At 62.0% G+C, this 225213-nt stretch carries 204 protein-coding genes and 1 tRNA gene (1 of these 205 only partly in view); 96 read left to right on the top strand and 109 right to left on the bottom strand.

Annotated elements, in window-relative coordinates:
* The 4 genes from Q5H89_RS01025 to Q5H89_RS01010 form a co-directional block, all read right to left on the bottom strand.
* Positions 1-342, bottom strand: the 5' portion of a protein-coding gene (locus Q5H89_RS01025) for a hypothetical protein (RefSeq protein ID WP_305017425.1). 108 nt of this gene lie to the left of the window's left edge; 342 of the gene's 450 nt are visible here — the first part of the coding sequence; its start codon is at positions 340-342; its stop codon lies off the left edge, out of view.
* Between the two features lie 30 nt (positions 343-372).
* The gene (locus tag Q5H89_RS01020) at positions 373-945 is read right to left on the bottom strand and encodes an RNA polymerase sigma factor (RefSeq protein WP_305017424.1); all 573 of its coding nucleotides are present in this window, start codon (positions 943-945) and stop codon (positions 373-375) included.
* Between the two features lie 64 nt (positions 946-1009).
* On the bottom strand, positions 1010-1600 hold the full coding sequence (locus Q5H89_RS01015; protein WP_305017423.1) for a hypothetical protein: 591 nt from the start codon (positions 1598-1600) through the stop codon (positions 1010-1012).
* A gap of 3 nt (positions 1601-1603) precedes the next feature.
* Positions 1604-3025, bottom strand: a complete 1422-nt coding sequence (locus tag Q5H89_RS01010; RefSeq protein ID WP_305017422.1) for a vWA domain-containing protein — start codon at positions 3023-3025, stop codon at positions 1604-1606.
* A gap of 278 nt (positions 3026-3303) precedes the next feature.
* Here Q5H89_RS01010 and Q5H89_RS01005 point away from each other — a divergent pair, with 278 nt between their 5' ends.
* The 3 genes from Q5H89_RS01005 to Q5H89_RS00995 all read left to right on the top strand — a co-directional run bounded on the left by Q5H89_RS01005 (position 3304) and on the right by Q5H89_RS00995 (position 6454).
* On the top strand, positions 3304-4449 hold the full coding sequence (locus Q5H89_RS01005; protein WP_305017421.1) for a metallophosphoesterase family protein: 1146 nt from the start codon (positions 3304-3306) through the stop codon (positions 4447-4449).
* A 265-nt stretch (positions 4450-4714) separates the two neighbouring features.
* Positions 4715-5959, top strand: coding sequence for an arsenic transporter (locus Q5H89_RS01000; protein ID WP_305017420.1), 1245 nt, complete (start codon positions 4715-4717; stop codon positions 5957-5959).
* 42 nt (positions 5960-6001) lie between these two features.
* Positions 6002-6454, top strand: coding sequence for a DMT family transporter (locus Q5H89_RS00995; RefSeq protein ID WP_305017419.1), 453 nt, complete (start codon positions 6002-6004; stop codon positions 6452-6454).
* 51 nt (positions 6455-6505) lie between these two features.
* Here the strand turns inward: Q5H89_RS00995 and Q5H89_RS00990 are convergent, their stop codons facing one another.
* From Q5H89_RS00990 to Q5H89_RS00970, 5 genes are all read right to left on the bottom strand, one after another.
* On the bottom strand, positions 6506-7045 hold the full coding sequence (locus Q5H89_RS00990) for a YfiT family bacillithiol transferase (protein WP_305017418.1): 540 nt from the start codon (positions 7043-7045) through the stop codon (positions 6506-6508).
* Positions 7046-7154: 109 nt separating this feature from the next.
* Positions 7155-8645, bottom strand: coding sequence for a P-loop ATPase, Sll1717 family (locus Q5H89_RS00985; RefSeq protein ID WP_305017417.1), 1491 nt, complete (start codon positions 8643-8645; stop codon positions 7155-7157).
* 61 nt (positions 8646-8706) lie between these two features.
* Positions 8707-9972 carry an NADP-dependent isocitrate dehydrogenase gene (icd, locus tag Q5H89_RS00980; RefSeq protein ID WP_305017416.1) on the bottom strand — a complete coding sequence of 422 codons (1266 nt, stop codon included), beginning with the start codon at positions 9970-9972 and terminating at the stop codon, positions 8707-8709.
* A gap of 170 nt (positions 9973-10142) precedes the next feature.
* Positions 10143-13193 (bottom strand): M16 family metallopeptidase, encoded by a 3051-nt coding sequence (locus tag Q5H89_RS00975; RefSeq protein WP_305017415.1) that lies wholly within the window; start codon positions 13191-13193, stop codon positions 10143-10145.
* Between the two features lie 404 nt (positions 13194-13597).
* On the bottom strand, positions 13598-15238 hold the full coding sequence (locus Q5H89_RS00970; RefSeq protein ID WP_305017943.1) for a DEAD/DEAH box helicase: 1641 nt from the start codon (positions 15236-15238) through the stop codon (positions 13598-13600).
* 243 nt (positions 15239-15481) lie between these two features.
* On the opposite strand from Q5H89_RS00970, the gene Q5H89_RS00965 reads away from it, so the two are divergent.
* From Q5H89_RS00965 to Q5H89_RS00955, 3 genes are all read left to right on the top strand, one after another.
* Positions 15482-16222 carry a class I SAM-dependent methyltransferase gene (locus Q5H89_RS00965; RefSeq protein WP_305017414.1) on the top strand — a complete coding sequence of 247 codons (741 nt, stop codon included), beginning with the start codon at positions 15482-15484 and terminating at the stop codon, positions 16220-16222.
* Positions 16223-16294: 72 nt separating this feature from the next.
* Entirely contained in the window at positions 16295-17416 is a 1122-nt protein-coding gene (locus tag Q5H89_RS00960) for a CaiB/BaiF CoA transferase family protein (protein ID WP_305017413.1), read from the top strand.
* A 79-nt stretch (positions 17417-17495) separates the two neighbouring features.
* Complete coding sequence (locus tag Q5H89_RS00955) at positions 17496-18773, top strand: zinc dependent phospholipase C family protein (RefSeq protein ID WP_305017412.1); 1278 nt, start codon at positions 17496-17498, stop codon at positions 18771-18773.
* 35 nt (positions 18774-18808) lie between these two features.
* Here the strand turns inward: Q5H89_RS00955 and Q5H89_RS00950 are convergent, their stop codons facing one another.
* The 4 genes from Q5H89_RS00950 to Q5H89_RS00935 all read right to left on the bottom strand — a co-directional run bounded on the left by Q5H89_RS00950 (position 18809) and on the right by Q5H89_RS00935 (position 25106).
* The gene (locus tag Q5H89_RS00950; protein ID WP_305017411.1) at positions 18809-19252 is read right to left on the bottom strand and encodes a hypothetical protein; all 444 of its coding nucleotides are present in this window, start codon (positions 19250-19252) and stop codon (positions 18809-18811) included.
* 153 nt (positions 19253-19405) lie between these two features.
* The gene (locus tag Q5H89_RS00945; protein WP_305017410.1) at positions 19406-20185 is read right to left on the bottom strand and encodes a SusE domain-containing protein; all 780 of its coding nucleotides are present in this window, start codon (positions 20183-20185) and stop codon (positions 19406-19408) included.
* 106 nt (positions 20186-20291) lie between these two features.
* Positions 20292-21995 (bottom strand): RagB/SusD family nutrient uptake outer membrane protein, encoded by a 1704-nt coding sequence (locus Q5H89_RS00940; RefSeq protein WP_305017409.1) that lies wholly within the window; start codon positions 21993-21995, stop codon positions 20292-20294.
* 18 nt (positions 21996-22013) lie between these two features.
* Positions 22014-25106, bottom strand: a complete 3093-nt coding sequence (locus Q5H89_RS00935) for a SusC/RagA family TonB-linked outer membrane protein (protein WP_305017408.1) — start codon at positions 25104-25106, stop codon at positions 22014-22016.
* 733 nt (positions 25107-25839) lie between these two features.
* On the opposite strand from Q5H89_RS00935, the gene Q5H89_RS00930 reads away from it, so the two are divergent.
* The 3 genes from Q5H89_RS00930 (at position 25840) to Q5H89_RS00920 (ending at position 28910) form a co-directional block, all read left to right on the top strand.
* Positions 25840-26553 carry a hypothetical protein gene (locus Q5H89_RS00930; RefSeq protein ID WP_305017407.1) on the top strand — a complete coding sequence of 238 codons (714 nt, stop codon included), beginning with the start codon at positions 25840-25842 and terminating at the stop codon, positions 26551-26553.
* Positions 26550-27770 carry an alpha/beta hydrolase gene (locus Q5H89_RS00925; RefSeq protein WP_305017406.1) on the top strand — a complete coding sequence of 407 codons (1221 nt, stop codon included), beginning with the start codon at positions 26550-26552 and terminating at the stop codon, positions 27768-27770. The genes Q5H89_RS00930 and Q5H89_RS00925 overlap by 4 nt, the downstream gene beginning before the upstream one ends.
* A 279-nt stretch (positions 27771-28049) precedes the next feature.
* A complete protein-coding gene (locus Q5H89_RS00920) occupies positions 28050-28910 on the top strand; it encodes a hypothetical protein (protein ID WP_305017405.1) in 861 nt (286 codons plus the stop codon).
* An 89-nt stretch (positions 28911-28999) separates the two neighbouring features.
* On the opposite strand, the gene Q5H89_RS00915 is transcribed toward Q5H89_RS00920, so the two are convergent.
* From Q5H89_RS00915 to Q5H89_RS00890, 6 genes are all read right to left on the bottom strand, one after another.
* Entirely contained in the window at positions 29000-29863 is an 864-nt protein-coding gene (locus tag Q5H89_RS00915; RefSeq protein ID WP_305017404.1) for a dienelactone hydrolase family protein, read from the bottom strand.
* Between the two features lie 99 nt (positions 29864-29962).
* A complete protein-coding gene (locus Q5H89_RS00910) occupies positions 29963-31273 on the bottom strand; it encodes an ABC1 kinase family protein (protein ID WP_305017403.1) in 1311 nt (436 codons plus the stop codon).
* Between the two features lie 2 nt (positions 31274-31275).
* Entirely contained in the window at positions 31276-31911 is a 636-nt protein-coding gene (locus Q5H89_RS00905) for a TetR family transcriptional regulator C-terminal domain-containing protein (protein WP_305017402.1), read from the bottom strand.
* Between the two features lie 36 nt (positions 31912-31947).
* A complete protein-coding gene (locus tag Q5H89_RS00900) occupies positions 31948-33267 on the bottom strand; it encodes a cryptochrome/photolyase family protein (RefSeq protein ID WP_305017401.1) in 1320 nt (439 codons plus the stop codon).
* A 15-nt stretch (positions 33268-33282) separates the two neighbouring features.
* Entirely contained in the window at positions 33283-33999 is a 717-nt protein-coding gene (locus Q5H89_RS00895; protein ID WP_305017400.1) for an SDR family NAD(P)-dependent oxidoreductase, read from the bottom strand.
* A 120-nt stretch (positions 34000-34119) separates the two neighbouring features.
* Positions 34120-35043, bottom strand: coding sequence for a DMT family transporter (locus Q5H89_RS00890; RefSeq protein ID WP_305017399.1), 924 nt, complete (start codon positions 35041-35043; stop codon positions 34120-34122).
* A 126-nt stretch (positions 35044-35169) separates the two neighbouring features.
* Here Q5H89_RS00890 and Q5H89_RS00885 point away from each other — a divergent pair, with 126 nt between their 5' ends.
* From Q5H89_RS00885 to Q5H89_RS00870, 4 genes are all read left to right on the top strand, one after another.
* Positions 35170-36462 (top strand): replication-associated recombination protein A, encoded by a 1293-nt coding sequence (locus Q5H89_RS00885; protein ID WP_305017398.1) that lies wholly within the window; start codon positions 35170-35172, stop codon positions 36460-36462.
* A 284-nt stretch (positions 36463-36746) separates the two neighbouring features.
* Complete coding sequence (gene sppA / locus Q5H89_RS00880) at positions 36747-38525, top strand: signal peptide peptidase SppA (RefSeq protein WP_305017397.1); 1779 nt, start codon at positions 36747-36749, stop codon at positions 38523-38525.
* A 154-nt stretch (positions 38526-38679) separates the two neighbouring features.
* On the top strand, positions 38680-40572 hold the full coding sequence (locus Q5H89_RS00875; protein WP_305017396.1) for a M1 family metallopeptidase: 1893 nt from the start codon (positions 38680-38682) through the stop codon (positions 40570-40572).
* 111 nt (positions 40573-40683) lie between these two features.
* A complete protein-coding gene (locus tag Q5H89_RS00870; protein ID WP_305017395.1) occupies positions 40684-41499 on the top strand; it encodes a purine-nucleoside phosphorylase in 816 nt (271 codons plus the stop codon).
* 7 nt (positions 41500-41506) lie between these two features.
* Here Q5H89_RS00870 and Q5H89_RS00865 read toward each other — a convergent pair whose 3' ends face one another.
* The 3 genes from Q5H89_RS00865 to trxA form a co-directional block, all read right to left on the bottom strand.
* On the bottom strand, positions 41507-42382 hold the full coding sequence (locus Q5H89_RS00865; RefSeq protein WP_305017394.1) for a DUF4249 domain-containing protein: 876 nt from the start codon (positions 42380-42382) through the stop codon (positions 41507-41509).
* Between the two features lie 90 nt (positions 42383-42472).
* Positions 42473-44740 carry a TonB-dependent receptor gene (locus tag Q5H89_RS00860; protein WP_305017393.1) on the bottom strand — a complete coding sequence of 756 codons (2268 nt, stop codon included), beginning with the start codon at positions 44738-44740 and terminating at the stop codon, positions 42473-42475.
* 376 nt (positions 44741-45116) lie between these two features.
* Positions 45117-45425: a thioredoxin gene (gene trxA / locus Q5H89_RS00855; protein ID WP_305017392.1), complete on the bottom strand. Its 309-nt coding sequence runs from the start codon at positions 45423-45425 to the stop codon at positions 45117-45119.
* 85 nt (positions 45426-45510) lie between these two features.
* On the opposite strand from trxA, the gene Q5H89_RS00850 reads away from it, so the two are divergent.
* The 5 genes from Q5H89_RS00850 to Q5H89_RS00830 are packed head-to-tail and all read left to right on the top strand — an operon-like array spanning position 45511 to position 49751.
* Positions 45511-46242 (top strand): polysaccharide deacetylase family protein, encoded by a 732-nt coding sequence (locus Q5H89_RS00850; RefSeq protein WP_305017391.1) that lies wholly within the window; start codon positions 45511-45513, stop codon positions 46240-46242.
* Positions 46243-46292: 50 nt separating this feature from the next.
* Positions 46293-47405 (top strand): glycosyltransferase, encoded by a 1113-nt coding sequence (locus Q5H89_RS00845; protein ID WP_305017390.1) that lies wholly within the window; start codon positions 46293-46295, stop codon positions 47403-47405.
* A 3-nt stretch (positions 47406-47408) separates the two neighbouring features.
* Entirely contained in the window at positions 47409-47837 is a 429-nt protein-coding gene (locus Q5H89_RS00840; RefSeq protein ID WP_305017389.1) for a GNAT family N-acetyltransferase, read from the top strand.
* 18 nt (positions 47838-47855) lie between these two features.
* Complete coding sequence (locus Q5H89_RS00835) at positions 47856-48632, top strand: TatD family hydrolase (RefSeq protein ID WP_305017388.1); 777 nt, start codon at positions 47856-47858, stop codon at positions 48630-48632.
* Between the two features lie 36 nt (positions 48633-48668).
* Positions 48669-49751, top strand: coding sequence for an asparaginase (locus Q5H89_RS00830; protein ID WP_305017387.1), 1083 nt, complete (start codon positions 48669-48671; stop codon positions 49749-49751).
* Between the two features lie 426 nt (positions 49752-50177).
* Here the strand turns inward: Q5H89_RS00830 and Q5H89_RS00825 are convergent, their stop codons facing one another.
* The 3 genes from Q5H89_RS00825 to Q5H89_RS00815 all read right to left on the bottom strand — a co-directional run bounded on the left by Q5H89_RS00825 (position 50178) and on the right by Q5H89_RS00815 (position 51619).
* The gene (locus Q5H89_RS00825) at positions 50178-50621 is read right to left on the bottom strand and encodes a hypothetical protein (protein WP_305017386.1); all 444 of its coding nucleotides are present in this window, start codon (positions 50619-50621) and stop codon (positions 50178-50180) included.
* A gap of 327 nt (positions 50622-50948) precedes the next feature.
* Positions 50949-51359 carry a response regulator gene (locus Q5H89_RS00820; protein ID WP_305017385.1) on the bottom strand — a complete coding sequence of 137 codons (411 nt, stop codon included), beginning with the start codon at positions 51357-51359 and terminating at the stop codon, positions 50949-50951.
* Positions 51360-51531: 172 nt separating this feature from the next.
* Positions 51532-51619, bottom strand: a tRNA-Ser gene (locus tag Q5H89_RS00815).
* Between the two features lie 136 nt (positions 51620-51755).
* On the opposite strand from Q5H89_RS00815, the gene Q5H89_RS00810 reads away from it, so the two are divergent.
* Positions 51756-52103 carry a hypothetical protein gene (locus tag Q5H89_RS00810; RefSeq protein WP_305017384.1) on the top strand — a complete coding sequence of 116 codons (348 nt, stop codon included), beginning with the start codon at positions 51756-51758 and terminating at the stop codon, positions 52101-52103.
* Between the two features lie 41 nt (positions 52104-52144).
* Here the strand turns inward: Q5H89_RS00810 and Q5H89_RS00805 are convergent, their stop codons facing one another.
* The 9 genes from Q5H89_RS00805 to Q5H89_RS00765 all read right to left on the bottom strand — a co-directional run bounded on the left by Q5H89_RS00805 (position 52145) and on the right by Q5H89_RS00765 (position 62350).
* Positions 52145-53317 (bottom strand): NAD(P)/FAD-dependent oxidoreductase, encoded by a 1173-nt coding sequence (locus Q5H89_RS00805; protein WP_305017383.1) that lies wholly within the window; start codon positions 53315-53317, stop codon positions 52145-52147.
* Positions 53318-53356: 39 nt separating this feature from the next.
* Complete coding sequence (locus Q5H89_RS00800; protein WP_305017382.1) at positions 53357-55123, bottom strand: TauD/TfdA family dioxygenase; 1767 nt, start codon at positions 55121-55123, stop codon at positions 53357-53359.
* An 81-nt stretch (positions 55124-55204) separates the two neighbouring features.
* On the bottom strand, positions 55205-56833 hold the full coding sequence (locus Q5H89_RS00795) for an L-tyrosine/L-tryptophan isonitrile synthase family protein (RefSeq protein ID WP_305017381.1): 1629 nt from the start codon (positions 56831-56833) through the stop codon (positions 55205-55207).
* Positions 56834-56911: 78 nt separating this feature from the next.
* Positions 56912-57508 carry a TetR/AcrR family transcriptional regulator gene (locus tag Q5H89_RS00790; RefSeq protein WP_305017380.1) on the bottom strand — a complete coding sequence of 199 codons (597 nt, stop codon included), beginning with the start codon at positions 57506-57508 and terminating at the stop codon, positions 56912-56914.
* A 64-nt stretch (positions 57509-57572) separates the two neighbouring features.
* Positions 57573-58250, bottom strand: a complete 678-nt coding sequence (locus Q5H89_RS00785) for a cytochrome b/b6 domain-containing protein (protein ID WP_305017379.1) — start codon at positions 58248-58250, stop codon at positions 57573-57575.
* A 49-nt stretch (positions 58251-58299) separates the two neighbouring features.
* Positions 58300-59538, bottom strand: coding sequence for a pyridoxal phosphate-dependent aminotransferase (locus tag Q5H89_RS00780; RefSeq protein WP_305017378.1), 1239 nt, complete (start codon positions 59536-59538; stop codon positions 58300-58302).
* 81 nt (positions 59539-59619) lie between these two features.
* A complete protein-coding gene (locus Q5H89_RS00775; protein ID WP_305017377.1) occupies positions 59620-60249 on the bottom strand; it encodes a bifunctional nuclease family protein in 630 nt (209 codons plus the stop codon).
* A 253-nt stretch (positions 60250-60502) separates the two neighbouring features.
* Positions 60503-61480: an electron transfer flavoprotein subunit alpha/FixB family protein gene (locus Q5H89_RS00770; protein WP_305017376.1), complete on the bottom strand. Its 978-nt coding sequence runs from the start codon at positions 61478-61480 to the stop codon at positions 60503-60505.
* A 129-nt stretch (positions 61481-61609) separates the two neighbouring features.
* Positions 61610-62350, bottom strand: coding sequence for an electron transfer flavoprotein subunit beta/FixA family protein (locus Q5H89_RS00765; RefSeq protein ID WP_305017375.1), 741 nt, complete (start codon positions 62348-62350; stop codon positions 61610-61612).
* A gap of 149 nt (positions 62351-62499) precedes the next feature.
* Here Q5H89_RS00765 and Q5H89_RS00760 point away from each other — a divergent pair, with 149 nt between their 5' ends.
* Positions 62500-62835 carry a tetratricopeptide repeat protein gene (locus tag Q5H89_RS00760; RefSeq protein WP_305017374.1) on the top strand — a complete coding sequence of 112 codons (336 nt, stop codon included), beginning with the start codon at positions 62500-62502 and terminating at the stop codon, positions 62833-62835.
* A gap of 19 nt (positions 62836-62854) precedes the next feature.
* Here Q5H89_RS00760 and Q5H89_RS00755 read toward each other — a convergent pair whose 3' ends face one another.
* Positions 62855-63523, bottom strand: coding sequence for a DUF4369 domain-containing protein (locus Q5H89_RS00755; RefSeq protein ID WP_305017373.1), 669 nt, complete (start codon positions 63521-63523; stop codon positions 62855-62857).
* A 108-nt stretch (positions 63524-63631) separates the two neighbouring features.
* Here Q5H89_RS00755 and Q5H89_RS00750 point away from each other — a divergent pair, with 108 nt between their 5' ends.
* From Q5H89_RS00750 to Q5H89_RS00715, 8 genes are all read left to right on the top strand, one after another.
* On the top strand, positions 63632-64315 hold the full coding sequence (locus Q5H89_RS00750) for a response regulator (protein ID WP_305017372.1): 684 nt from the start codon (positions 63632-63634) through the stop codon (positions 64313-64315).
* Positions 64316-64337: 22 nt separating this feature from the next.
* Positions 64338-65768: a sensor histidine kinase gene (locus Q5H89_RS00745; protein ID WP_305017371.1), complete on the top strand. Its 1431-nt coding sequence runs from the start codon at positions 64338-64340 to the stop codon at positions 65766-65768.
* Positions 65769-65886: 118 nt separating this feature from the next.
* Complete coding sequence (locus tag Q5H89_RS00740; protein ID WP_305017370.1) at positions 65887-67608, top strand: TolC family protein; 1722 nt, start codon at positions 65887-65889, stop codon at positions 67606-67608.
* A 139-nt stretch (positions 67609-67747) separates the two neighbouring features.
* Entirely contained in the window at positions 67748-68857 is a 1110-nt protein-coding gene (locus tag Q5H89_RS00735; protein WP_305017369.1) for an efflux RND transporter periplasmic adaptor subunit, read from the top strand.
* 130 nt (positions 68858-68987) lie between these two features.
* The gene (locus Q5H89_RS00730; RefSeq protein WP_305017368.1) at positions 68988-72095 is read left to right on the top strand and encodes an efflux RND transporter permease subunit; all 3108 of its coding nucleotides are present in this window, start codon (positions 68988-68990) and stop codon (positions 72093-72095) included.
* Positions 72096-72397: 302 nt separating this feature from the next.
* Positions 72398-73711 carry a TolC family protein gene (locus Q5H89_RS00725; protein ID WP_305017367.1) on the top strand — a complete coding sequence of 438 codons (1314 nt, stop codon included), beginning with the start codon at positions 72398-72400 and terminating at the stop codon, positions 73709-73711.
* A gap of 69 nt (positions 73712-73780) precedes the next feature.
* Positions 73781-74887: an efflux RND transporter periplasmic adaptor subunit gene (locus Q5H89_RS00720; protein WP_305017366.1), complete on the top strand. Its 1107-nt coding sequence runs from the start codon at positions 73781-73783 to the stop codon at positions 74885-74887.
* A gap of 81 nt (positions 74888-74968) precedes the next feature.
* The gene (locus Q5H89_RS00715; protein WP_305017365.1) at positions 74969-78118 is read left to right on the top strand and encodes an efflux RND transporter permease subunit; all 3150 of its coding nucleotides are present in this window, start codon (positions 74969-74971) and stop codon (positions 78116-78118) included.
* Positions 78119-78198: 80 nt separating this feature from the next.
* Here the strand turns inward: Q5H89_RS00715 and Q5H89_RS00710 are convergent, their stop codons facing one another.
* The 4 genes from Q5H89_RS00710 to Q5H89_RS00695 are packed head-to-tail and all read right to left on the bottom strand — an operon-like array spanning position 78199 to position 82371.
* Positions 78199-79137: an alpha/beta hydrolase gene (locus Q5H89_RS00710; RefSeq protein ID WP_305017364.1), complete on the bottom strand. Its 939-nt coding sequence runs from the start codon at positions 79135-79137 to the stop codon at positions 78199-78201.
* Between the two features lies 1 nt (position 79138).
* Positions 79139-79810, bottom strand: a complete 672-nt coding sequence (locus Q5H89_RS00705; RefSeq protein ID WP_305017363.1) for a pseudouridine synthase — start codon at positions 79808-79810, stop codon at positions 79139-79141.
* Between the two features lie 11 nt (positions 79811-79821).
* Positions 79822-80277, bottom strand: a complete 456-nt coding sequence (locus Q5H89_RS00700) for an HAD family hydrolase (protein WP_305017362.1) — start codon at positions 80275-80277, stop codon at positions 79822-79824.
* Between the two features lie 12 nt (positions 80278-80289).
* Entirely contained in the window at positions 80290-82371 is a 2082-nt protein-coding gene (locus Q5H89_RS00695; protein ID WP_305017361.1) for a VWA domain-containing protein, read from the bottom strand.
* 276 nt (positions 82372-82647) lie between these two features.
* Between Q5H89_RS00695 and Q5H89_RS00690 the strand changes: the two genes are divergently transcribed.
* Positions 82648-83955, top strand: a complete 1308-nt coding sequence (locus Q5H89_RS00690; RefSeq protein WP_305017360.1) for a hypothetical protein — start codon at positions 82648-82650, stop codon at positions 83953-83955.
* A 9-nt stretch (positions 83956-83964) separates the two neighbouring features.
* Here Q5H89_RS00690 and Q5H89_RS00685 read toward each other — a convergent pair whose 3' ends face one another.
* The 5 genes from Q5H89_RS00685 to Q5H89_RS00665 form a co-directional block, all read right to left on the bottom strand.
* Positions 83965-84663, bottom strand: a complete 699-nt coding sequence (locus tag Q5H89_RS00685; RefSeq protein ID WP_305017359.1) for a YiiX family permuted papain-like enzyme — start codon at positions 84661-84663, stop codon at positions 83965-83967.
* A gap of 4 nt (positions 84664-84667) precedes the next feature.
* Positions 84668-85432 (bottom strand): DUF4262 domain-containing protein, encoded by a 765-nt coding sequence (locus Q5H89_RS00680; RefSeq protein ID WP_305017358.1) that lies wholly within the window; start codon positions 85430-85432, stop codon positions 84668-84670.
* A gap of 4 nt (positions 85433-85436) precedes the next feature.
* On the bottom strand, positions 85437-86186 hold the full coding sequence (gene fabG, locus Q5H89_RS00675; RefSeq protein ID WP_305017357.1) for a 3-oxoacyl-[acyl-carrier-protein] reductase: 750 nt from the start codon (positions 86184-86186) through the stop codon (positions 85437-85439).
* A 92-nt stretch (positions 86187-86278) separates the two neighbouring features.
* Positions 86279-87091: an ABC transporter ATP-binding protein gene (locus Q5H89_RS00670; RefSeq protein WP_305017356.1), complete on the bottom strand. Its 813-nt coding sequence runs from the start codon at positions 87089-87091 to the stop codon at positions 86279-86281.
* Positions 87092-87184: 93 nt separating this feature from the next.
* On the bottom strand, positions 87185-87916 hold the full coding sequence (locus tag Q5H89_RS00665; RefSeq protein WP_305017355.1) for an MlaE family ABC transporter permease: 732 nt from the start codon (positions 87914-87916) through the stop codon (positions 87185-87187).
* Between the two features lie 95 nt (positions 87917-88011).
* Here Q5H89_RS00665 and Q5H89_RS00660 point away from each other — a divergent pair, with 95 nt between their 5' ends.
* Positions 88012-88725 carry an SDR family oxidoreductase gene (locus tag Q5H89_RS00660; RefSeq protein WP_305017354.1) on the top strand — a complete coding sequence of 238 codons (714 nt, stop codon included), beginning with the start codon at positions 88012-88014 and terminating at the stop codon, positions 88723-88725.
* Positions 88726-88742: 17 nt separating this feature from the next.
* Here Q5H89_RS00660 and Q5H89_RS00655 read toward each other — a convergent pair whose 3' ends face one another.
* Positions 88743-89519, bottom strand: coding sequence for a GIN domain-containing protein (locus Q5H89_RS00655; RefSeq protein ID WP_305017353.1), 777 nt, complete (start codon positions 89517-89519; stop codon positions 88743-88745).
* Positions 89520-89556: 37 nt separating this feature from the next.
* On the opposite strand from Q5H89_RS00655, the gene Q5H89_RS00650 reads away from it, so the two are divergent.
* The 4 genes from Q5H89_RS00650 (at position 89557) to gldG (ending at position 93917) form a co-directional block, all read left to right on the top strand.
* Positions 89557-90249 (top strand): SDR family oxidoreductase, encoded by a 693-nt coding sequence (locus Q5H89_RS00650; protein WP_305017352.1) that lies wholly within the window; start codon positions 89557-89559, stop codon positions 90247-90249.
* A gap of 153 nt (positions 90250-90402) precedes the next feature.
* Entirely contained in the window at positions 90403-91311 is a 909-nt protein-coding gene (gldA, locus tag Q5H89_RS00645) for a gliding motility-associated ABC transporter ATP-binding subunit GldA (protein WP_305017351.1), read from the top strand.
* Positions 91312-91461: 150 nt separating this feature from the next.
* On the top strand, positions 91462-92187 hold the full coding sequence (gldF, locus tag Q5H89_RS00640; RefSeq protein ID WP_305017350.1) for a gliding motility-associated ABC transporter permease subunit GldF: 726 nt from the start codon (positions 91462-91464) through the stop codon (positions 92185-92187).
* Between the two features lie 2 nt (positions 92188-92189).
* On the top strand, positions 92190-93917 hold the full coding sequence (gene gldG / locus Q5H89_RS00635; protein WP_305017349.1) for a gliding motility-associated ABC transporter substrate-binding protein GldG: 1728 nt from the start codon (positions 92190-92192) through the stop codon (positions 93915-93917).
* 2 nt (positions 93918-93919) lie between these two features.
* Here the strand turns inward: gldG and Q5H89_RS00630 are convergent, their stop codons facing one another.
* Positions 93920-94786: a DUF7003 family protein gene (locus tag Q5H89_RS00630; protein WP_449271975.1), complete on the bottom strand. Its 867-nt coding sequence runs from the start codon at positions 94784-94786 to the stop codon at positions 93920-93922.
* Positions 94787-94973: 187 nt separating this feature from the next.
* Between Q5H89_RS00630 and Q5H89_RS00625 the strand changes: the two genes are divergently transcribed.
* The gene (locus Q5H89_RS00625; RefSeq protein ID WP_305017347.1) at positions 94974-95843 is read left to right on the top strand and encodes a hypothetical protein; all 870 of its coding nucleotides are present in this window, start codon (positions 94974-94976) and stop codon (positions 95841-95843) included.
* A 144-nt stretch (positions 95844-95987) separates the two neighbouring features.
* On the opposite strand, the gene Q5H89_RS00620 is transcribed toward Q5H89_RS00625, so the two are convergent.
* Complete coding sequence (locus Q5H89_RS00620; RefSeq protein WP_305017346.1) at positions 95988-97430, bottom strand: M48 family metalloprotease; 1443 nt, start codon at positions 97428-97430, stop codon at positions 95988-95990.
* A 180-nt stretch (positions 97431-97610) separates the two neighbouring features.
* Positions 97611-98978 (bottom strand): peroxiredoxin family protein, encoded by a 1368-nt coding sequence (locus tag Q5H89_RS00615; protein WP_305017345.1) that lies wholly within the window; start codon positions 98976-98978, stop codon positions 97611-97613.
* Between the two features lie 218 nt (positions 98979-99196).
* On the opposite strand from Q5H89_RS00615, the gene Q5H89_RS00610 reads away from it, so the two are divergent.
* The 7 genes from Q5H89_RS00610 (at position 99197) to Q5H89_RS00580 (ending at position 107489) form a co-directional block, all read left to right on the top strand.
* Positions 99197-101476 carry an aconitate hydratase gene (locus Q5H89_RS00610; protein ID WP_305017344.1) on the top strand — a complete coding sequence of 760 codons (2280 nt, stop codon included), beginning with the start codon at positions 99197-99199 and terminating at the stop codon, positions 101474-101476.
* Between the two features lie 89 nt (positions 101477-101565).
* Complete coding sequence (locus Q5H89_RS00605) at positions 101566-102027, top strand: SMI1/KNR4 family protein (protein WP_305017343.1); 462 nt, start codon at positions 101566-101568, stop codon at positions 102025-102027.
* An 81-nt stretch (positions 102028-102108) separates the two neighbouring features.
* Positions 102109-102711: a Uma2 family endonuclease gene (locus Q5H89_RS00600; protein WP_305017342.1), complete on the top strand. Its 603-nt coding sequence runs from the start codon at positions 102109-102111 to the stop codon at positions 102709-102711.
* Between the two features lie 15 nt (positions 102712-102726).
* Positions 102727-103662 (top strand): DMT family transporter, encoded by a 936-nt coding sequence (locus Q5H89_RS00595; protein ID WP_305017341.1) that lies wholly within the window; start codon positions 102727-102729, stop codon positions 103660-103662.
* Between the two features lie 106 nt (positions 103663-103768).
* On the top strand, positions 103769-104257 hold the full coding sequence (locus Q5H89_RS00590; RefSeq protein ID WP_305017340.1) for a DUF6799 domain-containing protein: 489 nt from the start codon (positions 103769-103771) through the stop codon (positions 104255-104257).
* A 93-nt stretch (positions 104258-104350) separates the two neighbouring features.
* The gene (locus tag Q5H89_RS00585; RefSeq protein ID WP_305017339.1) at positions 104351-106387 is read left to right on the top strand and encodes a WG repeat-containing protein; all 2037 of its coding nucleotides are present in this window, start codon (positions 104351-104353) and stop codon (positions 106385-106387) included.
* Positions 106388-106499: 112 nt separating this feature from the next.
* Positions 106500-107489 (top strand): aldo/keto reductase, encoded by a 990-nt coding sequence (locus Q5H89_RS00580; RefSeq protein ID WP_305017338.1) that lies wholly within the window; start codon positions 106500-106502, stop codon positions 107487-107489.
* A gap of 142 nt (positions 107490-107631) precedes the next feature.
* On the opposite strand, the gene Q5H89_RS00575 is transcribed toward Q5H89_RS00580, so the two are convergent.
* The gene (locus Q5H89_RS00575) at positions 107632-108687 is read right to left on the bottom strand and encodes an SMP-30/gluconolactonase/LRE family protein (protein ID WP_305017337.1); all 1056 of its coding nucleotides are present in this window, start codon (positions 108685-108687) and stop codon (positions 107632-107634) included.
* A gap of 220 nt (positions 108688-108907) precedes the next feature.
* Here Q5H89_RS00575 and Q5H89_RS00570 point away from each other — a divergent pair, with 220 nt between their 5' ends.
* Positions 108908-109936 (top strand): SMP-30/gluconolactonase/LRE family protein, encoded by a 1029-nt coding sequence (locus tag Q5H89_RS00570; RefSeq protein WP_305017336.1) that lies wholly within the window; start codon positions 108908-108910, stop codon positions 109934-109936.
* A 23-nt stretch (positions 109937-109959) separates the two neighbouring features.
* On the opposite strand, the gene Q5H89_RS00565 is transcribed toward Q5H89_RS00570, so the two are convergent.
* Positions 109960-110373 carry a hypothetical protein gene (locus Q5H89_RS00565; protein ID WP_305017335.1) on the bottom strand — a complete coding sequence of 138 codons (414 nt, stop codon included), beginning with the start codon at positions 110371-110373 and terminating at the stop codon, positions 109960-109962.
* A 62-nt stretch (positions 110374-110435) separates the two neighbouring features.
* On the opposite strand from Q5H89_RS00565, the gene Q5H89_RS00560 reads away from it, so the two are divergent.
* Positions 110436-111131, top strand: coding sequence for a TIGR02117 family protein (locus Q5H89_RS00560; protein ID WP_305017334.1), 696 nt, complete (start codon positions 110436-110438; stop codon positions 111129-111131).
* Between the two features lie 18 nt (positions 111132-111149).
* On the opposite strand, the gene Q5H89_RS00555 is transcribed toward Q5H89_RS00560, so the two are convergent.
* The 3 genes from Q5H89_RS00555 to Q5H89_RS00545 all read right to left on the bottom strand — a co-directional run bounded on the left by Q5H89_RS00555 (position 111150) and on the right by Q5H89_RS00545 (position 113807).
* Positions 111150-111845: an SIR2 family NAD-dependent protein deacylase gene (locus tag Q5H89_RS00555; RefSeq protein WP_305017333.1), complete on the bottom strand. Its 696-nt coding sequence runs from the start codon at positions 111843-111845 to the stop codon at positions 111150-111152.
* Between the two features lie 93 nt (positions 111846-111938).
* The gene (locus tag Q5H89_RS00550) at positions 111939-112886 is read right to left on the bottom strand and encodes a hypothetical protein (protein WP_305017332.1); all 948 of its coding nucleotides are present in this window, start codon (positions 112884-112886) and stop codon (positions 111939-111941) included.
* Positions 112887-112892: 6 nt separating this feature from the next.
* Complete coding sequence (locus Q5H89_RS00545) at positions 112893-113807, bottom strand: DUF58 domain-containing protein (RefSeq protein WP_305017331.1); 915 nt, start codon at positions 113805-113807, stop codon at positions 112893-112895.
* A gap of 45 nt (positions 113808-113852) precedes the next feature.
* On the opposite strand from Q5H89_RS00545, the gene Q5H89_RS00540 reads away from it, so the two are divergent.
* Complete coding sequence (locus Q5H89_RS00540; RefSeq protein ID WP_305017330.1) at positions 113853-114230, top strand: DUF4296 domain-containing protein; 378 nt, start codon at positions 113853-113855, stop codon at positions 114228-114230.
* Between the two features lie 21 nt (positions 114231-114251).
* Here the strand turns inward: Q5H89_RS00540 and Q5H89_RS00535 are convergent, their stop codons facing one another.
* From Q5H89_RS00535 to hemG, 7 genes are all read right to left on the bottom strand, one after another.
* Positions 114252-114584, bottom strand: a complete 333-nt coding sequence (locus tag Q5H89_RS00535; protein ID WP_305017329.1) for a tRNA-binding protein — start codon at positions 114582-114584, stop codon at positions 114252-114254.
* Between the two features lie 168 nt (positions 114585-114752).
* Positions 114753-115316 (bottom strand): DUF922 domain-containing protein, encoded by a 564-nt coding sequence (locus tag Q5H89_RS00530; RefSeq protein WP_305017328.1) that lies wholly within the window; start codon positions 115314-115316, stop codon positions 114753-114755.
* 103 nt (positions 115317-115419) lie between these two features.
* Positions 115420-116826 (bottom strand): MATE family efflux transporter, encoded by a 1407-nt coding sequence (locus Q5H89_RS00525; RefSeq protein ID WP_305017327.1) that lies wholly within the window; start codon positions 116824-116826, stop codon positions 115420-115422.
* A 160-nt stretch (positions 116827-116986) separates the two neighbouring features.
* Positions 116987-117943 (bottom strand): L-histidine N(alpha)-methyltransferase, encoded by a 957-nt coding sequence (gene egtD / locus Q5H89_RS00520; protein WP_305017326.1) that lies wholly within the window; start codon positions 117941-117943, stop codon positions 116987-116989.
* 72 nt (positions 117944-118015) lie between these two features.
* Positions 118016-118957, bottom strand: a complete 942-nt coding sequence (locus Q5H89_RS00515) for a TerC family protein (protein ID WP_305017325.1) — start codon at positions 118955-118957, stop codon at positions 118016-118018.
* Positions 118958-119070: 113 nt separating this feature from the next.
* Positions 119071-119853, bottom strand: a complete 783-nt coding sequence (locus Q5H89_RS00510; protein WP_305017324.1) for a polyprenol monophosphomannose synthase — start codon at positions 119851-119853, stop codon at positions 119071-119073.
* A 91-nt stretch (positions 119854-119944) separates the two neighbouring features.
* Positions 119945-121294, bottom strand: coding sequence for a protoporphyrinogen oxidase (gene hemG / locus Q5H89_RS00505; RefSeq protein ID WP_305017323.1), 1350 nt, complete (start codon positions 121292-121294; stop codon positions 119945-119947).
* A gap of 100 nt (positions 121295-121394) precedes the next feature.
* Between hemG and Q5H89_RS00500 the strand changes: the two genes are divergently transcribed.
* Entirely contained in the window at positions 121395-121904 is a 510-nt protein-coding gene (locus Q5H89_RS00500) for a D-glycero-alpha-D-manno-heptose-1,7-bisphosphate 7-phosphatase (RefSeq protein WP_305017322.1), read from the top strand.
* A gap of 12 nt (positions 121905-121916) precedes the next feature.
* On the opposite strand, the gene Q5H89_RS00495 is transcribed toward Q5H89_RS00500, so the two are convergent.
* From Q5H89_RS00495 to Q5H89_RS00485, 3 genes are all read right to left on the bottom strand, one after another.
* Entirely contained in the window at positions 121917-122837 is a 921-nt protein-coding gene (locus tag Q5H89_RS00495) for a TIGR01777 family oxidoreductase (RefSeq protein ID WP_305017321.1), read from the bottom strand.
* A gap of 105 nt (positions 122838-122942) precedes the next feature.
* On the bottom strand, positions 122943-123623 hold the full coding sequence (gene folE, locus Q5H89_RS00490; RefSeq protein WP_305017320.1) for a GTP cyclohydrolase I FolE: 681 nt from the start codon (positions 123621-123623) through the stop codon (positions 122943-122945).
* The gene (locus Q5H89_RS00485; protein WP_305017319.1) at positions 123613-124026 is read right to left on the bottom strand and encodes a 6-pyruvoyl trahydropterin synthase family protein; all 414 of its coding nucleotides are present in this window, start codon (positions 124024-124026) and stop codon (positions 123613-123615) included. Before Q5H89_RS00485 ends, folE begins: the two co-directional genes overlap by 11 nt.
* 274 nt (positions 124027-124300) lie before the next feature.
* Here Q5H89_RS00485 and Q5H89_RS00480 point away from each other — a divergent pair, with 274 nt between their 5' ends.
* From Q5H89_RS00480 to Q5H89_RS00470, 3 genes are all read left to right on the top strand, one after another.
* Positions 124301-125008, top strand: a complete 708-nt coding sequence (locus tag Q5H89_RS00480; RefSeq protein ID WP_305017318.1) for a hypothetical protein — start codon at positions 124301-124303, stop codon at positions 125006-125008.
* A 144-nt stretch (positions 125009-125152) separates the two neighbouring features.
* Complete coding sequence (locus Q5H89_RS00475; protein ID WP_305017317.1) at positions 125153-125566, top strand: hypothetical protein; 414 nt, start codon at positions 125153-125155, stop codon at positions 125564-125566.
* Positions 125567-125705: 139 nt separating this feature from the next.
* Positions 125706-126638, top strand: a complete 933-nt coding sequence (locus Q5H89_RS00470) for a D-2-hydroxyacid dehydrogenase (RefSeq protein ID WP_305017316.1) — start codon at positions 125706-125708, stop codon at positions 126636-126638.
* A gap of 29 nt (positions 126639-126667) precedes the next feature.
* On the opposite strand, the gene Q5H89_RS00465 is transcribed toward Q5H89_RS00470, so the two are convergent.
* The gene (locus Q5H89_RS00465) at positions 126668-127207 is read right to left on the bottom strand and encodes a hypothetical protein (protein ID WP_305017315.1); all 540 of its coding nucleotides are present in this window, start codon (positions 127205-127207) and stop codon (positions 126668-126670) included.
* A gap of 286 nt (positions 127208-127493) precedes the next feature.
* Here Q5H89_RS00465 and Q5H89_RS00460 point away from each other — a divergent pair, with 286 nt between their 5' ends.
* From Q5H89_RS00460 to Q5H89_RS00440, 5 genes are all read left to right on the top strand, one after another.
* Positions 127494-127850: a hypothetical protein gene (locus Q5H89_RS00460; protein WP_305017314.1), complete on the top strand. Its 357-nt coding sequence runs from the start codon at positions 127494-127496 to the stop codon at positions 127848-127850.
* Positions 127851-127903: 53 nt separating this feature from the next.
* Entirely contained in the window at positions 127904-128791 is an 888-nt protein-coding gene (locus Q5H89_RS00455; RefSeq protein ID WP_305017313.1) for a PAS domain-containing protein, read from the top strand.
* Between the two features lie 185 nt (positions 128792-128976).
* Positions 128977-130953 (top strand): (E)-4-hydroxy-3-methylbut-2-enyl-diphosphate synthase, encoded by a 1977-nt coding sequence (gene ispG / locus Q5H89_RS00450; protein ID WP_305017312.1) that lies wholly within the window; start codon positions 128977-128979, stop codon positions 130951-130953.
* Positions 130954-130968: 15 nt separating this feature from the next.
* Entirely contained in the window at positions 130969-131247 is a 279-nt protein-coding gene (locus Q5H89_RS00445) for a hypothetical protein (protein WP_305017311.1), read from the top strand.
* Positions 131248-131257: 10 nt separating this feature from the next.
* Positions 131258-131983, top strand: a complete 726-nt coding sequence (locus tag Q5H89_RS00440) for a phytanoyl-CoA dioxygenase family protein (RefSeq protein WP_305017310.1) — start codon at positions 131258-131260, stop codon at positions 131981-131983.
* An 11-nt stretch (positions 131984-131994) separates the two neighbouring features.
* Here Q5H89_RS00440 and Q5H89_RS00435 read toward each other — a convergent pair whose 3' ends face one another.
* Positions 131995-132465 (bottom strand): nuclear transport factor 2 family protein, encoded by a 471-nt coding sequence (locus tag Q5H89_RS00435; protein WP_305017309.1) that lies wholly within the window; start codon positions 132463-132465, stop codon positions 131995-131997.
* A gap of 48 nt (positions 132466-132513) precedes the next feature.
* Complete coding sequence (locus Q5H89_RS00430; RefSeq protein WP_305017308.1) at positions 132514-133863, bottom strand: dicarboxylate/amino acid:cation symporter; 1350 nt, start codon at positions 133861-133863, stop codon at positions 132514-132516.
* Between the two features lie 146 nt (positions 133864-134009).
* Here Q5H89_RS00430 and Q5H89_RS00425 point away from each other — a divergent pair, with 146 nt between their 5' ends.
* From Q5H89_RS00425 to Q5H89_RS00410, 4 genes are all read left to right on the top strand, one after another.
* Complete coding sequence (locus Q5H89_RS00425; RefSeq protein WP_305017307.1) at positions 134010-134186, top strand: DUF6728 family protein; 177 nt, start codon at positions 134010-134012, stop codon at positions 134184-134186.
* Between the two features lie 12 nt (positions 134187-134198).
* Positions 134199-134558: an MmcQ/YjbR family DNA-binding protein gene (locus Q5H89_RS00420; RefSeq protein WP_305017306.1), complete on the top strand. Its 360-nt coding sequence runs from the start codon at positions 134199-134201 to the stop codon at positions 134556-134558.
* Positions 134559-134570: 12 nt separating this feature from the next.
* Entirely contained in the window at positions 134571-134999 is a 429-nt protein-coding gene (locus Q5H89_RS00415; protein ID WP_305017305.1) for an Rrf2 family transcriptional regulator, read from the top strand.
* 127 nt (positions 135000-135126) lie between these two features.
* The gene (locus tag Q5H89_RS00410; protein WP_305017304.1) at positions 135127-135777 is read left to right on the top strand and encodes an NAD(P)-dependent oxidoreductase; all 651 of its coding nucleotides are present in this window, start codon (positions 135127-135129) and stop codon (positions 135775-135777) included.
* Between the two features lie 89 nt (positions 135778-135866).
* Here the strand turns inward: Q5H89_RS00410 and Q5H89_RS00405 are convergent, their stop codons facing one another.
* Both Q5H89_RS00405 and Q5H89_RS00400 read right to left on the bottom strand, forming a co-directional pair.
* Positions 135867-138494 carry a M14 metallopeptidase family protein gene (locus Q5H89_RS00405; RefSeq protein WP_305017303.1) on the bottom strand — a complete coding sequence of 876 codons (2628 nt, stop codon included), beginning with the start codon at positions 138492-138494 and terminating at the stop codon, positions 135867-135869.
* 61 nt (positions 138495-138555) lie between these two features.
* The gene (locus Q5H89_RS00400) at positions 138556-140055 is read right to left on the bottom strand and encodes an amidase (RefSeq protein WP_305017302.1); all 1500 of its coding nucleotides are present in this window, start codon (positions 140053-140055) and stop codon (positions 138556-138558) included.
* Positions 140056-140242: 187 nt separating this feature from the next.
* Here Q5H89_RS00400 and Q5H89_RS00395 point away from each other — a divergent pair, with 187 nt between their 5' ends.
* The 3 genes from Q5H89_RS00395 (at position 140243) to Q5H89_RS00385 (ending at position 142947) form a co-directional block, all read left to right on the top strand.
* Entirely contained in the window at positions 140243-142297 is a 2055-nt protein-coding gene (locus Q5H89_RS00395) for a S9 family peptidase (protein ID WP_305017301.1), read from the top strand.
* Between the two features lie 91 nt (positions 142298-142388).
* Positions 142389-142625 (top strand): hypothetical protein, encoded by a 237-nt coding sequence (locus Q5H89_RS00390; RefSeq protein WP_305017300.1) that lies wholly within the window; start codon positions 142389-142391, stop codon positions 142623-142625.
* A complete protein-coding gene (locus tag Q5H89_RS00385) occupies positions 142615-142947 on the top strand; it encodes a hypothetical protein (protein WP_305017299.1) in 333 nt (110 codons plus the stop codon). Before Q5H89_RS00390 ends, Q5H89_RS00385 begins: the two co-directional genes overlap by 11 nt.
* A 176-nt stretch (positions 142948-143123) precedes the next feature.
* Here Q5H89_RS00385 and Q5H89_RS00380 read toward each other — a convergent pair whose 3' ends face one another.
* Complete coding sequence (locus tag Q5H89_RS00380; RefSeq protein WP_305017298.1) at positions 143124-146288, bottom strand: leucine--tRNA ligase; 3165 nt, start codon at positions 146286-146288, stop codon at positions 143124-143126.
* 254 nt (positions 146289-146542) lie between these two features.
* Here Q5H89_RS00380 and Q5H89_RS00375 point away from each other — a divergent pair, with 254 nt between their 5' ends.
* The 3 genes from Q5H89_RS00375 to Q5H89_RS00365 all read left to right on the top strand — a co-directional run bounded on the left by Q5H89_RS00375 (position 146543) and on the right by Q5H89_RS00365 (position 150596).
* Positions 146543-147565 carry an ABC transporter transmembrane domain-containing protein gene (locus Q5H89_RS00375; protein ID WP_305017297.1) on the top strand — a complete coding sequence of 341 codons (1023 nt, stop codon included), beginning with the start codon at positions 146543-146545 and terminating at the stop codon, positions 147563-147565.
* Complete coding sequence (locus Q5H89_RS00370; protein WP_305017296.1) at positions 147558-148937, top strand: HlyD family secretion protein; 1380 nt, start codon at positions 147558-147560, stop codon at positions 148935-148937. Before Q5H89_RS00375 ends, Q5H89_RS00370 begins: the two co-directional genes overlap by 8 nt.
* Positions 148938-149102: 165 nt before the next feature.
* Positions 149103-150596: a TolC family protein gene (locus Q5H89_RS00365; protein ID WP_305017295.1), complete on the top strand. Its 1494-nt coding sequence runs from the start codon at positions 149103-149105 to the stop codon at positions 150594-150596.
* Between the two features lie 6 nt (positions 150597-150602).
* On the opposite strand, the gene Q5H89_RS00360 is transcribed toward Q5H89_RS00365, so the two are convergent.
* Positions 150603-150863 carry a hypothetical protein gene (locus tag Q5H89_RS00360; RefSeq protein WP_305017294.1) on the bottom strand — a complete coding sequence of 87 codons (261 nt, stop codon included), beginning with the start codon at positions 150861-150863 and terminating at the stop codon, positions 150603-150605.
* 162 nt (positions 150864-151025) lie between these two features.
* On the bottom strand, positions 151026-152072 hold the full coding sequence (locus tag Q5H89_RS00355; RefSeq protein WP_305017293.1) for an LLM class flavin-dependent oxidoreductase: 1047 nt from the start codon (positions 152070-152072) through the stop codon (positions 151026-151028).
* 170 nt (positions 152073-152242) lie between these two features.
* Between Q5H89_RS00355 and dnaG the strand changes: the two genes are divergently transcribed.
* The 7 genes from dnaG to Q5H89_RS00320 all read left to right on the top strand — a co-directional run bounded on the left by dnaG (position 152243) and on the right by Q5H89_RS00320 (position 160243).
* The gene (dnaG, locus tag Q5H89_RS00350) at positions 152243-154345 is read left to right on the top strand and encodes a DNA primase (RefSeq protein ID WP_305017292.1); all 2103 of its coding nucleotides are present in this window, start codon (positions 152243-152245) and stop codon (positions 154343-154345) included.
* Between the two features lie 11 nt (positions 154346-154356).
* Positions 154357-154710, top strand: coding sequence for an immunity protein Imm33 domain-containing protein (locus Q5H89_RS00345; protein WP_305017291.1), 354 nt, complete (start codon positions 154357-154359; stop codon positions 154708-154710).
* A 49-nt stretch (positions 154711-154759) separates the two neighbouring features.
* Positions 154760-155779 carry a potassium channel family protein gene (locus Q5H89_RS00340; protein ID WP_305017290.1) on the top strand — a complete coding sequence of 340 codons (1020 nt, stop codon included), beginning with the start codon at positions 154760-154762 and terminating at the stop codon, positions 155777-155779.
* A gap of 91 nt (positions 155780-155870) precedes the next feature.
* Positions 155871-157112, top strand: coding sequence for a glycosyltransferase family 4 protein (locus tag Q5H89_RS00335; protein ID WP_305017289.1), 1242 nt, complete (start codon positions 155871-155873; stop codon positions 157110-157112).
* A 53-nt stretch (positions 157113-157165) separates the two neighbouring features.
* Entirely contained in the window at positions 157166-158347 is a 1182-nt protein-coding gene (locus Q5H89_RS00330; protein WP_305017288.1) for a glycosyltransferase, read from the top strand.
* A gap of 132 nt (positions 158348-158479) precedes the next feature.
* Entirely contained in the window at positions 158480-159703 is a 1224-nt protein-coding gene (locus Q5H89_RS00325) for a bifunctional 3,4-dihydroxy-2-butanone-4-phosphate synthase/GTP cyclohydrolase II (RefSeq protein ID WP_305017287.1), read from the top strand.
* Between the two features lie 75 nt (positions 159704-159778).
* Positions 159779-160243, top strand: a complete 465-nt coding sequence (locus tag Q5H89_RS00320) for a BLUF domain-containing protein (RefSeq protein WP_305017286.1) — start codon at positions 159779-159781, stop codon at positions 160241-160243.
* Between the two features lie 101 nt (positions 160244-160344).
* Here Q5H89_RS00320 and Q5H89_RS00315 read toward each other — a convergent pair whose 3' ends face one another.
* The gene (locus Q5H89_RS00315; protein WP_305017285.1) at positions 160345-162102 is read right to left on the bottom strand and encodes a M14 family zinc carboxypeptidase; all 1758 of its coding nucleotides are present in this window, start codon (positions 162100-162102) and stop codon (positions 160345-160347) included.
* Between the two features lie 152 nt (positions 162103-162254).
* Here Q5H89_RS00315 and surE point away from each other — a divergent pair, with 152 nt between their 5' ends.
* Positions 162255-163106 carry a 5'/3'-nucleotidase SurE gene (surE, locus tag Q5H89_RS00310; RefSeq protein ID WP_305017284.1) on the top strand — a complete coding sequence of 284 codons (852 nt, stop codon included), beginning with the start codon at positions 162255-162257 and terminating at the stop codon, positions 163104-163106.
* A 76-nt stretch (positions 163107-163182) separates the two neighbouring features.
* On the opposite strand, the gene Q5H89_RS00305 is transcribed toward surE, so the two are convergent.
* Positions 163183-163386: a hypothetical protein gene (locus tag Q5H89_RS00305; RefSeq protein ID WP_305017283.1), complete on the bottom strand. Its 204-nt coding sequence runs from the start codon at positions 163384-163386 to the stop codon at positions 163183-163185.
* Positions 163387-163446: 60 nt separating this feature from the next.
* On the bottom strand, positions 163447-164655 hold the full coding sequence (gene corA / locus Q5H89_RS00300; RefSeq protein ID WP_305017282.1) for a magnesium/cobalt transporter CorA: 1209 nt from the start codon (positions 164653-164655) through the stop codon (positions 163447-163449).
* 159 nt (positions 164656-164814) lie between these two features.
* Here corA and Q5H89_RS00295 point away from each other — a divergent pair, with 159 nt between their 5' ends.
* From Q5H89_RS00295 to Q5H89_RS00285, 3 genes are all read left to right on the top strand, one after another.
* A complete protein-coding gene (locus tag Q5H89_RS00295; protein ID WP_305017281.1) occupies positions 164815-165822 on the top strand; it encodes a GNAT family N-acetyltransferase in 1008 nt (335 codons plus the stop codon).
* A gap of 244 nt (positions 165823-166066) precedes the next feature.
* Positions 166067-167362: a hypothetical protein gene (locus Q5H89_RS00290; RefSeq protein WP_305017280.1), complete on the top strand. Its 1296-nt coding sequence runs from the start codon at positions 166067-166069 to the stop codon at positions 167360-167362.
* Positions 167349-168278, top strand: a complete 930-nt coding sequence (locus Q5H89_RS00285; protein WP_305017279.1) for a glycosyltransferase family 2 protein — start codon at positions 167349-167351, stop codon at positions 168276-168278. The genes Q5H89_RS00290 and Q5H89_RS00285 overlap by 14 nt, the downstream gene beginning before the upstream one ends.
* On the opposite strand, the gene Q5H89_RS00280 is transcribed toward Q5H89_RS00285, so the two are convergent.
* The 7 genes from Q5H89_RS00280 to Q5H89_RS00250 form a co-directional block, all read right to left on the bottom strand.
* Complete coding sequence (locus tag Q5H89_RS00280; RefSeq protein WP_305017278.1) at positions 168225-168596, bottom strand: sugar 3,4-ketoisomerase; 372 nt, start codon at positions 168594-168596, stop codon at positions 168225-168227. The two genes, Q5H89_RS00285 and Q5H89_RS00280, sit on opposite strands and share 54 nt — an antisense overlap.
* 60 nt (positions 168597-168656) lie before the next feature.
* Positions 168657-169751 carry an OmpA family protein gene (locus tag Q5H89_RS00275; protein WP_305017277.1) on the bottom strand — a complete coding sequence of 365 codons (1095 nt, stop codon included), beginning with the start codon at positions 169749-169751 and terminating at the stop codon, positions 168657-168659.
* 42 nt (positions 169752-169793) lie between these two features.
* Positions 169794-170876: a hypothetical protein gene (locus Q5H89_RS00270; protein ID WP_305017276.1), complete on the bottom strand. Its 1083-nt coding sequence runs from the start codon at positions 170874-170876 to the stop codon at positions 169794-169796.
* Positions 170877-171071: 195 nt separating this feature from the next.
* Complete coding sequence (locus Q5H89_RS00265) at positions 171072-171944, bottom strand: aldo/keto reductase (RefSeq protein WP_305017275.1); 873 nt, start codon at positions 171942-171944, stop codon at positions 171072-171074.
* A gap of 56 nt (positions 171945-172000) precedes the next feature.
* A complete protein-coding gene (locus Q5H89_RS00260) occupies positions 172001-172816 on the bottom strand; it encodes a polysaccharide deacetylase family protein (protein WP_305017274.1) in 816 nt (271 codons plus the stop codon).
* Positions 172817-172904: 88 nt separating this feature from the next.
* A complete protein-coding gene (locus Q5H89_RS00255) occupies positions 172905-173990 on the bottom strand; it encodes a hypothetical protein (RefSeq protein ID WP_305017273.1) in 1086 nt (361 codons plus the stop codon).
* Between the two features lie 96 nt (positions 173991-174086).
* Positions 174087-175370 carry a M20/M25/M40 family metallo-hydrolase gene (locus Q5H89_RS00250; RefSeq protein WP_305017272.1) on the bottom strand — a complete coding sequence of 428 codons (1284 nt, stop codon included), beginning with the start codon at positions 175368-175370 and terminating at the stop codon, positions 174087-174089.
* A 286-nt stretch (positions 175371-175656) separates the two neighbouring features.
* On the opposite strand from Q5H89_RS00250, the gene Q5H89_RS00245 reads away from it, so the two are divergent.
* Entirely contained in the window at positions 175657-176205 is a 549-nt protein-coding gene (locus Q5H89_RS00245) for an REP-associated tyrosine transposase (RefSeq protein WP_305017271.1), read from the top strand.
* 257 nt (positions 176206-176462) lie between these two features.
* Here the strand turns inward: Q5H89_RS00245 and Q5H89_RS00240 are convergent, their stop codons facing one another.
* From Q5H89_RS00240 to Q5H89_RS00225, 4 genes are all read right to left on the bottom strand, one after another.
* Positions 176463-177368, bottom strand: coding sequence for a DUF6438 domain-containing protein (locus Q5H89_RS00240; RefSeq protein WP_305017270.1), 906 nt, complete (start codon positions 177366-177368; stop codon positions 176463-176465).
* Between the two features lie 77 nt (positions 177369-177445).
* Positions 177446-180961 (bottom strand): methylmalonyl-CoA mutase family protein, encoded by a 3516-nt coding sequence (locus Q5H89_RS00235; protein WP_305017269.1) that lies wholly within the window; start codon positions 180959-180961, stop codon positions 177446-177448.
* Positions 180962-181101: 140 nt separating this feature from the next.
* Positions 181102-181509: a GlcG/HbpS family heme-binding protein gene (locus tag Q5H89_RS00230; protein ID WP_305017268.1), complete on the bottom strand. Its 408-nt coding sequence runs from the start codon at positions 181507-181509 to the stop codon at positions 181102-181104.
* A gap of 91 nt (positions 181510-181600) precedes the next feature.
* The gene (locus Q5H89_RS00225; RefSeq protein ID WP_305017267.1) at positions 181601-182458 is read right to left on the bottom strand and encodes a hypothetical protein; all 858 of its coding nucleotides are present in this window, start codon (positions 182456-182458) and stop codon (positions 181601-181603) included.
* Between the two features lie 90 nt (positions 182459-182548).
* On the opposite strand from Q5H89_RS00225, the gene lepA reads away from it, so the two are divergent.
* Positions 182549-184336 (top strand): translation elongation factor 4, encoded by a 1788-nt coding sequence (gene lepA / locus Q5H89_RS00220; protein WP_305017266.1) that lies wholly within the window; start codon positions 182549-182551, stop codon positions 184334-184336.
* A 66-nt stretch (positions 184337-184402) separates the two neighbouring features.
* On the opposite strand, the gene Q5H89_RS00215 is transcribed toward lepA, so the two are convergent.
* Positions 184403-184732, bottom strand: a complete 330-nt coding sequence (locus Q5H89_RS00215; RefSeq protein WP_305017265.1) for a DUF805 domain-containing protein — start codon at positions 184730-184732, stop codon at positions 184403-184405.
* 146 nt (positions 184733-184878) lie between these two features.
* Here Q5H89_RS00215 and Q5H89_RS00210 point away from each other — a divergent pair, with 146 nt between their 5' ends.
* The 6 genes from Q5H89_RS00210 (at position 184879) to Q5H89_RS00185 (ending at position 192076) form a co-directional block, all read left to right on the top strand.
* Positions 184879-187173, top strand: a complete 2295-nt coding sequence (locus Q5H89_RS00210) for a mechanosensitive ion channel family protein (RefSeq protein ID WP_305017264.1) — start codon at positions 184879-184881, stop codon at positions 187171-187173.
* Between the two features lie 36 nt (positions 187174-187209).
* Positions 187210-188121, top strand: a complete 912-nt coding sequence (locus tag Q5H89_RS00205) for a bifunctional 5,10-methylenetetrahydrofolate dehydrogenase/5,10-methenyltetrahydrofolate cyclohydrolase (protein ID WP_305017263.1) — start codon at positions 187210-187212, stop codon at positions 188119-188121.
* 217 nt (positions 188122-188338) lie between these two features.
* Positions 188339-188920 carry a 7-carboxy-7-deazaguanine synthase QueE gene (locus tag Q5H89_RS00200; protein ID WP_369810635.1) on the top strand — a complete coding sequence of 194 codons (582 nt, stop codon included), beginning with the start codon at positions 188339-188341 and terminating at the stop codon, positions 188918-188920.
* A 184-nt stretch (positions 188921-189104) separates the two neighbouring features.
* Positions 189105-191063 carry an OmpA family protein gene (locus tag Q5H89_RS00195; protein ID WP_305017262.1) on the top strand — a complete coding sequence of 653 codons (1959 nt, stop codon included), beginning with the start codon at positions 189105-189107 and terminating at the stop codon, positions 191061-191063.
* 367 nt (positions 191064-191430) lie between these two features.
* The gene (locus tag Q5H89_RS00190) at positions 191431-191811 is read left to right on the top strand and encodes a hypothetical protein (RefSeq protein ID WP_305017261.1); all 381 of its coding nucleotides are present in this window, start codon (positions 191431-191433) and stop codon (positions 191809-191811) included.
* Positions 191812-191884: 73 nt separating this feature from the next.
* Positions 191885-192076: a DUF4177 domain-containing protein gene (locus Q5H89_RS00185; protein WP_305017260.1), complete on the top strand. Its 192-nt coding sequence runs from the start codon at positions 191885-191887 to the stop codon at positions 192074-192076.
* Positions 192077-192152: 76 nt separating this feature from the next.
* Here Q5H89_RS00185 and Q5H89_RS00180 read toward each other — a convergent pair whose 3' ends face one another.
* From Q5H89_RS00180 to Q5H89_RS00160, 5 genes are all read right to left on the bottom strand, one after another.
* Positions 192153-193448 carry a citrate synthase gene (locus Q5H89_RS00180; protein ID WP_305017259.1) on the bottom strand — a complete coding sequence of 432 codons (1296 nt, stop codon included), beginning with the start codon at positions 193446-193448 and terminating at the stop codon, positions 192153-192155.
* A 197-nt stretch (positions 193449-193645) separates the two neighbouring features.
* A complete protein-coding gene (mnmE, locus tag Q5H89_RS00175; protein ID WP_305017258.1) occupies positions 193646-195067 on the bottom strand; it encodes a tRNA uridine-5-carboxymethylaminomethyl(34) synthesis GTPase MnmE in 1422 nt (473 codons plus the stop codon).
* 184 nt (positions 195068-195251) lie between these two features.
* Positions 195252-195914, bottom strand: coding sequence for a metal-dependent transcriptional regulator (locus Q5H89_RS00170; protein ID WP_305017257.1), 663 nt, complete (start codon positions 195912-195914; stop codon positions 195252-195254).
* Positions 195915-196033: 119 nt separating this feature from the next.
* Positions 196034-197053: a 3-oxoacyl-ACP synthase III family protein gene (locus Q5H89_RS00165; RefSeq protein ID WP_305017256.1), complete on the bottom strand. Its 1020-nt coding sequence runs from the start codon at positions 197051-197053 to the stop codon at positions 196034-196036.
* 127 nt (positions 197054-197180) lie between these two features.
* Positions 197181-198368, bottom strand: a complete 1188-nt coding sequence (locus Q5H89_RS00160; RefSeq protein WP_305017255.1) for a glycosyltransferase — start codon at positions 198366-198368, stop codon at positions 197181-197183.
* A 111-nt stretch (positions 198369-198479) separates the two neighbouring features.
* Here Q5H89_RS00160 and Q5H89_RS00155 point away from each other — a divergent pair, with 111 nt between their 5' ends.
* Positions 198480-199340 carry a 2,3,4,5-tetrahydropyridine-2,6-dicarboxylate N-succinyltransferase gene (locus Q5H89_RS00155; RefSeq protein ID WP_305017254.1) on the top strand — a complete coding sequence of 287 codons (861 nt, stop codon included), beginning with the start codon at positions 198480-198482 and terminating at the stop codon, positions 199338-199340.
* A gap of 10 nt (positions 199341-199350) precedes the next feature.
* Positions 199351-199896 (top strand): hypothetical protein, encoded by a 546-nt coding sequence (locus tag Q5H89_RS00150; protein ID WP_305017253.1) that lies wholly within the window; start codon positions 199351-199353, stop codon positions 199894-199896.
* A gap of 36 nt (positions 199897-199932) precedes the next feature.
* Here Q5H89_RS00150 and msrA read toward each other — a convergent pair whose 3' ends face one another.
* Positions 199933-200472 (bottom strand): peptide-methionine (S)-S-oxide reductase MsrA, encoded by a 540-nt coding sequence (msrA, locus tag Q5H89_RS00145; protein ID WP_305017252.1) that lies wholly within the window; start codon positions 200470-200472, stop codon positions 199933-199935.
* A 102-nt stretch (positions 200473-200574) separates the two neighbouring features.
* Positions 200575-201462 carry a 3-hydroxyacyl-CoA dehydrogenase family protein gene (locus Q5H89_RS00140; RefSeq protein WP_305017251.1) on the bottom strand — a complete coding sequence of 296 codons (888 nt, stop codon included), beginning with the start codon at positions 201460-201462 and terminating at the stop codon, positions 200575-200577.
* Between the two features lie 202 nt (positions 201463-201664).
* Here Q5H89_RS00140 and Q5H89_RS00135 point away from each other — a divergent pair, with 202 nt between their 5' ends.
* A complete protein-coding gene (locus tag Q5H89_RS00135) occupies positions 201665-201835 on the top strand; it encodes a lmo0937 family membrane protein (protein ID WP_305017250.1) in 171 nt (56 codons plus the stop codon).
* A gap of 83 nt (positions 201836-201918) precedes the next feature.
* Here Q5H89_RS00135 and Q5H89_RS00130 read toward each other — a convergent pair whose 3' ends face one another.
* A complete protein-coding gene (locus Q5H89_RS00130) occupies positions 201919-202740 on the bottom strand; it encodes a hypothetical protein (protein ID WP_305017249.1) in 822 nt (273 codons plus the stop codon).
* A 91-nt stretch (positions 202741-202831) separates the two neighbouring features.
* On the bottom strand, positions 202832-204463 hold the full coding sequence (locus tag Q5H89_RS00125) for an ABC-F family ATP-binding cassette domain-containing protein (protein WP_305017248.1): 1632 nt from the start codon (positions 204461-204463) through the stop codon (positions 202832-202834).
* Positions 204464-204658: 195 nt separating this feature from the next.
* On the opposite strand from Q5H89_RS00125, the gene Q5H89_RS00120 reads away from it, so the two are divergent.
* Positions 204659-205153 carry a hypothetical protein gene (locus Q5H89_RS00120; protein ID WP_305017247.1) on the top strand — a complete coding sequence of 165 codons (495 nt, stop codon included), beginning with the start codon at positions 204659-204661 and terminating at the stop codon, positions 205151-205153.
* A 102-nt stretch (positions 205154-205255) separates the two neighbouring features.
* Here the strand turns inward: Q5H89_RS00120 and coaD are convergent, their stop codons facing one another.
* From coaD to Q5H89_RS00100, 4 genes are all read right to left on the bottom strand, one after another.
* Positions 205256-205723: a pantetheine-phosphate adenylyltransferase gene (coaD, locus tag Q5H89_RS00115; RefSeq protein WP_305017246.1), complete on the bottom strand. Its 468-nt coding sequence runs from the start codon at positions 205721-205723 to the stop codon at positions 205256-205258.
* Between the two features lie 36 nt (positions 205724-205759).
* Entirely contained in the window at positions 205760-206632 is an 873-nt protein-coding gene (locus tag Q5H89_RS00110) for a DUF3822 family protein (RefSeq protein ID WP_305017245.1), read from the bottom strand.
* Positions 206633-206757: 125 nt separating this feature from the next.
* Positions 206758-207228, bottom strand: a complete 471-nt coding sequence (locus Q5H89_RS00105) for an NUDIX domain-containing protein (RefSeq protein ID WP_305017244.1) — start codon at positions 207226-207228, stop codon at positions 206758-206760.
* Between the two features lie 68 nt (positions 207229-207296).
* The gene (locus tag Q5H89_RS00100; RefSeq protein WP_305017243.1) at positions 207297-207914 is read right to left on the bottom strand and encodes a DUF4126 domain-containing protein; all 618 of its coding nucleotides are present in this window, start codon (positions 207912-207914) and stop codon (positions 207297-207299) included.
* Between the two features lie 69 nt (positions 207915-207983).
* On the opposite strand from Q5H89_RS00100, the gene Q5H89_RS00095 reads away from it, so the two are divergent.
* The 4 genes from Q5H89_RS00095 (at position 207984) to Q5H89_RS00080 (ending at position 210927) form a co-directional block, all read left to right on the top strand.
* On the top strand, positions 207984-208418 hold the full coding sequence (locus Q5H89_RS00095; RefSeq protein WP_305017242.1) for a PaaI family thioesterase: 435 nt from the start codon (positions 207984-207986) through the stop codon (positions 208416-208418).
* An 18-nt stretch (positions 208419-208436) separates the two neighbouring features.
* Complete coding sequence (locus Q5H89_RS00090; RefSeq protein WP_305017241.1) at positions 208437-208889, top strand: lipocalin-like domain-containing protein; 453 nt, start codon at positions 208437-208439, stop codon at positions 208887-208889.
* 4 nt (positions 208890-208893) lie between these two features.
* Positions 208894-210327: an ATP-dependent DNA helicase gene (locus tag Q5H89_RS00085; RefSeq protein ID WP_305017240.1), complete on the top strand. Its 1434-nt coding sequence runs from the start codon at positions 208894-208896 to the stop codon at positions 210325-210327.
* Positions 210328-210498: 171 nt separating this feature from the next.
* A complete protein-coding gene (locus tag Q5H89_RS00080) occupies positions 210499-210927 on the top strand; it encodes a DUF1573 domain-containing protein (protein WP_305017239.1) in 429 nt (142 codons plus the stop codon).
* A 74-nt stretch (positions 210928-211001) separates the two neighbouring features.
* On the opposite strand, the gene Q5H89_RS00075 is transcribed toward Q5H89_RS00080, so the two are convergent.
* Both Q5H89_RS00075 and Q5H89_RS00070 read right to left on the bottom strand, forming a co-directional pair.
* The gene (locus Q5H89_RS00075) at positions 211002-211382 is read right to left on the bottom strand and encodes a DUF423 domain-containing protein (RefSeq protein ID WP_305017238.1); all 381 of its coding nucleotides are present in this window, start codon (positions 211380-211382) and stop codon (positions 211002-211004) included.
* A 167-nt stretch (positions 211383-211549) separates the two neighbouring features.
* The gene (locus tag Q5H89_RS00070; RefSeq protein ID WP_305017237.1) at positions 211550-212074 is read right to left on the bottom strand and encodes a cytidine deaminase; all 525 of its coding nucleotides are present in this window, start codon (positions 212072-212074) and stop codon (positions 211550-211552) included.
* A 119-nt stretch (positions 212075-212193) separates the two neighbouring features.
* Here Q5H89_RS00070 and Q5H89_RS00065 point away from each other — a divergent pair, with 119 nt between their 5' ends.
* The 3 genes from Q5H89_RS00065 to Q5H89_RS00055 are packed head-to-tail and all read left to right on the top strand — an operon-like array spanning position 212194 to position 215332.
* Complete coding sequence (locus Q5H89_RS00065) at positions 212194-213618, top strand: saccharopine dehydrogenase C-terminal domain-containing protein (RefSeq protein WP_305017236.1); 1425 nt, start codon at positions 212194-212196, stop codon at positions 213616-213618.
* 3 nt (positions 213619-213621) lie between these two features.
* Positions 213622-214617 carry a hypothetical protein gene (locus Q5H89_RS00060; RefSeq protein ID WP_305017235.1) on the top strand — a complete coding sequence of 332 codons (996 nt, stop codon included), beginning with the start codon at positions 213622-213624 and terminating at the stop codon, positions 214615-214617.
* A gap of 19 nt (positions 214618-214636) precedes the next feature.
* Positions 214637-215332, top strand: a complete 696-nt coding sequence (locus Q5H89_RS00055) for an ATP-binding cassette domain-containing protein (RefSeq protein ID WP_305017234.1) — start codon at positions 214637-214639, stop codon at positions 215330-215332.
* Between the two features lie 83 nt (positions 215333-215415).
* On the opposite strand, the gene Q5H89_RS00050 is transcribed toward Q5H89_RS00055, so the two are convergent.
* From Q5H89_RS00050 to Q5H89_RS00020, 7 genes are all read right to left on the bottom strand, one after another.
* Positions 215416-216138 carry a tRNA1(Val) (adenine(37)-N6)-methyltransferase gene (locus Q5H89_RS00050; protein WP_305017233.1) on the bottom strand — a complete coding sequence of 241 codons (723 nt, stop codon included), beginning with the start codon at positions 216136-216138 and terminating at the stop codon, positions 215416-215418.
* 67 nt (positions 216139-216205) lie between these two features.
* Entirely contained in the window at positions 216206-216691 is a 486-nt protein-coding gene (locus Q5H89_RS00045) for a GyrI-like domain-containing protein (RefSeq protein ID WP_305017232.1), read from the bottom strand.
* Between the two features lie 21 nt (positions 216692-216712).
* A complete protein-coding gene (locus Q5H89_RS00040; RefSeq protein WP_305017231.1) occupies positions 216713-217168 on the bottom strand; it encodes a ribonuclease H family protein in 456 nt (151 codons plus the stop codon).
* 172 nt (positions 217169-217340) lie between these two features.
* A complete protein-coding gene (locus Q5H89_RS00035) occupies positions 217341-218444 on the bottom strand; it encodes an aminotransferase class V-fold PLP-dependent enzyme (RefSeq protein WP_305017230.1) in 1104 nt (367 codons plus the stop codon).
* Between the two features lie 48 nt (positions 218445-218492).
* Positions 218493-220619 carry a hypothetical protein gene (locus Q5H89_RS00030; RefSeq protein WP_305017229.1) on the bottom strand — a complete coding sequence of 709 codons (2127 nt, stop codon included), beginning with the start codon at positions 220617-220619 and terminating at the stop codon, positions 218493-218495.
* Between the two features lie 136 nt (positions 220620-220755).
* Entirely contained in the window at positions 220756-221238 is a 483-nt protein-coding gene (locus Q5H89_RS00025; protein WP_305017228.1) for a type II 3-dehydroquinate dehydratase, read from the bottom strand.
* 28 nt (positions 221239-221266) lie between these two features.
* Positions 221267-221629: a four helix bundle protein gene (locus Q5H89_RS00020; protein ID WP_305017227.1), complete on the bottom strand. Its 363-nt coding sequence runs from the start codon at positions 221627-221629 to the stop codon at positions 221267-221269.
* A 62-nt stretch (positions 221630-221691) separates the two neighbouring features.
* Here Q5H89_RS00020 and xerD point away from each other — a divergent pair, with 62 nt between their 5' ends.
* Both xerD and Q5H89_RS00010 read left to right on the top strand, forming a co-directional pair.
* Positions 221692-222591: a site-specific tyrosine recombinase XerD gene (xerD, locus tag Q5H89_RS00015; protein ID WP_305017226.1), complete on the top strand. Its 900-nt coding sequence runs from the start codon at positions 221692-221694 to the stop codon at positions 222589-222591.
* A gap of 142 nt (positions 222592-222733) precedes the next feature.
* Positions 222734-224488, top strand: coding sequence for a DUF6044 family protein (locus Q5H89_RS00010; protein ID WP_305017225.1), 1755 nt, complete (start codon positions 222734-222736; stop codon positions 224486-224488).
* Here Q5H89_RS00010 and Q5H89_RS00005 read toward each other — a convergent pair whose 3' ends face one another.
* Positions 224489-224950, bottom strand: coding sequence for a hypothetical protein (locus tag Q5H89_RS00005; RefSeq protein WP_305017224.1), 462 nt, complete (start codon positions 224948-224950; stop codon positions 224489-224491).
* Between the last annotated feature and the right edge of the window lie 263 nt (positions 224951-225213).

Raw genomic sequence — 225213 nt, 5'->3', positions numbered from 1 at the left:
CTCGGCCAGGTCGAGCATATCTACGTGGGTTTCGCCGCTGGTGAGGTACTCCACGAGCTGGGCCTGGGGCACGGCGTCGAGGCTAGCGGCAGTAGGGGCCAGCCGGGCACCGCCGCCCAGCCACAGCGAGGCGGCAAACGTGCCCAGCAGCAGCGTTGAGGCCAGGCCCGTGCGCAGGTACGCCGGGGCTAGCCGCCACCAGGCCAGGCCCGGCTGGCGGGCCGGCGCTACCACCTGCGCCATAATGCGGGTGGGCAGCTGCTCGAAGTAGCCGGCCGGGGGGCTGCTCAGCGGCTGGGGCCCGCGGCGCGGGTGCTCGTCGAGGCGGAAAGGCGTTTTCATGAACGTTGGATGGCAAAGCGGAGCCAGGGTTTAATCGGCTTCGTCGGGAGATAACAAGGGGTCGTCGGCTTTCGTCACGTATTCCTCAATCTTGCGGGCGGCGTGGTGGTAGCTGGCCTTGAGGGCGCCCACGCTGGTACCGGTGACCTCGGCCATCTGCTCGTAGGGCATCTCGTCGTAGTAGCGCAGGTTGAATACGAGGCGCTGCTTGTCGGGCAGGCGCAGAATGGCGCGCTGCAGCTTCAGCTCAATCTCATCGCCGGCCACGGCCGGGTCGGCTTCGAGCTTGGCCGCCAGCTCGGCGCCTACATCGTTGAGGGGCAGAAAAAACCTGCGCCGCTTGCTTTGTAAAAAGCTCAGGCACTCGTTGGTGGCGATGCGGTAAATCCAGGTGAAGAGCTGGGCATCCTGCCGAAAAGTTTCTAAATTTTTCCACACCTTCACAAACACGTCCTGCGTGAGGTCGTCGGCGTCGTCGTGGTCCACTACCATCTTGCGCACGTGCCAATACACCTTCTGCTGGTACTTGCGCACCAGTTGGTTAAAGGCCAGATTGCGGCTGGCCGGGTCTTGAAACTTGCGGAGGATTTCGGGGTCTTCCAAACGCGGGGCGGGGGCGATTGTGCGGGTTGGACGACGGGCAGGGGCCAGGGTTTAATGCGTGGGCCTAGCGGTTGCGCCGGGCGTTCAGCAAGCGCAGCACTTCGGCCGTGGCCGCTTTGTCGCCGGGATGCTGGTGCTGAAAAAGCATTTTCTCTACTAAAGCCGGGTCGTCGCGGTAGAATGTGCGCACCAAGGTTTCGGTCGGAACCAGCCAGATGAGCAAGCCCAAGCTACCAATCAGCAAGATGGAACAGGCTTGCTGGCTAGTAGCCCATTTTAAAGAAATTGTTATCAGCAGCGTTGATACACTCACCAGCAGGAGTTCTGCTTGGCCCTGCCACAGCAGCAGCTTAAAAAGAATGCCTAGCAAAGTAAGCGCGCTAGCGATGTACTGAAACTGGCGCAGTAACTCGGGCGACTCTGTCACCGGTGAGTATGCCGTGGAAAACTCGGGGCCAACATCTTCTATTACTGGCTCGAAGGCACGCAGGAAATAGATAACTGACAGTCCGCTAAGGCCTACCATGAGTAAGATGCTGCCGCTGCGCAGCAAGGAGTAGCGAAACCCTAGCCCTGTGGCCGCCACGAGCCAATGTAGGCGCTCGGTGCGTGGCAGCACTTCATTGTAGAGGAAATTCTTGCGTACCTCCGCCATTTCCTACCGCCCAAAAATGCTCAACGAAGTCGTCTGCGCCGAGCGAATAGTAAAGTTGCGCACATCCGTAAACTTGCTGCCGGTGCTGGTGGCGGTGCGGAAAACCAGCCGGTAGGCGCCCGGCTGCATGGCCAGGTTTACCTTGCTGCTGGCCTCGGGCAGGTTATAAATCCAGGTCTGCGACTCGTCGTCGTTAAGCTTGTAAAGGCTGCCAAACCCTTTGAGGTCAGAGGTGATGTTGAGCGTGCCCGGCACGGCGTAGGTCACGGTAGTGGCCTGGCCCTGGCGGATGCTCACGCGCTGGGTGGTGCGCGGCAGCGTCAGCACTTCCACTTCGTAGTTGCCGGCCAGCATTTTCTGCTTGCTGCCAAAGGGCAGGGCTAGCCCGGTGGCCGCGCTGCCCTGCGCTCGCACCACGGCCTGCACCGCGCCGCCGTAAGGGTTGGGTGTAATGTTGGCCGGCTGAAGCACCAGCGTGCCCTGCGGCGTCTTGAAATTCAGAACGTTGGCTTTGCCACCCCGGATAACAATATTGGCCTGCCGCACGGCCGGCACGGTGTTTATCACCAGGTCGTAGCTCTGCAAGGCGTCGATGTCGAGCACGTCGGCCTTGCCCTGGGCGTCGCGGTAGTGCACGTAGTTGTACTCGGGCTGCCCGGTCACGTTGTTCACAAACGTCATGTTCACGTTCGACTCTACCGGCCGGCCGGCCTCGTCGGTGAGGTTCACGGCCACCGTGGTTTTGGCCAGGGTCTGGGCAATTACGTCGTTGAGCACCGTCTGGAAGGTCTTGACCTCGGCCGCGTTATAGTACTTGCCCAGGCAGGCCAGCGCCTGCCCAAAGTCCTTTTCGGCCCCGATGCCAATGACAAAGGGTTTCAGAAAAACGCGCTTGCGCTGCAATGCTAGCGAGGCCGCGCAGGGGTCGCCCTTGCACGACTCTACGCCGTCGGTGATGAGCAGCAGCACGTTGCGCGACGTTTTATCCAGGGGGAAGTCCTTGGCCGACTGTTCCAGCGAGTACGTGATAGGCGTATTGCCCTGCGCTTTCAGCGTTTTGAGGCGCGCCTTAATGGCGGCGGCATTCTTGGGGGCGAAGGGCACTTCAAGGCGCGAGTCTTCGCAGTTTTGCTCGGCGTTGGCGTGCTGGTGGCCGTACACGCGCAGGCCCAGCTCCAGGTTGGGGTAGGCGTTGAGCGAGTCGGCCATCTTGGCCAGCAGGTGCTTGGCTACCTCCCAGCGCGGGGTGCCCTCCCAGGGCGCCATCATCGAGCCCGAGGCATCGAGCAGGAAGAGGATGCGCGTGACTTTCGGCTTTTCGGGCGGCGCATTCTGAGCCTGGCCAGCAAAGCAAAGGGTCAGCAGCAGCCAAACCAGCAGGCCGCTGGTAGCAGAGCGGGCAGAAAAACGGAGTGGGAATAGCATCGCCGAAATTTACACCGGCGCCCGCAACTTCCGGCTAGCCACCCGCCCGTAGTCGTTGGGCGCCAGCCCCGTCCCGAAACCGGCGCCGCCCGCTACCCGCTGCCGCGTGCCCCGGCCGCTCATGAAGGCTTCGTGAAGAAAACGTAGCCGATAGGTTGGGGCGGAATGCCTAGCGATAACTGATTGGAACCTAAGCGTTGCGCGAGCGTATGCTGACGCTTACCAGCCCGGCGGTTCCGGGGCGTTGCCAGGCCTCTACATGCTGCTGGTGCCTGCCTATGGTTGAGAGTACCGCTAGCCCCCGGCCCCTGGTGTATGCTCACCTCGGCGACCTGCACATCACCGATGCCAAAGCCCGCAACTACCTGGATTTGCTAGCCATCCTGGCCCAGCTGGAGGTAGAAGGCGCCGGCCAGCTCGATTTTATTTACCTGCCGGGCGACGTGGCCGACAATGGCCAGCCGGCGCAGTACCGCCTGGTAACGGCGGCGCTGCGGCTGGCTAGCGTGCCGGTGCACCTCATCACTGGCGACCACGATAGGGAGCCGGGCAGCCTCGCCAGTTTTTACGCCGTGCCCGCCGCCGCGCCCCTGCCCAAGGCCCTGACGGTGCAGGGCGTGCGGTGCCTGTTTCTGGATGTGTGCGGCCCCGGCACGGGCGGCCCCGATTTTCGGCTGGGCGCCGCGCAGCTGGCCTGGCTGCGCGAGCAGCTAAGCCAAGTGCCGGCCGGCACCGAAGTAGCGCTGTTCATGCATACCTACCCGGCCGACTTACGCGACGCCGCTGAGCGCGAGCAGCTTATGAGCCTGCTGGCCCAGCACCGCGTGGCGCTGTTCGACATGGGCCACACCCACTACAACGAGCTGGCCAACGATGGCACCACTATCTACGCGGCCACCCGCTCTACGGGTCAGCTTGAGGAAGGGCCGGTCGGCTACTCGCTCACCAGCCTCGACCAGGGCATTGTGAGCTGGCGCTTTAAGCCGCTCGATGCCGCCTTTCCCTTCGTGCTCATCACCGCCCCGGCCGATTACCGGCTGCTGCGCCACGCCAGCCAGGCCGTGGGGCGGCAGTTCACCATCCGGGCCATTGTGCTGGGTGCCAATGCGGTAGCGAGCGTGCAGTACCAACTGGCTGGCGGCTCCTGGCAACCCATGCAGCGCGATGCCGCCGGCGTGTGGCAGGCCGCAGCCGCCTGCCCGGCCGGGGCCACGCTGCCGCTATCCCTTATCGTAGAGGCCCGCGATGCTACCGGCCGGCCCGGCCGCCACCAGGTGCAGCTGGCCCCGGCGCCCTACCAGCCGCCGCCCCGGCCGGGCGCGGGCAGCGACGCCGCCCGCCTCGGCGCCTGGGAAGACAATGGCATTCTGGGCACCCAGCTAGGCCCCAACCGCAATGCCAAGCCATTGCACCCCAGCAGCTAGCCTCAAGTTGAGTAAAATGAATTAACTAATTGTAAATAAAACAATTAAAATGAATCTAATAATTTAGAGCGTCCGTCAGGCTGAGCTTGTTGAAGCATCTCTGCCGCTTTGCCTGAGCGGCTCAACTACCCGGTAGAGATGCTTCGGCAAGCTCAGCATGACGGATGTTCTAAAGATGTTCTCAGCAAAAGCTAGCTACGATTCCTACTCCGGCAACTTGCCGACTACGCAGTTTTCTACTACTATTTCCTCGCGTTTCCATTTCATGTCAATAGTTTTTATCTGGGTTATCTCGGTGCTGTCCATTGCCTTGGTTATTACCCGGCCGTTCAAAATTCCCGAGTATGTGTGGGCCGTGGGTGGGGCCGTGCTGCTGCTGCTGGCTAGGCTGCTTACCCCGGCCGAAGGCCTGGCCGGCGTGGCCAAGGGGCTGGATGTGTACCTGTTTCTGACGGGCATGATGCTGCTGGCCGAAATAGCCCGCGAAGAGAAGCTGTTCGACTGGCTGGCCGCCCACGCCACCAAGCTGGCCAAGGGCTCGGCCCAGCGGCTGTTTTTGCTTATCTATTTGGTGGGGGTAGTTGTGACGGCCCTGCTTTCCAACGATGCTACGGCCGTGGTGCTCACGCCGGCCGTGGCCAGCGCCGTGCGGGCCGCCAAGGTGAAAAACCCGTTGCCTTACCTGTTCATCTGCGCCTTCATCGCCAACGCGGCCTCGTTTGTGCTGCCCATTTCCAACCCGGCCAACCTGGTGATTTACGGCGCGCACATGCCGCCGCTGCTGGTTTGGCTGCCGCGCTACCTGCTGCCGGCGGCCGTGGCCATCGGCGCCACCTACGCCATGCTGCGCTACACGCAGCGCGCCGTACTCAGCCAGCCCATCGCTACCGATATTGAGCTGCCTGCCCTGGAGCGCGGCGGGCAGGTGGCACTGGCCGGCATCGGCGTCACGGCCGTCACGCTGCTGCTGGCGTCGGCCTTCGACAAGCCGCTAGGGTTGCCCACCGCCATCACGGGCACGCTCACGGCGGCCGTGGGACTGCTGGTGGCCCGCAAAAACCCGTTTTCCATCGTCAAAAATGTATCGTGGGCGGTGCTGCCACTGGTGGCAGGGCTGTTTGTGCTGGTTGAGGCGCTGGGCAAAACGGGCGTTACGCAGTGGCTGGCGGCGCTGCTCACGCGCGGGGCCGGGCAGTCGGCGGCGGCTACTACCTGGGCTAGCGGGGTTGGCGTAGCGCTTATGTGCAACGTCATGAACAACCTGCCCGCCGGCCTCATCGCCGGCAATGTGCTGCAAACCGCCCACGTGCCCGAAACCGTTAAGGGCGCGGTGCTCATTGGCATCGACCTCGGCCCCAATCTTTCCATCACCGGCTCGCTGGCCACGCTGCTGTGGCTGGTGGCCCTGCGCCGCGAAAATATCGATGTCAGCGCCTGGCAGTTTCTCAAGCTCGGCGCGCTGGTCATGACTGTGCCGCTGGTGCTGGCTATTGCCTCGCTGTTGCTGTAGCCGCCCGGCACGACGGCTTTTCCACTCTTTCAGCTCCTCTTTATGCAGATTAATCCGGCCTTCCTCTACCCCCTCATCCTCGCCGCCGGCTTGCTGCAGGCCTGGGGCCCACCCATGAATGGCGCTTTGCAGAAGTCGCTGGTCAACCCCTGGCTGGCTAGCCTGCTGTCATTCATGCCCATTATCGCACTGCTGTTCTGCCTGTTTATTTGCAGCCCCAAGCCGCTGCCGACGCTGGAAGGCATTCAAACCATGCCCTGGTGGGCGCCGCTGGGCGGCCTGGCCGGGGCGGGCGCCGTGGTAGCGGGCCTCATGTTTGTAAACAAAGTGGGCGCGGGCGCCTTCGCGGGCCTCACCATCTCAGCCAACCTACTCATGTCGGTGATAATCGACAAGTACGGCTGGTTCGGGGCGGAGGTGCACAACCTCACGCCTGGCCGCATGGCTGGCTGCGCGCTGTTGGTGCTTGGCGTCATCCTTATCTCGAAGTTCTAGCCCCAACCCAGAAGCTAAACGGCATCCGGTGTTTCGGCTCTCGGGTTGAGGCTAGCCGCTCAGCAGCCCCAGGTGCGCCAAATGGTGCCGCCCGTGCCAGGCATACTGCACCAAGGCTTGCTCCAGCGTGCTGGTAGTCTGGTAGCGCGGGTGGTAAAAGGTGCGCTGCCACTGCGCTTCGCTCAACTGCCCCAGCAGCGTTACCCAGCGCACATGCAGGCTAGCCAGCAGCTCCAGCGACACGGCCAGGGGCGTCACAGCCACGTCGGGCAGCGCGGCCCAGGTCTGCTCATCGAAGGGCCGCACGGTGGGGTTGTCCTCCGTGAGCGCCAGCCGAAAGCGGCTGTACAAATTCGGGTGCGTATCGGCCAGGTGATGCACTACCTGGCGGCCCGTCCACCCGCCGGGGCGGTAGGGCAGCTCCATCCGCGCTGGCCCGGCCCGCTCCACGGCTGCCTTCAGCAGCGCCGGAAACTCGGCCAGCTGCTGCAGATATACAGCACGCTCGGCTGGCGAGAGGGGCGCGACAGGCAACTGCGGCCGGCCAATGGGAAAGCGCAGGTGGTCGTCGGGAAGAGTGGGGGAGGGCATGGCGGGGAATTGCTAGGCCTCGAAGGTAGCAGGTGGGGCTTAGCAACTGGTGCGGGTTTAGTACAGTATGACTCGCACTAGTTGAAAATAGTGACTTCCTATTAAATAATTATTTATATTTGAAATTTGAGCCTCTTGTTATCTCAAGCGCGAAGCTGTAAAAGAAAGGTATTGTCCAAATGTCGACTCCACTCTTACGTCTTTTATAAAGAAATCCTATACGCTCTAGCCTTTTTGCAATATATAACCAATCTTGGCCTAGTAATTCTTCCAGAGCTAAGTCATTATGGTCTGCCTTACCGCGTTCAAAAAGTTTTATTTTTGATTTTAAGTCAGGGTATTCAGGATAAATTCTTGTTTCAAGGTTTGAATTGGAAATTGATTTTACAGCTTTTCTGATAGAGTCAGTAGTGAATAGCAAGCTTTCTGGTAGTTCTACATTATCCCTCTGATTTTGTCTAATTTGGAAAGACTTTGCTTTCTCAATTACAGATAAAAGGTCTCTCGGTGTTACAATGCCATTGCCATCTGATAATCGGTCGCATATCCATTTAAATCCATCAGCTGCACGACCTTGGTCGATTTTTTTAGGAAATAGGCTATAAAAAACCTTTTCTCTATCAACTGAATTCATTTGCACATTACTCTTGGTGCTTGTAAGCTTAGCAATGTCTTTATTAGTTAAAAGCCGTTTTACTACTAGCTCTAACAAATCATTTAGTTCCCAAGAAATAGGGCTAGTAGCCCTACTATTAATATGGGTCAATGCAGGAAAATGACCCGTGTCTCCAACCCGTAGATATACATCATCGCGTAAGAAAATTTTTGCGCGCAATGTTTTATAATCAGAAATATCGCGGTAAGCCAGAAGTAATCCTTTCAGGATAATATTCTCTTTATCCTCATCACCTAACACAATCTCGTCTAAGCGGTCTAATATAATCCAAACCCGAAATTGATATTTGCTTGCAATTTCACTTAATTTCTTATAAAGGTCATTGAACGGAATTATAATTAACTCATTCGTGTGATTTTTTGAGTTATGCGACTTGAATTCTGCCCCTATCTCTACTTCATCAACTTTTATGTCTGCTTTGCTTATTGAACGAGCTTTATCAATCGCAAAATTGAGGAGTTTCTTTAAATTATGAGGTTGAGTATATAATATATTATAACTTTTTAACTCTTTTTCAAAAGATTTTAATTCTTTGTCTTCTTCTATACGTTCTTTAATCTGTTTGAAAAATAATGCCAGTAGATATATTTTCCAAGCAGTTCGCAATTGGTCAGCGTTAGGAAAATCTGTGGAAGATATGCTTTTGAAAACTTCTCTAAAATCAGGGTCACCAGTATGATTAGTCGCTAATACTAACTCTGTGTCATCAAGTTGAGAATAAGTGCCTCTTTTCTCTTTAATTTCTTTCCATAAAGCGGACTTACCTGCTCCTTTACTACCCAGTATCAGGTCTTTTCTATCATTGAGCAACTCATCAAGTGCATGGTGAGAAACGAAGCACTGGGTAAGTAATTCATCTTGTTCAGCTATTACTGAACCTATATCAAGTCGATTAAGGACAATGGTTTTTTCAGAAACAGTCATGGTAATAACACTAAAAATGCGGGAGCTTTACTGCTCCCGCATTTGTTAGAATAAAAAAATATCACATATTCTTAATAATCTCGTCGCCAAACTCGCTCGTTTTGAGCAGGGTAGCGCCTTCCATCTGCCGCTCGAAGTCGTAGGTAACGCGCTTGCTGGCGATGGCGGCTTCGAGGCCCTTGTTGATGAGGGCGGCGGCTTCTTTCCAGCCCAGGTGCTCGAGCATCATCACGCCCGAGAGGATAACCGAGCCGGGGTTCACCTTGTCCTGGTTGGCGTACTTGGGGGCGGTGCCGTGGGTAGCCTCGAAGATGGCGTGGCCGGTGAGGTAGTTAATGTTGGCGCCCGGCGCGATGCCGATGCCACCCACGATGGCCGCCAGGGCATCGGAGATGTAGTCGCCGTTCAGGTTCAGCGTGGCCACTACCGAGTACTCGGCGGGGCGCAGCAAAATCTGCTGCAGGAAGGCATCGGCGATGCTGTCCTTGATGATGAGCTTGCCCTGGTCCTGGGCTTGCTTTTGCAGGGCGTCGGCCACGGCCACGCCTTGCTTGGCCACGATTTTATCGTACTGCGCCCAAGTGAATACCTTGGCGCCAAACTCCTTCTCGGCCAGCTCGTAGCCCCAGGTTTTGAACGCGCCTTCGGTAAATTTCATGATGTTGCCCTTGTGCACCAGGGTCACCGAGGGCAGCTTGTTTTCGAGGGCATACTTGATGGCAGCGCGCACGAGGCGCTCGGTGCCTTCCTTCGACACCGGCTTGATGCCGAACGACGACGACTCGGGGAAGCGGATTTTCTTCACGCCCATCTCGTCTTGCAGGAATTCGAGCATTTTCTGGGCCTGCGGGGTGCCATTCATGTACTCGATGCCGGCGTAGATGTCCTCCGTGTTCTCGCGGAAGATGACCATGTTGGTCAGCTCCGGGTGCTTCACGGGCGAGGGCACGCCGTCGTAGTAGCGCACGGGGCGCACGCAGGCGTAGAGGTCCAGCTCCTGGCGCAGGGCCACGTTCAGGGAGCGGATGCCGCCGCCCACGGGCGTGGTTAGCGGGCCTTTGATGCCCACCAGGTATTCGCGGAAGGCGTCCAGCGTTTCGGCCGGCAGCCAGTTGTTGAGTTGCTTATAGGCTTTTTCACCGGCCAGCACTTCCTTCCACACCAGCTTCTTTTTGCCGCCGTAGGCTTTTTCTACCGCGGCATCAAATACGCGCTGCGAGGCCCGCCAAATGTCCGGCCCAATGCCATCGCCCTCGATGAAGGGAATGGTGGGTTGGTCGGGTACATTCAGCTTGCCATTTTTAATGGTGATTTTTTGCTCTGCCATGAGGAAAAGATTGTCTAGTATTCGTTGTCAGTTCAGGTGGGAAGTCAGTCGTTTCTTCGTCTTTGTCATGCTGACGAAGGAAGCATCTCGCCAGGATAGCGTCAGGGTTGCGTGCCCTGGCGAGATGCTTCCTTCGTCAGCATGACAGACGTGAGGGTAATCGTGGGTGGTCAATACCCGAAAATCTCTTTCAGGGTCAGTTGCTGCACGGCACCGTACTTGGCCAGCTCCTTGAAATTCAGCCGGTCCTTGGAGCCGATAACCAGGATAACCTGGTTCTGGCCCCGAATCTTGGCCTGCTGAAATTTCTGCAATTCGGCAAACGTCATATTCTGGGTTTGGTCATACACATCGCGGCGCACGTCGTAGTCGAGGCCTAGCCGGCGGGCCCGCTCGTAGCTGAGCAGCACGCCCTCATGGGTGATACGGTCGGTGGCGATGCTGTTGCGGATGCTCTGCTTGGCAATGGCCAGGTTGGCATCGGCCAGGGGCATGTCGGTGAGCAGGCCTTCCATACCGGCCATGGCCTCGGGCAGCTTGTCGCTCTGCGTGCCGATGTAGCTGAGGATGTAGTTCGAGCGGCCCGTCTTGTCGGCGTTCGCGTAGCGCGACATGGCCGAATAGGCTAACGCCTTACTCTCGCGCAGGTCCTGAAATACGATGCTACCCATGCCGCCGCCGAAATACTCGTTGTAGAGCGCCACGGTGGGCGCCATCAGGCGGTCGTACACGTCGCCCTTGGTCAGGAACAGGATTTCGGCCTGCACCATCTTGTAGTCAACCCAGTAGACTTTCTTGTCTTTCAGCGGCTGCTCAGCAAAATCCTTCGCGGGCGGAGTCGGCTTGAGGGGAGTTGGTGATTGATGGGTTCTGCGAAAAATATCGGCTATGCCATCTGGCGCGGGTTGAGGATTCCTATTAGAAACAAATTTCCCTTTCGAATCAAGACCACCAACAGTAACTTCACCATGGTCCCATACTCCGCGCGGCCCATAATACAGCACGCGATATTGATAAGTTAATAAGCTTTTTAGCAGGCTCGTCAGTTGCTCCGGCTTCAGCGCTTTCAGCTGCGCCTCGGGCACGATATCCGTAAACGGATTGCGCGGGCCGTACTTGGCGTAGTTCAGCATGGCCTGGTTCAGAATCACGCTCTTGTTGAGCTTGGCATCCTGGCGCTGCTTCAAAATGCCGGCCACCTGGTTTTTAAGGGCCGTCGCGTCGGGGCGCGGGTTGTTGAGCACCTGCTCAAACAGCTGCATGGCTGGCTCCAGGTTGCTATCGAGCCCGCTGAGGCTGATGAGCACGCGGTCCGGGCTGCTGCTAACGGCAAATGAGCACCCTAGCTTGTAGAACTCCTGCTGTAGCTGTGCCGCCGAGTACTGGCCGGTGCCCAGGTACTGCAAATAGTCCGTGGCTACGTCGAGCAGCGGATTGTTATTGGTGCCCAGGTCGATGACGTAGAACAGGCTGAATAACTCGTTCTCCGTATTTCTGGTGTAGTAGAGCGGCAGGCCGGGCTTGATTTCGGCCGTCTGAATGTCCTTCTTGTAGTCGATAAAAACCGGCTTCAGCTCGGTGCTCGGCAGCGCCGACACTTCCTTGTAGTAAGCCGAGGCCGCGTCGCGGTTGGCGGGCACCGGCGTTATGGCCGGCTTCACCACCTTCACCTTGTTTGGGTCCTCGCCGGTGCGCTTGAACACGGCCACGTAGTTCTGGCCGTAGTTGTCGTTAGCAAACTTGATGATTTCGGCCTTGGTGATGGTGGCAAAATCTTCGTTCTGCTGCACGTAGTCGGCCCAGCTCACGCGCTCGATAAACGCCTCGTACATGGCGCTGGCCCGCGCCTCGTTGCTTTCGTAGCTCTTGGTGCGGCTCAGTTTCTCGTTGTTCACGATGGCCGGGATGAGCCAGTCGGGGAAGTCGCCGCGCTTCACTTTGGCTATTTCGGCCAGCATCAGCGCCTGCACATCTTCCAGCTTCTGGCCCTGGCGTGGGGTGCCGTAGAGCACGTGCGAGGAGTAGTCGTCGTTGAGGTCGGTGAGGCTCTGCGCCTGCAATACCTTCTGCTGCTGGTTCAGGTCGAGGTCGAAGAGGCCGGCCTGGCCGTTGGACAGGATTTTATCCAGCATCCGCAGGCGCAGGGCGTCGCGGGTAGCCTTGCCAGGCAAGCGGTAGCCTAGCATCACGTTCTCCGACTGCGGTCCCAGAACCTCTTTTACGATGGGCGCGGTCAGCGGCTTTTCTACCGGCGCGCTAAACGTCGGCACCGGCTTGCTGGCTAGCCCACCAAAGTACTTGTCAATCAGCCGGATGGTCTGGTCGTAGTCCAGGTCGCCGCTCAGGCAAAGCGCCATGTTGCCGGGCACGTAGTACTCGCCGAAGTACTTTTTAATTTCCGTTATCGACGGGTTTTGCAGGTGCTCAATCGTGCCGATGGTCGTCTGCGTGCCATACGGGTGAGTGGGGAAGAGGCTGGCATTCAGTGCCTCAAACTCCTTGCGGAAATCTGAATCTAAGCCCGTATTTTTTTCCTCATACACCGCCTCCAACTCGGTGTGAAACAGGCGCGGCACCATCTCCTGAAAGCGCTCGCTTTGCACGGCGGCCCACTTTTCGAGCTGGTTGCTCGGGATGTTTTCCTCGTACACCGTTTCCTCGTTGGAGGTGTGCGCGTTCGAGCCCTTGGCCCCGATGCTGCCCATCAGCTTGTCGTACTCGTTGGGCACGGCATAGCGCGCGGCCACCCCCGAGATGGAGTCAATCTGGTGGTAGGTGCGCTTGCGGGCCACCGGGTCGTTACGCTCGCCGCGGTAGGTTTCGTACAGCGCCTCAATCTTGTCCAGTTCCGGCTTTTCCTTGCTCCAGTCCTTGGTGCCGAGCTTCGAGGTGCCCTTAAACACCATGTGCTCCAGGTAGTGGGCTAGCCCGGTGGCGGTGGCCGGGTCATTCTTAGAACCTGCCCGCACGGCCACGTAGGTTTGGATGCGCGGCGCGTTTTTGTAGTCTGATAGGTAGACAGTCAGGCCGTTAGCCAGCTTGTACACGCGCACGCCGAGTGGGTCGTTGGGCGCGGTTTCGTAGCGGTACTCCTTCGGGGTAACTGGCCCAGTAGCCGGAGCAACCGTGGCAGCCGTAGCGGCAGGCTTGCTCGATTGGCACTGAGTAGTCAGGCCCAGCGCTGCCAAAGCTGGCAGCAGGAGCAACAACGGTCTATTCACAAACTTACTAGTCAGAGCGCGGGGGAGTTTACAGGGGCACAAAGGTAGAAGTTCGTGCGGGGAATAAAAAACAAAAAAATCAATTCCGCAGGGTTACCTTGCGCAGTTGCACCCAGGCGGGTAGTTGCTTAAAATACATGCGTTTGCGCAAAATCGCTACGCAGCTTCGCGCACTAATACCGGGCAGGAGAACTACTGGTCCGCACTTATTTTTTGCATTCGCAGTACATGCTGGCTGGCGGCGGCAGTCGGCCTTTTAGCCCCTGGCCAAGCCCGAACAACCCCGTGCCGGCAGCCCTTGCCCAGCCGGCCGGCCCTGGGGTAGCCTGGCCACCCAAGCCAAAGCCCGGCCAACTGCTGGTTGGCCGGGCTTTGGCTATACGTCGGGTTTTCCTGGGCAAAAGCTACTCGGCGCTAGGAGCAGCCGGCGCTTCTGCGGTGGCCGAAGGCGTGGTGCCATCGGCCGGGCGGGGGCCTTTGCCCCGGTTGCGGCCGCCGCGCTTACGGCGGCGCTGGCCGTCGGGCTTGTCGCCCTCGGCGCGGGGCTCGCGCGGGGCCGTGTTTTCGGTGCCTTCGGGGCGCGGCTCACGGGGCGGGCGCGGGGGGCGGGGAGAGTGGCTGGCGCCATCTTTTAGCCCGCCTTCGGGACGCGGCTCGCGGGGGGGGCGGGCTTCGCGGGGCGGGGCTACGTAGGCAGCTACGGGCGTTTGGCCGGCATCAATGGCGGCCAGGCGGGCAGCAGCCTGGGCCAGGCGCTCGGCGCGCTGTGGGTCGTTTTTGGCGTTGCCGTCGCGGCGGGGACCGCGGTCGCGGCTACTCTGGCGGTCGCCTTCGGCGCGGGGCGGGCGCGGGCCACGGTCACCTTCGGGGCGGGGGCCGCGGTCACGGCTGCCGCCCCGGCCCCCTTCGCGCGGGCCGGTTTTGCCGCGCAGGCCACTAAAGCGCTTGGGGTCGAACTCGGGGGCGGGGCCGTAGCCCAGGCCTTCGGTAATGGCCTGCTTCTCAATCTCGCGCTCGATAAGCTTCTCAATTTTGACGATGCGGTCCTGGTCCTGGTCGGCGATGAAGGTGATGGCCGTGCCTGTCGTAGCCGCCCTGGCCGTGCGGCCAATGCGGTGCACATAATCCTCAGCGGCGCGGGGCACGTCGAAGTTCACCACGTGGCTCAGCGAGTCGATATCAATGCCCCGGCTCACCACGTCGGTGGCCACGAGGATGGGAAATTGCTTGTTCTTGAACGCGCGCATGGTGGCTTCGCGCTCCTCCTGGGTGCGGTCGGAGCTGATGCCCTGGGCCGGGTAGCCCAGCTTGTTGAGCGAGCGCACAATGCCCGCCACGGCCGCCTTCTTGCTGGTGAAGAGCACCATGCTCTGCACGTCCTGGGCCTTTATGAGGTGCTCCAGTACCGGCAGCTTCTGGTGGTCGAAGGTCATGTAAAACTGCTGGTTGATGCCCGCCGCCGGCTTGCTCACGGCCAGGCGCACCTCGTCGGGCTCGTGCAGAATCTGCTGCGAGAAGTCGCGGATTTTGCTCGGCATGGTGGCCGAGAATAAGAGCGTCTGGCGCGTTTTGGGCAGCTGGCGCACAATGTTCAGAATGTCATCGGCAAAGCCCATGTCCATCATCTTATCGGCCTCATCAAGCACCAGATACTTGAGGTCGTCGAACTTGACGTACCCTAGCTGCATGTGGGCAATGAGGCGGCCCGGCGTGGCAATAATAATGTCGGCGCCCGAGGTGAGGGCGCGCTTCTGCTGCTCCCAGTTTTCGCTTTTGCCGCCACCGTAAATGGCAATGGATGAGGCTTCTACAAAGTAGCCGAAGCCCGTCACCTGCTCATCAATCTGGGTGGCTAGCTCGCGGGTAGGCACCAGTACCAGGGTGGAAGTAGTGCCGTGCTTGGCGTGCGAAATCTTGTCGAGCAGCGGCACGAGGTAGGCGGCCGTTTTGCCGGTGCCGGTCTGGGCGCAGGCAATGAGGTCTTTGCCGGCCAGAATTTTCGGAATCGCCTGCTCCTGAATGGGCGTGGCGTTGAGGTAGTTCATGGCGTCCACGCCGGCCAGCAGGTCGTCGTGGAGGTTGAAATCGTGGAAAGTCAAGGTTCAGCTAATGAAGTGAGAAATAGGGGCTGACCTTGTATTCCCGGGCCAGCAAACCGCTTGATTTAGAACAAAGGTAAGCCGGATAAGTGCCCCGCTTGCGGGCTGCTACGTAGGGGTAGCTTTCGCTTGCCGCTTTATCGCTTATCCTTGCTGAGCGGCAAACCAAAGCTGCCCCTACCTGCTCTTATGGCCCTCGACCGCTTTTCCGCCCAGGCTGCGCACTACGCGCGCTATCGAATTGATTATCCGCCCGAACTATACGCCTGGCTTTTGCCCCAGGTGCCTAACCGCCTGCGCGCCTGGGACTGCGCCACCGGCAACGGCCAGGTGGCGGCCGTGCTGGCCCAATACTTTCGCGAGGTGGAGGCTACCGACCTCAGCGCCAGCCAGCTGGCCTTGGCGCCCGGCTTGCCCAACGTGCATTACCAGGTGGCAACTGCCGAGCACACGCCTTTCCCCGACGACTACTTCGACCTCATTACGGTGGGCCAGGCCGTGCATTGGTTCGACATCGAGGCTTACCACCGGGAGGTGCGGCGCGTGGCCGGCCCCGGCACCGTGCTGGCCGAGTGGGGCTACGGCCTGTGCCGCCTCGACAGCGACGCGCTGAACCAGGTGCTCGATGAGTTTCACGACCAGACTTCCGCGCCGTACTGGGATACCAACCGGCAGCATATTACGGAGGAATATGCCCGCATTCCGTTTCCGTTTGCCAGGGTGCGGCGGGCGCACTTTTCGGTGGTAAGGTACTGGAAAATAGAGGATATGCTGGGCTACTTGCGCAGCTGGTCGGCCACGGCCAACTACGCCCGGCAACACGACGGGGCCGATATGGTGGCCCTCGTGGCCGATAAGCTGACGCAGCTGTGGGGCGCGGGCGAGCGTGCAATTGCGGTGCCCATTTTTGCGCGGGCCGGCGTGGTGTAGCCGCTAGGGCTGCGCTGTAATAAAGCTGCCCTTCGAGCGATGTAGCTGGTCTGGCTTCTTTCTCGTGAAACGATGACTCCCAATCTTCCCTTTGCCGGCCTGCGCGTGCTGGAGCTGGCTACCGTGCTGGCCGGCCCGCAGGTGGGCCAGTTTTTTGCCGAGCTGGGCGCAGCGGTGCTGAAAGTGGAGCCGCCGGCCGGCGACGTGACGCGCACCTGGCGCACCCCCGGCGACGACCCCGATAGCTCCGTATCGGCCTACTTTGCGGCGTCTAACTGGGGCAAAACCTCCGTGCCGCTCGACCTGACAGAGCCCGCTGCCCAGGCCGAGCTGCAGCAGCTGGCCGCCCAGGCCGATGTGCTGATTGCCAGCTATAAGCCCGGCGATGCCGAGAAATTTGGCGTTGGCTACGCCGCGCTGGCGGCGGCCAACCCGCGCCTCATCTACGCCCACCTCACGGGCTACGGCCCGGCTAGCCCGCGCGTGGGCTACGATGCCGTGCTACAGGCCGAAACCGGCTTCATGCACCTCAATGCCGCCAGCCCCGCCGACCCGCCCCAGAAGATGCCGGTGGCCCTCATCGACCTGCTGGCTGCGCACCAGCTTAAGGAAGGCATTCTGACGGCGCTGTATCAGCGCGAGAAAACCGGCCGGGGGGCTTTGCTGGCCGTGAGCCTGCTCGACAGCGCGCTAGCCTCGCTGGCCAACCAGGGGGCAACCTGGCTCGTGACCGGCCGCGACCCCGTGCCGCTAGGCTCGGGCCACCCCGGCATTGTGCCCTACGGCACCGTGTACCGCGCCGCCGATGGCCAGCGCCTCGTGCTGGCCGTGGGCACCGATGCCCAGTTTCGGCAGCTGTGCCTGGTGCTGATGCGCCCGCGCTGGGCCCAGGAGCCCCGTTTTGCCACCAATCCGGCGCGGGTGCGCCACCGTGCGGCCCTCGAAGAGCTACTGCTTGTGCGCATTGCCGAACTCAACGGCACGGCGCTGCTGCACGAGCTGGCGCGGCTAGGGGTGCCGGCCGGGGCCGTGCGCTCGGTAGGCGAGGCCCTAGCGCACGACTCGGCCCAGGGTATGCTGCTGCCCGCCCCGGGCGGGCAGTTTCCGTACCAGGGGCTGCGCACGGTGGCTTTCCGCAGCAGCACCTGGCCGCTGGCCACGCACCTCACCGAGCCGCCGCCCCTGGCCGGCTAGGGGTGGCGGGGGCGGGGTAAGCTCGGCCGTGCAACGCCGGAGCGTACTTTGCCGTTGAGCCAGTTCTTACTCTCTTTCCATGAATTCTGCATTTGCGTCGCGCCTGCTTGGGGCGCTGCTGCTAGGGCTATTGTTGGTGGTGCAGCAGCCAGCGCGGGCCTACTCAGTGCTCAGCCACCAGGCCAATATCGACTCCTGCTGGCTGCCGTGCCTGCGGCCGGCCATCGAGCGTCGTTTTCCGGGCGGCACTCCCGATGAGCTGCGCGAAGCCAAAGCCTATGCCTACGGCGGCTCCATCATCCAGGACATGGGCTATTATCCGTTTGGCTCGGCGCTGTTCACCAACCTAACGCACTATGTGCGCTCGGGCGATTTTGTCGAGAACTTGCTGAAAGAAGCCAAAGACCGCAACGAATATGCCTTTGCGCTCGGGGCCCTGGCCCACTATGCGGCCGACATCTACGGCCACGAGCTGGGCATCAATAAATCGGTGCCGCTGCTTTTTCCCAAGCTCAAGGCCGAATACGGCCCGGTAGTTACCTACGAGCAGGACCCAATCGCCCACGGCCGCACCGAGTTTGCCTTCGATGTAACGCAGCTGGCCGCCGGCAAATACCGCTCGGCCGAGTACCACGGCTTTATCGGCTTTAAGGTGAGCAAAGAGGCGCTGGAGCGCGCCTTTGCCCGCACCTACGGCCTGGAGCTGAAGCAGATTATTTTCAACGTGGACCTGGCTCTGGGCTCGTACCGCTTTGCGGTGCGCAATCTTATTCCGCTGGCCAGCCGGGCGGCCTGGCGGGCCAATCGGCACGAGTTGCGCAAGGTGAATAAGCGTATTCGCCGCCGCGATTACGTGTATAAGCAAAGCAAGGAAGAGTACGAGCAGGAGTTTGGTACCAGCTACGAGCGGCCCGGGTTTGGGGCGCGCATCGTGGCCGGCATCATTCAGGTTTTGCCGAAGGTGGGCAAGCTCAAGAGCCTGAAGTTTATTGCGCCCTCGCCCGAGGCACAGGCGCTGTTTCGGGCGAGCTTTCGCCAAACGATGGTGACGCTGTGCGCCTTCACCAACGAGCAGATGGCCACCACCCAGGCGCCGCCCGAGCTGGAAAACACCGATTTTGACACCGGCCACCCCACCAGGCTCGGCGAGTATAAGCTAGCCGACCGCACCTATGGCGAGTGGGTGCGCGAACTCGACAAAAATAACTTCAAGGACCTGTCGGTGCCCATGCGCCAGAATATTCTCACCTTCTTCTCCAACGCCGGCAGCGCGCCGATAGATGAGGAAGAAAAGGAAAAGGACAAGCGCCTGAAAACCGAAGAGGCCCTCACGCGCCTGCGCGCCCTGAAAATGTAGCAGCCCGCGTATGGGGCGTGGCAACCGGGCTAGCCTTAGTTTTCGCCGCGCCCCTCGCGCAGGCCGGGCGGCGGGGTGCCCTGGTTGCCCCGGATGGTAGGGATGCCCATTTTTTCCTCCCGCTTTTGCTGGTAGCGGGCAAACTGCGCGGGCGTGAGCACATCCTTAAGCTGGTCGAGGCGGGCCAGGCTGATGTCATCAATGTAGCCCCGCAGCTTGGCGGGTTCCTGGCCGTAGCGCTGGCGGGCCGTTTCGACGTTGCGCACCGAAGCAGTGTTGATAACCCGCACTTTTTCGGTTTGGGCGGGCGTCAGGCCCAGCGCCTGGGTCATGTTGGCCGTGAGAGCCTCGGCACGGGCGCTGGCGCTGGTAGCAGCTTGCGCCGCCGGGCGGGCCGCCGGAGCCTGGGCCTGGGCAGCCTTCGGAACAGCCCCTAGCAAAGCACAGGCACTAAGAAAGGATAGCGAAAATTTGAGCATGATAACGGAAGGAGAGCGGCACAGCAGTTGGCTAGGCGCAGTTTAACTCGCCGGCAAGGTTAAAAGGTTTCTTTGCCATTTCAGTGCCGAAAATTACGCGCATAAAAAAAGCCGCTGGCTACCAGCGGCTTTTTTTTGTGCAAGGCGGAAAGGCTACTTGGTAATCGAGTAAACCTTATTGTTGAGGTCCAGCTTGATAGTGTAGGTACCAGCCGTGGCCACGGTGATGTTAGAGCCATTGGCTACAATGGCGCCACCCGTGGCGCTGTTGCTGCCGTAGTTTACATCCCAGGCACCGTTGGCCCGGAACTTGAAGTCGCCAGCGTTCAGGGTGCGGGTGATGTCAAACGTCTTCGTGTCGCAGTTGTAAGTCAGGGGCACGTCCGTGCTCCAGTCTACGCCCGCCGGGCCGATGATGCTCCAGGTAGACGAGCCAGCCGGGGGCACGCACACCTTATACGTCGTCACTTTCAGGGGCAGCACGTTGGAAACGGTGGTCGAGTTGGTGGCGTAGCTAGCGTTCAGGCGTACTTCCACATCGGTAGCCGTGCCGGGCGTCACGCCCAGCGTAGTGAGGGCCGTGTTCAGGTCGCTCACGGTCAGGGCCGTGTTCGGGCCATTGCCGGCCGGCAAAGAAACCGGGGCGCCAAAGTTGTGGCCCTTCGTATCTACCTGGATATAATACGTGATGGCGGGCTTGTACGTATTGTCCGCGTTAGCCCACACCAGGGACGATACGGGCGTCCAGGTATAGGTAGCGGCCGTTTGCGTGGCATTGGCCTGCGCTAGCACCACGGTGTTGGTGGTCGAGGTAAGCGTAGGCGAGTTGCTCGGCGTCAGGGTAGCCCGAACTTCGTCCTTCTTACAGGCCGAAAAGCTCAGCGAAGCGAGCGCAACGGCCCCAAGCGCAAATTTAGTAATCCAAGATTGCATGGGAATAATGACTGGTGGGTGGAGGAAGTGGTGGTAAGCTTTCTTAGGCGCTGAATGCTTCACAAAGTGAAATAATTCCAGCGCCTAAGAAAGTTATCAGCCGAGGTTAGTAGCCGGGGTTTTGCACCAGGTTGGTGTTGATGCTAAGCTCCGAAGAAGGCAGCGGGAAAAGCTGGAAGTGGTCGTCCACATCGTTGCCGTTGATGGAGGCGCCACCCTTCCACTGCCAGGGCGACACCTGGTAGTTGTTAGCCGGGTTCTTGTAGTTCTTGGTGTACTGCCCGAAGCGAATAAGGTCGGTGCGGCGGGTAGCCTCCCAGTACAGCTCACGCGAGCGCTCATCGAGGAAGAACTGGAAGCCGTTGGCCGTAAGTGTAGCAGCCGTTACGGCACCGGCAGTACCGCCGGGCTGTCCTTTAAAGGCACGGTTGCGCACGATGTTCACGTACTGCAACGCCAGGCTGGCATCACCCGTACCGCCGCGCGATACAGCTTCGGCATAGGTCAGGTACATATCGGAGAGGCGGAACATGGGGTAGTCGGTGTCTACGAACGTCGCGTCCGAGCCAGCTACGCCGGCCACGTTGATGTTGCGGTACTTCACCGGCACGTAGCCGTATTTGAAGTCCGTCTGCGACGTTACGTCCAGGGTCTGGCCCGCCGTGTGGAAGTTACCCCGCTGGTCGGCCGCCGTATCCGGGAATTGCTTGAAGAGGCTAGGGGTGGTGCGGTTGCCGCCCCAGCCGCCGCCAATGCCGTAGGGCACCGGGCTCCAGTCCGAGTTGGCCGTGCCATACACGGCAGCGTGGGTCAGGAAGGTAGTGCCGCCATACGACTGGCTCAGCTTGCCATCGAACACCACCGGGAAAATAACTTCCGTGTTGCTCTTGTCATTGTCGGCCAAAAACAGCTTGGCGTAGCCATTGCGGGCCAGGCGGCTGCCGCTCGTGCCGTTAGCCATCAGGCTGTAGCCGGCGTCGATTACTTTCTTGGCATAGGTAGCGGCGTTGGTGTAGCACGCGGGGGCAGCGGCGCTACCAGCGTAAGTTACCCCGTTCAGGTACATTTTGGCCAGTAGGGCGTAGGCGGCAGCTTTGTCGGCGCGGCCATACTCGTTGGTGCGGGCGTCCTTCAGCGAGCTGTCGATGGCCTTCAGCTCCGTTTCGATGAAGGTGTAGAGGGCCGCCCGGGTAATCTGCTTAGGCAGCGTCGAAGTACCAATCTGATTGCTCTCATCGATGAACGGCGGGTTGCCGTACAGGTCCATGAGGTGATAATAGGCCATTGCCCGCAGGAAACGCACCTCGGCCCGGTAGTTCGCTACGTTGGCCGCATCAGCACTGGCAATGCCGCGCGAAGCCAGCTTGGCATCGGTCGACTCTTGCAGGTAGCTGTTGCAAATCGTAATCGTGTACAGCAGGCGGCTGTACAGGCCCCGCACCAGCACCCCGCTAGGGGTCCAGTTGAAGTTGTGCCAGTCCTGCACGCCCGGGTCACCCCAGGCAATAACGCCCTCGTCGGTCGTCAGGGTCTGGGCGCTCCAGTACTGGCGGATGTAGTCCGACGTGCCCTGGTCAATCCCTTGGATGTCGCCGCTCGACGCATCAGGCCCGCCGGGCCCGGTTACGGCAAAGCCGGAGTATACTTTGGCCAGCTGGTTTTTGTAGCCAGCAGCATCCTTGTACACCACATCCGCGCTCAGGTCGTAGGTCGGCGTGCGGTCAAGGTCCTTGGTGCACGAAGGAGCCACCAGCAGCACCGAGGCGGCTAGCGAGAAGACCTGAGCACTACGAATAAATGATTTTTTCATGACTGGGTGGGAGATGACTTAGATGTTCAGGTTCAAGCCAAAGGTATAGGTGCGCGGGCGGGGGTACGTGTTGTTGTCAACCCCATTTGCAATCTCGGGGTCGAGGCCCGTGTATTTCGTGATTACGAAGATATTTTGAACTGCAAACGAGAGGTTTAGATTCCCGCGGTCGCCGAAGACTTTGCCCACGTTGTAGCCGAGCGTAGCGTTCTGCATACGCAGGAACGAGGCGTTCTGGATGTAGTAGTCCGACGAATAGTGGTTCGTGGCGTTGGCGTTCGGAAACTGCGTGAACAGGGCGTCGGTGGTTACGTTGCCCAGGAACGAGCTTGAGCCCGTGATGCCGTAGTAGTTGCCCTGGCCCGCCTGAATGTTGTTGTACACGTAGTTGCCGATGTTGCTACGCAGCGTGAAGGCCAGGTTCAGCTTCTTATAGGTCATGTTCGAGCTGAAGCCCAGGATAACTGGGGGGGCCGACTGCTTGTAGTAGTAGCGGTCGTTGCTGTCTACTTTGCCATCACCGTTGAGGTCAACATACACGCCGTCGAGGGGCTTGCCGTTGGCATCGTATACCTGCTTCGATACGTAGAATGTGGAGGAGGGCTGGCCCACGGAGAAGATGCCGATGTTGGTACCAGTGCCGCCCGAGATACCCTGCGTTTCGATGCCCGGAAAGCCGGGCTGCTGCGGCCCGAGCGACAGAATCTTGTTCTTATTATAGGTGCCGTTCAGGTTAATGTCCCAGCGGAAGTCCGTGGTGCGCACCGGGTTGATGTTCAGGTTCACTTCAACCCCGCGGTTTTCCAGCGAGCCCACGTTGAACACGTAGTAGTTGGTGAAGTTGGTGCCGCCGGCCAGGTAAATGCCGTTCAGCAGGTCGGTCGTTTTGCGGTAGTACGCATCAACCGAGGCCGTGATGCGGCCATCGAGGAAACCGAAATCCATACCTGCGTTGTAGGTAGTGGTGGTTTCCCACTTCAGGTTGCTGTTGTAGCCTAGCGGCGAGTAGGGGTCGTAGGCCACGCCGCCAAACAGGTACTGGGCGTTCAGGGTGTTGCGGGTATAGCGCGGGATGGTCGGGTAGTCGCCGGCAATGCCGAACACGTCCTGCTGGCCGGTGCGGCCGTAGCCCAGGCGCAGCTTCAGTTCCGAGAACGTGGTGTTGTCCTTCAGGAAGTCCTCACCCTTGATGCGCCAGGCAATAGAGGCGGCCGGGAACAAGGCATTGCGGTTATCCGGGTTGAAGCGCGACGAAGCGTCGTTACGCAGCGTAGCGGTCAGCAGGTAGCGGTCCTTGAAGTTGTAGTTGGCGCGGCCGTAGAACGAGAGGATGGTGTACTGCGTGCGGGTCGGGTTAACCGGCGCCTGCGTGCGGATAATGAGCTGCGGCTGGCCGCTGGCATCGTAGTTGCCATCCTGGCCCAGGTAGCCAGCAAAAGCCGGCGAAGTGGTCAGGAAATCCTGGTAGGAGTAGCCAGCCAGCAATTCGATGCGGTGGTCGCCCAGCTGCTTGCTGTAGTTGAGGTAAAACTCGAGCAGCTTGTTCTGGCGGTTCTGCTCATACAAGGTGTACGAGCCGCCGCGGGCGTTGGCCGTAGCCGCCGTGGGCGCGAAAGGCGTGTTAAAATAGGTGCTGGCCAGTTGGGTGCTCTGGTTTTTAGCCCCGTTGCTGCGCGTCACGTCGTAGCCCAGGTTCAGGTTGGCGTGCAGGTCGGGCAGGAAGTGCAGCTTATAGTCGAGCTGAACGTTGCCGATGCTGCGCAGTACCGTGCTGCGGTCGCGGGTCAGCATGAGCTGGGCCACCGGGTTCGAGGGTACGTTCTGCTGGGGCGGGCTGTTGGGGTTGCTCGGGTTCTGCAGGTACTCGAAGTAGCCGCCGTAGGCCGAGTTGCCCGAGTACACGGGCAGCGTGGGGTTGAATGCCGCTGCCCCACCAATGGTGCCGTTATCAGCAAAGTTGTTGTCCGTTACCGAGCCCTTCACGTTCAGGTTGATGCGCAGGTGGTCATCCAGCAAAACCGGCGTCAGGCTGATAGAGCCCGAGTTACGAATCAGGCGGTTGGTAATCAGAATACCCTGCTGGTTGAGGTTGCCATACGACACGCGGAACGGTACCGACTTGCCAATCGAGCCCGTCAGGCTCAGGTTGTTGTCGTAGGTCATGGCCGTGCGGAAAATCTCATCCTGCCAGTTGGTGCTGGCCGTGCCGAGCAGGTTGGCTTTGGTGGGCGCAATCTGCGCTACCGCCGCCCGAAACTCATCGGCCGACAGCACGGGCAGTGCGTTATAGCGGCGCGAGAGCGACGTTTGCGAGCTTACATTCACCGTTACGGCTTCGCCGGCCAGGCCCTTTTTGGTAGTAATAAGGATAACGCCGTTGGAAGCGCGCGAGCCGTAGATGGCCGTAGCCGAGGCGTCCTTCAATACCGTAAAAGTCTCGATATCATTGGGGTTGATAAGGGCTAGCGGGTTGGAAGCCCCGGTTACGCCATTGCCCTGGCTGTTGTCAACGGGCACCCCGTCGATAACAATCAGCGGGTCGTTGTTGGCGTTCAGCGACGAGCCGCCGCGGATACGAACCGTAGTGGTAGAGCCCGGGGCCCCGCCGCCGTCCGTAATCTGCACGCCGGCTACTTTGCCCTGCACCAGCTGCTCGGGGTTGGTAACCTGGCCTTTTACGAAATCCTTGTCAGATACCGTTGTTACCGAGCCGGTTACGTCCTGGCGGCGCTGGGTGCCGTAGCCTACTACCACCGCCTCGCCGAGGGCCGTAGCATTCTCACTGAGGCGCTGGGCCGGTACGGTAGCCGTTTGGCCGGCTACCACCGTCACGGGCTGGCGCACCGTAGAGTAGCCCACAAACGAGATAACCAGCGTGCGGGCACCAGCCGGCACCCCCGAAATGGTGTACGTACCATCGGCGTTGGTAGAGCCGCCTACCGAGGTGCCATCAATGAGTACCGTTACGCCCGGAATGCCTTCGTTCTTCGCGTCCGTCACGCGTCCGTTAACGGTCCCGGTACCTGCTTGAGCCCAAGCCCCTAGCGAGGCAGTGAGGCCGAGTAATACAAAAAGGAGAAACCGTAGTTTCACCAGGTAAGGGTGTTTCATAAACTTGAAACTGGGGTGGGGAAAAGTGAAATAGAAATAATTAGTTGTGGAAGGAGTAGCTAAAGCAAAAAAGACTCCTGATTTAAGTAGCTGCCCAGCCTGTAAAAAGAGCCAAGAGCTTCGCAAAACATCTGCAATCGATTGCAGACAGGGGAAGGGAAAATGTTAAAAAAACGGGTAGAATCTACACCAAGATAAGCCAGCTACCGGGCAGAAACCAACTTCGCAAGCCTGGGAAATCCGTGTGCACAAACCGATTTCTATCGCAGCAGGCCGCGCCAGGGCGTAGCGCTCACCTAAGTGGAATGATAAGGCAGAGAATAGCAATGCTTATGAATGTGCATTCATGCTTTGCTGCTGCTTGAAGGACTATTTGCAAAAAATTGATACTTAACAATTTGATAAAGGTGGCTGCTGCTGAATGAAAGATGGGCGCAGCCAGCAGGTTGCGGAAGCCACCCGGCCTGCACGAAGCCACACCTGGTGCCAGCGGCCATGAGCCGCGAGAAATCAGCCAAAAAAAAGTCGCTTGCGGGCTGCAATTGCGGGTAGCTAACCGCAAAGCGCTTCTCGAAGCCGGGGAGGCAAAGGTACGGATGCCACCGAGGCTAGCTTTCGCATTTTGAAACGGTGCCGAAACGCCCTGTTTATAAGTTGGTAACTCCTTAAAAGGCCGGGTGCTTGCCAGCTACCAAACGCCCTCCGTACTTTTGAACGATTTCGTCCCCCTTTCATGAAGCCATTTCCATACGCTCTAGCCTTCAGTCTGTGGCTGCTCGTGGTAGCTGTAAGTGCCACTGCGCAAACGCGCCGGCCAACTCCTGGCAAGCCCGCGCCCGGCAAAAATACGCCCAAAGGCCGGCCAGGAGCCAAAGTAGCCGCCCCGCCCGCTCCCATGGAAGAGGCTAAGCGGGTTGAGGCGGCGGCCGACGAGGACAAGCCGCCGCTCGTTATCAGCCGCATAAAGCTCAAGGACCCGGTCCTGGTTTTTTATCAGCAAACCGGCCCTCCCAACGCCGTGCAGCAGCTGTTGATGGACGAGAAAAGCTTGGAGCTGCTCAAAACCACGTCGCTGGAAGACCTGGTGGCCCGCCGCGAAGTATTCATTGATGGCCTGGGCAACTACGACCCGCCCAAGGGCACTAACGATGCTCAGAAATTCCGCCTCACCGGCGTAAGCATTCTGGCTAACAGCGAAAAGCGCAAAACTGCCCCCGACGGCCACAGCACCTACGCCCGCCTGAAGGTGCCTAGCCCCGGCGACCTATATGTGGTGCGCGAGTCGGCGGAGGAATACCGGCATTTTGTGAGCGGCCCGCAAAAAAAAGGCTCGCGCATTGACTTTAGCGTCAATGCGTTGCCCGGGGTCGATTCGGTGCGGGCCGTGTACACACTGCGTAAGATTGACGCATCGGAGCGGGGAAACGGGGGCGACGTTATTCGGTGAGCAACTCGGTAGATACTAATGCCGCCCCCGCCAGGAAGCCAGTGCGCTGGTGCGGGCTGTGGCTGGGGCTAGCCCTGGCCGGGCCGGCTGCCTCGGCCCAAACCACGCTCCGCATAACGGCCGTGCCGGCCACCACCCCAGCGGGCCAGGCGCTCTACGTAGCCGGCTCTTTCAACAGCTGGCAGCCCGCTGACCCCAGCGGCGTGCTGGCCCGCCAACCCGATGGCAGCTACCAGCTTACGCTACCCGCCAGCGTGCGCGGCCCCCAGGAGTTCAAGTTTACGCGGGGCTCGTGGGCTGCCGCCGAGGCTACCGCGCAGTACCAGCCGGTGGCCAACCGGCAGGCTACGTTTAGCGGCGAGCCTACTACGCTTACCTTTCAGGTGGCGGCCTGGCAAGACCAGCGCCCGGGTGGCACCCCGGCGCCCGGCCCCAAGGCCCACACCCGGGCGCCCAATGTGCGGGTACTGGCCGACTCTTTCCGGCTGCCGCAGCTAGGGGGGCGCGCCCGCCGCGTGTGGCTGTACCTGCCGCCCGGCTACGGGGCCAGCCCGCACAGGCGCTACCCGGTGCTGTATCTGCAGGATGGCCAGAATATTTTTGACGAGGCTACCGCTTTTGCCGGCGAGTGGGGCGTTGATGAAACGCTCAACCGACTGGCCAGGGAGGGGCAGGACCCGACGGGCTGCCTTGTGGTGGCCATCGACAACGGGGGCGCACGCCGGCTCGACGAGTATTCGCCCTGGGTTAATGCCGAGTACAAAAAAGGCGGCGAGGGCGACCAATACACTGATTTTCTGGCCCTCACCCTCAAGCCCTACATTGATGCACACTACCGCACCCGGCCCGATGCGGCGCACACGGCCGTTGCGGGCTCCAGCATGGGGGGGCTCATCGCCTTTTATGCGGGGCTGAAGTACCCGCAGGTTTTTGGGCGGATTGGGGTGTTCTCGCCCGCCATCTGGTTTGCCAAGGACTCGCTTTTGCGCTACGAGCAGCGCCGGCCCGCGCCGCTAGCCAGCCGCTTTTACTTCGTGGCCGGCCCGGCCGAAAGCGAAACCATGGTGCCCCTGATGAACGAAGTACGCCAGGGCCTGCTGGCTAAAGGTGTGGCCCCTAGCCACATCGCCTTCAAAGCGCCCGCCGATGGCCGGCACGCCGAGTGGTTCTGGCGGCGCGAGTTTGGCCCCGCCTACCGCTGGCTGCTGGCTAAGTAGCCGGGCAAGGGGGGCATAATCTCCGCAAAAATCAGTTCTAAACTTGTGGATGTGAGGCCGGGCCTTATATTTGCCACCACATGAACCGCCAGCACCTAGTCATTATCGCGATGTATTGCCGACCCAAACCGGGCCCCGGAATCGCGCGTCATGGCCAGCTGGCCCGAGCACTCAGCAACTAATATGCGACCGCTCTTCTCGTTCAGCTAAGCTTCACAGCCCGATTCCAGACTTCTGGAATCGGGCTTTTTTTTTGATTGTTTCCTTTTCATTACCGCCATGTCACTGCACTTGCTCGCCCGCCCTCACCACCCCGCCGCGCCCGCCTCGGGCATGGTCTGGAAGATGTTGTTCGACCGCCAGCAGGCGCTGCTGCACCGCTGGGCTAGCCCTGCCTTCGGCCGCGCCCTGGTCGAATTGGGCTTGCGCCGCGATGCCTTGCCCAACCTGGCCCAGGTAGCCCAGGTGGTGCGCCAGCGCACCGGCTGGACGCTGCTGCCCACCGGTCAGCCCCTGAGCGAGGCTACTTACTATGCAGCGCTGGCCCGGCGCGAGCTGCCGGTGGTGACGAGGTTGCGCAGCTTCAGTGAGTTTGACCAGCCGCCGGGCGGCCCCGACTTGTTTGCTGACCTGTTTGGCCGGGTGCCGCTGCTGCTGGAGCCGGGCTATGCGCAGGCGCTGCAAGCGCTGGGTCAGGCCTGGGAGCTGGCTACCACCCCGGCAGCTACAGTGCTGCTACGGCGTTTTACCCGCGCCACCTTCGAGCGGGGCCTGTTGGCTAACCCGGGCGGGCGGCCGCAATTTTACGGAGTGGCGCTGCTCACCTCGGCGCGCCACCTGCACGCAGCCGCCGCGGCCGATGCCGCTACGTATGCGCCGCTAGCCAGTGCCGTGCCGCAGCTAAGCCAGCCCACTGCGGCCGAAGCCGACCTCACGGCGGTTGGCCCGCCGGTGTACTACGTGGCCGAAAGCTGGGTTGACCTGGCCGCTGCCCTGCAGCAGCTGCGCCAGCAGTTGGTGAAAGTGCAGCGCCAGTCGCTGGCTGGCCGGCCATTGCCCTTTGCCGCGGCTCCGGCCACGCTCAATGGGCGCGGCCATGCCTTTGCGGCGCGCATTCCGGGAATGCGCCAGCAGGACTAGCCAGCCCGTTGCTAGCCCCACCTTACTAAAAAAGTCCCTGCTTCGTGCGAAGCAGGGACTTTTTTAGCAGGCGAAAACAAACCGGGATGCTACGCCTTGAGGCGGGCTTTCAAATAAGCCAGCGCTTTTTGGTGCGCATCGGTGGCTAGCTCCTTGTTGTACTTGGGGTTGGAAGGATTGGCAAAGGCGTGGTCGGCGGGGTATTCTTTTACGGTAACTTTCTTGCCGGCAGCGGCCATGTCCTTTTCAAACTGCTTCACCACTTCGGGGTTAATCCATTTGTCTTGCTCGGCAAAGAGGCCTAGCACATCGGAGTTGAGGGTTTTGAGCTTGGCGACGTCTTTTTCGGGCATGCCGTAGTACATCACGCACCCCACCGTTTGCTTGCCGCCGAGCAGCGCGGCCTGCAGGCTCCAGCCGCCGCCAAAGCACCAGCCCACCGAGGCAAACTGCGCCTTGGGGCCGGCATACAGCTGCGCCCCCTTGATGATGGCGGCGGCGCGCTCGGTCTTCACGCCTTGCATGTATTTGCCGGCTTCTTCGGGCGTGGTGGCTACCTGGCCGTCGTAGAGGTCGAGGGCCAGCACGTTTACGCCGGGCATTTCCTGGGCGTACATGGCGGCCTCTTTCTTAATATAATCATTCAGGCCCCACCACTCGTGGATGACGAACAGGTACTTGTTGCTGGGCTTGGCGCTCTTGATTTCGAAGGCGTGGCCGGTCTGGCCATCGGTCGTTTTAAAGGTAATCATCTGGCCTTCGCCTGCATACGAGTAGGGCAGGGGCGCATCGTGGCCGCCCGAGAAGTCTTTGTCGGTAGCTAGCATGGCAAAGGCTTCGGTGGCATTGGGGCCAGTTGGGCGGGCGCAGCAGCTGAGTACTGTGGCGGTAGTTTGAGCACTGGCGCTGCCGAGGCTGAAGGCGGCGGCCAGCAAAAGGAATAGTTTTTTCATGGGAGTAAAAAAAGAATGGTCCGGTGTAGGCTAGCCTAACCGGACCATTCCGCAGAGGTTTTAGAAACAGCCCGCTACACGCGCCACGCAGGCCAGGGGCTAGCCCGCATACTGCGTGCGCACCACGGCCCCTAGCTCGGTGAGCAACGAGAAGAGCCCCACGTAGGTCCGGTTCAGGTACACGAAGTGGGCCGAGCCGCGGGGCTCGCGCTGCTGGCGCAGGTCCTGGTCTTGCAGGAGGTCATCGCCCAGCGCGTAGAGGCTTTGCAGGTAAGTGGGGTCGCCGAAGTCAAACGTCTCCTGGCGAAAGGGCCGGCCCACCAGCTCCAGCGACTGCGTGAGGGTGCGCAAATACATAGCGCGCAGGGCCGGTGAGTCGGCTGGGCGCAGCACGCCCGCTGCTGTCAGCAACGTTTCGAGGCGCGCCGGGTCGGCTAGGGTGGCGGGGTCTAGCAGGGCCAGAAACTGCTGCTGCTCCAGGGGCGGCACGTCTTTTACGCAGCCAAAATCGAGCACGCCCACGGTGCCGCCATCGGTAAGGCTGAATAGGAAGTTACCGGGGTGCGGGTCGGCGTGCAGCTGGCGCAGCTCGCGCAACTGGTACTGGTAAAAATCCCAGAGCGTCTGGCCTAGCTGGTTGCGCACTGCCTGGCTGGGATTCTCGGCCAGAAACTCCACTAGGTGCTGGCCGGGCAGCCAGTCCATCGTAAGAATGCGGGCGCCCGACAGCGCCGGGTAATACGTCGGAAATTGCAGGTGCGGCAAGTGGCCACACTTGGCCGCCACGGCCTGGCCCCGGCTCAGTTCAAGCTTATAATCAGTCTCTTCGAGCAGGCGCGCCTCTACTTCGGCAATGTAGGGGCGCAGGGTTTCTTCCTTGAGGCCCATGATGCGCAGGGCCACCGGCTTCACCATCGCAATATCGGATTGGATGCTAGCCCCCACGCCGGGGTATTGCACCTTCACGGCCAGGTCTTTGCCCATTTTGCGGGCAAAGTGCACCTGCCCAATGCTGGCCGCCTGCCGGGCTTCAGGCTCAAACTCATCAAAAATCTGGCTGGGCGAATGCCCGAAGGCGTCCCGGAACGCCTTGACTACCAAGGGACCCGAAAGCGGCGGCGTCTGGTACTGCGCCTGCTTGAACTGCGCGGCGTAGGCGGGTGGCAGCAGGTTTTTCTCCATTGCCAGCATTTGCGCTACCTTCAGCACCGAGCCCTTCATTTCGCTCAGGGTACCGTAGAGCTCGGCGGCGTTGGCCTGGTGCAGGTCGGCGGTGGGCGAGTCGGCGCCCACGGCTTTTTTGGCGTAGTGCTGCACGTAGTTGGCGCCTACCTTAAAGCCGGTTTTGGCAAAGCGCGCGGCGCGGGCCACCTTAGAAGTGGGCAGCGATTCCTGGGGTTGGTCGGACATGGCTAGGCGCGCTTTTGCAGCAAAAACCGGCCAAAGTCCAGGGCCGAGTCAAACGTATTGCGGCCCACCAGGTCGAAGCTCAGCGTCACGGCTTTTTCCACGGCGGCATCGGTGCGCTCAAAATTGGCCGACTCGTCGCGCACGAAATAGAGCAGGATAAACTGCAGCTGGCGCAGGAAAATGCGCCCGTAGCCATCCTGCAAAAATGGCCGGCTAGCCACCTCGCCGGTGGCGCGGCCCTCCTGCAAAATCTCTTGCACAAACTCCTTAAACTCGTCTTCAAACTTGCCCAATACTTTGGGTATCAGGGCGGGCTGGCGCTTTTGCGAGCGGCCTAGCGTGAGCAGCACAAAGCTGCGGTTGTTCTTCAGAATTTCGAGCAGCGTGTAGTAAAACGCCAGCAGCTTTTCGCGGGCGCCGTAGCCTTGCCAGGCGGGCTCCTCGGCGGCCTGGGTGCGGGCTTCGCGGCCAAAATCTACCCAGGCCTCGCGGTCAATAACGGCGAAGGAAGCGTAGTGGCGGTAGAATTCACCCTCCGTAATGCCCTGCGCATCGGCAAAGGCAAACACGGTTTTGGGGGCGCGGCCGTGGCGGCGCAGGTAGTCGAGGTAAGCGGGCTTCAGCAAGGTTGGCTCCATGCGGATATAACCGCCAGGGTGGCCCGGCAGTTCGGGCTAGCCCGCCTTATTTCGCCCCTTGCGGATGAGGTCGATGGCCCGCTCGCGGCCTTCCTTGTGGTCCACAATCGGAGCGGGGTATTGGGGAGTGCCAAACTCGGGTACCCACTGCTTTACATACTTGAAATCAGGGTCGTACTGCTTCTGCTGGCTCTCGGGGCTGTACACCCGAAACCAGGGCGCGGCCACGGCGCCGGTGCCGGCCATCCACTGCCAGTTGCCCACGTTGTTGCTCATGTCGTAGTCGATAAGCTTTTCGGAGAAATAGTGCTCACCGAGCTTCCAGTCCATAAACAGCTGCTTCACCAGAAAGCCGGCCGCCGCAATGCGGGCGCGGTTGTGCATGTAGCCCGTTTGGTTGAGCTGGCGCATGCCGGCATCCACGAGTGGGTAGCCGGTGCGGCCCTCGCACCACGCCCGGTACTGCGCCTCATCGTCGCGGTAGGGGAGGTGGCGCATCTTGGGGTCGTAGGCTTCGGTGGCGGTGTTGGGGAAGTGCCAGAGCAGCATCATGAAGAAGTCGCGCCAAATCATCTCGTTCAGCAGCTTGTTGTTCAGCTCCTGGGCCTGGTGCATAAGCTGCCGGATGCTGATGGTGCCGAAGCGCAGGTGCACCGAGCGGTGGGTGGTGCCGTGGTTATCGGCCGGCGTGTCGCGGGTTTTGTCGTAGTGCTTCACCACGTTGGCATCGGGCAGCCGGGCCGGCGGGGTGGGCTGCTCGTGGCGCTCAAAGCCCAGGTCCGATAGGGGGGGGCGCTTGGTGTCGCCGGCCTTGGGGCTAGCCAGGTTTTCCTTTTTAAAGAGCCTGGCCGACGGGTGCGGCTTAAAATCGTCGGGCGTTACTTTGGCCTGCCAGGCTTTCGAATACGCCCCGAATACCTTGGACGGCTTGCCGTTTTTGGTCAGTACCTCGTCTTTGGCAAAAATTACCTGGTCTTTAAAAAGCTTGAAATCAACATCATGCTCGGTCAGCAGCTTGGCTATGACGGCATCGCGCTCGGTGGCGTAGGGCTCGTAATCCTCGTTGGTGTACACGGCAGCCACGTCGTAGTCCTTGAGCAATTGCTTGAACACGGCCGGCGTGCGGCCGTAGCGAGCTACCAGGCCGCCACCGGCGGCGTGCGCCTCGTGGGCCAGCCGCTCTACCTGGTCAAAAATGAAGGTGAGGCGCGCGTCGTCTTTCGGCAGCTTCTCCAGAATAGTCTGGTCGTAAATAAACAGCGGCAGCACGGGGTGGCCGCTTTGCAGCGCCGCAGCTAGCCCCGCATTGTCCGAAAAGCGCAAGTCGCGCCGGTGCCAGAAAAGGGTGATTTTCATGCAAAAAGCGATTGTTTACTTCAGCTTGCCCATGCCGCCATCCACGGCCAGCACCTGGCCGGTGATGAACGTGGCCTGGTCGGAAAGTAGAAAGGCGGCCATGCCGGCCAGGTCGCCGGCCCGGCCCACGCGCTGCAAGGGGTGGCGCTTGGCGCCGGCCTCGGCTTTCTCAGGCGTGTTGAGCAGGGCGGCGGCCAGCGGGGTATCGGTGAGGCTGGGCGCCAGGCAGTTGACGCGCAGGCCACTGGCCGCGTACTCGGCGGCCAGGGCGCGGGTGAGGCCCTCCACGGCGGCCTTGGCGGTGGCAATGCTGGTGTGAAAGCTCATGCCCACGGCGGCCGCCACGGTGCTGAATAGCACCACGCTAGCCTCACCCTCGGCCTTTTTGAGGCGCTTGATGGTGGCTTGCAGCGCCTGCACGGCTCCAAGTACATTTAGCTCAAAATCAGCCCGAAAGTCATCGGCCGGCACCCGCTCGAAGGGCCGCAGCTTGATGGAGCCGGGGCAGTACACGAGGCCGTGCAACACCTCGGGCAGCGCGTCGAAGGTGGTGCCCAAGGGGTGGGTGGCATCGTAGGCAAAGTGGGTGGTGCCCAGCGCCGCCAGCTCGGCCGACTGGTGGCGCGAGGCGGTAAATAAGGTGGCGCCGGCGGCGTGCAGCAGCTGCGCGGTGGCTAGCCCAATGCCCGACGAGGCACCGATGAGGAGAATATTCTTACCAGTAAAATTCATGCGGAGCGGGGGCGGAAGCAAAGGAGGAGCTTTGCAAACGGCCGGGCCGGAAGCAAGGTTTTGCGACGAACGAAGGCTGGCGGCGAATAGCCCGGTGGGCCACCACCCCGAGCTGGCGCGCTAGTCCAGCGCGGGGGCCGGGGTGGGCTCGGCGGGCGCTTTTTTGCGGCTCACCAGCCACACGCCCACGAAGATGAGCGCCGCCTGCCAGGCTTTATCCAGGGTAAACCGGTCTTTGCCCGTGGCCACCGCAATAAGCACCGCCAGCACCGGCTGCAGGTAGATGTAGACCCCTAGCAGCGCTGGGGTGGCGTACTTCAAGGCCCAGTTGTTCAGCAGGTAAGCTAGAATGGTAAGGAAGAAAACCATGTACCCGATTTCGGCCCAGATGTAGAGCGGAAAGCTGCCGTAGTCGGCCGCGATGGCTTGCGGCAGCCCCACCGGAATGGCAATGACGCCCCCCACCAGAAAGATGCGCGCCAGCACCGTGAAGGCGTGGTATTTCTTCATGAGCGGCGCCACCAGCACCAGGTACAGCCCAAACACGGTGGCATTAAGCAGCAGAAACAGGTTGCCGGCCAGCGCATCCTTGGCCTCGGCGCCGTTGCTGGGCCGGCTCAGGATGAGGGCCGCCGCGCCTACCGCCCCTAGCCCAATGCCTACCAGCTTGGGTACCGTAATCTTATCCTTGAGCAGCACCGCCGAAGCCAGCACCACCACAATGGGCGAGATGGTTTGCAGCAGCGAAGCGTTGATGGGGGTGGTGAGGTTGAGGCCCGCAAAAAATGAAAGTTGATTCAGGCCAATGCCCAGCACGCCGCAGGCAATGGCCCGCATATTGTCGGCCCGGCCGATAATGCGCTCGCCGGGCGCTACCAGGAGTTTGATGAGTCCAAAAAACAGCGCCGCCCCGGCAATGCGCAGCGTCACAATGCCCAGCGGCTGCATGTAGTGCGGCATAATATCCTTGGCCAGGCTATACGTGCCGGCGTAGATGAGCGAAACCAGGAACAGAGCCGTGTGCAGGCGAATTTTAGCGAACATAAAAGAGGGCGCGGGGAGCGCGGAAGTAGCGCGAACTTTGTAGTTCGCGTCCGGTAGCAGCAGTAGGGGTTTCTACTTGCGGCCGGCGCGGCAACGCGAACTACAAAGTTCGCGCTACTCTGTTCAATGGCTTCCCTCTTCGATACCCCCAATACGGCCCCGCTGGCCGAGCGCCGCCGCCCGCGCCGCCTGGCCGACTACGCCGGCCAAACCCACCTGCTGGGCGAGCAGGGCGTGCTGCGCCGCTACCTGGCCGCCGGCCGGCTACCCTCCCTCATTTTGTGGGGGCCGCCGGGCGTGGGCAAAACCACGCTAGCCCTGCTGCTGGCCGAAGAGCTGAAACGACCCTTCGCCATGCTCTCGGCCATCAACGCGGGCGTGAAGGACGTGCGCGAAATCATCGACCGGGCCAAAAAGCAGGCCGGCACCATTCTGTTTATTGATGAGATTCACCGCTTCAGCAAGGCGCAGCAGGATGCGCTGCTGGGCGCGGTGGAGAATGGCACCGTCACGCTCATCGGGGCCACCACCGAAAACCCATCGTTCGAGGTCATTCCGGCCCTGCTTTCGCGCTGCCAGGTGTACACGCTGGAGGCGCTGAGCGCCGACACGCTGCGCGAAATAGTACGCCGCGCGCTGGCTGAAGATGAGGTGCTCAGCACAATACCCACCGATGTGGTGGAAGACCACGCCCTGCTAGCCCTCAGCGGGGGCGATGCCCGCAAGCTGCTCGGCCTGCTGGAGCTGGTGGTGCAAAGCACGCCCCCCAGCCCTAGCGGCCGGGTGCAGCTCACCGACGCGGCCGTGCAGCTCACGGCCCAGCGCCCGCTGGCCCGCTACGACAAGGGCGGCGAGATGCACTACGACGTGATTTCGGCCTTCATCAAAAGCATCCGGGGCTCGGACCCCAACGCCGCGCTCTACTACCTGGCCGTGATGCTGGAGGGCGGCGAAGACGTCAAGTTCATCGCCCGCCGCCTGCTCATTCTTTCCTCCGAAGACATCGGCAACGCTAATCCTAATGCGCTGCTGCTGGCCCAGAGCTGCTTTCAGGCCTGCACCGTTATCGGGCTGCCCGAGTCAGATTTGATTCTGAGCCAAACGGTTATCTACCTTGCCACGTCGCCCAAGAGCAACGCGGCTTACACGGCCATTCGGGCGGCGCAGGCCCAGGTGCGGCAGCAGGGCGTGCACCCGGTGCCGGTGCCGCTGCGCAACGCGCCCACCAAGCTGCTTAAGGAATTGGGCTACGGTCAGGCTTACCAATATTCGCACAACGGCGAGGGCAACTTTGCTTATCAGGAATTTATGCCCGAGGCCCTGAGCGGCACCCGCTACTACGACCCCGGCGACAACCCCGCCGAGGCCAAAATACGAGAGCGCCTGCGCGGCTGGTGGCAGGAAAAATACGGGTATTAACGCTTAACAATGTGTAAACCAATAGTATTAGCTAATACTAGTAATGCTGGCGCGAGTTTAGCGCAGCGTAACTCGCGCTAGGTAAGGCTAGTTAATGGCTGCTATCCTGTGCCCTGTTTTGGGCGGATAGTAGCTGTAACGCAAAAGCCTGGCCCGCGATAAACTTAGTAGGTAAGTAGTGGCTGTATCTTGCCGCCCAGCCAGCAAGCAGCTGCGCTTTCCTAGTCAGCCCGCGCAGCGGGCGTATCTGCGAAATTTATTAAATCCGTTAAATCTGCGGTCCTGTGCGTCAATTTTTTAAGTTTGTGCTAGCCACGGTAGTGGGGCTGGTAGTGTTTTCGGTAGTGGGCTTTGTGCTGCTGGCGGGCCTGCTAGCGGCCCTGGGCAGCAGCAGCGCCGACAAGGCGGTGGCCAGCAACTCGGTGCTGGAGCTGAAGCTCGATAAGCCCATTTCGGAGCGCCGGCAGAGCGCCGACCTGCTCGGCAACAGCGGCGCTACCATTGGGCTGGTAGGCCTGAAGGATGCCATTCGGCAGGCCAAAACCGACGATGACATCAAGGGTATTCTGCTCAACCTGGAGCTAGTGCAGGGCGGCATGGCCTCGCTTGAGGAAGTGCGCGACGCCTTGCTCGACTTCAAGCGCAGCGGCAAGTTTATCGTGGCCTACCACGAGATAGCCTCTGAGAAAAGCTATTATCTCTCCTCGGTGGCCGACCAGATTTACCTGCACCCGCAGGGCACGCTGGAATTCAACGGCCTCAGCTCGGAGGTCATGTTTTACAAGCGGCTCTTCAACAAGGCCGGCATCGAGCCCTACATCTTCCGGGTGGGCTCGTTTAAGAGTGCCGTGGAGCCGTTTTTCCGCGAGAACTTCTCCGATTCGGCCCGCTACCAGACGGTGTCGTACCTCAACTCGCTCAACGACCACATGCTGGGCCAGGTGGCCGAGAGCCGGAAAATTCCGGCCCCGCGCCTCAAGGTCATTTCCGATTCCATGCTGGTGCACAACGCCAAAGATGCCCTGCGGCTGAAGCTCGTGACCAGGCTCGGCTACTTCGACGAAGTGCAGGACTACCTGCGGGGCAAGCTGGGGGTGAAGGCCGATAAGAAGCCTAGCGTGGTGAGCCTCAGCGACTACCAGGGCAACGACAAGAGCAATGAGAAGGAAGGCGCCACCAGCGGCAACCGCATTGCCGTTATCTACGCCGAGGGCGACATCGTGACCGGCAAAGGCTCGGACGACAATATCGGCAGCGATAAGTTTGCGGAGGCCATCCGCAAGGCGCGCCTCGACGACAAGGTGAAGGCCGTGGTGCTGCGCATCAACTCGCCCGGCGGCTCGTCGCTGGCTTCCGATATCATCTACCGCGAGGTGCTGCTGACCAAAAAGGTAAAGCCCATTATTGCCAGCATGAGCGACGTGGCGGCCAGCGGCGGCTACTACATTGCCATGGCCTGCGATACCATTGTGGCCCACCCCAACAGTATTACGGGCTCCATCGGGGTGTTTGGCGTGCTGCCCAACATCCAGCCGCTGCTGGCCGATAAGCTCGGCATTACCGTGGACCGCGTTACGACGGGCAAGTTTTCCGACCTGCCCACCATTACCCGCGCCCTCACCTCTTACGAGAAACAACAGCTGCAATTAGAGGTAAATGAGATTTATGCCGATTTCACCACCAAGGCCGCGCTAGGCCGCCACATGCCCGTCGAGCGCCTGCGCCGCATTGCCTCGGGCCGCGTGTGGAGCGGCACCGAAGGCAAGCGCATTGGCCTCGTCGATGTGCTGGGCTCGTATGAAGACGCCCTGAAAATAGCCGGCGCCCGCGCCCACCTCAAGGAGGGCGACTACCAGGTGCAGCGCCTGCCCCGCCAGAAATCGGCGGTGGAGAAGTTTTTCGGCCGCTTCACCGGCGGCGACGACGACGACCAGGCCGCCGCCGAGGCCCGCCTGCTGCAAGCCAAGCTAGGCCCGCTCTACCCCGCCGTGCGCCAGTACCAGCAGCTGATGCAGATGCGCGGCGTGCAGGCGCGCCTGCCTTACGAGCTGGAAATCAAGTAGAAAAATAAAAAATAAGACGGTGTAAGTCGTCTGTCATGCTGAGCTTGCCGAAGCAGCTTGGTCGCACCGCTAGGGTCATTAACCCGACGATGCGACCAAGCTGCTTCGGCAAGTTCAGCATGACATTCTTTTATAGCTCATCCCTTACCCTGATATGAAAATCTTATCTCAGCAATTGGCTTTTGGTGTTGCCCTGGCGCTGGCTAGCCTCGCCCACGCTGCCCAGGCTCAAACTGCCCTCTACCAGCCCCGCGACATCAAGCGGGCCTACGCCAAGGGCACCCGCGCCGCCGACGGCCGCCCCGGCCCCAACTATTGGCAAAACACGGCCCGCTACGACATTACGGTGCAGGCCGCCCCGCCGGCGCGCGACATCCGGGGCCGCGAAACCATCACGTACTTCAACAACAGCCCCGACACGCTCAAAAGCCTCGTTATCCGGCTTATCCAGAATATTCACAAGCCCGGCGTGTCGCGCGAAGGCGATGCCCGCCCCGGGTACCTGACCGAAGGCGTATCAATCGACTCGTTTGCCGTGGGCGGGCAGGCGCGGCCCTACGCTGCCCGCGGTAGCGCCACTGCCCAAACCATTGCACTGCCCCGGCCGCTGATGCCCCACGACTCGGTGCGCCTGGCTTTCAGCTGGCATTTCCCTATTTCGCAGGAAAGCGGGCGCGAGGGGATGCTCGATAAAACGACCTTCTTTCTGGCCTATTTCTACCCGCGCGTGGCCGTGTACGACGACTACAATGCTTGGGACCGGCTGCCTTTTGTAGACAGCAAGGAGTTTTATAACGACTTCAACAATTACACCCTGCGGGTGCGCGTGCCGGCCAACTACCTCGTGTGGGCCACCGGCACGCTCCAAAACCCCGGGCAGGTATTGCAGCCGGCCTTCGCCAAAAAGCTGGAGAAATCGATGACCAGCGATGCGGTACTGCACATTGCCACGGCTGCCGATTTGGCTAAGAAAAACATCACCGCCCAGCAGCCTTTCAACACCTGGGTGTGGAAGGCCAACGACATTTCGGACGTGACGCTGGCCCTGAGCAACCACTACGACTGGGACGCGGCTAGCGTGGTGGTAGACCCCGCCACCAAGCGCCGGGCCAGCGTGCAGGCCGCCTACGCCGACTCGACGGTCGATTTTCGCTCGTCCGTCAAGTTCAGCCAGAATGCGCTGAGCTGGTTTTCGCGCAACTGGCCGGGTGTGCCCTATCCGTTTCCGAAAATGACAGTGGTGCAGGGCTTTGCCGACATGGAGTACCCCATGATAGTGAACGACAGCCCGCAGAAAGACCTGCAATTTGCGCAGCTGGTGCAGGACCACGAGATTGCCCACACGTATTTCCCGTTTTACATGGGCATCAACGAAAGCCGCTACGCCTTCATGGACGAGGGCTGGGCCACCACGTTTGAGCTGCTCATCGGGCGGGCCGAAAACGGCGCGGCGGCGGCCGACGACTTCTACCGCCGCTTCCGCGTCATGTCCTGGATAAACGACCCTAGCACCGCCGAGGACCTGCCCACCATCACGCCCAGCAGCGAGCTGCGCGCTGGCTACGGCAACAACTCCTACGGCAAGGCTTCGCTCAGCTACCTGGCCCTCAAGGATATGCTGGGCGATGAGCTGTTTAAGAAGTGCCTGCACGAGTACATGAGCCGCTGGCACGGCAAGCACCCCATTCCCTGGGATTACTTCAACTCGATGAGCAGTGCCTCGGGGCAGGATTTGACCTGGTTTTTCAACAACTGGTTTTTCAGCAACGGCTACATCGACCTGGCCCTGGCCAAGGCCGACAAAACCGCGCAGGGCACGGCCCTCACTATCCGCAACGTGGGCGGCTTCGCCGTGCCAATTGATGTGAAAGTGAGCTACGCCGACGGCAGCAGCGAAACGCTGCACCGCTCGCCCGATTTCTGGCGCGCCAACCAGCAGCAGGCCACCCTCACCATTCCGGCCGGCAAGACCGTGCAAAGCGTGGCCTTCGACCACGGCCTGTACCTCGACGCTGACCCTAGCAACGACCGGCTGACGGTGCAGTAAATCTTACCTGTCATTGCGAGCGCAGCGCAGCAATCGCACCCGACTAGCTGCCAAACACGTGCGATTGCTGCGCTGCGCTCGCAATGACAAACGAATTTTACACCACCACTCATGAAAGCCATCCGCGAAGCCGTTGCCTACATTCAGGCCCACACCGCCACTTTTCAGCCCGTCACCGGCATCATTCTCGGCACCGGGCTGGGCGCCCTGGCCAAAGAAGTTGAAGTTGAGCACGAAATCAGTTACGCCGATATTCCCAATTTCCCGGTTTCGACGGTGGAAAGCCACGCCGGTCGGCTGCTGCTAGGCACCCTGGCCGGGCAAAAGGTGGCCGTGCTGCAAGGGCGCTTTCACTACTACGAAGGCTACTCGATGGCGCAGGTAGTGCTGCCTGTGCGCGTGCTCAAACTACTTGGCATTAAGCAGCTGTTCGTGAGTAATGCCGCTGGTGGGCTCAATCCCGAGTTTGGCATTTCGGACCTAATGCTGATTGACGACCACATCAACCTGCTGCCTACCAACCCGCTCATCGGCCCCAACCTGGATGAGCTAGGCCCGCGCTTCCCCGATATGCACGCGCCCTACGATGCGGGCCTGCTGGCCCGCGCCCGCGCCGCCGCCGAGGCGCTGGGGCAGGGTAACACTACCCAGCGCGGCGTATACGTGGCCTGCCCTGGCCCCATGCTCGAAACGCCCGCCGAATACCGCTACCTGCGCACCATCGGGGCCGATGCTGTGGGCATGAGCACCGTGCCCGAGGTAATTGCCGCCCGGCACCTGGGCCTGCCGGTGCTGGCCGTATCAGTTATCACCGACCTCTGCTACCCCGGGCAGCTCAAGCCCGTGCAACTCCCCGAAATCCTGGCCGCCGCTGCCGTAGCCGAGCCTCGCCTCACCGCGCTGATGAAAGCGGTTTTGGCGGGCTAGCCGGGGGCTAGTTGAGAATAACGGTGCGTTTATCGCTCACCAGCACCGTGAACACGCCCAGCCCGCCCTGCACCGTGCTATGAATGCCGGAGGGCTGGGCAAAGGGGTTGCCGTTGGCATTGCGGGCGTTGCGCACCGACTGCCGGAAGTCGAAATACAGCGTATCGACGTGGTAGAGCGTGGCCGTCACGGTGTCGCCCGGCCGGAAGCGGTAGGTCGTGACCTGCGCGTAGGGCTGACCGTTGAAAAGCTTATCGCGGATGTCGTTGTCGGTTTCGGAGTTGTTGGCGGGTTTGCCCTTGTGCAGCATCAGGCGGTAAAAGTCGATGGTAGCGGCCGGGTCGGTCCACTTAGTCAGGAAATAGGCCTTTTTGTTCTCGCCCGTTAAGCCATTGAACTTGTATTTTACCGAGTCAATGGGGATGAACGTGGGCACGATGGCCGTGCCCGTGAGGTGCCGCCCGCGCTTGTCCTGGGCATCGAGGCCAAACTGCTGGCCCGCTTTGGCCACAATCGGGGCAGCGCCGACGTGCGTATAATACTTGCCTGTAGCGGCATCAATGCCGGGGCTGAAGCGCAGGGGTACGGGCTGGCCACCGGGTAGCGTCAGCGTCACGGTTACATCAGTGGGCAGCTGCACTGTTTGCCCATTCGGCAAGGTCAATACCTGCGAGCCCGCCGCAATGGCCTGGTTATTATCCAGATACGGTACTGATTCGCTAATAGTGAGGCGCGGCACCACGCCGTTTTCGAGGTAGCACTCGGCTACGAGCTGGTTGGCGTAGTAGGGCAGGGGCACATTGGCGTCGTTTTGCAGGCTCTTGCAGCCCCCTAATGCCCCTAGCAACAACATCCCAGCTACACCTTTATGCACCGTTATCATATTAATCAAAGTAAGAATCTAAAGCCAGTCCACGCAGTGGGTATATCTCCGAACCGAAAGACGGCATGGCTAAACCCGTTGAATCTGCGGTCAGAACTTAAAATTGTACGTTACCGAGGGAATGAACGGGAACAGCGACACCTGCTGCGCCCGGTAGCCGGTTACCTTATCCGTGGCCTTGTCGCGCGTTTGCTCAAAGTAGATGAAGTAGGCATTGCGTCGGTTGTAGGCATTGTAGATGCTGAACGTAAAGTCGCGCTGGCCCCCGATGCGCGAAGGCCGCAGCTTGTACACCATCCCCAAATCGAGGCGGTGGTAGGGAATCATGCGGTAAGAATTACGGTCGGGGTACACCGGCACAGCCTGAATGCCGCCCTGGTAAATATCCTGAATGGCAAAGCGCCCAAACGGCAGCGTAGTGGGCGCGCCGCTGGTATACACAAAGCTGGCCGTGAGCGAGATGCGTGGATTTAGCTCGTGCATCACCACGACGTTGATGTTATGGCGCCGGTCGTAGTTGGGATAGAAATCCTGGCCGTTGTTGATGCCCGTGGTGCCTAGCTGGGGCGGAAAATTGCGTTTGGTCCAGGCCAGCGTGTAGCCAATCCAGCCAGTCGTTTTGCCGGTTTTCTTTTCCAGATAAAGCTCGTTGCCGTAGGCCCAGCCGCGCCCGAAGAGAAACTGCGAGTCGAGGTCGTTGTTGGCGAAAATCTGGGCGCCGTCCTTGAAATCAATCTGGTTGCTGGCCCATTTGTAGTACACCTCATTGGTAAGCAAATACTTGCCGCCGCCCAGCAAAAAGCTAGCCCCCGTACTCACCTGCTGCGAGCGCTCGGGCTTCACCGACAGGCGCGAGGGGTACCAGATATCGGTGGGCAGCGAGGCACCCGAGTTCGACACCAGGTGCACGTACTGATACATAAGGGCGTAGCTGCCCTTGAGCGAAATATTATTGGTGAGCGAGTAGCGGGCCGAGGCGCGCGGCTCGAGGCCGCCAAAGTGGTTGGGGCTGCTTTGAAAACCCGTGGCGCGCAGGCCTAGCTCAGCCTGCAGCTTATCGGTAACTTTAATATTATCAGCCGCATACAGGGCTGCTTCCTGGCCGGTGTAGTTGACATCGGCCCCAAAGTTGACGCTGTTATCCTGGGAGCTGCGCTGCAAGCGGCCCACCCCAAAGTTGTGGTAGGTGAGCAAGGCGCCAAACTTGATGGTGTGCCGGTCGTTGGGCACGTAGTCGAAATCGGTGCGCAGGTTGTAGTCCAGAATAGTCGAGCCCAGGTCGAAGCTAAACTGGTCGATGCTATTGCCCAGATTGTACTTGTAGGAGGTAACCGAGGCGGCCGTATTCATCGTGAGCCGGGGCGAAAACACGTGCTGCCAGCGCAAAGCCCCTAGCGTATTGCCCCAGGTAAAGTTGGCCTGAAAGCCATTGGGCGAGGTAAAGCCAAAAATATCGCGCCCCAGGTAGCCCGTAAAAAACAGCTGGTCCTTCTCGCCCAGCGTATAGTTGGCCTTGGCGTTGAAGTCGTAGAAATAGTAATCCGGGATGGGGCGCCAGTCCACATCCCCGGCATGGGCCCGGTTGAGCGCGCGGGTAAAGATGTCGAAATAGGTGCGCCGCCCACTCACGATAAACGAGCCCTTACCCTTCTGAATAGGCCCCTCAAAGCTGAGGCGCGACGAGATGAGGCCGATGCCCCCGGTGAGCACGTACTTCTCGCGGTCACCCTCGCGCAATTTTACATCAACCACCGACGAGAGGCGCCCGCCAAACTGGGCCGGAAAACCGGCTTTGTACAAATCGACGCTTTGCACGGCGTCGGAGTTGAATACCGAAAAAAGCCCAAACAAATGGTTGGGATTATACACCAGCACGTTGTCGACCAGCACCAGATTCTGGTCGGCCGAGCCGCCGCGCACAAACAAGCCGCTGCTGCCCTCGCCGCCGCTTTGTACGCCGGGTTTCAGCTGCAAGGTTTTCAAGATATCGACCTCGCCGAAAAGTGCGGGCAGCAGCTTGGCCTCCCGAATGCTGAGGTGCTCGACGCCCATCTGGGTCGATTGCAGCTTTTCCTTAAGCGTTTGCTGGCCCTGCACCACTACCTCGGCCAGTTCGCTGCTACTGGCGGCCAGGGTCACGTTGCGCTGCTGAGCGCGGTGTAGGTTGAGCGTGAAGGTCTGGCTGGCATAGCCCACAAACGACACGGTGACCCGCTGCTCGCCCTCGGGCACGCTGAGGCGGTAGTGGCCATCGGCCTCAGTAGCAGTGCCCAAACCCAGGGCCGGCACGGCTACGGTGGCTCCTGGCAGGGCCGTGCCATCGGCCCCGCGTACCACGCCACTTAGCAGATGCTGCACCTGGGCCCAGCCCAGATGCGGACTAGTTAGCCAAAGCAGCCCCGTAATAAGCAACCCGTGGCAACGCAATTTTCCGAACATACTCAAAAATACGCCACTGTGAGCGGCAACTCATCAAACCCCCCTCAAGAGGCGCTAGTTCGGCAAGCGTTGCATGCGGTGGTATTTTAGTAGCTTCCAACTAATTGCGTGCTCTTTAGTACATAAGATTCAAAGAGCAGTCTGTTTCTGGTACAAGAATCAGTCGGTCTAGTACATATTGAACGTACAAAGCTCGGTCATTCAGCTAGTTAGCTTTAAGGTGCCTGCTGGCATGCATAAAAAAGCCCGACTACCTCTGTGGCAGCCGGGCTTTCGCAGGTAGAGCAGGGGCTGGCTAGCGCAGGTGAGCGCCCACTGCTTGCCCAATTTGGGCGGCGGGCACCACGCCCGCCTGCCGCCACACCGGCTGCCCCTGGCTAAAGAGAATAAGGGTCGGGATGCTCTGTACCTTAAACTGTTGGGCCACGGCGGGGTTCTTGTCAACGTCAATCTTGATGATGCGCAGCTTGCCCTCGTGTTGGGCCGCCACCTGCTGCAAGATGGGCGCCATCGTTTTGCAGGGGCCGCACCAGTCGGCATAAAAATCGACCAGCACGGGCATCCCGGGGCTGTTGATGAGTTCGGAAAAGGACTTGCGAGGCATAAGAAAAGAAGCTAGGGTAAGTTTGCGGGCGAAAGCCGGCCCGCGGCTTTGGTAAGTACCCGCACTCACTCGTTTCGGTTTCGTTTTGCTGCTGCCCAACCCGCTCACTCGCCCGCCCGCCTGGCTGCACCCGTTGTTTCCGGGCAGCGAGTGGCGCGGTGTGCCGGCTAGCCCCACTGGCCGGCCGCGCCTCTACCTTACCTTCGACGACGGCCCCATTCCGGAGGAAACCCCTTGGGTACTAGCGCAATTGGCGGCGTATGGGGCGCGGGGCACGTTCTTTTGCGTGGGTGATAACCTGGCGCGCCATCCGGCCATCGCCCGCGCCGCGCTGGCCGCCGGCCATCGCCTCGGCAACCACACCCAGCACCACCGCAGCGCCTGGAACACGCCCCGCGCCGAGTACCTGGCCGGCGTGGCTGAGTGCGAAAGCCATTTAGAAGTATTAATGAGAGAGGAAGCAATAACAAGCCAGCCTTCGGGGCTGGCTCTGCAAGGGGCTGCAAGCTTACTTCTGCATTCTCAACTCGCTATTTCCAATTCAAAACTATTTCGCCCGCCCTACGGCCGCCTTACCTGGCCGGTGCTGCGGCAGCTGCGGCAGCGCTACCGCGTGGTGATGTGGAGCCTGCTTACCCGCGACTACGACCCCGACCTGGCGCCCGAGCGGGCGCTACGCCTGGCGCTGTCCGCCACCCGCCCCGGCGACATTGTGGTGCTGCACGACTCGCGCAAGGCGAGCCGCTCGCTACGCTTTTTGCTGCCGCGCCTGCTAGCCCACTACAGCGAGCTGGGCTACGAGTTTGCGGTATTGTAGCGGTGGCGGCCCGGGCACTGGTATTTTTGCGGCTCGCTAGCCGGGTTGCTTTGTTCTACTTTTCGCTCTTTTACTGTGGTTTGTGGCTGCTGGTAATGGCCTACGCTACCGGGCGGCTGGCTAGCCGGCGCGGCGCGGCCAGCCCGGTGGCGCTGCCCGGGCCGGGGCCGCGCGTGAGCATTCTGGTGGCGGCCCGCAACGAGGAAGCCAACCTGCCGCGCTGCCTGGCCAGCCTGCGCGCCCTCGACTACCCGGCCGAAAAGCTGGAAATACTGGTGGGCGACGATGCCAGCACCGACCGCACCCGCGCCGTGGCCGAGGCCGCGCTAGCCGGCTTTGCCGGCTTCTGGCGTGTTATCGCTATCGAAAGCAACCTGGGGCAGGCGCGGGGCAAGGCCAACGTGCTGGCCCACCTGGCGCGCCGCGCCACGGCCGATTATTTCCTCATCACCGACGCCGATATTACCGTGCCCCCGACCTGGGTGCCGGCCATGCTGCGCCACGCCGCGCCCGGCGTGGGCACCGTCACGGGCCTCACCGTGACGGTGGGCGCGGGGTGGCTGGCGCGTTTGCAGGGGCTCGACTGGCTGCTGTCACTAGCCCTCATTCAGGTAGGTACCGAGGCTGGGCAGCCCATGACGGCCATGGGCAACAACATGCTCATTACCCGCGCCGCCTACCTGGCTACGGGTGGCTACGAAGCGTTGCCGTTTTCCGTGACCGAGGATTTTGCCTTGTTTGAGGCCGTTAATGCCCGGGGCTTTGGCTTCCGGCAGCTGTTTGAGCCGGCCGTGCGGGCCACGTCGCGGCCCATTGCCTCGTGGGCCGGGCTAGTGAAGCAGCGCCTGCGCTGGCTGCGCGGCGTGGCGGCGCTGCCGTGGCACGTGCAGGCCGGGCTCATTTTTTTCAGCGGCTACTGGCTGGCAGCGCTGGGGCTGGGGCTAGCCAGCAACTGGGGTTGGGCGCTGGCCGCGCTGGCTGCTAAAGTAGCCAGCCACTACGCGCTGGCCGTGGTGGCCAGCCGCCGCGCCGGCCTGCCGCGCCCCGCCTGGTGGCTGCTGCCCGCCTTCGAGCTTTACTCACTAGCCCTCACTACCCACCTCACGCTGAGCCGCTTGCTGGGCCGGCGCGGGGTGGAGTGGAAGGGCCGCCACTACCATTAAGCCATGCCCGCTGCCCAACCTGCCGTTGCTATTCAGCCCATTACGGCCGCCCAAACCTACGCCTTGCGCCACGCCGTATTGTGGCCCGCTAAGCCGCTCGCCTACGTGCAATTGCCCGAAGACGAGGCCGGCCAGCACTTCGGCGCGTTCGTGGAAGGCGCGCTGGTGGCGGTAATTTCGCTGTTTGTCGGTGCCCACGGCGTGGCCCGCTTCCGCAAGTTTGCCACCGACCCGGCCTGGCAGGGGCGGGGCGTGGGCACGGCGCTGCTGCACCATCTCATCGGGGTGGCGCAGGCCCAGGGGGCTAGCCAGCTTTGGTGCGATGCCCGCCAGAATACCCTGCCCTTTTACCAGCGCTTTGGGCTGGCGCCCAAGGGCGAGGTTTTTTACAAAGGCGAGGTGCCCTACGTGCGCCTTAGCCGCACGCTGTAAGTCAAGTAAGTAGCATTCATGAAACTCATCGAAACCCACGCCCACCTGTATTCCGAGCAGTTTCGGCCCGACCAGGCCGAGGCGCTGCACCGGGCCGTGGCGGCCGGCGTCGGCACTATTCTGATGCCCAATGTGGACCGCACCACCATCGACGCCATGCTGGAGCTGGAGGCCGCCGCCCCCCAAACCTGCCTGGCCATGATGGGCCTGCACCCGTGCTCAGTCGGCCCCGGCTTTGAAAAGGAATTGCAGCTTGTGGAGGACTGGCTGGCCCGGCGCCCGTTTGTGGCGGTGGGCGAGTGCGGCATCGACCTGTATTGGGATAAAACCTGCCTGCCGCAGCAGCAAGAGGCCCTGCGCGTGCAGCTAGCCCTGGCTAAGCGCTACAACCTGCCCATTGTGCTGCACACCCGCAGCGCCTTCGAGGAAGCCTTTGCCCTGGTGGCCGAGGCCCAGGATGGCACGCTGCGTGGGGTGTTTCATTGTTTTTCCGACGGGCTGGCCGAGGCCGAGCGCATTATTGCGCTGGGTGGTTTTAAGCTGGGCATCGGCGGCGTAGCTACGTTCAAAAATGGCGGCTTGGATAAGGTGCTGCCCCACGTCGACGTGGCCCACCTGGTGCTCGAAACCGATTGCCCTTACCTCGCACCCGTGCCCTACCGCGGCAAGCGCAACGAGCCGGCCTACCTCCCGCTGGTGCTGCACCGCGTGGCCGCCCTGCTGGGCCAGGCGCCCGAGGCCATCGCCGAGGCTACTACCCGCAATGCCCGGGAGCTGTTCGGGCTAGGGCAGTAAGCTCGGCACTACCTGCGCTAGCCTTTCTTTGCGGCCATGCTTCTCGATTTGCCCCTGCTTACCCTGCCCACCGCCGCCGCCGTTACCGACCCGGCCGCGCCGCGCCTGCTTATCCTGTACACCGGCGGCACGGTGGGCATGGTCGTGAACCGCCACCAGGAGCTAGTGCCCATGCATTTCGGCAAGCTCGACCGCAAGATGCCCGAGCTGCGCCAGCTGCCCTACCGCCTGGAGCTGCTGACCCTGCCGCAGCTCATTGATAGCAGCAACGTGACGCCTGCCGACTGGCTGCGCCTGGCCCAGCTCATTGGCCAGCACTACGAGGGTTTCGACGGCTTTGTGGTGCTGCACGGCACCGATACGATGGCCTACTCGGCGGCAGCGCTCAGCTTTTTACTCGAAAATTTGGGCAAGCCGGTCGTGTTTACGGGAGCGCAGGTGCCGGTGGGGCGCACCCGCTCCGATGCCACCCGCAACCTGCTCACCGCCCTGGAGATAGCCGCCGCCCGCCACCCCCGCGCCCGCACCGTGCGGCTGCCCGAGGTAGGGGTTTTCTTCAACGATGTGCTCATCAGGGGCACCCGCGCCAAAAAGGTGGAGAGCCAGCAGTTTGCTGCCTTCAAAAGCGAAAACTACCCACCGCTGGCCCGCGCCGGCATCAACCTCGATTTCAACGACCAGGATATTCGCCTGCTGCCCGCCGCCCACCTCAGGGTGCACACCCGGCTCGAAGAAAGAGTGGCCGTGCTGCCGCTGTTCCCCGGCATCACCGAAGCCGTGGTGGAGGCCGTGCTGGGCGTGTCCGGCCTGCGCGGCTGCGTGCTCGAAACCTACGGCTCGGGCAATGCGCCCACGGCGCCGTGGTTTTTAAACTGCCTGGCGCGGGCCCAGCAGCGGGGCCTGGTTGTGCTCAACGTGAGCCAGTGCGAGGAGGGCCGCGTGGTGCAGGGCCACTACGAAACCAGCGCCCGCCTCAGCAGCCTCGGCGTGGTGGGCGGCGATGATATTACCACCGAGGCGGCCATTACCAAGCTCATGTTTGTGCTCGGCCTGGAGCTGGCCGAAGCCGAAACCCGCCGCCTGCTCAGCCAGGATTTGCGGGGCGAAATCACGCCCTGAACCCGATAAAAGCCGGCCGCGCCGCGCTACCAGGCTAGTAATATGAGCGTATTTTACTGGCAGAAGTATAAGCCGCTCTGGCTGCTGGCCGCTTCATTGCCGCCAGCTTGGCAACAGTCCCCAAGCCGTCGCCTTACAGAAACAAAAAAGCCGCTGGCAATGCGCCAGGGGCCGTTTTAGCAGAGAGGCCAGCACTCGCAGCACAACGAGTTGTGTTAACTCCATCTTGTCGAAGAGCTTTTTTTCGTGGCAGGTATTTGCGCCGGTGAGCCTGGCTAGTAGTAGTGCAGCCAACTAGTAACCCCGCTAGGCCGGCGGCCGCGGCGAAAGTAACGTATACCGACGCAGACAACTTAACCCGTGGGTTATCTTGTGATTTATAAGTTATAAGCAAGAAGCCCCGGCCGCAAGGCCAGGGCTTTTTTATCAGGCTACTTGTAATTCCTCCTCGCGATAGCAGTCCCAATACCCATCAGCCAGCCGGTACACTGGCACCCGCTGCACCAGCCCAGTCTGCGGGTGGCGCTCCTTGAGCAACCCGCGCCACACGATAGGGTGCGCCTGCTGCTGGGTAGCGGGCACTACCGGCCGGCCCAGCTCGAACGCAAACCCGGAAGTGGCCCGCACTAGGTGCCCCGGTGCGGGCGTAGCGGCTACAAGCTCCAGCTGCGGGGCCTCGTCGTAGTCGGGGTCAGCTCCGGGCTCGTAGTCGGCCTGCGCGCCTTCCTCATAATCGGGGTCGGCCGCCAGCTCGTAGTCGGGGTCGGCTACTTCGTGTTCGCGGTCTTGGCCCAGCTCATCATAGTCGGCGTCGGGCGTATCGTAATCGGGCTCAAAGTCGGGGTCAGGCTTACGGTCGGGCTTAGGCATAATCGCAGCAGGTTTAGCTGCTACTAAGCTAGCTAGTACCAACCATACTGGCAAAACGCCGGCCTGCCACCTTGCGCTCATAGCCTTCTATTTTTGCTGCCGGCTCTCGCCTATGGGGTAGCTCTACTGGGTGCTTGAGCACGGTGCTCCCAGCCTTTCCTTTTTGGCAGCAGCTAATTCTGCTGGGTCAACATGACTTTAAAGAGCCAGGAGGCGTGCTAAAAACGCATTTTGCATAGCGCACATTAAAGCTGCTATTTACTACTGGCAGTTAACCCCGGCTGAGCCACTGCTCAAGCAGCGCTACTTACCACTAGCAGCCCCGCCTTACGCATCGGGTAATTGCCGCTGGAAGTGTAGCTGTAGTAGGGCATCAATTTTCTCACGCGTGAGCGGCTTAAGTACCAGGCCGGCAATAGGTAGCTCATTAAGACGAAGCAGGTCGTGCGACGCCATGCCGCCCGTAAGCAGCACAATGCGCGTGGCAGCCTGTTGAGAGGCCGGCAACCGCTGGAACGCTTCCACAAACGCGATACCATCCAGGCCGGGCATATTCACATCCAGCAGCAGGAGCGTGGGCTGAATGGGAGGGTCACGGGAAAGTAGTAAAAGGGCTTCTTCACCCTCAGTTACCGAAAGCACTTCTTCCGCTACCCCAAGCTGGTAGAGCAGGCGCTCATTGGCGTAATTAGTAGCCGGCTCGTCGTCTACAAGCAAAATAAACGGGAGCTTTTCCATGCCGTAAACTTACGCCAGCGCTGGTACGAAAGCGTGCAAAGCTACCGAGACCCTGCTGGCTTTTGCGCCGATGAGAAGGTGAAGCCTAGTAAACCTTTGGTTAGGCGCTGTCCCTAAAACCGTCTTCTGAGACACAAAAAGGCCCCTGGCAATGCGCCAGGGGCCTTTTTAGCAGAGAGGATGGGATTCGAACCCACGATAACCTTTTGGGCTATACACACTTTCCAGGCGTGCTCCTTCGACCACTCGGACACCTCTCTGAATGGGGATGCAAAGATAGGCAGAAAGGCCGGTTTTATTTGCTTCTGCTCGCCGGCCTGGCTCGCAGAGGACTATTTTGCTGTTTCATCGTACAAGCCAGCAGCTAGCCCCTCTTTGTGCGGCCGGCTGCTACTCATGCGTAATTTTCTGCTGCTCTCCTCGCTGTTAACCTTCGCCGCTGCCTGCCCCGCTGCCGCGCAGGTGCCCCGGGCATCCACTACGTCAGCCGTGCCCCAGTCGGGCAATGTAGCCGAGACGGGCCAGCCTGGTACGACGCTGCCGCCTGCTGCGGTACCCGCTTACCCCAGGGGCTACACCGACAAGCATCTGGGCGGAACTACTGATGGCACGTTTCCTAATGGCGTGCCCAAGCGAGACATCGATAATGGTACCGGGCGCAATGACCAGCCCCGCGCCAACCAGGCCCAAACCGGCGCCCAGCCCACCCGTAGCATCTTTCGGGGGCGCAAGCGGCGCGGGTAAGGCTACTAAAAAGCGCGCTTCCTGGGCAGGGAAGCCGCTTTTCAGTAGGGCTGGCCGTGGGTGAGGCTCAGAATAAAATCGGTCATGAATGGCACGCGCTTCAGCACCCGAATGCCGGCTGTGGTGAGCTGCGGCGACCCAAAAACCTGGTGAATGAGGCGGCCCGCCGTGATGCGCAGGCTCAGCAGGCGGCGCCAGGCGCGGGTGTAGCGCTGCTCCAGCTCGGCGCGCGCGAGACGGCCGTCCAGGAATTCCAAGAGCAGGCCGTGCAGCAAGTAGCTGGCGTTCATGCCCATGCTCATGCCATTGCCGGCTAGGGGGGCGATGGTGCCGGCCGCGTCGCCTAGCATCAGCACGTGGTTGTCCACGGTCGAGCGCTCCCGAAACGTTATCTGCGAAATGACGATGGGCGGCGTGCCCTGGCGCTGCGCCGCCTCCAGGTAGGGGCGCAGCAGCGGGTTCTGCATCAGCACTTGGCGCTCCATCTCGGCCACGCTATTGCCGTGGGCGCGCAGGTTGCGCACATCCGAGATGTAGCTGCAATTGGTGAGGCCGCCCGCCACCGGCGACAGCCCGCAGTAGCCGTCCCTGAAATTGTGCATTTCCACGGTAGCTTCCGGAAAATTAATACCTTCCAGGTGGCGCTTCACGGCCACAAACTGGCGGGCGTGCCGGCTAGGCTCCAGAAACGGGCGGTGCAGCTTGCTGTCGAGGTTGGCGTGCTTGCCCCAGGCGCCGCACGCCAGGCGCGCCCGGTAGGTGGCCCCGCTAGCCGTGGTAAGGGCAAACTGGTCGTCGGCAAAAACCACATCCGTTACCCGGGTGCCTTCCCGGATGGTGGCGCCGTGCCGGGTGGCTAGCCGGGCCAGCAGCTGGTCGAGCACGTAGCGCGTAATGCCCAGGCCGCCAATATCGAGCGGGTGGTGCAGGGCCACCCCGCTCGGCGACGACACGGTGAAGCGCGTCATGCGCGGCAAGTCCATCCCGGCCAGCGGCACCCCAATGCGGCACAGAAAATCGTAGTTTTCCATCGAGATATACTCGCCGCACACCCGGTGAAAAGGGTAGGTTTCCTTCTCAAACAGCACCACCTGCTTGCCGCTTTGCGCCAGTTGCAGGGCCAGCGTAAGGCCCGCCACGCCCCCGCCAATAATGGCGCAGTCGTAGAGGCTGGCCGACGTGTCGGCCGGGGCCGGGCTGGTAGGGGAGAGCATGAGCGTAGGAAAATAACGTGTAATAAGCTGAAAATCAAGCTAAGCAACCGATTTTTTTGCCCGCAGCACCCGCGCCCCAAACAGTACTCCCGCCGCCAGCAGGCTCGTATAGGCCGTGGCCATGAGCCACTTGGGTATGAGCCGGCCGCTTTCTTTGATGATGGCCGTGGCGTCGGCCTCGTTTTTGCCGGCAATTTGCTGGTTGACAGCTTCGTAGCCCCGGGCAATGTAGCCCACGGCGCCGGCTAGGGGCAGCAGCGCCAGGTAGGCGGTTTTGGGTAGCTTTTCGGCCTTGAACAAGTACCCGAAGCTGCCCAGGGCCAGCAGGCCGGCGCCGCCCGTCAGGGCCTGGGCCACGCGCATGCTGCGGTGCAGGCCCAGCGCCACAATGGCCGTGTGCAGCCCGGCGGCGCGGTCTTCGGTGTAGTCTTCGGCGTTGTTGAGCATCAGCACGCCTACTTGCAGCAGGCCGTAGGCGGCGGCCAGCGTGAGCACGGCCGGCCGCGGAAAGCGCGTGACGAGGCTGCTCGTGTAGGCCATCGGCCCGAAGAAAATAACGGCCCACAGCGCCGCCAGCTGCCACACCCCGCGCGACTTGAGGTGCAGCGGCTGCCACGAATACTGAAAGCCCAGCGCCCAGCCAATCACCGTGAGCGGCACAAACTGCCAGCGCCCGGTGTGGCGCGTGAGCCACACGCTGATGAGCACCGTGCCCGCCACCGAAGCCCGCATCTGCCAGCGCACGCCCTGGTCGCCAAGCTCAAAAATGGCGTTGGACAGGTGGCTCTTATACACGGCATCCACGCGGCGGTCGGCGTAGGTGTTCACCATGTCGCCGAAGTTGAAGAGCAGGTAAATGCCGGCTAGCCCCACGTACAGCTCGGGCGTTTTGAGGAAGCTGAAATCCTCGGCGCTGAGCAGAATGGGAATGAAAAAAATCGGAATCTCGGCCGGCAAAAACTCGGGGCGCCGCAGGATTTTGCTGTTCCTTAAAAAGCGCTGCAACTTGCCGTGCGTGGGCCGGGCCAGCACGTTAATGCGTTGAATATGACGCTCATTGGGGTTTAGGAAGGCGTCGCGGCCGTGCAGTAGCGCGTGGTTGTCGGCCAGCACAATGTCGTTGTCGGCCCAGGTGTGCACGTAGAATACCTCCGGCTCGTAGAGCGCCGCCTGCAGCTCCGCAACAAGCGCGCTTTCCTCGCTGGGCGAGGCGCCGAGCACCTCCACGCGCACCGGGTTGAGGTCGTTTACGGGCTCGGCAAAGCGGATAGTGGTTTCGCCCGTGACGGGGTGCGGCTGCACCAGCCGCTGGGTGATAGAGCCGCCGTAGTGCACCACTTTCTCGGTGCTGTAGCGTAGCGTGGCATCCTCCCAGCGCTGGCGCTGGCTGGCCCCGGCCCGGGCCAGCGCCCGGGTGGTGTCGGCAAAGGTGGTGCCGCCGCGGTCCTCGGGCCGGGGCGCTTTCAGGCACTGAAAAAAGATGAGATAGGGAATTTTGCCCACGAAAGCGCCATCCCAGTGCAGCGGCACGGCGCTGGGGGTGTAGAGATAGTTCTTGGCATCGGGCTTGACCTTCAGCTCGTTGATGGCGCCGAAAGGCCATTGCAGCGGCTCGCCCAGCGTTTGGGCATACAGGGCAAAGCCCGTTTTGTCGAACAGCTCAAAGCCCCGGAAAATGAGAATGCGGTGCGTGCGCACCCAGTCCATTATCTGGGCCGCCGGAAAGCTGGCCAGGGTGTGGCCGGGCGCCGTAGCCCGCACCAGCAGGCCGAAGGGAGATTGCGGTTCGAGGGTATAAGTGGGCATGAGCAGGGAAGTACAAGTGAGCACCGGGCGACGCCCGCAAAGGTGATGCTGCGGCGTGAGGCTAACAGTTGAGAATTCAGACTAGTTGGTATAAGAATCCGGCTTAGCCACGAAATGGCTCGGGCGGCCGTCCTTTTCGACCAGCGTGGCCCCTAGTGCCTCGGCCTGCTGGCGCTTCATGAGCACGTAGTCGTTGTCGCGCAGCAGCACCACGCCGTGCCAGGGCGTGAGCCAGTCGTCGGTGGCGCGCGTGATGCGTAGACCAATCTTGTCGGCGTGCGGGTGCTGCGGATGAATGCTCAGGCGCAGCGCGTGCGGAAACTCCTGGGCCAGCAGCCGCGTCCAGGCATTGCTGCGCCGAATTACCTCGTAGGCCACGGCCTTGCTTTCCTCCTTCACCCGATTTTTGCTTTTTTCGGGGGCTAGCACCAGGCCGTCTTCTACCATAAAGCGGTGAATGCCATTGAACATGGCTTGGTGGTGCGGCGCGGCGCGCACCCGGGCCTGCAGCTCGGCCAGCGGCTCGCCATACTCGGCCGTGATGGCGGCGCGGGCCTCATCAAACGAGGTAGTGGCCAGCAAGTCTTCGAGGTTGACCACCGACAAATCGCGGGTGTCGAGCCGGGCAATCAGCTCCTTCAGCACGTCGTTGTAGGCCGATACCTGGGCATCGCTCACCTGCACGAGGTCGGCAAAAATGCGGCCGTCGGCGCAGATGATGAGTTGCGCGCCCGGCGCGTACACCTGCCGGATGTCGTCGCACAGACTTTGCAAAAACGTGAGCGCAATTTCTTCGCCCAGGTCGGGCAGCTCGCCCAGCACCTTCTGGCGGTTGGGCGACTTAGCCGGGAAGGCCGGCAAAATCATCTGCACCGGCAAGCCCTGGCTGATAAAGTATTGCAGCTTGGGCAAGTGCAGCGCCAGGCACTGCGCGCACGGCGCGGTGGCGCAGCTTTCGTGCCCCTCGGCCAGCACCTTGCGGTGCAGCAAAATGAGCTTGAGCACCCGGCGCGCCACGTCAAAATCGACCCCCGGCGCTACCCGAATAAACTGCCCCACCACGGCGCCCACCTGCCCCAGCAGACTAGGGGCAAACAGCGAATCGAGCTGCGGCGTGGCCAGCGCCAGGCCGGCCGCCACCAGTTCCAGGGCATCGCGGGTGGCCTGCCCCCCGGCCGAGCGGTCGAGGAAGCGCAGGCCCAGCACGGCCCAGTGGGCGGCGTACAGGGTTTGCACCAGCTGCGGCTGCACGGCGGCGGGCGGCGCATCGGTAGCGCCGGCCACCACGGCCTCAAACAGGGCTAGCCCGCGCAGGCGAATATTTTCGGTCTCCGGGCTGAGCACGCCGGCGGGGGCTTCCTCATCGAGCAGGGTGGCCAGGAGGGCGCGCAGCGTGCGGCGATGCGGCTCCAGCAGGCGCAGCTTTAGCAGCACAAGCTCCTGAAAGCGCAGCGCCAGCGGGCCGGCGCTCAAGTCCTGCACGTGCGCCTCCAGTTCGTCGTGCACGCGCTGGTAGAGGCCGAGCACGAAGTCGTTTTTCGAGCCGAAATAGCGGTACACCTCGCTCAGCGGCTCCTGGCTGGCCGCCGCAATATCAACCACGCTTACCTGGCTAAAGCCTTGGTGTTCGAATAGATGCAGGCCGATATCGAGTAGCGTGCGGCGAGTGGCCAGGGCGCCGGCCGCCGATAAAGAAGAGGAAGACGACATGAGTGCCAGCTTAGGCCGATGAGGCCGCCACGGCTAGCCTCCTAGTCGCGCAAACTCCTCAACAGATGAGCTACAAAGCTACCCTGCCGGGTGGGTTTGCTCGAGCCCGCCCAGCAGCACCGTGATAATATTATTCTCCAGCTCCTGGGCCGTGAGGCCGCGGCCCGGCCGGTACCACAGCTCGACCCAGCGCACCGCCGACAGCACCGTGAACAGCGCCACCGAGGCATTTACCGGCCGAAACTCACCCGCCGCGATGCCGGCCTCGATGAGGGCCGCGAAGCCGCGCTCGTAGGTTTTGCGGGCCTGCTTAAACTCGGTGAGGCGCGGCTCGGGCAGGTATTTCCAGTCGTGGTTGGCCACCGATACGGCCGCGCCATCCTCCACCATCAGCCGGATGTGCAGGCGTACCAGCGCCTTTATCTTATCGCTGTAGGGGCTAGCCGTGTGCTCTATGTCGTGCAGCTGCGAGATGTACGTGTCCGAAATCCGGAAGCAGATGGTATCCAGCAGCTCATCTTTCGACTTGATGTGGTTGTACATGCTCGCCGCTTCCATGCCCACCTGCCCGGCCAGGTCGCGCATGGAGGTGCCGCTGTAGCCCCGGTCTTTAAATAGCTTGGCAGCTTCGGCCAGAATAAGCTCGCGCTTGGCCGATTTCTTCGTTTTGAGCATGGGTGGGGAAGGAGGGGCTAGTGTAGCAAAGTTACCCGCCGCCGCACCGGCTAACAACTGTTTGTTATACGTTGTCGGGCGTGCGCGGGTCTTCGCCGCTCACCATGCGCGATACCAAACCGCGGTCGTCGTTGATGTCGGCCCACACCACGCCCACCACATGCAGCACAATGTAGCCGATTATCAAGTACATCGTCACGTTGTGAATCTCCTCAGCGGTGTGCTCGATACTGTGCAAAAACGGCACGCTGTCGGCAAAAACCAGGGCTAGCCCCGTCACCACCATTATCGTAATAAACAAGTAGAATGCCGCGTAAGTGAGCTTGGCCAGCAGCACGTGGCGGGCGTCGGCGTGCTCGGCCGGGGCGGCCAGCTTGTAGCGCCGGGCGGCGGCCATGAGGCGCGCGCCAAAGCGCCGGCCGGCCGGGTCGAGGGCCTGCATCACCGTCCAAAACAGCCAAAAGGCTGCCAGCGCCACGCCCATCCAAATGTGCCACTGCCAAATGCGCTCGCTGATAACGTGCGCTACGGCCCGCCCCTGCTGCTCGGTAATCGTGCCGCCCCCCTTGCTGATGGCCTGCTGAAACTCGGGCACCGCGTGCTTGGCGTTCACGATAACCTTCTGAAACAGAATGGTAAGTAGTTGGCCTGATACCAGGGCAGCATTTACCCAGTGCCAAATGCGCATGGGCACCGAGTAGTCGTGGGTAGCAGTAGCGGGCGGTACGGTCTGGGCTTGCATTAAAAAGAAATTAAAGTGCAGTCTACAGACGCAAGACTACTGACCGAGGTTACCGGGTTGCCGTTTCCGCGGCCTCCAGCACTGGGGCCAGCGTGCGGCCGGGGTAGGCTAGCAGCGCGTGCTCCAGGCAGGTGAGGGCCGCGTCGAGGTCGTGCAGGTTCAGGATGTAGGCTAGCCGCACCTGCTGGCGGCCCAGGTCGGGAGTCTGGTAAAAGCCATTGGCCGGCGAGAGCATCAGCGTTTGGTTTTCGTACTCAAAATCCGTGAGCAGCCACTCGCCAAAGCGCTCGGCATCGTCTACGGGCAGGTGGGCCATCACGTAGAAGGCGCCGCCTGGCACCGGGCACTGCACGCCCGGCATGGCTTGCAGCCGGCGCACGGCGAGGTCGCGCCGGGCCTGGTACTCGGCGCGGTTTTCGTCGAAATAGCTTTCGGGCAGGGCCACGGCGGCTTCGCCCAGCAGCATACCCAGGCCGGGCGGACTAATGCGCATTTGGGCAAAGTGGAACGCCGCTTGAAACACTTCTTTGTTGCGCGTCACGAGCGAGCCTACCCGCGCTCCGCAGGCGCTGTAGCGTTTCGAAATGGTATCGAGCACCACCACGTATTCTTCCCCGCCGGCCAGGTTAAGCGCACTGATAGAGCGGGCACCATCGTAACAATACTCGCGGTAGGCCTCATCCGAAAGCAGGTACAGCTGGTGGCGCTGGCAGAGGGCTAGCAGGTCATCCAGCTCGCGCCGGGTGTACACGTGGCCGGTCGGGTTGCTGGGGTTGCACAGCAGAATGGCCTTGGTGCGGGGCGTGATAACGGCTTCAAAATCAGCCAGTGGGGGCAGGGCAAAGCCATCGTCGATGGTGGCCGTCACGGTCACTATTTTCACGCCCGCCGCAATGGCAAAGGCCGTGTAGGTGCCATAAAACGGCTCCGGTATCACTAGCTCATCACCGGGGTTGAGGCAGGTGAGCAGCGCAAACAGAATAGCTTCGCTGCCGGCCGTCGTCACCAGTATCTCCTCCATGTTCACCTCAATGCCCGCGCGGTGGTAGTAGGCCGTCAGCTTCTGGCGGTAGCTGTCGGTGCCCGCGCCGTGGCTGTAGGCCAGCACCCGGATGTCGGCCTGGCGCACCGCCTCAAACATGCTGGGCGGGGTGGCAATGTCGGGCTGGCCAATGTTGAGGTGGTATACCTGGCGCCCCCGCGCCTTGGCCGCCTCCGCAAAAGGGGCCAGCTTGCGAAACGGTGAAACGGGCATCTCCTGCCCACGCTGCGATACGGATAACGACATAATTTATAGCTGGTTGCAGAAAATAGCTAAGAAAAAGTCCCAGCCGAAATATCGGCCGGGACTTTTCCAGAAGCAGTAGGTTTAGCTGTTGCGCTTGTCCAATTCGTCCCGAATTTTGGCCGCTTTTTCGTAGTCTTCTTTTTCCACCGCCTGCGCCAGCATTTTGGTCAGCTCATCGAGCGAAACCTGCCCGCTGGGTTCGCGGGGCTCGGCCGGCTGGGGCGCCGGGCGCGGGTTGTCGTCATCGTCCTCATCCTCGTCGGTGTCGTCCTCATCCTCATCTTCGCTAGCCTCGTCGAGGTCCGAGAGGATGATGCCGGCTTCGCTAAGCACGCTTTCAACCGTGAAAATGGGCACCCCAAAACGCAGGCCAATGGCAATGGCATCGGAAGGCCGGGCATCAATCTCAAACGTGGTGGCCCCGTCGGAACACACGATGCGCGAGTAAAATACGCCTTCCTTTAGGTCGGAGATAACTACTTCAATAATAGTAACATGTACGTGCTCGGCAAAGGCCTTGAACAAGTCGTGCGTGAGGGGCCGGTTGGGGCTGATTTTTTCAATCTGGATGGCGATGCTCTGGGCCTCAAACATACCGATGATAATCGGCAGGCGGCGATTGCCGTGCTTCTCGCCCAGGATAAGGGCGAAGGAGCCGGACTGCGACTGCGAGGAAGACAGGCCCAGAATTTCGAGGGGAATTTTTTTCAAGGGTCGCGGGGACGGTTAAGTCCAGGAAACTGGTACGGAGGTTCTGTACGACAAATTAAGCAACGATGGCCGGAACGGCGCGCCTCAAAGCCGGGAATTTACCCTAAAACAGAAAAATAAAGAACGTCATGCTGAGCTTGCCGAAGCATCTTGCTCACGCCGCTAGGCTACTAACCTGACGATTCGGGCAAGATGCTTCAGCAAGCTCAGTATGACGTTCTACAAAGGGAGAGGCTAAAGGCCAGTGCCAAGCCTAGCCCAATTCTTTCACGGCGGCCGTCAGCTTGGGCAGCACCTCAAACACGTCGCCCACGATGCCATAGTCGGCCGCTTTAAAGAAGGGTGCTTCGGGGTCCTTATTAATGACCACAATCACTTTCGACGAGTTGACGCCGGCCAGGTGCTGAATGGCGCCCGAAATGCCGCAGGCAATGTACAGGTTGGGCGATACCGTGATGCCCGTCTGGCCCACGTGCTCGTGGTGGGGGCGCCAGTCTACATCGCTCACCGGCTTCGAGCAGGCCGTGGCGGCCCCTAGTGCCTTGGCCAGGTCCTCGATGAGGTGCCAGTTTTCGGGGCCCTTCATGCCGCGGCCGCCGCTTACTACCAGCGAGGCTTCGGGCAGCAGAATGCCGCCGGCCTGGTCCTGCATCACTACCTGCTTGGGCGCGTCGGCAAAGTCGGTGTCCGTTAGCTGGGCCGCGAAGGCCACTACTTCGGCCGTTTTGCCGGCCGCGTGCTGGGCTTCGATGGAGTTCTTTTTGACAGCGATAATCTTGCGGTCGCCCTTCAGCACCACGTCCGAAAACGCCTTGCCCGAGAAGGCCCCGCGCTTCACCGTAAATTGGCCGCCGTCGGTTTTGGGCAGCTCCACCACGTTGGTGGCTAGCGAGGCCTGCAGCCGAATAGAGAGGCGCGAACCTACGGCCGCCCCGATGTTGCTGTTAGCCAGCACAATTGCCTTGGCATCCTCTTGCTGAGCCGCTGCGGCAATGAGCTTGGTATACGCATTGTTTACGAAGTCTTTCAGGCGCGGCTCCTTGTCGTAGAGCACCTTCGCGATGCCCTGCTCGCCGAGCTTGGCAAGGCTGGCGTCGGTGGCTTCGCCCACGGCAATGGCCGTGGCGCTGGTGCCTAGCTGCGCGGCAAGCTGCGCACCATAGGTAGCCACTTCGAGCGAAGACTTTTTCACTTCGCCCTTATCGCATTCAACTACTACTAAAACTGACATCTCTTGGGAGTTATGAGTTAAAAACGTTTGTCCTTGCGAGGAGGAACGACGAAGCAATCGCACTTGAACGGCCCGTCTTGATGCGATTGCTTCGTCGTTCCTCCTCGCAATGACAGGCTTTATTGGTGTTTAGATAACCTTTGCTTCGTTGCGCAGCAGCTTAATCAGCTCGCCGGCGTTGGCGGCGTCGATGAGCTTCACACCCTGCTTCTTAGGGGGCAGCGCGTACTCATTTACCTGGGTGCGGGGCGCGTCGCCGGTGGCGGGCACTACTTTTAGGGGCTTGGTGCGGGCCGTCATAATGCCGCGCATGTTGGGGATGCGGGGCTCGCACATGGGCTGCTGGCACGAAGCCACGAAGGGCGCACTTACCTGCACGATTTCCTTGCCACCTTCGATTTCGCGCTCTAGCGTAGCGGTGTTGCCGCTCATATCCAGCTTCATAGCGGGCGCTACGGTTGGGATGCCGAGCAGCTCGCCCACCATGCCGTGCACCTGAAAGCCGTTGTAATCAATGCTTTCCTTGCCCATCAAAATCACGTCGTAGCCGCCTTCCTTGGCGATGGCCGCAATCTGCTCGGCCACGAAGAAGGCATCGGTCGGGGCGGCATTTACCCGGATGGCGTCATCGGCGCCAATGGCCAGCGCTTTACGGATATTGGGCTCCGTATCGGCCTCGCCCACGTTGAGCACCGTGACGGTGCTGCCGGCGTTGGCTTCTTTCAGCTCGATGGCGCGGGTGAGGGCGTATTCGTCCCAGGGGTTAATCACGAACTGCACCCCGGCCTTGTTAAACTCCTTATTATCGGGCGTAAAGGTGATTTTGGTGGTCGTGTCGGGCACGTTAGAGATGCAAACCAGAAACTTCATCTAAGCAAGGTTAGGGTGAGAAGACAGTGCAAAAGTAGTCGGCTTGCATAACAGTTGCCAAGCCAAAAAAGGTCTTTCGACCTGTGGATAAACCAGAATGCGGCGCGGGGGTCGCAATTTCGTCCCAAAGATAGTTAAAACTCCTGCCCATGACTGCCCCCAGCCGCTTACAACAGTTGTTAGCTTTTTACGAAGCCGACCCTACCGACGCCTTCACTATTTATGCCCTGGCCACCGAGTACCGGGCTAGCGAGCCCCTGCGTGCCTGGGAATACTACGAGAAACTCCTCGCCGAGCACCCCGACTACGTGGGCACCTACTACCACGCCGGCAAGCTACTCGAAGGCTTCGGCAAGAAAGACGAGGCTGAGCAAGTATACCGCAAGGGCTTGATAGTAAGCCGAAAGGCTGGCCAGCTGCACGCCGCCAGCGAAATTCAGCAGGCCTTGAACAGCTGCCTGGGCCTCGACTACGAGGACGAGTAAGCGGCGTCGGCGCTAGCCCCTAGCGCTTAAGGTCGGCCAGCACTTTGCCATAGAAGCGGCCGGGTGGGCTGCTTTTCAGGTCGGGGCTGAAGGCCTCGTAAAGCGGGCCTTCCACCGCGTAGCGGGGCGCCTCTAGCATGCGCAGCTGCCCTAGCTGCTCCAGGCTGGCCCAGGCAGTAGGGTTGGCTTTGATGAAGGCCCGGGCCGTTTGCACGTATTCTGCCTCCAGCGCGGCCGAGGCCTCCTTGGTATGAGCCGTTTTGAAGCGGGCAGCAAAGGGGCGCAAGGCAGCGTTTAGCCGCTGCGAGGCCGCGAGCTGCGGGCCGCCTAGGAGACGGGCTTTTGATAAGGAATCGGGGCTAGCCACGGTCACCGGCTCGGGGCTAATAAAGAGCGATAGGCGCTCGGGCGAGGTGCGGGCGTACATGCCGTTGCGCATCCCCTCGCGCAGGTGGCCCTGACGCTCCAGCACCAGCTCGGCCGAGTGCGGCCAGCCATTCGAGCCCCGCAGCTCAAACTGGCCATTTTTCAGCACAGCCGAGTCCAGCACCTGCGGGCCGTAGACCAGGTAGATTTTGGCCGGCGCGTTTAAGTGCCCAACCTGACCTTTTACTACGTAAAGTGGGTTGGGCTGGGCGCTGGCCAGGCCCGGCGCAAGTAGCAGAAAGCCAAGTAAGTGCTTTTTCATGGGGCAACAAGGGTTACTGAGCGGAATAGCTAAACGGCAATAGTACGTAGTATAGTATGCCGCGGCAAGCGGCGCAGCAGCGTGGCCGGCGCCGTTACTTTGCAGCGTATGGCTACTAAAATTTTACTGGTTGAAGACGAGCCTAAGGTATCGGCCTTCATCCGGCGCGGACTGGAGGAGGAAGGCTACGAGGTAGAAGTGGCCTACGATGGCACCTTCGGCCAGCGGCTGGCCCTTGGCCACGAGTTCGACCTGCTGATTCTGGACGTGATTTTGCCCGGCCAAAGCGGGCTGGAGGTGCTGAAAGCCGTGCGCGCCCAGGACCAGGAGCTGCCTGTGCTGATGCTCACGGCCTTGGGCACCACCCAGGACAAGCTGCTGGGTTTCGACGGTGGGGCCGACGACTACCTCGTGAAGCCCTTCGACTTTGTGGAGCTGCTGGCCCGGGTGCGCGCCCTCACGCGCCGCCGCGACCGCCGCTCGGCCAAAGGCAACCAGTTGACCCTAGCCGACCTGACGGTGGACACGGCTGCCAAAACCGTAGTGCGCGCCGGCCAGCCCATCAAGCTCACCGCCCGCGAATTCAACCTGCTGGAGCTGCTGCTGCGCCACCAGGGCCGCGTGCTGAGCCGGGGCGAAATAGCCGAGCACACCTGGGAAGAGTCGTTCGACACGGGCTCCAACGTGATTGATGTGTACGTGAACTACCTGCGCAATAAGGTGGATAAGGGGTTTGCTAAAAAGCTGATTCATACCGTAGTAGGTATGGGCTACGTGCTCCGGGAAGAATAGAAAAGGCTCTGTCGTTCCCGCTATGCTTACCGCGCCCCGCTATTCCTTTCTGTACCGCGTCACGATTCGCAACCGCCTGACCTGGCTATTCGTGGGCGTGGTGGCCGTGCTGCTGTTTGGGGTGCTGGCCCTGGTATTTGTGCTGCAAGTAACTTCTTCGCAGCGCGAGTTTCGGCAGCGGCTGCGCGAGCGGGCGCAGGTGACGGGCTACATCTACCTCGAAAAGGACGAAATGCGGGCCAGCGCCTTCCGGGACTTCGAGAAAAAATACCTCCAGGCCCTCAGCAATGAGATTTTGCAGGTCTACGACGCCACCGGCCGGGTGCGCTTTGTGGCCGAGGATGAGCGCGTGCGCCTGCCCGATGCCATTCTGGCGCGCATCGTCACCAGTAAGGAGTATTATTTCCAGCTAGGCCAGCGGCAGGCAGTGGGGCTGTTTTACCAGGATAACCAGGGCGACTACATCATTGTGGCGGCGGCCGAAAACGTGTATGGCAAGCATCGGCTGCAAAGCCTGGCCACCATTATGGGGGTAATTTTTGTGGTGAGCCTGGGCGTGATTTTCTTCCTGGGCCGGGGCTTTGCAGGGCGGGCGCTAGCCCCCATCGCGGCCCTCAACGACCAGGTAGACCGCATCACGGCCCAGGACCTGCACCAGCGCGTGAACGAGGGCCGCCTGCGCGCCAGCGAGCGCGACGACCTCACGCGCCTGGCCCGCACCTTCAACCGCCTGCTGGAGCGGCTCGAAGCCAGCTTTGAGGGCCAGCGCACGTTTGTGCGCAATGCCTCGCACGAGCTGCGCACGCCGCTTACCTCCAGCATCGGCGAACTACAGGTGCTGCTGGCCCGCGAGCGCTCGCCCGAGGCCTACCGCGAGGGGGCGGCCTCGGTGCTGGGCGAGTTGCAGCAGCTCAAAACACTGATTAACAACCTGCTGGACCTGGCCCAGGCCGAAGGCTCGGTGGCCCTCACCGAGGAAGTGCGCCTCGACGAGCTGCTGTGGGAAGTGCGCGAGGGCGTGGCCCCCGCCCAGCGCGCGCGGGTGCAGGTGGACCTTGGTGACCTGGCCGAGCTGCCCGCCGACCCGGCTGCCTTCGTCGTTATGGGGCACCGCGGCCTGCTAACGCGGGCACTGGGCAACCTCGTGGATAACGCCCTCAAATACTCGGCCCCCGACCAGCGGGTGTTCCTGAGCCTGCGCTGCCAGGCTAGCGGGGGCTGCGTGGTGCGCGTGGCCGATGCCGGCGTCGGCATTGCCCCCGATGACTTGGGGCAGGTGTTTCAGCCGTTTTTCCGGTCGGCGGCGGTGCGCGGGGTGGTGGGGCACGGGGTGGGGCTGCCGCTGGCCCAGCGCATTGCGGCGCTGCACGGCGGCACGCTCACGCTGCGCTCGGAGCCGGGCCGGGGCACGGTAGCCGAACTCACGTTTGGCGGGCCGGATTTTGGGGGGTGAGCGGAGAAAAAGGGAAGTTTTTTCAAAAAATTCATCTTTCTAATTCGTCTTTAATTTAGCTCTAATAAGGGCCTAATGTGGGTAGGAGAGCTTTGCAGCATCCTTTCACAACCGCCTAGTGCCAGCCGCCACGCAGCCTGCTGCGGCGCGGCGGCTGGCCGGCGGTGCCCTCGTTATGCGCTTCCCAACATCTGCTTTCCGAACCCTGGCCACGGCCGGGGGACTGAGTTTGACTACGCTGGCGGGCTGGGCCCAGATGCCGCTGCCCAATGTAGCCCGCCCCGCTACCGGCGCGCCGCTGCCAGCTACCCCCGCCCCGGCTACCGCGCCTGCCACCACCACCGGCCAGGCCCCGGGCCAGCAGCGCGGCACCACGCCCGCCCAGCTGCCCGGCCAGCCCACGGCCACCCCTACGTTTGGCCAGCCCGGCGCGCCGCTTACCAGCCCCGGCGGAGCCCTGAGCCCCGGCAACGGGGCTAGCCCGGCTGCTGGCGGCGCAAATGCCGGAGCCACCCCGGGCGCGGGCACTGCCGCCGCCGGCGCCGCTACCGGCACCGCTTTCAGCCAGTATCCGGTGGCAGTGGGTGCCCCGGCCGGCGCGGCGGCCCTCACCACGCCCACCGATACGCTGCGCCTCACGCTCGACCAGGCGCAGGCGCGCTTTATGCAGGCCAACTTTCAGCTGCTGGCCCAGCATTTTAACATCGACGTGGCCAATGCGGCCATCCGGCAGGCGCTGCTGCGCGACAATCCCAACCTCCAGATGGAGGTAAACGCCTATAATCCAAACACCAGGGCGTTTTTCCCGCTCGGCACCCAAACCGACCCCGCCAACCCCACGGGCGGCACCTTTGTGGCCCAGATTCAGCAGCTTATCGACATTTCGGGGCGGCGCTCGAAGCTGGTGCAGCTGTCGCGCACGGGCGTGGCGGTGCAGCAGGCGGCGTTTGAGGACCTGCTGCGGCAAGCCCGCTTTCAGCTGGTGCAATCCTTCTACAACGTGGCGGCCGAGCGGCGCAAGCTCAGCTTCACCGAGCAGGAGCGCACCCAGCTGGGCCGCCTGCTAGCCGCCTACCGCGAGCGCCTGCGGCTAGGGGTGGTGGCCTCGTATGAGGTAACACGCTTAGAGCTGGAGCAGCAGAGCCTGGAGCGCGACCGCGCCGATTTGCTCAACCAGCTCACCCAGGACCAGGCTACGCTGCGCGTGCTGCTGGCCGCGCCGGGCAGCGTGTTCGTGGCGCCCGAGGGCGTCGAGTTTCTGCCTGCCGCGCCGGCCAGCGTGCCCGCCCTGGCCGACCTCGAAACCCAGGCCTTTGCCCTGCGGCCCGACTTGCGCGCCGCTACGCAGCAAACCGCTTACACCGAGCAAAACCTGGCCGTGCAGCGCTCGCTGGCCGTGCCCAAGCTGATGGTAGGCGCCGACTACGCCAGCCAGGGCAACACCTACGTGCACTACTTCGGCCTGCAAACGGCCATTGATATGCCGGTTTTCAACCGCAACCAGGGCAACATTCAGGCGGCTAAAATCGGGATTCAGCAGTCGGGCTACGCCCTGAACGGCGTGCACCTGCAAGTAGAGCAGGACGTGGCCGGGGCCTACGAGCAGCTGCAACGCGCCATTGCGCTGCGCCGCAGCATTACGCCCGATTACCTGGCCCGCACCGCCAACGTGAGCCGCGACGCCGTGGCCGACTACAACCGCCGCCTCATCGACCTGGTGAGCTTCATCGACAAGTTCCGGGCCTATAAGGAGGCCCAGCTAGGCCTGATTGACATCAGCAGCCGCCTGCTGCAAAGCGAGCAGCAACTCAACTTCGCCACCAACGCCAAAGTGTTTTAATTAACTGAGAATAAGAGCGCTGGTCATTGCGAGCGCAGCGAAGCAATCGCACCTGTACGACACCCGAACAGCTCGTTCTGGTGCGATTGCTTCGCAGGCTCGCAATGACCGGCGGCTGGTTATTCTTTATTCACTCCCAATGAAGTCTTTCCCCAAAACGCCCTTTCGCTTACTGGTTGCGGCTATGCTGGCGGCCCCGGTTGTGAGCCTGACCGCCTGCGGCGGTGACAAGAAAAACGAGCTGCCCACTAATACCAAAGACACCGAATCGACCTACCGCACCGACACCGTGAAGAGCCGCAACCTGGCCCAGGACCTGCGCTTTACGGGCAAGGTGAGCTACGACCAGCGCCGCGTCGACCAGGTGTTTCCGGTGGTATCGGGCAATGTGCTGGCCGTGAACGCCGCCCTCGGCCAGCACGTGAGCCAGGGCCAGGCCCTGGCCACCGTGCAGAGCGCCGACGTGAGCGGCTACCTCAACGACTTTAACGCGGCCAAGAGCGACTACGCCCTGGCCAAGCGCACGGCCGACAACACCGAGCAGCTCTATAAAACCAACTTTGCTTCGCAGCAGGACCTCATTGCGGCGCGGGAGGGGCTAGCCAAGGCGCAGTCGTCCCTCAACCGTACCCAGCAGGTACTCAAGCTGTACGGGGCGGGCACGGGCAGCACGGCCCAGCCCGTGTACCAGGTGAAGGCGCCGGTGAGCGGCTATGTGGTGGCCCGCAACATCAACCCCAACATGCAGCTGCGGCCCGACAACTCAACGCCGCTCTTTACCATCTCCGACCTGAGCCGGGTCTGGATTCTAGTGAACGTGTACGAAACCGACGTGGAGGATGTCAAGGTAGGGGAGCAGGTGACTATCAGCGCGCTAGCCTACCCCGACAAGCAGTTTACGGGCACCATCACCAACATTTCCAACGTGGTGGATGCCGATACCCGCGTGCTGCAAGCCCGCGTGGAGCTGCCCAACCCCGACGGCCTGCTCAAGCCCGACATGTTTTGCACCGTGAGCCTGCACCTCGAAGACTCCGGCCAGGGGCTAGCCGTCAATCCCAAGTCGGTGATTTTCAGCCAGGATAAGTACTTCGTGGTGAAGCAGGACGGCCCCGGCAAGTACCGCGTGGTGCCCGTGAAAGTGGTGCGCACCACCTCGCAGTACAGCTACGTGACGGGCGACCTCAAGAACGGCGACCAAGTAGTGACCGAGGGTAGCCTGCTGCTTTTCAACGATTTGACGGATTAAGGTCGTAGCCCTACCCCCGGCCCCTCCCCTGCGGGGGAGGGGAGCCTGACGTTAGCCATCGTTGCGAACGATTGGCCCCCCTCTCCCGCAGGGGAGGGGCCGGGGGTGGGGCGACCACAACTGCTTAGCCATGAACAAATTCATCAAAGGCCTCATCGGTTTCTCGCTGCGGCACCCCTACGTCGTGTTCTTCATTACTGCCCTGGTGGTGGTGGCGGGCGCGGTGAGCTTTTACTACACGCCCGTGGAGGCGTACCCCGATGTCACGAACACCGAAGTCGTTATCATCACGCAGTGGCCCGGCCGCTCGGCCGAGGAGGTGGAGCGCTTCATCTCCATCCCGATTGAGACGGAGATGAACTCGATAAGCCGCAAAACGGTGATTCGCAGCATCAACCTCTTCGGGCTGTCGTTCATTAAAATTGTGTTTGAGGATGGCACCGACAACTTCAACGCCCGCATGGAGGCGGCCCAGAAGCTGGCCAACGTGAACCTGCCCGAGGGCGTGGACCCCGAAGTGCAGCCGCCCACCGGCCCCACCGGCGAAATCTACCGCTTCACGCTCACCTCCAAAACCAAGTCGGCCACCGAGCTTAAAACCCTGGAAGACTGGGTGATTGAGAAGAACCTGAAGGCCGTGCCCGGCGTGGGCGACGTGGTGAGCTTCGGTGGCAAGGTGAAGACCTACGAGGTGGCCGTGACGCCCCCGCTGCTTGCCAAGTACGGCCTCACGGCCCTCGACGTGTACCAGGCCCTGCAACGCGCCAACGTGAACGTGGGCGGCGACATCGTGCGCGAAGGCCAGCAGGCGTTTGTGGTACGCGGCATCGGCATCGTGAAAAACGTGGCTGATATTGAGAAGATTATCATCAAGAACGTGAACGGCGTGCCGGTGCTGGTGCGCAACATCGCCAACGTGCAGACCTCCAACCTGCCGCAGCTCGGCATCGTGGGCCGCGACGACCACGACGACGTGGTGGAGGGCATCGTGCTCATGCGCAAGGGCGAAAACCCTGGCGCCGTGCTGCCGCTGCTGGAGCAAAAGGTTGACTACCTGAACAATACCGTGCTGCCCGGCGACGTGAAAATCAAGGTCTTCTACGACCGCACCGAACTGAACGAGCACACCCTGCACACGGTAGGGGAGAACGTGATAATGGGTATAACCCTGGTAACCATTGTCTTGCTCATCTTTCTGGCTGACTGGCGCACGACGGTAACCGTGGCCATGGTCATTCCGCTAGCCCTGCTCTTCGCCTTCATCCTGATGCGCTGGAAGGGCATGACGGCCAACCTGTTGAGTATCGGCGCCATCGACTTTGGCATCATCATCGACGGGGCCGTGGTGATGGTGGAAGGGCTCTTCGTGATGCTGGCCCACTGGGCCGAGCACGAGGGAATGGAAAACTTCAACAAGCGCGCCAAGCTGAGCAAGATTCTGCACACGGGCACCGAGATGGGCAAGTCCATCTTCACGTCCAAGCTCATCATTGTCACGGCCTTGATTCCGATTTTCTCGTTCCAGAAAGTGGAAGGGAAGCTGTTTTCGCCGCTGGCCTTCACGCTGGGCTTTGCGCTGCTGGGAGCGCTGCTGCTGGCCCTCACGCTGGTGCCGGTGCTTTCCAGCATCCTGCTGAAGAAAAATGTGCGCGAGCGCCATAACCCGCTCATCGAATTCCTGAACCGCAACTACGCGCCCTTGCTCGACAAGGTGATGAACAACCCGCGCCGGGCCATGGGTGGCGCGGTGGTGGCGCTGGCGCTGGGCATCGGGGCGTTTCACTTCGTGGGCACCGAGTTTTTGCCGCACCTTAACGAGGGCAGTATTTACGTGCGGGCTTCGATGCCGCTGAGCATCAGCCTGGAAGACTCGTACCACTTCACCAAGCAGTTTCGGCAGGACTTCGAGCAGTTTCCCGAAGTGCGCGGCGTGATTTCGCAGACCGGGCGCCCCAACGACGGCACCGATGCCACGGGCTTCTTCAACCAGGAGTTTTTCGTGGACCTCTACCCGGCCGACCAGTGGAAGCGGAAAATCACGAAGGATGAGCTAATTGCCGAGATGCAGGCCAAGCTAGCCCACTACCGCGGCGTGGATTTCAACTTCTCGCAGCCCATCAGCGACAACGTGGAGGAGGCCGTATCGGGCGTGAAGGGCTCGATGGCTGTAAAAATTACCGGCGACGACCTCAACTTCCTCGATAAAAAGGCCGATGAGGTGTATGCCCAGCTCAAAAAAGTGAAGGGCATTGAAGACCTCGGCATTTTCCGCAACCTGGGCCAGCCCGAGCTGCACATCACCCTCGACCCCGACAAGATGGCCCAGTTTGGGGTGGATGCTGCCGACGCCAACGCCGTGATTGAGATGGCCATCGGCGGCAAGGCCGTGAGCCAGGTGTTTGAGGGCGAGCGCAAGTTTGACCTGCGCCTGCGCTACGACCAGCCCTACCGCTCGACGCCCGACGAAATCGGCGACCTCACCGTGCCCACCCTTGCTGGCGGCAAGGTGAAGCTCCAGGAAATCGCGACCATCGGCAACGTGGCCGGCCCGGCCTTCATCTACCGCGAAAACAACTCGCGCTTCATCGCCATCAAGTTTTCGGTGCGGGGCCGCGACATGGGCAGCACCATTGCCGAGGCCCAGGCCCTGGTGAAGAAAAACGTGGCCCTGCCCAAAGGCTACAGCGCCCAGTGGAACGGCGAGTTTGAAAACCAGGAGCGGGCCCAGCGCCAGCTGTCTATCGTGGTGCCTATCAGCATCCTGGCTATTTTCTTCATCCTGTTTATCTCCTTCGGCAACGCCCTGGATTCGGTGCTGGTGCTGCTCAACGTGCCGTTTGCCCTCATCGGCGGCATTGCGGCGCTGCTGCTCACCGGGGTCAATTTTTCCATCTCGGCCGGCGTGGGCTTCATCGCCCTTTTTGGGGTAGCCACGCAGGACGGCGTAATTCTGGTCAATAAATTCCGGCAGAACATGCGCGATGGGATGCCGCTGGTGCAGGCCATCAAGGACGGGGCCCGCTCGCGGCTGCGCCCGGTGGTGATGACGGCCCTCATGGCCTCGCTGGGCCTGCTGCCGGCCGCCGTGAGCCACGGCATCGGCTCCGAAACCCAGAAGCCGCTGGCTATCGTCGTGATTGGCGGCCTCATCACGGCTACGCTGCTTTCGCTACTTATTTTGCCCGCCGTGTACGAATGGGTGTACAGCAGCAAGCAAGAGCGCGAACGCCACAAGTAAGTTTGTTGAAATGAAGGTATTAGGGAGCCCCCGGCCAAGCTGGCCGGGGGCTTTTCTTGTGGGCATACGGCTCTTTCTAATGCGTTTCTAATCTGGCTCTAATGTGTTTCTAATCTGTTCTTAATGAGGGTCTAGTGAATGTGTAAAATCAGTGAATGAAGTCCGCTTTCTTCATGTTAGCTTTGCTCAAGTACCCAGCTAGGTTTTAAAGCAAAAAAGTGATTTTACAAAGATTTTTAGGAGCTGCCCAACGTCAGTTGTTGGTCACTCATTCGTTGCTATCGGCGGGCGGCGCTGGCCACTTGGTTCGCCGCGCCGGCCTGTTGCTTGCCGGCCTGAGTCTGGGGCTGGCCGCCCATGCCCAGAAGCCGACCGTAGGCGGCACGCCGCTGCCCGTAGATACTGTCCGCCTGACCCTGCCCGACGCCGAGCAGCGCTTTGTGCAAAACAACCTGCAGGTGCTGGCCCAGCGCTACAACATTACGGCGGCGCAGGCGCTGGCCATTCAGGCGCGCCTCATCGACAACCCCACTATTACGGTGGACCAGAACGTGTTGCAGCAGGCTATTCACAGGCAGGATGCGGTAGGCAACAACCCCGACCTCAACCGCAACCAAGTGGCCATTCAGGCGCAGCAATTGTTTGCGCTGGCCGGGCGGCGGCGGGCGGCGGGCCGCGTGCAGCAGCAGGCTGCCGTGGTCGAAACCTACAACCTCCAAGACCTGGTGCGTAACCTGCGCTTTCAGCTGCGGACGACGTTTTACGACATCTATTTCCGCCAGCAAACGCTACGGGTGTATGATAACGAGATTCCGCAACTGCGCCACACGGTAGACCTTTATCAGGGGCAGTTCGATAAGGGCAATATTGCCCTCAAGGAAGTTATCCGCCTGAAAGCCTTTCTGTTTACGCTGGAAAGCGAGCGGCTGGGCCTCGTTACGGACCAAGCCAACTCGCAGGCCGACCTGCACGTGCTGCTGCGCGACTCGGCCCGCTCGGCCTACTTGCCCGTGGTAGATGGCCGGCGCGTGCGCGACCTGTCGCTAGCCCCGTACCCCGAGCAGCAGCTCACCGACACGGCCCTCGTGCGCCGCGCCGACCTGCTGAGCCGCCGCGCCGAGGTGCAGCGCCAGGAGCTGAACCTGCGCTTGCAGCGCGCCGTGGCCACGCCCGACCTCGCCGTGGGGTACAGCTACGACCGGCTAGGGTCGTACTTCGACAATTACAACTCGATAACGCTGGGCGTGGCAGTGCCGATTTTCAACCGCAACCAGGGCAACATTGCGGCAGCTAAGGCCCAGATTAGCAATGCCCAGGCGCAGGCCCAGCAGCAGCAGCTGGTGGTGCGCCGCGATGTGCACGAGGCTTACCAGGTGGCTTTGCGCCAGGATGAGCTGTACCAGCACACCAGCCGCGACACCACGCCCTTCTCGCGCCTCATCGACAGCATCGAGCAGAGCTACACCAAGCGCCTCATCAGCATTGTGGAATACCTCGATTTTTACGAGGCATACAAAAACAACGTCATCCAGATTAACACCTTGCGCGCCAATCGGATGCGTGCCTTTGAAAGTATTAACCTAGCTACTGGCCGCACGTTTTTCCGGGCCGACTAACTCTTTCTCATCAGCCTTGCCTGGCTAGGCCCCGGCTGCCGGGTTTTGCTTCGCCACTACTTCTATTTCATGAATCGCGCTGCTTATTTTTTGTTGCTAACCTTGGGCCTGGGGGCCTGCTCCAAGTCGCCGTCGGAAACCGATGCGGCTGCGGAAGAAACCAAAACCGCTAAAAAATTCTCGCTTTCTGACCAAACGCTCAAAGAGCTTGCTTTCGATACTGTGCGCCTGGAGCCGGTGCAGAGCGAGCAGTCTTTTTCGGGCCAGGTAACGACCAATGGCGACAAAACCGCCAAGATATTTCCGCTCGTGGGGGGCGTGGTTGAAAAGCTGAATGTGGAGCTTGGCGACCACGTCAGCAAAGGCCAGGTGCTGGCCGTGGTGCGCTCGGGCGAGATTGCCGATGTGCAAAACCAGAATAGCACGGCCGGTACCGACGTGGCCATTGCCCAGAAAAACCTGAGCGTGGCCGAAGACCAGTACAAAGCCGGCCTGGCCGCCGAGCGCGACGTGGTGCTGGCCCGCGAGGAGCTGCGCAAAGCCCAGAGCAACCTGGGCAAAACCGGCAAGCAGCTCGGCATCTACGGGGTGTCGAAAGACGGGCACTACGAGATTAAAGCCCCGATTTCGGGCTTTATCACCGACAAGAACGTGACCCAGGGTATGCAATACAGCACCTCTAACGTGGATGGCGACGGCTTTTTTACCATTGCCGACCTCGACCAGGTGTGGGTGCTGGCCAATGTGTTTGAGTCGGATATCGCGAACGTGAAGCTGGGCTACCAGGCCGACATCACGACGCTCTCTTACCCCGACAAGCACTTTAAAGGGGTGGTAGACAAGGTGTTTAATGTGCTGGACCCCGATAGCAAGGCCTTGAAGGTGCGCATCCGTCTTACCAACCCCGGCTACCTGCTCAAGCCCGAGATGTACGCCCAGGTGCACATCCTTAACACTGAGAAGCAGAAGGAGTTAGCCGTACCGGCTAATTCGGTTATTTTCGATAAGGACCAGCATTTTGTGCTCGTGTACAAGAACCGCACGGAAGTAGATACGCGCCCCGTGGCCGTGACCAAAACGGTGGGCAACGTGAGCTACGTGCGCGGCAACCTGAAAGCGGGGGAGGCCATCGTGACCAAAAACCAACTGCTCGTGTACGACGAGCTGAACGATTAACAACGACGCTTGTGGGTGCGCGCGTAGCGCGGCATTAACAAGGATTTATACGCCTAATTCATAAGCTCCTAAGTAGCCGCAGTGAATAAATTCATCCAAGGTATCATTGCCTTCTCCCTGAAAAACCGGGGCTTTATCTTCCTGCTTACGCTGGTGGCGATTATCGCCGGGGTGGTGAGCTACCGGAACACGCCCATCGAGGCGTTTCCGGACGTGACGAATACCGAAATCACCATCATTACGCAGTGGCCCGGCCGCTCGGCCGAGGAGATTGAGAAGTTCGTAACCGCGCCGATTGAGATTGCCCTCAACCCGGTGCAGAAAAAAACCAGCGTGCGCTCGACTACGCTTTTCGGCCTGTCGGTGGTGAAGGTAATTTTTGACGACGGCGTGGACGATGCCTTCGCCCGCGTGCAGGTGAACAACCTGCTGGCCGGCGCCGACCTGCCCGACGGTGCCGAGCCCGAGGTGCAGCCGCCCTACGGCCCCACCGGCGAAATTTTTCGCTACACCTTGGCCAGCAAGGACAAAAGCACCCGTGAACTCAAAACCATCCAGGACTGGGTGGTGGAGCGCAACCTGAAAGCCGTGCCCGGCGTGGCCGACGTAAACAGCTTCGGCGGCGAGGTGAAGAGCTACGAGATTTCGGTAGACCCCAGCAAGCTGCAAGACTTCGGCCTCACGCCGCTCGACCTCTACACCGCCGTGCAGCGCTCGAACATCAACGTGGGCGGCGACGTGATAAACGAGGGCCAGCAGAACTACGTGGTGCGCGGCATTGGCCTGCTTAACAACATTTCGGACATCAACAACACGGTTGTCAAGAACGTGAACGGCGCGCCCATTCTGGTGAAGGATGTGGCGCAGGTGGCCGAATCGGCGCTGCCGCGGCTGGGCCGCGTGGGCCGGGGCCTGAACGACGACATGGTAGAAGGCATCGTGGTAATGCGCAAGGGCGAAAACCCCTCGGAAGTTATCAAGCTGCTGCAAGCCAAAGTGCAGCTGCTCAACGAGAAAATACTGCCGCCCGACGTAAAAATCAGCACGTTCTACAACCGCCAGAACCTGATTGACTTCTCGACCGAAACGGTAATTCACAACCTCACCGAGGGCATGATTTTCGTGACGGTGATTGTGTTCCTGTTCATGGCCGACTGGCGCACCACGGTGATTGTGAGCATCATCATTCCGCTAGCCCTGCTGTTTGCCTTCATCTGCCTGCGGCTGAAGGGCATGAGCGCCAACCTGCTCAGCATGGGCGCCATCGACTTCGGTATCATCATCGACGGCGCCGTGGTGATGGTGGAAGGGCTCTTTGTGGCGCTCGACCACAAGGCCCACGAGGTGGGTATGGAGCGCTTCAACAAGCTCGCCAAGCTGGGTATTATCAAGAAAACCGGCCGCGACATGGGCAAGTCGATTTTCTTTGCCAAGGCCATCATTATCACGGCGCTGCTGCCCATTTTCTCCTTCGAGAAAGTAGAAGGCAAGGTGTTTTCGCCGCTGGCCTGGACGCTGGGCTTCGCCCTGCTAGGGGCCTTGATTTTCACGCTGACGCTGGTGCCGGTGCTGGCCTCGATTTTGCTGCGCAAAAACGTGCGCGAAAAGGATAACTTCCTGCTGCGGGCCATTAATAAGGGGGCGCGCAAGGTGTTCGTGTTTACCTACGCCCGCAAAACGGCCAGCCTCATCGTGGCCGCGCTCATTGTGGTAGCCGGCGTTGGCATGTATCAGTTTCTGGGCACCGAATTCTTGCCCGAGCTGAACGAAGGCTCGATTTACGTGCGGGCCCAGCTGCCGCTGAGCATCTCGCTCGATGCCTCGAATAAGCTTTGTAATGAGATGCGCCGCGTGTTTATCAGCTTCCCCGAGGTGAGCGACGTGGTAAGCCAGACCGGCCGCCCCAACGACGGCACCGACCCCACGGGCTTCTACAACAACGAGTTCCTGGTGCAGATAAAGCACACCGACGAGGTGCAGAAGAACATGAAGCACAAGGAGTACCGCGAGGCCCTCATTGAGCGGATGAAGGAGAAGCTGAACCGCTTTCCAGGCGTCGATTTCAATTTCTCGCAGCCCATTACCGACAACGTGGAGGAGGCCGCCTCGGGGGTAAAAGGCTCCATTGCCGTGAAAATCTACGGCACCGACCTCAAGCTGATGGAGGGCAAGGCCCGCCAGGTGTACGAGGTGCTGCAACACGTAGACGGCATCGACGACTTGGGTTTGCTGCGTAACATCGGCCAGCCCGAGCTGCACGCCGACCTTGACGAGCGCCGCATGGCCAGCTACGGCGTGAGCAAGAGCGATGCCAACGCTGTGCTCGAAATGGCGGTGGGCGGCAAGCAGGCCAGCCAGATGTACGAGGGCGAGCGCAAGTTTCCCATCCGGGTGCGCTACGAGTCGCAGTTCCGCGAGAGCCCGACCGAGATTGCCGCGCTTATGGTGCCTACGCAGACTGGCAAAACCGTGCCCCTGAACGAGATAGCTGATGTGAGGCAGGTAACCGGCCCTAGCCTGATTTACCGCGACGACAACACCCGCTTCTCGGCCGTGAAGTTCTCGGTGCGAGGCCGCGACCTGGGCTCGGCCATCGCCGAGGCGCAGGAGAAGGTGAACAAGGTGGTGGTGCTGCCCAAAGGCTACTCCATGAAGTGGACCGGCGACTTCGAAAACCAGCGCCGGGCTAGCCAGCGCCTGGCCCAGGTAGTGCCGATTTCGCTGGCCCTCATCTTCTTCATCCTGTTCATCCTGTTTGGCAACCTGAAAGATGCCGGGCTGGTGCTGCTCAACGTGCCGTTCGCGCTCATCGGCGGCATTGCCATGCTGCTCATCACGCACACCAACTTCTCGATTTCGGCTGGTATCGGGTTTATCGCGCTGTTTGGTATCTGTATTCAGAACGGCGTGATTCTCATCAGCGTGTTCAAGCAAAACATGCTGGCTAAAATGAGCCTCGACCGCAGCCTGGCCGAGGGCGTGGCTTCCCGGGTGCGCCCGGTGGTGATGACGGCCCTCATGGCCATTATCGGCCTCATGCCGGCGGCCCTGAGCACGGGCATCGGCTCCGAAACGTCGAAGCCGCTGGCCATCGTGGTTATCGGCGGCCTGCTCACGGGTACGGTGCTGACGCTCTTTATCTTCCCGCTGATATTCGAGCGTACCTACCGCGCCGAGCACACCCACTACGCCGATGACCTGCCGGTGAACCGGGAGCTGGCCGCGCATTAACGCGCATTAAGTAGAAGCCCCGGAAGCCCTAAAAAGAGCGCCCTGCTGCACCCCGTGCGGCAGGGCGCTCTTTTTAGGGGCTAGGGCAGGGCAGCCAAAAAGCGGCTGATAGCACCCTGCCACTGCCGGGGGTGCTTGTGCCAGTAAGGCTCGTGGCCCGAGCCCACAAAATCGACCCGCTGCTTGGGGCCGGCTAGGTGGGCGAAGATGCTGTCCGTTTCGGAGCGCATCACGCGCGGGTCGGCGGTGCCCCACAGCAGCAGGGTGGGCGTGGGCACGTGGCGGGCATACTCCCGGGCATTCAGGCCGAAAGCCCAGTAACCGTTCTCCACACTTCCCCAGAAAACCAATAGGTTAGCCAGGGGGAAGGGCGGCAGGTGCATCGAAACAAAGCGGTTCCGGGCCGTTTGGAGCATGCTGCCGTAGGGACATTCCACGATGCTGGCGGTAGGGCGCAGGCCTAGCTCGCCTTCGGCCCGAAGAATGGCCACCGCGCCCATGCTCACACCGTAGAGCACCACCGGCGCACCGGGCAGCCGGGCCTGCGCCCAGCGAAAGGCAGCCACCACATCGTCGGCCTCGCGGTAGCCGATGGTGGTTTGGTAGCCCTCCGAGGCGCCGTTGCCACTAAAATCGAGCAGCAGCACCGCGTAGCCGAGCTGCCGGAAATAGCCTGCCTCGGGCCGCAGGCGCGACTTGTCGCTGGTGTAGCCGTGGCACAGCACCACCGTGCCGCGGGCCTGCGGCAGCGGGCTGTACCAGGCAGCTAGCCGGCCGTTGGGGCTGCGGAGCGTCACATTTTCGTAAGGAAAAACCGGCGGCGCCAGGTTGATGGGCTTGGGGTTGCGCAGGCCCGTTAGCATCACTTTAAGCTTTTCGCTGGCCGGTAATTGCTCGGGGTTGCGGGTGCGCGGCCCGGCATCGGTAGTGAAGTGCGTGAAGCGCCAGGCGTGCAACGCTACTACCACGTTGAGCAGGCCAAAAAGCAGGGCTAGCCCCCAAATAAGTCGGCGTACCATCTCAGGGGCGTTGCTTGCGGGGGCCGGTGGTGGTGCGGCGGACCGGCGTAAACGTAGTGCTCGCGGGTCGGGCCGGGCGCGGGTGCCGCACATCGGCGCCGGCTAGCCCCCGCAGCGCGGCTACTTCCTCGGCCGTGAGGTCGCGCCACTGGCCGGGGGCTACTTCGCTCAGCGATAAAGCCCCCAGGCCCTGGCGCACCAGCCGCAGGCAGGGCAGGCCCACGGCCGCGCACATCTTGCGCACCTGTCGGTTCATGCCCTGCGAGATGCTGATTTCCAGCCAGTTCGTGGGGATGCTGGCGCGGTAGCGAATGGGCGGGTTGCGCGGCCATAGGTCGGCAGTAGCCTCGGCGGGCAAGGCAGTAGCCTCGGCGGGCAGCGTAAAGCCCTCCTTAAGCTGCACCCCCTCGCGCAGCTGTTGCAGCGCCGCTTCGGTCGGCGTGCCTTCTACCTGCGCCCAGTAGGTTTTGGGCACTTTGTAGCGCGGGTCGCTGAGGCGGTGCTGCAGCTGCTTGTCGTCGGTGAGCAGCAGCAGGCCCTCACTATCAAAGTCGAGCCGGCCCACCGGGTACACGTTGGGCACGGCCACAAAGTCCTTGAGCGTGGCGCGGCCGTGCTCATCGGTAAACTGGGTAAGGACTTCGTAGGGCTTGTTGAGAAGGATATAGCGCATAAAAAACCGCTTTAGCTAGCGGTAGCAAAGCTCAGTAGACGAGCCTGAACGTGGTCAACCCAATCAAAGTCGTTGGGTTCGATTTGAATAACGTGAAACCCAAACCGCTCGCCTTCCAGCTGCACGCCGCGCGAATCGTCAATCAATACATCGATGCCAAAGGTAGGAGGATGCTTCGTGCTCCTGACGCTGACCCGGTGGTTGTGGCGGGTTTGGTTGATGATGCCATCTGCGCGTAAGCCGTACACCCACAGTAGCTTGCGAATGTAAAGCGGGCTGCGGTACGAGGTGGTGTAAACCCAGACTTCCCAGTGGCGCGCCCGGCAAAAGGCAAATACTTCCTGAATGCCCAGCCGCAAGGGCTCCGTATGGAGAATCTTTTGAACTAGTGGCCGCTGAGCAACGGCTAAAGGAAAGTCAAAATCGTTGCGGATAAGCGTATTATCCAAGTCAAAAGCTACGCGCATAACCCCCGCAGCTTAGACCCCGCCCTGGTACTTGCGCGTGGCCCACTCGGCCGCCAGCAGCGCCACCAAGGCAAAAAACAGCCACTTCAGGTTTATCAAATCCTTCAAATCTTCCTCGCTGCTCAGTACCGGCTTAAAGTTCTTGGCCACTAAATCCTGGGCTAGCTTATCGAACTGGCCAGGGTAGTAGAGCTGGCCGCCGCTGCGGCGGCTGAGCTGGGCCAGCAGCCGGTGGTCGGCCTTCGATTCCTGGGCTTCGAGCGGCTGGTTTTGCACCAATAGCTCGCCGCTGGCCTGCTGGGCCTGGCCGCCGAGGGTGGCGCGGGCCTGGTAGCGGTAGAGGCCCGCCGGCAGCGGCCCCAGGTGCAGCGGCGAGCCGTCGGGCGCATTAGTAAAAGAGACGGTGCGCACCCGGCGGGCCGAGTCGGTGAGCGTAAGCGCAATTTTCTGGTCATAAATGCGCTCAAACACTGCGTTATACGTTTCCGCGCCCAGCGTCACATCGTCCTGGGTGCTGAAGGCATCCTGGGTCGGATACACGTCGAGGCGCTTCTTGTTGGCGTTCTGGGTCAGCAGCTGCAGGGTGCGGCCAATGAACCGGTCGTAGGCCTCGGGGTGGTCGTCGTGGGCAATGGCTTCTTCCAGGCGCCACTGCCAGGTATTTTCGGCCAGCAGCGTAGCGGCGCGGGGGCCCGTGCCGGCCGCCCCGCCAAACACCAGCAGCGGCTTTTGCGTGGGCAGGCGGCCCACCTGCTGCCACAGCGCGGCCTCGGCCCCGCTAGCCAGCCGCAGCTCGCCAAAGGGCACCGGCACCGGCGGGTACTGCGCAAAGCGGCGGCGGCTTTCCTCATCGAGCGGCAGCCGGGCAAAGCCCGGGTTGGGCAGGGGCGTTACCTCGTCGGTTTGGGCACCGCGCGGCTGCACGCTCAGGCCGGCCCCTAGCTGGTTGTAGGCGTTATAGTCCGACTGCGCCCCCAGCACGTACAGCACCGGCACTTTGGCCGCGCGCACCCGCGCCAGCAGCTCCTGGCCCAGGCCGCCGCGGGCGGGCAGCTGGTGCAGAATGGCCACGTCGAAGGTGGTGCCGGCCGGCAGCGGCTGGCCCACGCCCGCCACGGCCAGGGTCAAATCAAAATTATTATTGGCCAGAATGGCTGCCCGCAGCGCTTTCAGGTCGGGGTGGGGGGCAGCGCCGGCCAGCAGCACGCGCAGCTTGCCCTTCACTATTTCGAGGAAGGCCGTGCGGGCGTTGTTGAGCGTGGTAAACTCGCCCGCCTGGGGCAGCACGCGCACCTCGTAGCGGCGCTTGCCCGGCGCGGGCGCCGTGAGCTGAAACGTGGTTTTGATGCGCCGCCGGCCCGTGGGCAGGGCTAGCCGGCGGCTTTCCAGCACCCGGCCGCCTTCGCGCACCTCCACGGTGGCGGTGCTGCCAGCGTAGCCTTCGTAGCCAATTTCCGCTTCGAGCGGAAATTTATTGCCGCTGAACGCCACGCGGTTATACACCAGGTCGGTCAGGCGCAGGTCTTTCTTGGCGATGCTATCGCCCAGCGCCACGCTGAAAATCGGGAAGTTATACGCCGAAAACTGCGGCTCCTGGCCTTGGTTCACCAAGCCGTCGCTCACCAGCACCACGCCGGCCAGGTTGCGCTCGGCATTGGCCTCGCGGCTATCGGCCAGCAGCTTATTGAGGTCGGTGCGGGTGGCCGAAAACCGCAGCGAGTCGGGGGCCGCATCGGCCTTAGTCAGCGTGCGGGTTTCGACCCGGAAGCCCTTCTCGCGTAGGGTGGCGGCCAGCCGGGGCAGGCCCGCCGTAAGCTGGCTGAGGGCCGGCTGGGGCGTAAACAGGGCTACCGACTGCGAGTTATCGACGGCCAGTACCACGGTAGGCGCCTCGCTGCGCGTAGTGGTGGTTTTGATGAACGGCGACAGTAGCAGAAAGCACAAGAAGCTCACCACCACGAAGCGCACGGCCGCCAGCGCGTAATTAATAGCTCGGCGCCACGGCGCCTTGGCCGAGTAAAGCAACGCAGCGTAGCCCGCGCCCACGGCCAGGCACAGCAAAATAAACCAGGGAGAATAGGCAGTAGACAGCAAGAGCAGAGGCGCGCCTTGAAACCAGCGCGGAGCAAGAAACGAAAAAAGCCCGCCAACCAGCACGCACCCGCAAAGATGCGCGCTAGCCGCAGTAGCTGCGTGCCTAACGGTAGGAAGGCCCCGCCGCGTTCGCCACAGGGCGCCAACTTTAGCTTCGCTGGCTCTTCGCACCAGAGCATTGCATTGCCCGGCGGCACTAGCAATTGCAGCCAGCGCCGTGCAGCAAACCGCGCTGTCGCTCTGCCCATTACTTTAGCCGTTCGCCTTTTCCTGGATATGCGCTTTCTATTTCTCCTGTGCAGTAGTGGCTTGGCCCTCAGTGGCTGCGAAACGCGGCAATCGGCCGTCATTGTCACGGCCCGGCCGCGGGTGGCCGCCCCAACCAGCGACTCTGCTAGGGTCTGGCCGGCCAAAGCGCCCGCCGCCCCCGATACTGCTGACTATACCCGGGCCTACCAGGGTAGCTTCGAGAGCCCGCGCGCCGATACGCTGATTTTACTGGGCAAGCGGCAGTACTGGCTCCAGCTGCGCCAGGTAGCGGATTCGACCAAGCCCCTCGATTATGCGCCTGCCTACGTGGTGGGGCGGCCCTTCGCCGCCCCGTCCGACACGGCCTGGCGGGCGCACCGGGTGCGCGGCTACGAGGGCACCTACACGTTTACCCTGCGCGACTCGGCCCGGCGCTCCATCGTGTTTCGCAAGCGGCTGCATAAGCGCGATTTCCAGGCCGTTGCTGCGGGCGAAGTGCTAACCGTGAGCGAGCCGCAGTTTCGCTACCTGGGCTACAGCGCGGGGCTGAACGGCCTGTTGTTCATCGCCTATTTCGGCATCCCGTACAGCGACGTGGTAGACCGTACCATGCTGCTGCTCGACGCGCGCACCGGCCAGGTAAAAGCCCAGCGTGGCATTGGCAGCGCCACCTTCGACGCTATCGACTGCGACCCCCAGGTGGCCCCCACCGGGCTAGCCGTGCTCACGTGCGCCGGCGAGGTGCTGCGGGCGGGCCAGCCGCCGCTCTCGCTGCGCCGGCCGCGGGCCAAGCTGCGGGCGGCGCGCTTCCTCACCGACACTACACTACTGGCGGTGTACGAATTTGGCACGTATCAGCCTGTTAAGCAGTCGGATACGGACGCCGAAGACAATGCCGACTCCCCGCCCGTTGCCAAGGCCGCCGCCACGGCCGAGATGACGCAGCGCCCTGCCGAGTTTGTCAGCACGCCCGCTCAGCGCCGGGCGGCCAACGCCTTTGTGCTGAGCACCAGTGGGCGCGTGCTGGGCAAGTTTCGCTACGATGGCTGGGCAGGGGAGATGGGCTACGCCATGCCCCGCTGTTTTTCGCCCATCACGCGCACCTACTATTTTTCAAATGGCGGGCAGAGCGTGTTTGTGCTGCCGAAAGCGCAGCCGGGCCACGTAACGGAGCTGCCGCTGAAGAAAATGAGCCGTTTTCGGTATCCGCAGCGGTCGCAGGAAATCAAGCTGATTCTGCCATACGCAGTCAATACGCAAAGTATGGTGCTGTATATCGATACCCTGCACCCCCAGCAGGTGCGTTACCGGCTTCAGCCCCCGCCAGAGGGCTAGGCGCAGTAGTTACCGGCTTATTACCGTCCTCAACTCGGTGCTGGCGAACAGGCTGGCCGGCGAAATAACCGGCTCATCCAGCGGCAGGTGCGTGCCATAGCGTTGGCGCAGTTTGGCTTGCACGGCGGGGCTGGTCAGGTCGAAGTCACGCAAGCGCTGCAACTGCCCTAGCTGCCGGTGCAGGCCGCGGTCGTACACTTTCCAGATAAGCTCCGAGCAGTACAGCTGCTTATCCGACCAATTGAAGACCAAATCGTAATCGAGCCCTAGCAGCGGCTGGCCGGCGGCCCGCAGCCGCGCCAGCGCGGCGGGCGTGAGGGCAGTTTGCGCATCGCGCAGGCGCTTCACCACGAAGTGCCGGCCCTGGCCGCGCGCCACCCAGCGGGCTAGCGGCGTCAGCTGCACGGGCTGCACGGCTTCAAAAACCTGCCACTCGCCGTGGGTTTTATACAGCAGCCCGCAGTGGCTATAGCGCGAGTGCGTGGCTAGCTGAATAGCTTGGCTTTGAGCTGATTGGGAAGTGTGGAAAATGAGGTCGCCCTCGTGGAGCCGGCTAGTGAAAGTTGTGGCTGCTCGCTTCTTTGGCCAAGCGCGAATACGTTTTTCTATCGCTCGCTGCTGAAAATAAGGACCTGCTAGCCGGAGCGCTACAACCCCAATGATGGGCAGCCAAAGCAGAACAGCAATGACAACGAGAATACGGAGCATTCTGTCAGGCTTCTGCCTGACTGCTAAGCTCTTCCTGCTGCCAGCCGCCACCCACTGATTCCCGCTCTGCGTGCCATCCATAGTTCAATTGAAAGAGCTCGTTAACACTAGGGTCACGCTGCACTATCTCGGCTAGCCCAACTACTTGCAGGTCGGCCACAGCATAAGTTGTGTCACATAAAAACTCCCAGTCTCCATTGGCAGCGTGCACGACGCGCAGAATTGGCAAGCCTTCCAGCACTTGGCGAGTAGTGAAAACAGCAACGTCTCGCTCTTCCCGAAACTTGAAATCCAAGGAACGGTCCAGGAGCGGCTGCCCAAACTTCCAGTTCGGATTAAAGCCTGCTTCCCAAGGAAAATAGGCTTGCTTATCGGGCCACACAATTTGCAGCGCTGGAAAGCTGGTGCCTTGGTTGAACCACATGCCGTAGCCAAAGTAATAGCGGTACCAGGCTTGGTCGACGGTTAAAAAGCGCACTTCATAGTCGCCTATAAAATCCGGATACCCCCGGCTTTGGTCGAGTACAGATTGCTTATCCAACAATTCTTTACCCGACCAAAGCACCGAGTGCAGTAAATCCTGCTGTAGGCCAAAGCAGATAAGCTCTGGGTAGCCGTATGTTTTGAACAGCCCGATGGTGTACGAAAAGCCAGGGGAATATCCATCACCCTTGATGTGGGCAACGTGAAATCCGTATTGCTTAACGTCGCTGATAATTTTCTGCTCGGCAGCGGCATCGTGCGCAGCGTGCTCTTCGGGCGTAGCCACTTTCCTAGGTCAGCATGCCGCCGTCTACCTGCAACACCTGGCCGGTGATGTAGGCCGAATCGTCCGAAGCCAGAAACGCCGTGGCCTTGGCCACGTCCTCGGGCGAGCCGCCGCGCTTGAGCGGGATGGCTTTGCGCCACTCGTCTACCTGCTTCTGGTCGAGCGCGTCGGTCATTTCGGTTTCGATAAAGCCTGGGGCAATGGCGTTGCAGCGAATATTGCGCGAGCCCAGCTCCAGGGCCACCGACTTGGTGAAGCCGATGATGCCGGCCTTGCTGGCGGCGTAGTTGGCTTGGCCAGCGTTACCCTTAATGCCCACCACCGAGGTCATGTTGATAATGCTGCCAGCCTTGGCACGCATCATGGGCTTGGTGGCGGCTTTGGTGAGATTGAAAACTGACTTTAAGTTCACATTCAGCACGTTGTCCCACTGGGCTTCGCTCATGCGCATGAGCAGGCCATCCTGGGTGATGCCGGCGTTGTTGACCACGATATCCAGCTTGCCAAACTCGGCTACTACGTCGTCAATCAGCTTTTCGGCCTGGGCGAAGTCGGAAGCATCGGAGCGGTAGCCCTTTACTTTGGTGCCGTGGGCGGCCAGCTCGGTTTCGAGGGCCTGGCCCTTCTCAACCGACGATAGATAGGTGAACGCTACCTGCGCGCCCTGCTGGGCAAACAGCGTGGCGATGGCGCGGCCAATTCCTTTCGAGGCCCCGGTGATGAGGGCTACTTTTCCAGCAAGAGTTTGATTCATGGGGCAAAGATTAGCACTCAACGTGTAATGGCTAGCCCCCGCCGAGTACTATCTCGGTAGGGACTAGCCATTAACTGCTGATTGTAAGGAATTTATACTTCCGATAGCGGCTCGGCGGCCAGGTGCTCCAGGCCCTGCGGGCCGTCTTCCTGCTCGATGCGCTTGGCGGCGCGCACCAGCGACGAGCTGAAAATAAACTCGCGCAGCTCGGGAACCTCGGCGTTCAGGATGTGCTCTTTGTCGCCGTCCCACAGCTTTTTGCCCTGGTGCAGGAAAATAATGTGGTCGCCAATACCCACCACCGAGTTCATATCGTGGGTGATGATGGCCGTGGTGATGTTGTATTCGTGCGTGATTTCGTAAATCAGCTCGTCAATCTTAATGCTCGTGGCTGGGTCCAGGCCCGAGTTAGGCTCGTCGCAAAACAGGTAGGTACAGTTGGGGGCAATGGCGCGGGCAATACCCACGCGCTTCTTCATGCCGCCCGATATTTCGGAAGGCATCTTATTGCCCGCGTTTTCGAGGCCCACGCGCTTTAGACAAAACTCCACGCGGTCGCGGCGCTCCTCCGGGGTCATGTCGGGCGTCAGCATTTGCAGCGGAAACTCCACGTTTTTGGCCACCGTCATCGAATCGAACAGGGCGGAACCCTGGAACAGCATCCCGATTTTACGGCGGATTTCCTGGCGAATGTCCACTTTCGAGTTGGTATACACCGTGCCATCGAAGGTGATGGAGCCGAGGTCGGGCTTCATCAGGCCCACAATGCACGAGAGCAGCACGCTTTTGCCCGTGCCCGAGCCCCCTAGCAGCAGGTTGCACTTACCGGTTTCGAGGGTGCAGCTAATGCCTTTGAGCACTTGGTTGCCGTCGAAAGATTTTTCGAGGTTGGATATTTCAATCATGATAAGGAAGAAGCGGCTACACCGAGTTGCGGCAGTGCTTGCGGCTTATTAAGGCTTAACCAGGCCTGCCAGGGATTAGTTTGGTGCCTGGCCTTAGAGCAGGATGGCAGCCAGCACGTAGTCGGCGAGCAGAATGGCGATGATGGAATTGGTAACGGCCGAGGTGCTGGCAGCACCTACTTCCAGCGCACCGCCTTCGGTGTAGTAGCCTTTGAAAGCCGAGATGCCCGACACGAGGAAGGCAAAAACCACGGCCTTAATCAGCGCAAAAACAATGTTATAAGGAATGAAATCGGTGCGAATGCCCTCGATGTAATCCTGCGGGGCCATTACGCCCGACAGCGTGCCGGCAATGTAGCCACCCAAAATGCTGAGCGCCATGGCCAAGATAACCAGCAGCGGAAACATGAGCATGGCCGCCAGAATGCGCGGCAGCACCAGGTAAGAGGTCGTGTTAATGCCCATTACCTCGAGCGCCGAAATCTGCTCGGTGATGCGCATGGTGCCCAGCCCACCCGCGATGGAGGAGCCCACTTTGCCCGCCAGCACAATGCTCGTGATGGTGGGGGCTAGCTCCAGAATGGTCATTTCGCGCACCATGTAGCCGATGGTCGACTTTGGGATGAGCGGGTTGGTGAGGTTATAAGCAATCTGGATGCAGGTTACGGCCCCGATAAAGGCCGACACAATGCCCACGATGAAGATAGAGTTGACGCCGATAAGCGTAGCCTCTTCAAAAAAGCGCGTCCACAACACTTTCAGCCGCTCGGCGCGCGCCACCATGTTGTAGAGAAAAAGTACGAATGAGCCAAAAATTTTGAACATATAGGAAGGAAATGGGCTGCTTGAACCGGCCCGGCTAGCCCCGGCCGGCGGCGGCGGGGCATCTTTGCGCCTCTTACGTACAAACCCAGAAAATAGTGACCGCAACCGCAGAGTTAGTCGTGATAACCGGGGGCAGCCAGGGGATAGGGCGGGCCTTGGTAGTGAGTTTCTTAGCCGCCGGGTTTACGGTGGCCACCTGCGCCCGCCGGGCCGAAGATTTAGCCGCCCTGGCCGCCGCGCAGCCCGGCGCAGCCCTGCACACCCTAGCCGCCGACCTCAGCCAGCCCGCCGATTGCCAGCGCTTTGCCCACTTTGCGCTGGGGCTGGGGCTGCCCGTGGCCGCGCTCATCAACAACGCCGGCTACTACGTGCCCGGCCGCTTCCAGGACGAGCCCGCCGATGGCTCGCGGCTGCGCGAAATGCTGAGTGTCAACCTGCTGAGTGCGTATGATGTGACGCGCGCGCTGCTGCCCACGCTGCTGGCCCAGGGCCGGGGCCACATCTTCACGGTGTGCTCCACGGCCAGCATCATGCCGTACCCCAACGGCGGCTCCTACGGCGTGGCCAAGTTCGCCCTGCTCGGCTACACCAAAACCCTGCGCGAGGAAGTGAAAGCCCAGGGCCTGCGCGTGACGGCCGTGCTGCCCGGCGCCACGCTCACCCGCAGCTGGGACGGCGCCGGCCTGCCCCCCGAGCGCTTTATTGACCCCGCCGACGTGGCCGCCGCCGTGCTAGGGGCCTTCCGGCTCTCGCCCCAGGCCGTGGTAGAAGAGCTGCTCATTCGCCCGCAGCTTGGTGATTTACTGTAGGTTAAATCAAACGCAGCCTACTCCTTGAAGGCATTGCTGGCATTGGGCCCTTTCAGCACCACCAGCGACGGGTTGCCACTGTAGAAGAGCCGGCCGGTGCCGTTGAGGGTGCCGCCCAGGTTTTGGTGGCTGCGCACGTGCATGTCGCCTATCCACTCGCGGTAGGTGTAGAAGTAGCAGTAGCGCGTGTCGAGGTCGCTGGCAAAGAGGAAGCCGTTGCTGCCAAAATTGGGGTGAAAATCCTCGGCCGTGCCGTGCAAGGTGATGTCGCCCGCGTCGTAGCTGTCGATGTACAGGTAGGTCGAGCGCAGGTTCATGTTGAAGTCGCCCGTGCTCCAGAGGCGCAGAAACAGCGTGTCCTGCGCCCACTGACCCTCGGTGGTTATCAGGCCGTAGCCATACTGCTCGATGTCGAAGCTGCGGTGGGGCCTAGCCACGTGCAGGCGCACCTCGCGGGGCGTGTCGTAGCTGCGCACCCAGTTGCAGCGGCTGGTGTTTTTAATAACGAGCTGCTGGGGGCTGCTGGGGTTCGAAAACTCGATATCCTTCATCACGTTTTCGCCGGCCCGCACTTCGGCGTAGGTGGCGGTGTCGGGCACAATGGTCAGGTCCACGTTGTTGTAGACCACCACGGTAGTGAGGCGGCGGTCGACGGCGCGGCGCTCGGTGACGACCGGGCCGTTGCTTTTGAGGCAGTCCGTGTCGTGGTCGGCGCTGCACGCGGCCAGCGCCAGGCTACCGCTTAGCAAGGCGGCTAGCCCACGCAGCCCGGCCAGCGCGTTACTTTGTGGCATTATTCGCAGTCGCATCCGTCAATTTTTGCCTGAAATTATGAACCTGAGCGGGAAAGTAGCCATTGTAACGGGCGTGAGCAGCGGCATTGGCCGCGCCACGGCCGAGGCGTTGCTGGCGCGGGGCGCGGCCGTGGCCGGCTGGGGCCGCCACGCGCCCGAGGGCCTGACCCATGACCGCTTCCAGTTTTTTGAATGCGATGTGCGCGACGAGCACGCCGTGGCCGAAGCATTCACCAACACCCAGCGCGAGCTAGGCCCCAAAATCCACGTGCTGGTAAATAATGCCGGGCTAGGGGTCTTCGGCCCCATCGACGGGTTCAAATCGGAAGACTGGCACGCCATGTTCGATACCAACGTCAACGGCCTGTTCTACTGCACCCGCGCCGTGCTGCCGACCATGAAAAGACAGCACGCCGGCCATCTCATCAACGTAGCCTCGCTGGCCGCCACGGCCGGCACGGCCAACCTGGCGGGCTACTGCGCCACCAAGTACGCCGTGCGCGGCTTCTCCGACGCGCTATTTAAAGAGTTGCGGCCCGATGGCATCAAGGTCACCTGCGTGATGCCCGGCTCGGTCGAAACCAACTTCAACGGCGCCCAGCCCGGCGAGCAGCCCGACCCCCACAAGATGCAGCCCCAGGACATTGCCGCCGCCATTGTGCACGCCCTGGAAGCGCCCGATGCCACCATGGTATCGGAAATTCAGATGCGGCCGGCTAATGTTAAGTAAGTAACTTACTCTTGGTCAATAGTACTACGTTCGTCATGCTGACGAAGGAAGCATCTTGCGTGGCGCAGTATTATCAACCGTTAATAACGAAGCTAGCAAGATGCTTCACTGCGTTCAGCATGACGGACGTTGGACTTTAAATACGAAGCCTGAATGGTTGAAGTAGAACACCTAATCAAAACCTACGGTGCCCAAAACGCCGTAGACGATATCAGCTTTCGGGCCGATAAGGGCGAAATCGTGGGCTTCCTAGGGCCGAACGGCGCGGGCAAGAGCACGACCATGAAAATCGCGCTCGGCTACCTGCCGCCCACGGCTGGCACGGTGCGCATCGGCGGCTTCGACGTGCAGCAAGACCCGCTGGCCGTGCGCCGCCGCGTGGGCTACCTGCCCGAGCACAACCCGCTCTACCTCGACATGTACGTGCACGAGTACCTCGAATTTATCGGCTCGGTGCACGGCCTGGCGGGCCGCGAGCTGCGCCAGCGCGTGGCCCAGCTGGTGCAGAAAGTTGGCCTCACCCGCGAGCAGAACAAGCAAATCGGGGCTCTCAGCAAGGGCTACCGCCAGCGCGTGGGCCTAGCCCAGGCCCTGGTGCACGACCCCGAAGTGCTCATCCTCGACGAACCCACTACCGGCCTCGACCCCAATCAGATTGGCGAAATTCGCCAGCTCATCCGCGAGCTGGGGGAGGATAAGACGGTCATTTTCAGTACCCACATCCTGCCCGAAGTCACGGCGCTGTGCTCGCGCGTGGTCATCATCAGCCGCGGCAAGCTCGTGGCCGATGCACCCGTGGCCGAGCTGGCCGCCCGCGCCGCCGGCGAAACCGTGCTCCGCGCCGAGTTTGAGGGCGCCGTAGCCACCGCCCCGCTGGCCGCCCTGCCGGGCGTGCGCGGCGTGGAGGCCGCCGGGCCGGGCGTGGTGCTCATCCGCACCGCGCCGGGCACCGACGTGCGCGCCGCCGTGTCGCGCCTCGCCGTGGAGCAAGGCTGGCTGCTGCTAGGCCTGCGCCAGGAGCAGCAGACCCTGGAAGCGGTGTTTGGGGAGTTGACGAAGTAGTAAATAAATCTGAACCATAAAATCGTTTGTCATTGCGAGCGCAGCGCGGCAATCGCCCCAGAACGAGTCGTTCGGGTGTCGTTCGGGTATAATTGCCGCGCTGTGCTCGCAAGGACAACATGTGAGGACGCTCACCTTGTAGAGAATTAGATGATCACCATCCTACGAAAAGAATTTAACGCCTTCCTCAACTCGCCGGTGGCCTACGTCGTCATCGGCGTGTTTCTGGTGGCGACGGGGCTGTTTGTCTGGGTTTTCCCCGACAGCAGCGTGCTCGACTACGGCTACGCCGATTTGCAATCGCTGTTCAACCTGGCGCCGTGGCTGTTTTTGCTGCTGATTCCGGCCATCACCATGCGCACCTTTGCCGAGGAGAAGAAGGCTGGTACCATTGAGCTGCTGCTCACGCGCCCGCTCACCGATGGGCAGATTGTGGGCGGTAAGTACCTGGCCTGCCTGCTGCTAGCCCTGCTGGCGCTGGTGCCGACGCTGCTCTATTACTTCTCGGTGTATAAGCTGGGCTCGCCGCCCGGCAACATCGACTCGGCAGCCACGGTGGGCTCGTACCTGGGGCTGGCCCTGCTGGCGGCCGTGTTTTCGGCGCTGGGCGTGCTGGCCTCGGCCCTCACCCGCGACCAGATTATTGCCTTTGTGCTGGCCGTAGTGGCCTGTTTCTTAGTCTATACCGGCTTCGATTCGGTGGCCTCCATCCTGGAAGGCGCGCCGGCTTACTACGTGAGCCAGCTCGGCATCGCGGCGCACTACCGCGACCTCAGCAAGGGACTGATTGACTCGCGCGACGTGCTTTATTTTCTCACCGTGGTAGCCGTGGCCCTGCTGGGTACCCGGCTAGCCCTCCGCAGCCGCACCTGGTAAGCATGGAAGCGACTACTCCGACCCTCACCCCGGCCCCGGCCGCCTCGCGCAAGCGCCAGGATTTGCTCCGCTTTGCCGCCATTGTGGGCGGTTTGCTGGTGCTGAATTTCATTGCCCAGCAGTTTTTCTTTCGCCTCGACCTGACGGAGGAAAAGCGCTACACCATGTCGCCGGCTACCAAAACGCTGCTCACCAATCTCAAGCAGCCCGTTACTATCACGGTGTATTTGGCCGGCGATTTTCCGCCCACCTTCCGCCGCCTGGCGCAGGGCGTGCGCGAAACCCTGAACGAGATGCAGGTGTACGGCGGTGGTAATCTGAATTTTATCTTTATCGACCCCAGTGCGGCCGGCACCGAAGCGGGTCGCAACAAATTCTACGAAACGCTTTTTAAGAAAGGCCTGAAGCCCACCAACCTCGGGGCGAATGAGAACGGCAAGCGGGTCGAGAAAATCATTTTCCCGTGGGCCGTGGTGCAGGCCGGTGGCCAAACGCGCAATGTGCTGTTGCTGCGCGGCAGCCAGGTGGCCAGCCCCGAGCAGCGCCTCAACCAGAGCATTGAGGGGCTGGAGTATGAGCTGGCCAGCACCATCCGGCAGGTGGCGCCGCCCGGTGGCGCCAAGCGCCGGCTGGGGGTTATCACGGGCCACGGCGAGCTGGACAATGCCCAGATGGGCGATATCCTGACTTCGTGGCAGCAGAACTACGACGTGTTCCGGGTGAACCTGAGCCAGGTGAAGGACCTGCGCGGCAACCTCGATGCCGTGGTGATTGCCAAGCCCACGCAGCCTTATTCGGAGGAGGAGAAGTTTCGCCTCGACCAGTTCATCACCCACGGCGGGCGGGCCCTGTTTTTTGTGGATGCCCTGCGGGTGGACCTCGACAGCGTGAGCCGCAACGGCGCGGCCCTAGCCACGCCCTACAACCTGAATCTCGACGACCTGCTGTTTCGCTACGGCGTGCGCCTGAACCCGAACCTGCTGCTCGACCTAAACTGCGGCCAGATTCCGCTCGTGACGGGTATGACCGGCAACAAGCCCAAGATTGAGCCGCTGCCCTGGCAGCTTTACCCGCTCATCAACCGCTTCAGCCCCAGCCCGATAACGCGCAACCTGGATGCGGTGTACATGAAATTTGTGGGCAATATCGACACCGTGAAAGCGGCCGGTATCCGCAAAACGCTGCTCATGACTACCTCGCGCTACACGCGCCGCCTGCCCGCGCCGGTGCCCATCAACTTCAACGACGCCCGCCTGGAGCCCAACCCTAAGCTGTACCAGAACAGCTACCAGCCAGTTGGTTACCTGCTGGAAGGCACGTTTCGCTCGCTCTTTGCCAACCGCGCCGCGCCGGGCACCACCCAGTACCAGCCCGACCAGAACCCCAACGCGGCCCCTAGCAAAATCCTCGTCATCTCGGACGGCGATTTCCTGCGCAACGACGTGGACCCCAAGAGCGGCCGGCCCTTCCGCCTGGGCTTCGACCGGCTGGCTAATACTGAGTTTGCCAACCGCGAGTTGATTTTGAACGCCACCGACTACCTGCTCGACGAAACCGGCCTCATTGCCGTGCGCGGCAAGCAAATAACCCTGCGCCCGCTCGATAAGGTGCAGCTAGCCGACCACCGCCGGCCCTGGCAGCTGCTCAATATCGGGGCGCCGCTGGTGCTGCTGGCCGCCTTTGGCGCGGTGCGGGCCTGGCGCCGCAAGCGCCGCTACGCGCGCTTTTAGTGCTACAGCGAACCAGATTCGGGCCAATTGCGCCAGTGCGTATTGGGCGGTAGCGTAGGGCGGTAGTAGCTCACATCGCCCGTGGCTAATACCTGTGCCAGCTGCGGCCAGGTTTCGTAGCTGCTGGGGCGGTGCTGCTCCCAGGCTTCCAGGTTTTGCTGCATCATTCGTTGGTTTTGGGCGGCTATGAGGCTAGCCAAGTCGCCTTGGCTGATGCCTTGAGGTGCCAGGTTTGCTTTGTTCAACTCGTAGGTGTCAGTGAGTTGCCCGGGCGACAACTCAACCACTGGCGAGTCTACAAAGTCCTTGTGGTACCATTCATCCAGCACCAAAATCTTTTCAAGATTGGCCGGGATGGATTTATGCAACTCTGCATCGGTAGCCCGAAACAAGGGAGCGTGGGTTAGAACGAGCAGCCGGCCTATCTCATCCGGCGTAATGCGGTCGGGCTCATACGCTACTAGCTCAATGCCCGCCTGGGCATAAGCTGCTTTGTCATGCGTGAGCCTGACTGGCGTATTGCGAACGAGGATGGTTTCGGCGGCTGGGTCTAGTAGCTCATCCTTGGTAGCTGCCTGCCAACTCGCCCAATCAATGACATCGAGCGCGTAGTAGTTGGTCTGGCGGTTGTTGTATTCTTCGAGATTCACCAGGCAGTTACCGTAATAAAATAGTTCCAGCCCAATGGAGCCGGCCCGCGGGCTATAGCCTAGCCGCTCTACTGCGATGGCCCATTGGTCTTGGGCGCGAAATAAATTTAAGCGGCTGTCAATCAAGTAGGAGTAAGCATGGCCAAGCTCAACGAAAGAACAGTAATAGTTATCGTTCGAATGGTCTAGGGCGTGAAGAATCTGCTGGGCAGCAAGCATAGGACGTAGCCAAGAAAGTAGGACAGGTGAGCGGGCCGCGCAAAAATATCTGGGCTTTGGTGATGGCGCGCCAAGTGGGGACATAAGTGATTGCGCCGAGCAGTTCATCGGCCGCTCAAGGCTGCCGCGTAGCTTTGTGCTTTCTCCTATCCTTCTTGCTATGCGTCTGTCACCGTCACTGCTCCTTGTGCTACCCGCTGCGTACCTGACTGCCTGCGCTACTTCCCAGAAAACGGCGCAAACGGACGCTGGCAAACAACCAGTAGTAGCCAGCAAGGTGGCTAGCCGCTTCGTAGCCACGCCGCCTACCATCGACGGCAAGGCCACCGAGTGGACCGACTCGCTGCAATACGATGCCAACAGCCACTTGCAGTACCAAGTGCTCAACGATGCGCGCACAGTGTACGTGCGCCTGAAGGCCGCCGACATGCCTACGCAGGCCAAGATGGCCTACCTCGGCATGGTGGTGTGGCTCGACTCGACGGGCCGCAACCAGCAGCAGCTAGGGGTGCGGTTTCCGCTGCCCATCGACCTGAGCACCATTAAGGCGCCCGCCGAGCGGCCGGCCGGGGCCATGGGCCCCTCGGCCGCCGAGCGCCAGCAGGACCACCTCAACCGCCTGCGCGGCATCATTACCGGGGCCAACCAGATGGAGCTGCTCAACTACCGCGGCAGCAAGGAGCCCGTGCTTACCGATTCGGAAGCCCGATTAGGGGTGAAAGCCGCCATTGGCCTCGACGCGCGCAACAACCTCATCTACGAGCTGGCCGTGCCGCTGCGCCTGCTGTACCGGCGGGTGCCGGCCCTGGCTAGCGGCCAGGTAGCCACGGTAGGCGTGTGGATGGCCGGCCAAAAGCCCAAGCCCGCGCCCGGCAGCCAGTCGTCGGATATGAGCGTGGTGGGCCCGCAGGGCGGCGGTATGGGCGGCTATGGCGGCGGCTACGGCGGTATGCGCGGTGGCTACGGCGGCGGTGGCATGCGCGGGGCCTACCGGGGCGGCGGCGACACGTTCCAGACCTTCACCCTGAAAACCAGCGCCCAGCTAGCGGGCCAGTAAAGCAGTTGCCAATAAAAACACGCTCGTCATGCTGAGCTTGCCGAAGCATCTTGGTCACACCGCTAGGATACTTGTCCTAACGAGGCGACCAAGATGCTTCGGCAAGCTCAGCATGACGGGCCTACCTCTTTGCAATCGCCTGATTTACTGGCCGATTACCTTAAACAAGGTGCCGGGAGCCAGGCGGTCGGTAAGCTGCATCCCGTTGAGGATGGCTTCTTCTTCGAGGCGCTTGCCGGGCACGCCGTTGGCCGTGAGGGCCGCCGAAAGCGTAGTGGCGCTTTTGACCTGCTTGATGTGGATGTGCTCGGGCTGGCGGTTGAGCTTGCTGGCCTCCGTGAGGCGCTGGTAGCCTTGCACCGTGCTGGCAAACTGCGGCGCGTAGGTGCCAAACGTGGCTGCCGTGGCTAGCCCCACAAAAGCGAAATACGACTTGCCATCTTGAATAACAAAGCTTTGCACGTGGGCCGGCGTGGCCGAGGAACTGGACGAAGCCTGCTGGTCGCCCTCAAACACGAGCGCCGGAAAGCCATTGATGGTGGTGCGCTGCACGTTGCCGGCCGTGATGCCGATTTGCTTGGCCAGGGCCTGGGCCGCCTCATCGAGCGAGCTGCCGGGCACGCCCAGAAAGGCTAGCAGCGCCTTGCCATTGGGCTCGGCCATCTGAAACTGCTCGGGCGAGTTTTGCGACTTCCAGCCCGCCGGAATGGGGAAGCGGAATTTCAAATCGGGGTGGTAAAACACGCTGTTCTCCACAAAGCCCTGGCGCGGGTCGTCGCCAAACGGCAGCCCTTCGATGGAGCGCAGGTAGCTGTCGCGGTTCACCAATAGCGTGCGCTTGCCGAGGCTTTGCTGGGCCTGGGCGGCGAGCTGCTTCACCCGCTGGTAGCGGTCGGCCGAGTTGGGGTGCGTAGACAGAAAAGTAGGCGTGCTGCTGCCGCTCTGTGCCTCGGTGCGCTCCAGGGTCTGGAAGAAATTGGCCATGTGCGAGGCATCGTACCCGACTTTGGTCGAGTATTTCACGCCCAGGCCATCGGCTTCGTTTTCGTCGGTGCGGCTGTATTTAAGGCTCACCACCTGCGCCAGGGGCTGCGCCACGCGGCCCAGCAGATTGGGCGATATTATTGTGGCGCCGGCCACCAAAATGCTGGAAAAGATGGAGTTTCGCTGCTGCTTCTTGCCGTGCTGCGCCGTAATGTGCCCTAGCTCGTGCCCGAGCACACCCGTAAACTGCGCCTCGTCATTGAAATAAGCCATGATACCGCGCGTGAAGTACACGTGCCCATCGGGCGTGGCAAAGGCGTTGATAACCGGCGAGTCGACGATGGTGAAGCCGTAGTCGCCGGGCCGGTCCGAGATGGCCGTCATGCGCTTGCCCTGCTGCGTGATGTAGGCCTGCAGCTTGGGGTTGTTATAGAGGCCAAACTGGGCAATAACCTGCGGGTCGGGCTTGGCGCCCTGCTGGGGCCGGGCTAGGGTAGTGCGCGGGGCGGCCGGCTTGCTCGGCTCCGAAGGCGTAGCGCTGGCTAGCGGCAAAAGCAGGAGCAAAGCAGCTGGGCGAAGAACGCGGTGGGAAAGGGCAGACATGAGAAAAGAGTAGGTTATAGGCAGGCGTATTCAATTGTCGGGCCAAAGCAAAGCGGCGCCAAACAGCGCCGTGCCGCCCGGCTAGGCCCGGCCCGAATGCAAAAGCTCCACCACCTGCCCGGCAGATGGTGGAGCTTACAACGGCTAGCCAGAATGAAAGTTATATGAGCCCAGTGGCCGCTATTCCTTCAGCAGCTTGTCCACGGTGCGGTTGAAATGGGCCTTTTCTTCCTCGTAATACTGGCCCGTGCCCGGCCCCGAAAAGCCCGTGCGGATGCTGCGCACCACGCCTTTTTTATCCAGGAAAATGGTAGTTGGGAAGCCTAAAAACTTCGCCAGCTGCGGCAGCGAGGCCGCCACCGAGTCTTTGTTCGATACGCCGGCCACGGCCAAGTCGTAGCCAATGTTGTAGCGCTTCTGCATGTTCTGGAGGCGGCTGGCGGCCTGCTTGTAGTCGGAGCTGCGCTCGTAGCCCAGGCCGATAATCTCGACGCCGCGCGCCTTGTTCTGCGCGTACCAGGGCGCGAGGTAGTTAGTCTCATCCATGCAGTTGGGGCACCACGAGCCCAGAATCTGCAGCACTACCACCTTTCCCTTGTACTTGGGGTCAGTAGGAGAAATGCTAGCCCCCGGCACGATGCTCGGAAAGGTGAAGTTCAGCCGCGACTCGCCCTTGCGCAGGTAGGTAAGCGTGTCGGCATCGGGCAGCTTGGCGGTTGGGTCGAGGGTAGCCGTCCAAGTTTCGTGGCCCGATTTGCCTGAGTAGAAGTCGCCGACAATTACATTATGATTCTTCTCCTTATAAACGCCATCAAATAGAAAAGCGTGGCTGCCATCGAAAGTGCTGAGTAGCAGATGCTGTTGCTTGTTTCGCAACGCCATGCTGCCTGCTAGGTATCGATAATCTCCAGTCGTAGTTAAAAACGTGCCAGTCAACGGGTTTGTCCCTCCTGGGGTATACTTGATAATCCCAACCGCAGGATATGAGCTACCGTCCTTGTCTTGAAACTTCACGTTGTAGGTAGCTCCTTTTTTCATCGACTCTTGGAAAACGGGTAAAAACTTGCCCGCTGACCCATCGTCCTCACCAAATAAGTCTGTGACGCTTGGGTTTGCACTTGAAGCGGCGCTAGCAGTGCTAGCCACCAATGGCACCCGGTAAGGTGTCTTCGAGTCATACTTCACCCAGGTGCCTTTCAGCTTGCCCTGGCCATCGCCCCGCACCACTAGCGCCGCGTCAAAGACGTGCATCCGAATCGTAACCGAGTCGCCGGCCGCCGAAATCTCGTCGCAGCGCAGGCGCTCCTCGCCGTTCAGGCCCTTATTAATAAGGTACACTACGGGCTTGTCAGCCTCGGTTTTTACTTCAAATAGAAACGGAATTTTCTGGCCCTGGGCCGCTAGCTCGCCGTGCCAGGGACCGGGCGTGAGCAGGGTAGCCGCCGAAACTGCTGCTTTCTCAGTAGCACCAGAGGTAGAAGGCGAATTGCAGCCGGCCAGTAGCGTAGCTCCTAGCGCGCCCGCTAAGGCATATGGAATGAGTTTCATAAAAGTCAAGGTAGAACCGCCAAAACTAGCACGGCCACTCCTTGGTTATAAAATATGACTGCAATGGGGCTGGCCTGCGTAAAAAGACCACGCGTGGCGCCAAAGCTCCCGCATTATTTGGACGATTTCTAAGTACGGCCTAAATCGCCCGGATACTACCAAATTGCCTAGGCTGGCCGTTACTTTTGCGCCTAAGCTAACAACCCACTCTCCCTCCTATGGCGTTTGACCTTGATATGATTCGGGCCGTGTACGCGGGCCTCGGCTCGCGCATCGAAGCGGCCCGCACGGCCGTTGGCCGCCCGCTCACGCTCACCGAAAAAATCCTCTACGCCCACCTCTACGGTGGCAAAGTGGGCGAAGCGCACCAGCGTGGCGTGAGCTACGTCGATTTCGCGCCCGACCGCGTGGCCATGCAGGATGCTACTGCCCAGATGGCCCTTTTGCAGTTTATGCAGGCCGGCAAAGCCACCGTAGCCGTGCCTAGCACCGTGCACTGCGACCACCTTATTCAGGCCAAAGACGGCGCTACCGAGGACTTGGCCATTGCCAACGACGAAAACCGCGAAGTTTACGATTTCCTGGCTTCGGTTTCCAATAAATATGGTATCGGCTTCTGGAAGCCCGGCGCCGGCATCATTCACCAGGTAGTGCTGGAAAACTATGCCTTCCCCGGCGGCATGATGATTGGCACCGACTCGCACACCCCCAATGCGGGCGGCCTCGGTATGATTGCCATTGGCGTAGGCGGCGCCGATGCCGTGGACGTAATGGCGGGCATGCCCTGGGAGTTGAAATTCCCGAAGGTGATTGGCGTGAAGCTGACCGGCAAAATGAGCGGCTGGACGTCGGCTAAGGACGTAATTCTGCGCGTGGCCGGCATCCTGACCGTGAAGGGCGGCACCGGCGCCATCGTCGAGTACTTCGGCGAAGGCGCGGAAAGCCTGAGCTGCACCGGCAAAGGCACCATCTGCAACATGGGCGCCGAAATTGGGGCTACGACCTCGGTATTCGGCTACGATGAGAAAATGGGCGATTACCTGCGCGGCACCGGCCGCGCCGAAATCGCGGAGCTAGCCAAGGCCCAGGCCGCGCACCTGCGCGCCGACGATGAGGTGTACGCCAACCCCGCCGAGTTCTACGACCAGCTCATCGAAATCGACCTCAATACGCTGGAGCCCTACGTGAACGGCCCGTTCACGCCGGACGCCGCCTGGCCGATTTCGCAGTTTGCCGCCGCCGTAAAAGAGCACGGCTGGCCCGAGAAACTGGAGGTAGGCCTCATCGGCTCGTGCACCAACTCGTCGTACGAGGATATTACCCGCGCTGCCAGCATTGCCAAGCAGGCCGTGGATAAGGGCTTGCACGTAGCCGCCGAGTTCACCATCACGCCCGGCTCGGAACTGGTGCGCTACACCGTGGCCCGCGACGGCCTGCTCGACACCTTTGCCGAAATGGGCGGCGTGGTGCTGGCCAATGCCTGCGGCCCGTGCATCGGCCAGTGGGCCCGCCACACCGACGACCCCAAGCGCAAGAACTCGATTATCACGAGCTTCAACCGCAACTTTGCCAAGCGCAACGACGGCAACCCGAACACCCACGCGTTCGTGGCCTCGCCCGAAATCGTGACGGCTTTCGCCATTGCCGGCGACCTGACTTTTAACCCGCTCACCGACACGCTGCCCGGCAAAAACGGCGCCGTGAAGCTTGACGAGCCGATGGGCCTCGAAATGCCGCCCGCCGGCTACGCCGTAGAAGATGCGGGCTTCCAGGCTCCGGCCGAAGATGGCAGCACCGTGCAGGTGCTGGTAGACCCTAACTCGGACCGCCTCCAGCTGCTTGACCCCTTCAAGCCCTGGGAAGGTACCGACCTGCTAGGCCTGCGTGTGCTCATTAAGGCACTTGGCAAATGCACCACCGACCATATTTCGATGGCCGGCCCGTGGCTCAAGTTCCGTGGCCACCTGGATAACATTTCCAACAACATGCTCATCGGCGCCACCAACGCCTACACCGGCGAAACCAACGCCGTGAAGGATAGCGGTACCCAGGGCTCGCCCTACGTGCCGGTGCCGCAGGCGGCCCGCGTGCTCAAGAGCCTGGGCATCGGCAGCATTGTGGTGGGTGATGAGAACTACGGCGAAGGCAGCTCGCGCGAGCACGCCGCCATGGAGCCCCGCCACCTCGGCGTGCGCGCCGTGCTGGTAAAAAGCTTCGCCCGCATTCACGAAACCAACCTCAAGAAGCAGGGCATGCTAGCCCTCACCTTCGCCAACAAAAACGATTACGACCTTATCGAGGAAGACGACCAAATCGACATCCTCGGCCTCACGAGCTTCGCGCCCGGCCAGCCGCTGCAAGTGCGCCTGCGCCACGCCGACGGCGACACCGACCTCATCACCGTCAACCACACCTACAACGAAGGCCAGATTGGCTGGTTCAAGGCTGGCTCGGCCCTGAACCTCATCAAGATGCAGGAAACGGGCGCGGCGGTATAAATCCCGCGCTTGCTAGGTACTTTAACGGCCGCCTCGGGAAACCGGAGCGGCCGTTTTGGGTTTGTATTTCTTAACGGCGCGTCTGAGTTATGAATATAGAGCAGATAATTACTAGAATAAAAAATGGGCCAAATGACATCACCCTTTATCCAGCAGCCACCCAGCAGCTCTTTGATACCTTTGAAGCAAAAACTAGATTGGTATTGCCACATGATTTTAAATGTTTTTATTCTTTCAGCAATGGATTTCAATCAGATGAAGACCTGTTCAGAATAATTCCATTAGAAGAAATAATGGACGATTGGCGTTGTGCGACCAAGACGAATAATCAATGTTATTTTGCTGAGTACCTAATCTATTCTGATTTATGGGGTGTTGAAGCAGGATTCGATGAATCCTCGCCGTATTCTATTTTTTATCCTTATTCAGAAGAGAGGAAGCTTTTGATGACACACTCTTTAGCTGAGTTCTTAGAGCGTTTTCTATTGGCTGGTATTTATGGAACAGCTGGTCTTAACGACTGGTCAAACGATAGCCTACCCCTTTTGTAATTATGAATTACTTGAGGCGCAAAATCATGCATAATATTTATTTAAATTAATAATTTAAAATATTTTTGTTTTGCTCTTGTTATGACCTTCGCCGACTTCGATAATCAACTGTTGCTGCAAGGCCCGGCCCTGGCCCGGCTCACGGATGAGGAGTTTTACGACCTCTGCCAGCATAACCCCACGCTGCGCCTGGAGCGCACCGCCGACCATAACATCATTGCCATGCCGCCCGCCGGGTCTGAGTCCAGTCGCAAGTCCAGCGAAATCATTTTTCAATTGATGCTCTGGAACCGGCAGCACCGGCTAGGCTACGTGTATGAGTCGTCGGCGGGCTTCGTGCTGCCCGACGGCTCCATTCGCTCGCCCGATGCGGCGTGGCTGAGCCGGGCGGCCTTCGAGGGCCTGAGCGAGGCGCAGCGGCAGGGGTTTCCGCCGGTCTGCCCCCAGTTTGTAGTGGAGGTGCGCTCGCCCTCCGATGGGCTGGCCGCCCTGCGCCGCAAAATGGAAGCCTACCTGGCCAACGGCGTGCAGCTAGGCATCCTGCTCGACCCCACCAACGAGCAGGCAACCGTATATCGCCCCGGCCAAGCCCCGGAGGAATTGGCCGATTTCGACCGTGAGCTGAGCGCCGAGCCGGTGCTGCCAGGCTTTGCGCTCGACCTGCGGCCGCTACGCCGCGCCTAGCGTCGCCTCGTTATAATGCCTGCCTCTGCCCGCCCGGCCGTGCCCATTGCCGGCTTTGTCATCACGCTGCTTGGGGCGATTTTATTCTCTACCAAAGCTATTATCGTCAAGCTGGCCTTTGGCGCCACCCACACCGATGCGCTGACGCTGCTCACGCTGCGCATGGTGTTTTCGCTGCCGTTTTATGCGGGAGTGGCCGTGCTGGTATCGAGCCAGAAAAACAATGTGCGCATGACGCCGGCGCAGTGGGGGCTGGTGGCGCTGCTAGGGGCGCTGGGCTACTACGTAAGCAGTTTGCTCGATTTTATCGGCCTGCAATACGTGTCGGCGGGGCTGGAGCGGCTGCTATTGTTTCTGTATCCCAGCTTCGTAGTGTTTATTAACGCCTTGGTTTTCAAGCAGCGCATTACGGGCGTGCAGAAGTGGGCGCTGCTGCTCACGTACCTGGGTATTGGCATTGCCTACGCGGGCGAAATAACCGTGGACCCCGGCCGGCCCGGGCTGTACCTGGGCAGCTTGCTGGTGTTTTTGTGCGCCATTACCTACTCGATGTACATTGCGGGCAGCGGGAAATTAATTCCGCTGGTGGGCGCCAATAAGTTTACGGCTTATGCCATGCTGGCGGCTACGGCAGGCATTTTTGTGCACTTTGCCCTAGTGGGCCAGGGCGAGGTGCTGGTGGCGGGCCGGGCGCTGTGGGGCTACGGTCTGGGGCTAGCCATCTTTTCTACAGTGCTGCCTTCTTTTCTGATATCGCAGGGCCTGAAAAAAATTGGGTCCAATAATGTGGCCATTATCAGTGGCATCGGGCCGATATCAACTATTGCGCAGGCGCACTTCTTTTTGCACGAGCCCATTTTTGCGGCCCAAATTGGCGGAACAGTTCTGGTAGTGCTGGGGGTGCTGCTGCTGAGCTGGAAGCGGCCGGCCGTGGCGGCCGAAGCGGGCTAGCTTGTAGGGTATCTGGCAGCCTAGCCGCCGGTTTATCGTATTAGGCAGCAGTATGGGCGCGCTTTTTGCCGGGCAGCGCCGCTAGTCGATTTTTCTTTTTATGCTTTTGCCTACTCTTCGGGTGGCGGGGCTAGCCTGCCTGTTGCTACCGCTGGGCCGGCTGGCCTGCGCGCAGCAGCCCCCCAACAACGACGGCTTTCAGCGCCGCAACGGCCAGATGCAGGTGGTGCGCAATGGCCAGCCTCGCCCCATGACCCACGATGCGCGCTTGCCCACGGGCGCTGTGGTTACGAAAGACGGCTTTATTATCGCGGCCAGTGGGCAGCGTACTGAGCTGCGCGAAGGCCAAGGCTGCGACCTGCGGGGCCGGCCGGTAGCGGTGCGCACGTCGGCCGCTGGCGCGCTGGCCCTGGCTAGCCCAGCGGCCCCGGCCCGGCCTGTGCCCAGGCGGGCCGCCCCTTCGGTTTTGGAGGCCCTATTTGGCCCGGGCAGTGCGGAAAGGGGCTATTTTTTCAACGGTAAGAAGTGGAAAAAGCACCACGGCAAGGGCCATGGCAAAGCCAAAGGCCACTGGAAGGAGGAGGGCGACGACTAGCTGGCGAGCGGTTTGCCCGCCCGGCTGCCAGCGGGGGAAGGTTATTGAGTGAGTGTTTTTGCGCGTATGGTTTATAGTGCCCTTACAAATTATTTGGCTACGCCTGCTCGCCGGCAGCTGTTTGAGGCGGTAAAAGCGGCGTTGCAGGCCCAGCCCGCCGGCCCCGATTCGGTGCTGGTAGGCGGCTTGGTGGTTGCCGCTGCCGAGGCGCCGCTCGATGCGGTGGTGCTGCGGCCCCACGGCATCACGCTGCTGGTGCTGGTGCCGCAAGGTGGGCGGCTGAGTACGCCGGCGCTGGGCTACGGCGCGTGGCTGCTAGCTGGCAAGCCGCTGCCCGGGGCAGCGGGGTGCGATAATCCTTTTGAGCAATTTGTGCAGCAAAAGGCCGCGCTGGAAGCGTGGCTGGCCCCCCGCCTCACGCCGGAGCAGGCCAACCTGCGCTTTATCACCGGCATGGTGGTGTTTGGGGCGCCCGTCGCGTTTGGGCCCGATGTGGAGCCGGCCCTCAACAGCGCCCAGGCCAACGGCTTTCAGCTGCTGGCCAATGTAGCCGACCTGCCCCGCCGCCTGGCCCAGCTCGCTACCCCCGAAATTGACTTGAGCGCCGAAGACCTGGCAGAGTGGGCGGCGCTGCTTGGGGCCGTTGGGGCGCCGCCGCCAGGCAATACCCCTGCTGCGGTGAGCGAGCTGGCAGAACCCCCGGACCCGGAGGCCGCGGCTTACCAGGCAGCGCCGGCCGGTGCCGCTGCCCCGGCCAACGCCGCCGACTTTCTAACCCAAAAGGCCCGGCAACTGTGGGGCTGGCTAGGGGCCGCCGATATTCCCGACGAAGACCCGCCCTATGGCTATGACCCTAGTGCCGCCGCCGAGGCCCGCCGCGAGGAAAAGCAGCAGCTAGAGCAGCTGCGCCAGCAAATGCAGGCCGAAGTAGCTGCCCAGCTTCGCCGCATGGAGGCCCGCGAAAACGAGCGCGAGCGCAGCATTGCGCAGCTGCGCGCCGAGTTGGCCCAGGCCCCGGCCGTGGCCCCCGAAGCTGCCCAGCTCGAAGCCCGCCTGGCCGCCGAAAACCGCGAAAAAGCCGCTCAAGAAGCAGCCATGCAGACGTCGCAAGCCGAAGCGGCGGCCCGCAATCAACAGCTGGATGCCAAAATTCAGCAGCTAAGCCAGCTTATCGAACGCCTCAGTGTGCAGGCGGCGGCGCCGAAGGCCGCCGCCCCGGTAGGCCCAGCAGCTTCAGGCGCGCCCGTCTCGGAGGTGCCAATGCCGACGCCTGCGCCGGCCACCGCGCCGTCACGAGCGGCTGTGCCGCCGGTGGCCGCTAGGCCAGCACCAGCGCGTGGGGCGGTTCTTTGGGCCGCTATGGCGGCTAGCCGGCCCGCCTGGGCAGCCCGATGGGCCGTGCTAATGGCGGCCGTTTCGTTGCAGGCTAAGTGCCTGTGGGCGTGGCTACAGCAGGGCAGGCGGCGGCGGGTGGCGGCCGGGCTAGTGGTGGGGGTGGGGCTGATTACCTGGGTGCTAAGCCAGCTAGGCGCCGATGCGCCGGTGCCCTTTCAGCAAGATGGGCGCTGGGGCTTTGCCGATGCCAAGGGGCGGCCTGTCATTGCGGCGCAGTTTACGGCGGCTGGCCCGTTTCAGGCGGGCCGGGCCATCGTGGCAAAAAATGGCGCGTATGGTTTTATCAACGACGATGGGAAAGAAGTAATTGCGCCGGTTTACGATGCCCTAAACCCCTATGCCGGCGAGTATGCCCGCGCCCGCGTAGGCGATACTTACACGTTTATCGACCAGCAGGGGCAGGAATTTGATACGTACTATTTCAACGCCTTGGACTTTGCCGAAGGCCGCGCCGCTGTGCTCGACCACCGGGGCTGGCACTACATCAGTGGCCCCACGGAGCCCGAAAAGCCCGTTATTTTTGCCGAGGCCTATGCGTTTGTTGATGGCTTGGCGCGGGTGAAGCTGCCCGATGGCTATACCTACATCACGCCCGAATATCTCGACGACCCTAGCCGGGGCACCAAGCCCTTTGGGCGCTACCAACTAGCCGCCGACTTTGCCGGGGGCAGAGCCCGCGTGACGCAAAACGGCCGGAGTTTTTTCATCGATAAAGACGGTGCCGAAATTAAATAACTGCTAGCCTGGCGCGCGCGGAAGCAGGCAGCCAGAAAAATGCCGGGTAGCTGCAACCCAAGGGCAAAATATGGGTTAGGAAGCGCAGCACACTTCACCTTTTCTACTTCCTATGAACCACCGCACGCTCGGCAAAACCGGCTTCTCTATTTCTGAAATCAGCCTCGGCACCTGGCAGGTGGGCGGCAAGTGGGGCGAGCCCTTCAGCCACAGCAATGCCGACCACATCCTGAATGCCGCCGTGGACGCGGGCATCAATTTCATTGACACGGCCGATGTGTACGGCGACGGCGAAAGCGAAAAAGCCGTGGGTCGCCTCGTGCGCAGCCGCGCCGGCGAGCGCATTTACGTGGCCACCAAGTGCGGCCGGCGCCTGCAGCCCCACACCGCCGAGGCCTACCAGCCCGCCGCCCTACGTGGCTTCGTGGAGGACAGCCTGCGCAACATGCAGCTTGATACCCTCGACCTGGTGCAGCTGCACTGCCCGCCCACGGAAGTGTACTACCGCCCCGAAATCTTCGAGCTGTTCGACCGACTTAAGCAGGAGGGCAAAATTCAGAACCTGGGTGTAAGCGTGGAGAAGGTAGAGGAAGGCCTGAAAGCCATTGAGTACCCGAACGTGACTACGCTACAGGTGATTTTCAATATATTCCGCCAGCGGCCGGCGGAGCTGCTTTTCAAGGAAGCGCAGTGGCGCAACGTGGGTATTATTGTGCGCGTGCCGCTGGCCAGTGGCCTGCTCACCGGCAAGTTCTCGGCCCAAACCCATTTCGATAAGGACGACCACCGCAATTTCAACCGCAACGGTGAGGCGTTCGACAAAGGCGAAACTTTCTCGGGGGTGGATTACAACACCGGGCTAGCCGCCGTGGAGGAGCTGAAAAAAATATTCCCCGGCCAGCCCGAGTTGGCGCCGCTAGCCCTGCGCTGGATACTGATGTTTCCTGAAGTAAGCTGCATCATTCCAGGGGCTTCGCGGCCCGAGCAACTGCTCTCTAACCTCAAAACCGAAGAAGTGCCCGCTCTCACCGCCGAGCAGCTAGGGGCAGTACGCGGCATCTACGACCGCATGATTCGGCCGCAGGTGCACCAGTTGTGGTAGGCAGTGCAAATTAAACGAACGTCATGCTGAGCTTGCCGAAGCATCTTCCCAGAATCGATAGGATTACTAATTCAACAATTCTGGCAAGATGCTTCGGCAAGCTCAGCATGACATTTAATAAGGTTAATGAGCTAGCTGATTGTTAATTAGCTGGCAGTTTCAGGCGGTACAACCGAAACGGGTAATCTACTTTGCTCTGGCCGCCGTGGTACTTGGGGGCGCGGTTTATCTGGGTGGCCGTGAGGTAGAGATAGCCGTCGGGGCCTAGCGCGAAGGTATCGGGCCAGCTCAGGCGCGGGTCGTGCACCAGGGTTTCGAAGCGGCCGGCGGGCGTCACGCGCCGAATGGCGTAGTTGGGCGAATCGGAGAGGTAGATGTTGCCATCGTTGTCGGCCAGCATGCCGTGGCTCACGCCGGTTTCGCCCACGGTTTCGACGTGGCTGGCCAGGGTGGCGGGCGCCAGGGCCGGGTCGGCAAGGTACCGGGCCTCAATGCGGTAGAGCTTGGTCTGGTTGATAGCCCGAAAGTAAAAGTACTTGAAATCGTGGGTCAGGGCAATGCCGTTTACGTTGCTGCTGAAGGGCTTGCCGGTTTTGTCCTTTACCTCCTGGCCATCGAGGCGCAGTACGAAGCCCGGCTCGGCGGCCGTCGATTTGTCGCCTTGCAGCACAATGCGGCTTTTGCCGGTGCGCAGGTCGAGCACCACGAGGGCGGCCAGCATGGGGTCGGAAAGGTAGGCTAGCTGGCGCTGCGTGTCGATGCGCACATCGTTGAGGGCGGTGCGCTCGCGGGGCAGGTCCTCGAAGCGGTAGGTGCGCTCAACTTTGTTCGTAGTCAAATTGATTTTCAAGAGCTTAATGCCAGCAATAACGGGTGCCTGGTCGTCGGGATTGCTCGGGTCGAGCACCCACAGGTTGTCGTCGGCATCGACCACGGCGGCCTGCACATTTACGAAGCGGGTGGCGGCCTGCGTCGAGTCCCACTGGTTCAGGAGGGCGTTGGGATAGGGGATACGCTGGCCATTAACCAACTCCACCAAGCTATAATCAAAAGAATAATTCTGGTCGTTTTTCTTCTTCGGAAAAGTCATGAAAATGCGACCCTTGTGCGAAACGCCCACCCCGATGGGCTGGTAGCGGCCTACCTGCGCCACTTCCTCCAACGGAATCTTAAGGTCTTGAGCGGCAGCGGCCAGCATAAGCAACAGGCAGGGAAAAACGAGTAAATGACGAAGCAGCATAAAGATTGTGCCCGGGCACCTGGCCGCCGGCTGTGCCTGCCTACGGTCAGTTTTCATACAGAGTTGGCTCAGAAAACTGGCTGGCCGGGCGTTGACCAGCGGCTCGCAACCTTCGGGCCGAACCGGCGGTACGCACCAGAACCACCGAGCCGCCCGGGCTCGCGCTTTCTTCTGCGCCATGCGAATGACTATTTTCTTATTTCTGGGGCTAGCGCCTGGGCTGGGCGTGGGCCCAGCAGCAGCGCAGGCGCCCCCCCGCTACCTCACCACCGGCCGCATTGCGCGGCAGGCCCCGGCCCTCGACCAGGTGCTAGCCCCCGGGGCGCAGCTTGAGGTAGTAGCCTCCGGCTACTCGCACATTGAGGGGCCGCTGTGGGTGCCCGACAGCAGCATGCTGCTGTTTTCAGATACGCCTTCGCAAACTATTTACCGCTGGAAGGCGGCGGGTGGCAGCTCTACGTTTTTGAAAAGCAGCGGCTACACCGGGCGCCTGCCCTACAGCAAGGAGCCGGGCAGCAACGGCCTGGCCCTTGATGAGCGCGGCAACCTGCTCATCTGCGAGCACGGCGACCGCCGGCTGGCTAGCCTCTCCCTGAGCAAAAAGAGTGGCAAGCGCACGCTAACCGATAACTTTGAGGGCAAGCGCTACAACAGCCCCAACGACGTGGTGCGGGCGCCCGACGGAGCCATTTACTTCACCGACCCGCCCTTCGGGCTGCCCCGGCAGGCGCAGGACCCGGGGCGCGAACTTCCTTATACGGGCGTGTTCCGGCGCGCCGCCGATGGGCAGCTAACCGCCGAGGTAACCGACGTGCCCTTTGCCAACGGCCTGGCTTTCAGCCCCGATGGCCGCACGCTATACATTTCCAATGCCGACTCGCTGCGCCCGCTCATCCTGGCGTATGAGGTGGGCAAAAATGGCCGCCTGAGCAAGCCCCGGCCGTTTTTTGACATGACCAGGCTGCCCCGCGCCCGCTTCAAGGAAGTGCCCGATGGCCTGAAGGTAGACCAGGCCGGCAATGTGTACGCCGCCGGCTTTGGCGGGCTGCTCATTATTTCGCCGCAGGGCCGGCTGCTAGCCACCGTTGACCCCGGCGAGGTGGTATCGAACTGCGCCTGGGGCGACGATGGGCACTCGCTCTACCTCATGGCCACCACTTTTGTGTGCCGCCTGCGCACGCTGGCGCCGGGCGTGCCGGGCAAGTAGGCCCGGCTGCCTGGCTAGGGGTGCTACAGCGTAGCTACCTGGGTGGCCTTGGTTTCGCGGGGCTTTTGCACCAGGTAGTAGTAGGCCAGTATGGCTAGCCCAATGCCAAACGGAATGATAGCCAGGTGCTTGCCATCGGTGAGGGTGCCGATGCGCACGGTATCAAAGCCGAAAAACTCGCTGAGCATCCAGTACGAGTTGGCCGAAATCCAGAACACGATGGCCAGGTTGTGCGCCAGCTCCGACTTGAGGGCGCGGGTGCGCCAGGCAATAACGAGCGCAATGCCCAGCGTGGGCGCTATCATCAGGATGCCCAGCGTTTTCCACACCATGCACCAGCTGATATCCTTCACGAGCCAGAACAGGATGTGCGTATTTTCCATCTGCCGGTATTTGGCCGGAATGGCGTAGACTTCTTCTTCGGGCAGCGACGACATGGAAACGGTGCGGGTTATTTTTGGCAGAATTGCGTACTAGCCCGTAAAATTAACTCTCCCGTATGGCGTCCGTTCTGCGAAAAATCGTAAAAGTAACCGCGTACTCGGTTGGGGTAGTAGTGGGTGCCACGGCCCTGTACTGGGGCGTGGCGCAGGTGCTCTCGCGCATTCCGGTGGCCGCCGCGCCCACTACCGAGCCCGCCACGGTACCGTTTTTCATTCATTCCAACGGCGTGCATACCGACCTGGTAGTGCCCGTAAAGAGCAGCTTTATCGACTGGAGCCAGCAGTTGCCTTTTTCCAATACGCAGGCCAACGATACGACGTATCATTTCGTGGGCATCGGCTGGGGCGACAAGGGCTTTTACCTCGAAACACCCACCTGGGCCGAGCTTAAGCCCCGCACTGCCATCCGGGCGGGCTTCTGGCTGAGTACCACGCTCATGCACACCACCTATTACCACGAAGCCGACCTCGTGGCTAGCCCCCAGTGCGTGCCGCTGCGCCTCACGCCCACCCAGTACCGCGCCCTGATAGCGTATATCCAAAAGAGCTTTCAGCGCGATGCTGCCGGCAACTTCAATTGGATTCCGGGCCACAGCTACGCCGACCACGATGCCTTTTACGAGGCCAATAGCCGCTACAGCGTACTCAATACCTGCAACACCTGGGCCAACCGGGGCCTGAAAATCAGCGGCCAAAAAGCCAGCCTCTGGACGCCATTTGATACGGGCATTCTGTATCAGTATCGGAAGTAGCGGTCAGCCCCTTAGCCGTTAGTACTTGCTGGCTGCTAGCTCTTTCAATACCTGCGGTACGCCTACGCTGGCCGGCTCCACCACGTAGCGCACGCCGTGACGGCCGCTCACTTCGGGCTGGTGCGGGTCGATGACGTAGACCGGGCAGCCGGCCGGGGCGTAGTGCAGCAGCCCCGCCGCCGGGTACACCTGCAAGGAGGTGCCTACCACGAGCAGCGCATCGGCCGTAGCTACGGTTTCGGCGGCTTCTTCGATGGCGGGCACCATCTCGCCAAACCACACGATGTGCGGGCGCAACTGGCCGCCGTCGGGGGCCAGGTCGCCCACCACAATGTCGCCGGGGCAGTCAAAAACCGCGTCCTCATTCTTCACCGAGCGCATTTGGCGCAGCATACCGTGCAAGTGCAGCACCTGGCTTGAGCCGGCGCGCTCGTGCAGGTCGTCCACGTTTTGGGTGATGATGCTCACCGTCCAGCCCGGCACTTCCTCGAAGCCGGCCAGGGCCAGGTGCGCGGCATTGGGCTGCACCTCGCGGGCCTGGGCGCGGCGCTTGTTGTAAAAATCGAGCACTAGGGCCGGGTTGCGGGCGAAGGCCTCGGGCGTGGCCACGTCCTCGATGCGGTGCTCCTCCCACAGCCCATTGGTGTCGCGGAAGGTGCGGATGCCGCTTTCGGCCGATACGCCGGCGCCGGTAAGAACTACGAGGTGAGGCATTTTTGCGGAGAATAACTAGTGAAAAATGACTGATGATGGCGTATGAACAGGCAAGGCTACGCGCGTCATGCCGCCGCCCGCCCGCTTTTCGTGCTAGCTGCCCGCCACCACCTCATATTGCCGCTCGGCAAAGTCGCGCAGGCGCTGAAAGGCGGCATCAACCTCCTGCGCATCTTCGCTCAGCAGGTTGCCATACACCACGCGGTCGGTGGCCCGCAGGGCGCGGCGCACGTCTTCGTCGTTGTGAAAATGCTCAGTCAGCTCCTTGGTAGTAAGCGAGTTGAGGTTGGTTTCTTCCAGGCTGGATAAGTAATTTTTCCAGAGCACCACCGTGCGCTCGACCACCGCCGCCGAGCGCGAGAGCGTGAAGCGCTCGGCATTGCGGGCAAACTGCGTGAGGAAGTACACGTGGTTTTTGCGGCGCTTGTAGCGGCCGTAGCGCTGCCGCCAGCGCCGGCCATAGAGCGCCCAGGCGCCGCCGGCCAGGGCTAGCCCGCCCGCCAGCCCTGCCAGCCAGAACGGGTAGTTGAAAGCCGGCGCCAGCGTCAGCGCCTCGTACTGCGTGCGCAGCGGGGGCGGGCTAGCCGCATCGGAACTGAGCAAAGCAGGCGCCAGCCGGTGCAGCCGCACTTGGGCCACCGGGGGCAGCAGGCGCAGGGTATCGGTGCCGCCACGCAGCAGCAGCACCGGCAGCTGCAGCGGCTGCACCGGGGCCAGCGAAAACGTGCGCAGGTGGTATACCACCTGGTCGAGGCTGCGGCCATTGGTAGTGCGGGTGGGCAGCCAGCGCCGCCCCGCGTACTCAAATGTGCCAAACGAGGCCAGCGAATCGGGAAAAACGACTTCCTCGGCCGGGTCGTGGGCGTAGCTCAGCACGTAGTCGAAGGGCTGACCTACTTCTACCACGGCCCGCGAAAACCGACCCACCGGCCCGGCCGTGCCGCCCACGTTGGCCGCCGAGGCGCGTGCTGCAAGGCTCAGTAGCCCCACTGCGAAACCCAGGCGGCGGGCAAAGCGAATGTATGCAAATGACTGCCCCATAGCCCGCTAGCCCCGGCGCTGCCGAAACAGCCCCACTAGTTGTGGCACAAAATCCTCATCGGTGCGCAGCGTGAGCAGGCCCACGCGCTGGCGGCGGCAGAGCGTGCGCAGCGCCTCCTGCCGGGCCTGGGTTTGGGCAGCATACTGCGCCCGGAAGGCCGGCGCCGACGTATCGACCCAGCGGCGCAGGCCGGTTTCGGCATCGCGCAGCGGCACTATGCCCAGCGCCGGAAACGCCACCTCCTGCGGGGCCAGCAGCTGCACCACCACCAGGTCGTGCTGCCGGGCTAGCATGGTCAGCTCGCGCTCATAATTGTCGTCGATAAAGTCGGAGATGAGCACCACCAGGCTGCGGCGCTTCACCAGGCCTAGCAGCTGCCGGATGCCCGTGCTCAGGCTCGTGTGCGTGGAAACCGGGCGCAGGTCATACAGGCGTTGCAGCAGGGCGTAGGCCGGGCGCAGGCCCTTGGCGGGGGGCAGGTACAGCTCTTTTTGGTCGGAAAAAGCGAGCAGGCCGAGCGCCGAATCCTGGCGGGCGGCCGAGAGGGCCAGCACCCCGGCCAGGTCGCGGCCCAGGTCGAGCTTGCACTGGCTGCCTGCCGCCGCTAGCCCCACGCGCTGCGAGGCGCTCACATCGAGTGCAACCAACACTTGCTGCTCGCGCTCTTCCTTGTAGGTTTTTACAAACGTGCCGTGGCCCTTGCTGCTCACGGCCCAGTCGATGGCCCGCACCTCGTCGCCGTATTGGTACAGGCGCACGTCGTCAAACTCCAGCCCGTTACCCCGAAACACGGACCCGAAATTGCCTTGTAGCTGGGCTTCCACCGCCTGGCGCATCCGTATTTCGAGGTGGCGCAGGCGGCGCACCAGCGCCGTGAGGCTGGCGGGCAGGGCAGAAGCGGGGCTGGCGGCGGGCGGCATACGGGGCGAAGCTACGGCGCAGGGTTATTTTTGAACGTGAAATCGATGCTGACTCAATTAGTGCTAAGCGCGGGCCTGCTGCTGGCCGCCGCCAGTTGCGCCCGCCCCGAGCAGGTGCTGCCCCCGCCCAACTTGCTCTCGAAGGAAGAAATTACTGCCTTGCTCATCGAGTTTCACCTGCTCGAATCACGCATCGAGTCGAGCCGCCTTTCGCCCGATTCGGCCCGCGCCCTGTTCCAGATTATGCACCGCGATGTGCTGTGGCAGCATAAGCTGAAAGAGTCGGACTCAACTTTCGAGCACAGCTACCGCTACTACGCCATGAATGGCAAGGACCTCGATGGCATCTACGCCACCGTTATCGACTCGCTGGCTGCCCGCGAAAAAAAGATGGGCACCAAGCCCCTGCCGCCGCACCACTAGGGCTACTAGGCACGCACCGGCCTAGTGCAGGCGGCTGCCATTGGGCACCGGCGCGGCCACGGCGGCCAGCACCGTGTGGCCCTCGGCGTCGGGGGCGCCCAGCACCAGCACCTCGGAGCGAAACGGCCCAATTTGCTTGGGCGGAAAATTGACCACGGCCAGCACCTGGCGGCCTAGCAGCGCGTCGGGGGTGTAGTGATGGGTAAGCTGTGCGCTCGACTTTTTCAAGCCTATTTCGGGGCCAAAGTCGAGCAGCAATTGGTAGGCCGGGCGGCGAGCCGCCGGAAACTCGTGCGCCTCCACGATGGTGCCCACGCGGATGTCTACCTGCTCAAATTCGGTCCAGGAAAGCATAGTTGAGAAATACTTATTCGTTTTCCACCCCGAAGCTATTGAAGGAGTCACTAAAAATAACGTTTGTCATGCTGAGCTTGCCGAAGCATCTCTGCTGAGCGGCCCCCTAGCGGTGCAGGCAAGATGCTTCGGCAAGCTCAGCATGACGAACGTTGTTGAAACAATCACTCACGCATCCTTTTCGGCAAAGGCGGCTAGCTCCTGCAATTGCTGGCGCACCTGGGCTTCCCACTGGGCCTGGCGCTCGTGCAGCAGGCCGTGGTTGGTGTCGCGGTCGTAGGTGTCTTCGGCCTGCTGCCAGGCGGTGTAGGCGGCCTGGCTCACGCGGTCGAAAGCCGAGCCTAGCTGGCTGCAGCTCACGTGCATAGCCGCCAGCTGCTGGCGCAGGCGCCGGGCATACACTTCGGCAATATCGAAGTGCAACTGCTCGTGGCGCAACAGGGCCGGCGTGATGGTAGCGGGCTCGCGCACCCACGAGCTGGCCGGGTCGAAGCTGGCCTGCGCCGTGCCGGCAAACACGTTGTTGCGGCAGGTGGCGCCGGTGTTGATGTTGGCCGACGTGAGGGCGGCGTGGCCCTGCGCCGTTTTGGGGCGGCCCTTAAAATCGGCCACCGTGAGCGGCCGGCTGGCCGACCAGCGGATGGCGCCGGGCGGCAATGGTACGCGCTGGGCCACGGCCGGCCCGGCCCCAATTAGTAAGAAAGCCAGTAGCTTCCACCAGGAAATAGGCATCAGAAAAAAGGCAAAAAGTCAGGAGGAAGGCCCCGCGCCCCACCTTGCGGAAGTGCGTGGCCCAGCAACCGGACAACCAAGCGCCCGCTCTGAGTTCCGGCGGCTAGCCAGCGGGCTGGCCCAGCAGCACCATCTCTTCAGCATCAACCACTTGCGAAGCCGGGCCCGGGGCGCCGGGCGGCTGGTGGCCGGGCGCGCTCTGGGCCCGGAAGCGCAGCAGCAGCACGCCCGCCACAATGCTCAGGCCCGTGAGCAGCCCTAGCCAGATGCCCGGCGCACCCATCTTCAGCCCGAAGCCCAGGCCGTAGCCGAGCGGCAGCGCAATGGCCCAATAGGCCAGCAGCGCCACCACCGAAGGCACTTTCACATCTTCCAGCCCGCGCAAGGCTCCTAGCCCCACTACCTGCAAGCCATCGGACACTTGGAAGGCCGCCGCGATGGCCAGCAGCGTGGCTGCCTGGGCAATTACCGTCGGGTCGGTGTTGTAAAAAGTAGGAATGAGGTGGCGCAACACTATCAGCAGCAGCCCCATCGTACCCATGAAGGCAAAGGCCAGCCAGTAGGCCGCGAAGCCCGCCTGCCGCGCCCCGGCCAAGTCGCCGCTGCCGCGCAGGTTACCCACCCGAATGGTCGCCGCCGCCGCAATGCCGCTGGCCGCCATATACGTAACCGAGGCCACGTTGATGGCAATCTGGTGGGCGGCCTGGGTGGCTACGCCCAGCCAGCCCATCATCAGGGCCGAGGCGGCAAAGGCGCCCACCTCAAACATCATTTGCACCCCAATGGGCAGGCCCAGCGCCAGCTGCCCGCGCAGCTCGGCTAGCCCCGGCCGCAGCCAGGTAGCGGCCTCGGCCGGGCGCTTGGCTTGCAGTTTTTCGGCGCGCAGTACAAACTGCGCCATCAGTAGCGCCATGATGATGCGGGCAATGAGCGTGGCCCAGGCGGCACCCATCAGCCCCATGGCAGGCGCGCCGAAGTGCCCGAATATCAAGGCGTAGCACAGCAGGGCATTCACCACGTTGCCCAAAATGGAGAGCTGCATGGCCTGGCGCGTGAGCCCCAGCCCCTCGGCCCACTCGCGAAAGCCCTGAAACACCATCAGCGGCAGCAGCGACAGGCCCACCACGCGCACCCAGGGCGTGGCCAGCGCCACCACCTCGGGCGCCTGGTGCAGGTGCGGCATCAGCAGCGGCAGCAGCTGGCTTAGGCCGGCCAGCAGCACGCCCACCAGGGTATTGAGCCAGATGGTGCCCACCAGCAGGTGGCCCAGCGCGTTGTCGTCGCCCCGGCCGTTGGCAGCGGCCACGCGCGGCACGGCGCCCATGCTCAGGCCCAGGCCCAGCACCATGAGCACGGTAGTGGTGCTCACGCCCACGCTCACGGCGGCCAGCGGCAGCTTGCCCGTCTGGCCCACCATCACCGAGTCGCACACGCTCACCAGGATGTGGCCGAGCTGGCTGAGCACGACGGGGTAGGCCAGGAGAATAGTAGGGCGAAGGTGGGATTTCACGAGGATAACTGTTAGGTAGAAATAAAAACCGTCATGCTGAGCTTGCCGAAGCATCTTGCCCGCATCGTTAGGGTAAGAACCCTAGTAGGATGGGCAAGATGCTTCGGCAAGCTCAGTATGACGGTCCGTTGTGGCTTTATGCTCCTACAAAATTACGCCCTTATTCGGCCACGGCCAGAACCACGTCGGCAAAGTCGCCGGCCTCGTCCTGGAAAATTTCGACCACCCGCAGGCCGGCGGCGGTGGCTAGCCCGGCTATTTGGGGCAGGGTGAATTTGTAGGAGCTTTCGGTGTGAATGGCCTCCCAGGCGGCAATTTCGAAGATTTGGCCGGGTAGCGCGGCCACGCGCACGGTTTGGGCGCGGCGGCTCACCAGCCACGAGCGCATGGCGCCGGTGCTGGGCTCGTAATCGGGAAAATGCTGCCAGGCATCGAGCTGAAAATCAGCGCCGGCCTCGGCATTCAAGCGCCGCAGCAGGTTGTAGTTGAACTCGGCCGTGATGCCCTGCGCGTCGTCATAGGCCGCCCGAATGCGCCGGGGGTCTTTGCGCAGGTCGAAACCCACCAGCAGGCGGTCGGCCGGGGTGAGCGGCTGGGCCAGCTCGCGCAGAAAAACCACCTGCTCGTCGGGCGTAAAATTGCCGATGTTGGAACCCAGAAACAGCACCGCCTTGGCGCCCGGCCGGGTGGCTAGCGTGGCCAGCGCCGCCGAGTATTCGGCAGCCAGCGGCTCGGTGGGTAGGTTGGGCAGCTCGGCGTGCAGCGAGGCGGTAAGTTCGGCAATAGCCGAAGGCGAGATATCGACCGGCACGTAGGTAAGGGTGGCCGGCTGGACTAGCAGCGCGCGCAGCAAAATCTTGGTTTTCAGGCCATCACCAGCCCCTAGCTCCACTACGGCCAGCGGCTGGCCAGCGGCAGCCCCCGCGGCCAGCGCCCGCCCAATGGCCGCGCCCTGCGCCTCGAAAATAGCCAGCTCGGTGCGGGTGGGGTAATATTCGGGCAGCGCCATTATCTGCTGAAACAGGCGGCTGCCGGTGGCATCGTAAAAGTATTTGGACGACAAGGTCTTCGGCGTTTGGCTAAAGCCCTGGGCCAGGTGTTGGGCGAGGTGATTCAAAATAGGGATAAGCGATTGTGAAGGCGCAGCCTGGGTGGTGGGGTGGGAGTGAAGCGAATGGTTAGCCGCCCACTAGGCAGCCTTTTTGGGCCACAGCAGCGACGCGGCTACCGAGCCCAGCAGCAGCACCCCCACGATGCTTAGCGAAACCGGCACGGGCAGCTCCAGGTTAAAGCGGTCGCGCAAAATATCCTCCGCCAGCAGCTTGCCGCCGATAAAGACGAGGATAAGCGCCAGCCCGTAGTGCAGGTAGTGAAAGAGCGTCATGAGGCTAGCCAGGGCAAAGTACAGCGCCCGCAAACCTAAGAGGGCAAACACGTTGGAGGTGTACACCACAAACGTATTGCGCGATACGGCGAGGATGGCCGGGATGGAATCGGCGGCAAAAACTACGTCGGTGGTTTCTACCATTACCAGCACCACCAGCAGCGGCGTGGCAAAGCGCAGGCCGTCGCGCCGGGTAAAAAACTTACCCCCGTCGAGCTGCCGCGTAATGGGCAGGCGCCGGCTCAGAAACCGCACCACGGGGTTGTTATCAGGGTCAATTTCGGGGTCGCCGTCGCCGCTCAGCGCCATCCGCACACCCGTATACACCAGGAAAGCCCCTAGCACATACAGCAAAAAGTGAAACTTTGCCAGCAGTGCCGCTCCGGCCAGAATGAAGATGCCGCGCAACACCAGCGCCCCCAGCACGCCCCAGAATAAAATGCGGTGCTGATACTCGGCCGGCACCTTAAAGTAGGTGAAAATGAGCAGAAACACGAACAGGTTATCCACGCTCAGGGCCTTCTCGATGAGGTAGCCCGTCAGCCATTGCAGGCCCGCCTCGTGGCCCATGGTGCGGTACACGAGATAATTAAAGCTCAGCGAAAGCGTTATCCAGAAGGCGCTCCAGCCCAGCGCCTCGCCCAGCTTGATGACGTGCGCCCGGCGGTTGAAAACGAGCAAATCGAGCAGCAAAAGCCCGATTACGAACAAGTTAAATAAAATCCAGAACAGGGGCGTGTTTTCCATCCGGCGGCGTTGTGCACCCTCAGATACGGAAAACCAGCACGCAGGGTAAGCTTTAGCTTACCCGCGATGGGGCTAGCTGCTAAATGGCAAGCCGAAGCAGCCAGCACGCCGGGCTAGCCAGCGCTGAGGCTGGGCTGGCCCCGGGGCGCCTCGTCGAGGCGGCGCGGCGGATGAATCCAGCTGCTGGCCTTCATTTGCACCACTCCAAACAGGGCTTCCTTGAAAATGCCCTTCGACATCTTGGACTGCCCCCGGGTGCGGTCGGTGAAGATGATGGGCACCTCCTTGATGCGGAAACCAAGGCGGTAAGCCAGCCACTTCATCTCAATCTGAAAGGCGTAGCCCACGAAGTGAATGCGGCTAAGGTCAATGGCGCGCAGCACCCGGGCCGAGTAGCATTTGAAGCCCGCCGTGGCATCATGAATGGGCATGCCCGTGATGAGGCGCACGTATTTGGAGGCGAAATACGACATCAATACCCGGCTCATGGGCCAGTTTACCACGTTCACGCCATCGCTGTAGCGCGAGCCGATGGCCAGGTCGTAGCCCTGCACGGCGCAGGCTTCGTGCAGACGTATTAGGTCTTGGGGGTTGTGCGAGAAATCGGCGTCCATCTCAAACACATACTCATAGCCCCGGGCCAAGGCCCAGCGAAAGCCAAAGATGTAGGCGGTGCCCAACCCCTGCTTGCCACTGCGCTCTTCCAAAAACAGCCGCCCGCTAAACTCCGGCAGCAGGCCACGCGCTATCGCCCCCGTACCGTCGGGCGAGCCGTCGTCAATAATGAGGACGTGGAAAGTCTTCGGCAGCGCAAACACGGCCCGAATAATAAGCTCCACATTTTCCCGCTCATTGTACGTCGGAATTAAAACTAATCCGGCGGCCGTATTACTCATCGCAGGCAAAGATAAGGCGTGCGCTGATAGGGTTGCGCGGCAAGTTGGAATTTGGAAGGAAGAATTTGGAGGCGGCAATTGAAAGCGCTGGTTAGCTCCTTGCTGCTTCTGCGTGCCCGTTTTTCGCCGCCAGGTCCTGGGCTAGCTGGCGGGCGTGCTTCACGCAGTCGGGCACGCTCACGCCGGCCTGCCAGTTGGCCACGGCCACAATGCCCTGGGCCGCCAGGGGCGCTACGGCGGCCCTAGCAGCCGCCAGGTGCTGGTCGAACTGCGGAATGCTCCGGGGCCAGTAGTAGCGCCCCTGCCAGCGCGGCGCCCCGCTGATGCCGTAGAGCCGGCTCAGCTCCTGGTGCACGGCGGCCAGCTGCGCGCCCTCGGGCTCCTGGGCCTGGGCCGCAAACTGCGCCCCGCCCACAAAGCTGGTAAACAGCACCTGGCCCGCCGGCACCCGGTCTGGGAACAGCGAGCTGGTCCAGATGGAGCCGGCCGAATACGTGCCCTCCACCCGCGGGTTCAGCGCCCCAAAACCCACTAGGGGGTGCGCCACGGCTGCCTGGTCGTAGGCCGAGTACACGAGCGTCATGGGCGGGTAGCGCACGGCCGCCAGCGCCGCGGCCGCGGCCGGGAAGTGGGGCCGCAGCAGGCCAGCGGCGGCATAAGCCGGCAGTGCCAGCGCCAGGTGCGAGTAAGTAGTGGCGGACTGTTGCTTGTTGACGGTGAGATGATAAGTGCCATCGGCTAGCCGGCTGACAGCCGACACTGCCTGCTCCGCCTGGTAGTAGCCTAGCCGGGCCGCCAGCGCATCGGTAAGCGCCTGCACGCCCCCGCGCAGCGTGATGGTGCGGCGGCGGCCCGTGCGCGGACCCTTGGCCAGCCCGCGCAGCAGCGAGCCGTATTGTGCCTCCAGCGCCGCTAGCTGCGGAAACGTGAGCGACAGCAGCAGCTCGGCCGGGTCGCCGGCGTAAATGCCCGCCACAAACGGGTTCACGGCGTACTGCACCACCTCGGGCCCGAAGTGCCGCGCAAAAAACGCCGCCACCGTTTCGCCCGGCACGGGCGGCGCGGGGCGGCGCAGCAGCTCGGCCAGCAATCGCAGCTTGGTTTTCAGACTGAAAAAATTACTGGCCAGCAGCGCCGGGGGCGAGCCGGGCAGCGCCCGGTACTGGCCGCCGCGCAGCACGTAGCGGTGCTGGCTCACGGGAGCCGCCTCCTGAATGGCATCGGCCAGGCCTAGCTCGGTCAGCAGCTCTTCCAGCTCGGGGCTCAGTAGCAGCGAGTTGGGGCCGGCTTCGAGCTGATAGCCCGTGGGCGCCTGGGGCGAGAGCAGGTTGCCGCCCGGCCGGGGGCTAGCCTCCAGCAGGTCGTAGGCCACGCCCGCCTTTTGTAAGTAGTAAGCCAGCGTGAGGCCCGTGAGGCCGCCGCCGATAATGGCAATGCGCATACGTTGTAACAGGCAGCCATTGGGGGCTGGCCAATAGCTTTGTTTGATAATTCAGGCGGCAAGCTATCAGCAGGCAGCTGATAGCTAAGCGCTAAGTATAATGAATCAAGCAGTTTTTCTGGACCGCGACGGCGTGCTGAACGAGGAAATGGGCGACTATGTCTGGACGCCCGAGCGCTTCCGCATCTGCCCCGGCGTGCCCGCTAGCCTGGCCCGCCTCAAGGCCGCCGGCTACTACCTCATCGTGGTCACCAACCAGGCCGGTATCGCCAAGGGCCTCTACACCCGCGCCGAGGTGCTGGCCTGCCACGAGCTGTTGCAGCAAGCCTGTGGCCATCAGCTCGATGCGCTCTATTTTTCGGAAAACCATCCGTCCGTCAGCGAGTCTATTTTCCGCAAGCCCGACTCCGGGATGCTCGAAAAAGCCGTGGCTCGCTTTCGCCTCGACCCGGCCCGCTGTTGGCTCGTGGGCGACCGCGCCCGCGACCTAGAAGCTGGCGCCCGGCTACGGGTTCCCGGCATTTTGGTAGGCCATTCCGAGCCCGTCGATTACGCGCCGCGAGTGGCTGACTTACAAGCCGCTACCGAGCTTATTCTGCGCGCTGGTTAGGCTACTCACGGCTTAGCCAGCTTCTTCGCCATAAAACGACGACAGGGCTTCCAGCAGGTGCGGGTACTGGTAGGTAAAGCCTTGGCTCAACACCTTGTCGGCGCTCACGCGCTGCGAGCCGAGCACTATCTCGCTCATCTCGCCCATCGCCAGCTTCAGGCCGAAGGCGGGCACTTTAGGCAGCAGCAGCGGGCGGTGCATAACCTGGGCCAGTGTTTCGGTAAAGTCCTTATTGGTAGCGGGGTTCGGCGCCACGGCGTTGTATTCGCCTTGCCACAGAGGGTCTTCCAGCATCCGCACCAGCAAGCGGCAGAGGTCGTCGAGGTGAATCCAGCTCATGTACTGCCGGCCCGACCCTAGCGGGGCGCCGGCACCGTAGCGCACCGTTTTGGCAATGGGCACCAGCGCGCCGCCCTCGGGGCTGAGCACAATGCCAATGCGCGGCAGCACCACGCGCGGCCCTAGCTCGCCAATGCGCCGGGCCGCCGCTTCCCACTGCACCACCACATCGGCCAGAAAGTCGTCGCCGGGGGCCGCAATGGGCGAATCCTCATACAAAATCTCATCGCCGCGGTCGCCATAAACCCCAATGGCCGAGGCCGATAGCAACGTTTTTACATGGTGCCCGGGCTTGGCCAGCTCGCGGTAAAGCAGCTCCAGGCCATCGAGGCGCGAGCGGATAATCTCGTGCTTGCGCTCGGGCGTCCACTTGCCTTCGGCCACGCTGCTGCCGGCCAGGTTCACCACGCAGTCGGCATAGGGGAGGGCCGCCGGGTCGATGGTGCCCGCCTGCGGGTCCCAGCCAAACAACCGAAAATGACTGGCCTTCTGCGGATTGCGCGTGAGCAGCACTACCTCGTGGCCGCCGTCAATCAGTAGCTCGGCCAGCCGTTGCCCTATCATGCCAGTGCCACCCGTGATGAGGATTTTCATAAGTTGTTTTTCGTTTTCTGTTTTTTGTTGTTCGGAGCCAGACGCTTCTTATTCGGGACTAAAAAATAAATCGGAGAACAAAAAACGAGCAGCGAAAAACGAAAATTACTTGCCAATCTGACGCAGAAACTCGTTGCGCAAATCTTTGTCTTCCAAAAACCTGCCTCCGTACTCACTGGTAATAGTCGAGCTGCTGGTATCGTTCACGCCGCGGCTCATCACGCAGAGGTGGTCGGCCTCAATGAGCACGGCCACATCGTCGGTGCCCAGGCTCTGGCGCAGGTGCTCGGCTACCTGGCGCGTGAGGCGCTCCTGCACCTGCGGGCGGCGGGCATAGTACTGCACCACGCGGTTGAGCTTACTGAGGCCAACCACGTGCTGGCCAGGTAGGTACGCCACGTGCGCCTTGCCAATGATGGGCACAAAATGGTGCTCGCAGCACGAAAACAGCGTGATGTCGCGCTCCACCAGCAGCTGCTGGTATTGGTAGCGGTTCTCAAACAGGCGCACCTCGGGCCGGTGCTCGGGGTTGAGGCCTTTAAACCACTCTTGCACAAACATTTTGGCCACGCGCTGGGGCGTGCCGGCCAGGCTGTCATCGGTCAGGTCGAGGCCCAACTCCTGCATAATGGCCCGGAAGTGGCCGCTGATGGCGGCAATTTTCTCGTCGTCGGGGCGGGCAAACGCATCGGGGCGCACGGGGGTGCGCAGGCCGGCGGGCAGGTGGTAGTCGGGGTGCTGCCCGCTAGGGTGGTCGGCGGGTGGCCCGGCAAAATTATTCTCCATAGTAATCCACAAAATTACGGTCGGTTTCGTGGAGCGTCACGGCTAGGGCCAGCGCGGCCGGCAAGGCGGCCCGCAGCCGCCGCCAGATAACGACGGCAATATTCTCGGCCGTGGGGTTCAGCTCCCGGAAGTCGTCCGTATCGAGGTTGAGGTTGCGGTGGTCGAAGCGATGGATGACCTGCGTTTTGATTATGTCGCTAAGCGACTTTAAATCAAATACGTAGCCCGTTTCGGGGTCGATGTCACCAGTCAGGCGCACGGTCAGGTTGTAGTTGTGGCCGTGGTAGTTGGGGTTGTTGCACTTGCCAAACACCTGCTGGTTGCGCGCCTCATCCCAGGCCGGGTTGTGCAGGCGGTGGGCGGCATTAAAGTGCTCGGAGCGGCAGATAGTGAGCTGGGGCATGGGGCTAGCAACCGCGGGCGCCGGCTTTTGTTGAGCCGGGCCAGGGCAGCGGTTTTTGGACTTAAGAAATAAAAAAAGTAATACTTTCTCGCTAGAAGTAAGGTCTGGTTTTAGGGTCAGCGTGGTACTTAACGAATAAAAAATTAACTCAGCGAAAAAAAAGCCTTTTTACCTCATAGAGTTGCGATAAACTGCTTAAATTTGGGCTGTCAGAGAACCTAAACGGTCCCGTTTCTTTAGCTTTTACCTTTCTTTTACAACTCTTTTTTATCCAATGAAACGCAACGCTCTACTGCTTTTTTTGCTATTACTAGGGGGCCTGCAGGCTTCGGCTCAGCGCTCACCCGTGGATGAGGCCGACCAGAATATCAACAACATCCCGCGCAAGGGCCAGCGGGTAAGCATGCAGCTCGATAACAAGCGCGTCGAGACTTCCTGGATTAAGCAGCTGAACGAGCAGTTTCCGGGTAAGGTGAAGAACAACAAGGGCACGATTACGATGGACGGCGTGACGATTCCGGACATTTCGCCCACGCCGGTGCGCGTTATCAGCCGCGTCGATGCCCTGCCCACCGGCACCGGGGTGTGGTGGAGCATCGACCTGGGCAATGCTTACCTGGGCCAGGCTTCGACCCCCACGCAGTGGAAGGCCGGCGAAAAATACCTGAAAGATTTTGCCCGCTCCATGTACCGTGAGGACTTGGTGGCGCAGATTACCGATGCGGAGAAGGCGCTGGTGACTTCGCAAAACAACCACATGGCCGTTATCGGCAAAGCCGATGCCATCAAGAAAGAGATTGAGCGCAACAAGGCGCGCAAGCTCGAAATTCAGCAGCAGCTTGCCGCCAACGCGGCCGAGTTGCAGCAGCTCAACAACCAGGTCGACTCGAACCTGAAAGAGCAGGAAGCCGCCCGCGCCGACATTGTGAACATGCGCGTGGCCCTGGAGTCGGTGAAAGACCGCATGAGCAAGATTGAGTAAGGTCCCCTGGCTATCTAAATACGCAAACCCCGCCGGCTACCGGCGGGGTTTTTTAGGGCCCAGCCTAACCCGCGCCCGCTGCCTTGCGTTGAGGACACGGACAAGCCCCTTGGCTTGCCCACCCATTCCTCTTTAGCTAGCATCATGGAAAAGACCGAAGTTCAACACCAAGTACATCTGGAAGGCGCCATCAAAATCCTGACCGGCGACCTGAGCGAAGAAGCCAGCCGCGCTGGCATCGACAACCAGCTGCAGCGGTGGATTGAAGACTTGAAAGCAGGGCACAACGCCGAGTTTCACCAGCTTGTGACCGACCTGCAGGCGCTAAAAGCCCTGTTGCACGGCGGCACCTACGACGGCGACCAGGTGGGCCGCCTGCTGCACCGCCTGGGCTCCGAAACCGCCCGCGTATCGAACCTAGCTACGGGCAATACCCTGACCCACGTAGAAAAGCTGAGCGCTGCCCTGCTCGCCGCTGCCGGCCAGCTGCAAGGCAGCACCACTACCCCCGAGCAGGACCTGAAAAACAGCAAGCACGGCAACGACGACCAGGCGTAGGAATACCTGCCTTGTAGTGCCACGAAAGCGGTGTTGCCCAATCATTAAGATGCTGGGCAACACCGCTTTTTGCTGCCAGTAACTGTTCATTAATTCTGGCTTTTTTCTCTTTGCCAGGCCTTCCCCGATGCTGACTGCTATGCGTTTAGTTGTGTATTCGACCCTGCCCGTGCCAGTACGCGCGCAACTTGAGCGAGGCCTGCCGGCTGGCGTTGAAGTAGTGTATGCTAGCGACTTACCCAGCGCGGCGCAGGCCGCCGCCTGCCAGTCGTCCGAGGTGATTTTGGGCAATCCGCCACCCGCGTGGCTGGCTGGCCCGCTGCCGCACCTGCGCCTGTGGCAGCTCGACTCGGCGGGGTTCGACCGCTACCAGGGGCTAGCCGTGGCGGCGCCGGTGGCCAACATGGGCGACTACTTTGCCTGGCCCTGCGCCGAAACAATGGTGGCGGGCCTGCTGGCCCTCTACCGGGCTGTGCCCGAGCTAGCCCGCCTGCAAGCCGCGGCGCGCTGGGTGGGGGCACCCATTCGGGAACGTATGGGGCTGCTGCGCGATAAGCGGGTGGTTATTCTGGGCGCGGGCACCATTGCGCAAGCGGTGCAGCAGCAGCTCAGCGGCTTTACCCAGGCCGTGCAACTGCTGGCGCGCACCAGCCCGCTGGCCCAGCTGCACACCACGGCCGAGCTGCTGGCCGCGCTGCCCCACACCGATATTGTAATTAATTGCCTGCCAGGCAGTGCCGATAATTTCTTCGCCGAAACAGAATTTGCGGCAATGGCCCCCGGCAGCCTCTACGCCAGCGTGGGCCGGGGCAATACCACCAACGAGCCCGCCCTGCTGGCCGCGCTGCAAACCGGTCACCTCGGCGGGGCCGTGCTCGACGTAACCGCGCAGGAGCCGCTGCCCGCCAGCCATCCTTTTTGGGCCATGCCCCAGGTACTGCTGACCCAACACACGGGCGGCGGGCAGCCGCAGGAGGCCGCCGGCAAAGTAGCCCAACTGCTGCGCAACCTAAGCTTGCTGCAAGCCGGCCAGCCCCTGGAAAACCTGGTTGAGCTAGGGCGCGGTTATTGACATAAAATAGCTGAATGAGCGAAGAATATCTATTGCTTTGGCGGTAAGGCTAGCGGCCGGGCGGGCTGCCGCAGCAGCTCGGCCGCTTCCTCATCGGTGAGGACCTGGGCGCCGGTGTCGCCGTCGGGAAAGAGCAGCCGGCTGGCGGCCTGCCGCAACTCGTCGAGGCGGCTTAGGGCATCGGCCACGGTGGGGTTGGCTTCGAGGCGGGCCAGCAGGCCACTGGCCCGCGCCGCCTGAAACAGCTTTTCGAGCACAAACGGCAGCACCCAGCCGGCCACATTGGTCATGAGGGCGCCGCGCAGGCCCAGGCGCAGCAGCAGCCGGGCCGCCATGCGCTCGAGCAGCAGGGCCTTGGCGGCAGGCAGCGCCTTGTCGGCCAGAAAATCGGCCACCAGGCGGGCGTGGCCGCTTTGAATTTCGGCCCGCAGCACCTCCTGCACCGAGTCGAGGGTGCGCTGGGCTACCTGCCGAAACAGGCGGCCGGTTTGCCAGGCGCGCAGGCCCGTTTGGCGGGCCGCCCGCACTACCTGGCTATGCAGGTTGGGTGGCAGCGAAAAATATTTCATGCGAAAAAAGGTACTTACAGTAGCTGGGCGATACATACGGCGCCCCTGGCCCAAGGGCCGGAAATCGGGGCAGCCTTAAAAAATAAGCCGCGCCCAAGATATTGCTTCTCAAATTGTTAATTACGTGTATTCGCCGGGCTAGCCCGGCCGTGGCCCCTGGTAGAAACCTGCGCCTGGCTTTTCTTGTTGAGAAACATCGGTGGCAAAGCCCTGAGGCGAAACTAGTTCTGCTTTAATTTTGCGGCGCGCCCAGCGTTTATTCTGCCACCGGCTTGCTTCTTTTTCCATGTCCGATTTATTGCTCGATATCAACCTCCAACAAGTGCCGGATAGCTACCTGGCCGGGGCGTGGCGGGTAGCGCACCGGGTAGTCAATCGCGCTGACCCGGCCAGTGCGCTGGCCCAGGCTACCAGCCTGGTGCTCAGCGATGAGCTGCAGCTCCAGGCACCCTTGCTGAGCGAAACCGGCAGCTGGGCCGTGCAGCGCGATGAGCTGCTGAACCGGCCCTACCTGCGCCTCAACTTCCCGACCGAGGAGATGCGGGCGCTCGTGACGCGCCTGCGCCGCACCGCCGACGGGGCCCGCAGCCAGCTTAACCTGTATTTCAGCTCGGGGCTCGAAATGCAGCTCGACCGGCCCTAGCCCCCGCCGGTTATTCACATTTTACCCCAGTTGCCCTAGCCGATTTCTTTGCCGTGATTACTCCTGCTACCGCGCCGGGCTCGCCCCAAAACAACGAGGACGAGTTCCAGTTTCTGGCCGATTTTATTCCGCAATTGGTGTGGATAACCGACCCCGTTGGCTCCCACACCTATTTTAACCAGCGCTGGGTCGACTACACCGGCTACACCCTGGCCGATAGCGTGGGGCCCGATATGTGGAATAACCTGCTGCACCCCGACGACCAGGCCCGGGCCCGCCGGATATGGGGCCACTCGCTGGCCACCGGCGACGACTACGAAATAGAGTACCGCTTTAAGTCGAAGGACGGGGACTACCGCTGGTTTTTGGGCCAGGCCCGGCCCCGGCATGACGCTTCGGGGGCTATCGTAACGTGGTTTGGCACCTGCACCGACATTCATGACCAAAAGCTGGCCAGCCAGCAGCTGATGGAGCGCGAGTCGGAGTTTACGACCCTGGCCGACAACGTGGCCCAGCTTTCCTGGATGGCCCGGCCCGACGGCCACATCTACTGGTATAACAAGCGGTGGTACGATTACACGGGCACCGACCTGGCCGAAATGGAAGGCTGGGGCTGGGAAAAAGTGCATCACCCCGACTACATTAATTCGGTAGTGGAGTTTGTGACCCAGGCCTGGGCCAAAGGCGAGCCGTGGGAATTGACCTTCCCGCTGCGGGGCGCCGATGGCGAATATCGCTGGTTTTTGACCCGCGCCGTGCCCGTGCGCGACGAGCAGGGCCAGCTGGTGCGCTGGCTAGGCACCAATACCGACGTGACGGAGATGCGCCACTTGCAGGAGCAGCTTCAAAATTCCTACAACGACCTCGAAGCCAAGGTGACCTTCCGCAACCTGGAGCTGGAGCACGAAGTGCAGCGCTTGCGCAAGCAGCTAGGGGCCTAGCCATCACATAACTTGCTCTAAGAAAACAAGAAGACTGGCCCGCCGCCAGTCTTTTTTGTGCGTGTCTACCGGGGTGCGGCTGAAATAGAAGGCTAGCGTATAGGGTGCGCGTAGGCCTTCGGCAAACGGCCACCCCCAGCCTATCGTACCTTTGCCCCGGCCCAGTGGCCCTAGCTTTTTGCGCGATGAACAAGATTTACTGCCCCAGCCTGACTGAGTACAAGCGCCGCGTGGCGCGCGTGGTGAATATTGGCGGCGTGCCGCTCGGCGGCGACTACCCCATCCGGGTGCAGAGCATGACCACCATCGACACGATGGACACGCAAGGCTCGGTAGAGCAAACCCTGCGCATGGTGGCGGCCGGCTGCGAGTACGTGCGCATCACGGCCCCTAGCGTGAAGGAGGCCCAGAACCTGCTGGAAATCAAGAAGGAGCTGCGGGCGCGCGGCTGCAACGTGCCCCTCATCGCCGACATCCACTTCACGCCCAACGCCGCCGAGCTGGCCGCCCGCATCGTGGAAAAGGTGCGCGTGAACCCCGGCAATTACGCCGACAAGAAGAAATTCGAGGAGATAGACTACACCGATGCCAGCTACGCGGCCGAAGTAGAGCGCATCCGCGAGCGGTTTCGACCGCTGGTGAAAATCTGCAAGGAGTATGGCACCGCCATGCGCATCGGCACCAACCACGGCTCGCTGAGCGACCGTATTCTGAGCCGCTACGGCGACACGCCGCTCGGCATGGTGGAGTCGGCGCTGGAGTTTTTACGCCTCTGCGAAGAGGAGAATTACTATGACGTGGTGCTGAGCATGAAGGCCAGCAACACCCAGGTAATGGTGCAGGCCTACCGCCTGCTGGTGCAAAAGCTGGATGAGGAAGGCTTGCAGCCCTACCCGCTGCACCTGGGCGTAACCGAGGCCGGCGAGGCCGAAGACGGCCGCATTAAGAGCGCCGTGGGCATTGGCACGCTGCTCGAAGACGGGCTAGGCGATACCGTGCGCGTGAGCCTCACCGAAGTCCCCGAAGCCGAAGCTCCAGTAGCTAAAATGCTCATCGACCGCTACGTAGACCGCGCCGCCGTGGCCCGGCCCATTCGGCCACTGCTGGTTGAGGAGCCGATTAACCCCTTTCAGTACCACCGCCGCACCACCCACGAGGTGCTGAACTTCGGCGGCCTGAACGTGCCCCGCGTGGTGGTGAGCCTGGCCCAATTGCCGCAGCTCGACTACGCCGACCTGCGGGCCGCCGGCCACCTCTATTCGGCGTTTCTGGACAAGTTTCAAATGTCGGACCAGGGCGCCGACTACATCTATACCGGCGAGCGGCCGGTGGCGTTTATGCTGCCCAATGGCCTGAAGGAAATCGTGAACTACTCGGCCTGGGTCGATGCCGGCCAGCGCCCGCACCACTACCCGGTGCTCACGGCCGGCACCTACATGGAGGGCTTCCTGCGGCACCCGCAGCTGAATTTCCTGATGGTGGACCTCGATACCCTCGACGCCAACCTGCTGGCGCACCTGCGCCACGACCCTACGGTGGTGCTGGTGCTGGCCACCACCAATGCCCACGCCATGCCCGAGCTGCGCCGGGCGTTTTTTGCGCTGCTAGCCCAGCAAGTGACTTGCCCCGTCGTTATTGCCCGCTCGTATCCCGACCAGCCGCTGGAGCAAACCCAGCTCGATGCCGCCACCGACATCGGCGGCCTGCTTATCGACGGCCTCGGCGATGGCGTGGTGCTGGGCCCCGAGCTGCTAGCCCCCCGCTCGCAGGCCGAGTGGCTCGATACTATGAGCCACCTCAACCAGCTGAGCTTCGGCATCTTGCAGGCCGCCCGCACCCGCATGAGCAAGACCGAGTACATCAGCTGCCCGAGCTGCGGCCGCACGCTCTTCGACCTGCAGGAAACCACGGCCATGATTCGCAAGCGCACCGACCACCTCAAGGGCATCAAAATCGGCATCATGGGCTGCATCGTGAACGGCCCCGGCGAAATGGCCGATGCCGACTACGGCTACGTGGGCGTGGGCAAGGGCAAAATCGCTCTCTACCGCGGCCAGGAAGTCATCAAGAAAGCCGTGCCCGAAGCGCTCGCCGTGGATGAGCTGATTGAGCTAATGCGCGAGGACGGCAAATGGATAGAGAAGGAAGTGGTGCCCGCTTAGTTTTAAGCAGGAGCCATGCTTGACTTCCGCTTTATTCCCGACGAAAAGCCGATGCACGCCCGGGGCTTGGGCTATGCGGGCGGTATTGAGTATGAAGAGTTTGAAGAAGCCCGTAAATTAAAAATAATCGAAAATCACCTCGATTATTATGGGAAGTTTCGGTGGATAAGTCAGAACATAGAGCATAAATGCGCGTTGCTGACGCCTGCTGTCACGGCCGCTATTCCTAACCTAGCCAGCATACTGAAGCAGGCGTTTGCGGCTGATTGCGGGCTAGTAGCTTTTGGTGATTAATATGCGCACTATGGTAGCACTCCAGCACTTACAGGAACAAGGCTTCGCGCTTGTACCTCAACTCTATACCCTAGACGAAATAGCCTCCCTGCTAAGCTGCATTGAAACGGCGCCCGCCGCTAGCCCCAATTTTCGGCGAAGCCAGGACGTGTTTGCCATCCGCAACTTGCTGGGCGAAATACCTGCTTTAGTGCCCCTGCTGCATACAGTCGCGCTTCAGGCGTTGCTAGCCGAGCTATTTCCGGCCGGCTGCCACCTCACCAAGGCCATTTATTTCGATAAGCCTGCGCAATCGAATTGGCTTGTGGCCTGGCACCAGGATTTGATGGTGAACGTAGACCGGCGTGCCGACCTGCCCGGTTTTGGCCCCTGGACTGCCAAGGCGGATTGGGTGGCCGTGCAGCCTCCGGTAGCGGTGCTGGAAAACACCGTTACCATTCGCCTGCACCTCGACGAGTGCGATGCCAGCAACGGCGCGCTCAAAGTGGTGCCCGGCTCGCACCGCCACGGGGTGGTACCCGCCGAAACTATTGCTAGCCACACGGCGGCGGCAACAGTGTGCCCCGTGCCCGCCGGTAGCGCCATGCTGATGAAGCCCTTGCTGCTGCACGCATCCAACCGCAGTACCAGCGACCGCCCACGCCGGGTCATTCATCTCGAATTTTCCGCGGTGGAATTGCCCGCCGGGTTAGCCTGGCGCGAGCGCCAACCGCTGGGCACTAGGGTCGTAGCGTAGTTGGGAGGAACTTACTTACACTGCTCCTTGCGCCGCGTGTCGATGATATGGGCGATTTTCCAGCCGCCGGCCAGCTTCACCAGTTGAAAGGAATCGTAGCCGCAGTGGCTGAACTTGGGGCCCAGGTAAAACTCGTAGGGCGCCCACACGCTGGCCAAGTTGGCATCGATGAGCACGCGCTCGAACTGCACCCGCTCGTCCCACACGGCGGGGTGGGGCGTGGCCACGGCCTTCAGGAAATCAGTTATTCGCTCGGTTTCCAGGGTGGTGGGCTGGCCGGGCTTGGTGCCGAGGGCGTGAAAAACTGCGCCCGGGGCCAGGGTGCTACGCACCAGCGTGCTATCGCCGCGCCGCATGCCATCGAAGAATGAGGTGATGGTTTGCCGCACGTCCTGGGTTTCGGCGGAGGCGGTTTGGGCGTGGGCGGCAACTGCGGGGCCTAGCAGGCAGCTAAGCAGCAGGGCGGCGAAACGATTTTTCATAAGCGTAAAAAACGGGCGGCTGGCATAGGCGAAGCAAATTAGTAAAAATCAATCCTGGCCCAGCTCTGCTTCGTGAGGCAGCTCTACGCGGGGCAGGGCGGCCACGGGCGTGGGGCGCCGCTCTTCGGGCACGGCGCGGCCTTGCAGGGCTAGCTGGTGGCGGGCCTCGTCAAACTCGCCCTCGCTTTTGGCGATAACCAGCGTGGCCACGCCGTTGCCGATGACGTTGGTGATGGCCCGTGCCTCGCTCATGAAGCGGTCGACCCCAAGCAGCAGCGCCACGCTCTCGACCGGAATGGCCTTGGTGGCCGCCAGGGTAGAGGCCAGCACAATAAAGCCCGAGCCCGTGACGCCCGCCGCACCCTTGCTCGTAACCACCAGAATGGCAATCAGTGAGAGCTGCTGCGTGAACGAAAGCGGCACGTTAAAGGCCTGGGCCAGAAAGATAACCGCGATAGAAAGGTAGATGGATGTGCCATCGAGATTGAATGAATAGCCGGTCGGAATAACCAGCCCCGCCACCGAGCGCGAGCAGCCGTAGCGCTCCATTTTGTCAATCATGCGCGGCAGGGCCGACTCGGACGAGGAGGTGCCCAGCACCAGCAAAATCTCTTCTTTTATAAAGCGCAGGTAAGGCCCCAGCCGCAGCTTGTAGGCGCGCAAAATGAGGTTGAGCACCCCAAAAATGAACAGAAACATGGTGGCGTATACCACCAGCATGAGCTTGCCCAGCGGCAGCAGCGTGGCCAGCCCATACTTGCCAATAGTGAAGGCCATGCCCCCGAACGCCCCAATGGGCGCCAGCTTCATCACCAGGGCCAGCACCGCAAACATGGCGTGCGAGAGTCGGTCGAACGTCTTGACCAGCGGCTGGGCCGGTGCCCCTAGCCGGTTGAGCGCCAGCCCAAACAGCACCGAAAACAGCAGCACCTGCAAGATGTCGCCCTTGGCGAAGGCGCCCACCACGTTGTCGGGCACGATGTGGGTGAAGAACTCGACCCAATTCATCTCGCCGGCCTGGGTGGTGAATTTGGCGGCCTCGGCCGTTTTGCTGCTGTCGTGCAGCACGGCCTGGGCGGTGGCCTGCACGCCCGCGCCCGGCTGCGTAAGGTTGGCCACCCCGATGCCGATGGCCAGGGCTAGCGTGGTCACGACTTCAAAATACAGCAGCGCTTTGCCGCCCACGCGGCCCACCTTCTGGAGGCTGCCCATGCCCGCAATGCCCAGCACCACCGTCAGGAAAATGATGGGCGCAATCAGCATCTTGATGAGGCTGATAAACGTGTCGGCCAGGGGTTTGAGGGCCGCGCCGAACTGCGGAAACAGGCCGCCCACCAGCACGCCCAGCGCAATAGCCGCCAGCACCTGCACGGTGAGGTTAGAAGAAAAACGTTTCATAAGTGGAAAAGGCCAGTGGCTCGCACAAGTGCCGCAAAGCTATCGGCCAGGCCGGCCAGGGCCGCCGCACCACCGAATAAATCCGGATTTTTGCTAATCTTTCCGGCCCGGGCAGTGTTATCTTGGCACACCCATTTCGCCCTGTCATGAACGGTAAAAACCTTTTTAACTTCGGTCCCGCCCTCGGTTATTTCTTTCGGGGCAACGACCCTAGCCGCAAGACGAACTTCAACCTGCGCACCATGCACTTCATCAATAAGCTGAGCATGGCCATGTTTCTAGTGGGCTTGTGCGTGCTGCTCTACCGCTGGTTTTTGCGCTAAAAAGCTGGCCGCATGAACATCGAAGACTACCGCGACTTCTGCCTGAGCCTGCCCGGCACCACGGAAGAAACGCCCTTCGGCCCCGATACGCTGGTGTTTAAGGTGGGCGGCAAGATATTCGCTCTCACCAACTTGCAAACCTTCGAGAGCTTCAACGTGAAGTGCGAGCCCGAGCGGGCCGTGGAGCTGCGCGAGCGCTACGACTACGTGCTGCCCGGCTTTCACATGAATAAAAAGCACTGGAATACGGTGCTCGTGGGCACCGGCGCTACCGATGCGCAATTGCGCGAGTGGCTCACCGGCTCGTACCAGCTCATTGTGGCCGCCTTGCCCAAGGCCCTGCGGGCCGAGTTGCAGGAAGCTGCCGAGTAACCCCCTAGCCGTATGCAGATTAGCAGCCGATTTTCCGTAGCCGTGCACGTGCTCACGCTGCTGGCCGTGACGCCCGCCGGCGAGCTGCTGACGTCGGACCGCATGGCGGGCAGCGTCAATACCAACCCGGTGGTAATCAGGCGCATCCTGGGCCAGCTCAAAAAAGCGGGGCTAGTGGAAGTGCGCGCGGCCGTGGGCGGCACGTACCTGCGCCGCGCCGCCGCCGATATCACGCTGCTCGATGTGTACCGGGCCGTGGAAGTGGTGGAGGGCGACCTGTTTAGCGTGCACGACAAGCCCAACCCCAAATGCCCGGTGGGCCGCAATATTCAGGTGGCGCTCGACGACACGCTGCGCCGCGCCCAGGCCGCGCTGGAGCAGCAGTTGGCCGGCGTGAGCGTGGCCCAGGTGGCGGCCGGTATGAGCGAGCTGGTGGGCTAGCGCTTTTTTTTGCGACCTATTGTAACAATAGTAGTTACAATAGAGTTGTTACGGTATACCTTTGCAGCCGCCGCGCTGGCTTGCCAACGGTGCGTGCCTTAATTTACTAACTCTCAATACTGAACGTATGAAAATTGCCCTCCTTGGTGCTACCGGCTTCGTTGGTTCGCGCCTGCTGCACGAAGCCCTCACGCGCGGCCATCAGGTTACGGCCATTGTGCGCGACCCGGCCAAGCTCACCGAAAAGAACGACCACCTAACCGTGGTAACCGGCGATGTAAATAACCCCGAGCAGCTAGCCCAGGAGCTGGCGGGCCACGAGGTGGTGCTCAACGCCTTCAGCGCGGGCTGGACCAACCCCAACCTCTACGACGATTTCCTGGCCGGCTCGCGGGCCATCGAAAAGGCGACGGTGGCGGCCGGCGTGCCGCGCCTGTTTGCCATCGGCGGGGCCGGCAGCTTGTTTATCAATGGCCAGCAGCTGGTAGATGGTCCCGATTTTCCGGCTAATATCAAGCCCGGGGCCCTAGCCGCCCGCGACTACCTCAACGAGCTGAAGCAGAACACTCAGCTCGACTGGACGTTCTTCAGCCCCGCCATCGAGATGCACCCCGGCATCGACACCGGCCGCACCGGCCACTACCGCCTGGGCACTGAAAGCCCGGTATTTAACACCGAAGGCCGCAGCATTCTTTCGGGCGAAGACCTGGCCGTGGCCGTGCTCGACGAGCTGGAGCAGCCGAAGCACAGCCGCCAGCGCTTCACAGCGGCTTATTGAGAATGTCCTAAGCAGTTGACAAACCAAAAAAGGCCGTCATGCTGAACAAAGTGAAGCATGACGGCCTTTTTTGGTTTGTCTGGGTAGTTTTACTGCCCTACCAGGAACACGGCGTTGCCAAACAGCAGCTTGCCGCTTTGCCAGAAGGCGCGGAACAGCGGGTTGTCGCCGAGGTACACAATCTGGCCGCGCCCGAGGTCCTGCTCGCCCAGCACGAAGGTATCGACCAGCTCCTTGCGGGCCTTGGTGCCCGCAAAGCCGGCGTAGTAGCCGTTTTTCTTGATAACGCCCACGTTCCAGCCGCCTTTGCCTAAGAACCTGTAGCTGAGGGGTGTGCGAATGAGAGCCGGGTAGGTGTCGCCGTAGCCGAAGGCCAGCGGGTGGGTGTTGTCGAGCTGCACGCGGTAGATGGTGCCGAGCGCCTGGTCCTCGGTGTTTTCGCGGTCGGCGGCGCCGTAGCGGCGCAGCGTGGCGTAGGGGTTGGCGGCTTCGGCCTTGCGCACGGCCACCGAGTCGGCGGTTTTGGCTTTGAGCAGGAAATCCTTCTTATTGGCCAGAAACTTCATGGCGCCCTCCATCGCGATGAGCTTGCCGCCGCCGCGCACCCAGGCCTTGAGGCTTTCGAGGGCCGCAGTGGGGTAAATGTCCTGGTAATTGCCATCGGGCAGGATAAGCACGTCGATTTTCGACATGCTCACCCGGCTCAGGTAATCGGTGCCGAGCACCGTAATCGGGTAGCCGAGCTGCTGCTCGAAGAAGTGCCACACCTCACCGAAGGCCGTGGCATCGACGCCGGGGCCGGCCACTACGGCCACGGTGGGCGTCTTCACAAAGTGTACCGAGCCCGAGCCCAGGTCGTGGCCCGTGGTCGAAAAGCCCGTTTTTACAGCCTGCACCACCGAGCCGGCCGAGTCGGCCTGCGCCCGCACGAGCTGGTCGAATCTGGGGCCCAGCGCCTCGTTGCCGGTGCGCGTGATGATGAGCGTGCCGGGCGCATATTTCTGCCCTTCGGCCTCAAAGGCCTGCTCGGCAAAGCGTACCTTCACCTTCTGCTGCAAAAGTTTGCTCAGAAAGCGCACATCCTGCAAATTGTTCCAGCGGGCGAGGTAGGCGTAGGGCCGGGCATCGGCGGCCGCGCTGCCCTTTACCACGGGCTGGCTAGGGGTGGGGCCGCTGGCATCGAGGCGCTGGGCGAGGGCGTAGGCCTTCACGCCAAACGAGTAGGGCAAGGCCCAGGAGGTAATGTCGTAAGTAAGCGAGTCTTCGAGCTGCGGGCGGGGCTCAAACAGCACTTTTACCAGGGTCGATTTGGGCTGGTACATGCTCACCAGCACGTCGTGGGGCTGCACGGTTATGTCCTCGGTTTTGCCGCTGGCGTAGCTGTAGCCCTTGGTTTTGAGCTGCTTGGGCGCAAAGCCGTAGCTGATGTTCTGGCGCTCCAGGTACTGCGTCAGCATGCGCAGCTGGCCGGGGTCGTTGCCCGAGGCTAGCACGTAGGTTTTGTAGGTGCCGCCGGGCCTGGTTTTGGCCGTGGTGAAGTAACTCTGAAACTCGCGCAGCAGGTCGTCGTGGCGCTCGGCGGTGGCCTGAATGGTGGCCCGGCTGGCCGCGTGGTGGTGCGCAATGCGCTGGGCCAGCGTCAGCGTGTCGCCGTCGATGCGGGCATAGGCCACGCCGGCCGGGCCGCCGCCGCCCTGCTCGTAGGTCATGCCGATGGCGCCGTTGAAGCTGGGCCAGGTATCGCCGTAGGTCGGCGCGTACAGGTCATAGACCTCGCGGGTGAAGTAGAGCCAGTTGTTCTTGTCAAAGGTGGCGCGGTTGTAGTCGCCAATCACGTTCTGAAACTGGCGCTGCCAGGGCGTAATATCCTGGTGGTAGGGCTTGGCCGCCGGCGAGAAGTAGTACGAGTTGTTCGGCCCCATCTCGTGAAAGTCGGCGTGCACCTGGGGCAGCCACTTGTTGTAGAGCACAATGCGCTGGCGGCTTTCCTGCTGGGTTTGCCAGGCCCAGTCGCGGTTCAGGTCGAAGTAGTAGTGGTTGTAGCGCCCACCGGGCCAGGGCTCGTGGTGCTCCCACGAGTCGGGGCTGGCGTTCACGCGCTGGTTGCGCACGCGGTTGTACCAGTTCACGTAGCGGTCGTGGCCGTCGGGGTTCACGCAGGGGTCCACCACGATAACCGTGTTTTTGAGCCAGTCCTGCATCTGGGTGTCCTGGGGGTTGGCCAGGTCGTAAAGCACCTGCATTACCGCCTCCGAACTCACCGCCTCGTTGCCGTGCACGTTGTAGCTGAGCCAGCACACGGCCGGCAGCTGGCGGTCGGCGGCGCCGCTTTCGAGGCTGGCCAGGCGGCGGTCATTCTGCTGAATAGCAGCCAGCCGCCCGAAGTTTTCGGCGCTGCCGATTTCAACTACTTCCAGCGTGCGCCGCTCATAGGTCTGGCCGTAGCGCGTAATGCGCATTTGGCCGGGCGAGTGGGCCACCACGTGGGCCGCGTAGCGCAGCACATCGGCCTGCGGCGTAAACTGGCTGCCCAGCTTATAGCCCAGAAACTGGTCGGGCGTGAGCAGCGGCCCCGCCGCGTCGGCGGCCGAGGTAGCAAGGGGCGGCGCCGTTTGGGCCGCGCCGGCCAGTGGCAGGGCTAGCCCCAGCAGCAGCCCCAGGCCCAGCTGGCCGGCTACGCGCGCCGCAGCTTGCCCCTGAGAGAAGAAAGAAATCATCAAAGAAATAAATAGACGGTATGCGAGTGGTGCAAGGACCAGCCCAGCCTCGCAAAGATGCTTAGCTTTTCGCCAGGTTGGGTCGTTTGTTGAACCACGGCCGCGCCCGCTCCAGCTGGCCCGCCAGGCGAAATAGCACGTCCTCGGCCCCGAGCCGCGCCATAAACTGCACGCCGCAGGGCAGGCCATCGGCAGTCCAGTGCAGGGGCACCGACATGGCGGGCTGGCCGGTGAGGTTGGCCAGTTGGGTGTAGGGCGTCTTTTCGAGGTTTTGCTCGGCCAGCTTCTCCACTAGCCCCGAGCGCCGGATGAGGCCACCCAACCCAAACGTATTCACCACTTTGAGCAGCTTTTGCTCGAAGGGCTTGGGCTGCAGCTCGCCAATGCGCACGGGCGGCGTGGCTAGGGTGGGCGTTAGCAGCAAGTCATATTTTTCGTGAAACCGGCCCATGCGGCGGGCGTGGTCGTTCCAGGTCTGGCGGGCGGTGGCAAAGTCGGCGGCCGAGTAGGTGCGGCCCAGCAGGCCGAGCAGCCAGGTGGTGGGCTCCACATCGGTGGGCCGGGCCGGGCGGCCCAGCACCTTGGCCAGGCCCGCAATGCTAGCCCCGGTTTCGCCAAAGTAGAGCATGAGAAAGGCGCTGGCCACGGCCCGCCCGTCGAAGGGCAGCGGCACTTCGTCCACGTCGTGGCCCAGGCTGGCGAGCAGGCTGGCGGCCTCGCGCACGGCCGTGGCGCACTCCGGGTGCAGGGGGCGGCCCAGTGGGTGGCCGAGGGTGAAGCCAATGCGCAGCCGGCCGGGCTCGCGGCTCACCTCCTCTAAATACGGCCTAGCTGGATTGGGCAGGAAGTACGGCGCGCCCACGTCGGGTCCCTGCGTGGCGTCGAGCATGGCCGCGCTGTCGCGCACCGAGCGCGTAAGCACGTGCTCTACGGCGGCACCCTGCCACTTTTCGCCCTGCTCGGGGCCGGTGGGCACGCGGCCCCGGCTGGGCTTCAGGCCAAACAGCCCGCAGCACGCCGCCGGAATGCGAATGGAGCCGCCGCCATCGCCGGCCCCGGCCACCGGCGTTATGCCCGCTGCCACGGCCGCGGCCGCGCCGCCGCTGCTGCCGCCCGGCGTGTGGCCCAGGTGCCAGGGGTTGCGGCAGGGGCCGTAAAGCGCCGGCTCGGTCACGGCCAGCAGGGCTAGTTCGGGCGTGCTGGTTTTGCCCAGAATGTTGACGCCTGCCGCCTGCCAGCGGCGCACCAGCTCGGCATCTTCGGTAGGCACGAAGTGGCGCAGCGCCCGGCTGCCGCCGGTGTGCGGCACGCCCGCGTACTGCGCGCCAAAGTCTTTCAGCAAAAACGGCACGCCGCCGAATGGGCCGGCCGCCAGGCCACGCGCTGCGCGCTGCCGGGCTTGCTCGAATAGCTTGAGAATAACAGCATTAATGTGCGGGTTTACGGCTTCGGCGCGGGCGATGGCGGCGGCGCACAGCTCGGCGGCCGTGAGCTGGCCCCGGCGCACAAGGTCGGCCATGCCCAGGCCATCGAGCTGGTCGTATTCGGTGGGAGAAAGCATGGCGGCAAGATAGCAGCCCCACCCCCGGCCCCTCCCCTGCGGGGGAGGGGAGTCTGACGTTCGCTAGTGTCGGCTTGCGACTGGTTCCCCTCCCCCGCAGGGGAGGGGCCGGGGGTGGGGCTGCCGCCAAAACGAGCCCCCGGCCTATGCATCTGCTTGTTTACTTACCACGTCTTTATCCTCAATTATGAAAAAGCTCTTACCCCTCTTTACCGCGCTGGCCCTGCCGCTGGCCGGCCTGGCTCAAACCAGCCCGCGCCCGCTCAACCTCACCGACCTGGCCCGGCTGCGCGACGTGGCCGACCCCAACCTTTCGCCCGACGGCGCCTGGGTGGCCTACACCGTGACGCGCATCGATACGACCACCGACAAGCGCGACGCCGACGTGTGGATGGCCCGCACCAATGGCTCCCAAAACCTGCGCGTTACCACCAATCCCGCCAGCGAAACCAAGCCGCGCTTCAGCCCCGATGGCAAGTACCTGAGCTTCGTCTCGGGCCGCAACGAGGAAGACGGCGGCAACGCCCAGCTCTGGCTGCTGAACCGCGCCGGTGGCGAGGCCGAAAAAGTGACCAAGCTCAAAGGCAGCGTGTCGGACTACATCTGGAGCCCCGATGGCCAGCGCATCGCGCTCATTATTCGCGACGCCGACCCCGACTCGCTCACCGCCGCCCAGAAGGCCAAGAAGAAAACCGCGCCGCCCATCGTCATCGACCGCTTCCAGTTCAAGCAGGACGTGGATGGCTACCTGAACAACCAGCGCCAGCACCTCTACGTGTTCGACGTGGCCACGCGCCGCCTCACCAACCTCACGCCGGGCAAGTACGACGAGAACCTGCCGGCCTGGAGCCCCGATAGCAAGCAATTGGTATTCAGCAGCAAGCGCGGCCCCGACCCCGACCGCCACGACAACTACGACCTCTTTATCATCGACGCGCAGGCCGGCGCCACCGCCAGGCCCCTGCTCGCCACCGACGTGCCCGAAAGCGCGCCCAATTACGGCAGCCGCCCCGTTTTCAGCCCCGACGGCCGCCGCATCGCCTTCGTGCAGGGCGGCCCCAAAGAGCAGCTCGTGTACGCCCTGCACCAGCTCATGGTGGTGGATGTGGCCGGCGGCCCCGCCCGCGCCCTCACCGCCGGCCTCGACCGCAACACCACCCAGCCGCAGTGGAGCGCCGATGGCAAGAGTATTTACTTCCTGCTCGAAGACGACCGCGCCGAGTCGCTGATGCGCGTGCCGGCCAGCGGCGGCAAGCTCGAAAAAGTGCTGGCCGGTCCGCGCCAGGTGGGCGATTTTGACATGGCCGGCAAGGGCACCACGGTGGTGCTCAGCAGCCAGCCCCAGCAGCCCACCGAAGTTTATGCGCTGGACAAAAAGGGCGGCTTGCTCCCCTTATCCAAGCAGAATGACGCCTGGCTGAAAGGTGTGTCGCTAGGGTTGGTCGAGCCAATGCAGGCCAAGAGCAAGGATGGTACGCTGGTGAGCGGCTTCACGGTGAAGCCGGTAGGCTACCAGGCCGGGCGCAAGTACCCCACCATTCTGCGCATTCACGGCGGGCCGGTATCGCAGTTTGGCTACGGCTTTTCGTTTGAGTGGCAATACTTTGCGGCCAATGGCTACGCCGTGGTGGTGGCCAACCCGCGCGGCAGCTCGGGCCGCGGCCTGGAGTATAGCAAGGCCATTTTTGCCGACTGGGGCAACAAGGACACCGACGACGTGCTGGCCGTGGTAGACTACGCCGTGGCCCAGGGCCTGGCCGACCCCGACAGCCTCGGCGTGGGCGGCTGGAGCTACGGCGGCATCATGACCGACCAGGTTATTGCCCGCGACCAGCGCTTCAAGGCGGCCGTGAGCGGCGCCAGCATCGCCAACGTGCTGGCTGGCTATGGCACCGACCAGTACATCCGCGACTATGAAACCGAGCTGGGCACGCCCTGGAAAAACCCCGACGTGTACATGCGGGTGTCGTACCCCTTCTACCACGCCGATAAAATCCACACGCCCACGCTCTTCGTGTGCGGCGAGAAGGATTTCAACGTGCCCCTGCTCAACACCGAGCAGATGTACCAGGCCCTCAAAAGCCTCAACGTGCCCACGCAGCTCGTCATTTACCCCGGCCAGTTTCACGGCGTCACGACCCCTAGCTACGTGAAGGACCGCTACGTGCGCTACCTGGGTTGGTATAATAAGTACTTGATGCCCAAGGGTTCGGCAATGGGCAGCACGGCGGGTGGGCAGTAGCCCGAATTTTGTAGCTAGTGCTCACAAGCAGCGCTCGGCTGAACTTACGCCACGCGCTGTTTGTAAGCACTAGCTACTTGTATCTTGCACTATGAGCCAGGTCATTCTCACCGTACCCGACGAGCAGCTTGCGCCTTTGCTGAAGGTGCTGAAAGCGCTCCCGTTTGCCATCAAAACCAAAACTGTAGCCCCGCCCAAGCCCAAGCAGTACACGCCCGCGCAGCAGGAGTGGGTTGATGATTTCCGCGAAGCACTTCACGAAGTGGAGCTGCACCAGCAGGGAAAAATCAAGTTGCAGGACGCTCGGGACTTTCTGAATGAGCTTTAGAATAGTCATCACCGATAGCTTCCGCCGCCCCGGTAAGCGGCTGGGTAAGAAATATGCGTCATTCAAAGCTGATTTTGCGGCGCTTTTGGATGAGTTAGAAGAAGCCCCGCAAACTGGCGAGCCGCTGGGCCGCGACTGCTACAAAGTGCGAATGAGTATCGCCGCCAAAAACAAAGGCAAAAGCAGCGGAGCCAGAATAATAACCTGCGTTAAAATTGTAGGCGAGACTGTTTATCTACTTACGATTTACGACAAATCCGAACAGGATTCTATTTCGGACGGCGAGCGCGACGAGCTGTTGCGCGAAAACGGGTTGTTGTAACATGAGAAATGCCCGCTGCACATGCAGCGGGCATTTCTCATGTTACTGTCATTCAATACGTCCGTCATGCTGAGCTTGCCGAAGCATCTCTATCGCACCGTCGAGCGGTTTGGGTGAAGCGGTAGAGATGCTTCGACTTCGCTGCGCTACGCTCAGCATGACAGACATAAAATGAGTTACACCACCACGTTCACCATGCGGCCGGGCACCACTACCACTTTCTTGGCGGCCTTGCCGTCGCCGAAGCGGGCCAGAAAATCCGATTCCAGAATGGCGGTTTCGATTTCGCTGGCGGTGGCGGTGGCGGCAAACTGGCGCTGCTCGCGCACCTTGCCGTTGATGGCCACGGGGTAGGTCACGTTGGCTTCCACCAAATATTCCTCGCGGAACTCGGGGTACTGGGCGTAGCTGATGCTGCCGGGGAAGTGGCCCAGCTCTTCCCACAGCTCTTCGGCCAGGTGGGGGGCGAAGGGCGAGAGCAGAATCACGAGCGGCTCCAGAATGGCGCGCTTGTGGGTGCCGAGGGCCGTCAGCTCGTTCACGGCAATCATGAAGGTGCTGACGCTGGTGTTGAAGCTGAACTTCTCCACGTCCTGGGCCACCTTCTGGATGACGCGGTGCAGGGTTTTCAGCTCGGCGGGGCTGGCGGGCTCGTCGGTCACGGCCAGCGCGCCGTCTTCGGGGTGGAAGAGGCGCCAGAACTTCTTGAGGAAGGTCGCCACGCCGCTGATGCCGTTGGTATTCCAGGGCTTAAACTGCTCCAGCGGCCCGAGGAACATTTCGTAGAGGCGCAGGGCATCCGCGCCATATTGGGCCACTAAAACGTCGGGGTTGACAACGTTGAACTTGGCCTTTGACATTTTCTCGACTTCCCAGCCGCTTACGTAGCGCCCATCTTCTTCAATGACAAATTCAGCCAAATTATAATCAGGACGCCATTTTTTAAATGCACTAGTATCCAGTACATCGTTATTTACAATGCTGACATCGACATGCAACGGAGTGAAATAAGCATAGTTCTCACCGTGCTTAGCTGGACGAACAGTTCCACCATTGTTATTGCCAATTTTCGCAAGCTCCAAATCAAAATACTTGACGATTGAATCGCCTTTTGAGTGAGGCTTAGACAATTCATCTACAATATTTTTTGAGACAAAAATTGGGGGAAAAGAGTGATTTTTATCTTCTTCAATCTCATCGGGTGCTCCAATTGCTGACCAACTAGCATTCAACCGATACACAAAATTCGACCGGCCCAAAATCATCCCCTGGTTAATCAGCTTCTGGAAGGGCTCATTAGCCGTCACCAGGCCCAAATCCTTTAAAAACAGGTACCAGAAGCGGGAGTAGAGCAGGTGGCCGGTGGCGTGCTCGGCGCCGCCCATGTAGAGGTCTACCTGGCCCCAGTACTGCTCGGCTGCCTCGCCCACGAAGCGGTCGGCGTTGTGCGGGTCCATGTAGCGGAGGTAGTACCAGCTGGAGCCGGCCCAGCCGGGCATGGTGCTCAGCTCGAACTCGTACTGGCCTTTATACTTCCAGTCTTTGGCGCGGCCTAGCGGGGGCTCGCCGGTTTCGGTGGGCTTGTACTCGTCGATTTCGGGGAGCACGAGCGGCAGGTCGGCTTCGGCCACGCCGTAGGCGGTGCCGTCTTTGTAGTAAATCGGGATGGGCTCGCCCCAGTAGCGCTGGCGACCAAAGATGGCGTCGCGCAGGCGGAAATTCACTTTGCCCTTGCCTAGGCCCTTTTCTTCGAGGTAGGCGATGAGGGTGGCGGTGGCTTCCTTGTAGCCCAGGCCGTTCACGATGCCCGAGTTGATGTAGCGGCCTTCCTTGGTGGGGTCGGCCTGTTGGTCGAGGTCCTTTTGGGCGTCCGAAATGGCCGGGATGGGCAGGTCGAAGTGCTTGGCGAAGAGGTAGTCGCGCTGGTCGCCGCTGGGCACGGCCATTACGGCGCCGGTGCCGTAGCCGGCCAGCACGTAGTCGGCCAGCCAGATGGGCACGGGCGTGCCATCGACCGGGTTAGCGGCGTAGGCACCCGTGAATACGCCCGATACGGTTTTGACGTCGGCCATGCGGTCGCGCTCCGAGCGGCGCTTGGTGGCGGCGATGTACTCATCCACGGCCCCGCGCTGGGCGGGCGTGGTGAGGGTATCGACCAGCTCGTGCTCGGGGGCCAGCACCAGGAAAGTAGCCCCGTAGATGGTATCGACGCGGGTGGTGTAGACCTTGATGACGGCGGCCGGCGCGTCCGGTAGGGCCGGGGGGGAGCCCGCCGGGGCTACCGGACGTCCGGTAGCCTCGGGCGCGACCCGCCCGGCCTCACCGGGCGTTCCGGTAGCCTCGGCGGGGCCGTGCCCGGCCTCACCGGACGTCCGGTTGGGCTGGGCGGCGGCACCGCTGGCCGCACCGGACGTCCGGTGGGCCGGGGCGGCAGGCTCGCCCGCCGCCCCGGCCGGCAAAACGGGGAACGATACCTCGGCCCCGATGCTCTTGCCAATCCAGTTGCGCTGCATCTCCTTCACGGCGTCGGGCCAGTCGAGGGTGTCCAGACCCTTAAGCAGGCGGTCGGCGTAGGCCGTGATGCGCAGGTTCCACTGCGGCATGAGGCGGCGCTCCACGGGGTAGCCGCCGCGCTCCGAGAGGCCGTCTTTTACCTCGTCGTTGCTCAAAACGGTGCCTAGCGCGGCGCACCAGTTCACGTAGGTATCCTGCTGATAGGCCAGCCGGTAGGGGAGGATGGCGGCGAGCTTCTGCTTTTCGGTGAAGCTCTGCCACTGGCCGGCCGTGAAGTCGTGGCGGTCGGCATCATCACCGGCGGCGCGGATGCCGGCGCTGCCGCTCTCGGCAAACTTCTCCTGCAAGGTGCGGATGTGCTCGGCCCGGTCGGTATCGAGGTTGTACCAGCTATTGAACAGTTGGAGGAAAATCCACTGCGTCCACTTGTAGTAGCTGGGGTCGGAGGTGCGCACCTCGCGCTCCCAGTCGTAGCTGAAACCCAGCTGCTGAAGCTGCCGGATGTAGGTTTCAATGTTCTTCTCGGTGGTCACGGCCGGGTGCTGGCCGGTCTGGATGGCATACTGCTCGGCGGGCAGGCCAAACGAGTCGAAGCCCATGGGGTGCAGCACGTTGCGGCCTTGCAGGCGCTGGTAGCGCGCCACAATGTCGGAGGCAATGTAGCCCAGAGGGTGCCCCACGTGCAGCCCCGCCCCGCTAGGGTACGGAAACATGTCGAGCACGTAGTATTTGGGCTTATCGGAAGCGTTGTCGGCGCGGAAGGTGTGGTGCTGCTGCCAGTGGTCTTGCCACTTTTTTTCAAGCTCTTGGGGGCGGTACGCGGGCATTTCGAAGGCTGGTTATTCGCGCAAAGGTACGCAGCCCCACCACGTGGCCCACGCGCCGGCGTGGGGAAGCCCGGACATTAAAACGGGCTTAAAAGTCGTTAAAAATCAAATTAAAACGGCATTCTGCTCGCAACCGGGGCCGATATTTGCAGTATAATTCATTCAACGCTCATTTACCCGGAGCATCGCGCAGGGCCCTTGCCGGGCCGGCGGCCACTACCGGCCGGCTGCGGAAGTAAGAATGCCTAACCAGTATGGCCCACCACGCTACTGCCGGCCTGCCACCGCCCACGCCCTGGCAACGCCTCACCCGTATGCTCGATACCGAGCGCAGCACCATTCGCTACATCATTTTTTACGCCGTTATCACGGGCCTCATCAGCTTGTCGCTGCCGCTGGGCACGCAGGCGGTGTTCAACCTCGTGTCGACGGGGGCCGTGTTCAGTTCTACCTACATTCTGGTGGCGGTGGTGGTGGGCGGCGTGCTGCTGGGGGGCATTTTGCTGGTGGGCCAGATAACGCTGGTGGAAGCCATTGAGCAGCGCATTTTTGCCAAGGCCGCCATCGAGTATGCCTACCGGCTGCCGCGCATCAAGCCCGAGGCCCTGCACGGCCTGGACCCTAAGGAGTTAGTCAACCGCTTTTTTGACATCCTGACCATTCAGAAGGGGCTAACCAAGCTGCTGGTCGATGTCATGTTTGCGGTGCTGCAAATTTTGATGGGTGTGATTGTGCTCTCCTTTTACCACCCCATTTTCATTGGATTTGGGCTGTTTACCATTCTGGCGCTAGGCTTTGTGTACATGCTCAACTACCGGCGGGCGCTGCGCACGAGCATCGAAGAATCGGCCTACAAGTACGAGCTGGTGGCCTGGCTCGAAGAAGTGGCCGGCCGCCTCGACGAGGTGCGCGGCAACGATGCCGAGGAGCACAAAACCCTGGCCCGCGCCGACGAGCTGACGGCGGAGTACCTGCACGCCCGCAACGCGCACTTCCGCATCCTGAAATCTTACTACAACTACGGCATTGCGCTGCGGACCATCCTCACGGCCGGCCTGCTGATTGCGGGCACGCTCTTCGTGGTATCGCGCCAGATGACGCTAGGCCAGTTTGTGGCCGCCGAGGTGATTATCGTGATGATTAGCGGCTCGATAGAGAAGCTGATGACCAGCATCAATACCATTTTTGACGTGCTGACGGCGGTAGAGAAAGTAGCCGCCGTAACCGACCTGCCCCTGGACGAGCACAAGAATTCCATTGCCTTCGAGAATGCTTAATTTATCCAACCAAAGCGTCAGGGAAGAGGTGTGGGAGCACGTGCCCCGGCAGTCGCGCCCCGAGCTGCTGCGCACCTACGCCAGCCGCAAGCTGGGCCGCATCCTGCTGGTAATGGGCCTGGTGTTTCTTGTTATCCTGTTTTTGCCCTGGCGCCAGACCATTTACGGCTCGGGCAGCCTCACGACCCTGGCGCCCCAGGACCGGCCCCAGAACGTGCAAAACCAGATAGCGGGCCGCATCGAGCACTGGAACGTGCGCGAGGGCCAGTTTGTGCACCGGGGCGATACGCTGCTCACGCTCTCCGAAATCAAGGACGAATATTTTGACCCCAACCTGCCCACGCGCCTGCGCGAGCAGCTGGCCGCCAAGCGCGCCAGTGTGGGGGCCTACCAGTCCAAAATAAACGCCACCGACCAGCAGATTGCCGCTCTGCGCGCCACGCTGGATGTACAGCTCGAAGCGGCCGCTAATAAAGTAGAGCAGGCCCAGAATTACCTCAACAGCGACCGGGCCGACCTGGTGGCTATCACTACCTTCTACGAAACGGCCAAAGCCCGGCTGCTGCGCTACGAAGAAGGCTACAAAAACGGCTTGTTTTCGCTCACCGATATCGAAACGCGCCGCCTCAAGCTGCAGGAAGACCTCGCCAAGGTGACCTCGCAGCGTAACAAGGTGAGTAGCAGCTTGCAAAACCTGGCCAACGCCCGCATTGAACTGGCCAACCTGCGCGCCAAATATGGCCAGGACCTCGCCAAAGCCAATTCTGACCGCAGCACGGCTGTTTCGAGCCGCGTGAGCTACGAAGGGGAGGTCGCCGCTACCCGCAATAAAATCAGCAACGTGGAGGTGCGCCGCAGCCTCTACGTGGTGCGCGCCCCCCAAACCGGCTACATCGTGCGCGCCCTCAAGGCGGGCATCGGCGAAACCATTAAGGAAGGCGAAAGCATTGCCACGCTCCAGCCCGAGGCCCCGCTGCTGGCGGCCGAGGTCTACGTGCGGGCCATGGATGTGCCGCTCATTCAGCGCGGGCGCACCGTGCGGCTGCAATTCGACGGCTTCCCGGCCATCCAGTTTTCGGGCTGGCCTTCGGCGGCGGTAGGCACGTTTGGCGGCGAAGTAACGGTGATTGACGTGGTGAGCAGCCCCGGCGGCAAGTACCGCCTGCTGGTGCGCCCCACCCAGCCGCAGCCCGGCGACCGCCCCTGGCCCCGGCAGCTACGCCTGGGCTCGGGCGTGCAAGGCTGGGTTATTCTCGATTCGGTGCCCGTGTGGTACGAAATCTGGCGGCAGCTCAACGGCTTCCCGCCCACCCTTAGCACCGAGCCCGACGTGACGCCGGTGAAGGGCGAGGGAAAGGAAAAAAGCAAGTAGGTTATGATGAATAAGTTAATTGCTTTGTTTGGATTGGGTACTTTTCCTGTGTTGGTGAGCCCCACCCCCGGCCCCTCCCCTGCGGGGGAGGGGAGCCACGGCGGCGCGATACTACAATCGTCAGGCTCCCCTCCCCCGCAGGGGAGGGGCCGGGGGTGGGGCTGCGTGCTAGGGCTGCTACTAAGCAGCCTGCTGCTGGCCAGCCCCGCCCTGGCCCAGGACCCGCTGCTGCCGGCCCGCAAGTCGGGCCTGGAGCGGGCGCCGCTCCAAACCACCCAGCTCGACGTGGTGCGGCCCGGCGACACGGCCCGCGTGTTTTCGCTCCAGAACCTGGCCGACCTGGTGTTTGCCAATCACCCCATCGTGAAGCAGGCCGCCTTGCTCAGCGACGAGGCCCGCGCCCAGGTGCTGCAAGCCCGCGGCGGCTTCGACCCCAAGCTAGGGTCTGATTTCCACCGCAAGCAGTTTGGCGGCACCGACTATTACAACAACTGGGGCAATGAGCTGAAGGTGCCCCTCTGGCCGGGCGGCATCGACCTCAAGGCCAGCTACGACCGCAACGTGGGCACCTACGTGAACCCCGAGGGCCGCACGCCCGCCAACGGCCTGGCCGGCGTGGGCCTGTCGATACCCATTGGCCAGGGCCTGCTTATTGATGCCCGCCGCAGCACCCTGCGCCAGGCCAAAATAATGCAGACCGCCGCCGAGGCCGACCGCGTGAAGCAGATAAACGAGGTGTGGCTGCAAGCCGCCAAAGACTACTGGAACTGGTACTACGCCTACCAGCAGGCCCAGCTTATTCGGGAGGGCGTGGCCCTGGCCGACCGGCGCTTCCAGGCCACGGCCCGCCGTGCCCAGATTGGCGACCAGGCGCCCATCGACTCGGTAGAGGCCCAGATAACGGTGCAGGACCGCCAGGTGCAGGCCGCCCAGCTGCAAGTGGAGGTGCAAAACGCCCGCCTCGTGCTCTCCAACCACCTCTGGAACAAGGATAACCAGCCCGTGGAGCTGCCCGCCTACGCCGCTCCCCAAACCCCCGCGCGCGACACCGTGAGCCGCCAGGAATACCAGCGCCTGGCCGACCTGGCCGCCACCAACCACCCCACGCTGCGCAAGCTAGGGGCCAAAATAAACCAGCTAGGTGTGGAGGAGCGCTATCGTCGCGAGCTGCTCAAGCCTAAGCTCAACGTGAGCGCCACGCTCATCAGCCAGGGCGATTTTTACCGGCCCGAGGTGCCTGGCTACTACGATTTTGGTTGGGCCAACCACAAGGTAGGCGTCGATTTTGCCTTTCCGCTCTTCTTGCGGGCCGAGCGCGGCAAGCTTCAGTACGCCCGCATTCAGGTGAAAGAAACCGTGCTCGAACGCCAGCAGAGCCAGCGCACCATCGTTACGCAGGTGGGCACCGTGTACAACAGCCTGTTGGCTTACGACCAGCAGCTTGTGCTGCAGGCCCAAACGGTGGCCAATCAGCGCAAGCTGCTGCAAGCCGAGCTGCAAAAGTTTGAGCTGGGCGAGAGCACCATTTTCCTCATCAACGCTCGCGAAAGCAAGCTCATCGAGCTGCGCATCAAGCAGGAAAGCCTGCGCGCCAGCTACGAAAAAGCGCGCGCCGAGCTGTACTACTACGCCGGCACGCGCTCGGTGGGGGTGGAGTAGGCCGGGCTAGCGGGCCGGCATATCGTCTTGTGGCATCTGTTGGAGAGGCTGGCCGGTTCGGGCGCCGCTCGTCACGGCGTTCATCTCGGCTCCCTTGGGCATGCCGGTGCCCGTGCCGTAGGAGTTAACGGGCGCGGTGGTGGTTTTGAGGTGGCCGTCGGGGTGCTTGTCAGGGTTCACGCCGTAGGGCGTGCCATCGGGCTTATTGCCGCAGCCGGCCAGGGCCAGCACGAGCAGCACGCCTATGCAAGAGAAGCCAAGAGACATAGCTAGTGCAAAAATGAATACTAAATGAAGTACGTGGCTTTACGGCCACGCCGGCAGGCCAGATGCCGCCAGCGGATTAATTATTGGTTAAAAACAAAAGGGGCCGGCTACCTGAAGTAGCCGGCCCCTTTGCAGCTTGAAGTGCCTGGAAGAAAATAAGCGCTAGCGCAACGCCAGCTCGCTAGCCTCTTGCGGCTGTGCTATGCCTTGCAGCGCTTCGGCAAACAGGCGGTACGAGTGCACCCGCGCCTCCTGGTCAAATATATTGGACACGGCCATCAGCTCATCGGCCTGCGTTTCGTGGAGAAACTCCTGCAAATCTTGCCGCAAGGTGGCCGGGCCGCCCACGAAGGAGTAAGCCAGCATTTGCTGCACGGCGTGCTGCTGGGCCGGGCCGCCCCACAGCTCGCGCATCGACTCGACGGGCGGTTGCAGCGGCGCCGGGTGGCCCGAGATAACGCCCAGCATAAACTGCTGGAGCGAGGTAGAGAGGTAGGTGGCCTGCGCGTCGGTATCGGCGGCCACCACGTTTACGCAGGCGATAACGTAGGGGCTGGCCAGGGTTTCTGAGGGTCGGAAATGCTGGCGGTAAATCTCCAGCGCGGGCAGCAGCTGGCCCGGCGCAAAGTGGCTGGCAAAAGCGTAGGGCAGCCCCAGCGCGGCGGCCAGGTAGGCGCTGTCGGTGCTGGAGCCCAGCACGTAGATGGGCACCTCCAGCCCCTCGCCGGGAATGGCCCGCACGGCCGCCGTGCTGTTAGCGGCCGAGAAATAGGCTTGCAGCTGCTGAATATCGCGCGGAAAATCCTGGGCGCTGCCCATGCGGCTGCCCCGAATGGCCTGGGCCGTGCGCTGGTCGGAGCCCGGGGCGCGGCCCAGGCCCAGGTCGATGCGGCCGGGATAGAGCGAGGCTAGCGTGCCAATTTGCTCGGCCACCACCAGCGGGGCATGGTTGGGCAGCATGATGCCGCCCGAGCCCACGCGCAGCGTGGTGGTGCCGCCCGCGATGTAGCCAATCAGCACCACCGGCGAGGAGCTGGCCACGCTGGCCATATTGTGGTGCTCCGAAAGCCAGTAGCGGGTGTAGCCCAGCTTCTCAACCGCCTGGGCCAGGTGCAGGCTGTAGCGAAAGGTATCGGTAGGGGTGGCGTTGGCAAGGATGGGCGCCAAATCCAACACGGAAAAAGCGACCTTTTTAGCGGAGTTTGTCATGATGAGGCACACGGAATAGGAGCTACTGTAACCACGCTGGTTCGCTAAAAGTTGAAACCCTGGCTGGCGCGAGTTTAGGCGCAGCCGTAAATCACCCCAGCCAGGGCTAGCCCCGGCAGGATAGGCAAGGCACCCGCCCGCTAACCAAGCGCTGGCAGCCGGGTGTAAATTTGAAGCTTCAAAACTTCGCCGTGGCCCGCATCCCCAAAGAAACCGTTGACCAGATTATTCACACCGCCGACATTCTGGAGGTGGTGGGCGACTATGTGCAGCTCAAGCGTAACGGCCAGAACTACTGGGCCTGCTGCCCGTTTCACAACGAGAAATCGCCCTCGTTTTCGGTAAACCCCAGCAAAGGCCTCTATAAGTGCTTTGGCTGCGGCAAGGCGGGCGGCATCGTGCAGTTTGTGATGGACATCGAGGGCAGCAGCTACCCCGAGGCCCTGCGCGCCCTGGCCAAAAAGTACGGCGTGGCCGTGCCCGAGGAAGAGGAACGCACCCCCGAAGAGCAGCTGGCCCAGAACGAGCGCGACTCGCAGTACATTATATCTAACTGGGCCAAAGACCATTACCACGGCTTGCTGCTAAAGTCGGAGGAAGGCATGAGCATTGGCTACGGCTACCTCAAGGAGCGCGGTCTGAACCTGACGACCATCCAGACCTTCGAGCTAGGGTACTCGCTCGACCAGTTTGAGGGCCTGATGAAGGCCGCCACCGCCGCCGGCCACCAGCTCAAATACCTCGAAAAAACGGGGCTTGTGGTGAAGCGCGAAGACGACCAGGGCCGCGACACCGGCCGGCGCTACGACCGCTTCCGGGGCCGCGTCATGTTCCCGATTCACAACGTGAGTGGCCGCGTGGTGGGCTTCGGGGCGCGCACCCTGAAGCGCGACGACAAGATGGCGAAGTACCTCAACTCGCCCGAGTCGGACATCTACCATAAGTCGGACGTGCTCTACGGGCTGTTTCAGGCGCGGCAGGCCATCCGGCACGAAGAGCTGTGCTACCTCGTGGAGGGCTACCTCGACGTGCTTTCGCTGCACCAGGGCGGGATAAAGAACGTGGTGGCCTCGTCGGGCACCTCGCTCACCGAGGGCCAGATTCGGCTCATCAAGCGCTACACCGACAACGTGACGGTGCTCTACGATGGCGACGCGGCTGGCATTAAAGCCAGTTTGCGCGGCATTGACCTGCTGCTCGAAGGCGGCCTGAACGTGCGCGTGGTGCTGTTTCCCGATGGCGACGACCCCGACAGCTACATCCGCAAGGTGGGCGACCAGCGCTTTGCCGACTACGTCGAAAACCAGAGCCAGGACTTCATCGCCTTCAAAACCACCCTGGTGGCCCGCGAGGCCAGCCACGACCCGGTGAAGAAGGCCGAGGCCATTCGGGAGGTGCTGCAAAGCATCGCCAAAGTGCCCGACGGCCTCAAGCGCCAGGTGTTTTTGCAGCAAACGGCCAGCGTGTTTGGCTTCGAGGAGCAGGTGATTATCACCGAGTACAACAAGCTCCTCAAAACGGCTAGCCCCTCCAAAGCCCGCCCTACCACTGATGACCACCGCGAGAGCCGCGCCGCCAGCCCCACCGGCGCGCCGTCGGCCGCCGCGCCCGCGCGCGCTTACTCGCCCGAGGAAGAAGCCGAAATGGCCATGTACGGCGTGTCGAGCGGCTCGGAAGCGGAGGTAACGGCCGGCATCCACCCCGGCAGCCCGCTCAACGCCGACCCTAGCGAGCTGGCCGCGCCACTCGATGTGCTGACCCAGTGCGAGCAGGCCGTGCTGCGCCTGCTGGTGCTCTACGGCCCGCACGAGGTGCAGCCCGAGGTGACGGTGGCGCATTATTTACTGAGCCAGCTCGATGGCACGCCGCTGCGCAACCCGCTCTATGCCCGGCTGTGGGCCGAGTGCCGCGAAGAGTTTTTGCAAGGCCAGCTGCCCGATTTGCGCCGGCTGGCCCAGCACGAGGACGCCGCCATTCGCTCCTTGCTGGCCGACTTTGCCACCGAGCGCTACGACCTCAGCCCCAACTGGCGCATCAAGGACATTTATGTGCCTACCGAGCTGAACCTCATTCAGCTAGCCTGCGACAACGCCATTCTGCGCCTCAACAAGTGCCACGTGCAGCGCGAGCGCCAGCAGTGCCTGGCCCAGCTCAACGACCCGCGCCTCGACCAGAATGAGCAGCTCAACGCCCTGCTGCGCTACAACGAGCTTACCAAGCTCGACGGCCAGCTAGCCCAGATGCTGGGCACCGTAGTGGCGCGCAATGCGTAGAAGCTGTGATTATGAATTTTAAACTTCAACAACAAGCTCTTTGTCAGCGGTATGGGGTAATCCCATATGATACATCAGATTTGCTGAAAGTAGGAGTTAGCCGCAATGTCTCTGAAGGCGTGATGCCACTTAATGGCTTGCGATACGCGCCCATCGGTAATACATCGGGCTGGTATCTGTGGGCTGGTGAAGAACCATCGCAAGAAGATGATTTTTTTGTGCCGCTTCACATTTACCATTTATATGAATTGGCTCCAGCTATTGTAAAATACCTGCTTTTGCCACCTGCTTGGCGATTTTTAACTATACCACAGCAGTACGAGGATGTGTGGTATGACAAAGACCTGCTGTCAATAATTGACTGAGTATTTTGGGTAACATCCCGAGAAACGAATGTCTATGTAACCTTTTTAAATGATTAAACAACTAAACCTCTCACGCCTGTGGCTAGCCCTGGGGCTGCTCGTGTTCAGCTTTGCGGTGGGGGTGGGCGGCTTTATGCTGCTCGAAAACTACCCGTTTATCGACGCCTTCTACATGACGGTGATAACGGCCTCCACGGTGGGCTTTGGCGAAGTGCACCCGCTGTCCGACACCGGGCGCATCTTCGTCTCGTTTTATATTCTGTTTAACCTGCTGGTGGTAGCCTACCTCGTGTCGGTGCTCACCACGTACATTTTTGACGGCGAGCTGCGCCACCTTTTTCGCATGATTCGCGCCGACCAGGAAATCAAGAGCTTTCGCGACCACGTCATTGTTTGCGGCTTCGGCCGCAACGGCTTCAAGGCCTACGACGAGCTGCGCCACAGCGGCACCCGCGCCGTGATAGTGGAGCAAAACCAGCAGTTGGTAGCCGCTGCCAACGACGCCATTGGCCACCAGATTCCGGCCGTTTTCGGCGATGCCACCCTCGATAGCACCCTGCGCCAGGCTGGCATTGCGCACGCCAGGGCCCTCATTACGGCGCTGCCCAAAGATGCCGACAACGTATTTGTGGCCCTCTCGGCCCGCGAGCTGAATCCTAACATTCTCATTATTGCGCGGGCCAGCGCCCGCAGCAGCGTGAGCAAGCTCATCTCGGCCGGGGCCAATTCGGTAGTGCTGCCCGATGAAATCGGGGGCTCGCACATGGCCAACCTCGTCATTCGCCCCGAGGTAATTCGCTTTCTGGACATGATTTCGGGCCTCGACCCCAATAAGCTGCGCCTCGAAGAGCTGCCCTTCAACGAGTTGAAGCCCAGCCTGCGCGGCCAGAGCATCCGCGAACTCGACGTGCGCTCGCGCACCGGCGCCACCATTATTGCCCTGCGCCGGGGCCAGGGCGGCGAGCTGGAAGTAAGCCCCGCCGCCGACTACCGCACCGCCGCCGGCGACGTGCTGCTGGTGCTCGGCAACGAGGCCCAGATTCAATCGCTGCACCAGCAGTTTAAGTAGCAAAAACGTAGCGCGGACTTTGTAGTCCGCGTGTGGTTGGCGCTGCCGCCTATAAAGGCCGCGCCGCTAGCCTCCCTAGTTTTGTGGCCTTATGCATATTCTTCAGGTAAGCCCGCGCGTGCCGTTTCCGCTGCACGACGGCGGCGCAATCGGGATTTATAACATCACGAAGGGGTTACTAGATGCCGGGCACCGCGTCACGATGCTGGCCATCAACACCCCCAAGCACCACCAGCCGGCCGATGTGCTAGCCCACCTGGGGCCGAATTTCCGGCTCGTAACGGTGGACGTAGATACCAGCCTGAAGCCGCTCAAGGCGTTGCAGAATCTGCTGCTTTCAAAAGCGCCTTATAACGTGGAGCGGTTTATCAATTCCAAGGTGCTGGACGTGCTTATTGGGCTGCTGCAAACGGAAAATTTCGAGGTAATTCAATACGAAGGCACATTCGTAGCATGGTATAATGAGTGGCTGTATTCTGAGGAATTGTTTCCTGAAAAGACGGTTACTGTACTACGAGCGCACAACATTGAGTACGTCATTTGGGAGCGGCTGGCGGCGGGAAAAAAAAACCTGCTCAAGCGCTGGTATCTCACGCATTTGGCCGCCCGGATGCGCAGCTTCGAGGAGGAGTACTTAGGATTTTTCGACGCCATTGCGGCCATTACCGAAGAAGACATTATCCGCCTAAAGGAACTGGGCTGCCCCGAACCTATCGCCCTCATCCCGGCCGCCGTCGAGATGGGCTCTTTCCAACCCGACCCTAGCCAGCCGCCCCAGCCGCGCACCGTGTTCATGATAGGCTCGCTCAACTGGCTGCCCAACCTCGAAGGGCTCGACTGGCTGCTGCGCGAGGTGTGGCCGGCCATCCACGCCGAGCTGCCCGAGCTGGAGCTGCACGTGGCGGGCGTGGCGCCGCCCGGCCACCTCACCAGCCGCCCCCGGGGCCAGGACAACGTATTCATCCACGGCTTTGTGGAGTCAGCTGCCGCCTTCATGCGGCAATATGACCTGATGCTGGTGCCGCTGCTGAGCGGCGGTGGCATGCGCGTCAAAATCATCGAAGGCATGGCCTTGGGTAAGTGCATTTTGAGCACCGGCATCGGGGCCGAAGGCATTGCCGTGCGCGACGGCCACGACATTGTGCTGCGCGACACGGCCGCCGCCTGGCAGCAGGCCCTGCGCGACTACTACCACGGCCGCCTGCCGGTAGCCGCCCTCGGCGCCGAAGCCGCCCGCACCGCCGCCGAAGTCTACGACAACCGCCGCGTGACCCAGCGCTTCGAGGCACTGTATGCCCAGGTGGGGGCGGGGCGGCCCGCGGCCGCCGGCTAGCCCCAATCCCAAGCAAAACGGCCCGCCCGGCCGCTTTACCTTTGCGGCACGCAATGAAAATACTGGTGCTCCTGTCCCGCTTTCCGTATCCGCTCGACAAGGGCGACAAGCTGCGGGCCTACCACCAGCTGCGCTACCTGGCCGGGCAGGGCCACGAAATTTGCCTGCTAGCCCTTAGCGATGAGGCTGTGGCAGCGGAGGCGCTGGCCGCTGTGCGCCCGCTGTGCCGGGGCGGCCTGCACGTGCACCAGCTGGGCAAGGTGGCGCGGGGGCGGGGCCTGGCGCGGGCCCTGGCCACGGCCGGCCGGCCCTTGCAGGTAGGGTATTTCTACGAAAAAACGGCCCAGCTTTTAGTCAATAAGCTCGTAGCTGAGTTTCGGCCCACCCACGTGTACTGCCAGCTTATTCGCATGGCCGAGTACCTGCGCGCCCATGTTGGCCAGGTGCCCATGACGCTCGATTATATGGACGTGTTCTCGGCGGGCATGGCGCGGCGGGCGGCCACCGCCCCGGCCTGGCAGCGCCCGGTGCTGGCCCTGGAGGCTAGCCGCCTGGCCGCCTACGAGGCAGCGGCGTTTGGCTGGTTTCGGCACCACACAATCATCAGCGACCAGGACCGCCAGCTCATTCCGCACGCTGATAACGAAGCCATTACCATCGTGCCCAACGGCATCGCGCTCAATTACTTTCAGCCCCAGCCGCTAGCTCCCAAAACGCACGACCTGCTCTTTTGCGGCAATATGGGCTACCATCCCAACGTGGACGCCGCCTGCTGGCTGGCCGAGGAAATATTGCCCCTGGTGCAGCAGCAGCACCCCGGCGCCCGCCTGCTGGTGGCCGGCACTAGCCCCGCCCCGCGCGTGCAGGCCCTGGCCCGCCGCCCCGGCGTGGCCGTGAGCGGCTGGCTGCCCGATATCCGCACCGCCTACGCGGGGGCACGGGTTTTTGTGGCGCCCATGCGCGTGGGCACGGGCCTGCAAAACAAGCTTTTGGAGGCGATGGCCATGCAGCTGCCCTGCGTCACAACCCCGCTGGCCAACAATGCCTTGCGGGGTGCACCCGGCCAGCATCTGCTAGTGGCCGACGGCGCGCCGGCCCTCGCCAATGCCCTGGCTAGCCTACTCGCCGACCAAGCCGCCGCCGCCCGGCTTGCCGCCGCCGGCCGCACCTTTGTGGCCGAAACCTACGACTGGGCCGCCGCCACCGCTCGGCTGGAGGCGCTGTTTGTAGGGTAAGCTTTAGCTTGCCAGCGCTAGCAACGTGGCGGGCGCCAGCAAGCTAAAGCTTACCCTACAAAACGAAGTTGCCCTTAGCTGGTTACTCTCTATTCTTAACTCCACGGCAAGCTGAAGCTTACCGCACATTGTATGCTCGATACCATAGAATCCGCCATCGAAGACATCCGCGCCGGCAAGGTCGTTATTGTGGTTGATGACGAAGACCGCGAAAACGAAGGCGACTTCATCTGCGCCGCCCGCTCGGCCACGCCCGAGGTTATCAACTTCATGGCCACCCACGGGCGCGGGCTTGTGTGCGCGCCCCTCACCGCCGAGCGCTGCGACGAGCTAGGCCTCGACCTGATGGTGGGCCGCAACACGGCCCTGCACGCCACGCCCTTCACGGTATCGGTCGATTTGCTGACCAACGGCGTAACCACCGGCATCTCGGCTTCCGACCGCTCCAAGACTATCCTGGCGCTCATCGACCCTGCCACCAAGCCCGAGGACCTGGGCAAGCCGGGCCACATTTTTCCGCTCAAGGCCCGTAAGGAAGGCGTGCTACGCCGCGCCGGCCACACCGAGGCGGCCGTGGACCTGGCTAGGCTAGCCGGCTTCGAGCCGGCCGGCGTGCTGGTCGAGATTCTGAAGGAAGACGGCGAGATGGCGCGCCTGCCCGACCTCGAAAAAGTGGCCGAGCAGTGGGGCCTCAAGCTGATTTCGGTGCAGGACCTCATCAAGTACCGGCTAGCTCAGGAAAGCCTCATTCAGCGCGAGATAACGGTGAAGATGCCCACCGCCCACGGCGACTTCGACCTCTACGCCTACACCCAGCGCTCGAACGGCGCCCAGCACCTGGCCCTGGTGAAGGGCGACATCAGCGGCCCCGAGCCGGTGCTGGTGCGCGTGCACAGCTCGTGCATCACGGGCGATATCTTCGGCTCGTGCCGCTGCGACTGCGGCCCGCAGCTGCACCAGGCCATGGAGCAGATAAACCGCGAAGGCCGCGGCGCCATTATCTACATGAACCAGGAGGGCCGGGGCATTGGCCTGCTCAATAAGCTGAAAGCCTACAAGTTGCAGGAAGCCGGCCGCGACACCGTGCAGGCCAACGAGGACCTGGGCTTCCGGGGCGATGAGCGCGACTACGGCGTGGGCGCCGCCATTCTGCGCGACCTGGGCCTGCGCCAGCTGCGCTTGCTCACCAACAACCCCAAGAAGCGCACCGGCCTCAGCGCCTACGGCATCGAAATCGTAGACACCGTGCCCATCGAAATCGCGCCCAACCGGCACAACCAGAGCTACCTCACCACCAAGCGCGACAAAATGGGCCACGATATTTTGCAAACGATAACGCCCGACACGGCGGCCTAGCCCCGCGCGCTTTTTCTGAACTGTTTGGGGGGCAAGCTTCGTATAGAAGGCTGTATTACTACGTCTGCTGCGTTCATGCTTGCCCCCCAGCCGCTCTACCAGATTATTTACCACAGCCTGGCTACCGGCGATGGCATGCCGCCCGAGGCCTTGGCCGACCTGCTGCGCCAGGCCCGCGCCCACAACCAAGACCACCGCCTCACGGGCCTGCTGCTCTACGCCGCCGATACCAAGGAGTTTGTGCAAGTAATTGAGGGCCCGCGCGATGAGATTGACGCGCTCTACGCCCGCATTGCCCGCGACCCGCGCCACAAGCACGCCTTTGTGCTGCACGAGGGGCCGGCCCAGGGCCGCATGTTTCCGGACTGGCGCATGGGTTTCGTGCCCGCCGCCACCCAGGATTTGCGCACCACCACCGGCTACCTGCCGCTAGCCCAGCAGCCCGGCCGCATCAGTCCCTTTAGCCTGGTGGTGCACGTGCCCGAAGCGCTGCGGCGCTTCCTCAGCAGCTTTGCCCAGCCGCTGCCGGTGGCCGCCTAGCGCAGCCCCGCACCCCGCCTAAAATACTAACGGCCACCCTGTGCAGGGTGGCCGTTGGCTTTAGAAGTAGGCTGATTAGTAAAGGAATGCCTCAGGGTGGCCTAGCGCGGCACCGGCCCCACCCAGCGCAGCACCGGGTAGCGGCGGTAGCCGGCCTCGGCATAGGGCGAATGCTGATACACCCATTCGAGCTGGGCGGGGCCGCTGGCGGCAAAAGCCGGGTCGGCTTTTTTCCTGGCTTCCAGCTCTTGGCGCACGGCGGGGTTTTTAGTCAGAAACTCGGCCGCCAGGTCCTCAAACACATAGTCGGAGTAGTGCTCTTTCTGCTGCAAGATGCTGTCGAAAAACCCCCAGGCAAAGAATGAGTCGGTGGCCTGCGGCTCCAGCGTCTCGACCAGGTAGCGCTTGGCCGGGCCTTGCTCGGCTAGCACCGCCAGGTAAGAGCCGGGCGCCAGGGTAGCCTGAGCCGCCTGAGAAGCAGCAAGCTTCACCTGCGCGTGCAGGTAGTGGCCTTCGTAAGGGCGCGGGGTGGTTTTATAATCCTCCACGGTGTAGGTTTGGAGGGCGCCGGCCAGGGGCTGGGCTAGCGGGCGCAATACCACGCCGTTGCGGCGCAGCTTGTCAAGCACTTCCGTCCATTCGGCCGGAATCACGTAGGCGTCGGGCGCCGTTACTTCCACCGTGGCGTGGGCGGTGTTGTAGAAGGGCACCGGCCGCACGTAGGGCCTAGCGCGGTCGTAGTAGAGGCGCGGCTGCCCGCTCACGGCGCTGGGCTTGTGCCCGGCCTCGTAGCCCCGAAACTGCACCGTGCCGCTGGCCTGCTCATCGAGCGCCCAGGCCAGCGGAAACTGCGTTTGGGCGGCCAGGGCGGCATCGGCGGCGGCGCGGGCGGCCAGCAGCGCGGGGGCCTGGCTAGCCACGGTTTGCACGTAGGTGAGGAGCAAATCGTAGGTGGCGCGCACGCGGGGGCCGAAGGCCTTGAGCATGTGCGTTTCGGGCATGAAGCCGATGCTGTTGAAGAGCGCCGCGTAGCCAGTCGAGTAGCGCGGGCTTTCCAGAAAAGCGCGCAGGCCGCTCTCGGGCGTTTCGCCCTCAAAGTCCACGTAGGGCGTCAGGGGCCAGTGCTTCTGGTCCATGCCTTTGTACAGGGCGGGCAGCAGCTTGTCTTTCAGATACGGCCCCAGCACCGGGCCCAGCTTGTTGTACTGGGTCGGAATAAGTGTAATGGTGTACTGATAGTCAGCGCCGTTGGAGGTGTGCGTATCGACAAAAATCTCGGGCCGCCACTTCCGAAACAGCTCCGCAAACGAGCGCCCATTGCGCGAGTCCTGCTTGATGAAGTCGCGGTTCAAATCGAGGTGCCGCGCATTGCCCCGGAAGCCGTATTCCCGCGGCCCGTTCTGGTTCACGCGGGTGGTGCTGTTGCGGTTCAGCATGCCGTCGATGTTGTAGGCCGGAATGATGACGACTGTAACCTGGCTCAGCAGCGCGCGGTATTTCTTCTCGCGCAGCAGGTCGCGGGCCAGCAGCATGCTGGCGTCGATGCCCTCGGGCTCGCCGGGGTGAATGCCGTTTTGGATGAATAAAACCGGCCGGCCCTTGGCCCGGCTAGCCCCCGGCTCAAAGGTGCCGTCGGCCGAGAGCACCACCTCGTGCAGGGGCTGGCCGCTGTCGGTGGGGCCGGCCTCGCGCAGCTGCATGGTGGCCGGGTAGGCGGCGGCCAGCTCCTTGTAAAAGGCTATGCACTCGGTGTAGGTGGCGGTGGTGTTGTGCTGCGGGTCGCGCTCGAAGGGCGTAGTGAGCGGTGGGCTAGGGGCGGCGAGGAGCGAGGCGGCGAACAGGAGCGAGGCGAGGAACATGGGGGCGAAAGTACCTTTGCCAGCAACGAACCCCACTAGCGTGTCATGCTGAACGCAGTGAAGCATCTTGCTCGCCCGTTGCTTGCGTTAAAGATTACTGCGCCACGCAAGATGCTTCACTGCGTTCAGCATGACACCCCTTTTTTCGATTCATGTCCGCCCGTCCGCTCATTCTTATTTCCAACGACGACAGCCTCACGGCTCCCGGTATTGCGCACCTGGTGCGCCTCATGCACGAGCTTGAGGCCGAAATTGTGGTGGTGGCGCCCGCCAGCCCGCAGTCGGGCATGGGCCACGCCATCACCATCGGCCACCCGCTGCGGCTCGATAAATCCGATATTTTTGGGCCCGACGTGACGGCCTACGCCTGCACCGGCACGCCCGCCGACTGCGTCAAAATCGCCAAGCACTACGTGCTCGAAGGCCGCCGGCCCGACCTCGTAGTGTCGGGCATCAACCACGGCTCCAACTCGGCGGTGAATGTGCTGTACTCGGGCACCATGTCGGCGGCCATCGAGGCGGCCATTGAGGGGCTGCCCGCCATCGGCTTTTCGCTGTGCGACTATGGGCACGACGCCGATTTTTCGCACGTCGGGCCCTGGGTGCTGGAGGTGTGCCGCCAGGCGCTGGCCCACGGCATTCCGGCCGGCACGGCCCTTAACGTCAACATTCCGAAGAACGATAGCCCCATCCAGGGCATCCGGCTGGCCCGTCAGGCCCGCGCCAAGTGGCAGGAGCGCTTCGAGCAGCGCCACGACCCCTACCGCCGCCCCTACTACTGGCTGCTGGGCGAGTTTGTGAACCAGGACACCGGCCTCGACACCGACGAGGCGGCGCTGGCCGCCGGCTACGTATCGGTGGTGCCCTGCCAGTACGACCTCACCAACTACCAGGGCCTGGCCGCCATGGCCGACGCCTGGCAGCTGGCCCTGCCGCCCGCCGGCCCCGCCGCCGCGCCCCCGCAGCCCATGCCCAGCGAAGACTACGGCCCCGCGGCGCAGTAGCAGCGTCAAAAGCTAACCGTGACAAGTCGAAAATGGAGGCTGCCTTTTGAGGCCTTTCACTTTCAACTTGTCACGGTTAGCTTTTAACTCTTTTTACCGCCCGCACCAGGCGGTGCTGCCGCGCCACGGCCGGGCTGCGCACCACGCGGGGCGGCGCTTGCGGCGCGCCCGCCAGCGGGCCGCCAGCGGGCGCGTAGTGCTTATGGTGCGCACTGTGCCCGGCCAGCGATGCCAGCAGCCCCAGCAGCAGTAAGCTCAGCACAACCAACAACGATTTCATAAAGCATACAGATTCTCTTTCAAGATAGTACGCTCAGCGTGAAGCCCCTGTGAACCAGCCCTAGTCGCGGCTCAGCCAGCCTTTACGCCAGAAATAATAAAGCTGGATGCACACAATGGCCGTGAGCACCCCCAGCAAAATAGGGTAGCCCAGCGGCGAGTACAGCTCGGGCATGTTCAGGGGCAGCAGGTGGCCGTGGCTGTCTTCGTGCTGAAAATTCATGCCGTAGAGGCCCACCACAAAGCTCAGCGGGATGAAGATGGAGCTGATGATAGTGAGCACCTTCATCACCTCGTTCATGCGGTTGCTCTGGTCGGAGAGGAAGAGGTCGGTGAGCGAGGAAATGTTGTCGCGGTAGCTTTCGGCCAGGTCCAGGGCCTGAATGGCGTGGTCGTAGGCGTCGCGGTAATACACCTTTATTTCTTCGGGCACCACCTCTTCGGGCAGGCGCAAAATCTCCGACATTTTATCGCGCTCGGGGTACACGAGGCGTCGGAAGCGCACCACGTCTTTCTTGATGCGCAGGATGCGGCTCAGCAGCCGGCGCTCGCGCGGGATGGCGAAGATGCTGGTTTCCAGCTCCTCAATGTAGTCGCCGATAGCGGCCATGGTGGGGTAGTAGTGGTCGAGCACCACGTCGGTGAGGGCGTAGGCCAGGTAGCCCACCGACTTGCGCCGCAACTGGCTGAAATTGGCCCGGATGCGGTTGCGCAGCACCTCCAGGCAGTCGTCGTAGTCATCCTGAAACGAGAGCACGTAGTTGGGCCCGGTGAAGATGGACAGCTGGTCGTCGTGCACCGTGAGCTGGGGCGTAAACTCGGTCATGCGCGACACGAGGAAGAGGCGGTTGTCGTCAAACACCTCCACCTTGGCCCGCTGGTAGTCGCCGAGCACGTCTTCCATTTGCAGCGGGTGCAGGCCAAACTCCTCCATGATGCGCTCCATCAGGGGCAGGTCGCCGTAGCCGCGCACATCTATCCAGTGCTTCAGTTCGGGATGGGCGCGCAGATAAGCCACCAGGTCGTCGAAGCGGCCGGTGTACTCGGCCTCCTCGTGCATATGCTCGTCGTAAGAGATTAAGAACAGGCGCGGCTTCAGCGCGTCGGGCTGCACGTGCAAGGTGCCGGGGCGCTGGCCCACATTCTGATACAGCGCCTGGCGGCGGGCCTCACGGTCGGGGTCGGGGGGCAGGCCGGGGGGCGCGTCGTTCGCATCGCGGAAGGAGCCGGGCCGGGTAGCCGGGGCCGCCGGCGAGTCAGAAAATTCCATGAACAAAAGCTGAGCTACTGCGAAAGATGGGCCTGCAAAGATGAAGAAGCAAAGAAGCTGCCGGGGCAGTGCCGTACTTTGGCAGCCCTCGCCGCTGGCGGGCTAGCCCCACCATGGGCCGGGGCAAGCCCGGCGTACCCCCTAGCTGCCTCTAAAAACGTGCCTGTTGCTTTTTCTTCGCCGCCCACCTGGGCCGTATACGAGGCCGAAAGCCCGCCCGGCCAGCCCCCGGCCGTGCCGCGCCTGCCCCTGGCTTTCGAACCCTTTTTGTTTCTGACGCCGGCCCACCAGGCTTTGCAGGCGCACGGCCAGCCGGTGCTGGCTTTTTACCTTGAAGACCCCGCCGCCGGCCGCACCGTGGCCCAGCTTTTTGTAGTGCCCGCCCCCGACCCGGCTCAGCCGGGGCTGGCGCGCTCGCCAGGGCAGGCCAGCTTTGGCGGGGTGCAGCTAGCCCCCGGCCTGCCCGTGGCAGCCCTGCACCCGCTGTTGGAAGCCACCGAGGCCGCGCTGCGCCAGCGCGGCCAGCAGCAGCTGGAAGTGCGCAGCTACGCCTTTTGCTACGACCCCGCCGGGGCCGCCACCGAGGCCGAGGCCCTGCGCCAGCGCGGCTACGAGGTGGTGCTGGCCGAGCAGAATTACCACCTGCCCACCGCCCACGACTACGCCGCCCACCTGCGGCCCAATGAGCGCCGCGCCCTGCGCAAGTGCCACCAGGCGGGCTTGTTTCTGGAGCAGGAGCCGCCCCTGACGCTGCCCTGGGCCTACGATTTTATGCAGGCCTGCCGCCAGGAGCGGCAGCAGGCGCCGCTCTCGCTGCCGCTTGAGCGCTTGCAAGCAGTGGTGCGGGCGTTTCCGCGGCAGCACCTGCTGCTGTCGGTGCGCGAGCCGGGCGGCGACTGGGCGGCGCTGGCCGTGGCCATTCAGGTCAGTAGCCGGGTGCTGTACACCTTTTACGTGGCTAGTGCGCTGCGATTGAAGAAGCTGAGCCCCGCGCTGCTGCTCTACGAGGGCCTGCACGATTTTGCCCGCGCCACCGGCTCCGAGCTGCTCGACCTAGGCACTTCTACGCTGCCCGGCACCCGGCAGCCCAACGTGCCGCTGCTCGACTTTAAGCGCCGCCTGGGCGGCGTGGCCGGCCTGCGCCTGACCTGGCAGAAGCGTTTGTGAATTGTGGGAAACACTTTATTGACTGCACTATTGCAGCCCTGGCGCCAGACCCCACCCCCGGCCCCTCCCCTTCGGGAGAGGGGAGCCTAGCGCTCGCTACCGTCTGCTGACGTCCAGCTCCCCCCTCGCAAAGGGGAGGGGCCGGGGGTGGGGTAGTACGAGCGGCGAGCCAGCCCCTATTATAGGCTGAGCACTACTCTAAGTTTGTTTTCTGCTCAAATTTTCTTTCTAAAGCCTTTCCAGCTTGCCTGCCGCGCCCGCCCCCGCACCCGCCCCGCCCACCCGCCTGGTGGCCCACCTGCGCACCTTTGTGCGGGGCACGGCCGGCACGGGCGTGGCCGTGGCGGCACGCACGGCCGGGGCCCTGGTCCTGAGCAAGCTGCTGGCCCTGTACGGCGGCCCGGGCGGCCTCACCCAGCTAGCCCAGCTCCAGAACCTGATGGCCCTTTTCGGGGCCCTGCCCACCGACGGCGTGCAGCTGGGCGCCACCACCTACCTGGCGCCGCTGCGCCCCGGCGGGCCGCGCCACGGCCTGTGGCTGGGAGCCGCCGCGTGGCTGGTGGCGGGGCTGATAGGCGGGGCGGGGCTGCTGCTGGTGCTGCTGGGTGGGCCGGCGTGGCCGGCAGGTAGGGCGCTGGTCTTCACCATTGCCATGCTGCTGGTGGCGGGGCAGGCGCTGCTGGGCGTGGCGCTGCTGGCGGCGCGGCGGCGCGGGGCCTACGTGCTGCTTACCACGGTATTGAGCGTGCTGGGGCCGGCGGCCGTGGCGGGGCTGCTGGCGCTGGGGCAGCCGCTGGGGCGGGTGCTGCTGGGCTACGTGGTGGGGCAGGCGCTCACGTTTGGGCTGGCGCTGCGGCTGGCTAGCCGGGCCGGGCTGCTGCAAGGCTGGCCGGGGCGCTACTGGCCGGGCCGGGTGGCGCTGCGCGGGCTAGCCCGGTTTCTGCTCATGGCCTTGGGCAACCTGCTCTTTGGCCGGGCGGTGGAATACGTGGTGCGGGCCTACCTCATTGCGCACTTTGCGCCCTCGGCCACCGATTTGTGGCAGGCCGTCGTCAAGCTCTCTGATAATTATACCCTGGTGGTTATTGCGGTGCTGAACACCGTTTTTTACCCGCGCCTGGCCGCGCTGGCTGCCGCGCCCGCCGAGCAGCGCCGCTACGTGGGCACCGTGGCCGGGCTGCTGGCCGTGGGGCTGGCCGCCGGGCTAGGGCTGCTGTATGCGCTGCGGCAGCCGCTGCTCACGCTGCTGTTTGCGCCGCGCCTGGCGGCCGCCGCGCCGCTGCTGGCCCCGCAGCTGCTCGGCGACTGGGCCAAGTTCGTGAGCTGGGTTTTTCAGTACACGCTGCTGGTGCGGGCGCGGGCGCTGCCCTACCTGGCCATGCAGGCGGGCGGCGTGCTGCTCTACACGTCGCTGCTGGTCAATATCTTGCCGCGGCTGGGGCTGCCCGGCATGGTTATCACCCACGCCACGCACTACTGCTTAATGATGCTTATTAGTGCCGTTTGGTTTTATTTCGGAAAAGCCGGTGGAAAACGCTAGCCCTCCCTTTACGCCGCTGGTGGCCCCGGCGCCGCTCGTCAGCATCGTGGCGCTGTGCCACAACCACGCGCCCTACCTGCGCGAGGCCCTCGACTCGGTGCTGGCCCAGACCTACGCGCCGCTCGAAGTGTGGCTCGTCGACAATGCCAGCACCGATGGCAGCGCGGCCATCTTGCAGGAATACGCCGCCGCGCACCCCGGCTGGCACCTGCTGCTGCTGCCCGAAAACGTGGGCAACTGCCGCGCTTTCAACCAGGCCTTTTTCCAAAGCCAGGGCGAGTTTATCGTCGATTTTGCCACTGATGATGTGCTGCTGCCCGACCGCCTCAGCCAGCAGGTGGCGCTGTTGCTGAGCCTGCCGCCCGACTATGGGGTGGTGTATTCCAACTGCGCGCTCATCTCGGCTGCCGGCCAGCCGCTGGGCCTGCACCACCGCGCCGATGGGCGCGGCCGGCTGCACCCGCGCCCGGCCAGCGGCTGGGTGTTTGGCGAGGTGCTGGGGCGTTACTTTATCAGCTCGCCCACCATGCTCATGCGCCGGGCCACGCTGCTGGCGCTGGGCGGCTACGACGAGGCGCTGAGCTACGAGGACTTCGACTTCTGGGTGCGGGCTAGTCGCGACTGGCGCTTCCAGTACCAGGATGTGGTGACGACCCGCAAGCGCAAGCACCCGCGCAGCATGAGCGCCCAGGTAACCACCCGCCAGGACCCCTACCTCGACTCGACCCTGGCCGTGTGCCGCAAGGCGCTGGCTTTGTGCCGCACCCCCGCCGAGGCGCGCACCCTGGCCCGCCGCCTACGCTACGAGCTGCGCCACGCCCTGCGCCGCCGCCAGTGGGCGGCCGCCCGCGTAGCCTGGCAGCTACTCATGGATGTAGTCGGCCGGGTCGTAGGGCTGCGAGGCCAGGCAGAGTAGCACCGCGCCGGGGCCAAAGTGAATCTCGGGCCAGCAGTGGGGCGGCAGGTACAGGGCCTGGGTGGGCTGCGCGAGGCAAAACTCGACCGGCGCCTGGCCTTCGGCCTTAACCGTGAGCGTGATGCGGCCGTGCACGGCCACTAATACCTGTTCGAGAGTGTGGTGGGCGTGGCGGCCGCGCACCCGGCCGGCGGGCACCTCCGTTATCCAATACGCCCGCCGTACGGCAAAGGGCAGGCCATCGGCCTCGGCCACCGTGAGCCAGCCGCTGTCGGCCGCGCCATGGCTGGGAAGGGTAAAAAGATAAGGAAGCGTCATGCAACTGGAATGGCCGGCAAAGATAGGCCTAGCCGCCCGGGCCACCGAATGGGCCCGCCGCTAGGGCACTTGCTGCACCTCCACGCGGCGGTTGCGGGCGTCGGGGGCGGGGTACAGGGGCCGCGTATCGCCGTAGCCCACCGTGCTCAGGCGCCCGGGGGCCACGCCGGCCTGCACGAGGTAGGCCTTCACGGCCTCGGCGCGCTGCTCCGAGAGCTGCTGGTTCTTATTGGATTCGCCCACGCGGTCGGTGTGGCCGGCTATGCGCAGGCGCAGGTCGGGGTGGGCTTGCAGTTCGGCCGCCAGCGCATTGAGGGCCGGCCGGGCGGCGGGCAGCAGCTCGGCCGTGGTTACCTTAAACAGCACGGTGGGCAGCACCACCGGGCTGGCCGCCACCGGCGGAAGACCGGCCGCGGGCGGCAGCCGCAGCGCAATTCGCCGGGGGGCCAGCGTATCGGGGGGCGCGGGAGCCGGGCGCGCCGGCGCCAGGGCGGCCGTCGGCGCCGCCTCACTCACCCGGATGGTGATGGGTACCACCGGGCTTTCAGCGGTGGGGTAAAAATTCTGCGTCAGGTAAAAGGTGGTGGTTTTGCGCAGCCGGGTGGGGTAGGTGTTGCCGGTGGCCACCAGCTGCGTGCGCTCGGCGTCGGCGTACCAGCGCACCTCGCGGCCCGTTACGCGCAGCGTGCTCAGCGCGCTGGCCGGCACCGTGGCGGCCGATTTCAGCTTGACGCGGTAAAACGTAAACTCGCCCGTGTCGCAGTTGCCGTAGGGCGCGTACTCGGCGTGGCCGGTCAGCTTTTCCTGGGCCGCATCGTAGGTGAAGGCAATGGTGCCATTGCCGCACCAGTAGCGCGAGCGCGACTGCCCGGTTTCGGCGAGCTTGCCGGCGTGCTCCAGCCGCATACCGGCGGGCGTGGGCGTACCTTCCATCTGAAACGTGACGGTGATACCAGCCTGGCTGCCAGCCTGCTGAAAGAGAATGCCGAACAAATCGGTGCCTGCCCGCTGCTGCACGCGCAGCACCGAGGGGCAGTAGCGGTTCTTATCAAATTCGTCTTCCACCCCCTGCCACACCCCGGTCAGCGATTGGGCACCAGCGGGGCCCGCCAGCAGCAGTGCCGGCAGCAGATAAAGCCGAAAAACTCGTTTCATGCAGCTAAAATAACCAACTCGCCTAACGCCGCGCTGTCCTGGCTATTGCCCGCCCAGGGCCAGGTACTCGGCCACTAGGGCCAGCGAGTGGGCCGGGCACTCCCAGGCCAGGTGGCTGAGGCGCCAGCCGGCCAGCCAGCGCGTGTGCGGGTAGTAGTTGAGCAGCGGCGCAATGCAGAAATCCAGCCCCTGGGTGCGCTGCTCCAGCTCGGCCAGGGTCCAGTGCGTAGCGAGCAGCGGCGCGGGCGCGCCGCCCAGGCGCCGGAGCGTGCTGGCCAGCAGTAGCTTATCCATAAAATGTGGGCTAGCGGCCAGCAGCGCGGGCAGCTCGCGCAGCAGAGCCGCCCGCGCCGCCCCTAGCTGCGGTACCTCGGCCGCCAGCCGCCCGATGTGGTAGGCCACGAGCGGGGCCGTGGCGTAGTAGGGCGACGCGCCCAGCGGGTTGTGCCGGTAGGCCCCCGAGGTAACAGCCCACTCGATAAGCGCCAGGCTATCGGTATCAAACTCATTCAGCGGCAGCCGGCTGCGCACCACCCACAGCAGCGCATTCGACAACGTGCTGACGTCGAACTCGATGGGCATGTGCTTGCCAAACCAGGTGGAGTAAACCTTGCGCCGCCGAAACGCCGCCGGCCCGGTGCTGGCCCAGGCAGCTACCGTGTTGGCGTGGGCTTGCAGCTTGTGGTGCAGCCAGGCCGCGTGGTGGGCCGGGCCAGGGTCGGCGAGGTATACCAGCACGGTGCAGTCCACGTCGTCGGGCGGGGCAAACTGCGTGAAGCGCCGCAGCAGGCGGCCGTTGGGAAAGTGGTTGCGCGGCTGGGTTTGGTAGTAGTTGTAGGTAGGCTGCGCGTCGCGGCTGCGGTAGTGCGGGTAAGTGGCGCGGGCTCGCTCGGCCATCGTGGCCACTAGGGCCTGAGCGGCCGGCGGCAGCTGGGCGCTTAGCTCCTGCAACGTGAAGATGGTGAGCGCCGTGAAGAAGACGTTGGAATCTTCGCGGCACAGGCCTAGTGGGCGGCTGCGGCGCTGGCTCGGAAAAAGCCCCGGTAGGTAGTGCGCATCGCCGGTCGATTGCAGGGCGGCAATGCGGGAAATTAAGGCGGAAAGAAGCGCGGCAGATTCGGGCATTTGCCCGCCAAGTTAGCGCCCGGCCTAGTGGCTTTTTCTGAACCCGGCGCGTGGATGAGCCTGTTGAAAAATAAAAAGCCCATCCTGCTTAGCTGGCGGCTGCCTATCGAAGCATTTCTACTGCGCCATTTAGGGAGGCGGTAAAAATGCTTTGACGAGCGGCTGCCAACTGTGCAAGACGGGCTTACTACGTTTCTACCTCAGATACGCCATGTCCTCGGCGCTGAGCTGGATGTCGGCCGCCGCCAGGTTTTCGCGCAGGTGGGCCAGCGACGACGTGCCCGGGATGGGCAGCAGCAGCGGCGACTTGTGCAGCAGCCAGGCAATGTTGAGCTGCGCCTCCGATACACCGCGCTGGCGGGCTAGCTCGGCCATTTTATCGCCGGCCTTGGGCAGGCCGTGCACGAGCGAGAAAAACGGCACCAGCGGAATGCCGTGCTGCTCGCACAGGGCCAGCACTTCCTCGCCGCCCTGCGTTTCGCCGTGGGCGTCGTGCAGGGTGGTGCGCTGGGCGTAGCCGTACATGTTTTCGACGGTGGCGATTTCGCCCAGGGCCAGGCCCTTCTCCAGGTCGGCGGGGCTCACGTTGCTCAGGCCCACGTGCTGGATTTTGCCTTCTTTTTGCATCTCGAACATGGCGCCGAGCTGCTCTTCCAGCGGCACGGCGCTGTGGCCCATCAGCCGCAGGTGCACGAGCTGCACCTGCTCCTGGCGCAGGGTGCGCAGGTTGTTTTCGATGCTGGTGCGCAGGTTTTCGGGCGTGTTGAAGGGCACCCAGCTGGCATCGGGCCGGCGGGTGGCGCCCACTTTGGTGCAGATTACCAGGTCTTTCGAATACGGATGCAGCGCCTCGAAAATCAAGCGGTTCGTCACGTCGTCGCCGTAGTAGTCGGCCGTGTCGAGGAAGTTAACGCCGCTGGCCACGGCCGTTTTCAGGATTTCGAGCGCCTGCGGGCGGTCGGCGGGCTCGCCCCAAATCTGGGGCCCGGTGAGGCGCATGGTGCCGTAGCCGAGGCGATTGACGGTGAGGGGCTGCGCCGAATTGGGCGCAATGGTGATGGTAGACATGGGCTGGCCAAAAGTGGAAAAGTAACGTGCTCTAAACAGTCGCTTTCGGCCCAGGTTTACTTTCCCGATGTTCCGTTGGCCGCTTGGTAAGTGCGAATCTTCTCGGCCACCTCTACCATCGGGGCCACATAAATGTCTTTTTCGTGCGCCTTGAGGTAGCGCAGCAGCTGGCGGTGCGCGGCCAGGTCCACGTTCAGCGCGTGCCCGCCGCCCACGCCGTGAAACAGAAACACCAGCAGCGTGTGCGCCTGCTGCGCCTGCTTCACCAGGTCCAGCATATACCTGGCACCCTGGCCATTAATAGAGTAGCAGTCCACGTTAGTGAGGTCTACCTGGGCGGCCGTTTGCAGGCCACCCGTAACGCCCCTGGCGGCCACGAAGTCGGCTTTGAGCTGGTCGTAAAAATTGACGCCGCCAATCTGCCGGTCGCCGCAGGGGTAGGCGAAAGTGCGGCTCGTTTTGCCGTCGATGGCGTTGAGCAGCGTGTTATTAGTCCGGATTTCAGCCACGGCGCGGCTCACGGTGTACTTGCTCAGGTCGTTATCAGGCGTTACGAAGCTGCGGCCGGGCAGGCTGCCATCGCAGGGGTGCATTAGGGCGTGGTTGCCGAGTTCGTGCCCATGCTGGGCGGCTAGCCGCCACTCGGGCAGCCGCTTGCTCACCACCGGCGACGACCCAATGAGGTAAAACGTACCGCGCAGCCCTAGCGAGTCGAGGGCCGGGGCCACGCGGTCGAGGTCGGCGTCGATGGCGTCGTCGTAGGTCAGCACCACGGCGCACTGCTTGTTGTTCCACACGCTGGTGGTTTGGGCAAAGGCGGCGGGGCTAGCGAGCAACGCCGCTGCCAGGGCCAGGTACTTGGGGCTACGCATAAAGCAACTCGGGCTAGGGAGAAAAGCTGCCGCTAAGGCAGCCCGCGCAAGATAAGGTCCGTGGCAGGCGGCGGCGGGCTAGCGGCGCTTACTTCCTGGGTAGCAGCCCGCGCTCTTGCAGCACCGGCGCCAGCGGGCCAGTCGGCCGGATGAGCGGCAGCAAGTCCCGGTACGAAATTTCTACCTCGATTTCCTGGTCGGCGTGGTAGGGGCCGGGGTAGGCCAGGTCCTCATCGTCGCGGTCGTCGTAGCCAAAGCAGAGCCCGGTAGCGGTTATTACAAAGCCCCCGGCCGGTAGCTTGCCACTGCGCCCTACCTCGGCGTAGTGCACGTTGGTCCACACGGCTTGTAGCTCCTTGCGCAGCAGTTGGCGCAGGCGGGCCTGGTAGCCCGGCACCAGCAAGTCGGCTAGCTGCACTGGCCGGCCGGTGCGCAGGTCGAAGGTGTGCCCCTGCCACCACTCGCGCGGGCCGGCGCCAATCGTTTCGTCGGGAGAAGTAAACCGGTCGAGCTGCACCACCGACAGCAGGTAGTTGCTATTATAAATGACCAGTTTCATGCCATCGAAGTAATACCTGTCTAGGCGGCTCTGCCGGTTGCCCACCAGTGTATCGAGCAGCTGCGGCATGTGGGCGGCGGGCACGGGGGGGGCCAGCGCCCGTCGCAGCCGCTGCTCGGCCACGGGGTTGTGCGGCAGGTACACGCGCAGGTAGTCCTGCGCGTAATGCGCCGAGTCGAGGTGGTCGTTGCCCTCTTCGGCTTCGTAGCGTGTCAGCTCCCAGGTTTCGTTCTGGTAGCGCGCGGCATCGGTGTAGGTTTCGTGCAGGGCCAGCGGCAGGCTGCGGCGGCCATCGGGGCTGCGCCACGTGCCGCTTAGCTGGGGCCCAACGGCGCTACCCACCAGCCAGTAGCCCGTGGGGCGGAGGTCGCCCTCGCTCAGGGTTATGGGCTGGTGCTGCTTCGGCTTATCCTGCCCAAGTCGTAGCAACTGCCCCCGGTGGTCGTAATAGTAGCTGCCCGAATAGCCCCAGCGCCCCGAATCCAGCTCCAGCGTAACGGGCTGCGGCCCGATAGTGCCCCGCCAGCGCCGCGGCGACCAATAGCTGCTGTGCGTGCACCGGCTAGGTGGGCTCACCGGGCCGGACGGCGGCCCGGCGGCCAGTGTCGATGCCATTGCCAGAAAGAAGCTACGCAACAGCCACATCGTAGAAAGGGACGGAAGCAAAATCGGTGTATGAAGTAAACAAAGCTAGCGAAGCTGAAGAGCCGCCTAGCGCGTAAGCCGGTAAATCATGAGCGCCGTGCGCTCAATCAGCTTCGGAAACTCCTTCAGATTAATGGTTTCGCCGGGCGCGTGGGCCCCCTTGCCGGGCGCGCCCAGGCCATCGAGGCAGTCGAGGTACTGGGCCACGTACGACACATCGCCGGCCCCGCGGGCGCCCGGGTCGCCGGCCACTACCGGCCCGAAGCCCAGGTCGCGGCTGGCCTGGTCGGCCAAGGCCGCCAGCTGCTGGTTGCCAGGCGTAGGTGGCATGCTCGGGATACCGTCGCTGAACGTGATTTCGGCGCGGGTGCCGGCCAGGCTCTGGGCCACGATGGCGTGCATTTTGGCGCGGGCGGCTTCCTTTTGGGCTTCGGTGAGAAAGCGCAGGTCGCCGGCCACGGCCGCGCTGGGCGCGATGATGTTGGTTTTGCCAGTTACTTCCGCGTGGGCTTTCTTCTCCTCATATTTCACCTCCGAACCGCCCACAATAAGGCCGGGATTAAAGGTCAGATACTGCTCCTGGCTCAGCGTTTCGCGGAAGGAATTGAGAATGCGGGCCACCTCATAAATAGCGCCGTAGCCTACAGTGGGCTTAAAAATGGTGGATGAATGCGCCGCCGTGCCAACCGTTTTCAGCTGCCAGTTGCTACTGCCGCGCCGGGCCGTGGCCACCGTGTGCCGGTCGATGGCGTTTTCGAAGGCTAGCGCCACCTGCGCCTGCCTGGCCCGGGCAATAAAGTCGGCGCGGGCCTCGGAGCCTTCGCCGCCGCGCTCCTCGTCGCCGGTGAAGTAGGCCGTGATGCTGGCATTCTTGAGCAAGCCATTGGCCGCTAGGGCCTGCAGCGCGGCCAGTATTACCACATCGCCGCCCTTCATGTCGTTCACGCCCTGGCCGGTGGCCGTCGAGTCGTTGAGCCGGGCGAACTTGGTGAAGGGCATATCCAGCTCGAACACCGTGTCGAGATGCCCAATCAGGAAGAGGCGCTTGCCCTTTTTGCCTTGGTGCTGGGCCACCAGGTGGCCGGCCCGCTGCATGCTGGCGGGCATGGCCACCCATTCGGTTTTGAACCCTAGCGCGTCAAATTCTTTGCGGAATACCGCGCCTACTTCGCGCACGCCCGCCACGTTGAGCGTACCGCTGTTGATGTTCACTACTTGCTCCAGCAGCTTTTCAGTCTGCGGCACGCGCTGCTGCACCGAGGCAACGAGCTTACGCTCAGTAGCAGACAGCTTTTGTGCCTGGGCGGCGTGGCAACCCAACAAAGCGGCAGCGAGTAAGAGTTTTTTCATGGTAGTTTAAAGAAGTTTTCACAAGGTACTGGCAGTGCTGGCGCGAGTTTAGCGCAGCGTAACTCGTGCCTAGTCATGAGGTGGAGGCTGCGCCCCCACTGCCGCAGCGCGGCAAGTAACGGTTGAACTTTCTATTTACAGCCAAAGCCCCAACGCAAGTTTGCCGCGTTGCGGCAGTGGAGGCACAGCCTCCACGTCATGGCTAGGCACGAGTTACGGCTTCGCCTAAACTCGCGCCAGTATTGCCAGTGCTTGTCAGTGCTGCCTGTGGTAGTACTTTACGGCGATGAGTGAAAAATACAAAGTCCGTGATTCGCAGCAATTGTATTTCGTCAGCTTCGCGACCGTCAATTGGATAGACGTATTCACGCGCCGGCTCTATAATGACATCTTCGTGGCTAGCCTACGCTACTGCCAGCAGCACAAAGGCTTGGAGCTATACGCCTGGTGCCTCATGACCAACCACGCGCACCTCATCATCAGTAGCGAGGCCGAGAATCTATCCGGCATCCTGCGCGACTTGAAGCGGCACACGGCCAAGGAGGTGCTCCGCGCCATTGAAGAAAATGCGCAGGAAAGTCGCCGCGAATGGATGCTCTGGCTTTTTGAGCGCGCTGGCCAGCGCAACGCGCACAATGCTAAGTATCAGTTCTGGCAGCAAAGCAACCATCCAGTCGAATTGCCCACTAATGACCTGCGCCAGCAGCGCCTAGCCTACCTCCACCGCAACCCCGTAGCAGCCGGCTTTGTCGATACGCCCGAAGACTTTCTTTACAGCAGCGCCCGCAACTACGCCGGCCGCCCCGGCCTACTAGAAGTCTTCCTAATCGACTAAGCCACCAGCTTAACCCCTCCAGCTACCCTAGGAAAATATTGGCAGTACTGGCGCGAGTTTAGCGCAGCGTAACTCGTGCCTAGCCATGACGTGGAGGCTGCGCCTCCACTGCCGCAAAGCGGCAAATAACGTTCGAGTAGCCTGTTCTGCTAGCCTCGCCTGCCGCCGCGTGTCGCTAGCGCGACAGTGGAGGTGCAACCTCCACTCATAGCCAGTCACGAGTTACGGCTGCGCCTAAACTCGTGCCAGTTTATGTGTTAGAAATTCCTTAAATCTAACAGGAATTTATGCAATACGGCTAGCCCATATGTTCCTCGTTCTCCGTAGTCTTCGATTGACTTAGTTTGGCCGTTGGTATATCTTATAGCCAAATAAATTGTTGGATTATCAGTTACATCAACGCTATAATGGTCGCTCAATCGCGGTGGATTAATAGCATCCAGTAAAGAAATAAGATAATAGAGTTCTGCTTTTGGCATAGCAAGATTATAATCGCCTATTTTATTGACATACTGAATGCCTTTATAACTCACCGAGCCATCCTTATTAATAGTAAGCTGGAAAACTGGGCAAGTACCGAAGCACTGAGTTGCAGAAAACTTTACAGACTCAATAGCTAATTGTGTAGGATGATTCGCATAAATAATTTGCTTATTGTTCCGCACAAATACCGTGTCACGCGCGCTGATGTATGTGAAATAGTGTCCATGCCTAATATCTTGCGGCCTTAGCATTTTCTGAACTAAAGTAGTTATTACGAGGTAGCTCATTCCAGAAGCTGAATAAATACTATAAGAGGCATCTCCACTATACACGTAACTAACAGGGTCGACAATATCGACTTTAGTATAATGATTGCCCTCACTAGAAAGGATAAATAATTCACTCTGGTTATCCAGTTTTCCCTTTTCAACTGTAGCAGAAGCAAATAAGTCACTCTTGCCATCGTGGTTAAAATCTGCTTTAAGCCAATATGCGGGGTGAGTTGGCTGCACAGTATTAGTATCTTGAATGACAAGATTTATTGTGTTCAGCGTAATGGCTTTGTAATGGTATCGGCGTTTTAAATAGGACTCTACGCTAGATTTACTCTGTAAAGTGTCTATTTGGGCTAATGCAGAAAATTGCTGTAAGAGGAGGGAGAGTAGGAAAAAATATCTCATAAGGCGAAATGCTTTAAAATGAAAAAGGAAGCCGTCCTTTACAGACAACTTCCTTCTAGATGCCGAAGTCCACCAAACTACATATTCCGACGGTACTGCCCGCCGACCTCAAACAGGGCGTTCGTAATCTGACCTAGGGAGCAGGTTTTGACCGTTTCCATCAGCTCGGCGAAGAGGTTGCCGTTCTGCACGGCTACGCGCTGCAACTGCTTCAAGGCGGCCGGCGAAGCGGCGGCGTTGCGGGCGTGCAGGGCGTCGAGCATCGTAATCTGGTACTGCTTTTCCTCCTCCGTGGCGCGGATGACTTCGGCCGGGATGACCGTGGGCGAGCCCTTGGACGAAAGGAAGGTATTGACGCCGATAATCGGGTATTCGCCGGTGTGTTTCAGCATCTCGTAGTGCAGGCTTTCCTCCTGGATTTTGCCGCGCTGGTACATGGTTTCCATGGCGCCGAGCACGCCGCCGCGCTCCGTGATGCGGTCAAATTCGAGCAGTACTGCTTCCTCGACCAGGTCGGTCAGCTCCTCAATGATGAAGGAGCCTTGCAGCGGGTTTTCGTTTTTAGCTAGCCCCAGCTCGCGGTTGATGATGAGCTGAATGGCCATGGCGCGGCGCACGCTTTCCTCGGTGGGGGTCGTGATGGCCTCGTCGTAGGCGTTGGTATGCAGCGAGTTGCAGTTGTCGTAGATGGCGTAGAGCGCCTGCAACGTGGTGCGGATGTCGTTGAAGTCGATTTCCTGGGCGTGCAGCGAGCGGCCCGAGGTCTGGATGTGGTACTTCAACATCTGGCTGCGGGCGTTGGCGCCGTACTTCAGCTTCATGGCCTTGGCCCAGATGCGGCGCGCCACCCGCCCAATAACGGCGTACTCGGGGTCGATGCCGTTGGAGAAGAAGAACGACAGGTTGGGCGCGAAGTCGTTGACGTTCATGCCCCGGCTCACGTAGTACTCCACGAAGGTGAAGCCGTTGGAGAGCGTGAGCGCCAGCTGGGTAATCGGGTTGGCGCCCGCCTCGGCAATGTGGTAGCCCGATATGCTGACCGAGTAGAAGTTACGCACCTTCTCGGTGATGAAATACTCCTGCACGTCGCCCATCAGGCGCAGCGCAAACTCGGTGCTGAAAATGCAGGTGTTCTGAGCCTGGTCTTCCTTCAGGATGTCGGCCTGCACGGTACCGCGCACCTGGGTCAGGGTAGTGGCCTTGATTTGCTGGTACACGTCGGCGGGCAGCACGTCTTCGCCGGTCACGCCGAGCAGCAGCAGCCCTAGGCCGTTGTTGCCCTCGGGCAGCTCGCCCTGGTAGCGGGGGCGGGGCTGCTGCTTGGCGGCAAAAATCTGGTCGATTTTGGCATCCACCTCGGCTTCGAGGCCGTTTTGGTGAATGTACTTCTCGCAGTTCTGGTCGATGGCCGCATTCATGAAAAACGCCGCCAGCGTGGCCGCCGGGCCGTTGATGGTCATGCTCACCGAGGTGGCGGGGTGCGAGAGGTCGAAGCCCGAGTAGAGCTTCTTGGCATCGTCGAGGCAGGCGATGCTCACGCCCGCGTTGCCGATTTTGCCGTAGATGTCGGGCCGGTGGTCGGGGTCTTCGCCGTAGAGCGTCACCGAGTCGAAGGCCGTGCTCAAGCGCTTGGCGGGCAAGCCTTTGCTCACATAGTGGAAGCGCCGGTTGGTGCGCTCCGGCCCGCCTTCGCCCGCAAACATCCGGGTAGGGTCTTCGCCCTCGCGCTTGAACGGGAACACGCCCGCCGTGTAGGGAAATTCGCCGGGAAAATTCTCCTGCATGGCCCAGCGCAAGCGGTCGCCCCAGCCTAGGTAGCGCGGCACAGCCACCTTCGGTATCGCATTGCCCGACAGCGAGGTAGTGTGCGTCTTGACCCGGATTTCCTTGTCGCGCACCTTGTACACGTACTCGGGGTTGCGGTAGTTTTGGATGGTAGCCTCCCAGTTTTCCAAAATAGCCTGGGCGTCGGCGTCGAGGCGGCGCAGCTGGGTTTGCACGTTTTTGGCAAAGTCCAGCCCAGCGGTTTCGGGGCTAGCCGGCGCATCCTGATAATGTTTGGCGAGGGTCGCAAACGAGCCCGCCACCTCGGCAATAGCCACCTGCTCGCTCACGCGCTTGTCGTAGGCGCGGTTGGTTTCGGCGATTTCGGAGAGATAGCGCGTGCGGTTGGGCGGAATGATGTAGACCTTTTCCGACTGCTCGGCGCTGGTTTCGAGTTGCGAGGCAAACTGCGCGCCCGTCTTTTCCTCCAGCGTGCTGAGGATGGCCCGGTAGAGCCGGTTCATGCCGGGGTCGTTGAACTGCGAGGCGATGGTGCCAAACACCGGCATTTCCTCCAGCGGCGAATCCCAGCGCTGGTGGTTGCGCTGGTACTGCTTGCGCACGTCGCGCAGGGCGTCGAGGCCGCCGCGCTTGTCGAATTTGTTGAGCGCGATGACGTCGGCAAAGTCCAGCATGTCAATCTTTTCGAGCTGCGTGGCCGCACCGTACTCGGGCGTCATCACGTAGAGGCTCACGTCGGAATGCTCGATGATTTCGGTGTCGGACTGGCCGATGCCGCTGGTTTCCAGGATAATCAGGTCGAAGTCGGCGGCCTTCACCACGTCCACCGCGTCCTGCACGTAGCGGCTGAGCGCGAGGTTGCTCTGGCGCGTGGCCAGGCTGCGCATGTACACCCTAGGCGAGTTGATGGCGTTCATCCGGATGCGGTCGCCGAGCAGCGCGCCGCCGGTTTTGCGCTTGCTGGGGTCCACCGAAATGATGGCTAGGGTCTTATCCGGGAAGTCGAGCAGAAAGCGGCGCACCAGCTCATCGACCAGCGACGACTTGCCCGCGCCGCCCGTGCCCGTGATGCCTAATATCGGGGCCTGCCGTATAACCTCACCCCCGGCCCCTCTCCTTGGGGAGCGGGGAGCCTGACGTTCGCTAACGTCCGCTGCCGACTGGCTCCCCGCTACCCAAGGAGAGGGGCTGGGGGTGAGGTCACCCGCGTCAGGTGACGCCCGCTTTTGAAACCCACTCACCAACTGCCCTTTCACCCGCTCAAATTCCTCGGGGAAGTTCTCCGCCGCCGAAATCAGCCGGCCGATGCTGCGGGCATCCTTCTCCTTTATATGCGAAACCTCACCATTCAATTTCTGCCCGGTGGGGTAGTCGCTCTGTTCCAGCAAGTCGTTAATCATGCCTTGCAGGCCTAGCGACCGGCCATCATCGGGCGAGTAGAGGCGCGTGATGCCGTAGCCTTGCAGCTCCGCGATTTCGGAGGGCAAAATCACGCCGCCGCCGCCGCCGAAGATTTTGATGTGGCCCGCGCCGCGCTCCTTCAAGAGGTCAAACATGTATTTGAAGTACTCGTTGTGCCCGCCCTGGTAGCTGGTAATGGCAATGGCCTGGGCGTCTTCCTGAATGGCGCAGTCCACAATTTCCTGCACCGAGCGGTTGTGCCCCAGGTGGATAACCTCGGCGCCGCTGCTCTGAATGATGCGGCGCATGATGTTGATGGCCGCGTCGTGCCCGTCGAACAGCGCGGCGGCCGTGACGATGCGAACGTGGTTTTTGGGCTTATAGGGGGCAGCGGGGGTGGGATGCATGGGGGAGGGAAAGTAGCGCGGAGGTTTACTGCGCGGCCGGCTCTCGATGAGTTGGCAGCGCGTTTTTGACTACCCAAAGGTACGAAAAAGCCCCGGCGGGGTAGGCCGGGGCTTTTGCCGAGGGTGTTGAGCGGGGCAGGCTACTTGCCCGCCACGGCATCCAGGCCGGCCGTGGCCACGGTGTGGTCGTTCTCGACCGAATCGCCCGATACGCCGATGGCACCGATTATTTTGCCGCTGCCATCCTTGATGGGCAGCCCGCCGGGAAAGGTAATAAGGCCGCCGTTCGACACCTCAATATTATAGAGCGGGCCGCCGGGCTGCGAGGCTTTGCCCAGGTCGCCGGTGGGCATGTCGAAGAAGCGGGCCGTTTTGGCTTTCTTAATTGAGATGTCGAGCGAGCCGAGCCAGGCATCGTCCATGCGGGCAAAGGCCACGAGGTTGGCGCCGGCATCGACGATGGCAATGTTCATTTTCACGCCCAGGTCGAGCGATTTCTGGTGGGCGGCTTGGATGGCGGCTTGCGCCTGCTCGAGGGAGATACCCATGATGCGGAGGGGAATAGGGTGGGAAAAAAGCCGGCTAGGTAGCCGGCCCCCTCTACAACTGCCGGAAGGGCAGCCGGGTTGTGCCTGGCCGCTACCGAAACCACACGGGCGCCCCCAGCGCCAGCCGCCAGGCCAGCAGCCCTAGCAGCGCCAGGGCTACCAGGCCCCAGGCCACGCGGGTAGGATAGGGCAGCGCTTCGCTCTCATTAAAGAACTCCTGCTGGCAGCCCAGCGCCAGCGGCACCAGCAGCAAGACCATCGTGGTAAAGTGTAGCACTTCGTTGAGGCCTAGCTGCGGCAGCCTGCTCAGCATAAGCAGGCCGGAGCCCGCCAGCCACGGCCCCATTATGGTATAGGCAACAAGCTGAAAGCGCTTGTCGAACTGCAGGGCCGTGTGCGAGTCCTGAGCCAGCAAAAAGGGGATAGCGGCCAGAAAGCCCAGTAAAATCTGCAGCAAGGCAAACAGCAGCCCTAGCACCGTGCTGGGCCAGGTGCCGCCGCCGCCCAGCAGCCAGTTGGGCACGTACCACGTGCCCGACTGCGTCACGGTATCGGCCAGCAGGCCCCCTAGCACGGCATTGGTGGCGTGGAAGGCCAGCCACAGCAGCAGCAGCTTGGCCAGGCCCCGGCGGTAGCGCAGCCATAGCCAAAACAGCCCAAACGCCCCCACGCCCAGCCCCAGCAGCAGCAGCGGCCCCAGGCCATACACACTCAGCACGGTGTCGTGGCGCCAGCCGCCGTCGCCCAGCACAAAGCGCACGCCCCGCAGGCTCCAGAAGCCCGGAATATTTCTGCGGCGGGCCATAAATACGGGTGCCGCCTCGGCCACGAAATGCACCATCTGGTAGGCGAGCAGGTAGCAGGCCGTGGCATTGAGAAACAGCATCCTGAACTTGCCGCCGCCCGCAGGTACGGGGCTACTAGGCGCAGGGAGTGGGAGGGGCAGCAAGTGGAAAAAGGATAGGAGTGAAGCCAGCCCCAAACATACGCCTTGCCGCAAAAAGGCCGTATCTTCGTGCTGCGATAAAACCGCCCTCCGTTGAAGAATATCCGTAATTTTTGCATTATTGCCCACATCGACCACGGCAAAAGCACCCTGGCCGACCGGCTCCTCGAGTTCACGAGCACCGTGGCCAAGCGCGACATGCAGGCCCAGCTGCTCGATAATATGGACCTGGAGCGCGAGCGCGGCATCACCATCAAGAGCCACGCCATCCAGATGCAGTTTCCCTACAAAGGGGAAGTGTACACGCTCAACCTGATTGATACCCCCGGCCACGTCGACTTCAGCTACGAGGTAAGCCGCAGCATCGCCGCCTGCGAAGGTGCGCTGCTGATTGTGGATGCCTCGCAAGGCATTGAGGCCCAAACGATTTCCAACCTCTACCTCGCCATCGGGGCCGACCTGGAAATCATTCCGGTATTGAATAAAATCGACCTCCCGCACGCCATGCCGGAGGAAGTGACCGACGAGATTGTAGACCTCATCGGCTGCAAGCCGGAGGATATTATCCACGCCTCGGGCAAGGCCGGCATCGGCATCGAAGCCATTCTGAACGCCATCTGCGACCGCATTCCGGCGCCGGTGGGCGACCCGAATGCGCCGCTGCAAGCCCTCATTTTTGACTCGGTATTCAACTCGTATCGGGGTATTGAGGTCTTGTTCCGCATCAAGAATGGCACGATGAAAAAGGGCGACAAGCTCCGCTTCATGGCTACGGGCAAGGAGTACGGCGCCGACGAAATTGGTATTTTGGGCCTCAACCAGGAGCCGCGCCCCGAAATGAGCGCCGGCAACGTGGGCTACCTCATCTCGGGCATCAAGGAAGCCCGCGAGGTGAAGGTGGGCGACACCATCACGCACGTGCACAACCCCACGGCCGAGCCCATCCAGGGCTTCGCCGACGTGAAGCCGATGGTATTTGCCGGCATCTACCCCGTCGATACCACCGAGTATGAGGAGCTGCGCAGCAGCATGGAAAAGCTGCAGCTCAACGACGCCTCGCTGGTGTGGGAGCCCGAAACGTCGGTGGCGCTAGGGTTCGGTTTCCGCTGCGGCTTCCTCGGGATGCTGCACATGGAAATCGTGCAAGAGCGCCTGGAGCGCGAGTTCAATATGACGGTGATTACCACGGTGCCGAGCGTGCAGTTTCACGCGATGGGCACCAAGGACCAGCAACTCGTCATCAACGCGCCCTCCGAAATGCCGGAGCCAAACCTGATTAAGCTCATCGAGGAGCCCTACATCAAGGCGCAGATTATCACCGCCGCCGAATACGTGGGGCCGATTATCACGCTCTGTATGGAGAAGCGCGGCATCATCAAGGGCCAGAGCTACCTGACCTCGGAGCGCGTGGAGATGAATTTTGAGCTGCCGCTGTCGGAAATCGTGTTTGACTTCTTCGACAAGCTCAAAACCATCAGCCGTGGCTACGCCTCGCTCGATTATGAGCTGATTGGCTACCGCGAGTCGGACATGGTGAAGCTCGACGTGATGCTCAACGGCGAGAAAGTCGATGCCCTCTCGGCCATCGTGCACCGCTCCAAGAGCTACGAGTGGGGCAAGCGCCTCTGCGAAAAGCTCCGCGAGCTGCTGCCCCGCCAGATGTTCGACATCGCCATTCAAGCATCTATCGGCCAGAAAATCATCGCCCGCGAAACCGTGAAAGCCCTGCGCAAAAACGTAATTGCCAAGTGCTACGGCGGCGACATCAGCCGCAAGCGCAAGCTGCTCGAAAAGCAAAAGGAGGGCAAGAAGCGGATGCGCTCGGTGGGCTCCGTCGAAATTCCGCAAGAAGCGTTTCTGGCGGTACTTAAAATTGACTGATGAAAAAAGCGCGGCTCCGAAAGGGGCCGCGCTTTTTTGTTGCTCGTAAGCACTGCGCAATACTCGTTAGGGCCTAGCTACCTGGGGAATGAAATCGTAGGCGTTGGCCGCTTTACTGCCGGGAAAACAGGCTAGCACCTGGCTATAAATCGGAATCAAGGCGTATGAGCCATACTTTCCCAAGTCGTGCATTCTGCGCATTCCAACGGCGAGGCTTGGTAAAACCATTGCCACGGTATAAGTCATTACAATGAAATTGGTGCGGAAACTGACTTCGATAACAGTCAGCACAACCGACACGAGGTAGTTGAAAAGCAAGAAATTCCAGTACTCGGCCCGGCTAGCTCGCCCCTCGACACACGCATATTTTCTTAAGACAGTAAAGTAGTGCTTCATAGAAAGTGAAAAACAGCCTATAGGGCTGGCTAAGATACTGTCTCACTTAAAATTATTGAATGCGTCCATCACCCTTTGTCCTGTGTTTTCGCTTAATCCTGGGGTGCTTGCTGCTGAGCCAGGCTTTGCTAGCGGCTGCCGCCCCCGTGCCGCAACAGCCAGCTAGCGCCAAGGCCCGCCGCCCGCCCCAGCCGGTGCTGCCCGACTCGCTGGCCCAGCGCATCGAGCGCGCCTACTTCACGCTGAGCCGCATCAATGGCACGGCGCGGCGCGCTACCAACACCGAAGACCTGAGCGACGACCTGCCCACGGTGGAGGAAAACCTGGCTACCATCCGCCAGAACCTCGACCAGTACGGCAACGTGGTAGACGTGAAGCAGCTGCAGATGTACCGCGTGCTGCTGGCCGACATGCAGGAGAAGCTAGGCGACTGGCGCACCACCCTGGCCGACGGCGGCAAGCAGCTCATGGCCATGCAGGCGCGCCTCGATACGCTGAGCGCCCAGCTGCCGCCCGCCGCCGAGCGCCCGGCCGCCACCACCGCCGTGGGCCGCGCCCTGGCCCGCCTCCAAAACAAGGAAGACCGGGCCAGCCAGCTGCTGCGCCGCAGCCGCCAAACCGTGACCGGCCTGCAAACCCGCGTGTCGGACGGCTACATCCAGACCCTGGAGCTGCAAGACGTGGTGCGTGAGCAGATGGGCCGCTTCAACCGCAGCAACAGCCAGGCCGAGCTGCCGCCGCTGTGGCGGCCGGGCAGCATCCGGGCCGATGCCCAAACGAGCGCCTTGGTGCGGCAGTCATACGCCGCCCAGCGCTCGCTGGTAGGCTACTACTTTGCCGAAAACTGGGATTACTGGGTGTGGATGGCGGTGCTGGCGGCGGCCTTTTTCTACTGGGTATTTAGCAATTTTCGCGCCCTGCGCCGGGCCGCGGCCCAGGCGCCCGCCGCTAGCCCCGCCGCGCCGCTGGAGGTGCCCGAACACCGCCTCTACTACCTGCGGCCGGTGCCGGTGGCCGCGTCGCTGCTGGTGGTGTTCAGCCTGGCGCCGTTTTTCGACCTGCACGCGCCGGCCGCTTACACTGACTTACTGCAACTGCTGCTGCTCGCTACACTTACGGTGCTGGGGTGGCGCAGCTGGCCCCGGCCGCTATTCTGGTACTGGCTAGGCATTGTGGGGGCATTTTTTGCCCTCACGGTGGCCTACGCGGTGCGCGCGCCGGGGCTGGGCGTGCGTTGGGTGGAGGTGCTCCTGAATGCGGCGGCCGGCGGGCTGGGCTGGCGCTTCTGGCGCTACCTGCGGCGGCGCAAGGTGCTGGCGGGTTTCGTGCGGCCGGTGGTGCTGCTCTTCATTGGGCTGAATGGGCTAGCCCTGCTCGCCAACGCCTACGGCCGCGTGAGCCTGGCCAAGATGTTCACGACCACGGCCATTTTTGGCCTCACGCAGGTGGTGGCCTTGTCGGCCTTTGTGCGGGTCGGCACCGAGGCGTTTTACCTGCAGGTGCGGCGCACGCGGCAGGGCGGCGCGCTCGGCAACCGCTTCAGCTTCGGCAAAATTGAGAGCGGGCTGCGCAAGGCGCTGACGGGGGTAGTGGGCGTGCTCTGGCTCATGCTCTTCACCTCTAACCTCAACCTCTACACGCTCTTTTCGCGCCTCATCGAGCGCACGCTCACGGCCCCGCACCAGCTAGGCAGCACCACGTTCACGCTGGGCAATATTCTGCTTTTCCTGGGCATCATCTTTATCACGGTTCAGCTGCAGAAATACGTAGGCTATTTCTTTGGGGAGGCCGACGACGACTTCAATGCCGACACCGACCGCAAAGGCTCCTGGATGGTGGCCATTCGGCTCGGCATCCTGGCGGTGGGCTTGTTTCTGGCCACGCTGGCCTCGGGCCTGCCGGTCGATAAAATCGCCATCGTGCTAGGGGCCTTGGGCGTGGGTATCGGCCTGGGCTTGCAGAATATTATCAACAACCTCGTGTCGGGCGTTATCCTCATCTTCGAGCGGCCGTTTCAGGTCGGCGATTATATTGAGGTCAATGGCAAGACGGGCCGCGTAAAAGACATCGGCATTCGCTCCAGCAAGCTCATCTCGCAGGCGGGCTCCGAGATTATCCTGCCCAACGGCGACCTGCTTTCGGGCCATGTCATCAACTGGACGCTCAGCAACAACCATATCCGCACCGAGCTAGCCCTCAGCCTGGGTCCCGAAACCGACCTGGCCCAGGCCCGCCAGCTCATCACCGAGGAAGTGCTCAACAACCCCAATACCCTGCACCGCGTGGCCCCCGAAATCCTGCTCAACAGCGTGAACACTGCCGGCTACGACCTCAAGGTATTGTTCTGGATAAACAACATCCGCCAGGAGCAAGCTCTTAAAAGCGAGCTGCTGGCCAGCATCTATCAGCACCTCACGCAGGCCGGCATCACGGTGCGCTAGGTGCCTTTCATTCGCCATTCCTTATTCATTCGGACCATGCCCCATCCCGAAAACACCGCCCATCTCATCGACGGCAAGCAAACTGCCGAGGACATCAAAGTTGAAATCGCCGCTGAGGTCGAGGCGCTAAAAGCCGCTGGCCATAAGGTACCGCACCTCGCCGCCATCCTGGTGGGCCACGACGGCGGCTCCGAAACCTACGTGCGCAACAAAGTGCTGGCCTGCGAGCGCGTGGGCTTCGGCAGCACCTTGCTGCGCTTTGAAGACGACATTACCGAGGCTGAGCTGCTAGCCCAGGTAGCGGCCCTCAACGAGAATGCCGATATCGACGGCTTCATTGTGCAGCTGCCGCTTCCCAAGCACATCGACGCCGAGAAGGTCATCGAGGCCATTCGGCCTGAGAAGGATGTGGACGGTTTTCACCCCACCAACCTGGGCCGCATGGTGGCCGGGCTGCCCGCGCTGCTGCCCGCCACGCCTTCGGGCATTGTGGAGCTGATGGCTAGGGCTGGTATCAAAACCAGTGGCCAGCACGCCGTGGTTATCGGCCGCAGCAACATTGTGGGTACGCCAGTTAGCATATTGTTAGCCAAGAATTTAGAAACGGCTAATTGCACCGTTACTTTATGCCACTCGCGCACGAAGAACCTCCCTGAAATCGTGCGTCAGGCCGACATTATTATCGCCGCCATTGGCCGGCCCGAGTTTGTGACGGCCGACATGGTGAAGCCCGGTGCCGTGGTTATCGACGTGGGCACCACCCGCGTGACCGATGCCAACCGCAAGAGCGGCTACGCCCTCAAGGGCGACGTCAACTTTGCCGAAGTGGCGCCGCTAGCCTCGCGCATTACGCCCGTGCCCGGCGGCGTGGGCCCCATGACCATTGCCATGCTGCTGCTGAACACGCTGCGCGCCGCCAAAGGCACGGTGTATCCGAAAAACGAATAGCGCGAAGCTTTCGCGGCGCTCGTACACGAAGCAGCAACTTCGCGCTACTTTCTTTCGTAAATTTGAGTGACCGGAACCCCCGGTTGCGCCTCGGGCGTTGACGTGAGTCGCGCCCGTTTTTTTATTGCTTATGTCTGCCGTTACCGATTTTCTCGCCGCCCTGCCCATTTTGCCTGCCAGCCAGCCTACGGCGGCTACTGGTTCAATGCTTCCTGTAATGGAGCAGTTCTATACCATTCAGGGAGAAGGCTTTAATACGGGCAGAGCGGCTTACTTTATTCGCCTTGGCGGCTGCGACGTAGGCTGCGTGTGGTGCGATGTGAAGGAGTCGTGGGATGCCGACGCGCACCCCCGCCAGGCCGTGGCTGACCTTGTGGCCGCCGCCAGCGAGTACCCCGGTCGCAACGTCGTTATCACCGGCGGCGAGCCGCTGATGCACAACTGCCTGCCCCTCACCAAAGCCTTGCAGGAAGCCGGCTTCCAGACCTGGATTGAAACCAGCGGCGCGCACCCGCTCTCGGGCAACTGGGACTGGATTTGCGTGTCGCCCAAGAAGTTCAAGGCCCCGCTTCCCGAAGTACTAGCCCACGCCGACGAACTGAAAATCATCGTCTTCAACGAAAGCGATTTCAAGTGGGCCGAGGAGCACGCCGCCTTGATGCCCGCCACCACGCGCCTCTACCTCCAGCCCGAGTGGAGCCGCGCCGCCCGCATGACGCCCGCCCTCATCGACTACGTAAAGGCCAATCCGCGCTGGCAGGTATCGCTGCAAACCCACAAGTACCTCGACATTCCGTAGCCGCCCTAGCGGTACTATGCTGGTAAAAGGTTGGAGTAAACGGCAAAAAGCCCCGGTTTCGGCACGAAACCGGGGCTTTTTGCCGTTTCAAGCTATACTTTAACTGTATGGTTGCGGGGCCAGGCCGGTAGGCTGGCGCGTGGCCACAGTTCCCCGCGAGTTGTTTTTCCGCCCGCACCCCGCCATGCTCTCCAAAATCCTGCTCTCCTCCGGCCTGCTGCTTTGCCTGGCCGCCGCGCCCACCCTCGCCCAGCAAGTGCCCGCCAGCATCACCGACAGCAAGGCGCGCAGCCTCTACGAAAAGGCGCAAAACCTGTATTTCAAGGACCGCCAGCCCCAGCAGGCGCTGCTGGTGTGGCAGCAGCTCATCGACAAGTTTCCGGACTATGGTGACCCGTACCTGCGCCGGGCCTCGCTGCTCGTTACGCTCGGCGACAACGCTACTGCCCTGCAGAGCTACAAAACGGGGCTAGCCAAAATGCCCGTGGAGCCCGCCCGCGCCGGCGATTACCTGCTGATGGGCAAGCTAGCCTCGCAGGTGGGCGACTACGCCACCATGCGGCTGGCCTACACGAACTACCTGGCCACTAGCCCCACTAATAAGGCGCAGGTGGCCCTGGCTAAGCTCCAGCTTCAGAACTGCGACTTTGCGGCCGAGGCCATGGCGCACCCCACCGGCCCCGCGCCCGAGCTGCTGCCCGCCCCGCTCAACCAGTTTCGCGACCAGTATTTCCCGGTGCTCACGGCCGATAATAAGTCGCTCATCTTCACCGTGCAGCGCAGCCCCGAAAAGCGCTATCAGGAAAACGAGGACGTGTTCGTCAGCACCTTGGCGGCCGATGGCACGTTTGGCGTGCCGCAGTCGATTTCGCCCAACATCAACTCGCGCGAGAACGAGGGCACGGCCACCATCTCGGGCGATGGCAACACGCTGGTGTTTACGAGCTGCGGCCGGGCCGGCGGCGTGGGCGACTGCGACCTCTACATCTCGCGCCGGCGCGGCAGCCAGTGGACGGCCCCGCGCAACCTCGGCCTGCTGGTCAATTCCAAGGCCTGGGATTCGCAGCCCTCGCTCTCGGCCGACGGCCGCACGCTCTACTTCTCGTCGCAGCGCGGCGGCGGGCTGGGCGGCTACGACATCTACGTGAGCACCGTGGGCCCCGACGGCGCCTGGACGCAGGCCCGCAACCTGGGGGCGCCTATCAACACGCCCGGCGACGACCTGGGGCCCTTCATCCACGCCAGCGGCACCACGCTTTACTACGCCACCAACGGGCTAGTGGGCCTGGGCAGCAGCGACATCTTCCGGTCTGAGCTAGGGGCCAACGGCCAGTGGAGTACTCCGCGCAACCTTGGCTACCCCTTCAATACCTTCGCCAACGAGGCCTCACTGTTCATCTCCTCCGATAACCGGCGTGCCTACTATACCCGCGCCGACCCGCCCAAGCCCGGCGACCCCGTGGGCGCGCTGCCCGCCATCCGCATCTACGGCACCGAGGTGCCGGCCAGCGTGCGCGCCCGCGAAACCAGTACCTACGCCCAGGGCCGCGTCTTCGACGCCGTTACCAAGCAGCCACTCAATGCGATGGTGCAGCTCTTCGACCTCGGCACCAACGCCCTGACGCAGCAGGTGTATTCCGACGCGGAAAACGGTCAGTACACCGCCGTGCTCAACGAAGGCCGCGCCTACGCCATGTACGCCACCGCGCCCGGCTACCTGCTCAAAAGCCTCAACTTCGACTATTCGAGCCAGCAGAAGTTCGACCCGCTCACGCTCGACATTTACCTCGACCCGGCCAAAAGCGGCCGCAGCGCGGTGCTGAACAACCTGTTTTTCGATTCCAACCAGGCCACCCTCAAGCCACGCTCGCGCACCGAACTCGACCGCCTCGTCGAGTTCCTGCGCCAGGATGCCAACCTGCGCGTAGAAGTGGCCGGCCACACCGACAACGTAGGTACGCCCGCCGCCAACCTCAGCCTAAGCCAGCGCCGCGCCCAGGCGGTGCTCAGCTACCTCAGCGCCCACGGCGTGGCCGCCGGCCGCCTGCGCGCCCACGGCTACGGCGAAACCAAGCCGTTGCTGGCCAACGATTCGGAGGCGCACCGGGCCCAAAACCGCCGTATTGAGCTGCGGATACTATAAAACAGCCATTTGAAGTAAAGCTTGAAGTGGCTAGTAAAGCACGCCGATTGCGCCACTTTTACTTAAAGCAAGGCTTGAGATAAGTGAAAATATAGTAGGATTTTTCAAATAAAGTGTAGTGCCCGCCAAAGTGCGGGCATTTTTTTTGAATCAAGGCCAGCTTTTTCTGCAATAAATAAAACGTGGATAATCAGCAGGTTGCGATTATTGAAGAAAATGGCTTAATTATAAAAGTGCTAAAATGACAGGTTTTCGTCCTAATTGGAAAATGCTAGTAGGTTTGGACCAGTTCTGCATCACCCAACTGCCCTAGCTGCTACATCATCCATGAACCCGTCATTTTTTCACCCTCAAACTTTTTTCACCCATGTACAACCTACTCGTTGCCGCCTGCCTGACGGCCAGCCTCGCTCATGCCCCCGCCACCAAGAAGCCGACCGCTAAAAAGCCCGGCGAAGACTACCCCAAGTCGGTGCAGGTGCGGGCTACCACGCTGACCCAGGCGCTGGCCCACCGCATTCACCTCAACGAGGGCCAGTACCTGCGCATCAAGCGCCTGCACCTGCAGTACCTCAACGAGCGGCGCGAACTGGAAATGGACTTGGTAGGAGCACCGGCCGCCGAGCGCGACACCCAACTAGCCGCCGCACAGCTCCGCTACGAGCAGTCGCTCAACGACTTGCTGTACCCCGACCAGCGCCTGGCCTACCAGCAGCTGCGGGCCAACTTCACGGCCCACCGCCTCTAAGGCGTAATGCATTTTAGTCGCCGCCGATTCAGGTTCAGCCTGCGTCGGCGGCCACTGAAACAAGTTGTCTTTTATGAAAAAATACGAATACTATCTGCTAAGAAGCGATAGTGGCGTTTTCAAAGGTATTGACTACGAAAAGCTAAATAATCAACTCAACCACTTGGGTATTCAGGGTTGGGAGGTAGTATCGACGGTGAGCTTAACAGCTGCCGGCTCTGTTACGGGCCTACTTATTACGCTCAAACGCGAGCTACTGGGGTAGGGCAGGAGACAAAAAAAGTCAGCCCACCAGATGGCAGGCTGACTCTTCATATAAGCTGCTTGAAAGGCTGGCGGCCTTAGGCGCGCTCGCCGATGCCCACGTAGTCGCGCTCGGTTTCGCCCACGTAAATCTGGCGGGGGCGGCCGATGGGCTCTTTGTTTTCGCGCATCTCTTTCCACTGGGCAATCCAGCCGGGTAGGCGGCCCAGGGCAAACATCACCGTAAACATCTCGGTCGGAATGCCGAGCGCCTTGTAGATAATGCCCGAGTAGAAGTCCACGTTCGGGTACAGCTTGCGGTCGATAAAATACTGGTCGGTGAGGGCGGCTTGCTCCAGCTCCTGCGCAATTTTAAGCAGCGGGCTGTCTTGCAGGCCTAGCGCTTTTAGCACCTCATCGGCAGCTACTTTAATGATTTTGGCGCGCGGGTCGAAGTTCTTGTACACGCGGTGGCCGAAGCCCATGAGGCGGAACGGGTCGTTCTTATCCTTGGCCTTGGCGATAAACTTGCTGGTGTCGCCGCCATCGCGCTCAATGGCTTCGAGCATCTCAATCACCTCCTGGTTGGCGCCGCCGTGCAGCGGGCCCCACAGCGCGTTGATGCCCGCCGATACCGAGCCGTAGAGGCTGGCGTTGGCCGAGCCCACGAGGCGCACGGTGCTGGTCGAGCAGTTCTGCTCGTGGTCGGCGTGCAGGATGAGTAGCTTGTTGAGAGCGCTCACAATCACCGGGTTGACTTCATACTTCTCGGTCGGGAAGCTGAACATCATATACAGGAAATTGGCGCAGTAGTCGAGGTCGTTGCGCGGGTAGTTGAGCGGGTGGCCCACCGAGTTTTTATACGTCCAGGCGGCGATGGTGCTCATCTTGGCCAGCAGGCGCACGATGGTGAGGTCAATTTCCTCGGTGCTCTGGTTGGGGTTGAGGCTATCGGGGTAGAAGCCGGTAAGCACGCAGGTAAGGCTGCTCAGGATAGCCATCGGGTGCGTGGCGCTCGGGAAACCGTCGAAAATCTTACGGATATCCTCGTGCACCAGCGTATGCTTGGTGATGTGGCCGCTGAAGTCCTTCAGCTCAGTTTCGGTGGGTAGCTTACCGTAAATCAGCAAATAGGCCACTTCCAGGAAGCTCGACTTTTCGGCCAGCTGCTCGATGGGGTAGCCCCGGTAGCGCAAAATGCCTTCCTCGCCATCAAGAAACGTGATGGCCGATTTGGTAGCGCCGGTGTTTTTGTAGCCCGAATCGAGGGTTACGTAGCCAGTTGCATCGCGCAGCTTGCCGATATCAAAGGCTTTCTCGTGCTCGGTGCCCTCAAAAATGGGGAGGCTAATGGACTGACCGCCCGGTAGGTTAAGTTCAGCAGTTTCTGCCATTGGATGGGTAGGATAGGGGATGGAGTAGCAGCCTATTTGAAGGCGCGAAGCTACGCCCCAAGCCGTAAGCCCGAAAGCTTTTAACCGGCGCGCGCCGGCTGTACTACAATGCTAGGCCGGCGGAGGTTTCGCTAAGTGCCACAGTTTGGCGCATAAAGCGCAGTGAGAACGTTTGCGCGGATTATGGGGCGAGCCCCTTATTTGCCGATGCAGAACTGGGTGAAGATGCTCGTGAGCAGGTCATCGGAGGAAATCTCGCCCGTTATTTCACCCAGAGCCCCTAGCGCGTGGCGCAGGTCGGCGGCCAGCAGCTCGGTGCCGCGCCCCACCACCAGGCCCTGGCGCACGGCGGCCAGGTGCAGGGCGGCCGTTTCGAGGGCGCGGGCGTGGCGCACATTGGTAACGATGGTGGCCGTGCCGGTGGTGGCTAGCCCCGCGCCGCGCACCTGGGCCAGTAAAGCCGCCTGTAGCTCATCGAGGCCGGCGCGCTGGCCCGCCGCAATGATTTTTACGGCTTGCTGCTCGATGCTCAGGCCATCGAAGGCGGCTAGCTGGGCGGGCGTGGCCAGGTCGCGCTTGTTGCCCACGGCCAGCACCGGCAGCTTGGGCAGCGCGGCGGTAAGCTCCGCAATATCGGCCTGCACTTCGGCGGGCGAAAGCTCGGTGAGGTCGAATAGGTAAAGCAGCAGCGCGGCTTGGCCGATGCGCTCGCGGGTGCGGCGCACGCCAATGGCCTCCACCTCGTCGGCGGGGTTGTCGCGCAGGCCGGCCGTATCCACAAACCGAAAGCGCAGGCCGTCGATACTCACTTCATCCTCAATGAAATCGCGCGTGGTGCCTGGTATGGCCGATACAATGGCGCGCTCCTCGCGCAGCAGCGCGTTGAGCAGCGTCGACTTGCCGGCGTTGGGCCGGCCGGCAATTACGGTCGTGATGCCGTTCTTAATCACGTTGCCCAGCTCAAACGAGCGCAGCAGGCCTAGCACCATGCCCTCTACTTCGGTTAGCAGGCGGGCTAGCCCGGTGCGGTCGGCAAACTCCACGTCCTCTTCGCCAAAGTCCAGCTCCAGCTCCAGCAGCGCCGCAAACTGCACAAGCTGGGCCCGCAGCCCGCGCAGCTCATCCGAGAAGCCGCCGCGCAGCTGGTTGAGGGCCACCTGGTGGCTCAGGGCCGAGTCGGCCGCGATGAGGTCGGCCACGGCCTCGGCCTGGGCCAGGTCGAGGGCGCCGTTGAGGAAGGCCCGCTTGGTAAACTCGCCGGCCTCGGCCAGCCGGGCGCCCTGGCGCAGCAGCGCGGCCAGTACCTGGCGCACGATGTAGTCGGAGCCATGGCCCGAAATCTCAACCACATCCTCGCGGGTGTAGGAGCGCGGGGCGCGGTACAGGGCCACTACTACTTCATCAAGAATCTGGTAGGTGCCGGGCTCGCGTAGCGTGCCGTAGTGCAGCGTGTGGCCGGGCTGGCTAGCCAGGTTTTTCTTCGAAAACAGGGCCTGCGTGATGCCCACGGCCTCGGGCCCCGACAGGCGCACCACCGCCAGCGCCCCTGCGCCGGGTGGCGTGGAGAGGGCCACAATAGTCTCGGACCACTGATTAGCACAGATTTTAGCGGATTTCACGGATTTTGTGGACGATTAGAATACACTCGGCTGCTTAGTTAACGAACCGGGCTAGACGACTTACAGCAGCTTAAAGAAGGGCATAGTAAAAAGCAACGGCATAAACCTTAAACACCACCTGCATAGGATAGTCTCTAAAGCTACTACTCGTCCACAAAATCCGTGAAATCCGCTAAAATCTGTGCTAATCAGTGGTCGTGAACAAATTGCGCCCTATTTCGGCCGAAATAACGACCGTGCGCGCGTTGTTGATGCTGACTTCCAGCGAGTTGTCGAACACGATTTTCTCCAGTACGCGCACTTGCGCGCCCAGCGGCAGGCCTACTTTGTCGAGGTATTGCAGGAAGGGTGCCGAGGTATCGCGCACGGCGGCCAGGGTGCCGCACTCGCCCACGGCCAGGTCGGTGAGCAGGCGCTGGGCGGGGCGGCGCACGGCACCATCCTCGGCCGGAATAGGGTCGCCGTGCGGGTCGAGGGTCGGGAAATTCAGAAACGCATCGAGCCGGCGCATAAGCAGCGGCGATTGCACGTGCTCCAGCTCCTCGGCCACATCGTGCACCTCATGCCAGCTAAAGCCCAACTGCTGCACCAGAAATACCTCCCACAGCCGGTGCTTGCGCACCGTAAGCAGGGCTAGCCGGCGGCCCTCGGCCGTGAGACGCACGCCCTTGTACTTCTCGTAGGCCAGCAGCTCTTTTTCGGCCAGCCGGCGCAGCATGTCCGTCACCGAAGCCGCGCGGGTAGCCAGCGCCGCCGCAATACGGTTGGTGCTCACATCCTGCCCGGGCTCGGCCTCGGCCAGCTTGTAGATGGTTTTAAGGTAGTTTTCCTCGGTGTGGCTGGGCATTATAATTAATTATGAATTAGAAATTATGAATTAGAAATTATTCGGCGGCTACCCATACTGCTTAGTCAGCGACGAGTAACAATTCATAATTTCTAACTCACAATTCATAATTGCGAAGCTCACCATTTAATAAGCGCCGACGCCCAGGTAAAGCCCGAGCCAAAGGCGGCCAGGCACACCAGGTCGCCGCGCTTGATGCGACCTTCCTGCACGGCCTCGCTCAGGGCAATCGGGATGCTGGCGGCGGTGGTATTGCCGTAGCGCTGAATGTTGCTGAATACCTTATCGTCGGTCAGGCCCATTTTCTGCTGCACGTACTGCGTGATGCGCAGGTTGGCCTGGTGTGGAATGAGCAGGTCGATATCGGCCGCCTGGTAGTTGTTCTGGTCGAGCGCCTCCTTGATAACCTGCGGAAAGCGCACCACGGCGTGCTTGAACACGTTCTGGCCGTTCATGTAGGGGTACATATCCTGCTCGTTGGCAATGGCATAGTCTACGCGGCCTTCGCGGTTCGAGCCGGGCTCCTTCACAATCAGCTCCTCGGCAAACTCGCCCTGCGCGTGCAGGTGCGTGCTCAGGATGCCATTGCCCTCGGTGCGTGCCGGGCGCAGCACCACGGCACCCGCGCCATCGCCGAAGATGACCGATACGCCCCGGCCCCGCGTGGTTTTGTCGAGGCCCGAGGAATGGATTTCGGAGCCCACCACGAGTACCGTATCGTACATGCCGGTGCGCACAAACTGGTCGGCCACCGATAGGCCGTAGATGAAGCCCGAGCACTGGTTGCGCACGTCGAGGGCCGGCACGTTGCCGGTCATGCCCAGCTCGCGCTGCATAAGCACGCCCGAGCCAGGGAAGAAGTAATCGGGTGAGAGCGTGGCAAATACAATGAGCTGCACGTCGTCTACGCTCAGGCCGGCGTTGGCCAGGGCCCGGCGGGCGGCCTCGGCACCCATGCCGGCGGTGGTGTCCTTGCCTTCCTCAAACCAGCGCCGCTCTTGGATGCCGGTGCGCTCCTGAATCCAGGCATCGGTGGTTTCCATGAGCTGTTCGAGGTCGGCGTTTTTGACAACGCGGTCGGGGACGTAGTGGCCGACGCCAGCAATTTCGGCGTGGCGCAGGGTGGTAGGAGAAGCCATGGAAGAAGGAGCGGATAAGTGGGTGGGAAGCGCGCGCAGCGGTACGAAAAGCAACCGCGTACCGGCCGGTAAGTACGTGAAATTTACCCGAACTACACCAGCACCTGGCTAGCCCGTACCCACCCGGCTACGCGAAAGGGGCCGCAAAGGTCGGGCCCAGCCCGAGGCTTTCCAGCAAAAGCCGTAATTTTTTGCCTTCACTAGCCCACAGCACCGCCTCGGTGGGCACCCCGGCCGGGTAAAAATGGGCAGTGGGCAGCGCCGCTACCACGGCTGCCGCCGCGGCTGGCGCAGCGGCAAAATCGACTACCAGGCCCGCGCCATGTGCTTGCATCAGGCTAGTCCACAGCGGGTTATCGGGAGTCAGCACTGGCAAGCCGTGGGCCAGGTACTCAAACAGTTTGGTGGGCCGGCAGCGCCACGTGCTGGGGTGGGGCCGGTAGGCTAGTAGCCCAAAGTGCGCTTGGTGCATGGCGGCCACTATGCGGGCGTGCGGCACTGGCTCGGCCCCAGTGGCCAGGGTCACTGCCAGCCGGCTACTGGCGGCCAACTGTTCAATCAGCACTTGCAGCTGGCCTAGCAGCCCGGGCTGCTGGCAAAAGCCAATAATGGTTAGCTCGGCGGCGCCGGGCCAGCTGCTACTTAGGTTGTGCGCCAGGGCAAGGGCCTCACGCACCCCGTTCAGCTCGGAAATAGTACCCGAGTACAGCAGTTTAATAGGCTCATCGGCGGCGGGCAGCGGGCGCACTTGCCGGGGCAGGCGCTCGCCGGGCGCTGGCTGGTACTTGTTTTCGAGCAGCAACACGCGGCTAGCCGGCAGGGCCTGCACAAAGGGCAGCTCATCAGCGTAGCTGGCCTCGGCTAGTAACACGGCCGCCGCCTGCCGGGCGGCTAGCCCCTCTACCCAGCGTAACCCAGCGGCCAGCAGGCGCTTGGTGGCGCCCTGGTACACGTGCTGGGTGCCCACGTTGAGGGCGTAGTTTTCGCGGATGTCGTAGATGAATTGCCGGTCCCGGCCCAGCGCCCACCACAGCAGCGTAAGGGGCAGCAGCTCGGGGGCGTGCACCACCACCAGCGCGGGCCGCAGCTGCCCTAGCAGGCGCCAGTAGCGCCCCTGGGCCGCCAGCCGCGCCAAGCTCAACCGCTGCCCCTGAAAAATTACGTGCTGGCTGATATTTTCGGTGGCCGGGGGGCTAGCCGCGCTGGCCCGCCCGGCCACGGCCACCCGTGCCCCCGCTGCCGCCAGGGTGTAGGCAAATTTGCCCAGCATGCGGGTATCGTCGATGGGCTTGAGAACGGAGGCGAGTAGAATCAACGCGATACAAAAAAACGGCGGGCCCGGGCCCCCGCCAGCGCGGCCGGCTAGCCCAACCTAGCGCCAAAGATGGTAGTTTTGCCTTCATTCTCCTCTAAACGCCGTTTTTGCATGATTACTGAAGACCACCACAGCCCCGTACTCGACCGCTTTGCCGCGCAGGAGGCCATCGAAGCGGCCTGGGCCGACCGCACGCTGCTCGACCAGCCCGAAACCCAAACTGCCATCGAGCACGTCATCGAAGACCTCGACAAAGGCAAGCTGCGCGTGGCCGAGCCGCCCACCGAGGAAGGCGGCCAGTGGACCATCAACGAGTGGGTGAAGAAGGCCGTTATCCTCTATTTCCCCATCCGCCAGATGGCAACCCAGGAAGTCGGTCCCTTTGAGTTTCACGACAAAATGGCCCTCAAAACCGACTACGCCGCCCAGAAAGTGCGCGTGGTGCCGCCCGCCGTGGCCCGCTACGGTGCCTACCTGGCCCCCGGCGTCATCCTGATGCCGAGCTACACCAACATCGGCGCCCACGTGGGCGAGGGCACGATGGTCGACACCTGGGCCACCGTGGGCAGCTGCGCCCAGGTAGGCAAGCACGTGCACCTGAGCGGCGGCGTGGGCCTGGGCGGCGTGCTCGAGCCCGTGCAGGCAGCTCCCGTCATCATCGAGGACGGCGCCTTCATCGGCTCGCGCTGCATCCTGGTTGAAGGCTGTCGCATCGGCAAGGAAGCCGTAATTGGCGCGGGCGTCACCATTACGGGCAGCACCAAAATCATCGACGTCACCGGCCCTGAGCCCAAAGAATACCGCGGCTACGTGCCGCCGCGCTCAGTCGTCATTCCGGGTTCTATCCCCAAGCAGTTCCCAGCCGGCGAGTACCAGGTGCCTTGCGCCCTCATCATCGGCCAGCGCAAGCCTAGCACCGATTTGAAAACGAGCCTCAATGATGCACTGCGCGATTTCGGGGTAAGCGTGTAGCATTGATTATATGGACGCTGCCCTTTATTTCGACGACTTCGAAGAAGGAATAACTCGCGAGACAAGTCACCCGGTTTTTACAGGATACGCAACGGCAGATTTCTTTTACAGTCAGGGCGATGATTTTTCTCCTTTCGGTAACGATACCGGAAACGATACGCTCCGATTCTTAGAAGATTGGTATCAGGAGCGGAGGGCAGGGGAGAAAGCCGCAACTTTTCTGCGTAAAATGGTTGATGAATGGGGTTTTGGCGGTCCTTATGTACTCATTACTGACCCAGCAAAATTTGAAAGTATTAATTGGGACGAAAAGTATCTTACTGATACAGTCGACCAAGCAATTATTTCGATAGCTTTTGGACAGTTTAAAATTGCTGGAAAAGCAGATAAAGCAATAATAAGCTTAGCAGCACATGCTTTTCAGCGTCAGCGTTACTTAGCAGAGAAAGCAAAGATTCACCCAACAAATCCATGGAATCTAGCCGATGAATACTTAGCCAGATTAAGTATCATGGAGTGCAGCCTAGACGCAATGGTCAACAAAAAAGCCCGCTAATCAGCGGGCTTTTTTGGTTCTAAACGTCAATAGCAATTACGCCGCTACCGATTTCAATTTCTCGCCAAACAGCGCCTTTACCTTGTCCACTTTGGGCTTGGCCACAAACTGGCAATAAGGCTCATGGCCATGCATATTGAAGTAGTTCTGGTGGTAGTTCTCGGCCACGTAGAACTCGGGGGCGGCCGTGATTTCCGTTACCACGGGGTTGGGGAAGGCGTGGCCGTCGTTGAGCTTCTGCTTGTATTCCTCGGCTAGCTGCTTCTGCTCATCGTTGTGGTAGTAAATAACCGAGCGGTACTGCGTGCCCACGTCGGCGCCCTGGCGGTTGAGGGTCGTCGGGTCGTGGGTTTTCCAGAATATTTCCAGCAGCTCCTTGTAGCTGATAACGGCCGGGTCGAAGGTGATGTCAATCACCTCGGCGTGGCCCGTCATGCCGCTGCACACTTCCTTGTAGGTGGGGTTTTTGTTGCGGCCCCCGGCGTAGCCGGAAACTACTTTCTCAACCCCTTTCAGATTTTGAAAAACGGCTTCGACGCACCAAAAGCAGCCGGCCCCAAACGTTGCATGTTCCATGAGTTATTAATACTTGGCGCAGCTACGCGCTGAATTTTTGAAGGTAGCCGGTTGCTGGCCGGCGTAGCTTATTCAACGTAATTGGGGGCAATACCGTTCGGGCTACTTGCGAAAGCGGCTAGCCACCACCAGGTCCTTCGAGCCGGCGGTGTACTGGTAGAAGCCCTCGCCTGATTTTACCCCTAGCCGGCCGGCCATTACCATATTCACCAGCAGCGGGCAGGGCGCGTACTTGGGGTTGCCGAGGCCCTCGTGCAGCACCCGCAGGATGGCCAGGCACACGTCGAGGCCGATAAAGTCGGCCAGTTGCAGCGGGCCCATGGGGTGGGCCATGCCCAGCTTCATCACCGTGTCGATTTCCTCCACGCCGGCCACGCCTTCGAAAAGGCTGATAATGGCCTCGTTAATCATGGGCATCAGAATGCGGTTGGCCACGAAGCCGGGGTAGTCATTCACCTCGGTGGGCGTTTTGCCGAGCTGGCGCGAGAGGTCCATCACGCGCTGGGTCACCTCGTCGGAGGTGGCGTAGCCGCGAATAACCTCCACCAGCTTCATCACCGGCACGGGGTTCATGAAGTGCATACCAATTACCTGGGCCGGGCGCTTGGTCACGGCCGCGATTTTGGTAATCGAAATCGACGACGTGTTGCTGGCCAAAATGGCGCCGGCCGGCGCGTGCTGGTCGAGGTCGCGGAAAATCTGGAGCTTGAGGTCCACGTTTTCGGTGGCGGCCTCCACAATAAGCTCGGCGCCCGCTACGCCTTCGGCCAGGCTCGTGAAGGTGCGCAGGCGGCCGAGCGTGCTAGCCTTATCTTCTTCACTCAGCGTGCCTTTGGCCAGCTGGCGGTCCAGGTTTTTGGTGATGGTGGCCACGCCCCGGTCGAGGGCAGGCTGGTTGATATCAATCAGGGCTACGGCAAAGCCGTGCTGGGCAAAAACGTGGGCAATACCATTGCCCATGGTGCCCGAGCCAATAACGGCAACGTTCATCGGGTGGGAGAAATATGGGGTAAAACGCGGCAAGCGGCCCTAGCCGCTACCAGCAAACAAAGCTACTGGCTAACGCCCGTTAGGCGGGCAGCGCAAAAATTTTGCATCCAACTTCATCCTTTTTCCAGCCGCGCCGTACAAACCCCGCCAGCCAGCTTGGCGGGCATTGCCTACTCACCTTCATTCTTTCTCTTTTTCACTCATGGGTAACCTACTGTATATCATCGCCGTCATTCTCATCATCATCTGGGCTCTTGGCTTCTTTGGCATCCTGGGTGCTGGCCTGGCTGGCAACAACCTGATTCACATTCTGTTGGTAATCGCTATTATTGCCATCCTGCTGCGCGTTATCAGCGGCCGCAACCCGGTGTAGTCCGGCGCGTCGCTCGCCCATAAAAAAACCCTCGCTGCCACCGCAGCGAGGGTTTTTCTTTGCCCTTATATTCAAGCAGGAGCCTAGCGGCCGATGTTGAACAGAAAATTAAAGCGAATAACCGGGTTGGAATAAATGCTGTTGTAGCCGCCCTGAAAATTGTAGAGCAGCACAATGTCGGCCGCCGCCCGGTTGCTGATTTGCGAGCGGTAGCCCACGCCAGCCAGCGGCGACTGCACCTGGCGCGTGCCGGTAGCAATCTGGTTATTGACGACGATGTAGTTGTTGTACTGGTCTATCAGCGGCAGCTCAGCCTTCGTCACCTCGTACTCGGCGTGGATGAAAAACTGGTCGATAACCCGGAATTGCCCAAATACCTTCACCCCGATGTTGTTGAGATTCAGACTAGGGGCATTCTTGCCAAACGAGTAGTTGACATACGCGTAGCTGATGCCCGGCCCGATTGCCAGGCGGTCGTTGAGCCGGTAGCCGATAGCCGGCGAGATGCTAAAGTTAAAAATGCCGCCGGGGCTGTAGTAGTTCGAGCTGTAGCCCAGCCCAAACCCGGAGTAGATAAACAGCTTGGTGTACTGCTCGGCGTGCTGCTGCGCGGCTTTGCGCTCTTGCTCGCGGCCCGGCAGCTCCAGGCCCGAGGGGCTATCCTGGCTAGGGGCGGGCAGGGCGGCTGGCGTAGGCGCAGCAGGTGCCGGCGCCTGGCCCGGCGTATACACCGGAATGGTGGGCGCCACGTTGGTCGTATCGAGGGCCGGGCGGGTGGGCGCGGGCCTAGCCGGGGCCGCACCGGGGGGCGCGGTGTTCAGCACCGGCTTTTCCTGGGCCCAGCTGCGGCCGGGGGCTAGCAGCGCCCCGGCACCGAGTAAAAAGGGAAGAAGCAGACGTTTCATGAAGGGAAATTAGCGGAGCGGCAAATAGATAAAATGAAGAAGGCCGGTTTACTAGACGAAACCCCCGAATGCGTCTGCTTAATTCCTGAGACTAAGCCAGCTGATACATTTTTTGGCGCTGGGCTTTCAGCGCCTCGTCGGCCAGGTACTCCTCGTAGTTCATGCGGCGGTCGATGATGCCCTCGGGCGTAAGCTCGATGATGCGGTTGGCCACCGTGTCGATAAACTGCAAGTCGTGCGAGGCAAAGATGAGTGAGCCACTGAAGTCCTTGAGGCCGTTGTTGAGGGCCTGAATGCTTTCGAGGTCCAGGTGGTTCGTGGGGTCGTCGAGCACCAGCACGTTGCCGCTTTCCAGCATCATCTTGCTTAGCATGCAGCGTACTTTCTCGCCGCCGCTCAGCACGTTGGGCTTCTTCTGGCTTTCCTCGCCCGAGAACAGCATGCGGCCCAGCCAGCCGCGCACAAAGCTCTCATCCTTGTCGGTCGAGTACTGGCGCAGCCAGTCCACGAGGTTCATATTGTCGGCCTGGAAGAAGGCGCTGTTTTCCTTCGGAAAGTAGCTAGGAGTGATGGTGGTGCCCCAATTGTAGGTGCCCTTGTCCGCCTTGGCTTCGCCAAAAATGATGTCGAACAGCATAGACGCGGCCCGGTCGTCGCGGCCCACGATGGCGATTTTATCGCCTTTGTCGAGCGTAAACGACACGTTTTTCAGCACCGATTGGCCATCCACGGTCTTGCTCACGCCGTCCACGCTCAGCAGCTGGTTGCCAGCCTCGCGCTCGGGCTTGAAGGCGATGTAGGGGTAGCGGCGCGACGAAGGCTTGATTTCCTCCAGCGTCAGCTTTTGCAGCAGCTTCTGGCGGCTGGTGGCCTGCTTCGATTTTGAGGCGTTGGCCGAGAAGCGGCGCACAAACTCTTCCAGCTCCTTGCGCTTGTCCTCGGTTTTCTTGTTCACATCCTGGCGCTGGCGCAGGGCTAGCTGGCTGCTCTCGTACCAGAAGCCATAGTTGCCGGGATACATCGTGATTTTCGAGAAATCCAGGTCGGCCATGTAGTTGCACACGGCATCGAGGAAGTGGCGGTCGTGGCTCACCACAATCACCGTGTTCTCGAAGCTGTCCAGGAAGTTCTCCAGCCAGAGCACGCTCTCGGCGTCGAGGTTGTTGGTCGGCTCGTCGAGCAGCAGCACGTCGGGGTTGCCAAACAGCGCCTGGGCCAGCAGCACGCGCACTTTCTCGCTGGCGCCGAGGTCGGCCATCAGCGAGGCGTGCTTGTCCTCCGTAATGCCCAGGCCGCTCAGCAGCTCGGCCGCCTGGTACTCGGCGTCCCAGCCGCTCATGTCGGCAAACTCGCCTTCCAGGATGCCCAGGCGCTCGCCGTCGGCATCGGTGGCGGTGCCCAGGTCATATTTGGCGTAGAGCGCGTCTTTTTCCTTCATTACGGCCGCCAGCTGCTGGTGGCCCTGAATGACGGTGGCCAGCACCTGCTGGTCGTCGTAGGCAAACTGGTTCTGCTTGAGCACGGCCAAGCGCTGGCCGGCGGGCAGCTCCACCGAGCCGGTGTTGGGCTCAATCTCGCCTGATAGTATCTTCAAAAAGGTGGATTTGCCGGCGCCGTTGGCCCCAATCAGGCCGTACACGTTGCCCGGCAAAAACTTCACCGTCACATCCTCAAACAGGACCCGCTTGCCGTAGCGCAAGCTCACATTGGTCGTAGAAATCATCTAAGCCAGAATAAGAAACCAGAAAAACAGTGCAAAAATACGCCGCCGCGCGGCCTTGCCTTCTATCAACAGCCAGGCGCCTCAATTTGTGCCCTAGCCAGCGGCACAACACAGCAAGCCAAAATGCAGTATAGAAACCCGGGCGGCCCCACCGGCCCACTGGCTTGCTTTTCCACTCCAACTCTTTTGTACTTTATGGCTGCTTCTTCCAACACCGCCCCCGCCGCGCGGACTATCACGCCCGAGCAAAATGGCTTCCGCCACGGCATCGTTACTGGGGCCGTGCTGTGCGTGTATACCCTGGCCGCCGCGCTGCTAGGCTTCTTTTCGCGCATCGAGGCCGGTAGCCTCGATGTAGTTATCCTGATTACGGGCTCGGTGCTGGCCATTCGGCACCTGCGCCAGCTGCGCGGCGAAAAAATGCCCTACCTCGGGGGCTATGGCACGGGCATCATCTCGGCCATGGTAGCCTCGGTCGTGCTAGGCCTGTTTTTTATTATCCTAACGGCCATCATGCCGAAATCCTTGGACCTGACGCAGGTAGAAAACCTGTTCGGCTTCGACCTCTCGGTAGTAGTAGCGTTTCTGGCCATCATCCTCATGGGCACCATGACGGGGGTTATCACTTCGCTCATCGCCATGCAGTATTTCAAGGCTGACCCCATCGACCCGCTGAAAGCAATGGAATAGGACGCCGCCGGTGCCCTAGCGAGAAGGCCCCCTGGTTCCGGTATTGGAAACAGGGGGCCTTTCTATTTAAATAGTAAACACAGTGAGCAAGATAAGCCGCCGCTAGCTAGCCCCGGGTGGTAGCGCAAAAGGCACAAACTGGCTCACCTCGCCCCTAAAGCGATGGATTTCGCGGATAATGGTGCTGCTCACGGCCGCCAGCGTGGGCGAGGTTACGAGAAATACCGTTTCAAGGCCGGGGCTGAGTTGGCGATTGGCCTGGGCAATGGCGTTTTCGTACTCAAAGTCGAGGGTATTGCGCAGGCCGCGCAGTAGGTAGCGCGCCCCGGTGGCGCGGGCAAACTCGGTGGTGAGGCCCTGATAAGAGCGCACTGACACGCGCGGTTCGTCGGCAAAGAGCGTTTCGAGCTGGCTTATCTGCCACTCGATGGGGAAGTGGCGCTGCTTGCTGCTATTGGTACCGATGGCGATGATAAGCTCATCGAATAGCCCCACCCCACGCCGCACAATGTCGAGGTGACCGTTGGTAAAGGGGTCGAAGGAGCCGGGAAAAAGCGCTATTTTTTTCATGGTATTGAGCACCAACTTGCTAGGCTAGCCAGCGCGCTATTCACAAAAAGCCAAGCTGAACAAGTCGAAATGCCGGTAATCGGCCACCTCATTCAGGTAATAAAAATACTGCAACCCAAAAGGCCGGGTGCCGAAGCGCAGCTGGCGCACGTAGGTGCTGAGCAGCGCAAAGGTGGCTGAGTCGCCGGTGAGGTCGCCCCAGATAGTCACCACATCCTGGTCGGGGTTGAGCCCCAGCTCCTGCATAACCAGGATGGTGTAGTACACCACATCCTCGGCCGTGCTCACGGTGAAGGAGTTGCAGAAATCGACCTGCGCGCCCAGCACTATTACCGTCAGCTCGTGGTCGGCCAGGTTGAGGTAAAGCTGGCGCGGCGCGGGGCTAGGGCCCCGCTGGTGCAGCAAGCCGCCGAGCAGCGCGCTGGCCTGGGGCAGCAGCCGGGCGCTGGGCCCGTGCAGCTGCTGCAGCCACTGCACCAGGCTAGTGGGAGCCGCGAAGAGACACACAATATCGGTGGCCGGGGCGGGCAGGGGCAGGGTGTAGGCCAGGGCCTCCTCATTGGGGGCCAGCTCGTGGTGCAGGCGCAGGTAAGCGACCTCATCGCCTGTGCGGTAGAGGGGCGCCGGCAGCAAAGGCGTGGCGCGGCCGGCCAGGCCCAGGCGCAGGCGCGCCCAGCCCGGCTGGCCAAGCAAGGTGGCGGCGGCCACCGCCGGCAACTCGGCCAACGAAGCCAGTGGCAAGTCGTCGAAGGCCACGATTTTGTGGCGCGCAGCCTCCAGGGCAGCCAGGCGCAGGCGCCCGGGGTTAGCCAGCGCATAGAGGTGGTAGGCCGTGGGGTTGGTGGCGTCGAAGGTTTCGTCGCGCAGGCTCAGCGTCGGAGCAGTGGGCAGGGTAGTAGAAGCAGGCACAGGCAAAGGCGGGCCCGCCCAGCAGCGAGCCGGGGTAAAGATAGGCCGCTGGCCGGGGTTGAAGGCCGGGCGGCGGCCCAGCGCCCGCAGGCCCCGAGGCGGGCTAGCCGAGCGGCGACTAGCCCCTAATTCAGGAGTACCTGGGGCACGAAGACATCGTCGGTACTAAGCAGGCCGCGCAGCACCGGGTGCACCTGGGCCAGCGGCAGGGCCAGCAGTTGGCGGGGCGTGTGCCAGGCTAGCTCGCTGAGCAGCTGAGCATCAGCGGCATGCTCGGGGTCGTGGCCCAGGCGGGGGCTGGCGCTGGGGTCTTCGGCCGTTACCTCAAAGAAAATTTCCAACGCTTGCAAGTTATCACGTCGAAACTCGTGCAGATGCAGCTGCCGGCCCACGCGTACGGCTAGCCCGGTTTCTTCCCGAAACTCGCGTTGCAGCGCTTCCTTCAGGCTTTCGCCGAAGGCCCAGCCCCCGCCCGGCGGCGACCAGAAGGTGGCGTCCTGCGGCAGCAGCCCCCGGTGCGCCGCTAGCAAAATCGCCCCGTTGCGCACCAGGATGCCGCCCACCCGCACGCGCACCAGGCCAGCATAGGGAGCCAATAGAGAATCGGAGGGGGAGGCAGCAGGGGGCATGAAATCGGAAATAAAGCAGCAATAACGTGCTGCCTCTACGCAAACCCGCCCCCGATGGCCGAAGCTGCGGCCCTGGCCGCCCGCCGCTGCCGCCAGCGCCGCCACCGGCTCGCCGCAAATACCAGTAGTACCACCACCAGCCCCGCCGCCACCAGCGGCAGCAGCAGCGCCACGAGCGTGCCCGCGATGGCCAGCACGTTTTCGGGGGTGGCAAACAAGGGGTTGGCTAGCCCACCCGTGGTGGCCGTGGAGCCCGCCCGCAGCAGCGCCGTGCTGCCCTGCACCACACCCGCCGCCCCGCCACCCACCAGGATGCCGAGCGTCCAGCGCAGCGTAGGGTCGAGGTGGGTGAGCGAAGAAGTCATCAACAAAGTGCCCGCCACGAACGAGGCGGGCGTGGTAAGTGTGTCGAGCAGGTGGTCGACAAAGGGCACGTAGTAGCCCACCAGCTCGGCCACGGTGGCAGTGGCCAGTACCAGCAGGGCCGTCCAGGAGACTAGCCACTCGAAGCCCGGCGAGCTGGGTAGCCAGCCCACGCGGTGCGCCACGCTGGCCGCCAGCAGCGGCACAAACACCCGAAAGCCGCTGCTCGCGGCCAGCCCCAGGCCCAGCGCGCCGGCCACGAGGTACTGCATAGTCGATAAGTGGTCCATAGCCAAGGATAGGTAAAATGGTGGCCGTAAGGTAAGCACCCCTAGCCGGCCGGTATCTTTGAAGCACCTATGACCACCGCCACGCCCGAACCCATCGCCGCCCTCGAAGCCCGCATTCGCGAAAAACTGAAGCGCCAGCACTTTATGCACCTCATCGGCGCCGACCTCACCCGCATCGAGCCCGGCCGCATCGAGGCCGAGCTGCCGCTAGGGGTGCAGCACCAGCAGCAGCGCGGCTTTGCCCACGGTGGCCTGGTGGCCACCATGGCCGACCTGGCGGCGGGCTTTGCCGCCACTACGCTCGTGCCCGAAAATTTCGGCGTAGTCACTTCCGACCTGAAAGTGAGCTACCTGAACCCCGGCGTGGGCCAGCGAATCAAAGCCATCGGCTGGGTGTTGAAAGCCGGGCGCCGCCTGCACTTCTGCGAGGCTGAGGTGTGGTGCGACGACGTGCTCATCGCCAAGGCTTCGGCCACAATGGCGGTGATTGAGCCGGTTGTTTAATCAATTTTGCTGGAAATTATGAAACTAGTTTTTACGGTTTTCTGGCTCATGTTTGCAAGTCAAGCTTTCAGCCAAAATATTGTTGGATTTTGGCAGGCTAGTGACACAACTATTAGCTCAAATTACCAGCAGCATTATGTTTTCAGTGCCGACAAAAAATTCACTTATACTCCTAGTGGCTATGATGGATTGCAAAGAGTTTTGAAAATAGGTGGACATTATAAATTGCTAGGCAATACATTATACCTGACACCGGAATACACTACTGAATTGAAAGGTGGTGCTTTGGAGAGAAGTCATATAACAACGCTTAATGACTCTTGGTCAATTGAGGGTGGGCAAGCAAAGACTTATAAAATCGCTAAGCCAATTCGCCAAACTGTTCAATTTAAGCTTGTCAAGCGTAAAAAAGGCTTGTGCATGTTGTTGGATACTTGGCCTTATTACAAGATAAAAGTCTCGGCTAATTAATCTGATGCTAAAAACCCGCTTTCCCTCCGTTCGCGACTATTTCCCCTTCGAGCCGACCGACGACCAAGCCGAATTATTCGTGCAGCTCGATGAGTTTTTGCGCGACCAATTACCGGGCCGCAAGGTATTTGTGCTGCGCGGCTACGCTGGCACCGGCAAAACCACCGTGGTGAGCGCCCTCGTGCAGTGGCTAGGCCGCATGCAGCGCCGCTACGCCCTGATGGCGCCCACCGGCCGCGCCGCTAAGGTGATGAGCGCCTACGCAGGCGTGCCGGCCAGCACCATCCACAAAAAAATATACCGCCAAACCAGCGGCGCGCCCAGCGAGCGCCTCAGCTTCACGCGTCAGCCCAACCGCCAGGAAGAAACGCTGTTCATTGTGGATGAGGCCTCGATGATTTCCGACGAGAAGGCGTTTGGTGAGAGCGGCCTGCTCGACGACCTCATGGGCTTCGTGTTCGAGCGCAGCACCAATCGGCTGCTGCTCATCGGCGATACAGCCCAGCTGCCGCCGGTAGGCCAGCTCCTGAGCCCCGCCCTCGACCCCGAGCTGCTGGCCCACCGCTTCCGCGCCCGGGTCGATGGCGTGGAGCTGCGCCAGGTAATGCGCCAGGCCGAGGCCTCGGGCATCCTGGTGAATGCTACCGAGCTGCGCGAGGAACTGCGGGAAGAAACGCCTAACATTCAGCTGCATACCAAGGGCTTCAAGGATATGTTTAAGATGGGTGGCGACAAGCTGGAGGACGGCCTGCGCTGGGCCTACCGCCACTTTGGGCACGAGAATACGACCATCATCTGCCGCTCCAACCGCAATGCCAACCAGTACAATCAGCTCATCCGGCGCACGCTGTTTGAGGCCGAGGAGGAAATTGAGGCCGGCGACTACATCATGGTGGTGCGCAACAATTATTTCTGGCTGCCCAAGGAGTCGGAAATTGGATTTTTGGCTAACGGCGACTTCTTGGAAATCAAGAAGATAATTCGGCGTGAGGAGCAGTTTGGCTGCCGCTTTGCCCAGGCTAGGGTGCGCCTCGTAGACTACCCCGACGAGCCTGAGCTGGAAGTGAAGCTGCTGCTCGACACGCTGCACACCGAGAGCCCCTCGCTGCCACGCGACCAGAACGAGAAGATGTACCAGGAAATCCTGGCCGACTATGCGCACCTCACTAAGAAGGCCGAGCGCAACGCCGAAATGCGCAAAGACCCGTATCTCAACGCCTTGCAAATAAAATTTGCTTACGCCCTCACCTGCCACAAGGCGCAGGGCGGCCAGTGGCAGGCCGTATTTGTCGACCACGGCTTCCTGAAGCCCGACGAGCCGGTGGGCGGCGAGTTTGCGCGCTGGCTCTACACGGCCATCACGCGGGCGTCGGAGCGGCTGTTTCTGCTCAATTTTCAGCAGCGCCTCATCGCGCCCAGCGAAGTGGTAGAGGAGTAGCCCCGGCTTTTTTTGCGGCGGGCGGAATTCAATTGCCTGAATCTGAGTTTGCCCGCACGTACTGGCTTCCCACGGCATGCTAGCGCCAGCCCTAATTTGGCCGCAGATTTGCCTAGCCGGACTTACCGCGTAAATTTGTTTTTCTCCCCACAACCCAATTCTACTTCTGTCATGACGAAGATGCTGCTGCTGGCCCTGGGCCTCACGTTTGCGGGCACCACTGCCCACGCCCAGGCCATGAAGCCTGCCAAAGCCACTGCCAAGCCGGCCGGCCCCCAGATTGAGTTCTCGGAAGTGAAGTACGATTTCGGCTCCATCAAGCAGGGCGATATCGTGGACCACGTATTCAAATTCAAAAACACCGGCACCCAGCCGCTCGTGATTTCCAACATCGGCGTAAGCTGCGGCTGCACCACCCCCAGCTGGACTAAGGAGCCCGTGCAGCCCGGCAAAACCGGCACCATTTCGGCCAAATTCAACTCGGCTGGCAAAATGGGCATGCAAACCAAAGTGCTGACCATTGACTCGAACTCGGTCGGCGGTAGCACCACCGTTTCGCTGGTAGGCGAGGTAAAAGAGTCGGCTACGGCTTCGAAGTAATCGCCTTATTCCTACTGAAAAAGGGGCTAGCCATTGTGGCTAGCCCCTTTTTTTGGCCATTTATCAGCCAGTTATTACAGCTTGCTCACGGCTAGCAGCAGGCGCAGCCAGCCCGCAATCAGCAACAAGCCGCCGAGCGGGGCCACCGCCCCAAACTTGGTGATGCCCGTGAAGCAGATGGCGTAGAGCGAGCCGCTGAAAATAAGAATGCCCCCTAGCCACAGCGCGGCCGTGGTATCGAGCGGGCTGCGCAACTCGGGCCGGGCTACGGCCAAAATGCCCACTGCCAGCAGCGCCAGCGTGTGGTAAAACTGGTAGCGCACCGCGGTTTCGAAGGTTTCGAAGCGGCCGCTAGCCTCTAACATAGGCCGCAGGCCGTGCGCGCCAAAAGCACCGATGCCCACGGTGAGGGCGCCAAGCAGAGCCGCGAGTTGAAGAATAAGACGGGGAGACATGCAGCAGAGAATTTAGTATAGACTGACCACAAAGAACGGCATGCTAAGCCCAGCGCAGCAGCTCACGCATATCGTTGGGGTAGTGCCCTAGCGGTGCGAGCGAGATACTTCGCTATGCTCAGTATGACGTTCTTGCAGTTTTAAAATCAGCTAATCAAACTCTTGCCTTACGCCCGGGGCGGCAGGTCGTCGGCCGAGAAATGAAACGGCAGCAGGTCGGCCAGGCGCTCGAAGCGCAGCACCGTGCCGCTAGTGCTGGGCAGCAGCAGCCAAATGGGCTGGCCCTGGCGCACCTCATACTCCAGCATAACCTGGCGGCAGGCGCCGCAAGGTAGGGCAGGGCCAAACTCGCCCTCGGCGGGCCGGCCGGCCACCGCCATGCCCACGATAAGCGGCGGCGGGCTGGGCCGGTTGCCCGCCAGCCCAAACAGCGCGGTGCGCTCGGCGCAGAGGCCCGAGGGATAGGCGGCGTTTTCCTGGTTGGTGCCCTGCACGAGGCTGCCATCGGCTAGCAGCAGCGCGGCCCCCACATGAAAATGCGAGTACGGCGCGTAGGAGTGGGCAGTGGCGGCGCGGGCGGCCTCCCATACCTGGCGCTCGGCGGGCGCGAGCTGGTCGGGGGTGGCAAACTCGTGGTAGTGCAGCGCAAGCTGGCGGCGGGTAAGGGTAGAGTCGATGGAAGAGGCAGCCATTGCGGCGGGAATAAAAACGGGGCGGCGAAGATACGGTTTTTGGGGCTTGGTGCGTAGGGCATGGTGCGCAGTGCTAAGTTTGCTTTTCTCCCTATGAAACTCTTCGGCCCACTTTGACCTTGCCCCAGCCCCCTAGCAGCCCTGCCCAGGCACCCCGCCCCGAGTACTCCGGCCCGAAAACCACTCGCTTGCTGCTGCTTGGCGCCGGCCGCTCGGCCTCGGTGCTTGTGCAGTACTTGCTGCGCCACGCCCCGGCCGAGCACTGGTTTCTGACCGTGGCCGATGCCCTGCCGGCCCACCTGGCGCCGGTGCTGGCGGCGCACTCGCAGTATGCCCGCGCCGTGCCCTTCGAGGCCCAGGATGCGGCCCGGCTCGACTTGCTGGTGTCCGAGGCCGATGTGGTTATCTCGATGCTGCCCGCCGCTTTTCACCCCATTGTGGCCAAGGCTTGCCTGGCGCATGGGCGGCACCTGGCCACGGCCAGCTACGTGAGCGCCGAGGTGCAGGCCCTGCACGCCGCGGCCGAAGCGGCCGGCCTGGTTTTCCTTATGGAGTGCGGGCTGGACCCCGGCCTCGACCATATGTCGGCGATGCGGGCCATCGAGCAGATTCGGGGGCAGGGCGGGCGCCTCACGGCCTTCACCTCGTACTGCGGCGGGCTGCTCGACCCCGCTTCGGAGGGCGATAACCCCTGGCGCTACAAGTTTACCTGGAACCCGCGCAACGTGGTGCTGGCCGGCCAAAGCACCGCTAAGTACCTGCAAGATGGCCACTTGCGCATTATTCCGTATCAGCAGCTTTTTGCCCGCACCGAGGAAGTGCACGTGCCCGGCCACGGTACGTTTGAGGGCTACGCCAACCGCGACTCGCTCAACTACCGCGCGCCGTATGGCCTCGATGCCATTCCGAGCATCCTGCGCGGCACGCTGCGGCGGCCGGGCTACTGCGCCGCCTGGCACGCGCTGGTGCGCCTCGGCCTCACCGACGACAGCGTGAACCTGGCTAACTCGGCCGCCCTCACCTGGCACGACCTGGTGGCCGGCTACCTGCCCCAGTGGCCGCAGCCCGGCTGGTCGCTCTCGGCCCTCACTGCCAAGTATTTGGGCCTGGCCCACAACAGCCCCGAAATGCAGCGACTGGTGTGGCTGGGCATTTTTGAGAAAGCGCCCGTGGGCCGCGCTAATGCTACGCCCGCCCAGCTGCTGGAGCATTTGCTGGCCGAAAAATGGCAGCTTCAGCCCCACGACCGCGACATGATAGTGATGCAGCATCGCTTTGACTACGAGCGCGATGAGCAGACGTATAGCTTGACTTCCTCGCTGGTAGTGCTCGGCGATGATGCCACCCACACGGCCATGGCCAAAACCGTGGGCCTGCCGCTGGGCATGGCCGTGCGGCGCCTGGTGCGCGGCGAGGTAGCGGGCCGGGGCGTTGTCATTCCGACCACGGCCGACCTCTACGCGCCCATTCTGCAAGAGCTGGCGGCCGACTACAGCATCGCATTCACGGAAGAAGAAACGCATACCGGGCCCTTTTTTGCCTGACCTATGGCCCTCGCCTTCCCGAGCCAAGCAGCCCCGTTGGGGGCCTACTTGCGGCTGCGGCTGCGGCTGCTGGGCCGGCTGCTGCACGAAATAGGCTGGCTACGGCTGGGGCTGATGGGGCCGCTGCTAGCCCTTGGGCTGCTGCAAGCAGGGGATAGCCTGGCCAAGCAACCCTGGGGCTTGTGGCTGGTGCCGCCGCTGGTGGCCTGGCTGCTGCTCGCCGCCCATCGCCAGCGGGCCGACCTGCTGTTTCTGGCCAGCATGGCGCCGAGGTTTCGGCCGTGGCTGGCGGCCGAGTATGCGCTGCTGGCGCTGCCAATGGCCGGGGCGCTGCTCGCCGGGCGGGCCGTGGGGCCGGCGGCCCTCACCCTGGGGCTAGCCCCGCTGGCGGCCTGGGCGCCGCCGGCCCGGGCGGGCCACGCCACGCGGCACCGCTGGCGCAGCCCTTTCCGGAGCGAAGCTTTTGAGTGGGTAAGCGGGATGCGGGCCACGAGCGGCTTGCTTTTGTGGCCGCTGCTGGTGGGGCTGGCGGCCTGGCAGCGGGCCTCACCGCTGGCCCCGGTGGTGGGGCTGGTAGGGTGGCTGCTGGTGGTGCTGGCCTGCTACGGCGTGCCCGAGCCCCTGCCGATGCTGGCCCTGGCGGCTTGCTCGCCCCGGCAGTTTTTGCGGCGGCGGCTGGGATTGGGGCTGGGCTACGCGGCGGGCACGGCGCTGCCTTTTTGGGTGCTGCTGGGCCTGGGGCCGGCCGGCTGGGGCGCGGCGCTGGCCGTTGCGCTGTTCTGGCTAGCCCTGCTGAGCATGGTTATCCTCACCAAATATGCGTTTTACCCCAATGCCAGCCACATCCGCACCACGCAGGGGCTGGTGCTGGCCGTGGGCCTGCTGGGCGCCTGGCACCCGGCCTACCCGCCGCTGATGCTGGTGAGCGCGGGCGGGCTGGTGTGGCAAAGCCGGCGCCGGCTACGCGCCGTGCTGGCGACTAACCCTGAGGAAAAATAAGCGCGTGCGCCGCATCATCATGCTTGAAGTAAACGACCTGCACAAAGCCTACGGCCACCACCACGTGCTGCGCGGCGTGAGCCTGGCCGTGCAGCCCGGCACCATCCACGGCCTGATAGGCGCCAACGGCGCGGGCAAAACCACGCTCCTCAACTGCCTCTACGGGCTGGAAAGCGACTTTAGCGGCACGGTACGCGACACGGGTTCGGGCCGCCTGGTGCGCGAAACTACCGGCCTGGTACCCTACGAGCCGTATTTCTACCCGCGCATTACGGGGCGCGAGTATGTGGAATTCTGCCTGCAAGCCCGCCAGCGGCCGGTGCCCGACCTGCGCGGCTGGAACGAGGTGCTGGAGCTGCCCCTCGACCAATACGCCACCGAGTACTCGGCCGGCATGAAGAAAAAGCTGGCCCTGCTGGCGGCGCTGGTGCAGGATTTTGCCTACCTCATTCTTGATGAGCCTTTTAATGGCCTCGACCTCGAAGCTAATATGTTGCTCAAAGAGTTGCTGAAGCGGCTGCGCCACCGGGGCACGGGCATCCTGCTCACCTCGCACATCCTGGGCACGCTCACCGAGGTGGCCGACGAGGCTACGGTGCTTGTGGGGGGGCTGGTGCAGCACCGCTACCAGGCCGCCGAGTTTGGTACCCTCGAAGCCGACCTGCTAGCCGCCCTGCACGGCGAAAAGCTGGGGCAGCTACACAAGCTTTTATAGCGTAGATAGAGCGCAGACGGAGTAGGCGTGCGCACGATGCCCACACTGGCAAATGTGCCACGCCTGGGCGCGCAGCGCCCGCGCTACAGGGCCAGGTAAAACCCAGCCAGCAGCGCCCGAAACTCGGCCGAATAAGCGCCGGTCGCATCCTGAATACAAAGGCTGGCCTCGCGCAGCGGCGCCGGGCTAGCCGCCCCAAACTGCCAGATGCCGCGCGTAACGCGCCCGCCCGGCCGGTGCCGCACCGCCAGCCGCCCCTGCACAGCCAGCCCTTCTTGCTGCGCCACCTGCGCAAACTGCTGCATCTCGGGCGGCGGCAGCAGCACCGTGAGCGTGCCGCCCGGCGCCAGGTGCGCCGCCGCAAAGCCCGCCAGCTCGCCAAACGTGAGCGAGCCCGCGCCTTCGTGGCGCGCCGTGGCCCTAGCGGCATCGGGCGAAGCCAGGCTGCGCCGGAAAAACGGCGGATTACAGATAATGTGGCTGAACAAGCCCGGCTGGCTGGCGGCATAGGCCGCCAGGCTCAGTGGGTGCACCACAATGCGGCCGGCCCAGGGGCTGGCCGCCACGTTGCGGGCGGCTTGGGCCGCAGTAGCGGCATCTAGCTCGATGGCTTCAATCTGGGCACCCGGCGCCCGCTGGGCCGCCATGAGGGCTAGCAGGCCGGTGCCGGTGCCAATATCCAGCACGCGGGTGGCGCCGGTGAGGTCGGCGGCGGCACCCAGCAGGCAGGCATCAGTGCTTACTTTTTGGGCGCAGTCGCTTTGGGCTATGCGAAACTGCTGGAATTGGAAGTAGTCGTTGGGCAACGGTAAGGAAATTATTAAAGCTGCTTAAGAAGCAGGCGCAAAGCTGCTGCACTCCCCAGCGAGTAGGCTAGGCCGACCTGAGTTTAATCGGAATCCATATTTCTTCTTCCGAGGCCGGGTCTTCGTTGCTATATTTTTCTCCTAATACTTCAAAGTGGGGCCGGCCGTCGAGTGCATAGCAAGAAGCAGGAAGCCATTCCTGCAGAATGTAGCTGAATACCGTGTCACCCGCATTTGCGGGGCCCTGGTACAGAAAAACGGCATATAGCCCGCCCGGCAGCGTTAGAATTTCTAAGTCGGGCGGTATGGCGACGGGTTGCGTCATTTCCACGGCCGCCCATTTTTCGAACAGTACTTCGGGCCGAAAGGGATTGAAATAACCCGGCCCATACACCTGCACAGAGTAGTACTTCGTGCTGCCTGAAAACGGCTGCGCCTGCTGCCGCTGCCGGAAGCTCCGCCACAGGGCCGCCGTCGTATTAGTTAGCAAGGACATGCGTTGATGCTGGCCAATCAGTTTTTTCTCTGGCAATAATTTTATGGTGGGCTGCATAATACTTGCTGGTTTGCGCTACTACTCCAGCGCCTCATACCCCTCATCCACCAGCAGGCCCTTGCCCAGGGCGCTTTGCACGGCTAGCACGTCGCAGCGCTCGTTTTCGGGGTGGCCGGCGTGGCCTTTTATCCATTTGAAGGAAACTTTGCGCTGCTCGTAGATGCGCAGGAAACGGCGCCAGAGGTCCTCGTTGGCCTTCTTGCCGAAGTCGGGCTTTTTGACCCAGCCAAAAACCCAGCGCTTTTCCACGGCATCGACCACGTATTTGGAATCGGACACGACGAGGATGGGGATTTCGGGGCGCGTGACGGCCTCCAGGCCCACAATCACGGCTAGCAGCTCCATGCGGTTGTTGGTGGTGCGGCGGAAGCCCTGGCTCAGCTCCTTTTCGTGGGGGCCGTAGCGCAGGATGGTGCCATAGCCGCCCGGGCCAGGGTTGCCGCGCGAGGAGCCGTCGGTGAAGAGGGTAATCAAAGGAGAGATAGTAGATAACGCAGCCTGGCGCGGGGGACCTCACCCCCGGCCCCTCTCCTTGGGGAGAGGGGAGCCTGACGTCTGTTTAATGATTGCTTGCGTTCGCTCGCGGTCGGCTCCCCTCTCTCCAAGGAGAGGGGCCGGGGGTGAGGTCCCCGCGTGAGGTTGATGGCTAGCGCGCTACTTCCTCATTTCTAATCTTTTCAAAAAACTGCACCAGCGCCTCAAAGGCGGCATCGGGCACGGCCGGGAAGTTGGCAATGCGCAGGCTCGTGGCTTTGTAGTCGCCGTAGCCCGAGCCCAGTTGCAGGCCCGCCTCGTCGCGGGCGCGGCGCTTCACCTCCTCAATAAGGGCCGCCGGGCCTTGCAGGCCGATAACGGTGGTAGAGCGGGCATCCACGTTCTCGATGAGGGGGCGCAGGCCTAGTGGCTGCACCTGCTCGAAGTAATCGTAGAGCTTCTGGGCGCGCTCGTTGAGGTGCGGGGCGATGGTTTTGATGCCATCGCGGGCTTGCAGCACCCGGCTCAGCAGGTAGATGCCCAGCACGTTGGGGGTGTGCGTGGTCTGGTAGTTGAGCATCTGCTTCACCATCGCGTTCAGGCTGTTGTAGTGGGCATTGTCGCCTACCTCGCGGGCGCGGGCCACGGCCCGGGGCGAGAGCACCATGATGCCCAGGCCGGCCGGCAGGCCCAGGCACTTCTGCACCGAGCCGTACCACACGTCGGCCTTGATGAACTTGAGGGCTAGCCCGCCCAGGCTCGATGTAGCATCGACGGCCAGCAGTGCCGGCCCCAGGCGGTTGAAAGTGTTGAGAATGAAGTTATCGCGCAGCTGGGTAGCGGTGCTGGTTTCATTCTGGGTGAGGCACACGAGGTCGGTCTCCTCGGGGTTGAAGGGCAGCGTGGCCGGGTCGGGCACGTCGTTGATGTCGAACTTGAGGCCCGTGGAGTGGGGCCGCAGGGCGCGGGCGTAGTCAAACCACTTCTGCCCAAACGAGCCGTTGTAGAGGTGAAACGAGCGGCGGGGCGTCAGACTCTGGGTCAGGATTTCCCAGCACTCGGTGGCCGACGAGGTGAACAGAATGGTATAGTCTTGCGGGATATTGAGCTTGAGGCGGGCCTGGTCGAGGCAGTGGCGCACGAGCGTAATGAAGCGCTCGGAGCGGTGCGGCGCCGACAGCCAGCCTTCCTCAAAAGCGTCGGCCAGGTACTGGCGCACTTCGGGGTACACGGCCGCCGGGCCGGGGTTGAAGGTATAAGTCGGGAGGGTTGCCATGCGGCAAAGGTAGGGGCGGGGCCGGCCCAAAAAGCCCCGCCCCGCGCCTTATTGCACTACGAGGCGGGTGCGGGCGCGGCCCGCGCCGCCATCCCACTCCAGCAGGTACAGGCCGGCCGGCACCCCGGCCAGCGGCAGTTCGAAAGCCGCCTGCCCGGCCGGGCCCGCCAGACTAGCCACGCAGCGGCCGGTGGCAGCGAGCAGCCGCACCTGGGCCGGGGCGCCGGGTGCCAGCGGGCCGCTCAGGTGCACGGTGCCGGTGGCGGGGTTGGGGTAGGCAGCTAGCCCGGTGGCCGCCGCCGCCACGCTCACCACCGGCGAAAAGGCTTCGCGGCCGTCCAGGTCGAGTTGGCGCAGGCGGTAGTAGCGGGTGCCGGCCAGCGGGCGGGCATCGCGGGCCTGGTACTGGTGCGGGGTGGCGCTGCTGCCGGCCGCCGCCACGCGCGCCACGGCCCGCCAGGCGCCCGCCAGCGCGGCCTCGTCCTGGCTCTCGACCACGAAGGCCGCGCTGTTGCCCTCCGAGGCAGTGGCCCAGCTGAGCAGGGTGCCCTGGCTAGGCTGGTAGCTGGCCCCGAAGGCCGTGAGCTGCACCGGCAGCGTGCACGCCGCCGCCGCAAACGCCGCGTAGTTGCAGCGCTCCAGGGCCGTGGCGCCGGTGCTGTAATCGCGCACGTTCTGGCCGGCCGCGATGTCCGTGCTGCTGTCAAGAGCGCGGCGCGTCTGGCCATTGCCGATGTTATAGTTCATCACCCCGGTGCCCGAAATAATGTGCGTGAGCTGCGCACCGTGGCCCTGCTCGTGCAGCGCCACACTCTCAAAATCGTATTGCTGGCCGGTGGGCGCGCCGGTGGTGTAGTTCCAAGTGTAGGCAGGTGTATTGCCATTGGCCGGAATGGGCACCGGCGTGTAGGCGTAGTCCGTTTCGATGGCCTGCCAGTTGACGGGGCCGTTATTGACCGAGCAGCCGTAGTAGTACGAGTAGGTGACCCCGAGCACCCCTGCGGGCAGCGTGGCGTCGAAGCGCACCACGTTCACGCCGTCCTGCTTGGTGGCGTCGGCCGGGGCTGCCGTGGCGCTGATGCTGCGGCTGATGCCCACCGGGCAGCGCCAGCTTTGCAGGGCCCGCTCGAAGGGCGCCTTGGCCTCGGCAGGGAAGCTAGCGGCGTATTGCAGCGTGTAGCCGCCGCTGGCATCGGGGCTGATGAGGTGCACCCGGTAGTTCTGGCCACTCGAATTGGTATTGATGAGCGCGTAGGTCACGGTGAGGGCGCTGGCGCTCGTGGCCAGCGCACCGCTGTTATCGGCCACCTGAAACGTGCCGGTGCCCGCCGGGTGGCCCGCGGCGCTGCGCGAGGGCACCCGCACCTGAATCTGGGTATCGCTCCAGTTGATATAATCGCTGGCCAGGGGCTGGGTGAAAGTCGCGCCGCCGTCATCGGCATTGCGAAACTGCACGTAGCCCGCGCCCTGCGTAGCGCCAAAGCCCGCCCCCGTTATGGTGAGCACGCCGGCCGCGCTGCTGGTAGTGGTGGTGGTAGTGCCCGCCGTTACGCTGGCGGGCGAAAAGCTGTCGATGGTAGGCGCCGTGGTGGCCAGCGGGCCGGCCGCCGTGCGCAGGCGGCGGCGCTGGGTGGCGGCGGCCAGGCGGGTATTAGCCGCCACTTCGCGGTAGGGCAGGCTGGCCCCCACGGCCGCGTACAGCGCCGGCCCAATGCTGGCGTAGCGCCCAAACGGCTCGTGGGCCGCGAGGTCGGCCAGGTCGTACTCGATAAAGCCCTGCGGGCCGGCGTAGGCGCGCAATTCGCCCGGCTGGCCAGGGTCAGCTTCCAGAAAGAAGATGCCCTGCTGGCCCGCCGCCAGGGCGAGCGCGCCGCTCACTTCTTCGCGCCGCAGCCCCAGCGTGCCCCCCGCAGTAAGCACTTGCAGCGGCCCGGCCGGCAGCTGGCCCCGGAATACCTTGTAGACTTCCAGCGTGTTGCGCGTCGCGATATGCCCGCCCAGGTCGGCCGCTTGCTGGCTGGCCACGCGGGCCTCTACTACCAGGGCCGCCTGCTGGGCGCGCTGGGCCAGCGGCACGGGTGCTAGCAAACAGCCCTGGGCACGCCCCACTTGCGGAGCCGCCGCGTACAATAAAAAGGAAAGCGCCGGCCCGGCGCAACGAAATAAACGGGGCATTGGTAACTTTTGCAGAATGGGTTATTCTGTCAAAAATACCAACAATGAGGCCCATTATAACGAATTATTGGGGGTAGAATGCAATATTATCCTGCCTCAGTACCCGCGCGCCGCGTAGCCGCTCGTGCCCCGGCGCTTAGCGCCGCCCAAAACCCACCGGCCGGGGCCGCTGGCCCAGCAGGTAGTGCAGGGCCAGCCGGTAGCTTTCGAGCCCAAAGCCCGCGATGCTGCCCACGCAATGCTTGCCGATGTAGCTGGTGTGCCGAAACTCTTCGCGGCCCGCCAGGTTGCTCAGGTGCACTTCAATTACGGGCAGGCCCGCGCCGGCCACGGCGGCCACGGCATCGCCCAGCGCCACGCTGGTGTGCGTGAAGCCGCCTGCATTGAGCACCACGCCCTGGCTAGCCCCTTCCGAGCCCACCTCGCCCCAGCCGGCGGCAGCGTGCAGGCGGTCGAGCAGCGCGCCCTCGTGGTTGCTCTGAAAGGCAGTGAGCGTGAGGTCAGGAAAGGCCTCCTGCAGCTCGGGCAAAAAGTCGTCGAACGAGCGCGTGCCGTAGATGTGCGGCTCGCGGCGCCCTAGCAGATTAAGATTAGGGCCGTTGAGAATGAGAATGTTCACGAGAAAATTATGAATTATAAATTATGAATTATGAATTGGAGCGATTATTCTTCGTGGTGAGCAGAATACTGGCCAGCAGCCTAATACGCTCCAAGCTGTGGTCATGAATAGAGTCGAATGCTTGGGTTGGTATAAAATCATTATCGTGCAGCAGGCGCAGCCAATAAGACGTTTCGCGGGCCTCTTTGGCCGCAATGTTCATCTTGTGTACAAAATCGGCCGTGGAGCTGGCAGCTAAGGCCTCTTCTACATTTGCCCCAATAGAAGTGCCGCTACGCAATAGCTGTTTAGAAAGCACAAACTCGCGCTGTTCACTCACTAGATATTTGTATGACTTCACGATACGAGAGGCGAAAGCATATGATTTCTGTTGGATAACGTTTTCTCTCATACTGCAAATAACCCCAATTCATAATTCATAATTTATAATTCATAATTCATAATTTAAAAAAAATGACCTGGCCGCAAGCTATTAAACAATTCGACGGCTACCTGCGCCTGGAAAAGTCGCTCTCGCCCAACTCGGTGGAGGCCTACCGGCGCGATGTGCGCAAGCTGCACCAGTGGCTGGAGCTGGAAAAGCTCAAGGCCGGGCCGCTGCAAGTAACCACGCGGCTGCTGCGCGATTTTCTGGCCACCCTCACCGAGCTAGGGCTCTCGAGCACGTCGCAGGCACGCACGCTGTCGGGCATCAAGGCCTTCTACGAGTTTCTCATCATGGAGGACCTGCTCAAAATCGACCCCACCGATACGCTGGAGTCGCCCAAGGCCGGCCGCCACCTGCCCGACACGCTTTCCTATCCTGACATCGAAAACCTGCTGGCCGCTATCGACCTGAGCACCAGTGAGGGCCTGCGCAGCCGGGCGGTGCTGGAAGTGCTGTACTCGTCGGGCCTGCGCGTGAGCGAGCTGTGCGATTTGAAACTCTCGAACCTGTACGTTGAGCAGGGCTTTATGCGGGTGCTGGGCAAGGGCAACAAGGAGCGGCTGGTGCCCATCGGGCGCGAGGCCGTGAAGCACCTGCACTTTTACCTGGGCGGCGTGCGCCAGCACCTCACCGTGCAGCCGGGCGCCGAAGATGTGGTGTTTCTGAGCATGCGGGGCCGGCAGCTGTCGCGCATCACGGTGTTCACCACCATCAAGAAGCTGGCCGAGCTGGCGGGGCTGCGCCAAACTATCAGCCCGCACACGCTGCGGCACTCCTTTGCCACGCACCTGCTGGAGGGCGGCGCCGACCTGCGCGCCGTGCAGGAAATGCTGGGCCACGTCAGCATCACGACCACCGAAATCTACACCCACCTCGACCGCGACTACCTGCGCCAGGTCATTACCGAGTTTCACCCGCGCAGCTAGGGGTGGCGACGGGTATTTTTAACGCGTTTGTCATTGCGAGCGCAGCGAAGTGGAGCGCGGCAATCCTTCCTTTGTCGTTCGCAACGGTTGGCTGACTTACTAAAAAGGAAAGATTGCCGCGCTCCGCTACGTTGCGCTCGCAATGACAAACGCTTTTTCGTCGCCGTCCACCCGCCGGCCGCTTTACCTGGCCCTGCTAGGGCTGTGCTTATTTCTGCTGCCGGTGCTGCTGCTGGGCCGCCACGGCTACGTGCTCATCCACGACAACCTGGACACCGAAATCAGCCTGGTGTACCTGCTCACTAAGCTGCACCTGGCCTTCGCCTACGGCCGCGACGTGGTGGTGCCCGAGGTGATGAACGGCATTCCGCGCAATGCCCTGCGGCCCGGCCTGAGCGCTACGGTACTCGTGTTCAGCGTTTTTCGCAATCAGCCCCTAGTGGCCTACCTCGTGCACCAAGTCTTGGTGCGCGTGCTGGGCCTGCTGGCCATGTACTGGCTGCTGCGGCGCTACGGGCTGGCCCGGCCCGGGCAGCGCGGGCTGGCGGCGGCCGTGGCGCTGGCCTGGGCCACGCTGCCGCTTTACAGCATCTACGGCCTCACGGTGCTGGGGCAGCCGGCGCTGCTGCGCGCGGCCCTCGATTTGCGCCAGGGGCGCAATCGGTGGCTGGCTTGGGCAGTGTGCGCGGCGTTTCCGCTGTGGTCGATTTTTGTGTACGTAGGGCCGTTTATTGCCGTGGTGTGGGGCAGTTTGCTACTGCTCGACCTGGCCCGGTGCGGGCGGGCGGCCTGGGCGGGCACCCTGCGCGGCGCAGCGGGGCTAGCCCTGCTGCTAGCCATGTACGTGGTGGTAGAATGGCCACTGTTTTACTCGCTGCTGGTGGCCCGGCAATTCGTATCGCACCGCGAGGAGTTTGATTTTGTGCGCCTGCTGCCCCACGGGGTGGGGGTGGGGCTGAAGGAGGCGCTGAAGTACTTCTGGCTGGGCCAGTACCACGCCAGCCCGTTTTTTCGGGGCGTGGTGCTGCTGGCGGTGGGCGTGGCGCTGGCCCGGCTAGCCCCGGCCCGGCGGCAGCTGCTGCGCCGCCGCGTAGGCGTGGTGCTGCTGGCGCTGGCGGCGGCGTCGCTGTTCTGCGGCTTTGCGCCGCAGCTGGCCATGCTTTATCAAAAGCAGCTGCCGCTGCTGCACGCCTTCGCGCTCACGCGGTTTCATTTCCTGATGTCGCTGACGTGGTTTGGCCTGCTGGCGCTGGCCCTGCGTGAGCTGCCGGCCACGCCGGCCGGCCGGCGGCTGGCCTACGGGCTAGTGGCGCTGCAACTAGCGGTGGCGCTGCCGCTCAATACCGAGTACGTCAATAACCTGCGCATCCTGGCGGGTATTCCGAAGGCCGATGCCCCCAGCTACGAGGCTTTTGTGGCGCCCAAGCTGTTCAGCCAGGTGAAAGCCTTTATCTTCCGCCAAACCGGCCAGGAGCCTGCCGCCTACCGCGTGGTGAGCCTGGGCCTGCCGCCCGCCGTGGCCCAGCTCAACGATTTTTATACCCTCGACAGCAACCAGAACAGCTACCCGCTGCCCTACAAGCACACGTTTCGGCCTCTGGTGGCCGGCGAGCTAGCCAAAAGCCCGGCCCTGGCTACCTACTACGATGCCTGGGGCAACCGCTGCTACCTGATGGCCGCCGAGCTGGGGCGCAACTACCTCATCGGCAAGCAGCCGCTGCGCACGGTGCAGCACCTGGCCTTCGACGCGGCGGCTTTTCGGGCCCTGGGGGGGCGCTATGTGCTGTCGGCCGTGCGCTTGGCGCACCCCGAAGAAAGCGGCCTGCGCTTGCTAGGGGTCTTCGACGACTCGGGGGCTTATTGGCGGCTGCACCTCTACGAAGCCACGGGCCGCTAGCTAGGCAGCGGCCGGATGGTCGGCGGCGCCAGCCCGGCCGCTGCCTGGCTGGCAGTCGCGCAGCCAGGTGGCGGCATCTTCTACCGTTTGAAATACTTGTATCTCAAATAGATTGCGGAACGGATTGCGTAACAGCACCGACCCCAGGTCGGCCTCGGTGTGAGGCTGCGCCACGTGGGCCACGTAGCGCAGCCCCAGGCGCGCGGCCTGCGGTGCCCACACGCGCTGCAGCCAGCCCACCGAGTCGAACCACGGCCCCTGAATCTGGCTGTTGTCGTTGAGCAAACACGCGATGGGCCCGCTTTGTAGCGGCTCGAGCGCGGCCCGGGCGCCTTGCTCCGCATCGGTGGGCGAAATAAAGCCTTGCCAGGTAGTGCGCAGCCAACGCTCGGCCGGAACATACTCGGTGATGCAATAGGCAGCATTGCTGAAATGACGAACGATGCGGAGAGGTGTAGGCATGCCTGAGTGGAAAAGGAAGAAAAAGTGTGCAAAGGAAGGTACGAAACCCTGGGAGGGAGATAGCGGAGCTTGTTTTAAGGGCCAGCCAGGGTGGCCGGCATGCGGCGGCGCTGGCGTAGATTTGACCTTTCTGTTTGCCCGCGCATGGCCACTAATAATTACCGAAACCCGCCGAGTGGCCCCGCTGCCACCAACCGCCCGGGCCCGCCCGCCGAGAGCGCCGCGCCGCGCCCGGCCCGGGGCAACACGCCGCGCCCGGCGCC

Source organism: Hymenobacter cheonanensis (genome assembly GCF_030581075.1).
Classification (GTDB): domain Bacteria; phylum Bacteroidota; class Bacteroidia; order Cytophagales; family Hymenobacteraceae; genus Hymenobacter.
Note: the sequence above shows the minus strand (reverse complement) of the source record. Positions and strands in the feature narration are given on the sequence as shown.

Excerpts from the sequence above, each read along its gene's own strand:
- Q5H89_RS01015 (WP_305017423.1), bottom strand. The coding sequence starts at position 1,600 with ATGGCGGAGGTACGCAAGAATTTCCTCTACAATGAAGTGCTGCCACGC.
- Q5H89_RS01010 (WP_305017422.1), bottom strand. The coding sequence starts at position 3,025 with ATGCTATTCCCACTCCGTTTTTCTGCCCGCTCTGCTACCAGCGGCCTG.
- Q5H89_RS01005 (WP_305017421.1), top strand. The coding sequence starts at position 3,304 with ATGGTTGAGAGTACCGCTAGCCCCCGGCCCCTGGTGTATGCTCACCTC.
- Q5H89_RS01000 (WP_305017420.1), top strand. The coding sequence starts at position 4,715 with ATGTCAATAGTTTTTATCTGGGTTATCTCGGTGCTGTCCATTGCCTTG.
- Q5H89_RS00995 (WP_305017419.1), top strand. The coding sequence starts at position 6,002 with ATGCAGATTAATCCGGCCTTCCTCTACCCCCTCATCCTCGCCGCCGGC.
- Q5H89_RS00990 (WP_305017418.1), bottom strand. The coding sequence starts at position 7,045 with ATGCCCTCCCCCACTCTTCCCGACGACCACCTGCGCTTTCCCATTGGC.
- Q5H89_RS00985 (WP_305017417.1), bottom strand. The coding sequence starts at position 8,645 with ATGACTGTTTCTGAAAAAACCATTGTCCTTAATCGACTTGATATAGGT.
- icd (WP_305017416.1), bottom strand. The coding sequence starts at position 9,972 with ATGGCAGAGCAAAAAATCACCATTAAAAATGGCAAGCTGAATGTACCC.
- Q5H89_RS00970 (WP_305017943.1), bottom strand. The coding sequence starts at position 15,238 with ATGAACTACCTCAACGCCACGCCCATTCAGGAGCAGGCGATTCCGAAA.
- Q5H89_RS00965 (WP_305017414.1), top strand. The coding sequence starts at position 15,482 with ATGGCCCTCGACCGCTTTTCCGCCCAGGCTGCGCACTACGCGCGCTAT.
- Q5H89_RS00960 (WP_305017413.1), top strand. The coding sequence starts at position 16,295 with ATGACTCCCAATCTTCCCTTTGCCGGCCTGCGCGTGCTGGAGCTGGCT.
- Q5H89_RS00955 (WP_305017412.1), top strand. The coding sequence starts at position 17,496 with ATGAATTCTGCATTTGCGTCGCGCCTGCTTGGGGCGCTGCTGCTAGGG.
- Q5H89_RS00950 (WP_305017411.1), bottom strand. The coding sequence starts at position 19,252 with ATGCTCAAATTTTCGCTATCCTTTCTTAGTGCCTGTGCTTTGCTAGGG.
- Q5H89_RS00945 (WP_305017410.1), bottom strand. The coding sequence starts at position 20,185 with ATGCAATCTTGGATTACTAAATTTGCGCTTGGGGCCGTTGCGCTCGCT.
- Q5H89_RS00940 (WP_305017409.1), bottom strand. The coding sequence starts at position 21,995 with ATGAAAAAATCATTTATTCGTAGTGCTCAGGTCTTCTCGCTAGCCGCC.
- Q5H89_RS00935 (WP_305017408.1), bottom strand. The coding sequence starts at position 25,106 with ATGAAACACCCTTACCTGGTGAAACTACGGTTTCTCCTTTTTGTATTA.
- Q5H89_RS00930 (WP_305017407.1), top strand. The coding sequence starts at position 25,840 with ATGAAGCCATTTCCATACGCTCTAGCCTTCAGTCTGTGGCTGCTCGTG.
- Q5H89_RS00920 (WP_305017405.1), top strand. The coding sequence starts at position 28,050 with ATGTCACTGCACTTGCTCGCCCGCCCTCACCACCCCGCCGCGCCCGCC.
- Q5H89_RS00915 (WP_305017404.1), bottom strand. The coding sequence starts at position 29,863 with ATGAAAAAACTATTCCTTTTGCTGGCCGCCGCCTTCAGCCTCGGCAGC.
- Q5H89_RS00910 (WP_305017403.1), bottom strand. The coding sequence starts at position 31,273 with ATGTCCGACCAACCCCAGGAATCGCTGCCCACTTCTAAGGTGGCCCGC.
- Q5H89_RS00905 (WP_305017402.1), bottom strand. The coding sequence starts at position 31,911 with ATGGAGCCAACCTTGCTGAAGCCCGCTTACCTCGACTACCTGCGCCGC.
- Q5H89_RS00900 (WP_305017401.1), bottom strand. The coding sequence starts at position 33,267 with ATGAAAATCACCCTTTTCTGGCACCGGCGCGACTTGCGCTTTTCGGAC.
- Q5H89_RS00895 (WP_305017400.1), bottom strand. The coding sequence starts at position 33,999 with ATGAATTTTACTGGTAAGAATATTCTCCTCATCGGTGCCTCGTCGGGC.
- Q5H89_RS00890 (WP_305017399.1), bottom strand. The coding sequence starts at position 35,043 with ATGTTCGCTAAAATTCGCCTGCACACGGCTCTGTTCCTGGTTTCGCTC.
- Q5H89_RS00885 (WP_305017398.1), top strand. The coding sequence starts at position 35,170 with ATGGCTTCCCTCTTCGATACCCCCAATACGGCCCCGCTGGCCGAGCGC.
- Q5H89_RS00875 (WP_305017396.1), top strand. The coding sequence starts at position 38,680 with ATGAAAATCTTATCTCAGCAATTGGCTTTTGGTGTTGCCCTGGCGCTG.
- Q5H89_RS00870 (WP_305017395.1), top strand. The coding sequence starts at position 40,684 with ATGAAAGCCATCCGCGAAGCCGTTGCCTACATTCAGGCCCACACCGCC.
- Q5H89_RS00865 (WP_305017394.1), bottom strand. The coding sequence starts at position 42,382 with ATGATAACGGTGCATAAAGGTGTAGCTGGGATGTTGTTGCTAGGGGCA.
- trxA (WP_305017392.1), bottom strand. The coding sequence starts at position 45,425 with ATGCCTCGCAAGTCCTTTTCCGAACTCATCAACAGCCCCGGGATGCCC.
- Q5H89_RS00840 (WP_305017389.1), top strand. The coding sequence starts at position 47,409 with ATGCCCGCTGCCCAACCTGCCGTTGCTATTCAGCCCATTACGGCCGCC.
- Q5H89_RS00835 (WP_305017388.1), top strand. The coding sequence starts at position 47,856 with ATGAAACTCATCGAAACCCACGCCCACCTGTATTCCGAGCAGTTTCGG.
- Q5H89_RS00830 (WP_305017387.1), top strand. The coding sequence starts at position 48,669 with ATGCTTCTCGATTTGCCCCTGCTTACCCTGCCCACCGCCGCCGCCGTT.
- Q5H89_RS00825 (WP_305017386.1), bottom strand. The coding sequence starts at position 50,621 with ATGCCTAAGCCCGACCGTAAGCCTGACCCCGACTTTGAGCCCGATTAC.
- Q5H89_RS00820 (WP_305017385.1), bottom strand. The coding sequence starts at position 51,359 with ATGGAAAAGCTCCCGTTTATTTTGCTTGTAGACGACGAGCCGGCTACT.
- Q5H89_RS00810 (WP_305017384.1), top strand. The coding sequence starts at position 51,756 with ATGCGTAATTTTCTGCTGCTCTCCTCGCTGTTAACCTTCGCCGCTGCC.
- Q5H89_RS00805 (WP_305017383.1), bottom strand. The coding sequence starts at position 53,317 with ATGCTCTCCCCTACCAGCCCGGCCCCGGCCGACACGTCGGCCAGCCTC.
- Q5H89_RS00800 (WP_305017382.1), bottom strand. The coding sequence starts at position 55,123 with ATGCCCACTTATACCCTCGAACCGCAATCTCCCTTCGGCCTGCTGGTG.
- Q5H89_RS00795 (WP_305017381.1), bottom strand. The coding sequence starts at position 56,833 with ATGTCGTCTTCCTCTTCTTTATCGGCGGCCGGCGCCCTGGCCACTCGC.
- Q5H89_RS00790 (WP_305017380.1), bottom strand. The coding sequence starts at position 57,508 with ATGCTCAAAACGAAGAAATCGGCCAAGCGCGAGCTTATTCTGGCCGAA.
- Q5H89_RS00785 (WP_305017379.1), bottom strand. The coding sequence starts at position 58,250 with ATGCAAGCCCAGACCGTACCGCCCGCTACTGCTACCCACGACTACTCG.
- Q5H89_RS00780 (WP_305017378.1), bottom strand. The coding sequence starts at position 59,538 with ATGTCGTTATCCGTATCGCAGCGTGGGCAGGAGATGCCCGTTTCACCG.
- Q5H89_RS00770 (WP_305017376.1), bottom strand. The coding sequence starts at position 61,480 with ATGTCAGTTTTAGTAGTAGTTGAATGCGATAAGGGCGAAGTGAAAAAG.
- Q5H89_RS00765 (WP_305017375.1), bottom strand. The coding sequence starts at position 62,350 with ATGAAGTTTCTGGTTTGCATCTCTAACGTGCCCGACACGACCACCAAA.
- Q5H89_RS00760 (WP_305017374.1), top strand. The coding sequence starts at position 62,500 with ATGACTGCCCCCAGCCGCTTACAACAGTTGTTAGCTTTTTACGAAGCC.
- Q5H89_RS00755 (WP_305017373.1), bottom strand. The coding sequence starts at position 63,523 with ATGAAAAAGCACTTACTTGGCTTTCTGCTACTTGCGCCGGGCCTGGCC.
- Q5H89_RS00750 (WP_305017372.1), top strand. The coding sequence starts at position 63,632 with ATGGCTACTAAAATTTTACTGGTTGAAGACGAGCCTAAGGTATCGGCC.
- Q5H89_RS00745 (WP_305017371.1), top strand. The coding sequence starts at position 64,338 with ATGCTTACCGCGCCCCGCTATTCCTTTCTGTACCGCGTCACGATTCGC.
- Q5H89_RS00735 (WP_305017369.1), top strand. The coding sequence starts at position 67,748 with ATGAAGTCTTTCCCCAAAACGCCCTTTCGCTTACTGGTTGCGGCTATG.
- Q5H89_RS00730 (WP_305017368.1), top strand. The coding sequence starts at position 68,988 with ATGAACAAATTCATCAAAGGCCTCATCGGTTTCTCGCTGCGGCACCCC.
- Q5H89_RS00720 (WP_305017366.1), top strand. The coding sequence starts at position 73,781 with ATGAATCGCGCTGCTTATTTTTTGTTGCTAACCTTGGGCCTGGGGGCC.
- Q5H89_RS00710 (WP_305017364.1), bottom strand. The coding sequence starts at position 79,137 with ATGGTACGCCGACTTATTTGGGGGCTAGCCCTGCTTTTTGGCCTGCTC.
- Q5H89_RS00705 (WP_305017363.1), bottom strand. The coding sequence starts at position 79,810 with ATGCGCTATATCCTTCTCAACAAGCCCTACGAAGTCCTTACCCAGTTT.
- Q5H89_RS00700 (WP_305017362.1), bottom strand. The coding sequence starts at position 80,277 with ATGCGCGTAGCTTTTGACTTGGATAATACGCTTATCCGCAACGATTTT.
- Q5H89_RS00690 (WP_305017360.1), top strand. The coding sequence starts at position 82,648 with ATGCGCTTTCTATTTCTCCTGTGCAGTAGTGGCTTGGCCCTCAGTGGC.
- Q5H89_RS00685 (WP_305017359.1), bottom strand. The coding sequence starts at position 84,663 with ATGCTCCGTATTCTCGTTGTCATTGCTGTTCTGCTTTGGCTGCCCATC.
- fabG (WP_305017357.1), bottom strand. The coding sequence starts at position 86,186 with ATGAATCAAACTCTTGCTGGAAAAGTAGCCCTCATCACCGGGGCCTCG.
- Q5H89_RS00670 (WP_305017356.1), bottom strand. The coding sequence starts at position 87,091 with ATGATTGAAATATCCAACCTCGAAAAATCTTTCGACGGCAACCAAGTG.
- Q5H89_RS00665 (WP_305017355.1), bottom strand. The coding sequence starts at position 87,916 with ATGTTCAAAATTTTTGGCTCATTCGTACTTTTTCTCTACAACATGGTG.
- Q5H89_RS00655 (WP_305017353.1), bottom strand. The coding sequence starts at position 89,519 with ATGCCACAAAGTAACGCGCTGGCCGGGCTGCGTGGGCTAGCCGCCTTG.
- Q5H89_RS00650 (WP_305017352.1), top strand. The coding sequence starts at position 89,557 with ATGAACCTGAGCGGGAAAGTAGCCATTGTAACGGGCGTGAGCAGCGGC.
- gldA (WP_305017351.1), top strand. The coding sequence starts at position 90,403 with ATGGTTGAAGTAGAACACCTAATCAAAACCTACGGTGCCCAAAACGCC.
- gldF (WP_305017350.1), top strand. The coding sequence starts at position 91,462 with ATGATCACCATCCTACGAAAAGAATTTAACGCCTTCCTCAACTCGCCG.
- gldG (WP_305017349.1), top strand. The coding sequence starts at position 92,190 with ATGGAAGCGACTACTCCGACCCTCACCCCGGCCCCGGCCGCCTCGCGC.
- Q5H89_RS00630 (WP_449271975.1), bottom strand. The coding sequence starts at position 94,786 with ATGCTTGCTGCCCAGCAGATTCTTCACGCCCTAGACCATTCGAACGAT.
- Q5H89_RS00620 (WP_305017346.1), bottom strand. The coding sequence starts at position 97,430 with ATGTCTGCCCTTTCCCACCGCGTTCTTCGCCCAGCTGCTTTGCTCCTG.
- Q5H89_RS00615 (WP_305017345.1), bottom strand. The coding sequence starts at position 98,978 with ATGAAACTCATTCCATATGCCTTAGCGGGCGCGCTAGGAGCTACGCTA.
- Q5H89_RS00610 (WP_305017344.1), top strand. The coding sequence starts at position 99,197 with ATGGCGTTTGACCTTGATATGATTCGGGCCGTGTACGCGGGCCTCGGC.
- Q5H89_RS00605 (WP_305017343.1), top strand. The coding sequence starts at position 101,566 with ATGAATATAGAGCAGATAATTACTAGAATAAAAAATGGGCCAAATGAC.
- Q5H89_RS00600 (WP_305017342.1), top strand. The coding sequence starts at position 102,109 with ATGACCTTCGCCGACTTCGATAATCAACTGTTGCTGCAAGGCCCGGCC.
- Q5H89_RS00595 (WP_305017341.1), top strand. The coding sequence starts at position 102,727 with ATGCCTGCCTCTGCCCGCCCGGCCGTGCCCATTGCCGGCTTTGTCATC.
- Q5H89_RS00580 (WP_305017338.1), top strand. The coding sequence starts at position 106,500 with ATGAACCACCGCACGCTCGGCAAAACCGGCTTCTCTATTTCTGAAATC.
- Q5H89_RS00575 (WP_305017337.1), bottom strand. The coding sequence starts at position 108,687 with ATGCTGGCCGCTGCCGCTCAAGACCTTAAGATTCCGTTGGAGGAAGTG.
- Q5H89_RS00570 (WP_305017336.1), top strand. The coding sequence starts at position 108,908 with ATGCGAATGACTATTTTCTTATTTCTGGGGCTAGCGCCTGGGCTGGGC.
- Q5H89_RS00565 (WP_305017335.1), bottom strand. The coding sequence starts at position 110,373 with ATGTCGTCGCTGCCCGAAGAAGAAGTCTACGCCATTCCGGCCAAATAC.
- Q5H89_RS00560 (WP_305017334.1), top strand. The coding sequence starts at position 110,436 with ATGGCGTCCGTTCTGCGAAAAATCGTAAAAGTAACCGCGTACTCGGTT.
- Q5H89_RS00555 (WP_305017333.1), bottom strand. The coding sequence starts at position 111,845 with ATGCCTCACCTCGTAGTTCTTACCGGCGCCGGCGTATCGGCCGAAAGC.
- Q5H89_RS00550 (WP_305017332.1), bottom strand. The coding sequence starts at position 112,886 with ATGGGGCAGTCATTTGCATACATTCGCTTTGCCCGCCGCCTGGGTTTC.
- Q5H89_RS00545 (WP_305017331.1), bottom strand. The coding sequence starts at position 113,807 with ATGCCGCCCGCCGCCAGCCCCGCTTCTGCCCTGCCCGCCAGCCTCACG.
- Q5H89_RS00540 (WP_305017330.1), top strand. The coding sequence starts at position 113,853 with ATGCTGACTCAATTAGTGCTAAGCGCGGGCCTGCTGCTGGCCGCCGCC.
- Q5H89_RS00535 (WP_305017329.1), bottom strand. The coding sequence starts at position 114,584 with ATGCTTTCCTGGACCGAATTTGAGCAGGTAGACATCCGCGTGGGCACC.
- Q5H89_RS00530 (WP_305017328.1), bottom strand. The coding sequence starts at position 115,316 with ATGCCTATTTCCTGGTGGAAGCTACTGGCTTTCTTACTAATTGGGGCC.
- Q5H89_RS00515 (WP_305017325.1), bottom strand. The coding sequence starts at position 118,957 with ATGGAAAACACGCCCCTGTTCTGGATTTTATTTAACTTGTTCGTAATC.
- Q5H89_RS00510 (WP_305017324.1), bottom strand. The coding sequence starts at position 119,853 with ATGAGTAATACGGCCGCCGGATTAGTTTTAATTCCGACGTACAATGAG.
- hemG (WP_305017323.1), bottom strand. The coding sequence starts at position 121,294 with ATGCGCATTGCCATTATCGGCGGCGGCCTCACGGGCCTCACGCTGGCT.
- Q5H89_RS00500 (WP_305017322.1), top strand. The coding sequence starts at position 121,395 with ATGAATCAAGCAGTTTTTCTGGACCGCGACGGCGTGCTGAACGAGGAA.
- Q5H89_RS00495 (WP_305017321.1), bottom strand. The coding sequence starts at position 122,837 with ATGAAAATCCTCATCACGGGTGGCACTGGCATGATAGGGCAACGGCTG.
- folE (WP_305017320.1), bottom strand. The coding sequence starts at position 123,623 with ATGGAGAATAATTTTGCCGGGCCACCCGCCGACCACCCTAGCGGGCAG.
- Q5H89_RS00485 (WP_305017319.1), bottom strand. The coding sequence starts at position 124,026 with ATGCCCCAGCTCACTATCTGCCGCTCCGAGCACTTTAATGCCGCCCAC.
- Q5H89_RS00480 (WP_305017318.1), top strand. The coding sequence starts at position 124,301 with ATGAAACGCAACGCTCTACTGCTTTTTTTGCTATTACTAGGGGGCCTG.
- Q5H89_RS00475 (WP_305017317.1), top strand. The coding sequence starts at position 125,153 with ATGGAAAAGACCGAAGTTCAACACCAAGTACATCTGGAAGGCGCCATC.
- Q5H89_RS00470 (WP_305017316.1), top strand. The coding sequence starts at position 125,706 with ATGCGTTTAGTTGTGTATTCGACCCTGCCCGTGCCAGTACGCGCGCAA.
- Q5H89_RS00465 (WP_305017315.1), bottom strand. The coding sequence starts at position 127,207 with ATGAAATATTTTTCGCTGCCACCCAACCTGCATAGCCAGGTAGTGCGG.
- Q5H89_RS00460 (WP_305017314.1), top strand. The coding sequence starts at position 127,494 with ATGTCCGATTTATTGCTCGATATCAACCTCCAACAAGTGCCGGATAGC.
- ispG (WP_305017312.1), top strand. The coding sequence starts at position 128,977 with ATGAACAAGATTTACTGCCCCAGCCTGACTGAGTACAAGCGCCGCGTG.
- Q5H89_RS00445 (WP_305017311.1), top strand. The coding sequence starts at position 130,969 with ATGCTTGACTTCCGCTTTATTCCCGACGAAAAGCCGATGCACGCCCGG.
- Q5H89_RS00440 (WP_305017310.1), top strand. The coding sequence starts at position 131,258 with ATGGTAGCACTCCAGCACTTACAGGAACAAGGCTTCGCGCTTGTACCT.
- Q5H89_RS00435 (WP_305017309.1), bottom strand. The coding sequence starts at position 132,465 with ATGAAAAATCGTTTCGCCGCCCTGCTGCTTAGCTGCCTGCTAGGCCCC.
- Q5H89_RS00430 (WP_305017308.1), bottom strand. The coding sequence starts at position 133,863 with ATGAAACGTTTTTCTTCTAACCTCACCGTGCAGGTGCTGGCGGCTATT.
- Q5H89_RS00425 (WP_305017307.1), top strand. The coding sequence starts at position 134,010 with ATGAACGGTAAAAACCTTTTTAACTTCGGTCCCGCCCTCGGTTATTTC.
- Q5H89_RS00420 (WP_305017306.1), top strand. The coding sequence starts at position 134,199 with ATGAACATCGAAGACTACCGCGACTTCTGCCTGAGCCTGCCCGGCACC.
- Q5H89_RS00415 (WP_305017305.1), top strand. The coding sequence starts at position 134,571 with ATGCAGATTAGCAGCCGATTTTCCGTAGCCGTGCACGTGCTCACGCTG.
- Q5H89_RS00410 (WP_305017304.1), top strand. The coding sequence starts at position 135,127 with ATGAAAATTGCCCTCCTTGGTGCTACCGGCTTCGTTGGTTCGCGCCTG.
- Q5H89_RS00405 (WP_305017303.1), bottom strand. The coding sequence starts at position 138,494 with ATGATTTCTTTCTTCTCTCAGGGGCAAGCTGCGGCGCGCGTAGCCGGC.
- Q5H89_RS00400 (WP_305017302.1), bottom strand. The coding sequence starts at position 140,055 with ATGCTTTCTCCCACCGAATACGACCAGCTCGATGGCCTGGGCATGGCC.
- Q5H89_RS00395 (WP_305017301.1), top strand. The coding sequence starts at position 140,243 with ATGAAAAAGCTCTTACCCCTCTTTACCGCGCTGGCCCTGCCGCTGGCC.
- Q5H89_RS00390 (WP_305017300.1), top strand. The coding sequence starts at position 142,389 with ATGAGCCAGGTCATTCTCACCGTACCCGACGAGCAGCTTGCGCCTTTG.
- Q5H89_RS00385 (WP_305017299.1), top strand. The coding sequence starts at position 142,615 with ATGAGCTTTAGAATAGTCATCACCGATAGCTTCCGCCGCCCCGGTAAG.
- Q5H89_RS00380 (WP_305017298.1), bottom strand. The coding sequence starts at position 146,288 with ATGCCCGCGTACCGCCCCCAAGAGCTTGAAAAAAAGTGGCAAGACCAC.
- Q5H89_RS00375 (WP_305017297.1), top strand. The coding sequence starts at position 146,543 with ATGGCCCACCACGCTACTGCCGGCCTGCCACCGCCCACGCCCTGGCAA.
- Q5H89_RS00370 (WP_305017296.1), top strand. The coding sequence starts at position 147,558 with ATGCTTAATTTATCCAACCAAAGCGTCAGGGAAGAGGTGTGGGAGCAC.
- Q5H89_RS00360 (WP_305017294.1), bottom strand. The coding sequence starts at position 150,863 with ATGTCTCTTGGCTTCTCTTGCATAGGCGTGCTGCTCGTGCTGGCCCTG.
- Q5H89_RS00355 (WP_305017293.1), bottom strand. The coding sequence starts at position 152,072 with ATGACAAACTCCGCTAAAAAGGTCGCTTTTTCCGTGTTGGATTTGGCG.
- Q5H89_RS00345 (WP_305017291.1), top strand. The coding sequence starts at position 154,357 with ATGAATTTTAAACTTCAACAACAAGCTCTTTGTCAGCGGTATGGGGTA.
- Q5H89_RS00340 (WP_305017290.1), top strand. The coding sequence starts at position 154,760 with ATGATTAAACAACTAAACCTCTCACGCCTGTGGCTAGCCCTGGGGCTG.
- Q5H89_RS00335 (WP_305017289.1), top strand. The coding sequence starts at position 155,871 with ATGCATATTCTTCAGGTAAGCCCGCGCGTGCCGTTTCCGCTGCACGAC.
- Q5H89_RS00330 (WP_305017288.1), top strand. The coding sequence starts at position 157,166 with ATGAAAATACTGGTGCTCCTGTCCCGCTTTCCGTATCCGCTCGACAAG.
- Q5H89_RS00325 (WP_305017287.1), top strand. The coding sequence starts at position 158,480 with ATGCTCGATACCATAGAATCCGCCATCGAAGACATCCGCGCCGGCAAG.
- Q5H89_RS00320 (WP_305017286.1), top strand. The coding sequence starts at position 159,779 with ATGCTTGCCCCCCAGCCGCTCTACCAGATTATTTACCACAGCCTGGCT.
- Q5H89_RS00315 (WP_305017285.1), bottom strand. The coding sequence starts at position 162,102 with ATGTTCCTCGCCTCGCTCCTGTTCGCCGCCTCGCTCCTCGCCGCCCCT.
- surE (WP_305017284.1), top strand. The coding sequence starts at position 162,255 with ATGTCCGCCCGTCCGCTCATTCTTATTTCCAACGACGACAGCCTCACG.
- Q5H89_RS00305 (WP_305017283.1), bottom strand. The coding sequence starts at position 163,386 with ATGAAATCGTTGTTGGTTGTGCTGAGCTTACTGCTGCTGGGGCTGCTG.
- corA (WP_305017282.1), bottom strand. The coding sequence starts at position 164,655 with ATGGAATTTTCTGACTCGCCGGCGGCCCCGGCTACCCGGCCCGGCTCC.
- Q5H89_RS00280 (WP_305017278.1), bottom strand. The coding sequence starts at position 168,596 with ATGACGCTTCCTTATCTTTTTACCCTTCCCAGCCATGGCGCGGCCGAC.
- Q5H89_RS00275 (WP_305017277.1), bottom strand. The coding sequence starts at position 169,751 with ATGAAACGAGTTTTTCGGCTTTATCTGCTGCCGGCACTGCTGCTGGCG.
- Q5H89_RS00270 (WP_305017276.1), bottom strand. The coding sequence starts at position 170,876 with ATGCCCGAATCTGCCGCGCTTCTTTCCGCCTTAATTTCCCGCATTGCC.
- Q5H89_RS00265 (WP_305017275.1), bottom strand. The coding sequence starts at position 171,944 with ATGTCTACCATCACCATTGCGCCCAATTCGGCGCAGCCCCTCACCGTC.
- Q5H89_RS00260 (WP_305017274.1), bottom strand. The coding sequence starts at position 172,816 with ATGCGTAGCCCCAAGTACCTGGCCCTGGCAGCGGCGTTGCTCGCTAGC.
- Q5H89_RS00255 (WP_305017273.1), bottom strand. The coding sequence starts at position 173,990 with ATGGCATCGACACTGGCCGCCGGGCCGCCGTCCGGCCCGGTGAGCCCA.
- Q5H89_RS00250 (WP_305017272.1), bottom strand. The coding sequence starts at position 175,370 with ATGAAAAAACTCTTACTCGCTGCCGCTTTGTTGGGTTGCCACGCCGCC.
- Q5H89_RS00245 (WP_305017271.1), top strand. The coding sequence starts at position 175,657 with ATGAGTGAAAAATACAAAGTCCGTGATTCGCAGCAATTGTATTTCGTC.
- Q5H89_RS00240 (WP_305017270.1), bottom strand. The coding sequence starts at position 177,368 with ATGAGATATTTTTTCCTACTCTCCCTCCTCTTACAGCAATTTTCTGCA.
- Q5H89_RS00235 (WP_305017269.1), bottom strand. The coding sequence starts at position 180,961 with ATGCATCCCACCCCCGCTGCCCCCTATAAGCCCAAAAACCACGTTCGC.
- Q5H89_RS00230 (WP_305017268.1), bottom strand. The coding sequence starts at position 181,509 with ATGGGTATCTCCCTCGAGCAGGCGCAAGCCGCCATCCAAGCCGCCCAC.
- Q5H89_RS00215 (WP_305017265.1), bottom strand. The coding sequence starts at position 184,732 with ATGAAGCACTACTTTACTGTCTTAAGAAAATATGCGTGTGTCGAGGGG.
- Q5H89_RS00205 (WP_305017263.1), top strand. The coding sequence starts at position 187,210 with ATGCCCCATCCCGAAAACACCGCCCATCTCATCGACGGCAAGCAAACT.
- Q5H89_RS00200 (WP_369810635.1), top strand. The coding sequence starts at position 188,339 with ATGGAGCAGTTCTATACCATTCAGGGAGAAGGCTTTAATACGGGCAGA.
- Q5H89_RS00195 (WP_305017262.1), top strand. The coding sequence starts at position 189,105 with ATGCTCTCCAAAATCCTGCTCTCCTCCGGCCTGCTGCTTTGCCTGGCC.
- Q5H89_RS00190 (WP_305017261.1), top strand. The coding sequence starts at position 191,431 with ATGTACAACCTACTCGTTGCCGCCTGCCTGACGGCCAGCCTCGCTCAT.
- Q5H89_RS00185 (WP_305017260.1), top strand. The coding sequence starts at position 191,885 with ATGAAAAAATACGAATACTATCTGCTAAGAAGCGATAGTGGCGTTTTC.
- Q5H89_RS00180 (WP_305017259.1), bottom strand. The coding sequence starts at position 193,448 with ATGGCAGAAACTGCTGAACTTAACCTACCGGGCGGTCAGTCCATTAGC.
- Q5H89_RS00170 (WP_305017257.1), bottom strand. The coding sequence starts at position 195,914 with ATGCCCAGCCACACCGAGGAAAACTACCTTAAAACCATCTACAAGCTG.
- Q5H89_RS00165 (WP_305017256.1), bottom strand. The coding sequence starts at position 197,053 with ATGGCTTCTCCTACCACCCTGCGCCACGCCGAAATTGCTGGCGTCGGC.
- Q5H89_RS00155 (WP_305017254.1), top strand. The coding sequence starts at position 198,480 with ATGATTACTGAAGACCACCACAGCCCCGTACTCGACCGCTTTGCCGCG.
- Q5H89_RS00150 (WP_305017253.1), top strand. The coding sequence starts at position 199,351 with ATGGACGCTGCCCTTTATTTCGACGACTTCGAAGAAGGAATAACTCGC.
- msrA (WP_305017252.1), bottom strand. The coding sequence starts at position 200,472 with ATGGAACATGCAACGTTTGGGGCCGGCTGCTTTTGGTGCGTCGAAGCC.
- Q5H89_RS00140 (WP_305017251.1), bottom strand. The coding sequence starts at position 201,462 with ATGAACGTTGCCGTTATTGGCTCGGGCACCATGGGCAATGGTATTGCC.
- Q5H89_RS00135 (WP_305017250.1), top strand. The coding sequence starts at position 201,665 with ATGGGTAACCTACTGTATATCATCGCCGTCATTCTCATCATCATCTGG.
- Q5H89_RS00130 (WP_305017249.1), bottom strand. The coding sequence starts at position 202,740 with ATGAAACGTCTGCTTCTTCCCTTTTTACTCGGTGCCGGGGCGCTGCTA.
- Q5H89_RS00125 (WP_305017248.1), bottom strand. The coding sequence starts at position 204,463 with ATGATTTCTACGACCAATGTGAGCTTGCGCTACGGCAAGCGGGTCCTG.
- Q5H89_RS00120 (WP_305017247.1), top strand. The coding sequence starts at position 204,659 with ATGGCTGCTTCTTCCAACACCGCCCCCGCCGCGCGGACTATCACGCCC.
- coaD (WP_305017246.1), bottom strand. The coding sequence starts at position 205,723 with ATGAAAAAAATAGCGCTTTTTCCCGGCTCCTTCGACCCCTTTACCAAC.
- Q5H89_RS00100 (WP_305017243.1), bottom strand. The coding sequence starts at position 207,914 with ATGGACCACTTATCGACTATGCAGTACCTCGTGGCCGGCGCGCTGGGC.
- Q5H89_RS00095 (WP_305017242.1), top strand. The coding sequence starts at position 207,984 with ATGACCACCGCCACGCCCGAACCCATCGCCGCCCTCGAAGCCCGCATT.
- Q5H89_RS00090 (WP_305017241.1), top strand. The coding sequence starts at position 208,437 with ATGAAACTAGTTTTTACGGTTTTCTGGCTCATGTTTGCAAGTCAAGCT.
- Q5H89_RS00085 (WP_305017240.1), top strand. The coding sequence starts at position 208,894 with ATGCTAAAAACCCGCTTTCCCTCCGTTCGCGACTATTTCCCCTTCGAG.
- Q5H89_RS00080 (WP_305017239.1), top strand. The coding sequence starts at position 210,499 with ATGACGAAGATGCTGCTGCTGGCCCTGGGCCTCACGTTTGCGGGCACC.
- Q5H89_RS00075 (WP_305017238.1), bottom strand. The coding sequence starts at position 211,382 with ATGTCTCCCCGTCTTATTCTTCAACTCGCGGCTCTGCTTGGCGCCCTC.
- Q5H89_RS00070 (WP_305017237.1), bottom strand. The coding sequence starts at position 212,074 with ATGGCTGCCTCTTCCATCGACTCTACCCTTACCCGCCGCCAGCTTGCG.
- Q5H89_RS00060 (WP_305017235.1), top strand. The coding sequence starts at position 213,622 with ATGGCCCTCGCCTTCCCGAGCCAAGCAGCCCCGTTGGGGGCCTACTTG.
- Q5H89_RS00055 (WP_305017234.1), top strand. The coding sequence starts at position 214,637 with ATGCTTGAAGTAAACGACCTGCACAAAGCCTACGGCCACCACCACGTG.
- Q5H89_RS00045 (WP_305017232.1), bottom strand. The coding sequence starts at position 216,691 with ATGCAGCCCACCATAAAATTATTGCCAGAGAAAAAACTGATTGGCCAG.
- Q5H89_RS00035 (WP_305017230.1), bottom strand. The coding sequence starts at position 218,444 with ATGGCAACCCTCCCGACTTATACCTTCAACCCCGGCCCGGCGGCCGTG.
- Q5H89_RS00030 (WP_305017229.1), bottom strand. The coding sequence starts at position 220,619 with ATGCCCCGTTTATTTCGTTGCGCCGGGCCGGCGCTTTCCTTTTTATTG.
- Q5H89_RS00020 (WP_305017227.1), bottom strand. The coding sequence starts at position 221,629 with ATGAGAGAAAACGTTATCCAACAGAAATCATATGCTTTCGCCTCTCGT.
- xerD (WP_305017226.1), top strand. The coding sequence starts at position 221,692 with ATGACCTGGCCGCAAGCTATTAAACAATTCGACGGCTACCTGCGCCTG.
- Q5H89_RS00010 (WP_305017225.1), top strand. The coding sequence starts at position 222,734 with ATGACAAACGCTTTTTCGTCGCCGTCCACCCGCCGGCCGCTTTACCTG.
- Q5H89_RS00005 (WP_305017224.1), bottom strand. The coding sequence starts at position 224,950 with ATGCCTACACCTCTCCGCATCGTTCGTCATTTCAGCAATGCTGCCTAT.